The 230686-nt window shown below is 33.0% G+C and carries 191 protein-coding genes, 5 pseudogenes, 1 riboswitch and 1 other annotated feature (2 of these 198 running past the window's edge); of the genes and pseudogenes, 32 read left to right on the forward strand and 164 right to left on the reverse strand.

The genetic code is table 11. The features are described 5' to 3' along the window. The 14 genes from MY490_RS11685 to MY490_RS11750 all read right to left on the reverse strand — a co-directional run. Positions 1-1013: the 5' portion of an ROK family protein gene (locus MY490_RS11685; RefSeq protein ID WP_248265874.1), read on the reverse strand. Its footprint begins 673 nt before the window's first position; 1013 of the gene's 1686 nt are visible here — the first part of the coding sequence; it begins with the start codon at positions 1011-1013; its stop codon lies off the left edge, out of view. Continuing rightward, positions 1010-3595: a glycoside hydrolase family 38 N-terminal domain-containing protein gene (locus MY490_RS11690; RefSeq protein WP_248265875.1), complete on the reverse strand. Its 2586-nt coding sequence runs from the start codon at positions 3593-3595 to the stop codon at positions 1010-1012. The genes MY490_RS11685 and MY490_RS11690 overlap by 4 nt, the downstream gene beginning before the upstream one ends. Position 3596: 1 nt before the next feature. Then, positions 3597-4952, reverse strand: coding sequence for an FAD-dependent oxidoreductase (locus MY490_RS11695; RefSeq protein ID WP_248265876.1), 1356 nt, complete (start codon positions 4950-4952; stop codon positions 3597-3599). Between the two features lie 111 nt (positions 4953-5063). Continuing rightward, positions 5064-5873 carry a carbohydrate ABC transporter permease gene (locus MY490_RS11700; protein WP_248265877.1) on the reverse strand — a complete coding sequence of 270 codons (810 nt, stop codon included), beginning with the start codon at positions 5871-5873 and terminating at the stop codon, positions 5064-5066. A gap of 33 nt (positions 5874-5906) precedes the next feature. Continuing rightward, a complete protein-coding gene (locus MY490_RS11705) occupies positions 5907-6860 on the reverse strand; it encodes a carbohydrate ABC transporter permease (RefSeq protein ID WP_248265878.1) in 954 nt (317 codons plus the stop codon). A gap of 63 nt (positions 6861-6923) precedes the next feature. Next, entirely contained in the window at positions 6924-8261 is a 1338-nt protein-coding gene (locus MY490_RS11710; protein WP_248265879.1) for an ABC transporter substrate-binding protein, read from the reverse strand. A gap of 112 nt (positions 8262-8373) precedes the next feature. Further along, a complete protein-coding gene (locus tag MY490_RS11715) occupies positions 8374-10737 on the reverse strand; it encodes a glycoside hydrolase family 10-like protein (protein ID WP_248265880.1) in 2364 nt (787 codons plus the stop codon). Between the two features lie 595 nt (positions 10738-11332). Further along, complete coding sequence (locus MY490_RS11720; RefSeq protein ID WP_248265881.1) at positions 11333-12202, reverse strand: LysR family transcriptional regulator; 870 nt, start codon at positions 12200-12202, stop codon at positions 11333-11335. An 8-nt stretch (positions 12203-12210) separates the two neighbouring features. Beyond that, positions 12211-12513 (reverse strand): putative quinol monooxygenase, encoded by a 303-nt coding sequence (locus MY490_RS11725; RefSeq protein ID WP_248265882.1) that lies wholly within the window; start codon positions 12511-12513, stop codon positions 12211-12213. Between the two features lie 16 nt (positions 12514-12529). After that, positions 12530-13693 (reverse strand): iron-containing alcohol dehydrogenase, encoded by a 1164-nt coding sequence (locus MY490_RS11730; RefSeq protein ID WP_248265883.1) that lies wholly within the window; start codon positions 13691-13693, stop codon positions 12530-12532. A 15-nt stretch (positions 13694-13708) separates the two neighbouring features. After that, positions 13709-14689, reverse strand: a complete 981-nt coding sequence (locus MY490_RS11735) for a zinc-binding dehydrogenase (RefSeq protein WP_248265884.1) — start codon at positions 14687-14689, stop codon at positions 13709-13711. Between the two features lie 79 nt (positions 14690-14768). Beyond that, positions 14769-15437, reverse strand: a complete 669-nt coding sequence (locus MY490_RS11740; protein WP_248265885.1) for a type 1 glutamine amidotransferase domain-containing protein — start codon at positions 15435-15437, stop codon at positions 14769-14771. Between the two features lie 482 nt (positions 15438-15919). Continuing rightward, entirely contained in the window at positions 15920-16345 is a 426-nt protein-coding gene (locus MY490_RS11745; protein WP_248265886.1) for a VOC family protein, read from the reverse strand. A 304-nt stretch (positions 16346-16649) separates the two neighbouring features. Beyond that, complete coding sequence (locus tag MY490_RS11750; RefSeq protein ID WP_248265887.1) at positions 16650-17195, reverse strand: GNAT family N-acetyltransferase; 546 nt, start codon at positions 17193-17195, stop codon at positions 16650-16652. 187 nt (positions 17196-17382) lie between these two features. Here MY490_RS11750 and MY490_RS11755 point away from each other — a divergent pair, with 187 nt between their 5' ends. Beyond that, positions 17383-17799: a hypothetical protein gene (locus MY490_RS11755; protein ID WP_248265888.1), complete on the forward strand. Its 417-nt coding sequence runs from the start codon at positions 17383-17385 to the stop codon at positions 17797-17799. A 74-nt stretch (positions 17800-17873) separates the two neighbouring features. Here MY490_RS11755 and MY490_RS11760 read toward each other — a convergent pair whose 3' ends face one another. Then, the gene (locus tag MY490_RS11760; RefSeq protein WP_248265889.1) at positions 17874-18440 is read right to left on the reverse strand and encodes a class I SAM-dependent methyltransferase; all 567 of its coding nucleotides are present in this window, start codon (positions 18438-18440) and stop codon (positions 17874-17876) included. 178 nt (positions 18441-18618) lie between these two features. Between MY490_RS11760 and pyk the strand changes: the two genes are divergently transcribed. After that, the gene (gene pyk / locus MY490_RS11765; protein ID WP_248265890.1) at positions 18619-19686 is read left to right on the forward strand and encodes a pyruvate kinase; all 1068 of its coding nucleotides are present in this window, start codon (positions 18619-18621) and stop codon (positions 19684-19686) included. Positions 19687-19733: 47 nt separating this feature from the next. Here pyk and MY490_RS11770 read toward each other — a convergent pair whose 3' ends face one another. From MY490_RS11770 to MY490_RS11820, 10 genes and pseudogenes are all read right to left on the reverse strand, one after another. Continuing rightward, positions 19734-19964 carry a hypothetical protein gene (locus MY490_RS11770; RefSeq protein ID WP_175403448.1) on the reverse strand — a complete coding sequence of 77 codons (231 nt, stop codon included), beginning with the start codon at positions 19962-19964 and terminating at the stop codon, positions 19734-19736. 818 nt (positions 19965-20782) lie between these two features. After that, positions 20783-20977: a DUF2187 family protein gene (locus MY490_RS11775; protein ID WP_248265891.1), complete on the reverse strand. Its 195-nt coding sequence runs from the start codon at positions 20975-20977 to the stop codon at positions 20783-20785. Between the two features lie 583 nt (positions 20978-21560). Beyond that, positions 21561-22208, reverse strand: a complete 648-nt coding sequence (locus MY490_RS11780) for a DUF1345 domain-containing protein (protein ID WP_248265892.1) — start codon at positions 22206-22208, stop codon at positions 21561-21563. A gap of 153 nt (positions 22209-22361) precedes the next feature. After that, positions 22362-22724: pseudogene (locus MY490_RS11785) on the reverse strand (transposase). A 239-nt stretch (positions 22725-22963) separates the two neighbouring features. Then, entirely contained in the window at positions 22964-26455 is a 3492-nt protein-coding gene (locus tag MY490_RS22145) for a S8 family serine peptidase (protein WP_282439791.1), read from the reverse strand. 604 nt (positions 26456-27059) lie between these two features. After that, the gene (locus MY490_RS11800; protein ID WP_248265893.1) at positions 27060-27254 is read right to left on the reverse strand and encodes a hypothetical protein; all 195 of its coding nucleotides are present in this window, start codon (positions 27252-27254) and stop codon (positions 27060-27062) included. 235 nt (positions 27255-27489) lie between these two features. Next, positions 27490-31635 (reverse strand): S8 family serine peptidase, encoded by a 4146-nt coding sequence (locus MY490_RS11805; protein ID WP_248265894.1) that lies wholly within the window; start codon positions 31633-31635, stop codon positions 27490-27492. 720 nt (positions 31636-32355) lie between these two features. Then, positions 32356-40371 carry a S8 family serine peptidase gene (locus MY490_RS11810; RefSeq protein WP_248265895.1) on the reverse strand — a complete coding sequence of 2672 codons (8016 nt, stop codon included), beginning with the start codon at positions 40369-40371 and terminating at the stop codon, positions 32356-32358. A 1176-nt stretch (positions 40372-41547) separates the two neighbouring features. Further along, positions 41548-42198, reverse strand: coding sequence for a hypothetical protein (locus MY490_RS11815; RefSeq protein ID WP_248265896.1), 651 nt, complete (start codon positions 42196-42198; stop codon positions 41548-41550). Between the two features lie 632 nt (positions 42199-42830). After that, positions 42831-43133 carry an ADP-ribosylglycohydrolase family protein gene (locus MY490_RS11820; RefSeq protein ID WP_248265897.1) on the reverse strand — a complete coding sequence of 101 codons (303 nt, stop codon included), beginning with the start codon at positions 43131-43133 and terminating at the stop codon, positions 42831-42833. On the opposite strand from MY490_RS11820, the gene MY490_RS22335 reads away from it, so the two are divergent. Next, on the forward strand, positions 43087-43191 hold the full coding sequence (locus tag MY490_RS22335) for a hypothetical protein (protein ID WP_432707004.1): 105 nt from the start codon (positions 43087-43089) through the stop codon (positions 43189-43191). The two genes, MY490_RS11820 and MY490_RS22335, sit on opposite strands and share 47 nt — an antisense overlap. 195 nt (positions 43192-43386) lie before the next feature. On the opposite strand, the gene MY490_RS11825 is transcribed toward MY490_RS22335, so the two are convergent. Continuing rightward, the gene (locus MY490_RS11825; RefSeq protein ID WP_248265898.1) at positions 43387-51966 is read right to left on the reverse strand and encodes an InlB B-repeat-containing protein; all 8580 of its coding nucleotides are present in this window, start codon (positions 51964-51966) and stop codon (positions 43387-43389) included. A 1577-nt stretch (positions 51967-53543) separates the two neighbouring features. On the opposite strand from MY490_RS11825, the gene MY490_RS11830 reads away from it, so the two are divergent. From MY490_RS11830 to MY490_RS11835, 3 genes are all read left to right on the forward strand, one after another. After that, positions 53544-53693, forward strand: coding sequence for a hypothetical protein (locus MY490_RS11830; protein WP_165347220.1), 150 nt, complete (start codon positions 53544-53546; stop codon positions 53691-53693). 310 nt (positions 53694-54003) lie between these two features. Further along, a complete protein-coding gene (locus MY490_RS22340) occupies positions 54004-54315 on the forward strand; it encodes a transposase (protein ID WP_432707005.1) in 312 nt (103 codons plus the stop codon). Further along, the gene (locus MY490_RS11835) at positions 54234-55184 is read left to right on the forward strand and encodes an IS3 family transposase (RefSeq protein WP_432707074.1); all 951 of its coding nucleotides are present in this window, start codon (positions 54234-54236) and stop codon (positions 55182-55184) included. Before MY490_RS22340 ends, MY490_RS11835 begins: the two co-directional genes overlap by 82 nt. 55 nt (positions 55185-55239) lie before the next feature. Here MY490_RS11835 and MY490_RS11840 read toward each other — a convergent pair whose 3' ends face one another. Beyond that, positions 55240-55560: a YbjQ family protein gene (locus MY490_RS11840; protein ID WP_097977451.1), complete on the reverse strand. Its 321-nt coding sequence runs from the start codon at positions 55558-55560 to the stop codon at positions 55240-55242. A gap of 402 nt (positions 55561-55962) precedes the next feature. Here MY490_RS11840 and MY490_RS11845 point away from each other — a divergent pair, with 402 nt between their 5' ends. After that, positions 55963-56664 (forward strand): polysaccharide deacetylase family protein, encoded by a 702-nt coding sequence (locus MY490_RS11845; protein ID WP_248265899.1) that lies wholly within the window; start codon positions 55963-55965, stop codon positions 56662-56664. 79 nt (positions 56665-56743) lie between these two features. On the opposite strand, the gene MY490_RS11850 is transcribed toward MY490_RS11845, so the two are convergent. From MY490_RS11850 to MY490_RS11880, 7 genes are all read right to left on the reverse strand, one after another. Continuing rightward, positions 56744-57847 (reverse strand): MGDG synthase family glycosyltransferase, encoded by a 1104-nt coding sequence (locus MY490_RS11850; protein ID WP_248265900.1) that lies wholly within the window; start codon positions 57845-57847, stop codon positions 56744-56746. Positions 57848-57879: 32 nt separating this feature from the next. Then, complete coding sequence (locus MY490_RS11855; RefSeq protein ID WP_248265901.1) at positions 57880-58452, reverse strand: hypothetical protein; 573 nt, start codon at positions 58450-58452, stop codon at positions 57880-57882. Between the two features lie 153 nt (positions 58453-58605). Beyond that, positions 58606-59238 (reverse strand): VTT domain-containing protein, encoded by a 633-nt coding sequence (locus tag MY490_RS11860; RefSeq protein ID WP_248265902.1) that lies wholly within the window; start codon positions 59236-59238, stop codon positions 58606-58608. Between the two features lie 27 nt (positions 59239-59265). Continuing rightward, a complete protein-coding gene (locus MY490_RS11865) occupies positions 59266-60495 on the reverse strand; it encodes a sensor histidine kinase (RefSeq protein WP_248265903.1) in 1230 nt (409 codons plus the stop codon). Positions 60496-60595: 100 nt separating this feature from the next. After that, positions 60596-61270: a response regulator transcription factor gene (locus MY490_RS11870; protein WP_248265904.1), complete on the reverse strand. Its 675-nt coding sequence runs from the start codon at positions 61268-61270 to the stop codon at positions 60596-60598. 27 nt (positions 61271-61297) lie between these two features. Further along, positions 61298-61882, reverse strand: coding sequence for a phosphatase PAP2 family protein (locus MY490_RS11875; protein WP_248265905.1), 585 nt, complete (start codon positions 61880-61882; stop codon positions 61298-61300). 159 nt (positions 61883-62041) lie between these two features. Next, complete coding sequence (locus MY490_RS11880; RefSeq protein ID WP_248265906.1) at positions 62042-63193, reverse strand: serine hydrolase domain-containing protein; 1152 nt, start codon at positions 63191-63193, stop codon at positions 62042-62044. A gap of 231 nt (positions 63194-63424) precedes the next feature. Here MY490_RS11880 and MY490_RS11885 point away from each other — a divergent pair, with 231 nt between their 5' ends. Beyond that, complete coding sequence (locus MY490_RS11885) at positions 63425-64051, forward strand: trimeric intracellular cation channel family protein (RefSeq protein ID WP_248265907.1); 627 nt, start codon at positions 63425-63427, stop codon at positions 64049-64051. A gap of 64 nt (positions 64052-64115) precedes the next feature. Here the strand turns inward: MY490_RS11885 and MY490_RS11890 are convergent, their stop codons facing one another. Further along, on the reverse strand, positions 64116-64667 hold the full coding sequence (locus MY490_RS11890; RefSeq protein WP_248265908.1) for an NADPH-dependent FMN reductase: 552 nt from the start codon (positions 64665-64667) through the stop codon (positions 64116-64118). A gap of 402 nt (positions 64668-65069) precedes the next feature. On the opposite strand from MY490_RS11890, the gene MY490_RS11895 reads away from it, so the two are divergent. Continuing rightward, positions 65070-65984 carry a DMT family transporter gene (locus MY490_RS11895; protein ID WP_248265909.1) on the forward strand — a complete coding sequence of 305 codons (915 nt, stop codon included), beginning with the start codon at positions 65070-65072 and terminating at the stop codon, positions 65982-65984. A gap of 698 nt (positions 65985-66682) precedes the next feature. On the opposite strand, the gene MY490_RS11900 is transcribed toward MY490_RS11895, so the two are convergent. Further along, positions 66683-67264 (reverse strand): MerR family transcriptional regulator, encoded by a 582-nt coding sequence (locus MY490_RS11900; RefSeq protein WP_248265910.1) that lies wholly within the window; start codon positions 67262-67264, stop codon positions 66683-66685. Between the two features lie 699 nt (positions 67265-67963). Then, positions 67964-71134, reverse strand: coding sequence for an ATP-binding cassette domain-containing protein (locus MY490_RS11905; RefSeq protein WP_248265911.1), 3171 nt, complete (start codon positions 71132-71134; stop codon positions 67964-67966). A gap of 315 nt (positions 71135-71449) precedes the next feature. Between MY490_RS11905 and MY490_RS11910 the strand changes: the two genes are divergently transcribed. Continuing rightward, positions 71450-73054 carry a glycoside hydrolase family 10-like protein gene (locus tag MY490_RS11910; protein ID WP_432707006.1) on the forward strand — a complete coding sequence of 535 codons (1605 nt, stop codon included), beginning with the start codon at positions 71450-71452 and terminating at the stop codon, positions 73052-73054. Positions 73055-73338: 284 nt separating this feature from the next. On the opposite strand, the gene MY490_RS11915 is transcribed toward MY490_RS11910, so the two are convergent. From MY490_RS11915 to MY490_RS11970, 12 genes and pseudogenes are all read right to left on the reverse strand, one after another. Then, positions 73339-73614, reverse strand: a complete 276-nt coding sequence (locus tag MY490_RS11915; protein WP_248265912.1) for a hypothetical protein — start codon at positions 73612-73614, stop codon at positions 73339-73341. A gap of 273 nt (positions 73615-73887) precedes the next feature. Continuing rightward, positions 73888-75999 carry a DNA helicase RecQ gene (gene recQ / locus MY490_RS11920; RefSeq protein WP_248265913.1) on the reverse strand — a complete coding sequence of 704 codons (2112 nt, stop codon included), beginning with the start codon at positions 75997-75999 and terminating at the stop codon, positions 73888-73890. 41 nt (positions 76000-76040) lie between these two features. Then, positions 76041-76481: a YaiI/YqxD family protein gene (locus tag MY490_RS11925; protein ID WP_248265914.1), complete on the reverse strand. Its 441-nt coding sequence runs from the start codon at positions 76479-76481 to the stop codon at positions 76041-76043. Further along, positions 76465-77181 (reverse strand): pseudouridine synthase, encoded by a 717-nt coding sequence (locus tag MY490_RS11930; RefSeq protein ID WP_248265915.1) that lies wholly within the window; start codon positions 77179-77181, stop codon positions 76465-76467. The genes MY490_RS11925 and MY490_RS11930 overlap by 17 nt, the downstream gene beginning before the upstream one ends. A gap of 72 nt (positions 77182-77253) precedes the next feature. Further along, a complete protein-coding gene (locus tag MY490_RS11935; protein WP_248265916.1) occupies positions 77254-77769 on the reverse strand; it encodes an ankyrin repeat domain-containing protein in 516 nt (171 codons plus the stop codon). 2 nt (positions 77770-77771) lie between these two features. Further along, positions 77772-78716, reverse strand: a complete 945-nt coding sequence (locus MY490_RS11940) for a 5-oxoprolinase subunit C family protein (protein WP_248265917.1) — start codon at positions 78714-78716, stop codon at positions 77772-77774. Positions 78717-78720: 4 nt separating this feature from the next. Next, positions 78721-79479 carry a 5-oxoprolinase subunit PxpA gene (locus MY490_RS11945; RefSeq protein WP_248265918.1) on the reverse strand — a complete coding sequence of 253 codons (759 nt, stop codon included), beginning with the start codon at positions 79477-79479 and terminating at the stop codon, positions 78721-78723. Then, positions 79466-80209, reverse strand: coding sequence for a 5-oxoprolinase subunit PxpB (gene pxpB / locus MY490_RS11950; protein ID WP_248265919.1), 744 nt, complete (start codon positions 80207-80209; stop codon positions 79466-79468). The genes MY490_RS11945 and pxpB overlap by 14 nt, the downstream gene beginning before the upstream one ends. Continuing rightward, positions 80202-80819: a pyroglutamyl-peptidase I gene (locus MY490_RS11955; protein WP_348983764.1), complete on the reverse strand. Its 618-nt coding sequence runs from the start codon at positions 80817-80819 to the stop codon at positions 80202-80204. Before MY490_RS11955 ends, pxpB begins: the two co-directional genes overlap by 8 nt. A 271-nt stretch (positions 80820-81090) precedes the next feature. After that, positions 81091-82050: a LacI family DNA-binding transcriptional regulator gene (locus tag MY490_RS11960; RefSeq protein WP_248265921.1), complete on the reverse strand. Its 960-nt coding sequence runs from the start codon at positions 82048-82050 to the stop codon at positions 81091-81093. A 241-nt stretch (positions 82051-82291) separates the two neighbouring features. Beyond that, a pseudogene (locus MY490_RS11965) lies at positions 82292-82858 on the reverse strand (glucoamylase family protein). A 245-nt stretch (positions 82859-83103) separates the two neighbouring features. Beyond that, positions 83104-83925, reverse strand: a complete 822-nt coding sequence (locus MY490_RS11970; protein WP_248265922.1) for a protein-glutamine gamma-glutamyltransferase — start codon at positions 83923-83925, stop codon at positions 83104-83106. A gap of 794 nt (positions 83926-84719) precedes the next feature. Between MY490_RS11970 and MY490_RS11975 the strand changes: the two genes are divergently transcribed. Further along, entirely contained in the window at positions 84720-84977 is a 258-nt protein-coding gene (locus MY490_RS11975) for a hypothetical protein (protein WP_248265923.1), read from the forward strand. A 540-nt stretch (positions 84978-85517) separates the two neighbouring features. Here MY490_RS11975 and MY490_RS11980 read toward each other — a convergent pair. The 13 genes from MY490_RS11980 to MY490_RS12040 form a co-directional block, all read right to left on the reverse strand. Beyond that, a complete protein-coding gene (locus MY490_RS11980; protein ID WP_248265924.1) occupies positions 85518-86546 on the reverse strand; it encodes a Gfo/Idh/MocA family protein in 1029 nt (342 codons plus the stop codon). A 40-nt stretch (positions 86547-86586) separates the two neighbouring features. Next, complete coding sequence (locus tag MY490_RS11985; protein ID WP_248265925.1) at positions 86587-87555, reverse strand: sugar phosphate isomerase/epimerase family protein; 969 nt, start codon at positions 87553-87555, stop codon at positions 86587-86589. 24 nt (positions 87556-87579) lie between these two features. Then, complete coding sequence (locus tag MY490_RS11990) at positions 87580-88296, reverse strand: ThuA domain-containing protein (protein WP_248265926.1); 717 nt, start codon at positions 88294-88296, stop codon at positions 87580-87582. Positions 88297-88339: 43 nt separating this feature from the next. Further along, positions 88340-89086: a sugar phosphate isomerase/epimerase family protein gene (locus MY490_RS11995; RefSeq protein WP_248265927.1), complete on the reverse strand. Its 747-nt coding sequence runs from the start codon at positions 89084-89086 to the stop codon at positions 88340-88342. Positions 89087-89107: 21 nt separating this feature from the next. Further along, positions 89108-90184, reverse strand: coding sequence for a Gfo/Idh/MocA family protein (locus MY490_RS12000; RefSeq protein WP_248265928.1), 1077 nt, complete (start codon positions 90182-90184; stop codon positions 89108-89110). 76 nt (positions 90185-90260) lie between these two features. Continuing rightward, the gene (locus MY490_RS12005; RefSeq protein ID WP_248265929.1) at positions 90261-91124 is read right to left on the reverse strand and encodes an AraC family transcriptional regulator; all 864 of its coding nucleotides are present in this window, start codon (positions 91122-91124) and stop codon (positions 90261-90263) included. Between the two features lie 399 nt (positions 91125-91523). Next, entirely contained in the window at positions 91524-91670 is a 147-nt protein-coding gene (locus MY490_RS12010) for a DnaJ family domain-containing protein (RefSeq protein ID WP_248265930.1), read from the reverse strand. 232 nt (positions 91671-91902) lie between these two features. Then, positions 91903-92586 carry a hypothetical protein gene (locus MY490_RS12015; protein WP_248265931.1) on the reverse strand — a complete coding sequence of 228 codons (684 nt, stop codon included), beginning with the start codon at positions 92584-92586 and terminating at the stop codon, positions 91903-91905. A 424-nt stretch (positions 92587-93010) separates the two neighbouring features. Then, positions 93011-93499 carry an AraC family transcriptional regulator gene (locus MY490_RS12020; protein WP_248265932.1) on the reverse strand — a complete coding sequence of 163 codons (489 nt, stop codon included), beginning with the start codon at positions 93497-93499 and terminating at the stop codon, positions 93011-93013. Between the two features lie 206 nt (positions 93500-93705). Next, positions 93706-94179: a DinB family protein gene (locus MY490_RS12025; RefSeq protein WP_248265933.1), complete on the reverse strand. Its 474-nt coding sequence runs from the start codon at positions 94177-94179 to the stop codon at positions 93706-93708. A 234-nt stretch (positions 94180-94413) separates the two neighbouring features. After that, complete coding sequence (locus tag MY490_RS12030) at positions 94414-95469, reverse strand: peptide ABC transporter permease (RefSeq protein ID WP_248265934.1); 1056 nt, start codon at positions 95467-95469, stop codon at positions 94414-94416. After that, positions 95466-96347 (reverse strand): ABC transporter permease subunit, encoded by an 882-nt coding sequence (locus MY490_RS12035; RefSeq protein WP_248265935.1) that lies wholly within the window; start codon positions 96345-96347, stop codon positions 95466-95468. Before MY490_RS12035 ends, MY490_RS12030 begins: the two co-directional genes overlap by 4 nt. Before the next feature lie 32 nt (positions 96348-96379). Continuing rightward, entirely contained in the window at positions 96380-96901 is a 522-nt protein-coding gene (locus MY490_RS12040; protein ID WP_248265936.1) for a hypothetical protein, read from the reverse strand. 220 nt (positions 96902-97121) lie between these two features. Between MY490_RS12040 and pepF the strand changes: the two genes are divergently transcribed. Continuing rightward, the gene (gene pepF, locus MY490_RS12045; RefSeq protein ID WP_248265937.1) at positions 97122-98933 is read left to right on the forward strand and encodes an oligoendopeptidase F; all 1812 of its coding nucleotides are present in this window, start codon (positions 97122-97124) and stop codon (positions 98931-98933) included. A 48-nt stretch (positions 98934-98981) separates the two neighbouring features. Here pepF and MY490_RS12050 read toward each other — a convergent pair whose 3' ends face one another. From MY490_RS12050 to MY490_RS12065, 4 genes are all read right to left on the reverse strand, one after another. Continuing rightward, positions 98982-99629: a nitroreductase family protein gene (locus MY490_RS12050; protein WP_248265938.1), complete on the reverse strand. Its 648-nt coding sequence runs from the start codon at positions 99627-99629 to the stop codon at positions 98982-98984. An 11-nt stretch (positions 99630-99640) separates the two neighbouring features. After that, positions 99641-101476 (reverse strand): ABC transporter ATP-binding protein, encoded by a 1836-nt coding sequence (locus tag MY490_RS12055; RefSeq protein WP_248265939.1) that lies wholly within the window; start codon positions 101474-101476, stop codon positions 99641-99643. Further along, a complete protein-coding gene (locus tag MY490_RS12060) occupies positions 101457-103205 on the reverse strand; it encodes an ABC transporter ATP-binding protein (RefSeq protein ID WP_432707007.1) in 1749 nt (582 codons plus the stop codon). Before MY490_RS12060 ends, MY490_RS12055 begins: the two co-directional genes overlap by 20 nt. 139 nt (positions 103206-103344) lie before the next feature. Continuing rightward, positions 103345-105126 (reverse strand): M3 family oligoendopeptidase, encoded by a 1782-nt coding sequence (locus MY490_RS12065; RefSeq protein WP_248265941.1) that lies wholly within the window; start codon positions 105124-105126, stop codon positions 103345-103347. Between the two features lie 626 nt (positions 105127-105752). On the opposite strand from MY490_RS12065, the gene MY490_RS12070 reads away from it, so the two are divergent. Then, positions 105753-106316 carry a 3D domain-containing protein gene (locus tag MY490_RS12070; protein WP_248265942.1) on the forward strand — a complete coding sequence of 188 codons (564 nt, stop codon included), beginning with the start codon at positions 105753-105755 and terminating at the stop codon, positions 106314-106316. A 12-nt stretch (positions 106317-106328) separates the two neighbouring features. On the opposite strand, the gene MY490_RS12075 is transcribed toward MY490_RS12070, so the two are convergent. Continuing rightward, positions 106329-106652: a hypothetical protein gene (locus MY490_RS12075; protein ID WP_248265943.1), complete on the reverse strand. Its 324-nt coding sequence runs from the start codon at positions 106650-106652 to the stop codon at positions 106329-106331. Between the two features lie 177 nt (positions 106653-106829). Between MY490_RS12075 and MY490_RS22150 the strand changes: the two genes are divergently transcribed. Further along, positions 106830-106964 (forward strand): hypothetical protein, encoded by a 135-nt coding sequence (locus MY490_RS22150; protein WP_282439792.1) that lies wholly within the window; start codon positions 106830-106832, stop codon positions 106962-106964. A gap of 426 nt (positions 106965-107390) precedes the next feature. On the opposite strand, the gene thrB is transcribed toward MY490_RS22150, so the two are convergent. The 8 genes from thrB to MY490_RS12115 form a co-directional block, all read right to left on the reverse strand. Beyond that, positions 107391-108299 (reverse strand): homoserine kinase, encoded by a 909-nt coding sequence (thrB, locus tag MY490_RS12080; protein ID WP_248265944.1) that lies wholly within the window; start codon positions 108297-108299, stop codon positions 107391-107393. Further along, positions 108296-109354 (reverse strand): threonine synthase, encoded by a 1059-nt coding sequence (gene thrC, locus MY490_RS12085; RefSeq protein WP_248265945.1) that lies wholly within the window; start codon positions 109352-109354, stop codon positions 108296-108298. Before thrC ends, thrB begins: the two co-directional genes overlap by 4 nt. Further along, positions 109347-110651 carry a homoserine dehydrogenase gene (locus MY490_RS12090; RefSeq protein WP_248265946.1) on the reverse strand — a complete coding sequence of 435 codons (1305 nt, stop codon included), beginning with the start codon at positions 110649-110651 and terminating at the stop codon, positions 109347-109349. Before MY490_RS12090 ends, thrC begins: the two co-directional genes overlap by 8 nt. Positions 110652-110783: 132 nt before the next feature. After that, entirely contained in the window at positions 110784-111689 is a 906-nt protein-coding gene (gene metA, locus MY490_RS12095) for a homoserine O-acetyltransferase MetA (RefSeq protein ID WP_248265947.1), read from the reverse strand. A gap of 129 nt (positions 111690-111818) precedes the next feature. Next, complete coding sequence (gene metH / locus MY490_RS12100) at positions 111819-115196, reverse strand: methionine synthase (RefSeq protein ID WP_248265948.1); 3378 nt, start codon at positions 115194-115196, stop codon at positions 111819-111821. Further along, positions 115193-117019 carry a bifunctional homocysteine S-methyltransferase/methylenetetrahydrofolate reductase gene (locus MY490_RS12105; RefSeq protein ID WP_248265949.1) on the reverse strand — a complete coding sequence of 609 codons (1827 nt, stop codon included), beginning with the start codon at positions 117017-117019 and terminating at the stop codon, positions 115193-115195. The genes metH and MY490_RS12105 overlap by 4 nt, the downstream gene beginning before the upstream one ends. An 81-nt stretch (positions 117020-117100) precedes the next feature. Next, a riboswitch (SAM riboswitch) is annotated at positions 117101-117204 on the reverse strand. 112 nt (positions 117205-117316) lie between these two features. Continuing rightward, a complete protein-coding gene (locus MY490_RS12110; RefSeq protein ID WP_248265950.1) occupies positions 117317-119182 on the reverse strand; it encodes a terpene cyclase/mutase family protein in 1866 nt (621 codons plus the stop codon). Between the two features lies 1 nt (position 119183). Further along, positions 119184-119492, reverse strand: coding sequence for a hypothetical protein (locus MY490_RS12115; RefSeq protein WP_248265951.1), 309 nt, complete (start codon positions 119490-119492; stop codon positions 119184-119186). Between the two features lie 216 nt (positions 119493-119708). On the opposite strand from MY490_RS12115, the gene MY490_RS12120 reads away from it, so the two are divergent. Next, complete coding sequence (locus MY490_RS12120) at positions 119709-120158, forward strand: hypothetical protein (protein WP_248265952.1); 450 nt, start codon at positions 119709-119711, stop codon at positions 120156-120158. A gap of 240 nt (positions 120159-120398) precedes the next feature. Here MY490_RS12120 and MY490_RS12125 read toward each other — a convergent pair whose 3' ends face one another. The 15 genes from MY490_RS12125 to mntA form a co-directional block, all read right to left on the reverse strand. After that, positions 120399-120647 carry a DUF3892 domain-containing protein gene (locus MY490_RS12125; protein ID WP_432707075.1) on the reverse strand — a complete coding sequence of 83 codons (249 nt, stop codon included), beginning with the start codon at positions 120645-120647 and terminating at the stop codon, positions 120399-120401. A gap of 291 nt (positions 120648-120938) precedes the next feature. Then, complete coding sequence (locus tag MY490_RS12130) at positions 120939-121643, reverse strand: HAD family hydrolase (protein WP_248265954.1); 705 nt, start codon at positions 121641-121643, stop codon at positions 120939-120941. Between the two features lie 284 nt (positions 121644-121927). Next, positions 121928-122512, reverse strand: coding sequence for a hypothetical protein (locus MY490_RS12135; RefSeq protein ID WP_248265955.1), 585 nt, complete (start codon positions 122510-122512; stop codon positions 121928-121930). A 182-nt stretch (positions 122513-122694) separates the two neighbouring features. Beyond that, a complete protein-coding gene (locus MY490_RS12140; protein ID WP_248265956.1) occupies positions 122695-122874 on the reverse strand; it encodes a hypothetical protein in 180 nt (59 codons plus the stop codon). A gap of 155 nt (positions 122875-123029) precedes the next feature. Beyond that, entirely contained in the window at positions 123030-123194 is a 165-nt protein-coding gene (locus MY490_RS12145; RefSeq protein WP_248265957.1) for a hypothetical protein, read from the reverse strand. A 470-nt stretch (positions 123195-123664) separates the two neighbouring features. Then, complete coding sequence (locus MY490_RS12150) at positions 123665-125005, reverse strand: MATE family efflux transporter (protein ID WP_248265958.1); 1341 nt, start codon at positions 125003-125005, stop codon at positions 123665-123667. A 251-nt stretch (positions 125006-125256) separates the two neighbouring features. Then, positions 125257-125682, reverse strand: a complete 426-nt coding sequence (locus tag MY490_RS12155; protein WP_248265959.1) for a hypothetical protein — start codon at positions 125680-125682, stop codon at positions 125257-125259. A 104-nt stretch (positions 125683-125786) separates the two neighbouring features. Next, positions 125787-126356 (reverse strand): dihydrofolate reductase family protein, encoded by a 570-nt coding sequence (locus tag MY490_RS12160; protein WP_248265960.1) that lies wholly within the window; start codon positions 126354-126356, stop codon positions 125787-125789. Between the two features lie 279 nt (positions 126357-126635). Next, positions 126636-127595, reverse strand: a complete 960-nt coding sequence (gene hutG / locus MY490_RS12165) for a formimidoylglutamase (RefSeq protein ID WP_248265961.1) — start codon at positions 127593-127595, stop codon at positions 126636-126638. Then, positions 127576-128799 carry an imidazolonepropionase gene (gene hutI, locus MY490_RS12170; RefSeq protein WP_248269368.1) on the reverse strand — a complete coding sequence of 408 codons (1224 nt, stop codon included), beginning with the start codon at positions 128797-128799 and terminating at the stop codon, positions 127576-127578. The genes hutG and hutI overlap by 20 nt, the downstream gene beginning before the upstream one ends. A 54-nt stretch (positions 128800-128853) precedes the next feature. After that, positions 128854-130512: a urocanate hydratase gene (hutU, locus tag MY490_RS12175; protein WP_248265962.1), complete on the reverse strand. Its 1659-nt coding sequence runs from the start codon at positions 130510-130512 to the stop codon at positions 128854-128856. Positions 130513-130529: 17 nt separating this feature from the next. Continuing rightward, positions 130530-132038 (reverse strand): histidine ammonia-lyase, encoded by a 1509-nt coding sequence (gene hutH, locus MY490_RS12180; protein WP_248265963.1) that lies wholly within the window; start codon positions 132036-132038, stop codon positions 130530-130532. 104 nt (positions 132039-132142) lie between these two features. Next, entirely contained in the window at positions 132143-132574 is a 432-nt protein-coding gene (hutP, locus tag MY490_RS12185; protein WP_248265964.1) for a histidine utilization transcription antiterminator HutP, read from the reverse strand. A gap of 213 nt (positions 132575-132787) precedes the next feature. After that, complete coding sequence (gene hepT, locus MY490_RS12190) at positions 132788-133204, reverse strand: type VII toxin-antitoxin system HepT family RNase toxin (protein ID WP_248265965.1); 417 nt, start codon at positions 133202-133204, stop codon at positions 132788-132790. After that, positions 133197-133601: a type VII toxin-antitoxin system MntA family adenylyltransferase antitoxin gene (gene mntA, locus MY490_RS12195; RefSeq protein ID WP_248265966.1), complete on the reverse strand. Its 405-nt coding sequence runs from the start codon at positions 133599-133601 to the stop codon at positions 133197-133199. Before mntA ends, hepT begins: the two co-directional genes overlap by 8 nt. Positions 133602-133813: 212 nt before the next feature. Between mntA and MY490_RS12200 the strand changes: the two genes are divergently transcribed. Then, positions 133814-134215, forward strand: a complete 402-nt coding sequence (locus MY490_RS12200; RefSeq protein WP_248265967.1) for a hypothetical protein — start codon at positions 133814-133816, stop codon at positions 134213-134215. A 172-nt stretch (positions 134216-134387) separates the two neighbouring features. Here the strand turns inward: MY490_RS12200 and MY490_RS12205 are convergent, their stop codons facing one another. From MY490_RS12205 to MY490_RS12230, 7 genes and pseudogenes are all read right to left on the reverse strand, one after another. Beyond that, entirely contained in the window at positions 134388-135122 is a 735-nt protein-coding gene (locus MY490_RS12205) for an SIMPL domain-containing protein (RefSeq protein WP_248265968.1), read from the reverse strand. A gap of 173 nt (positions 135123-135295) precedes the next feature. Next, the gene (locus MY490_RS22155; protein WP_282439793.1) at positions 135296-135424 is read right to left on the reverse strand and encodes a hypothetical protein; all 129 of its coding nucleotides are present in this window, start codon (positions 135422-135424) and stop codon (positions 135296-135298) included. Positions 135425-135750: 326 nt separating this feature from the next. Beyond that, positions 135751-136722, reverse strand: a complete 972-nt coding sequence (locus MY490_RS12210; RefSeq protein WP_248265969.1) for a DUF4822 domain-containing protein — start codon at positions 136720-136722, stop codon at positions 135751-135753. A gap of 75 nt (positions 136723-136797) precedes the next feature. Then, positions 136798-137471 (reverse strand): annotated as a pseudogene (locus MY490_RS12215) (ankyrin repeat domain-containing protein). Between the two features lie 318 nt (positions 137472-137789). Then, positions 137790-138341 carry an RNA 2'-phosphotransferase gene (locus MY490_RS12220; RefSeq protein ID WP_248265970.1) on the reverse strand — a complete coding sequence of 184 codons (552 nt, stop codon included), beginning with the start codon at positions 138339-138341 and terminating at the stop codon, positions 137790-137792. Positions 138342-138562: 221 nt separating this feature from the next. Further along, positions 138563-139249, reverse strand: a complete 687-nt coding sequence (locus MY490_RS12225; RefSeq protein ID WP_097977592.1) for a response regulator transcription factor — start codon at positions 139247-139249, stop codon at positions 138563-138565. Further along, positions 139246-140694 carry a sensor histidine kinase gene (locus MY490_RS12230; RefSeq protein ID WP_248265971.1) on the reverse strand — a complete coding sequence of 483 codons (1449 nt, stop codon included), beginning with the start codon at positions 140692-140694 and terminating at the stop codon, positions 139246-139248. Before MY490_RS12230 ends, MY490_RS12225 begins: the two co-directional genes overlap by 4 nt. Positions 140695-140953: 259 nt before the next feature. Here MY490_RS12230 and MY490_RS12235 point away from each other — a divergent pair, with 259 nt between their 5' ends. Beyond that, on the forward strand, positions 140954-141283 hold the full coding sequence (locus MY490_RS12235; RefSeq protein ID WP_248265972.1) for a nuclease-related domain-containing protein: 330 nt from the start codon (positions 140954-140956) through the stop codon (positions 141281-141283). A gap of 39 nt (positions 141284-141322) precedes the next feature. Continuing rightward, positions 141323-141931, forward strand: coding sequence for a hypothetical protein (locus tag MY490_RS12240; RefSeq protein ID WP_248265973.1), 609 nt, complete (start codon positions 141323-141325; stop codon positions 141929-141931). Positions 141932-142172: 241 nt separating this feature from the next. On the opposite strand, the gene MY490_RS22160 is transcribed toward MY490_RS12240, so the two are convergent. From MY490_RS22160 to MY490_RS12265, 3 genes are all read right to left on the reverse strand, one after another. Next, positions 142173-146336 (reverse strand): S8 family serine peptidase, encoded by a 4164-nt coding sequence (locus MY490_RS22160; RefSeq protein WP_282439794.1) that lies wholly within the window; start codon positions 146334-146336, stop codon positions 142173-142175. A 630-nt stretch (positions 146337-146966) separates the two neighbouring features. After that, entirely contained in the window at positions 146967-147719 is a 753-nt protein-coding gene (locus MY490_RS12260; RefSeq protein WP_248265974.1) for a hypothetical protein, read from the reverse strand. Between the two features lie 280 nt (positions 147720-147999). After that, a complete protein-coding gene (locus tag MY490_RS12265; protein WP_248265975.1) occupies positions 148000-149466 on the reverse strand; it encodes a long-chain-fatty-acid--CoA ligase in 1467 nt (488 codons plus the stop codon). A 266-nt stretch (positions 149467-149732) separates the two neighbouring features. On the opposite strand from MY490_RS12265, the gene MY490_RS12270 reads away from it, so the two are divergent. Next, the gene (locus MY490_RS12270) at positions 149733-150812 is read left to right on the forward strand and encodes a site-2 protease family protein (protein WP_248265976.1); all 1080 of its coding nucleotides are present in this window, start codon (positions 149733-149735) and stop codon (positions 150810-150812) included. A gap of 374 nt (positions 150813-151186) precedes the next feature. On the opposite strand, the gene MY490_RS12275 is transcribed toward MY490_RS12270, so the two are convergent. After that, entirely contained in the window at positions 151187-151540 is a 354-nt protein-coding gene (locus MY490_RS12275) for a hypothetical protein (RefSeq protein ID WP_248265977.1), read from the reverse strand. Between the two features lie 303 nt (positions 151541-151843). On the opposite strand from MY490_RS12275, the gene MY490_RS12280 reads away from it, so the two are divergent. Next, a complete protein-coding gene (locus MY490_RS12280) occupies positions 151844-152329 on the forward strand; it encodes a DinB family protein (RefSeq protein ID WP_248265978.1) in 486 nt (161 codons plus the stop codon). A 328-nt stretch (positions 152330-152657) separates the two neighbouring features. On the opposite strand, the gene MY490_RS12285 is transcribed toward MY490_RS12280, so the two are convergent. The 9 genes from MY490_RS12285 to MY490_RS12325 form a co-directional block, all read right to left on the reverse strand. Next, a complete protein-coding gene (locus tag MY490_RS12285; protein WP_248265979.1) occupies positions 152658-153596 on the reverse strand; it encodes an aminoglycoside phosphotransferase family protein in 939 nt (312 codons plus the stop codon). 176 nt (positions 153597-153772) lie between these two features. Then, on the reverse strand, positions 153773-154240 hold the full coding sequence (locus MY490_RS12290; RefSeq protein ID WP_248265980.1) for an NUDIX domain-containing protein: 468 nt from the start codon (positions 154238-154240) through the stop codon (positions 153773-153775). A 157-nt stretch (positions 154241-154397) separates the two neighbouring features. Further along, positions 154398-155561: an acetylornithine transaminase gene (locus MY490_RS12295; RefSeq protein ID WP_248265981.1), complete on the reverse strand. Its 1164-nt coding sequence runs from the start codon at positions 155559-155561 to the stop codon at positions 154398-154400. Continuing rightward, entirely contained in the window at positions 155554-156324 is a 771-nt protein-coding gene (gene argB / locus MY490_RS12300) for an acetylglutamate kinase (RefSeq protein ID WP_248265982.1), read from the reverse strand. The genes MY490_RS12295 and argB overlap by 8 nt, the downstream gene beginning before the upstream one ends. Before the next feature lie 14 nt (positions 156325-156338). Next, the gene (gene argJ / locus MY490_RS12305; RefSeq protein WP_282439795.1) at positions 156339-157562 is read right to left on the reverse strand and encodes a bifunctional ornithine acetyltransferase/N-acetylglutamate synthase; all 1224 of its coding nucleotides are present in this window, start codon (positions 157560-157562) and stop codon (positions 156339-156341) included. A 13-nt stretch (positions 157563-157575) separates the two neighbouring features. After that, positions 157576-158607, reverse strand: coding sequence for an N-acetyl-gamma-glutamyl-phosphate reductase (gene argC, locus MY490_RS12310; protein ID WP_248265983.1), 1032 nt, complete (start codon positions 158605-158607; stop codon positions 157576-157578). Positions 158608-158785: 178 nt separating this feature from the next. Then, positions 158786-160006 (reverse strand): phospholipase D-like domain-containing protein, encoded by a 1221-nt coding sequence (locus MY490_RS12315; RefSeq protein ID WP_248265984.1) that lies wholly within the window; start codon positions 160004-160006, stop codon positions 158786-158788. A gap of 182 nt (positions 160007-160188) precedes the next feature. Continuing rightward, a complete protein-coding gene (locus MY490_RS12320) occupies positions 160189-160767 on the reverse strand; it encodes a TetR/AcrR family transcriptional regulator (RefSeq protein WP_432707008.1) in 579 nt (192 codons plus the stop codon). 29 nt (positions 160768-160796) lie between these two features. Next, positions 160797-161828 (reverse strand): alpha/beta fold hydrolase, encoded by a 1032-nt coding sequence (locus MY490_RS12325; RefSeq protein WP_248265986.1) that lies wholly within the window; start codon positions 161826-161828, stop codon positions 160797-160799. Positions 161829-162132: 304 nt separating this feature from the next. On the opposite strand from MY490_RS12325, the gene MY490_RS12330 reads away from it, so the two are divergent. Beyond that, the gene (locus MY490_RS12330) at positions 162133-162975 is read left to right on the forward strand and encodes a hypothetical protein (RefSeq protein ID WP_248265987.1); all 843 of its coding nucleotides are present in this window, start codon (positions 162133-162135) and stop codon (positions 162973-162975) included. Between the two features lie 606 nt (positions 162976-163581). On the opposite strand, the gene MY490_RS12335 is transcribed toward MY490_RS12330, so the two are convergent. Continuing rightward, complete coding sequence (locus MY490_RS12335) at positions 163582-164007, reverse strand: SRPBCC family protein (protein WP_248265988.1); 426 nt, start codon at positions 164005-164007, stop codon at positions 163582-163584. Between the two features lie 224 nt (positions 164008-164231). Between MY490_RS12335 and MY490_RS12340 the strand changes: the two genes are divergently transcribed. Beyond that, on the forward strand, positions 164232-164402 hold the full coding sequence (locus tag MY490_RS12340) for a hypothetical protein (protein ID WP_248265989.1): 171 nt from the start codon (positions 164232-164234) through the stop codon (positions 164400-164402). Between the two features lie 489 nt (positions 164403-164891). Here MY490_RS12340 and MY490_RS12345 read toward each other — a convergent pair whose 3' ends face one another. The 15 genes and pseudogenes from MY490_RS12345 to ilvE all read right to left on the reverse strand — a co-directional run bounded on the left by MY490_RS12345 (position 164892) and on the right by ilvE (position 182101). Further along, positions 164892-165320: an SMI1/KNR4 family protein gene (locus tag MY490_RS12345; RefSeq protein WP_248265990.1), complete on the reverse strand. Its 429-nt coding sequence runs from the start codon at positions 165318-165320 to the stop codon at positions 164892-164894. Between the two features lie 224 nt (positions 165321-165544). After that, complete coding sequence (locus tag MY490_RS12350; RefSeq protein ID WP_248265991.1) at positions 165545-166315, reverse strand: 3-hydroxyacyl-CoA dehydrogenase; 771 nt, start codon at positions 166313-166315, stop codon at positions 165545-165547. 29 nt (positions 166316-166344) lie between these two features. Then, complete coding sequence (locus MY490_RS12355) at positions 166345-167496, reverse strand: thiolase family protein (RefSeq protein ID WP_248265992.1); 1152 nt, start codon at positions 167494-167496, stop codon at positions 166345-166347. A gap of 29 nt (positions 167497-167525) precedes the next feature. Continuing rightward, on the reverse strand, positions 167526-168674 hold the full coding sequence (locus MY490_RS12360) for an acyl-CoA dehydrogenase family protein (RefSeq protein ID WP_248265993.1): 1149 nt from the start codon (positions 168672-168674) through the stop codon (positions 167526-167528). 187 nt (positions 168675-168861) lie between these two features. Further along, positions 168862-169866 carry a zinc-dependent alcohol dehydrogenase family protein gene (locus MY490_RS12365; protein ID WP_248265994.1) on the reverse strand — a complete coding sequence of 335 codons (1005 nt, stop codon included), beginning with the start codon at positions 169864-169866 and terminating at the stop codon, positions 168862-168864. An 847-nt stretch (positions 169867-170713) separates the two neighbouring features. After that, a complete protein-coding gene (locus tag MY490_RS12370; RefSeq protein WP_248265995.1) occupies positions 170714-171562 on the reverse strand; it encodes a DegV family protein in 849 nt (282 codons plus the stop codon). Between the two features lie 207 nt (positions 171563-171769). Continuing rightward, the gene (gene leuD / locus MY490_RS12375) at positions 171770-172345 is read right to left on the reverse strand and encodes a 3-isopropylmalate dehydratase small subunit (RefSeq protein ID WP_248265996.1); all 576 of its coding nucleotides are present in this window, start codon (positions 172343-172345) and stop codon (positions 171770-171772) included. Beyond that, a complete protein-coding gene (gene leuC, locus MY490_RS12380; protein ID WP_248265997.1) occupies positions 172323-173717 on the reverse strand; it encodes a 3-isopropylmalate dehydratase large subunit in 1395 nt (464 codons plus the stop codon). Before leuC ends, leuD begins: the two co-directional genes overlap by 23 nt. After that, on the reverse strand, positions 173714-174781 hold the full coding sequence (gene leuB, locus MY490_RS12385) for a 3-isopropylmalate dehydrogenase (RefSeq protein ID WP_248265998.1): 1068 nt from the start codon (positions 174779-174781) through the stop codon (positions 173714-173716). Before leuB ends, leuC begins: the two co-directional genes overlap by 4 nt. 41 nt (positions 174782-174822) lie before the next feature. Further along, positions 174823-175944: pseudogene (locus tag MY490_RS12390) on the reverse strand (2-isopropylmalate synthase); the annotation flags it as partial. A gap of 3 nt (positions 175945-175947) precedes the next feature. Beyond that, positions 175948-176958 carry a ketol-acid reductoisomerase gene (gene ilvC, locus MY490_RS12395; protein ID WP_248265999.1) on the reverse strand — a complete coding sequence of 337 codons (1011 nt, stop codon included), beginning with the start codon at positions 176956-176958 and terminating at the stop codon, positions 175948-175950. Positions 176959-176998: 40 nt separating this feature from the next. Continuing rightward, the gene (gene ilvN, locus MY490_RS12400) at positions 176999-177514 is read right to left on the reverse strand and encodes an acetolactate synthase small subunit (RefSeq protein WP_025671139.1); all 516 of its coding nucleotides are present in this window, start codon (positions 177512-177514) and stop codon (positions 176999-177001) included. Continuing rightward, positions 177514-179202, reverse strand: a complete 1689-nt coding sequence (ilvB, locus tag MY490_RS12405) for an acetolactate synthase large subunit (RefSeq protein ID WP_248269371.1) — start codon at positions 179200-179202, stop codon at positions 177514-177516. Before ilvB ends, ilvN begins: the two co-directional genes overlap by 1 nt. A 99-nt stretch (positions 179203-179301) precedes the next feature. Then, positions 179302-179538, reverse strand: a binding site (T-box leader). Next, a complete protein-coding gene (gene ilvD / locus MY490_RS12410) occupies positions 179537-181204 on the reverse strand; it encodes a dihydroxy-acid dehydratase (protein WP_248266000.1) in 1668 nt (555 codons plus the stop codon). (Overlaps the previous feature by 2 nt.) 6 nt (positions 181205-181210) lie before the next feature. Then, positions 181211-182101, reverse strand: a complete 891-nt coding sequence (gene ilvE, locus MY490_RS12415; RefSeq protein ID WP_248266001.1) for a branched-chain-amino-acid transaminase — start codon at positions 182099-182101, stop codon at positions 181211-181213. A gap of 262 nt (positions 182102-182363) precedes the next feature. Between ilvE and MY490_RS12420 the strand changes: the two genes are divergently transcribed. Further along, entirely contained in the window at positions 182364-182552 is a 189-nt protein-coding gene (locus MY490_RS12420; protein ID WP_056477121.1) for a hypothetical protein, read from the forward strand. 480 nt (positions 182553-183032) lie between these two features. Here MY490_RS12420 and MY490_RS12425 read toward each other — a convergent pair whose 3' ends face one another. Together MY490_RS12425 and MY490_RS12430 are read right to left on the reverse strand one after the other, a co-directional pair. After that, the gene (locus MY490_RS12425; protein WP_248266002.1) at positions 183033-184559 is read right to left on the reverse strand and encodes an ABC transporter permease/substrate-binding protein; all 1527 of its coding nucleotides are present in this window, start codon (positions 184557-184559) and stop codon (positions 183033-183035) included. Between the two features lies 1 nt (position 184560). After that, positions 184561-185313: an ABC transporter ATP-binding protein gene (locus tag MY490_RS12430; RefSeq protein ID WP_248266003.1), complete on the reverse strand. Its 753-nt coding sequence runs from the start codon at positions 185311-185313 to the stop codon at positions 184561-184563. Positions 185314-185523: 210 nt separating this feature from the next. Here MY490_RS12430 and brnQ point away from each other — a divergent pair, with 210 nt between their 5' ends. Next, positions 185524-186858: a branched-chain amino acid transport system II carrier protein gene (gene brnQ / locus MY490_RS12435; protein WP_248266004.1), complete on the forward strand. Its 1335-nt coding sequence runs from the start codon at positions 185524-185526 to the stop codon at positions 186856-186858. Between the two features lie 66 nt (positions 186859-186924). Here brnQ and MY490_RS12440 read toward each other — a convergent pair whose 3' ends face one another. Continuing rightward, positions 186925-188097 carry an alpha-hydroxy-acid oxidizing protein gene (locus MY490_RS12440; RefSeq protein WP_248266005.1) on the reverse strand — a complete coding sequence of 391 codons (1173 nt, stop codon included), beginning with the start codon at positions 188095-188097 and terminating at the stop codon, positions 186925-186927. Between the two features lie 405 nt (positions 188098-188502). Here MY490_RS12440 and MY490_RS12445 point away from each other — a divergent pair, with 405 nt between their 5' ends. After that, complete coding sequence (locus MY490_RS12445) at positions 188503-188979, forward strand: nucleoside deaminase (RefSeq protein ID WP_248266006.1); 477 nt, start codon at positions 188503-188505, stop codon at positions 188977-188979. A gap of 64 nt (positions 188980-189043) precedes the next feature. Here MY490_RS12445 and MY490_RS12450 read toward each other — a convergent pair whose 3' ends face one another. From MY490_RS12450 to MY490_RS12465, 4 genes are all read right to left on the reverse strand, one after another. Next, positions 189044-189502 (reverse strand): YkvA family protein, encoded by a 459-nt coding sequence (locus MY490_RS12450; RefSeq protein WP_248266007.1) that lies wholly within the window; start codon positions 189500-189502, stop codon positions 189044-189046. 120 nt (positions 189503-189622) lie between these two features. Beyond that, entirely contained in the window at positions 189623-191245 is a 1623-nt protein-coding gene (locus tag MY490_RS12455) for an ABC-F family ATP-binding cassette domain-containing protein (protein ID WP_248266008.1), read from the reverse strand. A gap of 124 nt (positions 191246-191369) precedes the next feature. Continuing rightward, positions 191370-192008 (reverse strand): SdpI family protein, encoded by a 639-nt coding sequence (locus MY490_RS12460; RefSeq protein ID WP_248266009.1) that lies wholly within the window; start codon positions 192006-192008, stop codon positions 191370-191372. A gap of 17 nt (positions 192009-192025) precedes the next feature. Further along, positions 192026-192283 (reverse strand): autorepressor SdpR family transcription factor, encoded by a 258-nt coding sequence (locus MY490_RS12465; RefSeq protein ID WP_248266010.1) that lies wholly within the window; start codon positions 192281-192283, stop codon positions 192026-192028. A 171-nt stretch (positions 192284-192454) separates the two neighbouring features. On the opposite strand from MY490_RS12465, the gene MY490_RS12470 reads away from it, so the two are divergent. Then, the gene (locus tag MY490_RS12470; protein WP_248266011.1) at positions 192455-193639 is read left to right on the forward strand and encodes an alanyl-tRNA editing protein; all 1185 of its coding nucleotides are present in this window, start codon (positions 192455-192457) and stop codon (positions 193637-193639) included. Between the two features lie 155 nt (positions 193640-193794). On the opposite strand, the gene MY490_RS12475 is transcribed toward MY490_RS12470, so the two are convergent. From MY490_RS12475 to MY490_RS12495, 6 genes and pseudogenes are all read right to left on the reverse strand, one after another. Continuing rightward, a complete protein-coding gene (locus MY490_RS12475; RefSeq protein WP_248266012.1) occupies positions 193795-196395 on the reverse strand; it encodes an Ig-like domain-containing protein in 2601 nt (866 codons plus the stop codon). A gap of 518 nt (positions 196396-196913) precedes the next feature. Beyond that, positions 196914-197408: pseudogene (locus MY490_RS12480) on the reverse strand (GNAT family N-acetyltransferase). A 236-nt stretch (positions 197409-197644) separates the two neighbouring features. Further along, the gene (locus MY490_RS12485; protein WP_248266013.1) at positions 197645-197938 is read right to left on the reverse strand and encodes an antibiotic biosynthesis monooxygenase family protein; all 294 of its coding nucleotides are present in this window, start codon (positions 197936-197938) and stop codon (positions 197645-197647) included. Between the two features lie 193 nt (positions 197939-198131). Beyond that, on the reverse strand, positions 198132-198287 hold the full coding sequence (locus MY490_RS22235) for a GNAT family N-acetyltransferase (RefSeq protein WP_348983795.1): 156 nt from the start codon (positions 198285-198287) through the stop codon (positions 198132-198134). Beyond that, positions 198275-198550 (reverse strand): GNAT family N-acetyltransferase, encoded by a 276-nt coding sequence (locus MY490_RS22240; RefSeq protein ID WP_348983765.1) that lies wholly within the window; start codon positions 198548-198550, stop codon positions 198275-198277. The genes MY490_RS22235 and MY490_RS22240 overlap by 13 nt, the downstream gene beginning before the upstream one ends. 358 nt (positions 198551-198908) lie before the next feature. Beyond that, positions 198909-199364 carry a NucA/NucB deoxyribonuclease domain-containing protein gene (locus tag MY490_RS12495; protein ID WP_248266014.1) on the reverse strand — a complete coding sequence of 152 codons (456 nt, stop codon included), beginning with the start codon at positions 199362-199364 and terminating at the stop codon, positions 198909-198911. 332 nt (positions 199365-199696) lie between these two features. Between MY490_RS12495 and MY490_RS12500 the strand changes: the two genes are divergently transcribed. Then, positions 199697-200920, forward strand: coding sequence for an MFS transporter (locus MY490_RS12500; protein WP_248266015.1), 1224 nt, complete (start codon positions 199697-199699; stop codon positions 200918-200920). A 305-nt stretch (positions 200921-201225) separates the two neighbouring features. Here MY490_RS12500 and MY490_RS12505 read toward each other — a convergent pair whose 3' ends face one another. The 12 genes from MY490_RS12505 to MY490_RS12560 all read right to left on the reverse strand — a co-directional run bounded on the left by MY490_RS12505 (position 201226) and on the right by MY490_RS12560 (position 215310). Next, positions 201226-201525, reverse strand: coding sequence for an SMI1/KNR4 family protein (locus tag MY490_RS12505; RefSeq protein WP_248266016.1), 300 nt, complete (start codon positions 201523-201525; stop codon positions 201226-201228). Between the two features lie 230 nt (positions 201526-201755). Then, a complete protein-coding gene (locus MY490_RS12510) occupies positions 201756-202001 on the reverse strand; it encodes a DUF1294 domain-containing protein (protein WP_248266017.1) in 246 nt (81 codons plus the stop codon). 37 nt (positions 202002-202038) lie between these two features. After that, positions 202039-202515 (reverse strand): Cys-tRNA(Pro) deacylase, encoded by a 477-nt coding sequence (ybaK, locus tag MY490_RS12515; RefSeq protein ID WP_248266018.1) that lies wholly within the window; start codon positions 202513-202515, stop codon positions 202039-202041. A 36-nt stretch (positions 202516-202551) separates the two neighbouring features. Then, a complete protein-coding gene (rarD, locus tag MY490_RS12520; protein WP_248266019.1) occupies positions 202552-203487 on the reverse strand; it encodes an EamA family transporter RarD in 936 nt (311 codons plus the stop codon). Between the two features lie 25 nt (positions 203488-203512). After that, entirely contained in the window at positions 203513-204952 is a 1440-nt protein-coding gene (locus MY490_RS12525; RefSeq protein ID WP_248266020.1) for an MDR family MFS transporter, read from the reverse strand. A gap of 116 nt (positions 204953-205068) precedes the next feature. Beyond that, the gene (gene msrA, locus MY490_RS12530; protein WP_097977945.1) at positions 205069-205587 is read right to left on the reverse strand and encodes a peptide-methionine (S)-S-oxide reductase MsrA; all 519 of its coding nucleotides are present in this window, start codon (positions 205585-205587) and stop codon (positions 205069-205071) included. 243 nt (positions 205588-205830) lie between these two features. After that, complete coding sequence (locus tag MY490_RS12535) at positions 205831-207543, reverse strand: FTR1 family iron permease (RefSeq protein ID WP_248266021.1); 1713 nt, start codon at positions 207541-207543, stop codon at positions 205831-205833. A gap of 9 nt (positions 207544-207552) precedes the next feature. After that, positions 207553-208803 (reverse strand): iron uptake transporter deferrochelatase/peroxidase subunit, encoded by a 1251-nt coding sequence (gene efeB / locus MY490_RS12540; RefSeq protein WP_248266022.1) that lies wholly within the window; start codon positions 208801-208803, stop codon positions 207553-207555. Position 208804: 1 nt separating this feature from the next. Beyond that, the gene (gene efeO / locus MY490_RS12545) at positions 208805-209653 is read right to left on the reverse strand and encodes an iron uptake system protein EfeO (protein WP_248266023.1); all 849 of its coding nucleotides are present in this window, start codon (positions 209651-209653) and stop codon (positions 208805-208807) included. Between the two features lie 815 nt (positions 209654-210468). Continuing rightward, positions 210469-211776, reverse strand: coding sequence for a D-arabinono-1,4-lactone oxidase (locus MY490_RS12550; RefSeq protein WP_248266024.1), 1308 nt, complete (start codon positions 211774-211776; stop codon positions 210469-210471). Further along, complete coding sequence (locus MY490_RS12555) at positions 211764-212939, reverse strand: amino acid deaminase/aldolase (RefSeq protein ID WP_248266025.1); 1176 nt, start codon at positions 212937-212939, stop codon at positions 211764-211766. The genes MY490_RS12550 and MY490_RS12555 overlap by 13 nt, the downstream gene beginning before the upstream one ends. A gap of 97 nt (positions 212940-213036) precedes the next feature. Then, positions 213037-215310, reverse strand: a complete 2274-nt coding sequence (locus MY490_RS12560; RefSeq protein ID WP_248266026.1) for an AAA domain-containing protein — start codon at positions 215308-215310, stop codon at positions 213037-213039. Positions 215311-216270: 960 nt separating this feature from the next. On the opposite strand from MY490_RS12560, the gene MY490_RS12565 reads away from it, so the two are divergent. Further along, the gene (locus MY490_RS12565; protein WP_248266027.1) at positions 216271-216657 is read left to right on the forward strand and encodes a barstar family protein; all 387 of its coding nucleotides are present in this window, start codon (positions 216271-216273) and stop codon (positions 216655-216657) included. A 175-nt stretch (positions 216658-216832) separates the two neighbouring features. On the opposite strand, the gene MY490_RS12570 is transcribed toward MY490_RS12565, so the two are convergent. The 3 genes from MY490_RS12570 to MY490_RS12580 form a co-directional block, all read right to left on the reverse strand. Next, positions 216833-217573, reverse strand: coding sequence for an esterase family protein (locus MY490_RS12570; RefSeq protein ID WP_248266028.1), 741 nt, complete (start codon positions 217571-217573; stop codon positions 216833-216835). Between the two features lie 17 nt (positions 217574-217590). After that, positions 217591-218778: an ATP-grasp domain-containing protein gene (locus tag MY490_RS12575; RefSeq protein ID WP_248266029.1), complete on the reverse strand. Its 1188-nt coding sequence runs from the start codon at positions 218776-218778 to the stop codon at positions 217591-217593. Positions 218779-218872: 94 nt separating this feature from the next. Beyond that, the gene (locus tag MY490_RS12580; protein WP_248266030.1) at positions 218873-219703 is read right to left on the reverse strand and encodes an alpha/beta hydrolase; all 831 of its coding nucleotides are present in this window, start codon (positions 219701-219703) and stop codon (positions 218873-218875) included. Positions 219704-220186: 483 nt separating this feature from the next. Here MY490_RS12580 and MY490_RS12585 point away from each other — a divergent pair, with 483 nt between their 5' ends. Next, positions 220187-220699 carry a GNAT family N-acetyltransferase gene (locus tag MY490_RS12585; protein ID WP_248266031.1) on the forward strand — a complete coding sequence of 171 codons (513 nt, stop codon included), beginning with the start codon at positions 220187-220189 and terminating at the stop codon, positions 220697-220699. 76 nt (positions 220700-220775) lie between these two features. Here the strand turns inward: MY490_RS12585 and MY490_RS12590 are convergent, their stop codons facing one another. The 3 genes from MY490_RS12590 to MY490_RS12600 all read right to left on the reverse strand — a co-directional run bounded on the left by MY490_RS12590 (position 220776) and on the right by MY490_RS12600 (position 222362). Then, positions 220776-221243 (reverse strand): hypothetical protein, encoded by a 468-nt coding sequence (locus tag MY490_RS12590; RefSeq protein ID WP_248266032.1) that lies wholly within the window; start codon positions 221241-221243, stop codon positions 220776-220778. A gap of 68 nt (positions 221244-221311) precedes the next feature. After that, positions 221312-221818 carry a hypothetical protein gene (locus MY490_RS12595; RefSeq protein ID WP_248266033.1) on the reverse strand — a complete coding sequence of 169 codons (507 nt, stop codon included), beginning with the start codon at positions 221816-221818 and terminating at the stop codon, positions 221312-221314. Continuing rightward, positions 221796-222362, reverse strand: coding sequence for an RNA polymerase sigma factor (locus tag MY490_RS12600; protein WP_248266034.1), 567 nt, complete (start codon positions 222360-222362; stop codon positions 221796-221798). Before MY490_RS12600 ends, MY490_RS12595 begins: the two co-directional genes overlap by 23 nt. A 228-nt stretch (positions 222363-222590) precedes the next feature. On the opposite strand from MY490_RS12600, the gene MY490_RS12605 reads away from it, so the two are divergent. Together MY490_RS12605 and MY490_RS12610 are read left to right on the forward strand one after the other, a co-directional pair. Beyond that, the gene (locus MY490_RS12605) at positions 222591-223565 is read left to right on the forward strand and encodes an NAD(P)H-quinone oxidoreductase (protein WP_248266035.1); all 975 of its coding nucleotides are present in this window, start codon (positions 222591-222593) and stop codon (positions 223563-223565) included. A gap of 26 nt (positions 223566-223591) precedes the next feature. Then, positions 223592-224296 (forward strand): DUF554 domain-containing protein, encoded by a 705-nt coding sequence (locus tag MY490_RS12610; protein WP_248266036.1) that lies wholly within the window; start codon positions 223592-223594, stop codon positions 224294-224296. Between the two features lie 41 nt (positions 224297-224337). On the opposite strand, the gene MY490_RS12615 is transcribed toward MY490_RS12610, so the two are convergent. From MY490_RS12615 to MY490_RS12645, 7 genes are all read right to left on the reverse strand, one after another. Then, complete coding sequence (locus MY490_RS12615; protein WP_248266037.1) at positions 224338-225036, reverse strand: YoaK family protein; 699 nt, start codon at positions 225034-225036, stop codon at positions 224338-224340. A 251-nt stretch (positions 225037-225287) separates the two neighbouring features. Next, on the reverse strand, positions 225288-226907 hold the full coding sequence (locus MY490_RS12620) for an SH3 domain-containing protein (protein WP_248266038.1): 1620 nt from the start codon (positions 226905-226907) through the stop codon (positions 225288-225290). 301 nt (positions 226908-227208) lie between these two features. Continuing rightward, complete coding sequence (locus tag MY490_RS12625; RefSeq protein ID WP_248266039.1) at positions 227209-227376, reverse strand: hypothetical protein; 168 nt, start codon at positions 227374-227376, stop codon at positions 227209-227211. Between the two features lie 656 nt (positions 227377-228032). Beyond that, positions 228033-228236, reverse strand: a complete 204-nt coding sequence (locus MY490_RS12630) for a DUF6199 family natural product biosynthesis protein (protein ID WP_248266040.1) — start codon at positions 228234-228236, stop codon at positions 228033-228035. Between the two features lie 174 nt (positions 228237-228410). Further along, the gene (locus tag MY490_RS12635) at positions 228411-228650 is read right to left on the reverse strand and encodes a phosphatase (RefSeq protein ID WP_248266041.1); all 240 of its coding nucleotides are present in this window, start codon (positions 228648-228650) and stop codon (positions 228411-228413) included. Positions 228651-228701: 51 nt separating this feature from the next. Further along, positions 228702-228932 carry a hypothetical protein gene (locus MY490_RS12640; RefSeq protein WP_248266042.1) on the reverse strand — a complete coding sequence of 77 codons (231 nt, stop codon included), beginning with the start codon at positions 228930-228932 and terminating at the stop codon, positions 228702-228704. 270 nt (positions 228933-229202) lie between these two features. Beyond that, the gene (locus tag MY490_RS12645) at positions 229203-229706 is read right to left on the reverse strand and encodes a GNAT family N-acetyltransferase (protein ID WP_248266043.1); all 504 of its coding nucleotides are present in this window, start codon (positions 229704-229706) and stop codon (positions 229203-229205) included. A gap of 827 nt (positions 229707-230533) precedes the next feature. Here MY490_RS12645 and MY490_RS12650 point away from each other — a divergent pair. Then, positions 230534-230686 carry the 5' portion of a DUF3231 family protein gene (locus MY490_RS12650; protein WP_248266044.1) on the forward strand. 33 nt of this gene lie beyond the right edge of the window, so the window shows 153 of its 186 coding nt (coding positions 1-153); the start codon lies at positions 230534-230536; its stop codon lies off the right edge, out of view.

The following is a 230686-nucleotide window of genomic DNA, read 5'->3' on the forward strand; positions in this document are numbered from 1 at the left end:
AGCTCAGAAATCGTTTTATTGGGAACGCTCTCTACATTCGAAATAATATACTTTGCAATTATTTGCTCCCGCTTAGTTAAGTGAGACTGGTTAGATTCAATTATGGTAGTGATGCTTTTTAAAGGTTGTAAAGATTCCTGAAGCAAAAAGTGGCGAAGTGCTCCAATCATTCCAGCGTTATTAAGGTTTTGAGCTATTTTAATTTTTGTTTTTTCTAAAATCTTAGGGAGAATATCCTTTTCAAGTTGCTTCATTATTAATGGATAAAGATAATCTTTTTGTGCAGTAATTCCCCCGCCGATAATAATCATTTCCGGATTCATAATATAAGTAATTGTGGCTATACCTTTTGATAAATAATAAACTAAGCGATCAATCTCTTCTATACAAATCTGATCTTTTTGTTTTGCTAGCTCAAAAATCTTTTTGCCGTTTAAATCACTTTCAGGAATACCTTTTCGTTGTGCTACATTCCTAATCAGTATTCTCGTCGAAGCTAATTCTTCAAACTGACTTCCTTCTATCGGGATATAGCCAATTTCCCCCCCACTGAAGCTGTGCCCAGTATGGAGTTTATTATCAACGATATAACTTCCACCAATTCCAGTGCCGATCGTCAAACAGAATAAGCTCTTGGCATCCTTGCCAGTTCCAATCCATGACTCAGCCAAACCAGCACAGTTCACATCATTTTCCACTTCAACAGGTAATCCAAAAAAATTTTCCAATTCGCGCTTTAGCTGTGTACCTGTATAATGAGGTATAAGTGGTGAAGCATATAAGATAATGCCTTCTTTGGAATCTACTTGACCTGCGGAACTAATACAGACCCCACTTATATCATGTTGTTTTATTAGGATCTGACCAAATTCCTTAACTTTATTTAATATGGACGCCCCCCCATAATGTGCCTCTGTTGGAGATTCATATTTATCAATGAATGTTCCGTTCTCGAAAAGAACACCATATTTAATTAATGTTCCGCCTATATCGAATGCTAAAAACTTTCTCATAATTGAACACCTTCATTTCTATTGATAAAACAATTACCCTTTCTTCTTACACGAATTGTCTTGATTTCTTTTGATTTAAAGGTAATGGTGATATGTTGTAATGGTTGATGACTAGTTTTCACTTTTCCAGTAAAGTCCACTTCCAATAAATCAACCGGTTCAAATCCAAAACATAGTTCAGTCTTCTCTTCTTTTGTTGATGGATTGAACAGTCGAATATCAAATGTATTTTCTTCCTTCTGAATAGATGAAGAAAATACAATAACCGAGGATGATTGGCTGAAAAGTTTCTGCTCATTTCTTAATTTGAACGATTGCTGACTCAAAACCGCCTGCCGCAGCATCATTTGATGATTAAGAGACATTTGTCCCTTGCCTAAAATTAGACCGTATTCAAATGTATAAGTGCCTATGCATTGAGCACCTGGTGTTTCAAATCCAGGTCCAGCTCCATTTCCACGGGTGCGTAGATCTCGTCTTGATAACCAGCCTACACTTCTAATGATGGTTAGAAATGCAAAATCATTACCTTCAATTTCATCTACTTCATATTCATGTAGACCGCGATGAACAAGTTGATGTTGATTTGCTATGACTGTGGAACTAGTTGGATATTGGTTCATAACAGCTTCCTTATTTTTCGACATATCCAAAATCTTATGTCGTATTGTGGGACGTTCCATTATGTCAAAGGCAGTATCAGCATAACTTACATTACACTCCGCCCCTAAATCAAAACCAACACGTAGTTTCTGATCCTTTGCAACATTATCAACTTTTGTCTTAAAATAAATGAATCTCTTTCCATGATAGAGGGTAACATTAGTAACCATCTTATTTAATACATATTCATTACTTGGACCAGTTCTATTCACGTTTAATGAAGCAGGAAGTTTCATTTCATACTGAATTGTCACACTTTGAAACGTTTTTCCTACATTTAAGTTACATACACCAGTTATTATTGCTTTACTAATCATGTCATTTATTGGAGGAGAATAGTTATAGGTGTCTCCAGCATCCAATGAAGACAGAAACTGATGTTGATTTTTATATGTAATATTTTCTTCCTTATCTATAATTTGCAGACCCTCATCATTCCATGTAATCTTGTAATATTCATTTTCAATAAAATTTTGTTCTCTAGTTAATTTGATTTCCTTTGCTTCTTTTACTCGTTCAATTCGTACCTTTTTAATCTCGGCTCCATCAAATGGCATTGTAAACTTTACATGATAGGTTACATATTCAGTATAATGAGGTTCAGCTAAAATATGGCGAAGAAACTCTTCTCTTTTTTCCCTGTTCACAACATCAAAACGAATTGGTTTATCATCATGATAAAGTGCAATAGCACCTAAGTCCTGTTCAGCTGGGATACGAATGGTCGCATCCACAGGATACACCTCTAAAAATGGCGTATTGTTAATTAAATACAAATAAGTATTATCCTTTGAACTATCTAAAAATTCAAAAGGGAATTGATCGTTTAAGATATCCTTGGCAAATTGGCTAATCGCACTTATCACCTTTTGTGATCTTGTTTCCATTTCATTATGCACTTCATCCACACTGCAACCACAAATACTGTCATGAGGCTGATTTTGTAGAAGTAATTTCCATACATATTCAATAAATTTTGTAGAGTTCGTACTTCCGTTGGTCCATACATTCAAAGCCTCCATAACACCAATGGCTAAATCTTCACACTGTTGATTTTGATTTTTCAAATACGTACGGGTAGATAAAACCCCAGGTAGGATAAAAATTTTTGATGGGTCACGCTGCTCACCACTAATGGTTCTTAAAGCTTTCTTCTCTTCAAACGACTCCAAATACTGAGACATCAATGATTGCTTAAACTCAATTTTTGGAAAATCCTTTTTCAATTGGTTTAATTTATTATTTAAATCGGAACCTGTAAAAGTATGGTCAGCACCGTTCATAATCAAAGCTCTTCCGTGTGTTAAAAATGGAGCACTTGATTCCAAGTATTTTCTTGTTTCATCTTGATATGTATTGTGTTTTAAAAAGGTTTGATAATATCCTTCAAATAGAGGTAAAACAAACGTAAATACGCTACTCCCATCTGCTCCCTCCCAAATATTTTCAAATTGTTCTGATACTGCTCCACGAAAAAGAAGTGCATTCTCAATATGAAAACTTTTGAGAATTTGTGGCATTTGGCTTATATGACCAAATGTATCTGGTAGGTAGCCAATATTAAAAGAAGAGCATAATGATTTAGCTATACTCGTACCTAGCTCTAAATTTTTTATTATAGATTCTCCAGAAACAAGAAATTCATCTGCAAGCAAATACCATGGTCCCACTTCAATTTTTCCTTGCGTAATAAATGAAGTAAAACGTTCAAATTCTTCTTTACTCACAACTTCTTTATAATCATCAATCACGATGGTCTGGCCATCTAAAAAAAAGTTATCTATTTGACCGTTAGATAGTAACTCTTGTACATATCGTATTCCATTTCTCAGTTTATATCTAAATTCTTCAAAGCTTTCATACCACTCTCGGTCCCAATGCGTATGGTTTAATATATGTACTTCTTTTATGTTATCCATTTTAAGCTTCCTCCAACTTAAGCAGTCGTTTAATGTGGGAGCCATCTATTTTATTAAGATCAATATTTTGTCTCACCGAAATGGCACATGCGATCCCTGCTGCTTCACCAATGTCTCTGACTGTAGGTTGAATTCTTAGGGATGCTTGCATCAAAAATGTACTAGAAATATGCCTGCCTACAACAATCAGATTGCTCACTACATCCGTTATTAGTGAACGATAAGGAATTTCATAATATTCACCACGTGAAAGTTTCGCTTCTTCGACTTGATCTTTAGCCACACTGTGAACATCAATATACCAGTCACCCCTAGCAATTCCGTCTGCAAATTTTGCACGGTCTAAATAATCTTTCTCTGTTAGCATATATTTACCAACAATTCGAAACGATTCACGTATACCAAGCTGATTGGCTTCTTTTAATAAAAATGCCTTTTCAAAGCCTGGTATATACTTTGGTAAAAAGCATGAAAGCCGTCGAATCATTTGTCGTCCCTTTATTACTGCTTGGGAGCGAAGGATTGGATCCGTTGTTTGATAAATCCCTGGAATATGGGGGCAATTAAAAGACATTACAGTAGGTTTTCCTGGTTGGGTAAAAGCTTGAACATAGCGAAGGTCCTCTTCTTGTAAATCACCATTTTCAAGTCCCTTTAAAAATATTGGTTCTAATACATGCCCTTTGCCTGGAACCATGGCGATTTCAAAAAAGTCGGGATTTTTTATCTTACAAAATGTCTCATTTTGCGAGAGAATAAATTCACGTAAACGTGCAATATCAATGCCGCCCATTTCAAATCGAAAGGAGATTTGCTGGTTTTGACCTTTTTTATCTCCAGATTCTACTGATACTCCAGCTGACCTAGACAGTACGGCATCTCCTGAAGCATCAACAAAAGTCTTTCCCTTTATGGCTGCTAATCCATTACAGGTATTGACAATAATATAAGCGATTTTATCTTGATCCTTTATGCAATCAATGTAATTTGCTTCATACAATATTTGTCCGTGACGTTCTATAATTAATTGTTCGAGCACATAGAGTAAAGTTTCCACATTAAACCAACTGCAAGTTGTTGTTCCGTCATTGGTATTAATGCCTTCTTCATTTAGTCGATTAATAATTAGATGATTTACTCGCTGTAATTTCACATAGGTTGGCATCATAGGGGAAACGAGTGAATTAGTTTGTGTACCTCCAAGAGAGATGCTTTTCTCTACGACCAATGTTGAAATATTCTCCTCTAAAGATGAAATAGCAGCTGCAACTCCCGCTGTACCGCCGCCAACGATAACACAATCCACATCATAAATAACTGGTAACTCCCGCCCAAAGAAAGATATTGTAGTACTCAATTGATTCACCCCTTATATGGTTTATTGTAAAACTGACTAACAGTTTTTCTCTACGAACTTTTTTAGTTTGACTTGATTTTTTCATTAAAAAATCTAACCAAGTTAATAGTATTATCCTTTTACAGCTCCATCTGTTGCTCCAGATATAAAGTACCTTTGCAGCCAGATAAAAACCACCAATGTCGGTGTCGTAGTTAAGATAGATGCGGCGCTAATCAATTTCATATTGGCACCATCAAAATTCTGAGAAAGCTGTGCTAGACCAATTGATAAGGTATACATGCTACTCTCTGTCGAATTTAATAATGGCCATAAATAATCGCCCCATGTACCCATAAAGGTAAAAATCGCAAGTGTAACAAGTGTGGGTTTTACAAGCGGTAGTGCAACCATGTACCATACTTTAAAACGATTTGCTCCATCTAAAAAAGCTGATTCCTCTAGCTCCTTCGGTATTCTAAGATAAGCTTGACGCATTAAGAAGATCCCAAAAGCCGTTGATACTTGCATAACCACCAATCCAAGATGAGTGTTTCGTAGTCCAAGATTCCCGGCCAATTGGAATAAAGGAGCCATATAAAGCTGGAAAGGAACCATCATTGTTGAAATAATTAATGCTAATACCACACTACGTCCTCTAAAGTCCATTCTTGCAAGAGGATAAGCAGCTAGACTACAAAATAATAAATTCAATGGAATTGAAATAGCCGTAACAATGAACGTATTTAAGAAATAAGAAGTGAAATTAGCTTTGTCAAGAGCGTTCACAAAGTTTGAAATTGTTGGATGTTGTGGCAACATATTACCATAAATGCTTTCTCCAGAAGACTTTAAAGACATAAAAATCGTTATGAGAAATGGTCCAACTGTTATACAGGTAATAAATATCAATATGAAATAAAGCCAGATTCTCTGCGTCATTCTTTTTAATTTCATTTTTTCTCCCACCTCTTTTTATGCTCTTAAATCATTTTCACGTTTACTTGTTAGTTTCATTTGTAATAATGAGCCACCTATCGCAAGTAGCAATAAAACCAAACCTGCTGCTGATGCAGTGCTGACGTGAAGACTCATAAATTTATTGTAGATATACATAACTAGCGTTGTTGTGGCCCCAGATGGACCGCCACCAGTTGTTAAAGCAATTTCTTCAAACACTTTCATGCCTGAGATAATAGTCATTACCGATACCAATGTCACAGATGGCGTTAACATAGGAACCGTAATGCTTCTAAACTGCTGGAAAATCGAGGCTCCATCAATACTAGAAGATTCATAAACGTCTTTTGGAATTGATTGAAGGCCTGCTAAAAAGATTATCATGTAATAGCCTAGCCCTTTCCAAATCGTAATGGCTGAAACTGCTATTAATGCTGTAGTCGACTGAACTAAAAGGTTTGTTGGCGAGTGAAATACGCCTAACTTTACTAACAAGTCCGAAATGATCCCACTTTGAGAATAGAGCATTTTCCACATTAATGCTGCAACAACCATTGGGGTAATAACTGGTAAGTAATAAAGGATACGGAATGTGCTTACTCCTTTAATTTTTTGGTTGACTAGCACTGCTAAAATCATTGGTAAAAAGACATTCATTGGTAGAACGATTAACAAAAATAAAAGTGTGTTAACTAGCGCATTCCAAAAATCTTTATCTGAAAATATCTCTTTAAAATTGGCTAAACCAACGTATTCGCCGGTACCCGCAATGATTTTATAGTCTAGGAAACTCCATTTAAAAGCTTCTATGATTGGAATAATAAGAAAAATGCCCAAAATCAGAATCGATGGAAGTAAAAACAACCATGGTGTAAAGATTCTCGTACGCCGCCTACGCGTTTCTGTTTTTCGACCAACATTAACGTTGCTTTGATTAGTTTGAGGTAAAATAACTGATTCCCTACTCATCTTGAACTCTCCTTTTAAATATTAGAGACTAGCTCTTTAGCAAAAAAGCTAGTCTCTTGTTCGTTAGAATGTTACTTTTTCACCTGATTTTTCAAATGCTTTGTTCCACTCTGAAGATAATTCCTTTAATGCTTCCTTTGGAGTTAACTTACCTTGTAAGTTTTTTACAAAGATATTTTTTGTTGATTCACGTAACTCTGCACTATTTTCTGTAGGTGGAATTAATACTTTAGCTCGTAGTAAAGATTTAGAGGCTTCTAACATTCCAAAAGCCTTTGGTGAATCCCCTGGATTTTTGAAATAGCTATCTTGTAAAGACTCTGTTGTAGAAGGTAGAACAGTGCCTGCTGTTTTAGCAAACTCTAACTGATTTTTGGAATTTGTAACAAATTCAGCTAAAGCTACAGCTGCATCTTTGTTATGTGTTTTCGATGGTACAGCAAAGTTCATTACCGCCACATTTACTGGTGCTTCAGGTGAATTTAATGGCTGGCCAGATTTTGATTCTTTATAAACGTTTGGGGAACTTTGCTCGACTGGTCCAAGGAATGTTACCCCACCTTCAAGAAATGCAACATTTCCTGCCATATATAATTCTTGACCTGTTTTAATTGAGCCTTCCGCATTTTCTTGAGGAATGATTCCTTCCTTATACATTTTTTGAGTTAAAGTAAAAAATTCAAGAATATCTTTGTTATCTTTAAATATAGCTTTTCCATCTTTTACAATCGGTTGACCATTTGCTAGTGATGCCATTTTTTCCATAATGGTATTACCATCGTTTATAACTGCATAATATGATGGCTTTCCAGTTGCCTCTTTTACCTTTTTTGCAGTTTCATAAATTCCTTGCAATGTTGAAGGAAGCTCTTTAACGCCAGCTTTGTCAAAAGATTGGCCGTTAAACCAAGAGACAGTTGTTGTTAAATACCAAGGCAAAGCATAAAGCTTTCCATCATACATGCCTGATTGAAAAGGACCTTCTAAATACGATTCCTTTGTCTTATCACTTACAAAATCTGATAAATCAAGTAAACCACCTTGTGCTGCAATATTGGACATATAGTGAGGGTTTAAGTTTACAACATCTGGCACGTCGCTTCCTGTAAGAGAAGTTAAAACTTTTTGCTCCATTTGATCTTGAGGTACATCCTGTATTACAACATTTACTTTCGGATGAAGTGTTTCGAATTCCTTCTCAATATTTTTGAAGTATGTATCAAATGGCTCTCCAGCTAACGAAGCAGTCCAAAGTGTAACCTTCCCAGAAATGTCTCCCGTCTTTTTGGTTGAGTCGGACTTTTCAGTACTCGAAGTTTGATTATTCCCACAAGCCATCAAGCTTAATGAAATTGAGGCAATAACTGAACCCATTACAAGTTTTTTGGCATGATTCTTCATTAATATTTCCTCCTTAGATAGATTAATTTATTTAATTTTCTGAAAATTATTTTTAGTAAATAGTGAAATACCAAAAAATAGAACTATAAAAAGCTGTTTTTACATTTTTCAACTAATCCTGTTTGTTCAATGAATAGTTAACCCATGTTTTACCTTCTAGTAGCTGCTCTTTCATTCTTTCAGCAACGATTAGATTGAGTTGCTTAGATTGAGCTGCTTTATCAATTTCTTCAATAACTGTATTAAAAAGTGGTGCAGACTGTTCCGGTTCATTATCTACCGCTTTTTTTAACTGAATTATCCCCTGTTTTATTCGATTTCCTTGCTCTCGGTTAACCGCACCTTGTGGAACGTAAAGAGTTTCTATTAGTTTTTCTATCTCTTTCAATATAGTTTGAGTAGCTAGAATAGGCTCTTCACCTGGATTTACTGCTTTTTCTCTCCATGGTCCCTTCCCAAGGGCATCAACTGATGGAGCACTCGCCTGACCGAATGCAAACATATTAACTCCCGATGTACCATGAGCCGCTGACATGACATCATTCACGCTTGCCATTTCACTGAGATGATGATAGAAGGAATATATACCTGTATAATACATAGTTCCTTCAGGCATTAATACTTTACTTGCTTGTACGGTTTTTTGTATGCTATTAAAGTCATGGCCATATGCCTGTGGAATGACACCGTCGATATCATCCTTCCAACCACTAATCAGTGACGCCTCTGGACCTGGTTCTGGTGTAGCAGTTAACATGAATTTAGGATTGATTGATTTTGCTTGGGTATGCAGCTTGTCAACAAATTCATTTTCTTTTGTTTCTAGCCAATTTAACCAATCAGCCCATTTTTGTGGATCCGTTGTTGGATTAATATCATAAGGATCAATACCAGTCTCTTTCTTATACATACTTCTTACTGTTTCACTAAACCCGTAACTCTTTTCAAATTTCTGATGGGGGTATCGCATATAGTCAATATCCAATCCCTTGATATCGTATGACTTTTCCATCTCATTGTAGATACTCAGCATAAACTTTTGCACATCCGGTTGGGCGATATCAAGCCAATAATATCTACTACTTGAGTCTGGAGCTGGTTTTCCAGTATGATTATCACGTTGAATGGCTGCCCACTCTGGATGCTTTTCAAACTCAGGAGGTGTACCAATACTACTTTCACCAATCATAAATCCATCAGTCCATGCCTGTATAGATAAGCCACGCTTCTTTCCTTCTTTGATATATGCTTCGAGCAAATCCTTTCCATAAGGACCATAGTCAGCATTTTTAAATCTTGGATGTTGTGAAGGGAACCCATATAATTCCATCATCTTACTAGGATAAATAGTATAACCGTGGAAAGTTGTTTCTAAGTACACAGAGTTAAACCCTGCTTTTTCCATTCTGTCTAGTACCTGTTTAACCCCATCAAGAGTTGTTTCTTCAGGTCTGTACCAAATTGCTCGTTGCTCTGCCTTATTAGAAGGGAGTGAAAAATAATAAGCATCATAAGCAAACTGTGTGGATTTTCTTGTTAAATCAAGAGACTTAACCGGGTCGGTTGACTTAAGTGATTCTGCTTGATTTAACAATTCAACTGCTTTTTGATAGGACTCATCCGCTTTTTTAGTTGCTACTTCTAAATAATCAGCTTTCGCTTTATCTATTGACGCTTTTGCTTGTTCAATGGCTTGCTGACATTGGAACTGAAAGCTTTCCACATCTTGTACGATTTCAACAACACCATTCGCATCTACCGTTACTTTTGCTCCAATAATAGAATTAGTAGAAATCCAACTTGAAGCTATTCCATGACCACTGACAACAAAACCATTCTTTGGAATTTTGGATCCTCCACCGCCTAATTTTGTGACAAAACCATTTTCTACTGTAATTTCATATCCGTACTGGTTCGTTTTAGTTGTTTCTCCGAACGCTGGTGTGTAGACAATAAGTTGATCTGGTCCACGATATCCATCAAATGGGGCGCCATTAGGGTTGGATTCCCTACTAGGATTAACGGCTTGTGATTGTAATTGCACTTTCTTTTCAGTTGGCTCAAATAATGTGATAATGTCTCCCGATTGTAATTGATTTAGGAAATTCTTAATTTCTGTAGTTGTTGTAGCCCCAGTTGAAAGAACTAGACCATCTTCTGGAATTGGGCTGTCTCCATCTGTATCCTTTACCACACGGTATGAATTAAGGTCATTTTTTTCTAATACGACCTCCACACTGCCTTTTTTTGTTTCTGTATAATAACTAAATGTGTCATTAAACAGAATAAGTTTGTTGTCGTTTGCAAGTTGATTAACTCCATTTACAGCCATACGGTTACCTGAGGCATCCTCCACAGTCACTACTTTTACTGGATTAGTATTTTCCGCAGCCTGACTTTTGACCACTCCAAGTGAAGAGAATACTAGACTAGAAGTCAAAACAGAACTCGAAAGAACCTTCAATCGCTTACCCATAATTTCCTCCCCTTTCAAATATTGAGGCATCTTTCACACACCAATCTTTATAAATACATCTGTAAAGGCTTGATTGGAGTTTGGAGTTCGCCCAATTTTTGCTAACGCTTTCAATTTAAATTATAAACACAGGTTAAATCTAATACAAGATTAAATTCAAAATTTTTTCTATTTTTTAAAAAAACTGAAATTTATTTTCATTTTGAACTATCATTCAAGATTTATAAGTTTAAAAAACTCTATTATTCTTAATTCCTTTTTTAAATTCCTAATTTTAGTTGCGTTTCTATGCATATAAATCCCCAAATTTGGAAAAATTTCTTCGACAGACTGGAAGATCTACTGCAGGTTTAGAAAGCCAGTCAATGTAACAGTACAAAAATTACTATTTTTCACTTCCATATACTAAAATAAAACTTACAAAAAAAGCCGCCGAATCGGCTGCTACTTTTTGTCTTTTCCTATTTAATCCTAAAGTTATCATTGTACTTGCCACAGCCCTTTCTCAACTCTTTGTATCAAAAGTGTCTAGATTTACAATAACACCCCGCAAATGTTTGATAGTGTCTAGTATTTACGAGACAGTACATTTATTCTAGTAATTTCCCTTTATTAAAGAAAAGAGCTCGTTATATAACGGATTATCTTGATCTTTCATTTTATATACTAATGATATTTGATTTGTTATATAGGTTTCTGGAAGTAACACTTTAACTTTTTTTAAATTTAGTGAGTCTTCTAATAAATAGGTCGGAAGCAAACTTACTCCCATCCCAAGTTGGATTGACTGTAAAATTGTACGTAAATCAGGAATAACATACTTAGGTTGTAATCCCGGACGTTTAGAAAAATATTTTTTCCAATACCTTCTTATTATTGGCAACTCTAACCCATAACTGATCCAATCTAACGATGTTAGTACTTTTTCTATATTTAATTCATCTTTAATTGGTAACATATTGTACGGAGCTACTAATACGAATTTTTCTTCTTCTAATTTTTCATATTTAATCCCAGGTAAGTCTAATTTTTGTGTTGCGATGACAAGATCTAATTGATCATTCTGTAACATCTCTAATAAGTTTAATGTCACATCAAACTGTACAGTAAATCTAATGTTTAATTTAGTTAATTTTTCTAATAATTGTTTAGAAAAATATTCCCCAGGAGCACCAATACGAACAACCGGGATTTCAGTCTCCATGTTTGAATAGGTTATTTCTAACGACATTCTCTCTAAATTTTCGATATAAGGTATTAATTTTGTGTATAATTCTTTTCCCTTCTCGGTCGGAATCATTTTTCTAGGGGCTCTTATAAACAGAGCTTCTCCTATTTCTGCTTCTAAAGCTGCTAAATGTTGACTCATAGCAGGTTGAGTCATAATACGAGATTCAGCTGCTTTTGAAACAGAACGCTGCTTATAAATACTAATAAAACTACGGTACCATTCAAAATCTATCATAATCCCAATCAAATAACCTTTTCTTTTAGTTCATTTAAAGTATAAACTTTTCTCACTTCAATTAAATTTTCTATATTTTGTCGGTAAGTTTTATAATGAGTTGATTGAATATGCGATTGAAATGCGTCTTCATTTTCCCACACTTCATAAAATACAAATGTATTCTCATCTTCACTAGACTCATGTAGTCGATATTCTAAGCATCCTTCTTCAGCCAATGACAGAGGAAGAATCATTAAAAGCTCTTGCTTTAAGTCATTTTTCTTATGTTCTTTTGCACGAAGAATTGCTGTGACAATGATTCGGTCCATAACGATCTCTCCTTTATTATAGGGATGCTAATAATATGTTTTTAACATCTTCTTGATTTAAAGGTACATAGTTTCCAATTGTAGGTGCCACCATCGCTCTTTTTGCCATTAAATCAATTTGTGTGTGGTCAATTCCATAATCTGAAAGCTTTGTTGGAGCACCAATTGATTTTAAGAAACTTCGAAATGCTTCGATTGTCTCTTCAATCATCTCGTTCTTTGTTTTATTACTAAAGTTTAATTCAAATACATTTTCCCCTAATTGGATAATCCGTTCTGGACGTTTTTTTGCTACAAATTCCATCCAATTAGGAAATAAGATTGCTAATCCTCCACCATGAGGAATGTCATACACAGCAGAAACTGCATGCTCAATCATATGTGTAGCCCAGTCTGATTGAACCCCCATTGACAGAGTTCCATTTAATGCTAATGTACCACTTAATAACATCGTTTCTCTATTTTCGTAGTTAGTTAAATCATTTACAAGTTTTGGCGCTACTTCAATCATTGTTTTTAAAATAGATTCTCCAAATCGTTCTTGTAGATTAGCATTTTCAGAATTGTGAAAGTATTGCTCGAATACGTGAGACATTATATCTACTATCCCATAAATAGTTTGATTTAATGGAACTGAGTATGTTACTTCTGGATCTAATATACTAAATTTAGGGTAAGTATAGATTGAACCAAATGAACGTTTATCTTGTGCCTCCCAGTTAGTAATAACAGCTCCACCATTCATTTCTGAACCAGTCGCAGCAATCGTTAAAATAGTTCCAATTGGAATGGCTTTCGAAGGAATTACTTTCTTAGTTACAATATCCCAAACATCTCCATCATAATGAGAGCCTGCCGCAATCGCTTTTGCACAATCAATAACACTACCACCACCAACTGCTAAAATAATGTCAATATTATGTTTTCTAACTAACTCAATCCCTTTGTTTACAGTTGTTAACCTTGGATTTGGTTCAACGCCTCCCAATTCTACAATATTTATATTGATTTCTTTTAATAAAGCTATTATCTTACTATAAAGTCCATTTTGTTTAATGCTTCCACCACCGTATAATAAAAGTACATTTTTACCGTAAAACGGAATTTCTTTTTTTAATTCAGTTAATTGACCTTTTCCGAAAATTAATTTTGTTGGGTTATTAAAAATAAACTTATTCATATATACCTCTTCTTTTTATTTAATTTTTGCTACTATTTTGCCCTTTACATGACGTTTGGAAAGTTCTAGTAAAGCTGAAGGTATTTCTTCTAATGAAATCACTTTAGAAATCATTGGAGAAATTTCCTTTTGAGCTAGTAATGCCAATAATTCATTTCCCATTTTTCCTAGATCTTGTTGTGCAATAAAATCATCACCATGATGTACTGCATTTAAGGCTATTTCGTGATAAGAAATTACTTGTGTAAACGGCTTTATTTTAGAAAAATCTGGTGCTCCAGCAATATACGCTATGTGACCACCATATGAAATATAATCAAGAGAAGCTGTTGCATTTTCTCGGCTTACTGTATCTAGTACAGCATCTACTCCTCTTCCTTTCGTTATTTCTTTTACTTTTTCTTCTATATTTTCTTCTCTATAATCAATTACATAATCTGCACCTAAAGATCTTACGTATTCATTATTGTGAGCAGATGCTGTTGAAATAACAGTTTTGCCTAATTTTTTTGCAAGTTGTACAGCAAATCCACCAACGCCACCAGCACCACCATGAACTAATATTGTTTCAATATGGTTCATTGGTAATTTACGGTAAAGAGCTTGATATGCAGTATACCCAGCTGTAGGTAGAGCAGCCGCTTCTTCGAATGATACTGTATCTGGAATTCTAGAAATTGTATGAGCTGTTGTTACTGCAAATTGAGCAAAACCACCATTTTTCGTAAAATCACCATGATAAACAACTCTGTCCCCTAAGTTCCAACCTGTAACCCCTTCTCCAATTTCTGAAATTGTACCGGCAACATCAAGACCTAAAATATGAGGATAACTCCATTTCGGATTTCCATTCGTTGCTGTTTTATAATCAACTGGGTTTAACCCGGCAGCCGCTACTTCAACAACCACTTCACCTTTTTGTGCAGTCGGCTTCTCAATTTCTTCTATTTTCATTTCTGTCCATAAATTTTTATCTTTAAGTAATAAAGCTTTCATTCTAAATACACCTCTTATTTAAAATTTCAAAAGTCTGCATGAAACACTGGTGCTTCATACAGACATTATTTTGAACTTATTAAGCTAACTTTTGCACTACTTCTTTAGCAACTCCTACAGTAGATTGTGGGTTTTGACCAGTAATTAAATTTCCGTCTACTTTAATGTTACTTGTCCAGTTAGGTGCTACGATTACATTTGCTCCTAGTTCACGTAAGCGTGTTTCTAATAAGAATGGCATAAAACGATCTAATGTTGTTTCGTATTCCTCTTCATCTTCATCTGTAAATGCTGCTATCGTTTTATTTGCTACTAAAGGAGTACCATCTGATAAAGTTACACCAATCAATCCAGCTGGACCATGACAAACAGCAGCTACAATTTTACCACCTTCATACAATTCACGAATTAATGCTTGTAATTTTATATTCTCCGGTAAGTCGAACATCGTCCCGTGACCACCTGGTAAAAATATTGCATCAAAATTAGAGCTGTCTGTAATTTCATCTAGTTTTAATGTATTTTCTAAATATTTAGCTGTATCTAATATTTCTTGTGGAACTTCTCCTTCTAAGCTACGTGCATCTATAGGAGCTTTTCCACCTTTTGGGCTTGCTACAGTTACTTGAAAACCTAGTTTATCAAACTCTACATATGCTTCTCCAAATTCAGAAAGCCATAGTCCGGTTGCGTGGCCATCTTTCATTTTATCCTCTGTTGTTACAACCATTAATATATGTTTTGACATACTATCTCCTCCAAAAAGTTATTTTAATTTTTCTTACAAGAAATAGTTTAAGCTTCAAATCACTATAATACAAATTAGAAAATAACAGGTTTGCCATAAATATATTTATACAAAAGACTCTCTTTCTGCTCTTTAATTTTTCGAGTAATTGAGCGCAATAGATGAAGGGAGAATTCACCGATGTTCTACCGTAGTAAGTAGTTTCAAATTGGTATTCTCTATAATCTCTAAATATAATCAAAGCTTTGGGTACGATTCCAAACCTATATATTTATGAAATAATTTGACCTTTTTTTCTCCATAAGAAACACCCCTTAAAATCAATGTTGCCCTACTATGGGTTTTTCAACATCAACTTTAAGGGGTGCAGTCTACAATTAACTCTTTTTTTGTAATTTTTGTTGCAATTCTAACTTTTTTTTAGTAAAAGATTTTTTCCATAGAGGCTCATCTCTAAACATATACTTTTAATGGCGAGCTCACTATTGATTTGACTGAGTTGAAATCTGCCATGTAACACCGAATTTATCGGTTACTTGTCCGTATAAAGGACTCCAAAAAGTTTCGTGTAAAGATATGATTACTTTCCCACCATCTTGCAATTTACTGAAAACTTCTTTGGTTGATTCAACGTCACTAATTAAAATAGCTAAGGTGGTTTGGTCGCCAATTTGATAAGGTAGACCTGTAAATGTGTCAGAAATCATTAAATCTGTTGTTCCAACTTTCAGATGGGCATGTAAGATACGATTTTTTTCCTCATCCGATAATGTTGTATTTTCTTCTCCAGGCATGTCACCAAATCTTTGAAGAACAAGAGTTTTTGTATTGAATGCATGTTCATAAAATGAAACTGCTTCCTGTCCATTCCCATTCAATATTAAATAAGGGTTGATACCTAAAATCATTAAAAACACCTCTTTTTAAAATTTTGATTTAATCACTTCTTATCTCTAACTTATCTTTTACAATTTGGTTCCGATTAAGCTCCCGGTTAATAAATTCTACTTCAAGTCATACATTCCTTCATTTATAAAAAAAGTGATTTGCTTGATTATAAATCCTAGCAAAACGTATAAAACACTAGATTTTTCAGAATATTCATTTTATAATAGTGAAAATGTATTTCATAACCTCTCTTATATTAATTAGAAATTAATTTAATTTATCAAATGGGTGAAAAAGTACTTTAATCGCCTCTTTTTATTACATTCATTTATTAAATCTACCCATTAATATTGTATTATAAAATCTTCCATCAGAAAGAACCTTATCGTTTTTTAATACTCCTTCAACTTCAAAGCCTAACTTTTTATAAAGTTTAATTGCTTTTTCATTCGTTTCTAAAACACACAAATTTATTTTATGGAGATCACTAGCATCCGCCCAAGTTATTGATTGTTTTAAAAGATTTTTACCAATTCCGTATCCCCAAAATTTTTTTAAGATGCAAACTCCAAACTCTACTTTATGAGAAAGTCTTTTTAATTGATTACCTTCACATCTAGAAAAACCTATTATTTTATCTTCAACTTCTGCTACTAAAAATAAATTATTAATCGTTTCTATATCAGAGTTAATTAATTGTTCAAAGCCTTTTGGATCAATAAATGCTTCTCCAGCTTCTCTGTCTAAATTTTCTGTCTCTCCGTCAATCTGCACTCTCAAACTAGATAATTGTTTCGCGTCAGTAAGTACTGCATGTCTAATAATATATTGAAGGCCATTTATTGTAAATTTCTGCGGTTGTATTTTCATCATATACTCCTTGTACTTGTATTCTTAATTTTAATAGAAAAAAGGATTGTTTATGTACTACTTTAATTAGTGTGGATAAAAATCAGTTATAAAAATGATTATTGATTCTTACTAAAAGAGATCATCTTAATGTTAATATTTAAAGTTTTCGACAAAACTATATTAATATGAAAGAGGTGTATCAAAAGTGGAATTTAGAAGTAGTGGAAGGCTTTCCAATTTTTTAGTTGCAATATTGTTTACGATTTGTATGATTACTTTCATCTTTTATGTACAAAGGCATGGATTTCCCAATACGATTAAGCCATATATGATCATGACTATAGTATCCTTAATCTTTCTAGCCTATATCGGCTATACTCGTAGTATGGTTATTAGAATAAACGATCACGGTGTTACATACGAACATTGGGGTTTTAAACGAACGATACCCGCTCATCATATTACACGTGTTAATTTACAATATCGCTTTAAAGAAACACCATCACATAGTGCTTATTTAGTAATTAACCATCCAGAAGAATCTATTTTCATACCATCTATGATGTTTCAAGGTCAAATCGAACGAATAACGAAAGAAATTAGAGATATCATGATCTACTAATTAAATCTTTTTAAAAGAACTGAAGTAAGGCTTCAGTTCTTTGTGTTTAAGAAAATGATATCTTTGTTAAATTATCACTTTACTGCATCTACAATAATTGACGGAAACAGCACTTTTTCCCCGTGATTTCTAGGATCATATTTTTTTGAACGGTAAATAACACCATCCTTGCCATCCCATTCTTTAAAATGAAAATTTCCTTCTTCATCACAATATTCAAGTAGTGTTACTTCAAAACCCGCTGTTTCAAACATGTTAACTAGGGTGTTATATTTATAGACAATTTTATGGCTTGCTGCAGGATGATCTTTTGGTCCTGGTCCACCAACTTTAACAATACTTTGATAAGTTTCGTCTTGAAAAAATCCATCTGGTACCGCACAACGAATATAGCCAGATGGTTTTAAATAATCATAACAAATTTTAGCAGCCTCTAATCCTTCATCATAAGTAAGATGTTCCCAAACATGTTCAGCTAAAATAGCTTTTATAGAATTTTTCTCGAACTTATTTTCCCAAGTTGACCTAACTAATAAATTAAGTTCTTCTTCCTGAGTTTGAATCCATGTTGGATTATTGTTATACTCACCTGCCCCAATTACAACTTTTAATTCATCTTGTTTAATCACTAGTTGATTCACCTCATCTAAATATTGATCGAATAGTAGTGTTCTACAATAGTTACACGAATTCCTTCTATAAAGCGTAGAAAAATGTCAAAATTTAGAAATGTAGATGATTGAGATTTTCTTCTTAATTATTTAGATTCTTCTACTTTATCTTGGGTATAATAATTCCAGTAAATGGAGGCGATATCAAATGACAATCGATCGAATTTGTACGATTGGACCAGCTAGTTTTGATAAAAAAATACTGTCTGAATTGATTGAGCATGGCATGACAATCGCAAGACTAAATTTTTCACACGGAACACATGAAAGTCATCACAATGTGATTGAACTAATTAAATCTATTAGAAAAGAGACAGGAAAAAAAATTAAGATTTTAGGAGACCTCCAAGGTCCAAAAATTCGATTAGGAAAAATTGAAGGGGAAAAAATAAATCTTGAACCTAATCAAACTTTTACACTCGTGATTGATAAAATTACTGGTGATCTTCATCAATCAAGTGTTGATTATAAAGGGTTAATAAATGATGTGAAACAAGGAGATCGTATTTTAATTAATGATGGTGCAGTGGAGTTAAACGTTGAAAATATAGAACAAAATAAAATTGTCACTTCTGTGAAAACTGGTGGCGAAATTTCTTCGCATAAAGGCGTGAATTTACCCGGAGTCGTTACAAGTTTACCTGCTATTACGGAAAAGGACCAAAAAGACATCGAATTCATTTTGCAAGAAGGCTTAGATTATATTGCATGCTCATTTATTCGACGGGCATCGCATTTACAAGAAATCAGACGTTTTATGAATTCAAAAAGTGATAAAACTCCTCAATTAATCGCAAAAATTGAAACGATTGAAGCAATTAAAAATTTCCAAGAAATTAATAAAGAAACAGATGCAATTATGATTGCTCGTGGTGATTTAGGTGTTGAAGTGCCCTATCAATGGATTCCTCTTTTACAAAGAGCCATAATCCATGAGTGTAATTCAAATGGGACATATGTGGTCACAGCAACTCAAATGTTACAATCAATGGTAGATAATTCACTTCCAACAAGAGCTGAAGTAACGGATGTATTTCAAGCTGTGATGGATGGGACCAACGCCGTCATGCTATCCGCTGAAAGTGCTGCTGGCCACCATCCAATTGAAAGCATTGAAACATTAAAACTTGTATCTCAATTTGCTGAGACCGTAAAATCGAAATCTCCGTTTGATTTTAATGATATGCTTGAATTGATTAACTCAACGATCAAATAAACTTGATTTTCAAGACAAAAACGCCCCAAAAGGGCGTTTTTAAATTATCACTTTTCTTTTTTATAAAATCGTTCACCTGTATCTGGATTATAGTAAACTCTTGTTTTTTCTCCTGTTACAGGATCAATATTAACTTCACTAGTTCGTTGAAATCCTTCTGGTATTTGGTTTCCATGATTTCGATTAAAACGTTTATCGTAAATAAAATAACCTAGCAATAAACAAATAATGAGAAATAAAATTTGGATACCATAAAAACCGAAAATAAATGTTTCCACTATATTTCCTCGACTATTACTGAAGTTAAACTAGCGACAATATTTCTTATTTTATTCTCCATGTAAATAGACCTCCTAAAAGTATTCATGTAACAACACTAAACGATTTCACTCACTAATAAATGTATGTCATTTTGAACGTTCGAAATCATACCTTTAAATGATTATATCAAGTTTATTTTTTTAGGTCTACGTGAGGCTTCGTTGATTTAAGATGAAATTAATTGCATAAAATTTGCTAATTCTTCTTTTTTACATGATGAAAATTGAACCGTTAAAGTTCCGGTAAGGTTTTAATATCGGTTCGGCTCGATAACTTCACAAGGTCTTAAGGGGAAATATAGAAAAAATATCGAGAATATGAGATTATATTTATTCTTATTTACTTCTCATGTAGGCAATGCTTTGGTAGGATTATTTTTATCTTTTTTCCAGCCTTCCCATCAATAGTCCCTTTTCCTACGATCCGAATATTATTTAAACTGCCGTAATCGTATGCTAGCCTAGCCTAGGGTTTTCGTTTACACAACAAAAACTGGATAGCCTTTTAAAACTATCCAGTACTTTCTTTTTATCCAATTACATTATTACGCTTATTACTTTTTATCAATTCATCACTTTTCAAAAGCATTAACAATTTACATCACATATACTATTTCATTTGTCCTTTGTATTGGCCCCACCTACGCCAAATACGATGATAGCCACACATGCCATCCACCTTTATTTAGTATAACAGAAAACGCTTACATTTTCAATTTTTAGAATATTTAAATATATTTTTTAATAACTGAAGTATAACTGACTTTACTTTTCCTTCATACACCATCAATCACTTTGTAATTTTTATGTGCTATAACTGTTCTGTTTCCTTCAAACGCCAATTCCGTTACATTATCAATTATATTTACAATAACTGTATTTTCATTGACCTTCTCAACAACCCCTTTAATTCCATTCTTAAAAAAGACATGTTCCCCTAACTCAGCTATCTTTTTTGCCTTGAATTTCATCTTCTTCTCCCCAATCATCATCATTATTTTTCTTAGTTTTACTTCGTTATTATATTTTGATTTTTCTTATTCACAATTGAAAACGCCTTCATCAATTTGTAGCTAAACATTAATTCGTACCAAGTTAGCTAGATCCTTAGTGAATATTACGACTAAATCCTTTTTGTAATTCTATCTTATGCAAATAACCTAGTGGACATTTTTTATTCATTTCATACAAGGATGAAAATTAAGAAGTAATTATTTTAAATACTTTTTCTTTCAAACTACTTTTTTATTATATTACCAAAATTACAGATATAAATATAGTATTTATATTGAATAATAAAATTTTAGGAGTGTAGCATCTTTTCATTTTTAATCTTAAATAAACTACTTTTATAGCATGTGTTTGCTCAATATGGTTATAAATTAGATCAAGTATATTACATTCTTAATTTGAAAATAAATTTTGAGTTTGATTAGTTAAATTAAAAAAGCCGAGTTCATTTTTTGAAATCGACTTTAAATATTCTAATTGAACAAATGCGTTTGTTACATTGAACTAATTAAATTCACACATTGCCTAAGGGAAATTGTTTACTTAGGCTATATTAATTGCTCGTGCAGCTAAAACTGCTACTATAAGAAGGGAGATAGATGATTGAATCATCATAAGAATCTTTGCCCTTTTGGAAATAACCATCGTATCTGTTGGACTGAATGCTGTATTTGTATTGAAAGCAAGATACAAATAATCAAATAATGATGGAGTCCACTTTTCCCATCCTGGGATTTCAGAGGTCATTTGCGGAAATAAAAAATCGATTGGTTCACTTTTTCCACTATGCCTCTTTAACGGACCTCCTCCGTCGATTTCCCAATACCATACTGCAAAAACCCCAATATTAATAAACCATAGCAAGCCTGCACTCCGGAATAAACTTGCTGCACTAGCTGAATGATGGAACATTGCATAAATCAAAAATGACACACTGCTGATTAAACTTAATGTAATTACCCCTGTTATACAAAGGGACAATACACGGGTCCAACCATGATGACCACGGACTATACTTATTACCATTGGTACAAGCAGAATAACTACGACAGTAATTATTATCCAACTAGGACCTAGTGTTAATTTTTCCGAAATAATACTAAGTAGCGAACCAATGACTAGAACTGTAAATAAGTATGCTCCCCGAGGAACTTTAAAATGGTGGTTATCTGAAAATTGAGATTCGTGCAATGGTAAACTCCTTTCTATTTATTAAATTCGCTGAAAATCATAATGAATATAAATTTATCTTATCCTATATATATAACATTTAATTTTATAATAGATATCAAGTTTCGATAAGCTTATCATTTTTTCTTGTCAATAAACTTCTTAACTTTTAATTTAGGAGCTCTTATGACACTTGTAGCTGATTTTATTGTTAGTAGGTTTTCTTGTATAACTACTATGTGAGTTCTTTTTCTGTATCTCTTCACCTGAAAATGGATCTATGTATTCCATCATGCTTAACTGTTCCGCTACTACATCATCTTGTAGTTGATTTCGATTATATTCTTATATCCCCTTCTTGTTTTTTCCAACTGTATCTACATAATTCGCGTGACGATCAAATATCATTAAACTACACGCTGTAGCTTCTATAATCTCAACACCTTTTCTTTCACATAAAGTTCGGAGTATTTCTACTATATCTTTCTTAATTTCCCCGTAAATGACTTGCCTTCTGTATTTCGAGTCGAATACGATGTGATAATTACAATTCTAAGTTGAATGTGCTAAACTATTACTGTCTTTTGACATAAAAATTCCTCCGTATGCTGCTACTTTGGTTGGCGAACCAAAAATAGTTTAGCACCTCGGGGGAATTTTTTAATTCCACGCAATAAGCTTTTTAGAACCCTAGGCGTAGTCTAGGGTTTTCGTTTCCGCAATAAAAGAAGGTCTCCAAAAAGTATGACTTTTGGAGACCCTCTTTCTTCCACGTATTAATGTACGACGTTAATCTTTTGTGTTGCAATTGATGTAACTTTAAATCCTTCCACATTTTCGCCTTCCGCATAAAGCGTATAAGTTCCATTTGGTACTTCTGGACCTGGCGCCCATGAGAATCGGATTTCACTTTCACGTGCATAATCCTTTGTAAACACAATATTTCCGTTAACGTCCTTGATATAGAATGTCCATTTTAGTTTATTATCTGAGAACGCGATGACTTTTGCTGGACTGTTTTCGTTTACTTTCGTATAGTTTTGCACTGTCAAGTACTGTATTAACATACCCGATCTAATGTACGAAGTGTCTCCCCATACCGTATAGCCTTCGTTGTATGCAGCGTCTTCTGCCATCACGATAATGCTCTTTGGTGCTTTCTTTACAATCATGCTCGTTACACCTGGCTTCAGGACGTTATAATTACCATCTAAGTATACAACAGCTTGACCGAATCCAACTCCACCTTCGTTGTCCGCTACATCAAACGAGATTTGGAACTTTCCATCCGCTGTTGGTGTCACTTGAATATTTGATGTGTGTGGGGCTTTTGAGTCCACTTTTACCGGAATCTCAGTAGTTTGCGGTCTTGCACCTGGATAATCAAGAGTCGAGCGTAACACGTATTTATAATCACCGTCCGGGACAGTATTTCCATTTTCATCTGTCGCTTTCCAATAATATTGATCCATGTCAATAATTGGGTAGTACGTATTGCCCGTGCTCATAATATTTTTTTGGAATTTCCACGGCTCTCCTGTGAATTCGCTATAGTCTCCTAAGTATTGCACTTGGTTACCGTCTTTGTCGGCGATATATGCTTCAAGCTTTGATAAGTTACGTAGCACCGTGAAAGTTGGAATGACTCCTGTATTAATAGAATATGGTGAAACACCTACACGGCCTGCGTTATATTTATGTGTCACAGGATCCAGTGCTAACGGTGAATCAGTGATATCATCCCAAAGAGTCGTGTAACCTAAGAACGCATTGTTATTCTCAGGAGATGGGTCAATGTTTTTCGGCTCATCCCATTTCCCGTAAAAGCCCATGTATGGCATCGATAACGGAACAACTTTGTCGCTCTTATTATTAGATGTTGGCACCAAGCGAACGAATCCTTCGACGAAGGTATTTTTCTTCATATTATCTGGAAGCTGTACATCAATGCTTAATTCTTTTTGCTTGCCACGCTTGATCGTAATCGCTTCTCCGCCGTTCACATGAACGTCTGCTCCATCGATACGCGTCATTTTTGTTGTGTTATAATCATTTTCGCGTGGGCTGAAACCGAACGGCTCTAAATCATAAGACGCATGTGTTCTTTCGTCTGTTAACACGTCGACCACGACTTTATATTCCATTGAATCTGGAACATCTTTGCCATCTAGTGCTTGCATTTCAAGTTTCATATTGAAATGAGTGTCACCGATTTCGTGAAGAGCTACACTTCCGGCTTGCTCAAGCGGAGCCCGTTTGTTACGTATCAATACTGGCGTATCAATCGCATTTTGAATCTCCATTAAGCCAGAACCTTGCATACGTGGAGAATACGGAAGTGCGTTATTTGTTCTTGGGTCTGCAATAATGTTTGCTGTATTCATCAGTGCAATTTTTGCTAATAAAGCTGAATCTTCGTTTTTCGTTATACCCTTTTTACGCATAGATTCCATTAATAACGCCGCTCCTCCTGCTACTTGAGGAGTTGCCATCGATGTTCCGCTCATAACTTGGTATTTATTGTTTGGAATCGTAGAATAAATTTGTCCGCCGACACCAGTTATTTCAGGCTTGAAATCAAGATTTTCAGGCGTTCCCCATGAAGAAAAGTATGAAATAGTGTTCTTTAATGGATTGTCAATCCAAGTCCCTTTGGATAATTTTAAGGTTACATTTTGTCCTGTTTGTAGTTTAGCAATAAGATCTTGTCCGTTCGGCTTACTAGTCGTAATAACTGGTATCGACGACGGATTAAGCTGGACTTGCGGATAATCCTGCATAGTAGTCGGCGGAACAAAAATCGTTGCCACGGCCCCTTTATTCTTCGCATAAGTTTGCACATATGACCAATTGGCGTAAGTAGTTTTCGGCTGGCAAATCATGATTTTACCCGTTAAATCCAAGTTTTTGATGTCCGTGTCTTTTCCTTCGACACCGTACACCACTTGGTACTCTTTGTTCGGATCAAGCTTGTTCCCTAAAACAAACCCAGAATACGTTTGGTCTTGGTATGAAAGTTCACTTCCATCTGAAAGGTGTAGTGTATTCATTTGAATGTTGTTATTTTCATAACTTGCAACCGACAACGCAAATGGGCTAACGCCAGGTGATCCAACCACTCCTGTATCCGGATTATCAGCATATGGTAATACTGAACTCATCATGATATTGTTCTTTGAAGAATATGATGCATTACCGCCTGCTACTACCACTAATACACCTTGCTCTGTTGCTTCACGAATTGTTTTTTGAACCGGGTCTTCACTTTCGCTTACAGGACCTGCATCAGTACCTAAGCTCATGTTAATAACATCTGCGCCCATTTGTACTGCGTGCTGGATTCCCGCAATGATATCATCTTCTTGTGCGCCGCCTCCTTTATCAGAGAACACTTTCTCAGCTAAAATCTGCACGCCTGGAGCGATTCCTTTTACGCCGTTAGTTGCTTCATTTCCGTTTGCTGAAATAATCCCCGAAACGTGCATACCATGCGGACTGCCTGCAGGGAATACATCGTTGTCATTATCCGCCCAGTCATAACCTGTTGGGACCTTGTCAGTGTACCAAACATCGTTTGCTTCAGTTGAAGCAAGCTTTGCTTCAATATTTGAAGACGTTAGTTTTTCTGCAACTCTACCTTTGTCAGTTAAGGTCATGTCTTGGTGCTTGTAGTCGACACCGGAGTCAACAACTGCCACTAGCATTCCTTCACCTTCATAACCCATAGATTGCCATACTTTTTGCGCTTGGACTAAGCCTTTGCTTTCATCTGCTGCTTCTGTGAAAGTACGTGCGATATGAACGCGCTTGACTCCTTCAATTTTTTGGATGTCTTTTAAGTCTTTGAATTTTGCTTCCATAGAGAATCCGTTAAAACCTTTATTGAAACGGTGTCGAACGGTTTTAGACTGACCTTTTGGTAATTTATCGATTACTTCATCTTGGGCCTTTTCGTATGAAGAACTAGTTTCATTCGAAGGAGTATTTAACTCAACAATCACGCGTACATTTTGGTCTGGCGAGAATTGTTGACTTTTGTTTTTAAGCACGTTTTGGTAATCCATAGGATCATTGCTTATTTCTTCAGATCCTTGTTGATGTTCAGCTTGTAAAATTTCTTGACCTGTTTTTAAGATTTCTTGCAAGCTGATTGTTTCATTTTGACCTTCTTCCTGCGTTTCCGCCGATGCAACTGTTGATGATAACAGCATCGCACTAAGCACTGCAGATGACATAACTTTGAAAGGTACTTTCTTCAACTTATTCAATTCTACTCTCTCCCTTTTTTTAACCTGTTCTATATTTTTAATAATAAGAATTTTCTCGGAATTAGTAAATTGGGGAATTTAATTCGATGTTCTTGTCGTTTTTTAGACAAATAACTACAAGAAAACAGATGATATTATTTTTTTAGATAAAAAAAATCGATTTCAACAGAAATTTACAAATCAATTGTCGTATTTAGAAGAATATCCGATGATGAAATTGGGGAGATTTTTAAAATTAATTAGAGAAAAAGTGTTATTTTAAATAAAAAATGAAGTCATTTTAATTAAATTTTAATCATTTGTTCTATTAATCAATAAAGCAGCCACTGTACTGGCTACTTTTACTCTTAAACTAATAGAAAAATCATTCTACACAAGTTGAATAATTTGATTGATAAAAACTAAATTGTTGAAAATTACCAGGAACAAACCTGATCCCTTTAGGGTGCTATCTGATGCTGACACCTTTTTGTGCTTATGAAAGTGGTGGTTCAATTGGTGTGATTTACCAAATAGATGTTCTTGATAGAGAACAATTAGTATTGATATGCTTAATGAAATCCCAGATCTGAATGTAAGATTGCACCAGGATATACACAACCGTCTAGTGTTTCTTCTCGCGCGTAATGAGCATTTCAAAGCCAGCAGCTTTCGCTTCAGCGATCGTAATACTTCCGTTATGATTGCTATCCACTTTACTAACATCTTCATTACTATTTTCCGTTTCGTTTGCAGGTACATTTTCTGTTTTCTTTGGCGTACTGCTCGTACCTGTCGTTTTCCCTAAATTTTTGTTCACTGGGTTTACATTGTCAAATTCATCTGTAATGGATCTGCCCTGAATTTTGTATGTGAATTAATAATGGTTAGGATTTTGAGTCTGAGAATTTGGATAATGAATCACTGCTTCGGAATCAGTACAACCTCGTGCATCTTGAATACCTTAGTTATTAATTTATATTTTCATCAGAATAGATTAATAAAAAAACCACCAACTAAATTAGCTGGCGGCAAAAATTTCTTCAAATACTTTTTTAGTTTAATCCCAAAGGTTTAAGAATATCTTCTAATGTCTTTCCTTTATAAATTTTAGTTGGTTGCTTATGGATTGTAAAGTCTGGATTTAATAACAGGTAATTACCTTTCACAAACTGTATATCCTTCATATCTACTACACCATCAAAATTGATATCTGCATCGCGATCTTTTGTACCAAGCTTGCTAATAATGTAGACAGCATCCATGATATCAATGACATTATCTTTATTAACGTCTCCGGCTCTTGTAGTTCCGTAGAAGATATACTTTAGTTTTCCTACTGCCTGGCCTTCATATAAATCTACTAAATCATCTACTCTGGTGTGTCTCTCAAAATGACCAGGAACCTTTACAACTAGTTCATAGGATTGATTGATTAAGGGAAGATTCTTAATAGAAAATCTAGCAGAGCTGTTAACTGTTGCATCATATCGTTTTCCATCTTGACCAATCATATATACTTCTGCACCCACCATTGAATAGTCCTTTTGGTAATCAAGCCATAAGGTACCCGGTGCGATAAAACCATCTGGTAAGAAACCGCCTTCAAGTACAGAGGTTGCTGGAAGGATATTAATCCCTCTACCAAATTTATTTATAAACAATGGTGATTGATTTAATACATATGCTTTTGCTGAAGTGATGTTAAGTTGTTGAATCCATTTTGTGTAGACAGTTGGATTGTCCTTCACTTTGAAAGTAAGGTTCATTACTCCCATACTTTCATTAATTCCAGAAGTTGTAGTTCCAGTTAATTGTGGAATTAATTTAATACTGTTCATCGTACCAGTAGTTGTTTCAACTTTAGTAAAGTTAGCCGTAAGTCCCTTCGCTTGGGCAGCGTTTACAAGTTGGTTGTTTAATTCCACACCCTGAAGTTCAAATACTTGATTATTATATGAGAGGGTATATTCCCCACCCATGAAATCTTTAATATTGTGCTCGCTTAAAGTTACTTTAAAAGTATCACCGTATTTGGCATTATTTTTATCAGTCATTAATTTCACATATGAAGTTCCCTTTTTCACCAATGTGTAGACAAAATCTGGATGATCCTGAATGCTGTTCATAGCATTATCAAATGCTTGAAGTGAGATTGTTGTATTATTCCCTTGTGTAATCGTTTTTTGATATTCAAAATTACCATTCTTATCAATTGTTAGTGGAATGTTCCCCGTTGGAAAAGTAGTTAATACATTAATCATGTTAGAGGATTGGTCTATATTTATTCCGAAATTATTCATTGCATCCACATTATCATCATTAATATTTCCGCTTATTTTTAGACCAGTATCATCCACTTCATATACTCCACCTGGCATATTCATTTTAATTGTTGGAAGAGTATTTTCAATCATTACTTTCTCAGATTTTTTAAATAGATCCCCATCTTCGTTTTGTGCCACTAATTCAATTTCATATCTACCAGGTGACGCAAGTTTCTTTATTAAACTTACAGGTTGATCTTTATTACCAGTAAATGGGAAGTACAATCCAACAAATCCACCTTCTACTCCCCAAAACGTATCTTCATTAAAATACCCACCATGGTATGAATCGATAATCCCAAGTTCTTCCCCAGTATCTGCATTTTTTAATACAATATCAACATCGTTCATTCGACTTGAGAAACTGAATCCAATCGGAGTATATCCCATGTAGTTAGTATTCATATCTCTTCTAGTCGCAAATGATTTAAATGGTACTTCAAATTCACTTATTCCTTCGTGTATCTTCTTAAATCCAAATGGAATTTGATAAACTTCGTTGCTATCATTTTTATTTGTAAAGTAAATATAACCTTCATATAAACCAAGCTCAGCGTCTTTTGGTATTGTTAGAGTCGATTTAACGGAAGAATATGAATTTGGTGTTACTGTTACTTCCGAAGCGATATCCATATTTACACCATTTTTTGCAGCATTCTGTGACATTTCTCCACCTTGATTAAATACAACCTTTATGTCAAATGACTTTTCAGTATTAGAGCTATTTGTAATATCAATTGATTTTCTAATTTTATTATCTTTTTTAGAATCAGGAATAGGACCGTAAGCGATATCCCCTGCTGACTGTGGTTTATTAACTAGTTGATTATTTTGTATGGTTGATATTTCATCATTCACACTAACTTTAACAGCAGAATGAACAGCTTCATATGTATTAATTCTTCCAGATCCTTGTTCAAATACACTATAGGAGCCATTTAAATTTTCGGCCGTATTCATCAGAGCTTGTTTAACTTCTGCAGGTGTATATTCAGGATGTGTTTGTAAAATCAAGGCAGCAGAACCTGCAACATGCGGAGCTGCCATTGACGTACCTGAGAATCTAGCATAAGCATGCTGATAGTCAGCTCTATGACCTGCTCCGTTTGCATAAGCTGGGATTGAAGAGAACACTCCAACTCCAGGAGCCGTGACTTCAGGTTTAATATCATAATCCCTACTTCCTGGCCCCCTAGAGCTAAAGTCTGCTAACTTATCTCCAGGGATCGTCATTTTTCCAAAATCTTTAATGTTTAGATTTACTTGTCCACTTTTTAGCATATTAATTATTTTAGTTCCCTCTTCATTTAAAAGGTTAAACGTTGGGCAGTAGTCAAAGGAGTAGCCAAAATAGTAAGGAATATAGTCTTCAGTGGAAACATTATTGTATAGCATAACTGCTTTTGCACCATTTGCCTTCGCTAAAGAAATTTTAGCATTTAATGTTGTATTACCACGTTCAATAAGTACAATTTTATCTCTGACATCTAAACCTTTATAGTCAGGAATATCTCCTTTACCAACATATACAATTGGAATAGTAGACCCTTTCAGTGTATTAATACTAGTATAATAATCTAAAGCCATCATTCTCATATTATTTAGATTAAGAGTTTCAGTTGCTGAACTTACCACTCCATTACTAGTTTCTGCTGTAACATCAGAGCTGTTTGCACCAACAGATATACCTAGTGGTGATGCAGCTGGATTTCCGATTGAATATGGTGCTCCGTAATTCCCGGCCGCAATAACGCAAACCGTTCCAGCAAGGGTTGCATTGTTGATGGCGAGTGACATTGGATTTAGCGGATCGGTAACATCAGTCCCCAATGACAAATTAATAACGTCCATTTTATCTTGTACAGCTCTATCAATCCCTGCTAAAATTGCATCAGTAAAACCTGTTCCATATGGTCCCAATACTTTATATCCATATAGCTCTACATCTGGAGCTACACCAGTTATAGCGAATTCAGAAGAATTTTTCCCAGTACCAGCAATAATCCCAGAAACGTGTGTTCCATGGTTTGTCCAGTATGATGCACCAGTAAGCAAATTAAATTGTGGACTTCCTGATTTTTGAAAATCTTGATAAGTTGTTTCCATTGGGTCTGAATCGTTACTGACGAAATCATATCCACCTTTGTAAACGTCTTTTAGATCTGGGTGTGTATAATCGATTCCTGTATCAATGACTCCAACCTTTATACCTTTTCCAGTAATTCCTTCCTTATGTAACTTGTTAGCACCAATTTGATTAATGTTATCCTGAGTTAAAGTTGAACTGCTGCTTGTTGATTCTACTTCTTGCTCCACGTTTGGCTCAATTGAAACCTCTTTATTTTCATAAACAGCTTGAACAGTATCCATATTTATTAATTCTTGTACCTGGTTTGCAGGTAAGGTCATGGACACGCCATTAAAAGCATGCTTGTATTCCTTATTGATTTCAAAGGAATTATTTAATTTTGAATTTCCATTTAGCTGATCCTTAAATTTTTTATGGGATTCATTAACCAAATTCATGGAGTCATCTAATGAAGCTTTGATGCCATTGGCTTTCTTTTTCTTAAAATCTACCTCTGTTGGATCCTGTTTAAACTGAACAATGACATTTAGAGGTGTATCCACCTTCAAATTCACATCAGTTGAGAGTTTCAGTTTATCAAAATCCATCTCTTGCATACTATGAATTCTATCTCTGTCAGCATCGGATATATTTTTTATGTAACTGTCAATATCCTTTATGCTAGAATTGGAATCTGACACCGCAAATGTTTTTTCGTTAAGTATCAAACTAGTTGACAATAAAGATGTCGTTATCACCCCAGTGGTGATTACCTTGATGATTTTTTTGTTTTTTTTGTTCCTCATCAAATCGCTCCTTCTCAAATAAATCTAGGATTTCTTCTAAATCAAAGCTAGCAATCGATTAAATTAATATTCAGAATAATCACTTAATTAACATTATATATAGGTTGTATTTCGAAGTGTATTGGGGAATTTGATAAAAAGTAACTATTTTCTTTTTTACAAAAACCGACAATTTAAATAATTATAATGTTTGAAAATGAAGATTTTTGTGAAATTTATAAGAATAATTTATTGAAAATATGGTCTAAAGAAAAAATTTATATATTTAATTTGGGGAAATGTAAAGATTCACACAATTTTTTTGTTATTTAATAAAAAATAAGAATCCTATATTATTTTTTAATCAATTAAAGATTTTGGGCATTCCACAAAACTAACCGCCCCAAATCTATCTAAATTTTAATTAAAGCACTTCACCTTTTATAGTTGCATCAATAAAAGGTGAATAATACGAAATTTCTCCATGAATTTTTTTATTACTTGATCTTGATAATTGTATAGATTTAAAATCATTTCCTAGAGAACTAAACTTCCTTCTTATTAAAATTTTTGCAATACTTTGATTAGCAGTTGTAATAAATAATTGAACGCCATTTATCGCTAGCTCCTAAAAAGTAAGAATCTTGGTGCATTCTCCATCACTCATAAAATCACCCTTTCTATTTGATTTATTTAAAAAAACGAAAAAGCGTTCCGATATGCATCGGAACGCTTTTTCCATTATTTCTTGATGGTTGTTGCAACGCTTGTATTGCCAGCTTTATCTTTTGCAGTGATTGTGAAGGTTGTGCCATCACGTTGTTTGGCAAATTTCACTGTGAATTGGCCTGATTGGTTTGTTGTTGCTGTTCCAACCACTTTTTTGCCAACTTTCACTGTGATCACTGAACCTTTTTCTGCTTTACCAGTAATCGAAGTTGATGTCGCTTTGACGATGACTGGTTTTGCAGGTGCCGTTTTATCAATGACCGTGACAGTTGTTGCTTTGCTGCTATTTCCAGCAGCGTCTTTTGCGATTACTTTTAGAATCGTTCCTGCTTTTTGAACTGGAATGGTAATCGAGAATGTACCAGTACTTGTTGCTTTTACACTTCCGATGACTTTTGTGCCAACTAGGACTGTCACTGTTGCACCAGCTTCAGTTTTACCAGTTACCACTTTGTCAGAGTCTTTCACCACTTTCACCACTGGTGCATTAGGTGCGATCACATCTTTGACAATGACTGTCGTCTTCGCACTTTCATTGCTAGATGCATCCGTTGCGCTGACAAGAATCTTCGTTCCTGCTGCTTGTTTAGCGATCTTAATAGTGAAATCGCCAGTTGAACTCGCTGTCGCTTCCCCAATGACCTTTGTGCCAATTTTCGCCACCACGTGAGAACCTTTTTCTGCTTTCCCAACAATCGTTGTCGAAGTATTCGTCACTGCATTCACAATTGGAGCGATTGGCGCTGTGATGTCTTTAAAGGTAACATGAATCGTATGCTGAGCAGTTACATGTTTTAACGTGAAGGTGTTTCCTTCGATTGCTACTTTATCGCCATCAACGGTTAAGGTGTCAATGACATAGCCGTTTTCTGGTGTGATCACAAACGTTTGATCTGTGCCATAAAACATGTTGACGTTTCCGTTTGGTGTAATTGAACCATGAGCATCTGCTGAAACCGTCATCTTGTACACGATTTGCTTAAAGGTCACATCAATCGTATGATTAGCTGTTACATTTGTGAACATGTAACTGTTATCAACTGGTGTAATCTTCACACCGTCTACTTTTAGTGTTGCAATTTCATAGCCTTCGTTTGGTGTGATTGTAAATGGTTGGTTATCACCATGTTTCACTTCCACCCATCCGTTAGGGCTGATCGTTCCATTTGTGTCAGTTGTGACACTGATTAAATGAGCAAGCTCATCGCTGATGAAAATCGTGAATTTTGCATCAACATAGTTCGGTGCTGAAAGGGTAAACCCATACACATCGACTGCTTGGAAAAGCGAGCGGTCGACAAATGTAATACCTGTCGCACTAAGTGTATATTTGCTTGAATCAACCACTTCACCGTTTAACGTAAGAACTGGATTAGCATTCAGCCAATCTTGGCTTGATGCAAAGTTAATCGTAATTGGTGTGGTTTCTTGCACATACGCAATTTTTGAGTTCAAGGTTGGCGGATTTAACTTCACCACTTGTGTAACCGTTGTATCTGGGTAGCAATACGCTTTCAACACAACCGGTACATTTCCTTGCGCAGGGAATGCTGAACCTGGAAGTGTCATCGTGATCGCACTAGCGGTCGACGAAATCGTTGAGTCACCTTTCACCGATACGCCTCCGACTGTAATATCACCTGAAGCAGCTTTTGTTGCGTTTGCCCATCTTGTGTTTTCTGCTGTATTTGGCACTTTGATCACAACTTGTTTTCCGACTCCGCTTGTTGTAACAGTTGGAGTTGGCGCTGGTCGTTGAACAAAAGCTTGTGTAATACTAACAGTTGCAAAGTAAGGTGAGACAAAATTAATCGTTTTGTTTCCTGCTGCTGTATTGGATTGAGTTGCATAGCCATCAATCGTGACACTTCCAGCAACGCTTGTCACATACGGTTTCACAGATGTGTTGTTAAATTTGACATCTCCGTTGTCCGTTGTGGTTTCGGTTGTTGCACCAACGAATAAAGAACTTCTCCATAACGGATTGTCTGCACCAGACATTGTGTAGGTAACAGTGTCCCCATATTGTGGCGTTCCACTTGGTGCGCTTAGTGTTAAAACAGGTGCTGGTTGTGGTGTGACCGTAATCGATACATTGTTATCAGCATAACCAGAAGCTGTAACCGTGAAAGTTTTTGCGACTGCACCGCCACCGTTTGTTCTCACTAAATCATAAGGAATTGTGATCGTTCCGGCTGTTTCATCGATTGCGATACGCGTTTTAACGGTTGATCCGAATTTAATCGTCCCGCTCGTTTTCATCGCGTTAATCCAATCAGATGCCTTTGTGCCAGGAGTGAAGTTCAACACTAAATCTTGTCCAGCGTAAATGGTTCCTGCTGGTTTTGTTAAGGTAATGCCTTGTTTGTAAAGTGGTTGATCCACTTTCACCGTTTGATAATTTGTTGCCATCACGCTAACCGATACTAACCCTGGTGTTGTCATGAGTGACTTAGGAATTATGATTGGCGTATTTGGTGCGCCTACTGTAATGTTATTCGCAGCAAAATCCGCTTTTTTAATAACGTTATTTCCAATTTGAATCGCTGTAATGGCATCTCGCCACTGCTGTGTATCGTTTGTTCCCCCAGCTGTGATGCTGATTGGATTTGTATTGCTGTCGTCAAAATAACGATTCGTCTCTGATGTCAGCGTTGGTGCTGGATTCGCATTAATCCGTTGAGAGAACGTATAGGAATCATAATCCTTCGCTTCGACAACGATTTTCCAATCAAAGAATGTTCCATTGTTATTAATCGAAGGTGTCGTAAATACACCTGCTGGAATCGTAAAATTAAACGTCGTTTGGTTTGCTGGCGTAATCACGTTAAAGAGTGACTGAAGTTCAGTTCCTGTATACGTTTTTGCCACCGCGCCGCTTGGGTCTGTTACCGTAATTTTGTTGATGTTTGGCATCCAAACATCACGGTAGTGAGCCGCTGTTGAGCCTGTACCGTCTGCACGCGTAAAGGTTAGTGGTTTTCCGATTGTTGTCACGTTATTCGGTGCAAGAAGACTGAAAGAATTCCCTGCGCCATTCGTCATTTTAAATTTCATGAAGCGGTCCATATAACCTGGTGCTTTAAAGCGAATCGTGTGAACGCCACTTGTTTGGAACAACGATGGGTCCATTTCGAATTGTCCTTTGCTTGACACGACTTTATCTTGAATGGAATTCACAACCACTCCATTATACGTGTTTGTAGCAGACTTACGATCCACCCCATCAATCTGAATTTGCCCGCCAGTTCCGTCAATCGCTGCGCGATAAGCCGCATCATCGATTTGGGTTAAGGTCGTCACCCCTGTACTAACGTCTGGTGCTTTGTAAGCAACCGAGAACAATTGGAACGGATTCACTTTACCAAAATAGACACTCGCTACGCTGTCGCTTGTTTTCATGTAAGGAACAGGCTTGATGACGCTATTAAAGGCTGTTAAATCAGAACCACTTGGAATCGTCGCAAAGCCAGTCAGTGTTAAATCAGCACTTGTTTTTGTTGTTGCCGTTAAGTTCGCTGCATTAGGTGCTGTATCGTTGATTTTGCCAAAGTTTTTAATGATGTACTCAAAATCCGAGTAATCGATACTACCATCGAAGTTTAAATCGGCATTTCGTGTTACCGTTGATGGTGTTGCGACATAATCGTTATACGCACGAGATTCCGCTTCGATGTCTTTCATATCGATGACATTATCATTGTTAACATCCCCGGCAAGCATGATTGCGCGTGGAACGCTATATCTTCCGCCCGCCGCGTAGCCATATTGACCTGCTGCATTAACAGCCAGTGTGCCGTAGTATGTGAAATGTCCCGGTGTTTTCATCGTGAAATTGTACGGTTTTGTTCCTGCTTGCAATGGCATTTTGGTTGTAAATAAGCCATTTTGTATTAATCCTTGATTGTCTGACGAAGAGGATGCTGTTGGGTCTTGCGCCACTGGTAAAGTGAAGCTTTCGCCACCTGCGTTTGGATCTTCGAATCGAATCTCGGCACCACTGTTTTCTGCCGTAAGTGGTGTTGAACGACCGTAGGTAGGAGACGTTGGATTGTTTTGGAATCCTTCTGGTCGAATGTCTCCAGTGACCATCGCGCCACCTTTGACAAATACATGTTTGTCTTGGAAAATCGGAATGCGGTCTATGCCAGTTGTGCCATTTTGATACGTTGTAATGAATGGGATATTCCCACTTCCTTGAAGCCAAATCGTATCAAGACCAGTATCATTTACCACTTTGTACGTGATGTCTAAAATCGGCATTTCTTGTGCAACACCGTTTTGTAACGTATCACTTGTATTTAACACACCTTGTGCTTTCACATTATCTGGTAAGTTGAAATGAACAATCATGTCGCTGTTTACATCTTTATCGAGCACAATCCAGTTTTTATCCGCTAGAATGCCTTTTGATTGCAAGAAAGCTTTATAAGCTGGGCTGAAATCGATATTTGTTCTGTCTGCAAAATCAAATTCGTCTAAGAAGAAATTCGCCCCGACTAGGTTTTTCGGATATTTAATCGACAAGGTCGATTGGAAATTGTCTCCTTGACCGACTAATGTTTTGTTTGCAAGGAACGAAGGGTCAATGCCGTTTAACGTGGTTGAACCCGGAGAGTCAAGACGTTTAAAACGGTTGATCGAGTATTCATTCCCTTTTTTCACGAAGTAATAATAGCGACCTTGCGTTTCTAAGTTCCCCGCAAATGAATAATCTTCTGGGTAAATACGGAACTGTGTTCCAAACATTTCTTTTTGTGGGTCTTTCGTTGTATTGACAAGATCCTCTTTTGAAATCCCGAATTTAAAGTTACCGTCTGCCTCCATGTCGATAAAGTAGTTAACATACGGTGCAGAGTTCGAATCGCCAAGCATCCCGTCAATTCGACCTAATGATTGACTCACGTTTGTATCCGTGTCGTAATTTGGTGGCTTTGGAACCGCTGTATCTTTCCCAACGTTTTTCATATAGTCAACGTTCGAATCATATGCTTTTCCAGAAAACCATTTTAATGCACCATTGGTGGATGGACCATCTGGGTCAATTTCGTAAATACCAGGTTGACTATTTGCATCCATTTCCATCGTCGGCGGGGTGTTATCAACATACACACTGCTGTTTAATTCATACAGATGACCAGTCGTCGCATCTAACGCACGCGCTTGAACGATGTAACCGCCTTCATCTGTGATTTTTGGTGTCGACGATTGTTGGGACAATTTCAACGTAAGGTTTGGATCATCCTTTGAAATCGGTGTGGTATACGGATAATACGAACCATTGGTTAAGAATGGAATATAGCTAAGATTTCCAAGGCTGAGTGAGTTCGTGTTGACCGTTGTGAGATAACCGATATAATTTTTTCCTGTGACGTCCATGAGATAAAGTCTTAGGCCGTAGACTGGATCAAGCGGACTCTTTACACGTAATTCTGCATAAGACTGTGGAAGCACAGCGAATGTGTTCGGATTAAAGTTTTTGTTTCCGGTTAACGTAATCGCTTTCCGTTGGACACGGAAATCAACCCCTCTGCTTTGAACATTGATGGCAAGAGGTAAGCGGTACGTTTCTGACGGGCTTGCTTGGTTCACGAAGTTCACATATGCCTCGTAGTAACCACTTGCGGCTGAATCTGGTGCAGTGAAGGTTGCCACAACGTGAACGGTTTGTCCTGCTGGCACTGTGATGGATGTTACGGGAGTACCTGGTGCAGAAGCATTCGCTAAGGACACTTTTGCTCCTTCAGAAGCTCCGTCTCTTCCATCTTTTACATAAGAATCTTTAAAGAAAACACTTGATGAATCAAAGGTTTTCGCTGATGTTCCGTTGTTTGTAATATACAAATCACCCGATTTTGAGACGGAACCGTCTACTTGGCGAGGTGTATAACCGAATGAAAAACTACCAGTCGTATTCGGAATGGATACATAGTTGTTTGTGACGGTATCATCCATAGATGTACGGGATTGGATGTAATCTTTTACTTTAAAGAGCATATCTGAATGAACCGCTTGGTACGGATCACTTTTCCCTGAACCGACTTGGAACAAGCTATATTGTTGTGCAAGATTGTCTGATGTTTCCATTAACGCAACTTTCACATCTTCTGGTTTGTAGTTTGGATGAGATGCTAAAATCAACGCTGCCATACCAGCTACGTGAGGCGTTGCCATGGATGTACCTGACATCGATTGGTAAGCCGTTGAATAGTCTGTATTCGTTGGCGATGCAATGTCAAAAGGTGCTGCTGAGTACACATCGACACCTGGTGCGACAAGATCCGGTTTAATTGCAAGTGAACCAGTGACAGGGCCTGTTGAACTGAAATCAGCTAATTTGTTTCCGCCCATTGTAAAGTTTCCAGCATTCGAAATCGATACGGTTTTAATTGCGCCTGCTTTGAATTGATTATAGAAATTCGTTCCATCTTCTTTGTTGATTTGAAGCGTATAAAGGGTATTATTCCCTGGCCCGAAGAAGAATGGATAATATCCTTGATCATCAAAAATGAGTGCTGGATTGTCCGTTGGATTCCACATAATCATCGCTTTCGCGTGAGCTTCTTTTGCGTATTGAGCCAATGCGTTTGGTGCACCTGCTCCACGCTTTACTAAGACAACTTTGTTGGTCACATCGACACCTTTATTTTTGACCGAGGTGTACCATTCAGGTGTACCGTATCCAACATCTACGATGTCAAACGGAGTGGAACCACTGATTTTTGTATCGCTATCTGAAAATTCTTTACTAAGTAAGCGTGTATTGAACGATAACACTTCGCTGTTATTTGGTGCGAATGAATGGATATCAAACGTTGGAATTGGTTTTGGGAACGTCATCGCCCCAACGGTAATGGCTTTTGGCGCAGCACCAGGCGTTCCAATCGATCCAACACCAGGACCTGAATTTCCAGCCGCGATCACAGCCGTTACACCAAGGTCTGTCACGTTATTAATCGCAACCGCGTTTGATGACAATGAATCATTTATATTTGACCCAAGTGACAAGTTGATGACTTGACAACCATCACGGTAAGACTGTTCAATTCCAGCGATGACATCTTCATCACTACCTCCGTGAGGACCTAGTACACGATAACCATATAATTGGACTTCAGGTGCAACGCCTCTTAACGCATAAGGAGAATTGTTTCGAGAATCCCCTGCAATCGTACCGGATACATGGGTACCATGTGATGTAATGTATTCATGATAGTCGTCTGGAAAATATGGATCACGCTGTTCAGGCGGTAGCGCATCGTTCGCATTTTTTGCTGCAAGCCAATCCGCGTAAACGGTTTCCATCGGATCATTGTCGTCGTCGACGAAATCATGTCCACCTTGGTAAAGATCTTTTAAGTCTGGGTGATTGTAGTCAATCCCTGTATCAATAACCCCTACTTTCACGCCCTTACCCGTTACCCCTTCGTTTTGAAGGTCGTGGATTTTTAACCAATCAAGTACTGGCGTTTCACCTGATTGAGAACCTTCTGGTCCAGGTGATGGAATCGAACCTGCTAATGGTTTAATGGTATTTTTTGACGCAGGCGACTGAACAGAAGATGTCGTTTTCGTCGTTGTTTGACGAGAGAATGTTGGTAAAACATTCGGGTTCGTTGATTCTTTTTGGATGACGCCATCTCCTGTTGCACTTGACGCGGCATCAATATTCTTTGTCGATGGGATCGGTGCATACTGAACGTTTAGATAGACACTTTTGACAAATGGTTGTGCTAACAGGCTGGTTAACGATGCTTTTGGAATCTTTACAGCAATCCCATTGAATACATCCGTATATTCTCTACCTGTTTTAATCGAATTGGTTTCACCAGTCGCTTTTAATCGTTTCGATTCACTACTGATGAAACTCTTAAAGTCGCTATGATTTTGACTCACAACCTCTTTGGCACTTTCCAGAGTGACTGGCGTGCTTTGTTGGTTGATTCCGACACCTGACTTACTGCTTTTTTGCTGATTCAATAGTTGAATCGCAGCTGGATCAGCGTCAAATTGAACGATGACGTCCAATACATCCGTTTTTTCCACCGAACTCGGAGAAAATTTTAGTTTTTGCGCATACAAGTTTGCCAAATTTTGCGTTGCCGAGTCGACAGTCATCGGACTAATAGTTTTGTTTGTCGTACCACTTCCGCCAGTCATCGCATAGGTAGGAAGTACATTACCAATCAGCATCAAACTAGCAAACGAAACGGTCTTAACGGTCTTTTTCACTTTTTTACGCTTCATCGTTGTGATGTCTCCTTCTTAATGAATATTAATTAGCATGAACTTTTGTCAAACCTAGAGGTAATACAACGTTTGATAGCATTGCACTACAATGCAAAGAACGAAAAAATCTTTTTTGTTTGTCTTTTACTAAACTTTTTTCTATACTTCATAAATTCCCCCCAAAAAATTAAAGTAACGTTGTAATTTCTAAAATATTCTTAAGATTTAAAACGTTAAAATAATTTTACAGTAATCTACAATTTTCGCATATTGGGGAATTCACTAATAATTTCTGACAAATATATGAATTAAATCTATTAATATCTGACAATTATATTAATTAAATCTAATAATCTGCAGAAAACAGATGAAAATATTTAAAAATCGTACTAAAAAGCTCTAATCTTAAGGATTATTAAAAAATGCCTTTTAAAACTAAATTTTGGGGAATTTATTGTTTTTTAAAGAAAATACCCAAAACTTGTAATATTCCATATTTACAGTTGTAAAAGGAAATAAGCTTTCACGCAGTTTATCATCATTACTATTTAAATATGTATTTTTAATTGAATCCCCGATTCCTTTAGAAGTAAGAGTAAATGTCGTTATTAATTCATTATGTAATTTCATTGAGTAAGATAATTGGAGAAAATATTAGATTGGTAGTACATTTATTATCAGTAAAAGAAAGAAAACGAAAAAAATATATAATCATAGTTAAAAAGTAAATCTTTCATTTAAGAACAAAAGTGTAGAGATTACAGTACAAAAAAGGATAGATGTTGAGTTGATATTATTACTTATCATCTATCCATTCTCTTATAATCAAATCTTTATTTAAATCCTACATCTTCGCTTGTAAATTAAATCAATTTGTTTCTAAACTATTACTCTTTCGAATCTTTTTTGAAAAATTGTCAGGATAAATCCACAAAAAAACTAGCGATTTACCTACGCTAGTTACCTCACTCTTTTTTATTCAACGATTTCACCTTTTTGCGTAATGTAGATGCCTTTTCGGTGATCATAGCTATCCGAATCGTAAAAAATGAACGTTAGAACAGGAAAATGATTGGTTTGAAGAACCGTTGATAAGGTTTTGATTTGTTTCATTTCGGACTGACGTTCTGTTTCCGTCAGTTTAAACCAGTCACGATCCATTTCAATCGATAAGACCCCAGAATACCCAGCGTCGTAATGAAGCGATTGCAAAGTCGGGATGTTCGGTCCGACCGCTTCTTCTAGTTTCCGTTCCAGTGTCAGTGTTGCAGCCGGAAATAAGGAAGATATAGTTGCTTTGATTGGCTCCGCTTCGGTCGTTTTCCAAAATTCTACTGGATACAAATCCGCAAAGCCGCTTTCTTCATCTTGCGAGACGGATACGTCAAACTTGATTGTTGGACTCGCTTTTGGCGAAGCTGTTGCATAGTAACCTGCTCCTTCTCCGTTATATTGAACGAGATTAATCGTGAATGGTTGATGATATTTTTTTTCGAGATAAGTTAACATCTGTTCCTTTTCTTTGAATTTCCCCACCGGTGTACCGGAAAACTTCGCAAACGTGTAGTACATAGTTCCTACGGCGACTAAGGCGATGATACATAGTAATAGTTTCCACACTTTCATCCCATCTCCCCCTTTGTTCCATCCTATTCCTTCCCGATCCTAACTAGACTACTCTTCCAGTTTATCTTGATATAGTTTGGATGATACTGTGTTCCCCTGTCGTTGTGGAGAATAAGTTTTTGCACATCCTTTTCTTTTTGAACTGCTTGATAAACTGACTTTATAACGAATAAAGTCGGTGTATTTTCACTGATTTCATATGCAATGATTCCATTGTTAAATAGATCTAATATTGCTAATAAGTGTTATTTCTCTTCTCTTACTTAAAAGGTAATTATGTCTGCAACCCACTTTTGATTTTATTTAGAAGCAAAATCTTTGTTTAATGGGTTTGGGGCTATGTTTTCTGGCTCTTTTAATCAATAATTATTAGTTAGGATATACTTTTCCACTTCTTAACCCAAACATTAAGTTGTATGCAATGACGAATTTCTCTCGATAACTTTGGCTACCATTAACATACTTCATCACTGCTTTTAATTTAAATCTTCTGTATAGCTTTGAAACTGTTGACCTTTTTAACCATAGAAAAACCCTCTACAAATCAAATTCATATCTCCATATTTTCTCGACTAAAACTGCTGTTCCATATGCGACAATTTCACTTAAATCGTTCTTCATGTAAACAGACTCTAAAAGTATTGATATACAATACTATACAATATACTCATTAAACTATCACTATCCCCAATGTGGTTAACTGCAGATATTAATGCTTTTTTAAAATCATTCTGATACTTCAAAGCACAATATTCAGATATCGCTATGGCTTCTTCTCCTACCCAACCTTCTCCAAGTTGAGTAATTGCCTCAATATCAGAATGTTCTCTTTTTACAAGCTCTATTGCTTTCTCTAGACTCCTATTGTCGAAACGGTATAATAAACGGATGGAAAAAGATTTGAGCAAACAGTTGGAGGAATTGAGAAATTCCACGATCGAATCTATGCAAAAAGCGAATAGTGACGTACTTGATATTGGGAAAGAAATATAATTACCTGATAAATGGAAATCATTGAATTGGCGTAGAGATTATCCACACGTTTCCATTTAGTGAATTTCGAAGTACAAATACTTCCACCGAATAGTTAAAAGCGTTTGTAATTATTTATATGAAAAAGGGTGCTTACCCATCATGTGATGGAGAAAGCACCCTTTTTCGTTACTTGTACAACTAGTTCATTCTTGTTTAACGGACGAATGCGATGACACTTGTCCAGTTGCTGTAGATTTTTTTCGAACCAACGATTTTGAAAGAACGTACTTTGTAGTAGGTCGTTTTTCCTTTCGTTAAGCCGCTGTTTGTGTAAACTGGTTTTGTAGCATCTGCTAAGTGAGTGTAAGTGCCAGTTTTTGAAGTTGATTTTGCAATTTCATATCCCGTTGCACCTGTTACACTGTTCCACGTTAATTTGACACCCGTTTTTCCGTCTTTTGTTGCTTTTACGTTCGATGGTATCGCTGGAATTGCAACCCATTTTGCGTAAATGGTTGTGTTACTCGTTACTTGGTCTTTCGCAAAATTCCATGCTACTTTACCTGTTGCATCTTTGTACCATCCAAGGAATACATAACCTTTTCTTGTTGGTGACGCTGGTTGGCTAATTGTTAAATTGTAATTTGCTGTTTTTGAAGCAACTGAACTTCCTCCGTTACTGTCAAATTTAACAGTATACGTGTTAATGTTCCATTTTGCATAAAGTGTGATGTTACTTGTTAATGTTACGTTTGTTCCTACTGACGTTTTTAACGTTGCATCATTGTACCATCCAACGAATGTATAGCCTGTTCTTGTTGGTTTTGGTAAACTCATTACACTATTATAATTAGCTGTTTTATCAGTCACTTGACTGCCACCATTGCTATTAAAGTGAATCGTATAAGCGTTAATGCTCCATTTCGCATATAGGTTTATATCGTCCGATATTTTGTCAGTATCAAAGTTCCAAGCTACTTTGCCTTCCTCATCTTTGGTCCATCCAACGAACGTGTAGCCTGTTCTGTTTGTTGTCGGTGCAGTGATCCCTGAGTTATATGTTGCAGTTTTGTCAGCAACTTGACTACCGCCATTACTATTAAAGTGAACAGCGTACGAATTAATACTCCATTTCGCATAAAGGATCATGTTATCTGTTACTTTGTCAGTATCAAAGTTCCATGGTGTTTTACCTTCAGAATCTTTCGTCCATCCAAGGAACGTATAGCCTGTTCTTGTTGGTTTTGTTTCATCAAGGTATGAGTTGTACTCAGCTTTTACTGATACGACTAGTCCAGCATCTTGTGTGTTATAAATGACAGTGTATTTAGCTGGTTTCCATGTTCCGTAAATTGTTTTTGCAGAGTAAATCGAATTTGTGAAATCCCAAGGGATTGTGCAATCTTCATCTGCGAACCATTTTAAATCGTATCCGTGTAAGGTTGGTTCTGTGATACGACGTACGACGATTTGGTCTTTTACCTCAAATGGTGCTTTTTCACCTTTTAGAACATAACGAATGATGTTTCCGTTTACGATTTTTTGCGTCACGGTCACATCTGCATAGTCTTTTGCACTAATACTGATGATAAAGTCACCTGTTTTTTTGAATACACTCTGATCAATTGTTAGCGTGCCATGTGCTGCATCGATTTTGTAGTTTGCTGCATCAATTGCTGAGCCAGCCACTTTGATATTCGTAATCGCATTTGCCCAATCTTTGTCGCTAAATTCGAGTGTGATCTCATTGCCTAACGCATTATCAGTTGTATCGGCTGTTACGATTGATGTTGCTAAGGCATATTTTGCATACAGTTTCATTGGTTTTGTGACAACACTTGTGAAATCAAACGGTGTCGTTAACGTTGCGTCACTGTACCATGCAATAAATTTGTATCCAACTTTTGTTGGCTCAGTTGGCTTTGTGACACGTGAGTCGACGATTTGCGAATCGATTGCATCGCCTCCGTTTGTTTCAAATGATACAGTGTAGCCGATGATTTGGTCTATCACCTGCGCATCCATGTAGCCTTCTGATGAAATGTTTACATTGACTTTTTGTCCTGCTGTAAACAATGATTTATCAAGTGTAATTGAACCTTTGTGTGTGACTGTATCATACGTTATTTTATAATCAGTACCTGCATTTAGTACTTTTGAACCAATGCTAACTTGCTTAATATTATTTCGCCACGTTCCGTCATCTGTAAATGGTAACGTGAGATCGCTTCCGACAATATTTCCTACGACATCTTTTGTTACTTGAGGCGCTGTTTTCATCCAAGCGATGTAGTATGTTTCATTGTTTTTCAATACTTTACCAGTTGAGATTGAAATTGGTACAGTTTGTCCGCTTGTTCCAGCTGCATCATAATAAAGGTTTGGCATCATGGAAAGGGTGCCATTTGTTACTTTTTTTGCTGCTGTCGGCATATCAATCCCAGTTGTTTTCCCGTTGACTAGTTTGTCACTGAAGAATGCATCATTTGCTATATTTAATGTGCCTCCATTTAAATCAATGTGTCGGCGATAACCTAGTTTCACATTTGGAATTTGAACGGATTCCCCACCTGTTGACGTTAGTGTCAATTGATAACCGTTTGAATATGGTGCTTGACTAAATGCAAACTTTTCACTCGGGTGAGCTGTTGCATAAGTTTCTGTCGCCGTTGTGAACGTTAACGAACCACTACCATCATGATTATCAACTAAATCATACGTAGTTGGGTCTAACGTATACGTACTCGTTGTTGATTCAAACGTGCCATCTGCTTTCATTTTGTAGTACGTCGCGTCGATTTTTGCGATATCGTTCTTTGTCTTTAACCATGGCGTTGTCGTTGTATAGTCTGGGATTTTAATCGTAACGGGACCTTCACCCAGTACGGTACCACCTAATTTATCACCATCTGGTTTCGACAAATCAACAGGTGAATAGTTTTGCGTGTAATTCACTTGCCATTTCGCCGCAACTTTTATATCTGACGCATAGTTTAGATTTACATCCCATAAGACGTTTGTCATATCATTCGTGATCGGATCAACAAGATACCATCCAACAAAATTATAGCCAGATTTAACAGATAGTGGATTACTTCCATTTGGTAGCGAGTTATTTGAAATTAACCTATCTGCGCTACCATTTCGAGAATTACCCGGTTTATAACCGAATGAGATTGGATCAATCGCACTTCCGCCTTTTGTATCAAATGTAATGCCATACCCAATTGCTTGCATCGCACTATAGACGCTATCTCCACCGATTGTGACCAACGGGTAAATCGTCCCGTCTAAACCAGTTGAATTGATTTCGAATTTATACTGTTGTGGTAAATAGTTCGTTCCACCTGGATTAATCGGTGCATTATACGACGTTCCGACATTCGGATCAATGGTTGTATTTGTTTTAAATAAATCAGCTTTAAATGTAATTTTTCCTGATTGCGAAATGTCGTAATACAGATTACCATTTCCATCTTTTAAATTCGTAATATCGATTCCTGCTGTAAAATTTCTTGTTTTGACAACGATTTTATTGATCCCATTACGCCAATTTGCGTCGTCAGCAAAATTATAGTTAAACGTGATATCCTTTCCGATATGCGCTTTTGCTGGATCTGTGACCATTGGAATCGTAGGAGTTGGAATTGGCACAGATGCAATGGTAAAGCTTGTTGTGACTGGTTGGTAGCCATTCGCTGTGATACGAACGGTGTACGTACCAGTTGTATTAAATAACGAACCGTGTAATTTTAGTGTAGCCGGTACATAGATAGCCCCTTGAATCGGGTCATATTTGACGTAGCCGGGTGTCATCGATACAGATTTATCAGTTGTATTTGGCACAACTGCATTCGTTACATCTGTGAAATTACCGCCTACTCCTAATTCAACCTTTGTAATCGCATTTCGCCATACCGTATCATCTAATAGCACAGTGCTCGTCGGGATCAGCGAAACAGTTGAACCATTTTTCAAATCTTGGAAAGTTGGTAATTGCGTTCCTGAAGTCTTTTGCGTTGGACCTGCAAAATTCAGTTTTGCCAAGACATCGTTTAGACCATTACCAGCAGATAACGTATAGGTTTTCACTTTCGAATCATAAGAAGAAGCGGTATACGTTCCTCTATTTGAACTAATCGATAGATTGTCTGTCAAAGTAAGTTGTGGTTCTGGGACGACCTTACCTGCATCAATCGCACTTTGATTTTTCTGACCAAAGTTTTTCAAGATATAGTAAAAATCATTGTAATCAATATTACTGAAAGAGTAACTGCCTAATCCATTTAGTCCTGAGAAAGCATAGCTAATGTCATTATTTCGATGAGCAGTAGAATTTGTAAAGAATTCCGCTTTTTCCTTAGAAGGCGCTGATACACCTTTTAGAAAATCAAAATCAGCATATGCTTGAATTTCTGAAACTAAATCCTTCATATCAATGACATTATCGCCATTCACATCTCCACCAAGTAAAAGTGGTGTGTTCATTGATGCGAAATCAAAGTATGAACCTGATTGATAACCAAATTTGTTGTAACCAATCACTGGCGTTGTTTGATAGCCTTTGAAGTGACCTGGCATATATGTTTCAATTGAATATGGTTTGTCACTTGCTTTCATTGTAATGGAATACGTGCCTGACGTATTATTTTGGTATTGAACAGTGTTTGTGTCGCTTGCGTTATCTGTTACAAACGTATTGCCATCGGCATCTTTTGCTGTTATGAACGCGCCTGTATCCTTCGTAATATTCGTAAAACTTCCGCTTAGACTGTTTGCTCTGAAGCTTTCCGCAAACAGACCGCCTGTTACTTGTGAGATCGGTTGTTTGAGAAGTGGCATATTCGTTAAGAAAGCCGGAACGCTTGTATCTTTTCCGTCGATCGTGAAGCTCGATTGAATGACATTGAATTCTTCATCGATTGGGCCAACATATGCATTCTCATCTTTGTAAGTCAAATCTGCTTCAAAAATCTTCATGTTTTGCGTGTCTTTCGTCAACGCACCTGCTTCAGAAACGCCAGATATCGTCACGTCGATTGAATTTCTGCCTGTGTGTTGATCTAAATAAGGTTGACCAACTGTTAGTGTCGGTGTGATCCCTTTACTTCTTAAATAGTTTACATAGTCGTCAGAAAGCTTAATATTCGAATACTCAAGGATTCTACCAGCATTAATTGTAAACGTCCCGCCGGTCATTCCGATTCCATTTTTCGTCGCAAGCGACACTTTAAATGGTTTTTTCGGTTCAACGACCACGTTTCCTTTGCTTTCTAATGCTGGGTCTACGCCTCCAGAAGTTGTGAAGGTTACATATGGTGAACCTTTTTTGATGAAGTAAAACTTTTTCTTCGTTGAATACCAGTCACCTGCTCCTGCATAGTCTTGAGGATAGATGACAAATTTCATTCCACTTGCCTTAATGTCATCAGGCTCTAAGCCGAAATTGAAACGGCCATTTCCATCCGTTCGGAAAGTTGTCGTGACAAATGGACCATCTTGATAACCAAACACTGTGTTCTGCCCTTGATTAACAGGTACAGGTTGACGCGTACCAATATCACTTAACGTCGTTTCGCCATTGTTTTTCATGACATCCATATTTGAGTCGTATACTGTTCCATAAAATCTCTTGATTTCTTGTCCTTGGTTGTATCCTGTTGGGTCGATTTCATAAATACCCGGCTGCGAATCAGTATCCATCGTTAAGGTAGGGGCTTTATAGTCGACATAAAGCGTGTCTTCTTTTGTGAATTTTTTCCCATCTTTGTCCGTTGCGACCATCTCAACGGAATAGGCGCCTTCTTTCAGAACCGCAGGTTTAGTCCCGATGCTAGTTTGATCAAGTGAGCCATTATATGGTTTTGTAAATGGTAGATAGAGTCCACCAACAAGCATTTGTACAGGACCATAAACAACCCCAGGACCAGCGCCACTGATATTGCTAATATTTTGTACGACTCCGATATAGTTTCCATCTTGATCTTTCAATAGAACATAGGCGCTTTCCATTGAACTGTTGACCGAAAATCGATAGCCTGAACCAGGTGCGCCAATATTTGGGTTATAGTTTCCAGTATAACGCTCGGTTAGTGTCATAGCTTTGATATCTACACTAAAATCAATTCCTTTTTCAGCAACAGTAATTGTAAACGGCATGCGGTATGATTCTTTCGCATCATTTACATTCACAACATTTACATATCCTTCGTACGTACCGTCTACTGCGTTTGCTGGCACGGTAATTGTCGCTTTCGCTTTCACCGAGCTATTTCCGTCCACACTTAAAGACGTTACATTTGACTCACCGGACGAAAAATCGATTTTGACATTATTTCCGGTACCTTGTCCAACTGGATTTGAAACCGCAAATTTTGTCGTGATGAATTTTGAACTCAGCTTAAATGTTTTACTTGTTGAACCTTGGTTTGTAATCGCAAACTCTTTTGACTGTACAACATCATCCGAACCAGGTTTTGCCCCTTCTCCACGTCCATTAAATCCAAACGAGAAGCTACCTGTTGTGTTATCGATTTGTGTATACTGATCTTTCCCATCGATCGTTGCAACACTTGTCGCTTTGTCTAACACTTGAATTTTGATGTTTGAGTGAATTGCTCGTTCTGGATCCACACGTCCTGCACCAACTTGGTACACACTGTATGTTTTTGAATCCGTGTCCACATCTTTTGCTGTATTCATTAAGGCCGTTTTGACATCGGCTGGTGTGTAATCCGGATGTGCAGCTAATACAAGCGCTGAAATCCCAGCTACGTGAGGCGCAGCCATTGATGTACCTGACATCGATTGATACGCATATTTATAATCTTTACTAGGATTTGGTTCCCATATGTCGTATGGTTGAGTTGAGAAAATGTCAACACCTGGTGCGATGACGTCTGGTTTGATACTCCAATCTTTTACTGGCCCTGTTGAACTGAACGATGCCAATTCATCAGCCGGTTTGTTGATTGGTGCATCCAGCGTCATTGGGAACGTAATCTTTGCGTTTTGAGGATCGTCTTTGATTGCTTTCGCAAGTGCTTCGCCTTGTGCTTGTGTAATGGAAACAGCATACACATTATCACCGTTAATCCCTAAGAAGTTTGGAATATAACCTTGCGTTGCTTCATCCGCAGTGTTATCCCAAATAATCATCCCTTTTGCCCCAGAATCTTTCGCATGAGCCATTTTTTGAGATAAGTACTCGCCTCCGCGTTGCACAAGAGCTATTTTTCCGCTCATGTCTCTTCCAGCATAATCATCTTCGGTTCCTTGACCAACATCGACGACTGGAATCGACAATCCTTTGAACGCATCATCAGCGTCCGCGAAATGTTTCCCGAATAACCGCGCTTGATAAGACGTGTTTCCGAATTTTAGGGTTTGTACGGGAATTTGTTCTGGAACGGTACTTGCACCAACTGTAATGGCAAGCGGTGCAGCTCCTGGTGCCCCAACTGTCGCGGCCCCTGGTCCTGAATTTCCTGCAGAGACTGAACAAACGACACCTTGTAAGGTTGCGTTGTTAATTGCAATACTCGTTGGATAAAACGGGTCATTAACAGATGCACCTAGTGATAGGTTCACGACATCCATTTTATCTTTTACTGCTTGGTCAATTCCGCTTAGGACAGAGTAAGAATTACCATGCCCACCCGGACCAAGTACGCGGTACCCGTGAAGTTCAACATCTGGTGCAACACCATCCGCTGAATAAACGTTATTATTCGCTGTCGTACTTGCTGCAATTGTACCCGATACGTGTGTACCGTGTTCCGTAATATAATCTTTGTAATTAGCCGATACACTTCCAGGTGCATTTTCTCTTGCCTCTTGCCAATCCGGATAGATCGTTTCCATCGGGTCATGATCATCTATTGGAATCTCGTTTCCATCTGCATCCACTTTTGAGTTAATAAAGTCGTGCCCTTCATAGATATGACCGTTCGCATCGTGTGTTACGTCATATAAATCAGGGTGGTTGTAATCAATCCCTGTATCTAGTACCCCGACTTTTACTCGTTGACCTTTTCTTGGACCTGACAGGAATTTCCCTGTGTTCCCTTCTGCATGTAGTTTGTCAACTTCCATTAATGAAAGTCCTGCAGTTGGTTTTCCAGTCGAAGGAGCTTCAGTCGCTGTCGCTGTTTCGCCTGCTGAAGGCGTTCCTTCTTCTACTTCGTACTGGACAACTGACCAAATCGACGCAACATCCGCCTGACTAGCAATTGTTTGAACCATACTAGGAGGAACCGATAACGCAACCCCGTTGAATGCATCCGTGTATTCTCTTGTTATTTCTATATTAGAAGAAACTTCTTTTCCACCAGCGATTTGCTTACTCGGTTGTGTCTTCACAAACGCTTTAAATTTTGCATGTGCATCCGCAACTTTTTGTTTCGCTTCTGTGTAATCAGCAGCAAATGTTTGCGCACTTGCGCTTCCTTTTTCGAGTGATTGCTTTATGATTTGGATCTTTGCTGGATCCACTTTAAATTGAACGATGACGTCAATGTTTTTTCCGTTTTTTAAATCCTTCTGATCAACGTGGATTTTTTGTGTGTTATCCGCGCCAGTTAGTTTGTTGATGTTCGCTTTTTGTTCCGGTGTTAATCCAGCCAAAATGCGGTTCACTTCGTCTGCTGTAAATTTCCCATCAGATGGATTTTTCTGATCAACATTCGACTCCGCATGTGCAAGAATGGCACTTTGTGGTAGGACCATATTTATCAACATCGCGCTACTTAACGCAACAGCCGATATTGTTCGTTTCTTTTGTCTCTTTTTCATGTTACTCCCCCACTTTTAGTCGTCTCTTATTAAATTAATGAGATAAACGAAAAATTAAATCAGTATTAAAATACTAATCTATAATTCAATAATACTTCACTAAAAATGTCTGAGTATTGGGGAATTTGTTACTTTGTGTCGGAGTTTGATGAAAAAAATCTAATGGTTCTGATGTAAAATACAGACTATTTAATCATCTTTTGTCATAAAATGTTATTTTTTAATTATTTTCCGTTCTATTTACCTACATTAAATAAAGATTTCTATACCCAATGACTAAACTTGTTAAAATTGGGGAATTTCTATCAAAATTTTTAAAAATTTCACACGTTTTTTTAAAAATTCCAAATATTTCTTTTTAGCATCCTTTGCATTTGTTTGTTTTAATGCATCAATGAAAGAAAAATTCAGTTAATTAGACTCGCCCTAAAAGTAGATGTCGAAAAACCCACAGTTGGGCAACATTGATTTTAAGGGGAGGTTATGGCGACAAAGGTCAAAAGTTTCAAAAATATAGTATGGAAATCAAGTCTGAAGCTATTCCTTTAAAGGAAGAAGGACTTTCATATCGCTCGTTTGACTTCTAAAGAAAATGTCGTTTTAGAGGCTTCCTCACTTTTCGCGGAGTCGCCAACTTATCCCGCCGCCGTACTTCACACTTCTTGCATTAGGGTCTATCTTTTCGTCTACGGGTCATTCGATTTACCGCATCTCCTTCAGACACTAGCTCACAATAATGCCCTAGATTAGACTTCTCGAGCTAGGTCAGTTTCCTCGAGTATGGATTTTCACCATCTGGAATTCATAATTTATATCTTTCATCCAGTCGTTAAACCGAAGTGTCGTCTCTGTCTAGAAAAGAAAATGAAGGGTGCTGACAAGGTAAGCACCCTATGCGACTGCCCGTCGCACAAAAAGATCGACTAAAATGTCGATCATATTATTGAACTAAAACATGAGTTAATTGCATACCTTACTGTTTTATTTTTATATTTCCAGTAGTTTACGATTAATATGATTAATAAAAAGTACCACAATGATCACGAACATTCCAAAGCCGAAAAAAAACATAAACAATAAAGTTAATAATGAAGCGTTGTTAGAAAAAGGTTCAATGTGCGTACGAACAACGTAATAATTTGTAGCAAGTTTACTACTAACAATCATTATTAAAGCTGGTATAAAGTAGTTTAAGAATTTTTATAGTTTCATACATATACCTCCTGATGTTTTAAAATACATTATTCCTATTGGATTTATCTTAATTTTTATATTAATAGGATACATTGTTTTTACAAAATTAGACTAAGTCATTATGTCACTAAAGCATGGGTTAGTTCAGCGTGAAATCAGTACATTTATTCTTACACTAAAAGTTTTTAACTGATGAATCTTTCTATTTCGAATTTTTATCAAAATTATTCAAACAATTAGAAATTAGTCACAAAAAATTCACATTATTTTGTGAAAAACTTCACAAAACAAACTCTTTTCGATATATAATCAATTTGTAATCACTCACATATACACCAAGAAAAGGGTAAAAAACAGCATTGCTCATACTAGGAGGAATAATGATGCTTACTATTATTTTTACTGAAATCAAAAAAATGTGGTTTGACCTTTCATGTACATATGAAAGTTTTGAGGAGATTGATCGCCTTGAATCTAAGCACACTCGAGTACGTTTTGATAAAGATATTTATGAAATCATTCGTGTCCAATAATACCCGATGAAAATTTATATTAGGAGTGCAACTATGAATGATTTAAAAATATAATTATTCGTTTAGAAAGAAATAATCATGAGCATTATGAAAATTACAAATCTAATTATATATAAACTTCAAAAGTCTAGCCCAAACGGTTAGGCTTTTTTCTACTTGTTCAACTAAAGCATATGTTAGTTACATAACTATTCTATAAAAAAGTGAAATAAAAAAACCTTGAAATTGATATTATCCCCTTTAGGTAGACATTCGAAAAAAGCTTCATGTTAACATGGAGATATGAATGTGACTTGGAGGGGATTTTTCTATGGCAAAAAAAGGGCAACAGTTTCAAAGTTATTCAGAAGAATTTAAATTAAAAGCAGTGATGAAGTATGTGAATGGTAACCAAAGTTATCGAGTGTTAGCGGAGGAACTAGGAATTCGACATTGCACCCAACTTAAAGTTTGGGTTAAAAAGTGGAAAAGTGGCGAACCATTTGATGTTCGAGGTGGCGTTATAAATCCATTTAAAGGTAGACCACGAACAAAATTTAAATCGGTAGAAGAAGAAAGAGACTACTTAAAAGCGCAGGTAGATTACTTAAAAAAGCAGTATCCAAATCTGATAAAGGAGTAGATGATATCCCTCAAAAAATAAAGTATGAAATAATTGAAGAACTAAAAGATTCCCATCCAATTACTTGGTTATTAGAAATCTCGTATGTGAAGCCTGCGAGCTATTATAAATGGAGACGCACAAAAATAAATAGTGAGATCAAAGTTGAAGAGGAACAGGATATACGAGAACACATGATAAGTGTTCATCTACTTAATCCAGAGTTTGGATACCCACGGATGACTGACAGTTTAAAAGAAAATGGCTACAAGATTAATCATAAAAAAGTGTATCGCCTAATGAAGGAAATGAGGATTCAATCGATCATTCGAAAGAAAAGAAAACGACATGGAAAGACTCCTTCAATTATCTATCCTAATCGACTTCAGAGAAAATTTAGGGCAACAGGACCTAATCAAAAAATGGTTACGGATATTACTTATGTTTCGGATGGTAAACAATTTTATTATTTATCGGTCATTCAAGATCTATTTAATAATGAAATAGTAGGTTGGCAGCTATCAAAACGTAATGACCTTGAACTTGTTTTGAAAACAGTTACGCAATGGGTAAGAAAAAAAGACGTAGCTGAAGCCGTTCTCCATTCAGATCAAGGCTTTCAGTATACGTCTAAGGCATACAATAAACGATTAGAGGATTATGGCATAAAAGGCAGCCACTCTCGCAAAGGAAACTGCCTAGATAACGCCTGCATTGAATCCTTCTTTTCGCATCTCAAAACAGAGAAATTGTATATAAAACAGTGTAAATCAGAAGATGAAATTAGACAAGCGATCGAGGACTATATTTACCACTATAATTACAAACGTTTTCAAAAAAAATTAAAAAAACGCGCGCCAGTTGAATACCGACACGCATTGGCAGCATAGCTTTTTTTATCTGTCTACTTGACAGGGGTAAGACCAAATGACAAGGTTTTTTTAATCATATTTTCTCGACTAAAACTGCAGTTCCATAAGCGACAATTTCACTCATGTTTTGCCCTATTTCACCTGAATCAAAGCGCATCATGATAATTGCATTTGCATCCATTTCGCTAGCATTTTTAGTCATTCGATCCATTGCTTCTTTTCTCGCATCCTCAAGCATGGCAGTATATTGTTTGATTTCACCACCTACAAGACTTTTTAGACCAGCTAAAATATCGCCACCTAGTCCTCTACTACGAACAATTACTCCAAATACAGGTCCTTTTACTTCAACTAGTTTATACCCTTCAATGTTTTCAGTTGTAACTACGATCATATTGTTCACCTCAAAATTTTTATTCTTTACACAAATCTATTTATCCTATTTTGTGTATGTATTTCAATTCCATTTTTAAACTTCATTAGTTAAAAATGGCAAATTTGAATCGTATAATGTATTAATTCTATGTAATAAGTTTAATCCCTTTTTACTTAATATTGTAAGACTGATTTTTATACTTCAATTGATGCCTTCTCTTTTACATCAATAAACTTAGTGTTAAACTGCTTAAACTAATCTTTTTCATATTGATATAATTTCATATTTGATCAATTTATAATCATCGAAATTGCAATTTTATTTCATCATAATATTATCCTCATTTAATTACCAACAATTAGCAAATTAGACTATAATAATGTTATATTATCATATTTTAAAGTTAGTTAAGGAGAATTTATGCTTACAATGTTCATCATAATTGGGGGGTTACTTTTACTATTATTTATTCTTTATGGACCAATCCCGAGTTTACTAACACGTTTATTTAAATTTTTTTCAATACATCATGTTTCAAATAAAAGTCAAAAACGAATTGCTTTAACTTTTGATGATGGTCCACATCCAGTTTATACGAATTTACTTTTAGATTTACTCCAAAGTCATTCAATTAAAGCAACTTTTTTTGTTTTAGGTTCAGCAGCAGAAAAGTATCCTACGATCATTAAAAGAATACATGAAGATGGTCATTTAATCGGAATACACAATTATAAACATATATGTAATTGGTTTCTCAGTCCAAACCAGTTAAAAAATCAAATAGAAAAGACTGCAATTGTTATTAAGAAAATAACGAACAGTGATCCGCTTTTTTATCGACCACCTTGGGGGTTAGTTTCACTGCCTCTACTATTTCAGAAAAAGCTTAAAATTATTTTATGGTCTGTAATGGCAAATGATTGGAGTAGTAAAAAAGGAAGTGAAGGTATTTATCATCTGTTGTTAAATCAAATGAAACCAGGAGCAATTATTTTATTACATGATAATGGAGATACATTTGGTGCAGATGAGGATGCTCCTATTCATACAATAAAAGCATTAGAGAGATTTATTGAACATTGTTTACAAAATCAATATCAATTTGTTAGGATAGATGATTAATTCATTCAAACCAAACACCACAAGGATACTTACCTTGTGGTGTTTTTACGTACTCATAAAGTTTTTAGTCATAAATCTTCTAAGAAATTGAACTATAAATATCATTGACAATTAATTGTGAACTAAACCCTTTATTTAATGCAGATAGAGATGATTTCATTTGTTCTAAATGATTTGATTTGAAAAGAATTCGATTAATATAAAAAATTAATTCATTTAACGACTTTACTGTAACTGACGCACCAGCATTTTCAAAAATTCGGGAATTTTCTTTTTCTTGACCTGGCGTTGGTTTATATAAGATTGTCGGTAAATTACAAGCAATACATTCTGATAATGTAATACCACCAGGCTTCGTAATCAAGAGATCAGATTTTTTATATAAATTACGTATATTATTTACGTAACCAAATACTTGTAGTCGGTCTTTGTATTCTTCATTTAACTTACTTAATTTATTATAAAGTATGTGATTATAGCCACAAACAACTGCTACATTAAGTTTTGTTTCAACAAGTAACTGCTTGGCCATTTTTTCAACGTCCTTTAATAATCCAACTGCCCCAGCAACTATTAAAATTTGATCGTTTGATTTCGATAAACTTGTACCTTCATTTAAAAAATCTATTTCTTTGAATTCTTGGCGAAGAGGTATACCAGATACAAATATTTTCGATAAAGAAACACCTAATTTCACCATCTGATGTATTAATCCTTCCGTCGCTATATAGTAGCGATCGATTTCATTATGAATCCATGAACGGTGAATATAATAGTCGGTAACAACTGTATATAATTTACAAGGATGTGATGAATATTTTTTCCATTTTGCTACAGATCCAACTGGAAATGTAGTAATGATAATATCTGGCTTCTCTTTTTGAAGAATACTTTTTATATTCTTTCCGCATAATTCTAAAAGCCTGTCAAAAATGACTGTACTAACTAATTTCTCAGTCCCATAGAAGAACCATTTATAAATTGTTTGGGCATGTTGGAATAATTGCAAATGAATATTTTTTGCAAATACATTTATTGTTGGATATGCTTCTTCGTATATGTCAATAATGGTTACATCGTTAAAGTTAATATGTTCAAACTCACTTTTTAACGCTTTAGATACTTCTTTATGCCCATTTCCAAAACTCGATGTAACGACAAGTATTTTAGGCTGCAATACCATACTAATCAACCTCTTTTGAATAGACAAATTAATTAAACGAATGTATGAATCAACATTGAGATTACAACTGCAAATGAAAGATAGTAATGCCAGTTTTTATCTTTTCGTTTATATCTTAAAAAACCGAATATTCCTAATGGAACTAGTAGCAAATAAGTTATTACACCTGAAATATAAACTGCATTTGTTTTCCATTCAAAAAAAGTCATAATCACAGAGTGTACTGTAATTAAAGCAAAAGTAATTAACGAGATTGGGACATGTATTAACTTACACCATTTCAATAATTTACCTAAGTATTTCTTAAATTGCTTTTTATCATTTAATTTTTTATATCTAATTAAAAAATAAAGTGGAAAGAGAATAAATGCTGCAAATACACCTATTCTTCCAAGGGATCCTTTATCTTTCGCATACATTTTTAAAGGATTCGTTTTATGAAAACCATTTTGGATTCCATTTTGAATATGATCTCCCATATTCGTTAATAATTCAGTTCGATGCGATACTTTCCACGCTGCAATGATGAAAATTATGATTGAAATTACTAATGCTATATAAATTAATTTTCTCTCAGATTTATTTTTTATCCAATTACGAATCATTTTGATCTGTTCCTTTCAAATTTCGAGTAAAAATATTAGAAAAACTATTGTCCATTTTCGCCTCCCTTTATATACAACAAATGTACAAAATAAAAGTGAAAATTTGATGAAAATAGTATTATGTTTTACTAAAATTGATTAATTTGGTTTCATTTATTTTTGCTTAATAAATTTTCTAATTACATCGATTAATATTGGAATAATTGAAACGAAAATGATCCCTATTGTTAATAGCCCAAAATGATTTTTAACAAAAGGAATATTACCAAAAAAGTATCCAATCGGCACAATTAGTCCAACCCAAAGTGTCGCCCCTAAAATGTTATATGGAATAAATTTTGAATAGTTCATTTCACCAATCCCTGCTACAAATGGTGCAAATGTTCTAACAACCGGAATAAACCTTGCTAATACAATAAATTTTGGACCTTTTTGTTTGAAAAAGTGTTCAGTTTCAGCAATGTATTTTGCATTTATTTTTTTACTCCTACTTAATTTACTTCCGAATTTCTTACCTATAAAATAATTTAAAGAATCACCTAAACTAGCTGCGATTATGAAAAGGATTAATAATCCAAAAAAGTTTAATAAATGTAAGGAAGCAAGTGCACCTGCTGTAAAAATTAATGAATCTCCTGGTAAAAATGGAGTCACAACAAGTCCTGTTTCCAATAAAATAATGAAAAATAAGATGAAATAAGTTATCGCCCCATAGTTGTGCACAAAAGTTAATAAATGTTGATCTAAATGCATAATGAGATCAATTAAATTTTTAATAATCTCCATATAATTCTAACTCTCCCAAAATTCTCTCTATATGTTTGTCTTAATTTGAAACAAATTCGAAATCGGAATTTTAATTTTAAAACTGCTACCCTTACCGACTTCGCTATTAACAATAATTTCTCCATTTAAAGACTCTATAATCGATTTTGCGATCGATAACCCGAGTCCCGTATTACCTTCATCTCTTGACCTATGCTCTTCGATTCGATAAAACCGATTAAATATTTTCTCTTGTAGCTCTTTTGCAATTCCAATACCTTTATCATTTATTTCATAATAGAAATAGTTTGCCTTTTTTTCTGATCTTACGTAGTAATTTAACGAAATGGAACAGTTCTCATTTGAGTATTTAATGGCATTATCAACAAAAATATTAATCAATTGTTTTAGACTTTCTTGATTTGTTTTAACTATAAATTTTTCTTCATTCAATAACTGTATTATTTGTTTTTTTTCTGAAGCTTTATATTGCCATGCTTTTTGAATTTGTTCCGAAAAGACATCGATTCTAAATTCTTCAATATTAACTTTGGCGATTTGTTTATGGTCGAGTCTTGCTAGAAACAGTAATTGATGAACAAGATTACGTGTATCACTTAATTCCTTTTTTAAATCAGATAAGGTTTCTTTACCGAAATCAGATAGACGATCTTGTTCAACGCTTAATACATCAATACCAGCTTGTAGTACAGATAATGGTGTTCTTAGTTCGTGTGAAGCATTTTCCACAAATTCTTGTTGTTCTTTATAAGATGCAATTATTGGTTCCATTGCCTGATTAGTAATTTTCTTGCCGAAGTAGTATGCCATAAAACAAAAGATTATGGAGAGTAAAAATGAGATACTGATAAATTGCTTTATTAGATAAATAACTGATGATAAATCTTTCCCACTATAGATTGTACCGAGGTAATGATTTGATGAATCATACACCTCTTCTGCTGCAATCATTAAATTAAGTTCTTCTTTATCATGAGGAGCAATTCGTTTAATCACAACTTTATTTTGATTAGGATTAATCTGTTTTAATACTTTTTCTATATCCTTTGTATACCCGGGTGATGTTTCATCATAGATTTCAAATCCGTTATTTTTATTTAAAAAATAATTAAAATAAACATTTTTACGTTTATGTTTCCTTGGAGTATTGTCAACATTTGGACCTAGAGATGCAGCATTCATTTTTACTTCTTTTATTTCTTCTTTTAGTACTGTAATTAGATCACTTTTTTGGTCTAAGTAAATGTAAAACGACAATACCATTCCTACTGAAATATTAAATAATATAATGAAAATCATTAAAATTCTAAGATTAAAAAATGTTAATCGTTTGCTAATTTGTTGAAATAATGAAATCTCATTTTTCGATTGTATATCCAACACCTCTAACACTCTTTATATAAGTTTTCTGATTTGGCGGATCAATTTTTTTTCTTAGATTTTTCACATACGCTTCAACAGCATTACTTGTTACTTCTGATTCAATTCCCCATACTCTTTCAAAAATAACTTCTCTAGTAAGCACAATCCCTCTATTTTTTACTAATAAATCAAATAATTGTAATTCTCTTTGCGTTAAAATTATTTGATCATTGCCTCTACATAAACTAAAATTTGTCCGATTATATGTTAAGTCTTCAATCGTGATGATTTCATCTTGAAGTGGTGCAAAATTTCTTCGATTAAGTACTTTAATTCTTGCGGCAAGTTCACTAAAATCAAATGGTTTAATTAAATAGTCATCCGCTCCAGCTTCTAATCCTTCCACACGGTGGTTAATACTATCTCTCGCTGTTAACATTAAGATAGGTCCTTTAAAGCCATCACTTCTAAGCTTTTTGCATATTTCTAAACCACTAATTTCAGGTAACATCCAGTCCAAAATAAGTAAATCAAAATCATAGTGAGTAGCTAATTCCAATGCATGCTTCCCATTAGTAGTCCATTCGATTTGAAATGGAGTTTGTGTTTTTAGCAAATGGGTTGTCATTTTCCCTAATTTTTGATCGTCTTCAGCGAATAAAATTTTCAAAAGATGTCTCCTCTATTAAGTTCTCAATTAGGAACTTAAATTCTTTTTCGTATTAAAAGATAACTTCTTTATTATTCTTTCGTAAATTCTTAATAATATTTTCATTAATGGTTCCGTTAATGAAGATGTTTTTAAAACAACAACTGCAACTACACCAGCCAAAATAAATGCACCTATTATATCAAATGGATAATGGACTCCAACAAAGATTCTTGAAATACCTACTAATATCGCCCAAACAAATGAAATCAAACCTAAACGATCTTTTCTAAACAATAAAATAAGCGCAGTAGAAAATACTAATGTCCCGTGATCACTTACAAAAGATGAATCTGATGAATGTGAAATCAGTTTCGTGACATGGTGATTAACGAATGGTCTTGCGTGGTAATAAAATTGATGGATAATAAAGTTACCACCTAGTGCTAAAATAAGTGTTAGTACAATATAAAAAGCTGTATACTTACGTTCGCTACCTTTTTGAACCCATAAATAACATAAAAGTGCTATTACGATTAAAATGGCAGATTTAGATAAAAATATCATTACATTATCTAATGCAGGCCAAATGCCTGCAAAACTATTTATTAATTTAAATATTGAGTAGTTCATTAAAATTTCCTCCATTTTTTTGATCGAAAATTATTATATAAAAGTTTTATGAAAAATTGATGAAAATTTAGTTGGGATTTTCTATTACAAATAAAAAAAGACCTATTGAAGAATAGATCTTTTAATTGAAATAAAAAATTGCAATTTTTTAATATTTCATTACATCTGTTTTAATAAACGTTCTTCAATAACATGTTTATAAATAACTTCTGCTAATTCTTTCTCTACTTCAAATCTTGAATCTGCAGATAAATCGAAATGACTTCCGTTTAAAATAAAAATCATGCCAAATTGTTTTTCTTCATGCCAATATAAATTGCTGATTAATCCGTATGCTTCACCCGCATGCCCAATCATTTCTTTGTAACCCGGTAAGAAGTCGTGGCTAATATGAAAACCAAGTCCCATTTTACTAAAGAAGTGATTATTTCCTTCTCTAGACCATTGAATTGATGTCATTAATTTTGACGTTTGTTGTTCAAGAATTTGTTGTCCATTTAAACTCCCATTTAACATATGTGCCCGTAAAAATTTACTTAATTCAAGTGCGGATGTCCTTAGTCCGCCTTGAGGTTCAAATAACCCTCCATGATTACCGATGATGTATTGATCCCAATGAGTATTCGAATATCCAGTCTGCTTAACATCATCAATTGATACTTTATATTCGTTTGTATTTTTATTTTTTTCATATATGTTTGCTAGTTCATGGCTTTTATTAAAGTTAGAATATGAAAAAGCTACATCCTTCATTTCTAGAGGTTCAAAAATATTTTGTTTGATATATTGGTCGAATCTTAAATTAGTGACTTTTTCAATAATAGCACCGCAAATGATCGCACCAATATTTGAATACATCCACTGATCACCTGGTTTCCAATCCCCCCATATCTCTTTCGTGAAATACATTCCATTTTCATCTAATAATTCTATAAGTTGTAAAGAAAAATTTGAATGTCCATCTTTAATGTACTTAGCATAAACACTATTTGAAGCATCGTCTGAGTTAAGTGAAGATGTATGAGTTAAAATTTGTCTCAACGTAATATAAGAATGAGGGAATTTAGGATTTCTTACTTTAAAACCTAAATAATGACTAATATCTTCATTTAAATCGATTAGATTTCTTTCGACTAATTGCATAATTGCTGTAGCAGTAAAAAGTTTTGAAATAGAAGCAATTCGAAACATCGTATTTTCTGTAACTAATTCTTTTGTTTCTAAATTACGATAACCATAAGCCTCAGACCAAATCAGTTTATCTTTTATTACCGCAGCAGCTTGACATCCGACAATATTAAATTTGTCCATTATTAATTCAATTTCTTTTGATACAATTTTATTTTTATGTTGTTTAGTTTTGTTTTGAATATTAACCTCTCCAATCTGTAAATTTCAAGTGAATTTTATGAAAAGTACTATAAATTTTTTATGTAAAAAAATTTTTTAAATGAAGCGTTTACAAAGTTATTTTAATATTGTAATAGTCCCTACCTGTTGCTAAAATGAATCATAGAAAATGCAATTAAGGGGATAGAATGGATGATTTTGATCGAGGTTTTTGTTTATGCAGGGATTATAGCTGCTAGCATTTCTGGTACTTTGGTTGGTATTCAAAAGAAATTAGACTTATTTGGTGTTGTTTTTTTAGCAGCTTGTACTGCGCTTGGCGGAGGGTTAATTCGTGATATTATTTTAGGTCAAACGGTACCGAATGCTTTCGCAAAACCTCAATACTTTATCGTAAGTACAGTCGTTTCAATTGTAACCTGGTTATTTTATCAACGAACAATGCAGTTCCAATCAACTTTAATCATTACTGATGCAATTGGTCTAGGGGTTTTTACTGCTGTTGGTTCATATTCGGCAATTGATCACGGTTTAAAAGGTTCTTTTTTAATTATTTCGATGGGGTTAATTACTGGAATTGGTGGTGGAATTATGCGAGATGTATTCGCAAGAGAAATTCCATTTGTATTCCGAAAAGAAATTTATGCAATTGCAGCAATTATTGGCTCTATAACAATTTTGTTTACACATGGTGAATTTACTAAACTGCAATCTTTGTATATTTGTTTTCTAATTACAACAGCAATTCGAATGATCGCTGTTCGATACAAAGTAAACTTTCCTATTAGAAATGTAAATGATAAATCGTTTTTACTTTAAGCTTAACAAAAGTGTTAAGCTATTTTTAATGGTCCTAACCAATATTTGATTAGGACCATTTTCATTACTTAGAAACACTATTTGATTCTATGTATTCTTTATATAAAATTTCTTTTTGTACATATTCTTTTAATTCATCAATTACTTCAGCTACTTTTGCAAAAGCTTCAGGCTTCACAACTGTATCATTTTCAAAATCAACTGGATCTAAAACTAGTTGTTTTGGTAATGCATTTCCATATACACCACGAATTACAGTTCTCATACTATTTAAAGCGTTTATACCACCTTTTCCACCACCAGCTACTGCTAATAATGAAATTGGCTTTTTCTTAAATGGCTCAGAGCCTAATAGTTCAACTAGATTTTTTAAAGCTCCACTCATTGCATTATTGTACTCTGGCGTACAAATAACGATTCCATCAGCTTTCACTAATAATTCTCTAATTGCCTTAACTGCTTCTATTTCTTTTTGTTCAGCTTCCCCGTTATAAAGAGGAACTTGCTCAAATGCTAAATCTAAATTTGTAAATTTATTAGAGTCTGCGATTTGTTTTGCTAAGAATCTAGTTCGACCATTTGCTCTAGGTGAACCATTTACTACTACAATATTCATTTAAATTCCCCTCACTACTTAAAATAATTGTCGCTTAATTGACAATTTTTTACTAATAATTCTTTTAAACTACAAATTATAGTATAAATGAAATCTATTTATTTGCCTATTACTTTAAACTGAATTTAATGAAAACTTCGATTTTAAAACGCTTAAAAGGTGTGGGATTTATTATGAACTTCTTATGGGTAAGGAAATCTCGTCTTCTTGTCATTTTACTTCCTCATATACACCCTATAATTTAGTAAATAGCACTTCTCCTTAAATTTTTCTTACTCAGGAATACCCCAAGAGTAAGGTATTTCCTTATCCAAGATTTATTCAATTGATATAACACTAAAGTTTAGTATATACTTATTTGACAGAATATTGAAATTACATATGAAATGGGTGTGATACATATTGGAGAATAAGGCGGTAAATAAAAAGGCGACAATTAGTATCATTATTGCAATGGCTACTTTTGGCACTGTAGGTTTCGTCGCTCCTAAAACAGGCCTAAAAGCCATTGATTTAGTTTTTATAAGATGTGTTTTTGCAAGTATTTTTTTATTTTCTGTTTGGTATTTTTCAGGGTTAGCTAAAAAAGAAATATTTAATAAAAAAGATATAACTCTTTCATTATTTAGTGGGATCCTTTTAGTTTTGAATTGGGTATTTTTATTTAAATCATTTGAAAATTTATCAGTTACAATTTCAGTTTCAATTTATTACTTAGCTCCCGTTATTTTATTCTTATTAGGTAGTATAATTTATAAGGAAAAAATTACAGTTATTCCTTTACTTGGAGTATTAAGTAGTTTTATCGGCTCAATTCTTTTATCCGGAATTAATTCCGATTTTACACTTGATAAATTCCTTTCATCTGGTGTTATTTGGGCATTTCTTGCGGCAATCTTTTATGGATTATTAATGATTGTGAATAAAGGGATTACACAAACAAGTTCATATTTTACGACTTTACTTCAGACAACATTAGGTTTCCTACTTTTAATTCCTTTTGTTAAATTTGATTCTTTTCAAAACTTGCATTTAGAAAACTGGAGTTTTATTTTGATTATTGGATTTGTTCATACAGGCATTATTTATGCATTATTCTTTGGTAATATTCGATTTTTACCTTCTAATATGATAGCTGTGTTAACATTTTTAGATCCTGCAGTAGCCATTGTGTTAGATACAGTCATAACAGGATTTAAACCAACACCAACCCAAGTAGTTGGAATTTTTATGACATTTTTAGGTATCGCTTTAATACTGCTACTGAATTCACCGAAGAAAGTTTCGCAAAATTCAAATGAAAAAATTGCAAATTAACGATTCATTCAGTTAAAAAGAACTTTAACTTCATTGTCAAACTATACTAAAAGGACTATAATGAAGTCATAAAGAATATACTAAAAAGGGATGTGCTGCGAACACACCCCTTCCGAGTAGTAATTGGTAAAGTTGCTTTCCTCGGATCCAGTGAAAAAATAATCACCACAACCATTTCGAGGGGTAGGGTGGTTATTTTTTTTTGCTAATAGAAATGATAATACCGATTATGCTTAAGATTACAGTTGCAGTTATTCCAACACATTGAATAATTAAATTTGCAATCTCATAACCAGTCACATTCTCACCTCCCTTCTTAGCGAAGAAAGGCACCTACCACAACCCTACTCTACCTAATTTTACCATAAGTATATTCAAAACACCAGAATGTATGTTCTGTTTTTACAATATTTGATTACAAGCCATTTCGTCTATTCATGAAGAGGAACCTTACCTCAACTGCATTTTTTTTAACTTAATAAGGCTACTAGAATGATGGGTAATGAAAATCCATCATTCCTAAAAAACGTTCAATTAAAAACAAGTTTACATAATACTTTCAGATAAATAAAAAAGAACACTTGTTTTAAGTGCTCCCTAATTTCTACAATTAATTATTAAGTGTAAAATTCTGTTAAGATGGCTATTATCATTCCAACGACAAAAGCAACGCGAAATCGCTAGAATGTAATACAAGCTCATATTTCGAAATACCATTTTTTTAATTCTTCTATTTTTTCACTTACTTTCTTTAGTAATGAATTCTTTTCTTGAGTGGCTGCCGTTTCTAATAACAGTTGTTGATCTTGTTTTCTTTGTTCTCTCCATTCTTCTATCAGTAAGCTAGTCTGCTTTTCTCGTTGCTTTAATACTTCTTTATGTTGTAGATCCATCTTTTTAGAAAGTCTTTCTTCCATTTCATTCATAAGTTTTTCAATTGTTTGCAACTGGTGTTCATTGTTTATCTTTATTAGGTGCTCTGTTAGGTTTAAAGACTTTTCTTCGATGATCATGTCAGTATGAGGTATTAATCTATTGGTTTGCTCTTTTATCATTCTCGCAGACTTCTCTAACGTCATACCATCAAGCTTGCTTAATTCAATTAGTTTTTCGAAAATCAAGACATCATAATTTGAATATTGTCGATGTCCTCTACTATTCTTCTTGATTGTATAACCAACATTCTCTAAGATGTCCTGATATTTTCTGAAGGTGCTTGGTTTCAACTCCAACTGCTCTCTTATTTGAGTACTAGTTAATATTACATCTCCGTCTATCATGCCCCTCACACTCCTTACAATGCTTATATTCTATATTGGCATGCTATCTCCTTTTTGCATTGAAAAAGGTTGATCGAATTTAGCATCAGAGTATTATAAAAAACAGTAAATTTAATGTCAGCAGTGTTGTCTGATTTTTATATAGTGTAAAGGCATACTTAAGATAAACCAATACAATCAAAGTTGCTATGTACATTAGTATGTATGTTATCTTTATATAATCTTGATAAAAGCATTGTTCTAATTTATAGTTCTATTTTTATACGATAGAAATGATTTAATCGTTTCCTTATTTATAAAAGAAATATAATAAAAAAATCATTTGTATTTTTAACAAATGATTTTTTAGATTAAATGATCATGCAAAAACAATATTTTAATTTAAAAGATATGTCATCAAGAATATTACAAATACTGTTAAACCCGCTGATATTTTTAAGTTCCTACCTAAGTTTAAATGATTCATCATATCTCCTACTTTCAATTAAGTATCGTTATTTTAAAAAATATATTTTTTAGAAATTTCGGTTTTTGCTACAATTAAATCATACTAAGTATTCTTTTTTATGACCATGTATAAAGTGTGAACATTATTCTATGAAAATTTTTTAACAATTTTACCTGTTATATTGACACAAATATTTTAAGCCATAAAAAAACTCATTTCAAAACAAACTTTGAAAATGAGTTTTTTTATTGTTAATTATTTTGAATCAAACAGTGATAAACTGCCATCATATCACGTTTATTAAGTTCTCTTATGCGATTAAATAACGGTATATCTTTAACTTCCTCAGTTAGTTGGTTTTCAGGAATGATTTCACTTACTTTACCAGTGAGCCATGTTTGAACCGCAATACCCTCAACTAGCTGTTGACGTCCAATCTCATTAATTCCACTAGCTAAACAGCTAACACAAGGAATAGTTAATTTATAAACCCCGTCATGTAGATTATCTTCAGAAATTACTTTCTTTCCTTTACAGAACGGACAAGGGTTACTCGTTTTTACTTTATTAATTAGTGTTACGATTTTTTTATAGTCAAATGCTTCATAAACATATGTTAGTTTTTTGAATTTACCATTTGTAAAATATTTGTCGATAATGTCTTCTCTAGTCTCAAATATATCTTTAAAATCAGTTATCGTTACTAAGTTTTTATTGCTTATTTCTTCAATATTCCACTTAACACGATCCCAAAACGGTAAAGCATTTTGCAGTACTACTTCATATCCAACGAAGCTTGCTTGTTTTATTTCTAGCATTTTTAAAGCAACCTGTTGTTCCCGAGATAGTAAAGAAACTTCTACTGTTAATGTTGTTTCTCCGCCAACAATTGATTTTATTTCTTCTAGAACTGTTAGCTGGTCAATAGTTTTAATTACTTGATCTATAGGTTGATTAATGATTTCACGAATATCAAAATTGCCAAACATTAATTTTTTGTGGTGGTTTAATACGGTACCTTTGCAAATAGGACATATAATTGGCTCTTTAGAAGCCTTCATTTTTTCTTTGATAGACGATTTTGAAATTGACATATATCGACCAATAATGGTATTAAAGCCTTCCCATAATCTTTGTGTCTTTCCAGCTTTATCATAAAAAGTTTTTTCATAGTATCCATATAAAAAAGTATGCTTTTCTGCTTCTGACATCTCATTAAAACTTTTGCTAATGTCTTGACCAAGTTCATTTTTTATTTCATCAAATAGGAATTGCAATTTTGGATATTGGTAATATTTTAAAACTTCCATTACATCTGGATGTAATAAACCTTCCCAAAAAGGTACTGTTTTATCTTGAATGACTACATCAATATCAAACTTCTCAATTACTCTACGGCCAGAACAGGATGGACAATGATTTTCTCGATTATAAAAATCAAAACTTCTTGTATCCTTATTAGTCGGATGTGATGCAACGATTTGATTGATTAGTCCGCCGATCTCATATAAAAATGTATATTGGCTATATAAATGTCTCTCTAAATCAATTGCGATAACCGGAAGAATAGCATCAGATTCATATTCTGCATAAATGAGTCTTGCCATCGATGATAGACTTTTTAATATTCCACCTTTATAAATGTTTTCTGCATTTTTGAAATAATTTATATTATTTTCTTGTAAATATTGAACTCCCTTTTGTACTTTAAGTGATGATGAAATCTGCGCCTGTGACTTTTCATGTTCCTTTATTATGTGATTAAAATAATCATCATGATTTACAACTTCAAGATGTTCAACAGGAGTAATCTTTCTTTTCCCGAAATCAATAATATAATCTGAACTTTCTAACATGTAGGCATTGTGTTCAATCATTATAATTGAAATTGATTGATCATTTAGAATTTCCCGAACACTATCTATAAATTGATTTAATATATTTTGTGATAATCCTTTTGAAGGTTCATCAAAAATGAATAGTGTATGAGGGGTTCTTGCATTAGAAAATAGTTCAGATACTAAATGTACACATTGAAATTCTCCAGTTGAAAGTGTTTGAGTCTTTCTTTCTAGCGTAAGATAGCCGAGACCAAGTTTGATTAATAAGCTTAATCGCTTATGTGCAATGTCTTCTTTTGGTAGTTCTTCAATGATATCCTCGATTGAACGCAGGAAAATATCATCTATTTCTTCACTATATTTTGTTAACTTTCTTTTTATATCTAAGAACGTAGCAACTGTTGATCGACTTGTAATCGATTGGTTTCGATCTTGACCTACCATTACTAATTTATCTTTAGGGTAACGTTTTAAGAAGTCTTTTGACATACATTCATTTACTAGAGTAGATTTACCACATCCAGATTCGCCAGTGAATGTTACTAGTCTATTTTTAGGGATTTGTATTTCTTGAATTTGGATATTACGACAATGAAGTTCTTTAAACTCATAGAACTCGTTTGGCAAAATCTCGTTTCTTCCCCAATAAATCGGTTTAGGTCGTGGAGATTCTTCAACAATTTTCCCGCCATATTTACCACTTCCAGGTCCGAAAAATACTTGATCATCTGTTGCATCTAACACAGTATCTGAATGATCGATTAGCCATATTTGATTTTTAAATCCTAATTCTCTTATTTCGTCTAATATTCTATTTAAAGTATCATGGTCAAGACCTACCGAAATTTCATCGATGATAATAACTGTATTTTCACTAGTTGTCATAAATTCGGCTAGATAAAGTCGAGTTATTTCTCCACCGGATAATGTTCCTGTAATTCGATTTAGGGATAAATAGCCAACATTCATTTTGATGATATTGTTTAGTAAATGCAGTTTTGCTTCACTTATTTGTAATTCTGCTGCTAGTGATAAGATTGTTTCTACACTTAGGTTATTAATATCTGAAATAGAATGTGGACGATCAAATAACTCAATTGTGTATTCTTCAATTTTTTGATTATAGCGGTTTCCTTTACACTTTTTACATTCGATATTTTTTGTAATTCCGCGGCCTTTACAATCCGGACACCATCCTAATTCATTATTAAACGAAAAAACTTCTGGAGAAAGATTAAACTTTTCTGCAAGACTTACACGAATGTCCTTAAAAACACCTGTATGTGTTCCAAGTGTTGAACGGGGATTAGTCGAAATGGACGATTTGCCTAGGAAAAGTACTAATGGCATTTCTTCCATCTTAATTGCACTGAAATTTGTTTCCATTATGTTTGGGAATAAGTATTGATATTCTGCCTTTGGAAGTAAAGAAACTAGACGTTTCTTTGACTCCTCACCAATTGTTTGACAAAAAGTTGTTTTACCAGAACCAGATAATCCAGCAATTCCCAATGACTGATTCTGAGGTAAAATTGCATCTAATTTATTAATATTATTTGCAATTAAATGACTTATTTTCAAATTATTATCCTCTCTTGTTTCGTGAAATTTGAATAAATTATGTATGCTCTTTCCTTATATGACCTTTATTTTATGCATTTATACTTACAATCAATAGTTTACCAATATAAGACAATCCAAGCTATAGAACGTGAATGAAAAAATAATTTATATTTGAAGGATTTCACAAAAGTATCAAAAACCGAAATATTATTTCTCTATTTTTTAGATTTTTTTGAAATTTTATTTCAAAAATTATAGACAATACTTTCCATTTTTGGTAGTTTTATATTATGAAAGCGCTACTAATTTAATAGAAAGTAAGGTGGAACACTTATGAAGAAAAGAAAACTTGGAAAATATGCGATTGCAGCTACAGTTGGTGCATCTTTATTATTTCAACAAATACAAAATGTTCATGCTGAAACTACTTTACAGAACTCAATCCCGCCTAAGCATGAGATGCGAGCAGCATGGATTGCATCAGTAGTAAACATAGATTGGCCATCAGCAACTGGATTATCTGAAATGCAACAAAAATCGGAGTTTATTAAACTATTAGATGATGTGGAAAAGATGGGAATGAATTCAGTTGTTGTCCAAATTAAACCGACCGCTGATGCTTTTTATCCTTCTAAATATGGTCCATGGTCTAAATATTTAACTGGTACGCAAGGCAAGGATCCGGGCTATGATCCACTTGCATTTATGGTTGAGGAAGCACATAAACGTAATATTGAGTTTCATGCTTGGTTTAATCCTTATCGTATTACAATGCCTCGAACTGCACCAGGAAATGCGACTTTAGATGACTTAAATACTTTAGCAGAAAACCATCCTGCAAGAAAACATCCTGAATGGGTAGTCCCATATGGAAAGCAATTATATTTTGATCCAGGTAATCCTGACGCACGTCAATTTATTATTGAGGGCATAATGGAAGTAGTAAAAAAATATGATATCGATGCAGTGCACTTGGATGATTATTTTTATCCATATCGTATCGCAGGTCAAGAATTTCCAGATCAATCCTCCTACGAGAAATATGGTAAACAAAAGTTTGCTAATATTGAAGATTGGAGACGAGATAATGTAAATCAGTTCGTAAAAATTCTTCATAATTCAATAAAAAATGAAAAATCTTATGTGAAATTTGGGATTAGTCCTTTTGGAGTTTGGCGAAATATAGCAAAAGACCCTACTGGTTCAAATACTACTGCTGGTCAAACAAATTATGATGATTTATTTGCTGACACAAGAGAATGGATTAATAAAGAATATCTAGATTATATTACTCCGCAAATCTATTGGAATATAGGATTTGAACCTGCTGCGTATGATATACTTGCGAATTGGTGGACGAAGGAAGTAAAAGGTAAGAATATTGATTTATATATTGGACAAGCTGATTACAAAATTAACGATAACAATGCAGCTTGGGCTTTACCTGATGAATTACCAAGTCAAATTGCATTAAATCGTACAATTCCTGAAATCAAAGGTAGTATGCATTTTTCAATTTCAGACTTAAATCGAAATCCACTTGGTATTAAAGATCGTTTAAGCCAAGACTTATATAGTACAAAAGCATTAATTCCAGCAATGCCATGGTTAGATGACCAAGCTCCAAAGAAACCAAAAATCGAAAACGCTTCTCGTACAAAAGATGGAATCCAACTTACTTTGAATACTCACTCTAATGATCAAGATGTTGCATATTATGTTGTATACCGTTTTGATGGATTACATAAAGATAGCATTGACGATCCAAGAAACATCTTAACTACTGTTCGTAAATCGGAAAATGGTAAAACAACAACATATTTAGATACAACAGCAAATATAGATAAAGAATACACTTATGAAATAACTGCAGTAGATCGACTTCATAATGAAAGTAAAGTAAGCAATCAAATAAAGGTTAAAGCTAGTATAAAATAGGTTGGAATATAAAGCTTGCACTTAAACAAACTATTATTTTTTTCTCTGTTATACTTTTAAAAAAAAGGGATTTTTATGAAATATCTAAAAATATCAAGAATAATTTCGCTCTTTTTAGTTGGTTTTTATGCATTAAATTCAGAACATATTGTAAACTATATAGCTAATAACAAAGATATTTAAAAAATACTTGTTTTTATTAATGTAATAGTAATAGGTCGTTTCTTTTACTTTTTTAAACATAAAAAGAAAGTTTCAAAATGATGAAACCTTCTTTTTTTTGATCATTTTTTTACTTTAACTATATTAGTATTTGCTGATTTAATTTTTGTTCTGTTTTTATCAGTGTAGCTTATCCCCTTACTAGCTAATGTATTAATATCATTTTGTATATTTTCGAATACTTCTAATGCCTCTTTATTGATTTCATTTTCATTAAGTTTTTCTTGTAATTTGGTTGAATCATTATTTGATTCAGCATAAGTTTTTCCAGAAGTTAACCCTAATAATAGAGTTAAGATGATAATAGTTGAAAGTACTGTTTTAAATGATTTATACAAATTTAGGTCCTCCTTCTTTATTTTAGCTTTTGCCAAATTTTAACATTTTTTATTATAATTAAATCAAAATAATTGTTACAATTAATCGAATTATAAGACTTCATTAAAATATTAATTGGGAAGTACCGATATTTTTGGTAATTTCACACTTAAAAATTTCAACACAAAAACAGCCAATTTTTTCTATATTTGAAAAATTGGCTGTTTTTTAATTGATAAGTGGACAAAATGGGTCTAATTTTTTAATTCGATTTAAATCAGAAAATGTTTATATTATATTGTAGATTTCATAATTACCGCTTTAATCATAAAATAACTAATTTCAGAAGGTAATTCATCTTTAATAGGTCGAAGTTTTTCGCTTCCAACTGTATTAATTACATCTTTAATTTGTTTTTCAATATCATTAGGAACTACTTCATCCCAGTCAAAATGATCATCTTCCATTGCACTTTGCAGAATATGATTTTCAACTGTAGTCGTATTTAATCCTCTCTCTTTCGCAATTTCAGAAATATGAAGTCCGTTTTGATAAGATTCGTATGATATTTTGTGTGAAGGTACTTTGTTAATAGTTATTGCTTTTGTTTTTTTTGTCTCTACTTCAATATGATTTTCTTCTTTATACTTCTTGATTACTTCTATAAATTGTTTTCCAAATTTTTGTTGTTTTTGCAATCCGACACCTTTTGCTTGTAGGAATTCTTCATCAGTAGTAGGAAGTAATTTACATAAATCTCGTAAAGTACTATCTGCAAATACGACAAAAGGTGGTACTCCAAGTTCCGTAGCAATTTCTTTACGTAAACTTCGTAATTGATCAAATAAATCATTATCAACGTTTGTAATTTCAGAAACTTGGATTTCTTCTTTTTTCATTACGTTTATTTTATTTAATAGTACTTCTCTTCCCCTATTTGTTACAGTTAACAATGGGAATTTACCACTTGTTACACCAATAAATTGTTCCGATGTTAAATAATCAATTAAGTCACCGACACTTTTTAATGTACGTGTTTTAAATAAACCGTATGTCGTTAAAGTATGAAAATTTAAGTCTATTAATTTTTTATTCATTGATCCTGTTAGAACTGACGCAACCATCGTTTTACCAAATCTTTCGCCCATTCGAATAATGCATGATAGAACGATTTGAGCATCAATTGTAATGTCTATTGAAGTTCTTTGATCAATACAATTACTACATTTACCACAGGAGTGGTCAGTTTCATCTCCAAAGTATTTTAAAATAAATGCCTGTAAACATGTTTCGCAATAACTGTAATCCTTCATTGATTGTAGTTTTGAAATTTCTTGTTTTAGACGATTATGTTCAAAAGTAGATTGTTCAATTAAAAATCTTTGTATTTGAACATCTTGTGCAGTAAAAAGTAAAATACATTCACTTTCTAATCCATCTCGTCCTGCTCTTCCAGCCTCTTGGTAATAGCTTTCCATATTTTTAGGCATTTGATAATGGATTACGTATCTAACATTACTTTTGTCAATTCCCATCCCAAATGCATTCGTAGCGACCATTACATTAATATTATCTTGTAAAAATGCATCCTGTTGTTTTGAACGTTCTGCATCGCTTAAGCCTGCATGATATTTACCGACAGAGATACCAAGATTTTTTAATTTATTTGTAACATTATCTACTTCTTTTCTAGTTGCAGCGTAAATAATACCTGATTCGTTTTTATTTTGTTTTATGTAATTACAAATATAATCTAATCGATTTTGTCCTCTAATGACTTTAAATGACAAATTCTCTCGTTCAAAGCCTGTAATGATTGTCGTTTCCTCAATTATTCCAAGTTGATTACAAATATCAGATTTAACTTGAGGAGTTGCCGTTGCAGTAAGTGCCAGTATTGTTGGGTTCGTAGGCAATTCTTGTATTAAATTTTTTATGCGTAAGTAACTTGGTCTAAAATCATGTCCCCATGACGATATACAGTGTGCTTCATCTACTGCTACAAGTAAGATTGGCAATCTTTTTAATTCGTTGATAAAGCTTTCTGATTCTAATCGTTCAGGTGCAACATATAGAATTTTATATTCACCATAACTTAAATCCATCATTCTTTCATTTACTTCATTATAAGAAAGTGAACTATTAATAAATGTGGAAGGAATACCTACTTGATGCAATGCATCTACCTGGTCTTTCATTAAAGAGATTAAAGGAGAAATGACGAGGGTAACTCCTTGGAGAATTGTCGCTGGAATTTGATAACAGATCGACTTTCCACCACCTGTAGGCATAATACCAGCAGTGTGCTTTCCTGATAAAACTCGTTCAATAATTTGTTCTTGTCCAACTCTAAAATTTTCATATCCAAAATACTTTTTTAAATTTTCTCTTGCAAGTGTTAACATGCTTGCCTCCTTTTTTAATTTATTTGTACAATTTTATTTTACTATAAAGAAATTGAAGAAAGTAAATTTCTTAATCCATTTTCGAAATTTGTATTATCAAGCTTCTGACGTTTTTTTGGTCCCTTCACTCGTCCACCTGCATTTCGAATTTTCTTTGAAACATATCGAGTATGCAAAAGTGAATCAATATTTTCATTTGTATATAGAAAGCCGTTTTGATTTAATACATAAGCTTGCTTTGCTAAAACCATTGCAGCAAGACCGTAATCTTGAGTAATTACGAGATCTCCATTTACAACTCGATTTACTAAAGCAAAATCGACAGCATCCGCACCTTGTGAAACAACTATTGTTTCAGCGCCCTCTCTTTGCATTATATGAGCAGTATCACATAATAAAAGAACGTTTATCTTAAATTCTGCTGCAATTTTAATTGTTTCTGAAACTACTGGACAGCCATCTGCATCAATTAAAATTTTCATTGGATTCTTCCTCTTTCAATTGTTCTTTTAAAGTAAATAATTCGTTATCTGTTAATTTTCTCCATTTACCTATTTCTAGATTTTCCAAATGGATATTCATAATTCGAATTCTCTTTAATTTAATCACTTTAAATCCAAAACTTTTTGCCATTTTCCGAATTTGACGATTTAAGCCCTGCGTTAAAATAATACGGAATGTAAATTCATCTATTTTTTCAACTTTACATTTTTTAGTTAAAATTGTTCCAATAAGTACCCCATTTGACATGCCATTAATAAAATCTTCATTAACTGGCTGATCAATTGTGACAATATACTCTTTTTCATGTCCATGTTCACTATGTAAAATTTTATGTGCAATAGGTCCGTCATTTGTAAGAATGATTAATCCTTCAGAATCTTTATCTAATCTACCTATTGGAAAAATCCTTTTTGGATAATTGACAAAATCAATTATATTTCCTTCTACAGTTTGTAATCCTGTACAAGTAATCCCTACTGGTTTATTTAAAATGATATAGTCTTTTTCACTCGTTAAGTAAATCACTTCATCTCGTATTTGTACAACATCATTTTCTTCTACTATGCTGTTTTTTTCAGCAATAAGTCCGTTAATTTTAACCTGTCCCGATGCAACCAATCGTTCTGCAGCTCTTCTAGAACAATACCCTGATGCGCTAATATAAACATTAATTCTCAATACTTATTCCTCTTTTACTAGTCTTTCTTTTATCATAACAAAAAGTGCTGTGACATAACAGTCATCACAACACTACGGATTAATCATAAAGTTACTTCTTTTATAAAAATTGATAAACGCTGTATTTCCACGCTCTTCAGCAATATCAATTGGAGTTTTACCAGAATTATTCGTTTTAATTTCAGCACCGTTTTTTAACAAATGTTCGGCAATAGACGTATTTCCTTCAAATGCTGCGATATGTAATGCAGTGTGACCTTCACTGTCGCTTATATTAGGATTTGCTCCATTTGTTAAAAGAAAATCGATCACTTCTATTGACTTAGAACCTGCAATTGCTGCATGAAGCGCTGTGTTTTGTGGGATGAATGAAAGCTTTGAGTGAGAAAGTGCATTAATCTGAGCACCATTTTTAACTAAAGTTTTTACAACTTCATATTGACCGTAATGTGCCGCTATACCAAGTAATGTTAACCCATGTTCATTTTCTTCATGAATCAAATTTGGCTGTTTACTTATTATCTCTAATACAATTTCATTTTCGCCTTTTTCCGTCGCATCAAATAATTTTGCAAGTAAATTTTCCATCGTTATCTCTCCTTATTTCTACATTCAATTTGTAAATAATTCAAAAATAAGTAAAACCTTTTATTTAAAAGTCTAGCCTCGTCTACATCTACTGGTATTAATTGAATTGTATTTCCTTGTTGCATTTGTACAAGTTTCCATAGGTCTGAATAAATTATTGTACCTAATGTTGCATACCCGCCTGTAGTTTGAGAGTCTGCTAGTAGGATAATTGGTTGGCCAGTTGGTAGTACTTGAATCGTTCCAAAAGTAGTGCCTTCTGATAAAATATTTGCATCAAACGGTTCTAAATTAGCATTTTTTGAACTTAAATACATACCCATTCTATTAAATAGACCAATTGTAAGAGGTTCAGATAAAATTTGTGATTTTATCTGGTGAGGTATTTTCTCAAAATGACTACTTTTTATAAAATGAACGAAATTATGCTTAGGATAGATTGGAATATACTCATGTTTTAGTCCATTTTTCACTAGTTTATATGAAGTGCTTGAACCATAAATGATTGTACCTTTTTTACATATTAATCCTAGAGAAGCAGGCTCATATGAGGACTGACTTTCGAAATGACATTCACTTATAATGCCGCCGGGTACTGATACATATGAATAAACACCAGTATTTCCCCCGTTAAAAGCCAAAATCTCTCCTTTTTCTATGTCGATTATTTTATTCATCTCAACTAATTTACCGTTAATTGAAGGTTTCAAATTTCCACCTGTAATGACGATTGAAAATTGATTTAATGCTTTTAGGATTGTACCACCAATCGCAATTTCGATACTAGCTGCATTTAATTTATTTCCTATTAATAGATTTCCAATTTGATAAGCTAACTTGTCCATAGCACCAGAAACAGGTATACCTAAATGTCTAAATCCATTCCTACCATTATCTTGAATTGTAATAGATACACCTTTTTGTAAAACTTCAAAAAACTCTTTCAAAGTATTACGCTCCTATAGACTTAACAAGAATGTTATTATCAGTAAATACTTTACGTAATTCCATCGCTAATTTAATTGAAATGTCAGAATCACTATGTATACAAATGGTATCAGCTTGAATTGGAATATCTTTACCGGAAATTGTCGTAACGGTTTTGGTTTTTACAATTTGAAGTGCCTGATTAATGGCATCTTTTGTATTGTGATAAACCGAGTTTAATTGATTACGAGGTACTAATAAACCATCATCACCATATGCTCGATCTACAAAGACTTCTGAAGAAAAAGGAATATTCATTTCAATCGCTGCTTCTATCAATTTGCTATTTGCTAGTCCATATAAGGTTAGTGAAGTATCGAAGTTTTTCATTGCTTTTGTAATTGCTAAAGCGAGTTTCAAATTTGTAGCCGCCATATTATAAAGTGCACCATGAGGTTTTAAATGACGAAGCTCAACTCGGTTTACTTTGCATACCGAATAAAGTGCACCAATTTGATAGAGAACTAATTTATATATTTCTTCTTCACTGAAATTAATTTCTCTTCTACCAAAACCAAGTAAATCTGGGAAGCTTGGATGCGCTCCAATTGATAAATTATATTGCTTTGCTAATTTTACTGTTTCATAAATTACAAACGGATCTCCCGCATGAAATCCGCAAGCGATATTAGCTGAAGTAATGTGTGGCATAATTTGCTCGTCATTTATTTTGTAATTTCCAAAACTTTCACCTAAATCACAGTTCAAATCAATGTGAATCAATAAAACGCACTTCCTTTTTAATTGAATAGTTGTCCTCTTTCACTAGTTGTTCAATCTGATTAAATCCTTCGATATTAATCTCATAAAATTTTACTAGTTCTCCAGGTTTAAAGTTTTCTGTCCCATTATTTTTCGTTGAAAATATTGAAATTGGAGTACGTCCAATAATATTCCACCCACCTGGAGATTCAAAAGGATAAATCCCTGTTTGAGTTCCAGCAATCCCAACCGAACCCTTTAAAACTGTTTTTGGCTTGCTTAGTCTTGGAGTTGAAAGTTTAGGATTTAACCCGCCAAGATAAGGAAACCCAGGAATAAAACCAATCATATAAATGGGATACATTTTTTCTAGATAAAGTCGAACTACGTCTTCAGTTTCTAGTTTATTATGCTCTGCTACTTTTTGAAGTTCTGTCCCAAAAGTGGAACTAAAACAAATAGGAATTTCATAAATTGTATGCCCTCTGTTAATTTTTGAACGACTATAGCGATTAAAATGACACTTTATTTCTTGGTTTATTTCCGCGTATGAAAAGTTAATCGAATCATAAAAAATCGTAATGGAATGATAAGATGGTACGACTGCTGATATTTTAGTCATTAAATTAGTTTTTAGATAATCTGAGAAAGCATGTACTAGATTATTTGTTTCCATTGAAATTGAATCGCCTAAATAACATACTAAGCCAGAGCAACCTAATGGAAAAATATCCAGTTTAGTGCTAGTCATTTAGACCAATCACTTCAATTGCAAGCTTTATTGCATTCGTCAAATCGGTTTGTGACCAACTTGGCAACTTCTGATCAATTACGGCCATTTCATGTGAAGCTGGAATATGAATAAAGCCACTCGGAATTTGCTTGTTTATTTTTTTTAATTCATTAAGCATTTGATACATAACGTTATTACACAAATAAGTACCTGCAGAATTGGATATTTCAGCTGGAAATTTGTGATTGTTTAATTCATTAACAATTGTTTGAATTGGAAGTGTTGTAAATAGTCCATCTGGGCCTTCTGGATCAATTTTAACCCCTGCATATTTATTCCCTTTATTATCCGCTGCACCATCATTGCAATTTATGGCGATCCGTTCTGGCGTTATTTTAAATCTACCACCTGCTAATCCTAATGATATAACCGCTGATGGGTTATACGTATGAAACAATTTTAATAACTCATTACCCGCTGCTCTGAAATCAACAGGTAAAACTGCCCCGATAATTTGAAACCCTCCAACCTCTTGATTATTTAGCTCTTTCACAATTTCTTCTGTAGGATTAATTGAAAAGTTCAGAAAAGGTTCAAAACCTGTTAATAATAATGTGTTCAAAAGCACTCAGTCCTTTGGTAGAATTTATATAATTCACTATTTCGACAAAGTCAGTTTAATTTCCTGTACATATTAATATTAGAGGTTGAATTCCAAGGTATGTTTCTTTTAAAATCGTTCAGTCTTGACTATTAAAAACTGTTTTTTTCGTTTTAAACATCTCATTCCGGTATGTGAAATTTCCGATATTAGACAAAAAAAGAAACACAAACCTCTCTTATTAAGAGAAATTTAAGTCTCTTTAAGAAAAACTTAAGTTTCTGATATAATTTTCTACTTAAGAAGAGCCACCAACAGTTAATGAAACTTCAATTTTCTTATTCTCAACAATTTCGTTAGATATGAGTTTCAATAAATTTTTAGCCGCTAATGAACCCCAATCAAATGTAGAATAAGAGACTGTACTTAATCTTGGTGTTACATATTGTGATAATTCAATATTATCGAAGCCTACAATATAAACATCTTTACCTACTTTGTATTCTGTATCTTGTAGATAGTTATAGATTCCAATTGCCATTTCATCATTAAAACAGAAAATTGCAGCTGGTTCAGTAGTATAGTTTGAAAAGATTTGTTTTGCTGCTAACTCTCCTGAATCTTTCATGAAATTTCCACTGATTTCAATCAAATCAATTTTAGGATAATTTGCTAATTCTTCTCTAACACCTTCCATACGTTTACTTGAATCGTATGATCCTTCTGGCCCTGTTACTACATATACTTTTTTGACATCATTTTTAAGAAGTTCTTTAATCGCTAACTTAGCTCCGCCATTATTATCTAATAGAACTCCTTTAATATTGTTGTGCTGTAATTCTCGATCCATCACTACCATTTTATAATTTTTTTCAGCATAATCTAAAAGTTCTTCATCTGAAAAAGCCTGATCTAAAATGATTCCACCATCAATTACTTTTTCTAATAAAAGTCGATGCGATTGCACACCAGAACAAGCAATTAATTCATAACCTTTGTCGTTTAAAACTTGTCTCATTCCTCTTAAAAGTGGTCCGTAAAAATAACCACCATAATCAGCTAAGAATACCCCAATAATTTTCGTTTCTTTAACCTTTAACATTCTTGCCGCTGCATTAGGAACATAACCTAATCTATTGGCAATCTTCAAGATTCTGCTTCGAGTTTCTTCTGTTACTTTTGGGCTACCATTCAATGCATATGACACTGTTGAAATGGAAACTCCAGCTTCTTTGGCAATATCTTTTATGCCCGCCATCCCATATCCTCCATTCTATGTAAACTAAAAAACTAATTTTTTCTATTTTTTACTTTTATTACGTTTAGATTAAATATAGATGAAATATAATACATATTTTAATTTTATCAAAATTAAGTAAAATTTTCCTACATTTTTTCCAACCTTTATACCTAAATGGGAAAAGTTATATTTTTATTTAAAAAGTGAGCACTGAAGTATTTTGAACTTCCATTGCCCACTTTTACATCTCACATAAAGTTTAAGAAGTAATTAGGTTATTGCGTTTCCAACCTAATATTTTAGCTCCGTTCTTTACGTAATCGCTTTTCATGTATAAATCCCAAATTAATCCTGTTTCATAGTTTTCAATTATCAGCAATGTTGCACCTTTATCAATTCCAATTACTCGATCTGACACCCAGTTAGATGCAACGTCACGATTATATGAATCTAGGAAACCATATTTACTCAATAATTAAGGTACATTTTCATAGAAATAATTTAATGCATCAATTGATTCCTTTGGAGTAAAGACAATTGAACCAGCTGCTGCTGCGGGTGCAATCGTGCCATTATTAATATACTGATTACAATTTGGATGAAACGGTCCAGCCCCATATGCTTTATATTCGTGTGGTCCATCGCATGCAGTTAATCCCCATGCGTGTTCACTTTCTGCAAAAGTTTTAAAGCCCTGTGCATTATCATTACAATACTTCTTAGCGGCTAATGAAGCTTTAACGGAGTTTTCGTGCCAATTAATTCCATCTTCATCAACAATATTTTCAAAATTAAACCATGCATGTGAAAATTGGTGAGTAAACAGCGCCCCTCCCGGTGAATGATAAAATTCATACTCACTTTATTTTACATACTTGGACTGATGTGAAGGAGATGCTACCTGAACTACAAAGTTATGGAATCAAGTTTTATTTAAAATAGATTAAGTAGCAATAAGAATATTGGGACTTAAATTAATGGAAATATAATAAAAATAGTGAGGTTTAGGCAAAAAAATCAGCCAAGACCTCACTTTGATTTTGTTTAAGTATTAACTAAAAATATTGAATATCACATAAAGAAATTTAACAAATAGAGATAAAAATCAAATGATATCGAACTTTGGTTATGATGTAAGACTATATTCTTATTTTTATTAATTGAATAGTCTCGTTGCCAACTCGATAATTCCGCCAAATGTTTAAAATTCGGTCTAGTAACTGAATTAGTCAAGTAGGCAGAGCGATATGCTCCTGGCCATCTCATGTTATTTAGTGAAAAAATCATTTGCTCGGCTGTCATTATTCCTAATCCATGTCCAAAAAACGTACCATCTCCTAGAACAACCGCATTTTCTCCTCTCCACTCAGGGGTTAGTGGATTAAATTCTGGATTATTAAAATATACAATATCTCCAGGTAAAATTCGATCAGAATACTGTGCACCTATTCCTAAGTCAGGATCAGTATGCCAGCCGTATAAATAGATGTTTTGAAAAATTTGATTAAATAAGTCTTCACCTATTAGATTTAAAACTGCATGATAATAAATAATGACCATTGCCGTTGCACATTCAAACGCATAAAATGAACTATTAAAGTATATATCTTTAATTGCATCAGAAGGTTTTACACCTTGCCTTAATAGGAATCCTCCTGTTCTCATTAATTGCCAATACATTGGATTACATCGCGATTTTGCAAATACGGCAAAGCTCAATTTATTTTGAAACATAGCCCTCGCACTTAAAGTGATATTATTTCGCAACATACTTTCAAACTCATCAATGGATCGAAATGCATGAACAGTAGGATCTTCAATTTTCATTCTTAGAACACAGTCAGACGCCCCTGTGTCATTTTGTTGAACTGGCATCTCCGAAAAATGATTCATAATATACCTCTTTTCAGCATCAAGTAATACTTTCCATCTATACCCATCATATTCAAAGATCGCTTTAAAGTGTATATTCGACGAAGAACCTTTCTCAGTGGTTCTTTTTTTGTTTTACACAAATTTGAAGATGTAAAGGAAATTTAGCCATAAAGATTCTTCAACTACAATAGTTAGATATTTTAAAATTCTCATTGTTAATCATAAATAAATAGGTACTTTGAAGTAATATAAGCACAAAAAGTACCGTATTTACCCATAATATTGGTAAAGCATAATATATCTAACTTAATTTATATTGCTAAATTTAATTTTAGCTTGCAGTAAAAGTAAGTTTATGAAATTACGTACTATTTACCCCTTTTGTAAGAAGCACCAATTAGCAAATGGTAATAATACGCGAAGAGATATTATATTAAGATAACTCTATAATTATTATTTTTGATAAAAGAAATTGAAAAAAAATGAAAGTACAAAAACTTGCGATTGACGTATACCATTGAGATGAAGCTAATGTAAATGCTTATTTTTCTCAGATGATAAAGGAACCTTTATTGTAGACTTCACAAGAACAGCGTGGAGGCACGAAAAGTTGCGGCACTTGGCACTATCAACGGGTTCAATACCAAAGACAATGCTAATTACATACAGACATCCGGATCATTATCACGGTATGGGCGCAATGTTGCAGGAATTTCCCCATCTTAAAATTGTCTTTGCTTCACAGAAAGTAAAAGATGCTATCATCAATTTTACAGAATGGATTCTGTTAATTACTTGAAGGTGAACCAAACATGAAACCTAAATCCGAAAAATATTCAGATGGTTTTGATTATAAGATGCGATTGGAAGTATTAGAAACAAACGAAATTTTCCTTCCAGGAGGAAGTGTACTTGAAGTCAAAACGGATTATCCACCAACTGAGAGATTGGTAGCATATGTATGTGTAACTGTCCAACTACTTACCATGTATTTTTCAATTGAGCATTTGCAGGTTGAAGCGTATCATCCCAATCACCATCTCATACGAAGAAAGATAGGTATCATGTAATAAATTATCATTTATATAATTAATTTCCTTTTTGCATGTTCTAGTAAGCTTGATTTTATTGTAGTTAATTTAAGTGTACTATATTCGGTAAATGAAATTTCTTCTGCTAATATACTAATATCCCTTGTTGCTAAAAGATACTCACTTAAAGCTTCATTGCCAAAAAATTACATCTCTGTGGCTTTCACCAGCTTAAATACAAAATATTTATCAAACATAAACCTTTATGGCCAATTACCATAGTCTGCATATTGATGAGTGAAAACAGTAAGATACTGACTTACATATGCTTCATTTAATTGAATCACGAATTAGCCCATTAAAATGCTATAAAAATACTTGTCGAAACGTTTCACCTGATTATATTTAAAATTATATGCGTTTTCATGAGTAGGGTCAATCAATTTTAACGAATAAAAAATAGTAAAATTAAAAACTTTCAATATAACGTGATGCCTTTTGAAATAAAAAAAAGCAAACAACATGAACGAAACAGTCCACATCATTTGCTTTTTCTCAATTTTTGGGAATTTTAATAAATTAAAAATAAATCCTCTCTTTTTTCTTACCTGATTCATAGATTGCACAAATCATTTTTTGAGTTTTCATCGCTTCTTCACCAGTAATTTGTAACTGAGAATGATCATTTAATGATTCATAAAAATTATTAATCTGTTTTACATGACTAACGCCCCAATATCCTTTTGCACCATTGCCGTAATCAAAGGTTTCATTAGGATTGTGATCTGCAACGAACTCTCGGCCATCTTTCAAAGAGACGACTCCACGGTCAGCAATCATTTTAGCAAGCCCGTTTTCACAATGTAGCTCAATCGTAACTGGTGCATCATAAGAATAATAGTTTATAGTATGAAAGGCAGTAACTACACCACTTCTATACTTAATAACACCTTCTGCACAATCTTCAACTTCAATCATTTCATGTGCTCTATTACTAATTGTCGCGTCAACATATTCAATCTCATCATCAACGAACCATCGCATTAAATCCATCGTATGAATAGCTTGGTCAATGACTACTCCGCCACCTTCTTTTTCCCAAGTCCCTTTCCAATCACTAGTCAAATAGTACTCGTCTGAACGGTCCCATGTTACTGATAGTTTTCCAGATTTTATTTTACCTAAAGTACCATTTTGTAACATTTCTTTAATCAGAATTGATCCTGGATTATACCTATTTTGAAAAATGACCCCTAATGTTACTCCATTATTTTTTGCTGTTTCTACCATTTCTTTTGCATCAGAAAAATGAATAGACATTGGCTTTTCAGTAAGAACATGGATTTTTCGCTTTGCGGCCTCAATTGCAACCGGTGCATGTAAATAATGCGGTAAGCAAATATGGATCACATCTAAAATTTCTTTCTCAAAAAGCTCCAGATAATTTGTATAGTAAGTACATTTGAATTGTTCTGCTTTCTCTTTTGCTCGCTCTTCCTTAATATCACAAACAGCTACTAATTCTACATTTTCTCTTATGAAAGCAGGTTGTGCATGCATTAAAAAAATATTTCCACAACCAATAATCGCAACTCGTAATTTTTCCATTTTTTCACCAACTTTTTTTGGAATGGTTACCGATCTTTTATCAAGTCCACCATATTTGTGATGGATCTTCATTTATTAATACGGACTGTAAGTTTTTAACGGCACGTGAAAAACCTTCATCAATCGACATGATTGGGTCCTCGTGTTCAATACTCACTACATAGTCATATCCAAAAGTACGTAGTGCACTCATCATATCGGACCAATCTTTCAAACTGTGTCCACAGCCTACCGATCGGAATGTCCAAGCTCTAGTTTGAACTTCACCATATGGTTGCATATCAGTTAAACCATACATATTTACGTTATCTTGATCGATATAAGTATCTTTTGCATGGAAATGGTGAATCGCATTTTCTTTTCCAAGTATTTTAATCGCTGCTACAGGATCAATCCCTTGCCACCAAAGATGACTAGGATCCAAATTAGCTCCAATTGAATCACTAGTTTCTTTTCGTAGCTTTAATAATGAATATGGAGTATGAACTAAAAAACCTCCATGTAGTTCTAGCCCAATTTTTACTTGATGCTCCTTTGCAAATCTGCCCATTTCTTTCCAATAAGGAATTAGTTTTTCTTCCCATTGCCACTTTAGTACATCTCTATACTCATTTGGCCAAGCAGTTACTGGCCAACTCGGAAACTTTGCTTCTTCATGGTCACCACTAGTGCCTGAAAAGCAATTTACAACTGGTACCCTTAATAGCGAAGCCAATTTAATCGTTTTAGAGAGTACATCATGGGATTCCTTCGCAAACTCTTTATCAGGTGATAAAGGATTTCCATGACAACTAAAAGCGCTAATCGTTAATCCACGTTTTTCAACTTTTTCAATATACTCTCTTCTGAGTTGCTCACTTTCTAATAATTCATTTAAAGGACAATGGGCATTCCCAGGGTAGCAACCAGTTCCTATTTCAACAGCCTTTAATCCAGAGTGTGCAACTTTATCAAGCATTTCCTCAAATGATTGATCCGCAAATAATACCGTGAATACTCCTAATTTCATCTTTTTCTCGCTCCAATCTATTATTTACGTTAATGCCTCTAAGGCCTCTTTATTTCCATATGAAGGATAATTTCTTTTCGATTTATTCGCCCAATTTACTGCATTAATGATGATTTTTTGAACATCTTTATGATGATAAGTTGGATAAGTTTCATGACCTGGTCTGAAATAAAAGATTTTCCCACTCCCTCTTTTAAATGTACATCCACTTCTAAATACTTCTCCACCTTTAAACCAGCTTACTAAAACTAGCTCATCTGGGGTTGGAATATCAAAATGTTCTCCATACATTTCTTCTTGGTCAATCTCAATATATTCGCCAATACCATCTACTATTGGATGAGACGGATCAACAACCCAAAGTCTTTCTGTTTCTGCTGCTTCACGCCATTTTAAATCGCAGCTAGTCCCCATTAATTTTTTAAAAATCTTAGAAAAATGTCCAGAATGTAGGACAATTAACCCCATACCTTGCAATACTTTTTCATAAACCTTTTTAACAATATGATCTTCCACATCATGATGAGCAATATGTCCCCACCAAATTAATACATCAGTATTTTCTAGCACTTCATCCGTCAATCCATGCTCAGGTTGATCTAATGTAGCCGTCGAAGTATCATACCCTGCTTCATTTAAGAAAGTAGCAATAGTTGTGTGTATTCCGCTAGGATAGATGCTTTTTACTTCTGGATTAATTTGCTCATGTCGATTTTCATTCCAAATCGTTACTTTTACCATCTGACTCACCCATCTCTATTTTTTTACATAGTTTAATAATTTCTTAAGCATCAGCTAGTATCATTTTTAAGTTATTCAATCCAATTTCGACACTTGCTAATTGTGGTTTAGTAAACGCTTCTTGCTCAACAATTAACCATTCGGCTGAATTTAGTTTTGCTTGTTGTACAATTCCTTTTATATTCATAATTCCATTTCCTACTTCGGTACTTTCCTCCTTGGATGGAGCCATATCCTTCACATGGATTAATGGAGTCCTTCCTTTATACTTACTCATAAATTCAACCGCATCTATACCAGCAAATTCTAACCAGTAAGTATCCAACTCTGCTTTTAAGAGATTAGTTGGGACTGAATTGAATAAAATATCGAGAATATATTCATTTTCTAATGCAACTAATTCATGAGCATGATTGTGATAAACTAAAGATATCCCTGCTTCAGCTAGCTTTTTTCCTGACTGTTGTAAATGTTCTGCAAATTCCTCCCATTCTTTTAAACTAGTAAAATTTGCCCATGGGCACACTACGTATTTGTTTCCTAATTCTTTTTCGAAAGCAATTACGTCATCAATATGATGAATAATTTGTTCTGCACTTACATGGGCTCCTGCTATCTTTAATCCTAGTTTGTTTAAAACAGATTTTATTTCCGAAGCATTTTTACCATAGTATCCCGCGAACTCAATACCGTCATAACCCATTTGCGCTACTTTTTCTAAAGTACCGAAAAAGTCGATTGCTGCGTCCTCTTTTACACTCCATAATTGTAGGGCAATTGGCAGTGTCATATATTCCATCTCCTATACTGATTAGTTAAAATATACCGGTTTCTTTGATTTTGAAGATTCGTAGATTGCCTCTAAAATTTGAGTTACAACTAAAGCTTGCTCAGGTTTAACGGTTGGTTCTGTATCATTAATAATACTGTCAATCCATTGTCTCGCTTCTAATACTTCAGCGGAATCAGTTGCACCCTCGTAAAAATCCACGCCGCCAGTGTTGATATCAATTTTTTTATCGTAAAGTCGCCCGTATGCTTCCCCATTAATTCGGAGGCCATCTCTCATATCTGCACCACCTTCAGTACCACAAAGTGTAGTTTGAGCTTCTCCTATTTCAAGAGTATTTAATGCCCAGCTCGATTCTAGGATAACGGTTGCACCGTTTTCCATCGTAATAAAACCAAATGCAGAGTCTTCCACTTTAAATTCCTTTGGATCCCATGGTCCAAAAGCATTTGCAGCGTTTTCTTTATGTGATAATTCGTGGTAAACGTTTCCAACTACAAATTTAGGTTTATAATTATCCATCAGCCATAATGTTAAATCCAAAGCATGAGTACCAATATCAATTAATGGTCCGCCACCTTGTTCTTCTTCATTTAAAAATACGCCCCATGTAGGTACTGCTCTTCTTCTAATCGCATGAGCTTTTGCAAAGTAAATTTCACCTAGTTCATTATTTTTACAGACTTCGCTTAGATATTGTGAATCGTTTCGAAAACGATTTTGATAGCCAATTGTTAATTTTTTTCCCGTACGTTTAGACGCTTCTACCATCGCTTTTGCTTCTGCTGAAGTTTTTGCCATTGGCTTTTCACACATAACGTGTTTACCTGCTTCTAAAGAATCAATCGTAATAAATGAATGTGATTTATTTGGGGTACAAACGTGAATTACATCTATTGATTCGTCTGCTAATAATTCCTTGTAATCTGTATATGTCTTTGCTTCCTCAACACCAAATTGTGCCTTCGCTTTAATAGCACGTTCTTCGATGATGTCACAAAAAGCTACCATTTCTACATGTTCTAATGCTGCTAAGCTTGGCATATGTTTACCTTTTGCAATTCCACCACAACCGATTATTCCTACTTTTAATTTCATTATGAAAACCTCCGGAAATGTTATTTACATTTCCATTTTATAGAAATAAATCATTAGAGTCTTCCTTACACCTTGCCTAAAACTTCTCATATATTGTCTTTTTTTTATATTGGGTTGGAGATAAACCAACCTCGTTTTTAAATAATCTGTTAAACGTTTTCACATTGATGAATCCAACATTATAAGCAATTTCTGTAATTGGTAAATCTTCATTAAATAAATACCATTGAGCCTTTGTTATTCTATATTGATTTACATAATGACAAAATGTAGAACCAGTGTACTTTTTAAAAAACTTTGCAAAATACGAATTCGTAAAGCCGATAAAATTCGCAACATCATTTAACGTAATATTATTCATATAATTTTCTTCAATATAATGAAATATTTTTTCTAATTTTAAAAGACTAGCCTTCCTATTAGGGTAGTTAAGCTTATTATTTTCTGTATGAGGTAGATCTCGATAGATTAGTAGTAAAATATCATATAATCTAGCTCTAATTGCCAATTCGTAACCTTCTTTTTTTTCAATATATTCACTTTCAAGCTCTTTTAAATAGGTAATCATTTTCTGTTTCACTTCTACATTCCATAAAACACTAGATTTTTGAATACAATTAAACAATTCAATTAGTTCCATATTATTTTTTTTCAAAAACTGTATATCTTCGAAAATAGTAAAATCAAATTGCACGACCAATCTCATACTATTCGGTGAAGATAAAAAATAATGAATGTCACCACTATTAATGATATAAAATTCTCCTTCTTCTAAATGAAGTAACTCATCATTTACACCAATCTTTAAGATCCCTTTTTGTACATAAATGATTTCTACGAGTTTATGCCAATGATGACCAACTAACGTCAATCCATCATTTGAAAATAAACAAAATGGAAAATTCCGATCTAGTCTCCTTACTTCAAGAGTGGCGCTCATTCCTATTCCCCCTGTACAACTATTCTTACTATGTATTTATTTTACATTATCATTAAATATAGATTTTTTCATAGAATTACCATTTTCAAAATTGGAAAATAAAAAGATGTTTATACAGGAATAAAAAAGTATAAACATCTATATTGTTAAATCGTTCATTTTTTCACAAACTTATTTCCAATAAATCAACTGATTCTTAATGTTTTCCTTATTTACATAATTTCTTTGCATTGGAAAAGGACAGCCTAGGTTATATTTCTTTATTTCATCATTTATTTCCGAAATCATTTTAGCTATTTCTTTATTATTTTCATCAGAATTTAATTTCATCAATATCGTTTCAAGCTTTTGAAATATTTTCTTTTGTTGTAATACCCAATCTGGTTTAAAGCCCGACTTCTAAATAACAGTTGTTAATAGATCATCTTTTAGAAGTTCTTTAGGTAATGGTTTACCTAATCCAGGTAAATCATCAAATCCACCTTCTTTTTCATGACGTTTAACAATTTCACTTAGCCAATCTACATATTTCCCATTATTCGTCATCGTTTTGCCCCTTTTTGGTTAGTCTTATATTATTATTATTCGTTCCTTTTTAACTATTTCCTTTCTATATATTATGCAAACGAATGGTTTAAGTACGTTTCTAACTTTATCCAAATTATGAACTGAACTTTTTTTGAATAAACAAAAAGAGAAACTGATCATGCCAGTTCCTCTTAGATTTAATATGTATTTTTTTAACCAAAATTGAGTAGGTACAATACGTTTAATAAATTTACGCTCGATGTCTTTGAATAAATACATTCTCTTTATAATTTTTTAACAAGCCTCTTTCTCTCAAATATTCCTTAAAATACAAGTTCGCTTCTTTTCGCTCATCATAAGGATTCTTAGAAAGTACAAACCCTAACTTATCCTCCTTTTGAAGTTCAACACCTGACATATATAAATGAATTTTATTTTGATGATAAATTTCTTTTAATGGTTCCATGAAATTAATAGCGAAAGCAGAAAGTAATTTAATTTCTGTATTGAAAGTAAACCTTGTAATATAGGATAAATCTACAAAAATTACACCTATAAATCCGGTATTTGAAATTTCAGCCCTAATTGTTTTTTCATTATTTAAGTGACCAATCTCACGAAGATATTCAATAAAATAACGGATACCTTCTACTTTATCGAATGGCTTTTTTGATAAAATTAAGCCAATTTTCTTTTCATTACGTAAATATTCACATGCAATATATGCGGGAATGTTTTGTTTTTGAAATAATGCACATGCAGCTTCTAACAGACCATTTAACACTTCATGTATAATTAAAGGATGCTTCCTAGTGAAATAATATTGATTTTTTTGCAATTCTTCCATATCAATGAAACTTGCTCCGATAAAACCTGTATTGGATATAATAGGTGTTTTTGAATTCCTTTTAGTTGCTCCATTTCTTTTCATCATGCAAGTTCCTTTCCTTCTAAAATCTATGTACAGAACATAAGTTCGCTTTTTATATTTTAATCATACACAATAAATTTTAAAATGTAAATCTTAAAAATGAAAAAAGGATACGAAAATTTTTCGCATCCTTGAAATAACTCTTTTTATGATTGATCACTTAAGAAACAGTTTCTTCCTCAATGTCTACATAGCAATCCATTGTATGTACTTCTTTGTCTTCATGATTTCCAAAGTAAATAGTGAAATTCATTGTCTAACACCCTTTCACAAAGGATATAATTTTAATTTAAATTCTATTTAATTATATTATTATTTCCAAGAAATAACAATACTTACATCATATATGAAAGAAGATGTTAAGGTTAGTAGATAATCATTTTCATTTATTACTAATTTTGTCTAATAATATACGATAAAAACAAAGTTAGTAAGATGTTCGCTTTTTAACTGGCACAAATAAATCAACTTTAGCTTTTCCATCTGGGTCTTCAGCAGGATTATTCATACTAAATTCTAAGTTATAACGGTCGTAATCAGGTTCAAACTCACTAATTGGTAACCATTGTTCATACATAAATTTATAACCACTATTTAACATACTAGGAGAATCATAATATTGATACAAAGCGTATTGCCCACCATTTAATTTCCTAAATTCTATTTTTTCATGTTTTTCCTTCTCAAACCCATCAGGTATTGTTACACATGCATCATGACGACAATTATAACTTTCTACTAAATCTGGATTATCTAAGGAAATTCCTATGAAAGATTGTTGAGGTGGAAAAAGTCCGAAATTTATTGCCCAATTTAATAGCTTATCCCAATGTTCTGCATTTGGTTCAAAATATGATCCATAGCGCCTGAAATACGCAACTTCATATTCAGGTAGTTCTTTAATTAAAATATTCATTTTCTCAGCTCCAAATAGTAATAAAGTCCTCACTTCACTATCTAGTATTAAAACTCATTTTCTAACTAAAATGGCAAAAAGTAAAACAGGAGCCTATAAATCGGCTCCAACACCTTTTCCAACTAAAATTCAATAGTTGAAGAAAAGATTATAAAAGGACTTTCAAATAATATATTCATTTTACATTTAAGCTTACATTTTATTTATCATCGTGATAATAACGATTTATAAAGTTTAATAACACTAAAATGCATACCTTCATGGTATAAAATAAAAGTCAGAAATTGTTTTGGTGTCTCTAATGTCATTCCTGCAGATGTGGTATAAGATGGATCAACTTTTACATCTAATAAGTCTATAAGTGTTTTTTGAATCCGAACTTGCTGTTCATTTAGAAGATCTCCTAACTCCTTTAAAGTGGGTACACGAAATTTGTGGGCATTTAATGGTGTTGTACCGTATTCAAATTGTTCCTTAAAACCTTCAGGTAAATTTTGAGGAAGTCCCAAGTATTGAAAAGCGAATCGTTCCTCTACCACATAGATATGCCCTAAATTCCAACGAATCGAATTTCGGAACCCCTCTGGAATTTGGTCAGCCATTTCTTCTGTCATTCCATCTAGTAGATTTAAGGTTTGATTTCTTACAAAACCTAACTGATTGAATAAAAATTGCTCCATTTCCCTCAACTCCCAATTTTTCAAACTATTTTTTCCGACCCTTACATGTTTTAGTATTGTACAAAAGAAGATATTCAATTGAACATCCGAACCAAAAAGTAAACTTATTTAAATAATCACTCACTGATTACCATAATATGTTAATTCTTACTCTTAATTGAAATACCCTTCTTTTGTCTTTATAAAATAAAAACCTCTATTCTCTATTTAGAACAAAGGTTTTCTCTTACTTTATTATCTAGTTACAAGCTGGTCACTTGATTTAGGTCCGTCCTCTACAATCCTCTTAACTTCATTTAATTTTTCCTTGTTCACAAAATCAAAATCATTTAATCCTTCATATAATTCTTCATTTTTCATAAGTTGCTTCTGTTTATGTCCAGTTTGATTTTCCATTAAACGCTCAATGCCTAACTTAATTAGATTAAAAGCAAATATTGAAACAATAAATGCAATGCTTGGTCCTACTATGACCCATTTGTCGATTGATAGCTCGATATAATTTGCACCAATCATCCCTGACCATTCGTTAGCTTGTGACATCGGTCGATCAACATTGATATCTAGGGAAAGGACTTTAACTCCGCCAATAAAAAGCTTGAAAACTCCTAATTGGGTTAGTAAAAATAATGTTTGAATCGTCTGTTGTACAAATAATAAAAGTATACGGCTTTGTAAATAAGGTATTACATGCTTACGACGGATCCAACCATTTCGTGCACCAATGATTCTTGAACTAGTAATGAAATCATTTTTTAAAAATGCTCTAACTTCTTCACCGATTGAATTCATCAATACTGGTATCGAAATAATGATTAGTAGTGCTATTTGTAGTGCTATCGTTTTTTCTTTTGCTACTTCTGGAACGTCATTTAATCTTTCAAAAAATGGAAATATAATGATAACAGCAGGGACAAAACGAAATGCATTCAAAATTGGTTCAATAATTTTTAATAATCTTTGATTCATGAACCCAAAAAATGAGCCTAAGAAACCGCCTAATATGACTCTCATTAGTCCTACAACAATGGCAATAGATAAAGTGTATTTAGCACCATCAATTACCATCCAAAATACATCTCTTCCAAATCGGTCGACACCAAAAAGATATTTCCAACTTGGAGGATAACCATATGTATCTATTAGTTTACCTTCTGCATTATATAATAAAGCAGGGGCTGATTTAATCGTATCCTTAATAAAGTAAGTATAAATAAAACTAAAGGTGATTAAGCCAAGTATGATAAAACTTCCTATTATAATTGGAAAATACTTTCTAATTTTTATCATATAGCTTGTCCCCCTTTCATTCTATTTACAATTTGTTTAAACAAAATCTCTAGAAAAAAGAACGGGATAAATAGTAAAACTAAAGCCATAAAAAAGATTTCAGGCGAACTACTATTATTAAATAGAAATGAAAAATAGCCCTTCATATTAAAGAACTTTTCTACTATTAATAGATTTGAAATCATCATCCAAAATATTAGCTTACTATTACTTAGTAATGTAATTGTAACATTTCGCAATATATGGCGGATAATTATCCAAGAATTAGAAAGTCCCTTTGCTTTAGCATACTCTACATAGTCCCTAATTTTTTCTTCCTGTATTGCCAGAAATAACATTTGAAAAAGTTGGATCGTGGGAATGATCGATACAAGGATGATCGGTAATGCGTAAGCTTTGGATTCAAAGCCACTTATCGGATCGACAATTTTTACGCCGGTTTTATTAAAAATCCATAAAAATAAAATTTGAAATGCACAAATCATTACTACGTCCGGTATAGATTGTAGGAAAAATAGGGTGCTATTCATTACTTTTCTAAATGATTTTGGACCTATATTTACAATATAAGCAAAAAATAATGCGACGAAAATTGAAAGTAAAAACGCTGAAAAAAGAATGGTAAAAGAATAAACATATGGCTCTAAAAATACAGAAGAAAAAGGAACATATTGAAATTCTTTTAAGTAAACTTCTAAATTATTAAAGTAAAAAAAACTCCAAAAAAATATTTGTAGTTGATTCCAAAACTCAACTAGTCGCTCTCCTTTTGGTAAAAATAGAGTAAAAGAAGTTGCCGTAATTAAACCAATTCCAAATATAGTTAAACAAAACTGAAGAAGATATTTAGAAATAATTCTACTTGTTTGTATCATCATATTCTACACAATCCTGTTTGTCTAATTGTGTATTATTTCCCCTCCTTATTTTGCTTTAACTTTTCTTTGTCAAAAAATATAAAACCTTGATTACTCAATTTACCAAATTTCAAGAACGTCCCATATAACTTAATATATATATATTTTTGGTTATTCCTTTTCCCTACAGTATAACCTTTGGTATTCGATCTAATGTTTTCTCCATATTTACCGAATTTGTCTTGAATTGTTTTTGGTTGCTCTTCAGGCTTAAAAAATAAGAAGCCAGTTAAGTTTTTATTGTTTGAGTCTAATAAAATTTTTTTATTTGCATTGCCATTGTTATCAGTTTTAATAGTAGTTTCATAGACTATTTTCTGTGTATCATCATTTTTAAACAGAATATTAAACTTAGCATTTTTAGGAAGTGATGATTCCACCTTAATTCCAATACTTTTTTGATCAAAACTTCCGTCTGGTTTAATATCCAAATTTTGTGGAGGTTTTTTAATAGTACATGCTGAAAGTGCAACAGTTGCCAAAGTTAGTAAACAGACCATTTTAAATTTTTTCATTCGTTCTTAAAAAACTCCCTTCTATGGAATAAAATTTATTTCCAAAATTATTTCTAAAAGTTAAAATTTTTAACCAAATTCTAATTAATTTTATCAAAATAATGACGGCTTGTGCAGTAAAATTGTTATAATTTTCAATTTTATCGAATAATTTCACCATTTAAAGGTTTATATACAGTATAATAGACTCGTACCAACTACTACTAAAGGAGGCAATTTGATGGAAAAAATGTTAGTAAAACGTTTATCACGTGCTGAGGTTCCAACAGAAATGACATGGAAATTAGAGGATTTATATCCGACTCGTGCAGAGTGGCTAGTTGCTTTAGAACTAATTGAAAATGATTTAGTAGAGGCTAAATCGTTGAAAGGTTCTGTCCTTAAGTCTGCTGAATCTTTAAAAAAAGCATTATTAACTTATGAATCTATTATGCTTCAATTAATTCGTTGTGGTACATATGTAAGCTTACGTCAGTCTGGAGATGGTTCAGATTCCCAAAATCAATCTGATAGTTTACTATTTTCTAGCTTAAGTACGAAAGCAAATACAACTTTAACATTTATTCAGTCAGAGCTTTTACATTTAAATAATGAAATGTTAGAGGCATTTATTAAGGAAGAAAAAGAAATTGTGGTTTTTAAATTATTATTAGAAGAAATTATTGCATCTAAAAAACATCGATTACTACCTGAAACTGAGGAGGCATTAGCTGCACTTGGTGAAGTTACTTCTGCCCCATATCGAATTTACCAAACAAGTAAGGCCGCTGATTTAAAATTCGATTCCTTTGAAGATGAAAATGGAAAAGAATTAGAAAATTCGTTTGCTTTGTTTGAAAACTTATATGAATTCTCTCCAAATCATACAGTGCGTAAACAGGCGTATGAATCTTTTACTAAAACTCTCACCCAATACAAAAATACATATGCTTCAATCTATGCTACTCAAGTAAAAAAAGAAGTCGCATTAAGTAAATTACGTCATTATGATTCAGTTACGCAAATGCTACTTGAAGACCATAAAGTATCTTTAGAAATGTATCATAATCAATTAAATATCATCTTTAAGGAACTGGCTCCACATATGCGTAGACTAGCTAACTTAAAGAAAAAACAACTTGGACTTGAGACGATTCATTTCTATGACTTAAAAGCACCACTAGATCCAAATTTTAACCCAAGCACTACTTATGAAGAAGCAAAAGAAACGATTTTAAAATCACTAGAAATTATGGGACCTGATTATGTTTCTATTATGGAAAAAGCGTTTGATGAACGCTGGATCGATTATTGCGATAATGTTGGTAAATCAACAGGTGCATTTTGCTCTAGTCCATATGGAGTGCATCCATATATTTTAATTAGCTGGCAGGATACGATGAGAAATGCATTTGTACTTACACATGAGCTTGGACATGCTGGTCATTTTTATTATGCAAACAAATATCAACGTGTTGTAAATACTCGTCCATCTATGTATTTCGTAGAAGCACCGTCAACTTTTAACGAGATGTTATTAGGTCAATATTTATTAAAACAAACAAATGATCCAAAAATGAAGCGTTGGGTCATCCTTCAATTACTAGGTACTTATTATCATAATTTTGTAACTCATTTACTTGAAGGTGAATTCCAAAGAAGAGTTTATGAACTTGCTGAAAAAGGAACCCCGCTTACTGCGACAACATTCTGTGAAGTTAAAGCTAATGTTCTGAAAGAATTTTGGGGAGATTCAGTTGAAATTGATGAAGGTGCAAGTTTAACTTGGATGCGCCAGCCTCATTATTATATGGGACTTTATCCATATACTTATTCAGCTGGATTGACTGCATCTACTGCTATTTCAAGAAGAATTGCCTCAGAGGGCCAACCTGTTATTGATGCATGGATTGAAGTATTAAAAACTGGTGGATCGAAAAAACCTGTTGAACTATTAAAAATGGCTGGCGTTGATCTAACAACAAGTGCACCAATCAAAGAAGCTGTTGAGTATGTTGGTTCATTAGTGACTGAATTAGAGTCACTTTTCTAAAAATATCAAAAAACCCACGAGTCATTTCCTCGTGGGTTATTTCTTTTATTAATCAACGTATCGAATTATTTCTGCAACTTCTTTACGTGCAAGTTTTTTTGCTGGTTCAGATGGATATCCAAGTGAAATGACCATGTTAATTTCACGATTTTCTTCGATCTCTAAGTAAGATCGAAGTTTATCTTGAGCTAATAGAACCGGACCTGTCATAGGACATGTTCCTAAGCCTAATGCATGTGCAGCTAACATTAAGTTTTGTGATGCTAGGCAGCTGCTTTTAATTCCTTCTTCTTTCCAAACTTCATCTTCAACAAAGCCAATTGGATCAAAAATTTTTGTTCTGAATTTTGATTCATAAGGTGTTGCTAAACAAATAATTAAAACTGGTGCTTCTCTAAATGCTGTTGCGTAAGGACCAAAAGAACGAACTAATAGTTTCCCTTCCTTTTCTAATCCTTTTTCTTTTGCTTTTTCAGCTACTTCATGTAGAGAATCCCATGTCATCTCTTCAATTTTTTTAATTTTGTCAGTGTTTTTAATAATGATAAACTCCCAAGTTTGTGAGTTTGTATCACTTGGAGCATAACGTGCGCAGTCAATAATTTCTTCAATTATTTCATTTGATACTGCTTGATCAGTAAATTTTCGAATACTTCTTCTTCCGTGAATAATTTCTTTAAACGAATTGTAATCCATGCTTCCACCCTTTATTGTATATGCTGATCTTCATTCATCCCTTGATGTTTTACTAATTCATAGTAAAAACCTTGTTTATCAATTAATTCTTCATGTGAACCTCTCTCTATACACATTCCATTTTTCAAAACAAGTATTTGATTAGCATTTTTAATTGTATTAAGTCGATGAGCAATGACAAAGCTTGTTCGGCCTTGCATTAGTCTTTGTAAAGCTTCTTGAATTTTAATTTCAGTGATTGTATCAATACTACTCGTTGCTTCATCTAAAATTAAAATTGCAGGATTTGCTAGAATAGCTCGTGCAATTGAGAGAAGTTGCTTTTGACCTTGACTAATTTGCTGATCATCCTGTTGTAAAATTGTATCATATCCTTTTGAAGATTTCATAATAAAACTATGTGCATTGGCAAGCTTTGCAGCCTCTTCTACTTCTTCATCTGTTGCATCTAAACGACCATAGCGAATATTTTCTCGAATTGTTCCTTTAAATAAAAATGAATCTTGTAAAACAAATGCCATTTGTTGCCTCAAGTTTTTTCTAGAATATTGACCAATACTTACACCATCTATGAGTATATCACCACTATTGATTTGATAAAAGCGTGAAAGTAAATTTACTACTGTAGTTTTACCTGCACCAGTTGGTCCGATTAAGGCAATTGTCTCACCTTGTGATACTTTGAATGAAACATCGGTTAATGTATTGGAATCCTTCCCATAAGAAAAATTAACATTCTTATATTCAACTTCACCTTGAATAATTTTTTGATCGTTAATAATGTGGGATTCATCAATCGCTTCAATATCTTCATCGATGATTGAGAATACTCTTTCAGCACCAGCGATCGCAGAAAGTAAAGTATTAAATTGATTTGATAAATCGTTTAGTGGACGAGTAAATTGTCTTGAATACTCAGTAAATACAACAATTGTACCAATCGATATATGTCCTTTATAGGCAAAGTAGCCACCAATACCTGCAATAATTGCAAAGCTTACATTGTTTAATACATTCATGAATTTAGGAATAAATCCGGCAAAGATAAATGCCCAAAATCCTGAGTTTTTCAATTTTTCATTTTTATTTAAAAAGTCTCGAATCATTTTATCTTCTTGAGAAAAAGTCTTTATGATTCTTTGTCCCGATACTGTTTCTTCAATAAATCCATTTAGCTCACCTAAGTTACGTTGCTGAATTTTATAAAGTTGGCCAGTACGGTGTGTAATCCATTTAATACCAATTATTAAAACTGGAACAATGGATAAAGTCAATAATGTTAAGATTGGACTATACCAAAGCATAACTGAAACAGTTCCCACTAAAGTTAAAACACTTGAAAATACTTGAATTACTGAAGTATTTAAAGTCGAACTTACATTTTCCAAGTCATTCGTTACACGGCTCATTAACTCTCCGTGTTGTCTTTTTTCAAAAAATGACATTGGTAATTTATGAAACATATTAAATAATTCTGTTCTCATTTTTGTTACAGTATTTTGTGCAATATCAATCATCCAAAAATTTTGTAAAAACAATGATGCTGAATAACCTAAGTAAATAAACACTAAAGCAACGATTAACCAACTTAAACCACTTAAATTATTTTTTAGAATATAATGATCGATTGAATAACCAACTAATACAGGTCCTACTAAACCAAGTACAGAGCTTACTAAAACCATTAAAAGTACGACAACTAATTTACCTTTCATTAATGCTAGGTAAGACCATATTCTTTTCAATGTAGAGGAAACGTTATCTGCTCGAGAAGCTTCCTTTTTCTTCTTTTCCTTTGATAATTGTAATTGTTTATATTGGAAAGGTTTAGTTAGCTCCTTTAACATTATGAATTTCCTCCCTTCCATATTGTGAATAGTAGATTGCTTTATATAATTTTGAACTTTTTAATAGAGATTCGTGTGTCCCCTCTTCTACAAGTTCACCTTCATCTATAATTATTATTTTATCTGCATTTATTGCTGTGCTAATTTTTTGAGTGATGATTAATGTCGTACACTCGTAATTTTTTAAAGCTTCAATCAAACTAGCTTCGGTTTTTAAATCTAATGCACTAGTACTATCATCAAGTAATAAGATACTAGGCTTTCTAAGTAATGCTCTTGCAATCGAAAGTCTTTGTTTTTGCCCACCTGAAAGGTTAACCCCTTTTTGACCAATTAAACTTTCATATCCATTTGGAAAAGTCAAAATTGAATCGTGAATTTGCGCATGTTTAGCAGCTAAATACACTTCCTCATCTGATGCACTTTCTCTACCCATAAGTAAATTTTCTTTGATCGTTCCTGTAAATAGTAGAGCTTCTTGCGGCACATAGCCAATTTGTCCTCTTAATTGCTTACTGTTAATTTTACGTATATCTTGATCATCAATTAAAATTGTTCCAGAATTAACATCGTATAAGCGAGGGATTAATTGGAATAAAGATGTTTTTCCAGATCCTGTTGAACCCAATATTGCAATTGTTTGTTCAGGGTATGCAACAAATGAAATATTTTTTAACACTTCTTTTTCAGAATTAGGATAACTGAAAGAAACTTGATGGAATTGAATTTTTCCTTCTAATCGATTTGCTAGGTGGTTTCCTTCATTCTTTTCTACAAAGTCTTCTTCAATCGTTAATATTTCATCGATTCGTTCAGCAGAAGCTCTCATTCTTGAAAACGCACTAATAATAAATGAAAAAACAGTAAATGATGAAGTAATTCGAGAAATATAATTTACGATTGCAACAATGTCTCCAATATTCGTTTCGTGTGAATGTACTTTACTATTTCCAAACCACAATACAATCAAAATCGAAGCATTCATAAATAGAAGCATGACTGGCATCGTAATTTCCATAGTTCGTAATGCAACAGAAGTTTTTTGTTTTAAATTTTGATTTATATGTTGAAATCGTTTATTTTCATGGTCATTTCGTACAAAGGCTTTAATTAATTTCATTCCAACTAAGTTTTCTCTTAGCACACTATTTACAGTATCCACATTATCTTGAACATTTTTAAATAGCCTTCTACCTTTTTTAACCATCCAATTTAGGAATATAAATAAGAAAGGTAGAATTAAAAATAGAATAAATGAAAGCTTCCAATTCAAAATTAGTGCCATTACGACACTACCAGTTACGATTAATGGTGCTCTCAAAATAATTCTTAAGCTCATAAATACTGCACTTTGTAATTGTGATACGTCATTTGTCAATCTAGTAATGATTGATGAAGTTGGTAAATAACTAAACGTCGTAAATGAAAAAGTTTGTACTTTCTCAAATAATGTTTTCCTTAACGTATATGAATAGCTTTGAGCAATATGAGTAGCATAAAAAGTATTTAATACTCCTCCTATAAAGGCAACGATCGATAACACGATCATGACGATACCCCATTTTGTAACATAAGCCATGTCTTTGTGAACTATTCCATTGTTAATGATATTAGATAAAATATATGGTTGAAACAATTCAACTACTAATTCTAAAAGTAAAAAGACGATTGCTGCGAAAATGGTTATTTTATAAGGTTTTAAAAATTTAAAACTATTCAATTTAGTCACTCCCCTACTAAAGAGGTAATGATTAAAAACCCCTTCGTATTTTCTTATCTCTTTTTAATAATTCTACAAAATTCTTAATATAGGCATTTAAAACAGGAAAAGAACTCGTAATTAAACGAGTCCTCATCATAAAAAGTTATCATTCGGTGATCGATAAAAATTCTTCAACGTCTTTAAGAGATAGTTTTACTGCCTTCTCCCAGAAATCACGTTTTGTTAAATCTACACCTAAATGTTTTTGAGCTAATTCTTCAACTGTCATACAAGCCGTATCTTTTAAAAGTGCAATATATTTCTGTTCATAGCTCTTGCCTTCTTCCAATGCTTTTGCATAAATTCCTAATGAGAATAAGTATCCAAAAGTGTATGGAAAGTTATAAAAAGGCACACCTGTAATATAAAAGTGTAGTTTTGATGCCCAGAAATGTGGATGATACTCTTCTAAAGCACCACAGTAAGCTTCTTTTTGAGCTTCTTCCATCAGTTCATTTATTTTATTTTTGCTTACAACACCATTTTTACGCTCTTCGTAAAAACGCGTTTCAAACAAGAAGCGAGCATGAATATTCATATAAAATGCTACACTACGTTGAATTTTGTCTTCTAATAGAGCTAATCGCTCCTGATCGGAACTCGCATTTTTAACAGCTGCATCAGCTACGATCATTTCTGCAAATGTAGAAGCTGTTTCAGCAACATTCATTGCATAATATTTATTAAGTGTATGAACATCTTTCATCGCAAATGAATGGAAAGCATGACCTAATTCATGTGCTAATGTTGAAACATTCGAAGGTGTACCTGAATATGTCATGAATATACGAGATTGGCCACTTTCAGGAAATCCTGTACAGAAACCACCTGGACGTTTACCTGCACGATCCTCCGCTTCAATCCAAGAGTCTTCAAAAGCCATCTTTGTAAAACTAGTTAATTCATCACCAAATTTACTAAATTGAACTAATATAAATTCTGCACCTTCAGAATATGAAACGGTAGAATCAATATCAGCCACAGGCGCATCTAAATCATACCAACTTAATTTCTCTACGCCTAGTAATTTAGCTTTTCTTTCTAAATATTCAACAAATGGAGCTTTATTGTCGATTATCGCACTCCACATTGAATCAAGTGTTTCTTGACTCATACGATTGATTGATAATGGTTCTTTTAATACATTATTCCATCCACGTTGTCCATATACACTTAAACGGAAACCTGCAAGATGGTTTAATATTTTTGCGAAATAATCTGAATCTTCACCCCATGTTTCTTCCCATTTTTCAAAAATCTCTTTACGCACATTGCGTTCTTTAGAAGAAAATAGATTTGATGCTTGACCAACAGATAAAAGTTTATCACCATGTTCGATCTGCATTTTACCAACAACAGTATCGTACATTTGGCCCCAACCATGATATCCATCAACTGACAGGGCAGTAATTAATGCCTCTTGTTCAACTGATAATAATTCACTAGCATTTTGACGACGCTCATTTAATGCAAACGAAATTTCCTTAAACTCATCAGTTTCTAAAATATCTTTCCAAACAGAATCTTCTATTTTAGTTAATTGACTATGGAATTTTGTTAAACATGTAGAAAATGTTGCATATAGCTGCGTTAAAGTTCCTCTTAATAAATTAGCTTTTTGATCAGCCATATTTTGAGCTTGTAAACAGCTAACAAATCCACTAGCTTGCGATAATTTCTTACCAATTACTTCAATATTACTTATGATATTAGCTAATTCTTCAACTTCATCACTACTTTTAGGAGCAGAAAACAAAGAAACTTGTCTCTCTATTCTTCCTACTAAATTAGTAATTTCTTCTATGTATGATCCGAATGCAGGAGATTCACTGCCTCCATTAAAGAAAACATCTAAATCCCATGTAAGTGAATATGTATTGGTTGACATACGACCCCACCTTTTGGTTTTATAAGTACATTTGTTATTATACATTATTCAAAATATTTAGTCTAATCATACTACTTTTTACCAATTTTAAATCTTACAAAAGTTTGTTGAATTTTGGTGTAATCGTTCATTTTGTCTATTTATACTAGTAAGTAATGTTTAGCATGATTCATTATGAAGGTATTTTTAATAATAATAGTAGTTTTAGAACTTAAATTTAGGATCTGTTTAACCTTAAATATGAAGTAAATATTACAAAACTTCACTAATTGTTACATAGTTTTTAATTCTAAATTAATAAAAGCCAGCTCAATTACCCTAAAAAAGTATGTTTTTCTAGTCTATTTAATACCTTATTGAAAAGTATTTACTGTATAACTTTCTCACTATAAATCATTCATTCCACCCGTTCAGCCCTTTAAAATCAAGCTTTTTGGCTTATAATTCGTCGTTGAACATTCTTAATTAGGAACTATGTCGAAATTAGCTGTAACTATTATGCAGAATTTATAGAAAATTATAAAAAAAGGTAATATATTTGTAACATAAAATAAAACTACTGAAATCTTACTGTCACATTCCCATGGTAAAGTATTATACATAGAAGACGGACAGGAGCGAGAAATATGAAAAAATTAATGACATGTTTTGTTACTACTGTTATTCTAACAATGGGATTTACGACAAATACATACGCAGCCACTTACAAAGTTAAATCTGGAGATACTTTATCTGCTATCGCAAAAAAACAAAAGGTAACAGTCTCTCAGATTAAATCTTGGAATCATTTAAAATCAGACCTAATTAAAGTAAATCAAGTATTGCAAATTAATCCTGCAACTAAGAAAAAAACGACAACGACTAAAAAAACGACAGCTAAAAAAGCTGCTACACCTTATAAAGTAATTAAAATGAAAGCTACAGCTTACACTGGTAGCTGCAAAGGATGTAGTGGTAAAACAGCTACTGGCATAGATTTAAAAAAGAATCCAAAAGCAAAAGTAATTTCTGTGGATCCAAAAGTAATTCCACTAGGTTCTAAAGTATATGTAGAAGGCTATGGCTATGCTATTGCTGGAGATACTGGCGGTTCACTAAAAGGAAATAAGATTGATGTATTTATCCCAAGTCAGAAAAATGCCCAAAAATGGGGAGTTAAAACAGTTACTGTAAAAGTTTATAAAAAATAAGAAAACGAGCCTTTAATTCGGGCTCGTTTTTCTTTTTCTAATTCCATTCGGATTTAAGTCAAATAATCTCCGTTCTAATTCATATAAGAATTCATTTCTCTTTTCCTCATTTGATTGAATCTCTAACATCTCATCTAATTTTACGATTAATTTTCGTATACTTTGTCTTTGAGACATTTCCAAGGTATAGATTTTGTATGGGTTAAACCAAGTTTCCTTTTTTAATAAGTAAATTTTCCCTTGAATTAATTCATCATCTTTCTCATTAAAAGGATAACCAAAAAACTTTTTTGGCAAATAATCAATAATCGATTCAATAACTATTTGAATGATCAATTGGGACTATATTCTAAAAATAAAAAATAAAATTTTCAATACAATAATATTACCAATTTTTTATCAAATCTTTCGAAAAATAAACATAACGATTTAATACCAAAATCTTTTTAAAAGCATATTTTCTGTTTAAGAAATAAATAATAAAATTAAATATTGTTTTGGAGATGAAACCAAATGAATGATAAACGTTTTACGATAACTGGAACCAACATAAATGAAGTGAAAAGAAAAAATGCAAATTCTGGTTTAACTTATAATCAAGTTAAACAATTACTTGCAGAAAAATATATGAAAGAACGAGAAAAATAAAGAACGATTGATCCCTTATTCTAATTTATTGTTAGTTCTCGTCATTTTCACTTAATTTATTCGTAGATGATGCTCTTATTTGCTATTTTAGAGATTTTATTTGCAGACTTGACATTTTTAATTGTAGTTTTGTAATTTTTATTTGCAGATTTAACTTTATTATTTGCACCTTAACAGATTTAATTGCAGTTTTAAAATTTTATTTGCACTTTCACAGATTTTAATTGGAGTTGCACCGTTTTTGTTTGCTCTTCAGATTAATTGCAGTACCCTACTTTTTATTCTCTTTCACAGATTTTAATTGCAGTATCCACCTTTTTATTTGCACATCAACAGATTTCAATTGCAGTACACCTTGTTTGCACTTCAAATATATATCTCAATATAGTAGAAACCACTCAACGCTCCATCGTTGAGTGGTTTCTTTTAATTCGAGTGGATTGAATGTTTAACTGTCGCACCTTGGTTTTCTACTTTTATTTCACTTACATCACAATTTGGAAATAAACGTGAAAAATAGTTAATTGCTTCAGTGCAACCTTTGATCGTAACAAAGGCTAGTACAGTTGGACCAGCTCCACTTAATACAAATCCATGTACATATTCAGGTAATTCGATTTGTTTTAGGGTGTCTAGCTCTTTGACAATTTTGCATCGATATGGTTCGTGAAACAGATCTCGTTTCATCATATCGCCTGCTAATGTCCAATTTTCCGTTAATAGAGCTAAAACTAATAGATTACTATAGCTGCTAGATTGGATAGCATCCTTATACGGAATGTTTGAAGGTAATATATTTCTTGCATGGACTGTTTCTAATTCGTATTTTGGTATAATTGCTACTACTGACACATTATTTAATGTCGAGTGTTGGATATATGCTTTTCCATCTATAAAAGTCCCAATAACTAAGCCGCCATAAAGTGAAGCTCCGACATTATCCATATGACCTTCAATTGAAGTTGCTATTCTAAGCTGTTCTTCTAGAGATAATTGAAGATTACAAAGTTCATTTGCTAGAATAATGCCACCTACTATTGCGGAGGCACTACTTCCTAAACCTCTTGTTAACGGAATATTACTTTCAAGCTTTAAATGACATGTTGGCAATGATTTATGATTTACTTTTGCAACATCAATTGCTGTTTTTAAGATTAAATTTGTCTGATCAAGTGGAATATCTTTTAAATATTCACTAAATCCCTCACAGCTATATTGCTCGTGATCATATACTTCAATTGTTAAGTATCGATCTAATGCGATACCAATCGAATCAAAACCAGGTCCTACATTTGCAGTGCTTGCAGGAACTGTTATTTGGAAAAGTTTTTTCATATCGAAACCACACCTTGTAAATGTTCTAATACAATTTTTTCTTCATTCGGTAACAGTATTGGCTCAATTTTACTTGATTGAATTGCGATATCTGGATCTTTTAATCCATTACCTGTTAAAATGGCAACTACTTTTGAGCCCTTTTTGATTATACCTGACTGCACTTGTTTAAATACTCCAGCAATACTTGCACATGAACCTGGTTCTGCAAATACGCCTTCTTTTGAAGCAATCCATTTATACGCTTGTAGGATTTCTTCATCTGATACACTATCGATTGCACCGTTTGACTGTCCAATTGCATTTACTGCATGCTCCCAGCTTGCTGGGTTCCCAATTCGAATAGCTGTTGCAATTGTTTCGGGATTATCAATCTTTTTATTATGAACGATTGGTGCTGCACCTTCTGCTTGAAAACCATGCATTTTAGGTAATTGATAACCTTTTGATAAATTGTATTCATTGAATCCTTTCCAATAAGCTGTAATATTCCCTGCATTTCCAACTGGAATTGCTAATATATCTGGAGCTTCTTCCAATTGTTCACAAATTTCGAAAGCAGCTGTTTTCTGGCCCTCGATTCGATATGGGTTTACGGAATTTACTAGTGTGATTGGTTCAGACTCACTAATTCTCCTTACCATTTGTAATGCATGATCAAAATTTCCATCGATACTAATGATATGTGCTCCATACATAACAGCCTGCGCAAGTTTACCATATGCAATTTTGCCATTAGGAATAATGACAAAACATTTCATACCAGCTCTTGCAGCATAAGCTGCAGCGGCAGCAGATGTATTACCTGTGGATGCACAAATAATCGCTGAACTGCCTGCTTCTTTTGCCTTAGCAACTGCCATTACCATCCCACGATCTTTAAATGAACCTGTTGGGTTTAGCCCTTCTAACTTAACATATAATTCAATTCCCCACTCCTCTGATAAGCTGGGTAAAAATAGTAATGGCGTATTTCCTTCATTTAAAGTTAATTTTGGTGTTTCTTCATTAATAGGTAAGAAATTTGAATATTTTTCGATTAATCCTTTATACATCAAGATCTTCACCTGCAATTCGATAATAGCTACGTACTTCATCGACTACTTCAGATGTTTCTAAATTTTCCAATACTTTTTTGTATGCTGAATATGAAGCATGGTGTGTTACTAAGATGATTTCAGCAAGCCCTTTATGCTTTAATGGCACTTGAATAATTTTCTCAAAGCTTATATCAGATTCTGTAAAAATTGAAGTAATTTCAGCGAACGAACCTAATTGATCTTTTACTGTAAAGCGGAAGAATGATTTAAAATAAATTTCATGGTCTTCTTTAATTTCTTTTGGATATTGTGGTAACACAGCACTAGTACCGTTTACACCAAGTCGCATATTTTTCATTACTGCAACTAGATCAGATACGATAGCAGTTGCAGTTGGTAAACTACCAGCACCTGGTCCATAGAACATCGTTTCTCCTACAGCTTCCCCATAAACATAAACTGCATTAAATTCATTGCTAACAGATGCTAATGGATGATTATGTGCAATTAAAGTTGGTCCAACACTAACTTCAATTCGATTATCGTTTCTCTTCGCATAACCGATTAATTTCATTGTATAACCAAAGTATTTAGCAAAATCGATGTCTTCTGAAGATACTGAACTAATTCCACGTACTTGCACATCTTCTAGTTCAACATCCATTGAAAAACCTAATTTAGCTAAAATTGTCATTTTTCTCGCAGCATCTAGACCTTCAACATCTGATGTTGGATCTGCTTCTGCAAAGCCAAGTTCCTGAGCTTCTTTTAACACATCCTCATATGCTTTTCCTTCATTACTCATCTTTGTAAGAATAAAGTTTGTCGTTCCATTTACAATACCCATTAATTTAGTTACACGGTCTGCAGCTAAACCGTCTACTAAACTACGAATAATAGGGATACCACCAGCAACACTAGCTTCATAGAATAAATCGCATTTATTCTCATTTGCTACGCGGAGTAATTCAGTACCATATAAAGCCATTAAATCTTTATTAGCTGTGACTACATGCTTTTTATTACGAAGAGCATGAAGTATGTATTGTCTAGCATCTTCAATTCCACCCATTACCTCTACAACAACATCTACTTCTGCATCATCTAAAATTTCATATGCATCTGTTGTTAATAAATCCTTTTGAATTGAAATTGAGCGTTCCTTTTCAAGGTCCTTAACAAGAACCTTCTTTACTTGAACAGAACAACCGATTTGATGAGCTAATCTGTCCTGATGATTTTCAACAATTTTTACAACACCACTTCCAACAGTTCCAAGTCCTAATAGGCCGATAGATATACAGTCCTTCATATGATCTCCTCCGATAAAATTTGATATTATTACCATTATGGGAATGTTTTATGAAAATAGCAAACACTTTTTTAAATTTTCCAATTATTTTTATTTAGTAATTGACGAAATTATGAAACTAAAAATAAAAAATTATAAATTGTAAGGGGTTTCTTGATAAACGTAATAATTTAACCAATTTGAGAAAAGTAGATTAGCATGACTTCTCCAACGTACAATCGGTGGTCTTTCAGGATTATCATTTTGGAAATAGTTTTTTGGAATAGCAATTTCCGCTCCTCTTTGCACATCTCTTTCATATTCTGATTTTAAAGTATTAATACAATATTCATGATGTCCAGTTGCGAAAATTTGCTTTCCGTCCTCACTAGTAACAAGATGGACACCTGCATCATCCGATAAACTTAAAATCTTCAATTCTCCTATTTGATCGATATCTACTTTCCTAACTTCAGTATGTCTTGAATGCGGTACATAATACTCGTCATCAAAGCCACGTACTAGTTTCACAAAGCGATCCTCTACTGAGTGTGGGAAAACACCAAACATTTTTTTATCTAATGTGTACTTAGGAACCCCGTAGTGATGATAAAGACCTGCTTGTGCACCCCAACATATATGCAATGTAGATGTTACATTTTCTTTTGTGAAATCCATGATTTCTTTAAGTTCCGACCAATATTCAACTTCTTCAAAGTCCAATGTCTCTACTGGAGCACCGGTAATAATAAAACCATCGTATTTTGTATTTTTAATTTGTGAAATTGTTTTATAAAAGGTTGAAACATGTTCTTCTGAAACGTTTTTTGGCTTGTATGATTCAGTACCGATTAAATCGATATCTACTTGTAAAGGTGAATTTGCAATTAAACGTAATAATTGCGTTTCGGTTTCAATTTTAGTTGGCATTAAGTTTAAAATGCCTATTTGAAGCGGTCTTATATCTTGGGACTCCGCTCGCTCTTTCGTCATATAGAAAACATTTTCTTTCGTTAGTATTTCCGTTGCAGGTAGATCTTTGTTGATAATTACAGGCATTTTTTCCACTCCTCTATTTTCTTAAGAAAAAGGTAGTAGATTGATGCATGAACTATTTCTACTACCTATTTGAAATATCTTAACTAAATTTTGATTTTATTGAATCAAATGAATAATTATTCTAGCTTTTTAAACTGAAAAATATCTTCCATCTTTATGCGAGAATACCATCGCAGTTACAGATGCTTCTGGTAGCATCATAAATCCTTCTGTCAGATTAATCCCAATTTCATTTGGGTTAATTAATTTAAAGAGCTTTTCTTGATCCTCAAGATTTGGACAAGCAGGGTAACCAAAAGAAACTCTGATTCCTTGATATCTTGCTTTAAAACGCTCAGACATTGTGAAGTCTGGACGATCTGGGAATCCCCATTTTTCTCTCATCAGCATATGCGTTTTTTCAGCTAAACCTTCTGCTAATTCTAAAGCTAATGAGAATAAAACGTGACTTTTTAAATACTCCCCTTCTTGTTTCAATCTTTCAGCAATATTTCTTACTCGTGGTCCCGATGTTACAGAGAAGAATCCAACATAATCCATCTCTTCACCAACAGGATTTAAAAAGTCGCTTATACAAAGATTTGGTTCTTTTCTTTGTCTCGGAAATTGAAAACGTTCAATCGGTTTTTTCGTTTCGGAGTCATAAATAATGACATCATTGCCATCACTTTGAGCCGGAAAAAATTGATAGATTACTTGGCAGTCAAAATATTCATTTCCATCTTTTAAGAATTCTTGAACTAACTCGTATAACTCCTGGCCACGTTCTTGATTTTCCCATTTACCTTTTACCCCTAAATGATGTCCTATGAGCATTTGATAATTAATAAAAGGTGCCACTTGAGCTACTGGAATATTTTTGATGACCGTTTTGCTTAATGATGAAGGAACTAGGCAATCTGATTTTTGTATTGCAGATCTCGTTGTATTCATTTCAGGAACAGGTAATTCAATAACATTGTCTATTTTTTTAATTGCTTTTTTCTTTTCTTCTAATGCTTTTAATTCATCTGGATTAACAATTTTATTTGCTAAGTCTAAACCAGTCATCGCGTCATTTGAGTAAACAACTAATCCATCGTAAATTGGTTGAATACGGTTTTCAGTAAATTTTCTAGTTAATGCTGCGCCACCAACTAATATTGGTGTGTCAATTCCGGCGCTTTTTAAGTCACCAGCTGTAATAACCATTTGTTGAGCAGACTTTACTAATAGGCCTGATAAGCCAATAATGTCGGGTTTGTTTTCACGAATCTTTGTAATTAAATCATCTGGTCGAATATTAATGCCTAAATTGACAACATCAAAGCCATTATTCGTCAAAATAATATCAACTAAGTTCTTTCCAATATCATGAACATCACCTTTAACAGTTGCTAAAATGACTTTCCCTTTTCTAGAGCTTTCAGTTTTCTCCATAAATTGCTCTAAAAAATTTACAGATGCCTTCATTACTTCTGCACTTTGTAATACTTCAGCTACGATTAGCTCATTATTATTGAAAAGTCTACCAACTTCATCCATCCCAGTCATTAGTGGACCATTAATAATATTTAACGGTGTGTCACCACGGTCGAGACAAGCTTGTAGATCTTCTATTAATCCTTGTTTTGAACCTTCAATTACACACGCAGCTAATCTTTCTTCAATTGGAAGCTGTTCTTTCGGTTTTTCTTCTTTCTTTACTGAATTTCTAAAATGCTCAACAAATTTATCTAATGTTTCTTGAGACGTATGGAATAATAAATCCTCAGCAAGCTCCCGTTCTTCTGCAGGAATTGAAGCGAATCGTTCTAATTTCTCAGTATTCACAATCGCGTAATCAAGACCAGCCTTTGTAGAATGATATAAGAAAACGGCATTTAACACTTCGCGACCAGCATTTGGTAATCCAAATGAAATATTACTTAAACCTAAAATCGTTAAACACTGCGGAAATTCATCTTTAATTAATTTAATGCCATCAATAGTCGCTTTTGCAGAACCGATATATTGCGTATCACCTGTACCTACAGGAAAAACAAGCGGATCAAAGATGATGTCTGTCGCACGAATTTTATATTTTTCAGTTAATAGTTGATAACTTCTTTTTGCAATTTCTAATTTTCTTTCCGCTGATACAGCCATCCCATCTTCATCAATCGTACCAACTACAATGGCAGCACCATATTTATGAATAAAAGGTAGTATTTTCTCAAATCGCTCCTCCCCATCTTCAAGATTAATCGAATTAATAATCGCTTTACCTTGAATATAAGTTAGTGCTAATTCAATTACGTTTTCATCAGTTGAATCGATCATGATTGGTACTTTTACTTTATTAACTAATTGCTTTATGAAATTTTCCATATCTTCAACTTCATCACGATCAGGATCTGCCATACATACATCGATGACATGAGCACCTTTTTTCACTTGAGCTCTCGCAATCTCTGAAGCTTCTTCAAATTTTCCGTCAGCGATTAAATTTTTAAATTTACGAGATCCAATAACGTTTGTTCTTTCACCAACGAATAGTGGCCTCATACTATCGTCGTAGCGAAGTGATTCTAAACCACTAACCGCATGATCTTCTCTTTTTTTAGGTTGACGAGGAGTAATTCCACTTACCGCTTCTTTCATTGCCCTAATATGTTCAGGAGTTGTTCCACAACAACCACCTATTATATTGATCCATCCTTGTTCAGCAAAATCTCGTACTTTGTGCGCTAAAGATTCTGGTGATTCATGATAATGTCCATCTTCATCTGGTAAACCAGCATTTGGATAACATGAAACAAATGTCTCAGATAGTTCTGACAATGAACGAACATGGTCTCTCATAAACTCAGGTCCTGTTGCACAGTTTAATCCAACTGATATTGGAGAAATATGTTCAATGGCTAAATAGAAAGCATCAATTGTTTGACCTGCTAATGTTGTCCCCATTGGTTCAATCGTCCCGGAAATCATAACTGGTAATTTTTTATTTAATTCGTTAAATGCTTTACTAATCCCAATACAAGCAGCTTTAACATTTCTCATATCTTGACAAGTTTCAACTAATAAAACATCTACGCCACCATTTATTAATCCGATTGCTTGTCGATTATATGCAGTAATTAATTCATCAAAAGTAACACCACCTGTAACACTAATAGCTTTTGTTGTTGGTCCCATCGCACCTGCTACATATACTTCTTTACCCGATGCCACAACTGCTTGCTTTGCAATTCTTGCTGCAATTTCATTTAGTTCGATATCTAAATGTTGTAAATTATAATCGGATAAAACAATATTTGTTGCTCCGAATGTGTTCGTTTCGATAATGTCGGAACCAGCAAATATATACTCCTCATGAATTTCTTGTATAACATCCGGCCTTGTAACAACTAAATATTCATTACAACCTTCGTAATCTTCTCCACCAAAGTCTTCTGCTGTTAAGTTTCTTTGCTGGATCATCGTTCCCATTGCTCCATCAAGAAGTAATATTTTTTCTTTTAGTGCGATATCTAAAGTTTTCATAGTTGAATCTCCTCTTTATTGCTACTTTTAGTAAATTGAATTAAGTCCTCTGTTATTTCATACTTCAAAAATGGAGTGATAAAATAAATGCCATTAAATTTATCCTTAACATAATCAATAAGCTCTTTCGCAATTTTTTTACCTTCATCAACTGCTCTTTCTGGTTCAACTGATGAAATTCTATTTCTTACCTCTTCTGATAAAGTAATTCCTGGAACTTCATAATGGATAAAATCAGCATTCTTCTTACTAACTAGTGGCATAATTCCAATAAAAATTGGCTGTTTAATATGACGAGTTGACTCATATAACTTATCAATCGTTTCAAAATCATAAATTGGCTGCGTTAAAAAATAATCCGCTCCCGCCTCGACCTTTTTCTCAAGTCTTTTAATTGCCGCATCAAATTTCCGAACATTTGGGTTAAAAGCTGCAGCGACTGAAAATCTCGTTCCATTTCCTAAGCTTTTACCAGAATAAAGTCTACCTTCATTCATTTCTTTAATCATCCGAATTAGTTCAAGTGATGCTACATCATATACAGAAGTTGCACCTGGAAAATCGCCTACCCTTGCTGGATCACCGGTAATAGCAAGAACTTCATTTAATCCTAAAGTTGATAGCCCCATTAAATGAGATTGAAGTCCAATCATATTCCGATCTCTACAAGTTAAATGTGTCAAAACTGGTACATCTAATCTTTGAAGCAGTGAAGCCATCGCTACATTCGAAATTCTAGGTGAAGCTAGTGGATTATCTGCTAGCGTAATTGCATCAGCCCCTGCGCTATGTAATGCTTTTGCTCCTTCAAAAAACTTTCTAGTTTGTAATGTTTTTGGTGGATCTAGCTCTGCAATGATCGTCGTTCTCTTTTTTGCCTTTTCAGCTAGCGTTTCATTCTTTCGTTCTTCTTGATTATGGATTGTAATTTTAATTGTTCTGTTTTTCACATCTTTTTTTGTTACAGGCTGTAAAGTATCAATCTTACTTCGTAAAGCAGAGATATGAGCTGGTGTTGTACCACAACATCCACCGATTAGTCTTATACCTTGTTCAATAAATGGTTTTGCCATATCTTCAAAATATTCTGGATTCGATTTGTATACGTATTTTCCCTCATTGTAAAGTGGTAATCCTGAATTAGGAAATGCCGATAAGTACCCATTCGTTGGTAAAGAAACCGTATTTAATGACTCCAACATATGAAGTGGTCCTAGATGACAATTGATTCCAACTACATCTGCTCCCAAATCAATTAAACTAGGAAGAATTTTTTCGATATATTGGCCACTTTGCATAATGCCAATTTCTTGTAGTGTGACTTGTGCAATAATAGGTAAATCCGTTCTTCCTCTTAATAGATTCACAGCATCATATAATTCATTTTCATCATAAAATGTTTCAAGCATGATCCCATCTACGCCTTCTTCTAGTAACGCTGAAGCTTGCTCAAGCAGCATCATTTCACGTTCTAAAGGTGTCGTAAAAGTAGAACCTACATATTTCATTCCACCTATACCACCGATTACTAATGCTCTTCCTTTTGATGCCGCTCTAGCATTTCTAACAGCCATTTGATTAATTTGCTTAACCAGCTTTTCCAAACCATATTGTCTCAGTTTTCCAGCATTAGCACCGTACGAATTAGTTTGAATTACTTCTGCGCCAGCATCTATATATTGTTCATGTATATGAATGATTCGATCACGCTCAGTAATATTAAGTTCTTCAAAACAACTGTGAAGTCCGCCAGAATACAAAAGCGTTCCCATTGCGCCGTCACCTAAAACAATTCCATCTTTTAACTTTTCCAATAAGCCCATTCAATCACTTCCCGTTTATATAAAATAAAAAACGCCATTCTCTCAAAAAAAATGAGAGAATGACGTTTAAGTACAGATCACGCCTTATCTCTCATGTTTTAAACATGCTGGATTTAGCACTTTTTAGCTTTCGCTAAAGTTGCCGGGTTTCAAAGGGCCAGTCCCTCCACCACTCTCGATAAGGATTATTTAGTTATATTCAATATAAAACAGTTTACTATATTTATATGATAAAGAAAAGACATTTATGGAAAGATTTCCAAAAATAAATTTATTTTGTTTACATAATAGTATTATTTAACTATTTTTATAGTGTGCTAGTGCTAATAGCGGATAAATTTCATTATAGCTATGATAGTCAATATAAAACTGACCAGGTAATCCTAATCCAGTTGGATAAGTTAATGCTTTATTTGATAATTCACTTTGAGTAGTTAAAAATTTTATCCCTTTTCTAATTACTTCATCTTCTTTATTACGAATTGAAAGTAAAGTATCAACTGCCCACGCAGTTTGACTAGGTGTACTATATTTTAAAGGAACATATTTATTTTTAACAGGTGAAAGTCCTGACTCTCCCCAACCTCCGTCTTCATTTTGAATACTAACTAACCATTTCTCAGCTTTTTTAATTGCCTCATGATTTTTACGAATTCCCACGGCTCTGAGACCTGTAATTGCTGCCCAAGTCCCATAAATATAACAAATACCCCATCTACCATACCAACTACCATTTGATTTTTGGTTTTTTAAAAGCCAATTAACCGTCTTTTGCACAATCAGATCATCATTTGAAATCGTCGTATAGTGTCCAATAAATTCTAAAATACGTCCTGTTAGATCCGCAGTTGAAGGATCAATGATTGCATCTTTAGCATTTTCAATTGGTAAAAATGTTAACCACTTATTCGTTACATTTTTTTCGAAAGCTCCCCAACCACCATCATCATTTTGAAGTCCAAGTAAAAAATGAACTCCCCTTAACCAACTTTCATGAATTGTGGAGTGATCCAAAGCATTTCTACTTAATGCCCTTAAAACTGCACCAGTATCATCATTATCTGGAATAAAAGAATTAACATCAGAAAAGCCCCAACCACCAGGACTTAAATTTTTAGCATGAACCTTCCAGTCACCATTCATATTTTGCTGTTTCTTAATTAGGTAGTTTATTGACTTCGAAACAATCGGATCAGTTACCTGGTAACCAGCTTCTTGAATTGCATATGACAATAATGCCGTATCCCAAACTTTTGATGGCGAATTTTGAATATGAAGTCCCGCTTCAGTATCGGCTGCATATGAAAGAAGTCCTTGTAGAGCATTTTGAATAACAGATGAAGTAGATTCATAGCCTAAAGCCATTAAAGCATAAATCATATAAAACGTAGAACTAGCATAGCTATAAAAAGTTCCATTTGTTTCAATACGATCCAAAATAAATCTTTCAGCCTTTTCATATCCTTTCTGGTGAAAATAGAGAGGATATGAAGCTAGCTTCTTACCTTCCTCAAGTAAAAATTGATAAAAACTTCCTCGCTCTTCGTAAAACCATTCTACCTCACTTGTTTCCATAAGATGATCGATAGTTAGATCGTCATCCAATTTAACTTTAAATCGCTTATTTATACAAAGTATCATTGGAACTAAATGAACTCTAGCATAATTACTTAAATCAAATAAACTTAACGGCATTTTTTCCGGCAGCAAAAAATAGCTCATTGGAAAGTAAAATAATTTAGGATACTCAATCAAACCATGAGTAGCCAGAATCATTTTTAACATAAAATGCGTTTTTTTAATACCACCGTTTTCACGGATAAATTTTTCAGCTTTCTTCATACTTGAGTGTTCTTTTGTATACTTTTTTGAGATTAATAAAGCTATGTAAGCTTGTACTGTTGCATTTAAGTTCCCATCTTTTTCATCCTCGTATAGTTTCCAAGCCCCATTCGGATGTTGAAGATTGATGATACGATCAATAATCCCATCAAACACCTTTTGATTTTTGTATTCAAGATCATTCATTAATAAAATCATAAAACTATCCGTAATTAATGAACCTTCAAAACAAAATTCCCAAGAACCATCTTCATCTTGTTTTAATCTTAGACGTTTGATCCGCTCTTCAATATTTCGTAAAACAATATTTTCGAGGTCCATTTTACCACCTCAGTTCATTTTTTTCTGCCTGATGGTATTTTTCCATTCTTGTTGAATGCTCAATTTCAATTTCTTCAAGTTCATCACTATCTTCTGATACCTCGATTTCTATTTTTTTACTAAAATAAACAATTGACATTATAAATGCTAAAAGGCTAAACGGTAAAACAATAATTTGAAATCCGAACCAAGTAAATGAATGTAAAATATGAAAATAGCTACCTAGTAACAAGCAATAAGTAAGTAATAACAGGTCAATAACAATTACACCGCAAAATGATTTTACTATTTTTATTAAAAAAGGATTCAACTAGATCACACTCCATTACTAATCTATGATTTAAATGTGAAATAATGAATTATTCTGTGTAATTAGTACCTGTTACTTGGAAAAAACAGCAATTTATAGTGGGAATTTCAAACTTTTACTCTAAAGTATTTAAATTGTAAATCTATTAAATGTCTAATCAGAAACTATTAAAAGTGAATAAAGTGAGAGTAATGATAGAAAGGAGTGTTTTTTACGATGGCAGCAGAATTTGAAGATTTCAAAGCATTAAAAGAAGAAATTCAAGGGGTGCTTGCAGCAGCTAATCAAGATGGTTCAATCCATTTTAATTTTTTCAACATTGAAATTAAAGAGAATCGAATCCAGGTCGAACAAAGAGCAGAAGGCGGAGGACAAATTAATCGAAATGTTGGAATGAACGCAAATCAAGGTGGACAAAATGCTAGAGACAATAGCCAAACGTCAAATGATCGTTCACAATTTGCAGATGGAAATGGTAGAAGCGGTATTGCTGGAAGAGATAATGATGAATTAGGCGGACAACAAGGAATTAAAATTAGAGACAGCAAAATCAAAAAAAGCAAAATCAGAACAGATTCCGAACACAACGAAGGCGCTGGAACTGAAGAAGCAAACGGCGAACAATTTCAATTACCAAGATTAAATAGACTTAATCGAACTGAATAAGTAACTTCCCCACTTACAGACTTATATTTTTAAAGTTTGGACAAGCTATACTAAGATTTAAATAGAAGAACCTCATCATGATTGAGAATGTTGATATTTTAAATCTATTTGCAATTTTATGTTCACTCTCTTTCTTTTGACTTCAATTACTTTCATTGACGAAAAATGAGTAGATCTAATAAAAAACCCACGAGGAAAATTCCTAGTGGGTTTACTTCATTTTTTATATGCTTTTTAGTCTTAAAATTCAGGCAAATTACTTAAATTATTCTCTGCTATACCATCCGGTTCACTTCTGAGGATGTCACGACCATACTTATGGATTACATCTACATGTGCTAAATTCCCACTTTTTGCTTCCTGCAAAGCTTGAAGATAATCTAGATCACGATTAAAACTTGTTCTGAAACCAATTAAATCACCATCTTCATTTTTACGAACAGCAACAATATGTTCCTTGTCCTGATTTACTGATTCCTCTACCATCATTTGTTCGTCATCACTTTGATTTCTATACATTTCATATGCTTCTTCAAATCGATCTTGAGTCACTTTTGCATCCTCCTTTTATCATTAGTTTTGCCATTGATGGAGGATGTAAAACTTATCTATCAAAATGTTAGTTCAGTTATTCATACAAATGAAACAAAGGATGATCGTGTAATGATCATCCTCCTTTTGTGGTTGAGCTAATCCATACGTAAGATCAACAAAATGATAAAGTTTAACAAGGAGAGTTGTTAATTGAATTGAACGATCAATAAAGACTAAAAACCCTCTTTACAGTTTTACCAAATTACCAAATAAAAGTAATTTTATCTCGACCAATGATTTAATACTATCTATTCTGTGATTATGTTCAATTTCATCATAAGACCATGAATCTCTAATAATATGAATTGCTTTCATCCCTGCATCTAAAGCAGGTACAATGTCACTTCTAAGAGAGTTCCCAATCATAACTGGATTCGTTAATTTTTCATTTAACTCAACATAGGTATTTATATCTTTTTTACTTGTAATAAATACGTTATCAAAATGATGCAATAATCCAGTATCCATTACTCGCTTTGTTTGTACGTCTTTTTCACCTAAAGTCAATATAGTCATACTTGCTACATCTTTGTGATTTGATAATTCTTCTATAATAAACGTGTCATTTTGCAGTGGAATATTTACTTTAAATATCGTTTTTGCTAATGAGAGTAATTGATCATTGACAATACTTGATATCTCTATATTAAATCGTGTTGCCAATAAATCTAAAGTTGATTCCCATGCATAAGGATATCGCGCTTTAGTGAAACCCATTTCTTTTATTAGTTCTAGATCAATTTTGTTAAAAACTTCTTTAATGTCATTTATTATTACTTTTTCATCTAGCGCTTGATGTACTAAATTCGAACATAAATCTATATTATGCCCAAATGCGGCTTGGGTTTGAATTAATGTATCGTCTAAATCAAAAACTAAATCATATTTCATAATTAATTTATCTCACTTTCCAACTGAAGCATATAGTTATTAATATTCACAAACGCCTATTATTCGGCTTTACTAATTATATATGCTAATTTGCTAAGTGTCCTTAATTTATTGATAAAATAATATAAAACTGATTTTTTATCTTTGTTTCAAATAACTCAATTTGTTATGTACGTTTGTTTAATATATATCCCTTAATCTTCCGTCATCATAAAAACATTGATTAAAACTTCTTCAATATTATTAATCATCTAGTACCTTCCTCGTAGTTGCATAAGAATAACTTAATTATGAATTTTTTTATCGTAAGTTTCTGCAACAAACTCATAATCTAAATCATCTTTTTTTATAAATATTGTTTTTAAGGGATATCTAGTTTTTGCACAAACAATATCAACTTCTACAAGATTAAACCCCACATTATAAGCATCATTTACGTCAATTCCACCTGTAAGAAAATATACTCCATCTCCAAATGATTTGAATATAAGTACCTTTTCACCCAAGTTATTCTTGTCCATATCAACCCATACATCAGTTACTAGCCCTTTAAAAGTAGTGTATTTTGGAACACACTCAATATGATTTATCCCTTTATAGCTACTTAATGAATACATATAGATATGAGTTTCATTATGATTTACCTCAATTCCATATTTAAAAGCAAATGTCTTATAAACCATCTCATAAAATAATGGCATTATAATATCGTCCCATGCATTATATGCAAAAGCATGAATTGGAATTAAATGTGGGTATAAACTAACTATTGCATTTTGGAAGTTTAATAAAATTGTTGAATCCGAAATTTCTTGTAATTCATCATCTATTTCATGATTGTTAGTTTTAATCTTTCTTTTATCAATCACAAGATTCACTCCTTTATTAGATATCATTTACAATTCTATCAATTATATTACTTTTCCTAATTCAACTAAACTGGCATTTAGCTTCATAAGAAAAACGATCCTTCGTTATTGAAGAATCGCATTAGTTAGTTAGTTGAATAAGAAAAATTAATTTTTTTTATTCCATTAAACATAATAGAGCATCACTTTCCAGTTATATAGAAATAAAGTGCAATAAAATAGATACTTATGTGTAAAATGGCATAAATTTTGAACATCATATTTAAACAGCCTTTATCTTTCCAACAAAAAATAAGATATCCTAAACCCATTAATGACACAATAATATATAATGGTGCAACTGCAAGATGTGAAAAGTTCATATTATTCTCCTAAATTATCTTTTACAGTTCTTAGCTGCCGAAGCAACCGAAAGTAGTTTTAAAAAACCACTCTTAATAAAAACAATATATTATTGAACTATTGCATTAGTTAGTTGCATAAGATCAAAAAGTATTTTTACTAAATTATAAGAACTTTATTTGTATTCAACGCTTCTCAGATAGTTTTCACTTGAAGGTCGCATAGTAACTACACCTAATAATAGTGCTAAAAATAGCATAATAAAACTACCTGCAATTACTGATATTTTAACCGATACATAGTGAGTAGAAAATCCGATTAGTATGGTTGAAATTATCACCAATATTGCCTCTACAAATCCATAGATACTTCCAACTCTTCCCATTATCTTAACATTTACGTTGATTGGTAAAATGTATCAAATCCTGCGGTCTTTTCATTTAATAGAAGAGTAAGGTGTACAAGCGTAACAAGTAAGGAAACCAAATGCCGATGTAGGGAGTCGGATAGCAGTGTAGTAACTATGAAGTTGGGTAATGCCGATGGAGGAAAGACTGCTACCAAAGTATCCCCCTTAATAAGGACACATTTACTACACACAGAGGTAGAATAAATGGAAACAAAACTTTTAAGGATAGCAGAATAGTAAAGTCTGATTGAAATCAGCTGAGTTCTGTGAATGATAAGTTGGAGGAGCCGTGTGCGTTAATAGCGCAAGCACGGTGCTGAGAGGGGATGGAGTTCGATTTACCATAAGGTAAAAAGACTCCTTTCTACTCGACTAGTTGCATAAGAATTGTCATAAATTGGTTACTCTAAATCCCTAATAACATGTCTCCTTTTTCGATACAACACAAATAGTCCAGCTCGTAAAGCATTGTCAGCAGCAATCGAAATCCATACAGCGGGCAAACCAAATCCAAGTTTCCATGCAAATACATAAACTCCCAAAGTACGGACGACCCATATACCAATCATCGTAACAAACATGGGGAATTTACTGTTCCCACCAGCTTGCACGACAGAGGTATCAACTAAAACTGACGCTAAAAATGGCTGTGAAATTAGATCAATGAATAATATAATTTTTAATAAATGAATTACCTTTTCATTGTGCGTAAACAATTGACCTATCCAAGGGCTAAAAACAGCTAAAATAGCCGTTACAACAGTCATTGAAATAGCTGATTGAATGTAACTCCATTTCCGATATTCCCTTACATCTGAGAGCTTATTTTCCCCAATAGCCTGACCAATAAGAGTGCTAGCTGCTATCGCAAACCCTGCACCAATCGTAGAAGCAAATGTTGTTAATGTACCAGCAATATTATGCGTAGCATACACTTCTACTCCCATGCGTACAATTAAGCCAAAGTAGACAACTTGCCCTAATCGCATGGATAATCTCTCTAAAGTCGCAGGTACTGCATATTTAATCATGCTACCCGCCAAGCTTCCAATTAATTTAACATCACTGATTTTTAAAGCAATCGATGGAATTTGCTGGGATTTGATGAAAAGACGAATAAAGCCATATATCCTTGCTAAAATCATTGCTACGGCTGCACCAGTTAATCCGAGTCCATGAAATGAACCTGCGCCAAAGATTAAAATGTAATCAAGGATCACATGAACAATGTTCATTTCTAATCCAACACGTAAAGGCGTCATAGTATCACCGATTGCACGAAATGAAGCAGATTGAGCTGTAAACAATGCAATAAATGGGGTTAGCCCAAGAACCACTTTAAAATAGGTTAAAGCTGTATCCTTTAGTACTTCGTTTGCACCAGCCAAATCTAACAAAGGGTTTGCAAAAGCTACAGAAGCAACCGAAAAAAGGCATCCTATAAGAACGGATATAAACAGTCCATGAAATATAACTGACTTGCTTCGCTCTTGATCTTTTGCACCAAAAGCTCTCGATAAAAAGATTGAAAGCGTAGCTGATATCGCTGCAAACACACCAACATACGTCATACTATAGATATTCGTTACACCTACTGCGTTAATCGCTAACAGACCCAGTCTTGCGATAAAAAAGGCATCGACGACTCCAAGTAAACTTTGTAAATATGATTCTCCAATGGCTGGTAACGCAATACTGAGAACTTTTTTTGCTTTACTCGGAACTTGCATTGTGAATCCCATCTTTCTTCTCCAATTATATCAATTAAAAAGCACCAAAGAATATTGCTGAAATGATACCAACTAAACAATTAATAAAATGTCCAACTTTTTCATAAAATCATCCTTTTTTCAATCGTTATTTTCGATTAATTATATCATTCCTTATTGAACTAAACTGCCATTTAGCTCAATAAAAAGATTGGCTATAAAGCTGATCCTGTTGTTCAATTAATGCATTGCTTTAGTTGAATAAGAATTAAAATATTTTTTATTCAGAACCGATTTTCACCTTTTACTAACAAACGCTTAAAATAATTAATTACAAATTTTTTATAAACATTTTCTAGTTTTTTTGAAAAAAGAGTTCCAAATTCTAAAGTTTCCCAGTGTTCACCATGTTTTTCTTCTAATGCCAACAACATAGAGGATAATACATCATTTTCGAATGGCATTTTTTTAATTTCAGGAATTGTAGTTAATTCTTTAATAAAGTTGTATACTCTGTCATCTCTTCGCATTTCATCAAGCATATCTTGGACTTCACAGCATAAGGCTACTAGAGAACCTTGTCTTAACATTTCAACTTCTTCAATAAAACCATTCATTCGTTCGTCGATTATCTCAACTAATATAAATTTTTCATAATTAACTGTTTCAAAATCAATATTATGTCCAAATCCTCTATAGCTTCTAATCATATCTTGGTACATCCCAGAAAATATTTTTTATAGTTTCTCTGCATTCATGATAGTTTTCAGTATGTAGTTGAAAAAAGTTGTACATTATATCCCCCCTAACAAACTTACTCTTCATTCAAATGATAGATTACCTGAACAACTCCAGAAGAAAAGGTTTTTGTTTTCATCATGCTTATATTCTTTCTCTCTTTTATGTCAACAAACAATGGTTTTCCTTCTCCCAATATAACTGGATGAATTGATAGTCTAAATTCATCTACTAGCCCTAAATTTATAAATGATGTAATAAGACTTGATCCGCCATATAACCAGATGTCTTTACCGGGGTTTCCCTTCAATTTATTTACTTCTTCAGTTATATTTTCGTTTATAAATGTTGCATTATTTTCATCTTTTGATTGAGTTCTGGAAAACACATATTTTTCCTTGCTATGTATTAAATTCCACATTTCTTTATCAGATTCAGAGTCATCTATATTTGGAGTATAATTTCCCCACAAATCATAGCTTTTTCGACCATATAAAATCGTATCAATTTGATTCAAGAAATTTGTGAATTCCATTTCAGGATCCATTATGCACCAATCAATTTCTCCGTTTTTCCCTTCTATAAAACCATCTAATGTAACCGCTAGATCTAAAATTATTTTTCTTTGTTTTATGCTTTTTGACAAAACAACTCCTCCTAATTCGTTTAGACATTTTATTAATCTGGTACTTCTCACTATTAACGAATATTTGTTCTTATTTTGATTATAGCAAGCATGCTTGGTGCGATCAAATATCGATATTTTGGTTTGGATGAACTAAAAACCTCATGATTCTCTATTTTAGAACGTATATTCTAGTTTATTTGCTCTCCGGGAGTCCTTATTAGCTCCTCACCCTTTATTTACACCCCTACATTAAAAAGCAAAAAAACCCGCAAACATTTAAGTTTACGAGTTTCATATTTACTTATTTATCAGTTTAACCTTCTCAACAAGAAAGTTTAAAATAACATGTGCTGCGATTCGGCTTGTCATGTCACGGAAATCGATTGTTGGGTCTAGCTCAACGATATCCATTCCACAAACTTTAGGATGTGATGCAAGATAACAGATGCCATCTAATAGAGTTTGACTGTCCATTCCTCCAGGTCCAATTGCTGGGCAACCAGGAGCGAAGGCTTGGTCTAATACGTCCATATCTAGACTAATGTATATTGCATCTACTTTGTCTACTAAATGGTTGATGCTCTCTTTAATAATTTTTGAGATTCCTAATTCGCGAACATCGCGCATTGAGTAGATTGTTACTCCGTTATTAACACCGAATTCCGTGTATGGAGCACTATTTGAGAAATTTCTAATTCCAATCTGAACTAAGTGTTCACCTTTTAGAATCCCTTCGTCAATCAAGCTACGGAAAGGAGTACCGTTTGAACGTCCACCATCTTCAGTATTTCTTAAGTCATGATGAGCATCAAATTGGATAACTCCTACTGTTCCTCGTTCTTTTGCAAAAGCTGAAATGCTTGGGAAACTAATTCCATGATCCCCACCTAAAATGATTGGCATCGTTTCTTTGTATTGACCTAGCAATTCAGAAATTGTCGATTTAATTCGATTTCTAGACTCTTCAAAATCAGTCACATGCATCGTAATATCTCCAAAATCAGTTACCTTGTAGTCTTTTAAATCAATTTGGTCTTCAATATGATAAGTACTGTAGCTACTTAGCATTTTTCGAATTGAAGCAGGTGCGAAGCTTGCACCTGAATGACTAATAGAAGTTTTAGATAATGGTACACCTATAATTGAGAAATTTGATGCTTCTATTCCATTCCATGTAGAGATGATTTCATTTGCTTTTGTTACTTTTGAATCAATGAAAATTGCATCTCCTGCTTTTTTAAGATGTGATAGCGACATCGTGTTCACCCCTACTTACTACTAATTTACCATTCTTAAATACTGATTCTACATGATTTACACCAAAATGGTAAGGTACATAAGTATAGTTTGGTACATTCCAAATAACGACATCTGCCTTACGACCAATTTTTAGTTTACCAGCTTGGTCTCCACGATTAATTGCGTATGATGAGTTAATCGTAACAGCATTCCAAATTTCCTCAGGTGTCATTTTTAGTTTTAGCATTGCGATTGTCATGATTAATTGTAAATTTTCAGTTGGGCAGCTACCTGGATTAAAATCAGTTGCTAAAGAAACTGCTACGTTATTTTCAATCATCGCTCTTGCAGGTGCAAATTCAGGTTTATTTAAATAGAAAGTAGTTCCCGGTAAAATGACACCGATTGTGTTGCTCTTACCAAGCATTTCTACACCTTTTTCAGATGCTCCACATAGATGATCAGCAGAAATAGCGCCAATTTCAGCTGCCATTTCAGTGCCACCTAGAGGATCAATTTCATCTGCATGAATTTTAACATGAAAGCCTTGTTCTTTTGCTTTTAGTAAAAATTCTCTTGATTGTTCTACTGAAAATACACCTGTTTCAGCGAATACATCTACAAATTCAGCAAGTTCTTCTTCTTTAATAACATCTAATAAAGAAAGCATTTTTTCTAAGAAAGCTTCTTCATTCCCTTTATACTCCTTAGGTACTGCATGCGCACCTAAGAAAGTTGAAACTAAATCAATCTCATGCTCAGCTTGTAATTCCTTCGCAACTCGAAGTTGTTTTAATTCAGTTTCTTCATCAAGTCCATAACCACTTTTTGCTTCAACTGTTGTTACACCGAATGAAAGCATTTTGTTTAAGTGATGAATCGTTTTCTTTTTTAAATCGTCATGAGAAGCTAATTTAGTTTGACCTACAGTAGAATGGATCCCGCCACCCATTTCTAATATTTCTAAATAAGAAGCACCTTGTAATTTCAAACTAACTTCATGCTCACGTGATCCTCCAAAGACCACGTGAGTATGAGGGTCAACTAAACCTGGAGTGACTAGTTTTCCCTGGCAATCAATAACTTCATTTGCATTAATTTTCTGTTCGTTCATTTGTCCGATATAAATAATTTGTCCATCTTTCCATGCAATTTCTGCATTTTCTAGAACAGGAAGATTACTCATGTCTTCTCCATGAATTGGACCATCACCATGATCCATCGTTAATAATTGACCAATATTTGTTAATAGAATATCTGCTTTCAATTCTAACACCTACTTCATCATTGGGATGTTTACGCCTTTTGCTTTCGCAGTTTCAACAGCTAAATCATAACCTGCATCAACGTGACGAACTACACCCATTCCTGGATCTGAAGTTAATACTCTTTCGATACGTTTTGCCGCTGCATCAGTACCGTCAGCAACGATTACCATACCAGCATGTAAAGAGTAACCCATGCCTACTCCACCACCGTGGTGTACACTTACCCAACTTGCACCATTTACACCATTAATAAGTGCATTTAAGATTGGCCAGTCAGCTACTGCATCACTGCCATCTTTCATGCTTTCTGTTTCACGATTTGGAGATGCCACTGATCCACAATCTAAATGGTCACGCCCGATTACGATTGGAGCTTTTAATTCGCCATTTTTAACCATTTCGTTAATAATTTTACCGAATTTAGCACGTTCACCGTAGCCTAACCAGCAAATACGTGATGGTAAACCTTGGAATGCAACCTTTTCACGAGCCATACGGATCCAGTTACATAAATGCTCGTTATCAGCAAATTCACGTAAAATGACTTCATCTGTTTTATAAATATCTTCTGGATCACCAGAAAGTGCTACCCAACGGAAAGGCCCTTTACCTTCACAGAATAATGGACGAATAAATGCAGGTACGAAACCAGGGAAGTCAAATGCATTTTTAACGCCTTCATCTAAAGCAACTTGACGAATATTATTACCGTAGTCAAATGCGATTGCACCACGTTGTTGCATCGCTAAAATTGCTTCAACATGAACTGCCATACTATGTTTTGCACGTTTAATTACTTCATCTGGATTTTCAATACGAAGTTTCTTTCCTTCTTCCATCGTCATTCCGATCGGTAAATAACCATTTAATGGATCATGTGCTGAAGTTTGGTCAGTAATTAAATCTGGTACAAAATTACGTTCAACTAATTGAGGTAAAATTTCAGCAGCATTACCTACTAAACCGATTGCTAAAGCTCTTCCTTCATTTTTAGCTTCACTTGCAAGTTGTAAAGCTTCCTCTAAATCGTGAGTTAATACATCACAATATCTAGTGTCAATACGACGTTGAATTCTAGTTTCATCTACATCAATACCGATTACAACTCCACCATTCATTGTAACAGCTAGAGGTTGAGCTCCACCCATACCACCAAGACCCGCAGTAATTGTAATTGTACCTTTTAAGCTTCCACCGAAATGTTGTTTAGCAGCTTCACCAAATGTTTCATAAGTACCTTGTAAAATCCCTTGAGTACCGATGTAAATCCAGCTACCAGCAGTCATTTGACCGTACATCATTAATCCTTTTTCATCTAATTCACGGAAGTGTTCCCAAGTTGCCCATTTTGGAACTAAGTTTGAGTTTGCTAATAAAACTCTTGGTGCATCTTCGTGAGATTTAAAAACTGCAACTGGTTTACCTGATTGAACTAATAAAGTTTCATCGCTCTCTAATTTCTTTAATGATTCAATAATTGCATCAAAGCTTTCCCAGTTTCTTGCTGCTTTACCGATTCCACCGTATACAACTAAATCTTCTGGTCTTTCTGCAACTTCTTCGTCTAAGTTGTTTAATAACATACGAAGTGCTGCTTCTTGAATCCAACCTTTAGTGTTTAATTCCGTACCTCTTGGCGCTTTTAAAGATCCTTTTGTGATTTCCATTTTATTTCCACCTCTTCTTATAATTGTGTTTGTTTAGTATAGTTTTTTGCGATGAAATTTTCTTTTAAATAAGTTGTTAATTTTTCAATGTCTTTTGAGAATACGCGATCTCTAGTAATTGATGGAACAGTTTTACGAGCATCTTCCATAAACTTTCTAGTTGTCTCAGACATTTTTTCAATTCCTTTATATTCAACACCTTGCATTGCACAAATACATTCGATAGCTAAAACTCTTCTAGCGTTTTGTAGAATTTGGTATGCATGACGTGCACCGATTGTACCCATACTTACATGGTCTTCTTGGTTTGCAGAAGAAGGAATTGAATCAACACTTGCTGGATGTGCTAATGTTTTATTTTCAGAAACTAAAGCAGCGGCCACATATTGCATAATCATTGCACCAGACTGTAATCCTGGTTCTGGACTTAAAAATGGTGGTAAATCATTTAATTGTGGGTTAACTAAACGCTCAATGCGTCTTTCTGAAATATTCGCTAACTCAGCAACACCTAATTTAAAGAAGTCCATTGCAAATGCGATTGGTTGACCATGGAAATTCCCACCAGAGAATACATCATCACCGAATAATAATGGATTATCAGTAGCTGCATTCATTTCGATTTCTAATTTTTCTTTTGCATAGTTCAGAACTTGCCAGCTTGCTCCATGAACTTGAGGGATACATCTTAATGTATAAGCGTCTTGTACTCGGATTTCACCTTGTCTTGTCGTTAATTGACTTGTTGCTAAAATATTGCGGTAACGTTCTGCTACTTCAATTTGTTCTTTATATCCACGAGCAATATGAATTCTTTCATCAAAAACATCTGTGATGCCATTTAATGCTTCAAATGTAATAGAAGAAATTAATTCACTTTGATAAGCTAATTCTTCACCTTCAAGATAAGTAAGAATGCCCATTGCTGTCATTGCTTGAGTACCATTAATTAAAGCTAAACCTTCTTTAGCTTCTAGTGTAATTGGTAAAATCCCTTCTTTTGCTAAAGCTTCTGCTGTTTCCATACGCTTTCCTTTATAGAAAACTTCACCCTCACCAAGTAAAACTAGCGCTAAGTGAGATAAAGGAGCTAAGTCTCCGCTTGCACCTAATGATCCTTGAGAAGGGATAACTGGGTGAATTTGAGCATTAATTAATGAAAGTAATTTTTCAACAACTACTAAACGAACACCAGAGTGACCTTTTAACATTGTATTTGCACGTAGTACTAACATTGCTCTTGAAACTAATTCAGGGAACGGTTCACCAACACCACATGCATGAGAAGCAATTAAGTTATATTGAAGAGTTGAAACATTTTCTTTTTCAATTAATACATCACTAAATTTTCCAAAACCAGTTGTGATACCATAAACGACTTTGCCATTATTTACGATTTCTTCAACCTTTTCTCTACAAGCTTTTACTGCAACTAAGCTCTCTTCACTTGCTTTTACATATGCCTTATCGAATAAAATATTTTTCATTTGTTCCATTGTTAAGCTATTACCAGTTAAAGTTACCATTAAAAACACCTCCGAATTTTGTCAAAAAACACAGAAAGAGGCTATGAGACGTAAATATAAACTTACGAATCATAGCCCCCTATCATCTAATAAACTATGGGCGATTATATGTGATTAATGCCGAGTCCTGCTGATTCATGCTCCGATCCTTTAATTGGAGCACCAATCGTTCCGTATAGTGCAACTGCTATCCAGTCACCCTCGTTCACGTTTTTATAAGGCTTTCCTCTAACAACAGCAAATCTAAGTCCTACTGTTCTAAGAACATCACCTAATTGGACATGACCTCTTGTTACACCTTGAATTGCTTCAAGTGTTGCATGATATAATGAATGAACTTCTCTATATAGAGCTCCATTGATTACACCATTTTGTTTGGCAGCGGTTTCAATCGCAGCAACGACCTTCTGAGCATCCATTGTACCGACCTTACCTACACACCATACAAGGTTTTCATTTTTCATTAATTCTTCTTCATGATCGGTCAAAGCAAGCATCATAGCTGTTCGACCAATTCGTTGACTTTGCTCTGCCATATCGCTAATACCTCTTACTTACTTTCTCTAATAAACTAGTATCTGATTACATTATATGCCAACAATTAGTAAACTTCAATATTTTCAGATTATTATTTTTAAAAAATATTTTTTTATTAAAACTTGTTGTAATATTCGAAATATTAATCATTTAATTATTATTTAAGAAAACTGCCCTAAAAACATCAATTCATTATAAAAATATTTTTACAGTTAGTACGTTGTCTGCAATTTAATGACATGATGGGTATATTTTTTAAGATCAATAAGATGATTCTCAATAATTTTTTCTACTATTTCAAGGTTTACACTTTGATAATCATGTACAGCTATATTTCGAAATCCTACCATTGCCTTTAATTTCATTGAAAGTTCTTGATCAAGCAGTGAATTTGCTACTAATAAATCAAATGAATCTCGACTTGATTGTGGAATTCCTAATTTTTTTTCTGAAACTAAATGCATAGCTAAATCAATACAAGCTTCACATGCTCTTTGTATATTTAGAATAATGGAATCCTGTTTGGTAAAATCATTCAAATTAGAAGGATTATTATCATAAACCTCATTTATTCTTTTAATACAACGTTCTATTGTTGAAATTTTATTCAAAATCACTTGATTATTCATAAATAGAACCTCTTTCTTTAATTTTATCTAAAATTTCTTTACGTTCTTCATTTAACTTGGCAAACATTTTCAGAGTTTTCATTTCAAAAATTACTCTTCGAAAATCATCTGAACAATAAATCACTTTACCACTATGTATAATTTCAGCTTGGAATACAGTTGAAGCATGATTCAAATCAATTAAATCGACATTCATATTTAATAAGTTTGCAATTTCTTGAGAGAATAAAAATCTTTCATAATTGCTTAATTCCGTATCACTAAGATATGCAATATCCAAATCACTATCAGGTCGCATTCGATTTTGTGCTGCAGAACCAAACAAGAATATAGTATATGGATTAATTTTTCCAATTAACATTTCAGTAATTTTTTGCAGATTTTCATGAGGAACCATACAGATTTACCCCCTAAAAAATGTAATTAATATTGATTTATTGTATCATATTTTTACACCTCAAAAAACTTTGAGTTGATCATTAAAGTATTGCCGATGCCGTATCCGCCCCACTTACAGACGCCTCTCCTAGATTATGTTTTTTATTTTTTTAATTATTTTGGTTCTTCTTTACAATATATAATTGTATTAAACAAAAAGCTGTTTACAATTTGTTATATCATACTTTGTTTGAAACGACATCTGTAAATACCTATGTCTTAGGAATTTTAGATGTTAATTATAAAAATACTAAAGTTCAAGAATTTTTATCGAGCAAAACAATTCAAAAATTTAGTTTCGTGTCCCATATAAACTCAGAAACTAAAAATAAGTTTTTAAATGAATTTACTAGAATTCAAAAAATTTTAGTAGAAAAAGAAAATGAAGAAGCAAGAACTAAACACCAATCACAAAAATCTTACCCAATTTCAGCTAATCGTTCATCTTCTCACAAAAAATCAGATGATGGGCATTTTTCACAAAATCACTTCGCACTTTTAAAAAAAATTCCACCAAGAAGAGAATTAGCCGATCCAAAGGCTTTCTGTCATCTTTGTGGAATGGTTAACTAGCAAAAAAATTTACTAAAATAGAATCTAATTTAAGTTAAATGAATTAAAAAAATTCATAACAAATATATTATCAAGTTTCCATATCATCCAGATTTTTTATATCTCTATCTGTTTAAATTTGCAATCCTAATGTGAATTTTATATATATCTGTCAAATTCGAATTTTAAACATTTAATAACTTACATAATTAAACATTGCCTGTACTGAAGCAGTTATTTTAATTTGTCCCTCTTGAATTGGTGTAGTTGGTCCGCTGAATGCTGCTGCAGTCATTGTTAATGATGACATCGGGCGTACAACTTGAATCCCTTCATCAGACATCCAAATTGGTATGTTATTAATCGATAACCCCAGGGATTTCGCGATGTTTTCTGCATTCATTTTTGCATTTAAAGTAGCCTTTTGTAGTGCTTCTCCGTAATACGGTTCGGGATTTGCTATTTCGAATGTAAGATTCCTTACTTCATTTGCTCCATTTTCAACTGCAACATCAATCACTTTCCCAACATTTGCAAGATCTTTCACGATTACTTTGAAAATATGACTCACTCGATATCCCTTAAAAATTTGTTGTGAATCTTGGTAATCAACAATTCGATCGATTGTATATGAATTCGTTTCAATTTCTTCTTGTTTAATTCCTTCACCTTTTAATGCTTCTATCATTTTATTTGAAATGATAGCATTCTCTGTTTGAGCCGTTTGTACTTTCATATTTTCTACTACTGATCCTAATAGGACAAACGATTGGTCGGGCTTTACTGATACTTCACCTTTTCCTGTTGCTTTAATCGTATAATTACTATTCATATTGCCTGATCGGAAAGCACTTTGATATGGAGGGGTTGAATAATCATATCGCATACCTGTTAAGTTATAATTATTTACTGGATAAATCTTCCTCACATCCTTTTAAGATGAAAAATATTGTATTTGTGCCCATTTATTTTATGTATTGAAGGCTTTTTCTGTGATTAGTTCGAATTAATGTTATGAGGTTATAATCAAAAAAGCTTGTAAACTTCTGGAAAATCCCACTGTCTACAAGCTTTTACAATATGTATAGTTTAAAAATAATGTTATCTCTCATCGTTTATTTTTGATTCTTCTTCATCCAAGTTATCATCATAGTCTTTTTGTTTCCCAATTTCTATTGGTACTTCATATTTTGGTACACTGCCATTGTAATATATAGAAATGTAATCCATTTGAATTCCCCTTTTTAAATGATAGATTGAAAGTTGTCGGATAGTAAATTCGTTATTAATTTGCGAAAATTAATCAACATTTTAATTAAACAAGATAATACCTTTCAATACTATTGGGGGGAATTTTATTCTTTTCATATAGTAAAGATTATTAAAAATAACAATGATTAGGCTAATTCTAGGTACGAACACCTTCGAAATGAAGTATTTAGACACTAATATTATTGGGGGAATTTTTAAATAAACTGAAAAAATCTAATATTTTTATTGAAAATTATTTATACATAAATATAAGGAATGGAGTTCTCCATCCCTTTTTAAGTTTATTAGAAACTAAACATTGGTTTAAAATCACCTTTATAAGGTTCATGCTCAACAAATACAGTTATATCCTTACCATCTTTGTCTTTTCCTGTTCTTTTGTAAGTAAATTTATTATTATTAAGCTCAGTCAATTCAAGAACAGCACCATACTTATTTGTTCCGATTGAAACATGTGCTCTGATTTTATTTTCGTGGGCAATATCGAAATATCCATAGTCACCTCGGCTTTTACCTGTTTCTAAATTGAAAAACTCATATTTATTAGAGTATCCATCAAATTTTGCAAGACTAATAAAATTCGTATTATATTTCGTTACGTCCTTCCCTTGTTCATCTAGTACTTTTGTACCATTCCAAAGTGTTCTACCTAAAATTCTATCACCATCAACTTTTTTTACAATCTCGCCTGTTTTAGAATCTAATTTTTTATCAGGATCTGTAAAAGAAAGCTGTTTTTCTTTATAAGGAACATGTTCAACATATACTTCTACATCGTTACCGTTTGCATCTTTCCCCATTCTTTTATAAGTAAATACGTTTTTATTTAGTTTTGTCATATCGACTACAGCTTGGTAATTCATTGATTCAGAAATTAAAACTCGTTTTTTACCATCATTTGTAATAAAGAATGTTCCTTTATCACCACGACTTTGACCAGTTTTTGCATCAAAAAATTCGTATCTACCTGATTTTGCATCATATTTAGCAAGACCAATAAAATTTGCGTTCTCTTTTGTTAAATCATGATGATTTTTATCATACACTCTTGTACCTTGCCAGTTTGTACTACTTAAAATATTAGCCATTACCTGGCCCTTTGTTAACTTGTTCTTAACTTTTTTAGGTGCTTTGTATACTCTTTCTTGTTTTTGTTTACCATGCTCTACTTGTGCGTTAGCAGCAGAATTATAACTTGTTACTACTAAAGATACTCCGAGTAATATTGATGAAATTGTTTTTGTTTTTTTAATCATTTTAATGATCTCCTCATATTTTTATCGTTATTTATATAATCTCCAATTATTCTTACAATTGGTCATGAACTTTGATTATCTAGCACCTGCTTTTAGCAAAATCTCTTCTATCTCTTTAAAACCTCTCTCACGTGCATGCTTTAAAGGGCTAACATTCTCACGATCAGACAAATTAACATCTGCTCCATGATCTATAAGCAATTGTACTGTTTGCTGTTGTTTTTCACTTCCATCGTTCAAAATAATTGCTTCCAAAAGTGCCGTCCAACCTAAATTATTAACATGATTAACATCAATCTCGGTATTAGTAAGAAGTTCATTGACCACATCTACATATCCATGTTCTGAAGCGGGAATTAATGCTGTTTCACCTATCGGTTCGTAATTGTTGGATCAGCACCAGCTTTTATTGTAAGTTTTAGAATATCAATAAAACCTTCAGCACCAGCATATAAAAATGGATTGTTTTTCATATGATCACGAATATTGACATCTGCGCCTGCATCAATCAGTACTTTGGCAGTTTTGAAATCATTATGATAAGTTGAAATCATTATGGCAGTTTGTCCATTAGAATTCTGTGCATTCATATCCGCACCATTCTCAATTAACTTCTTAATGAGATCAGTTTCTCCTCGTTTAGCTGCTTGAAATAACTGTTCGTTCACTTTTTCTTCCCCCTTAGCAAATGAGGCACATCCATTTAGCAAAAGTATGCAGCTCGTTATTACTGCAAGTAACTTCCACATAAAGTACAACAGCCTCCTTTTCCATTACAAATCACCATAAAAATATCGTATTATTCCTGGGAAATTTTCCTCAAATCTTTTTCATAAGTTAGATCATTGTTTGTCTGAAATCTATGTTAATCCTTAAATGAAAACTCCTTCTAAACAAATTATTAAAAAAGTATAAAATTTTTAATAATAATTATTTATGGATTGCCTCTAATGTTTTTTGAAAAAAAAAAATGACTGTCCAATTAGACAGTCATACACAAATACTTGATCTACTAAATTTTTGTTCGGATACTATAAAAAACTATTACTAGTTCAATTATTTCAATGCTAAAAACTTTCAATTTTTAATTTATATTTAGGTGAAATATAATCAGTCAACCACACTTCATTGTCAGCATAAAAAAATTTAACACCATTCTCGTAGGCATTTTTAGCATCTACTTTCAAAATTACTAATTCTCCCCTACGTTTTCCAGCCAATGTCGCGAATTCAACCCCTTCAGATAAATGAACATAATTACGTCCCATTGGTTTTAACCCTTCTTTGTGAATTAGTTCTTCAACTTTTTTATTTGTACCATGATAAAGAATCTCAGGAGGTTTTTTTGGCTGATATTGTATTTTAGTTTTCGAGTGCCCATAATTCGCTTTAATTCTATCACTATTTATTGCATACCGTTGTTTTGGACAATTCTTTACAACCTGAGTAATATTTTCAACAGTGACACCGCTCCAATTTGTTTGACTATTTATTGCATCAACTAATTCTGATATGGAACATGACCCATCTTCTTTTAAATTCACTCCAAATTTTAATGGGTCATGTCTTAAAATTTTACTCATAAATTTACTTAGTTTTTCTTCGTCTTTTTGATTCATTTTTTTAATTCCACCCTATTTTTTTCAATTTTTTAATGGTTTGAAATGCAAGTTTTTCAACAATTACATTTTGTTTATTATCTAAATCCCATATTTATCTATAAAATTCTACTTTCATTACTTCATTCCTTGTTCAAACAAACTACTATATAGTTAATCTTGCGAGTAAAATGTCAAAATAAAGAAAAAACCGGCACTATGTGACGGTTAAAAAACATAATTTAAATATTAAATCGATACCCTGCTCCCCAAACTGTTTCCAAGAACTTAGGGTTTGTAGGGTCTCTTTCTATTTTTTCACGTAATCTACTAATATGGACAGTTACAGTTGAAACGTCTGCCGCTGACTCGAGGCCCCAAACCTTTTCATAGAGCTGTTCTTTACTTAAAACTTGGTTCGGATTCATTACAAAAAACACCATTAAATCAAATTCTTTTGTCGTAAAGGGTACTTCTTTTTCGTTAATAAAAACTTTACGAGCTGAACGATCGATTGATATTCCATGAACGAAAATTGTTTTTGAAACGGTATTGTTACCAGCTAGCCTTTCATATCGAGATAAATGTGCCTTTACTCTTGCAACTAGTTCACTAGGACTAAATGGCTTTGTAATGTAATCGTCCGCACCTAAACCGAGGCCTCTAATTTTATCGATATCTTCTTTTTTAGCAGATACAAATAAAATAGGAATGTTTTTTACCGCTCGTATTTCTTTACAAATTTCAAAACCATTTTTTCCTGGCAGCATGATATCCAATATGATTAAATCATAATTTCCTTTTAGTGCATGTTGAAGGCCTTCATCGCCATTATGTTGAATATCTACACGAAAATCATTTATTTCTAAATAATCTCTTTGTAATTCTGCAATGCTTATATCATCTTCAATCAGTAATATTTCTTTCAATTTCTCTCACCTTTCTTTAAGGAAAAGAATATACTTGTCCCCTTACCAATCTCACTATTTGCCCAGATTTTCCCTCCGTGCTCTTCAACAATTTGTTTTGCGATTGCCAGCCCTAAACCACTACCGCCAGTTTGTGAATTTCTTGATTGTTCTGCACGGTAAAAACGTTCAAAAATAAATGGTAACGCAGCAGGATCAATCCCTTGACCATTATCTGTTACTTCAACAATTACTTCATTTAACTGTTCATTTAATGAAAATGAAATTTTCTTCTCTTCTTTGTTCATATATTTCACACAATTGCTTACTAAGTTCGACAACACTCTTTTTAATTTCTCTCGATCCGTTGTAACATTGATTGATTTATTTGACTGATTAAATTCTATCTTGATCCCTTGCTGCAGTAAATCTAAATAAATTTCCTCAATATAGCTTCCTATATATTTATTCATTTCGACATTTTCAAAGTGAAAGGGTTCTTTTTTTAAATCCAGTTTAGAAAACAAGAACAATTCATCGATTAATGAATCCATATCCTTTGCTTTAGAGTAAACTGTTGATAAATATTTTTCCATTTTCTCCGGAGTATTTGCTACACCATCCTTTATCCCTTCCACATATCCAATTATTGAAGTAATTGGTGTTTTCAAATCATGTGAAATATTGGACAATAGCTCTTTACGATTTTCTTCATATTGAATCTGGAGATTGATCGATTCTTTTAATTTGATTCTCATTTCCTCAAACGCTTTATTTAATACACCGATTTCATCATTTGAACTCGTATCAATTACAAAATTCAAATCTCCAACTTTAATTTTTTCTGCACCATTTTTAAGTTTTGAGATTGGCCTAATAATGCTTCGGGAAACTAAATAGTTTAACATTCCGATTATCATAATAAATAAAAATAGCAATAAACCTAGTAAAATTGGAAAAAGATTACGAATAACCTCGGTATATGAGCTTGCCTTCTTTAAGACAAAAATACTCCCTTGACTTTGATCTGGAAAATAAAAATCAAATTTCACATACGTAAAAAATATATCATTAATTTTAATCGTATCGCGAGTATTAATATTCGTTTCCTCAAACCCTGGAAGCGCTTGTTCCAACACTTTTTTGTCTAACGACGGGGAAGCGTACCCGATCTGTTTTCCCTTTCGGACTACAATTCCGATATTCTTATGTTCAATACTTTTGAGTTCCTTCTTATTAAGTAACTGCTTAGGATTATGTTTAGCAAGTAGCTTCAAATCAAGAAACAGACTTTCTTCTACTGTAGTCAAAGGCTTTTGTACATAAGTCTTTTTGTAAAGATTTTCTACAGACTTTACATCTCCTGTTATTGCAAAAATTATTAAAAAACCTGCTGCCAATAATAACGAGATCGAAAAAAGAATCACCCCAATATAAGACAACAGAAACCTCATTTTAATTGACATTTATTTCACTCACTCGGTAATAAAATTTTATTTAAATAATCTTTTTTCTTAGCATGCAAGCTACTTTCGTAAACTACACACTCTAAAAATTAAAGTGTTTTTTCCAATTGAAATTATGTGAACTATATCATATAAATCTTAAAAAAGTGTAAAATTTTTGTGAAATAAGTCTAAACAACAAACATTTCATAAAATAGTTAAAAAATCATCAATTATGTAGTTGAATTTGAATTTAAGATAGATTGAAAGGATGTGAAATATGAAAAATCAAAAAGAACGACTCGAATCAAAGGATTTAAGGATTTATCAAATATTAAATGCAAGGAGCGAACTAGCTGATGAGGATTCAGCATACTTATCCTATCTAGAAAAAGGGTTCAAAGGTGAAAAAAAATTTGATGAATGGACTTCAACACTTTCAGATAACTGGCTTTTCCTTAACGATTTATTGTTCGAATGTAACAAATCCGAATTCCAAATTGATTCGATTGGTATCAACGGAGAAACTATCTATTTATTTGAAGTGAAAAATTTTGAAGGAGATTATTATATAGAAGGAGATCGATGGTATAAAACCACAAAAACCTAAATAAAAAATCCTTACGAACAACTTAAAAGAACCGAATCCATGCTACGAAAATTACTTATTGAACATAAGATTCATTTCAAAATAAAACCACATTTAGTTTTTGTAAACTCCGAATTTTTTTTATACAATGCCCCTATGAACCTACCAATTACTTTCCCATCACAATTAAATCGCTTTATAAACGAATTAAACATGCAACATTTCAATTTAAATGTTAATCATTTCAAACTCACCAAAGAATTTTTATCACTTCATAAAACAGAGTCAAAATACTCTCAATATCCAATGTATCACTATGACCAACTAGTAAAAGGGATCATTTGTGTTAACTGTAATGCATATATAACCGAGGTTAAAAAGGGTAAGCTGATCTGTCAAGCCTGTGACTATGTAGAAGATCTGCCCAATAGAATATTAAGGAGTATTGAAGAACTTAAATTACTCTTTCCAGATAGAAAAATAACAACTAATGCGGTTTATGATTGGTGTGGAATTTATAAATCTAAAAAAGGAATTTGTAAAGTACTTCGTAAAAATTTCAATATGAATGGTCATGGAAAAATTTTTCATCTCTTTTCTTTTTTAGTTCCTCATGAACACCTCATGAGGAATCGTATTTCACCTTTTTCCTTTTTTACTTCCTCATGAACATCTTATGAGGAAGCATTTTTCATCTTTTTGCTATTATACTTCCTCATGAGCACCTTATGAGGAAGCATTTTTCATCTTTTGCTATTTTACTTCCTCATGAACAACCCATGAGGAAGCATTTTTCATCTTTTTGCTATTTTACTTCCTCATGAACTCATTTTTGTCTTACTCTCAATAATTGGTCTCACAGAAAAACCACCAGCATAAAAGCTGGTGGCCATAATCTACAAAACAAAACTTATCCTAATGGTTTAATATAATCGTCAATCGTTTTCCCTTTATATTTTGTAACTGGTTTGATTTTTCCAGATACATCAGGGTTTTGCATTAAATAGTTTCTCTTAACAAAATCAAGATCTTTGAAATCAACTTTTCCGTCGAAATTGATATCTGCATTTCGATCATTTGTATTTAGTTTGCTAGTGATGTAGATTGCATCAAGTATATCTACAACGTTATCATTGTTAACATCTCCAGCCTTCATCGTTGCGTAGTAGAAATATTTTAATTTTCCAGCATCCATTGCACCGTATGAATCTACCATTTCATTAACATTTACATGTCTTTCAAAATGTCCTGGTATTTTGATAACGATTTCGTATGATTGATCTAGTAATGGTAAATTTGGTACTGAGAATCTAGCAGCACTGTTGATGGTTGCATCATAACGTTTTCCATCTGTACCGCCAATAATGTATACTTCTGCTCCTACTTTTGAGTAATCCTTCTTTGTATCTAACCAAATTGAATTACCTGGAATAAATCCATCAGGTAGGAATCCACCTTCAAGAATTGAGTAAGATGGAATGATATTAACACCTTGTCCAAATTTGTTGTTAATCGTCATTTGTGGTTGACCTAAAATGTTCGCTTTAGCAGTTTGGAACCCTAATTGTTGAACCCATTTTGTATATAAGCTTGGCTTATCTTTTACTTTTAAAGTAATCGTAGCCACTGGCATATTAGCATTAATTCCTGTTGAAGGAGTTGGTCCATCTAAACTTGTCGTTAATTTAAGCCAGTTATTAGATGTATCGGTTTTTTGATCTTGAGCGGTTAAGTTAGCTGTTAATCCTAAAGCCTTTGCTGCATTAACAAATTCGCTACTTATTTCAGTACTTTGGTATTCAAATACATCTTTAGGATAAGCAAGTGTAAACTCACCACCCATTAAGTTTTTAATGTTATGTTCACTTAATGTTACTTTAACAGTATCACCGTATTTTGCGTCAAATTTGTCAGTTGTTAATTTGATGTAAGGTTGTCCTTTTTTAACTAATGTGTATGTTTGACTTGGGTGATTTTGAATACCGTTTGTTGCAATGTCTTGGCCTAATAAAGTCATTGTTGAGAAATTTTTCTCTGCTTGGATTTTTCTTGTATATTCAAAGTTACCATTGCTGTCAACGACTAATGGTACATTACCAATAGGGTTTTGTGCACCAGTTACTTTAACTGTATTTTTAGATTGGTCAATCTTATCACCGTTTTTGTTAATTTGATCAATACTTGAATCTGAAATATTACCAGTAATTTTTAGTCCTGCATCATCTACTTCATAAACTCCACCTGGAACATTCATTTTCATCGTTGGTAGCGTATTATCAATGGCAACTTGCTGAGACTTTTTAAATACTTTTCCTTCTTCGTTTGTACCAACAACTTCAATTTCATATCGTCCTGGAGAAGCAAGAGCTTTTGTAACATGAACTGGTTGGTCAGGATTTCCTGTGAACGGGAAGTAAAGTCCGTTAAATCCACCATCTAAACCGAATGTCATTCCTTCATTAAATCCACCATCAAATGCGTCGATCATCCCTAATTGCTCACCAGTATCCGCATTCTTTAAAATGATATCAACTGTTTCCATGCGACTATTCAGAGAGAACGCGATTCCAGTAGATCCAGAGATTGGGAACGGTAAATCTCTTCTTGTATTAAAAGCTTTTGTTGTTAATAAAACCTCTTTAACTCCTTGCTCCATTTTATTTAAGCCAAATGGAATTTGATATACTTCACTACTGTCTTCTTTATTCGTAAAAGTAATGTATCCTTCATAAATGCCTAATTCAGCTGTTTTTGGAACAGTAAGGATTGGTTTAATTTTTGACATACCTTGAACTTTTGCTCTAACTTCTGATGGCATATCTAGAGTAATACCATTCTTTACTGCATCCTTATCGTAACTGTCAATTTTATTAAATTGAACCTTTACGTCAAACACTTTATCTTCATTTGAATTATTTGTAAGTTCAATTGTCTTTTTGTCTGTATAATCCTCTTCTGTTGAAACAATAGCCCCATAGCTTAGGTCACCAGACGTCTCAGGGATCATCATTTTTTCACCATTTTCATCTAGTGTTGGCGCTTCGTCCTTCACACCAATTTGAATTGAAGAGTGTACAGCTTCATCTGCATCAATTCTTCCCGATCCTTCTTCAAAAACACTATATGATCCGTTTAAGGCATCTGCTGTATTCATTAATGCTAACTTAACTTGCTCAGGAGTATAGTCAGGATGAGCTTGTAAAATTAAAGCAGCAGAGCCTGTAACATGTGGTGCAGCCATCGAAGTACCATCAAATCGTGCATATGCATGTTCGTAGTCATCTTTATGTGCTACTCCATTATAGTAAGCAGGAATTGAAGAAAATACAGCCACACCAGGTGCAGTGACCTCTGGCTTAATATCATAATATCTTCTAGCTGGTCCTTTTGAACTAAAGTCCGCCAATTTATCCCCATCAGTCTCATAAGATCCAAAATCATTCATCGTTACGGTAACATTACCTTTTGATAGCATATTGACAAGTTTTGTACCTTGATCATTTGGAATACTAAAAGTTGGGATAAAGTCAAAGTTGTTTCCGAAATAATAAGGTATATAAGTTTCACCAGTGATATTATTGAACATGATTACGGCCTTAGCACCATTTGCCTTTGCATTCTTAATTTTTACATTTAAAGTTAAATCGCCACGCTCCATCAGTACAATCTTATCTTTAACATTTTTACCATTGTAATCGGTAACTTGACCTTTACCTACATAAACAATTGGAAGGTTAGATCCCTTTAACGTATTGAGATTAGTATAATCTGAACCTAGCATTCTCATATTATCTAATTTAGCAGTTTCAGTTGCTGAAGCTGCAACTGCATTACTAGTTTGGACTGTAATTGGCGAACTGCTTGCGCCAACTGTAATACCAAGCGCTGATGAAGCTGGGCTTCCAATCGTATACTGGTTAGGTCCAGCATTACCAGCAGCAAGAACACAAACTGTTCCAGCTACAGTAGCATTATTGATCGCAACCGCCAATGGATCAAGCGGATTAGCAACAGGTGCTCCTAATGATAAGTTAATGACATCCATCTTATCTTCTACTGCTTTTTCAATTCCTGCAAGTATTGTATTCGATGGTCCAGAACCATATGGTCCAAGAACTTTATAGCCATAAAGTTCGACTTCTGGAGCTACACCTGTTATGGCAAAATCGGATTTATTTTTACCCGTTCCCGCAATAATACCTGATACATGTGTTCCATGTGCCGTATACCAAGGTTCACCTGAAATTGGACTTATTTCAGGTTGTCCAGATTTTTTCCAATCATCATAAGAAGACTCCATAGGATCTGAGTCGTTATTTACAAAATCATATCCTCCTTTATACACATCTTTTATATCAGGATGAGTATAATCGATACCTGTATCAATGACACCTACTTTAATACCTTTACCAGCGATACCTTCTTTATGTAGTTTTTCAGCACCGATTTGTTCCATATTATTTAATTTTATCGATGCGTTGCTATTCGGCTCACCACTTTGTTCTACAAATGGTTCAACCGTAATTTCTCGATCTTCATAAACAGCATTTACCGTATCTAATGTTAAAAGTTCTTTTACTTCATTAGCAGGTAGCGTTATTGCAACACCGTTAAATATACTCTTGTATTCTCTTTTAATCTCAACCGATTTTAATTTTGCATTTCCATTTAATTGTTCTTTGAATTTTTTATGAGATTCTTCTACTTTATCTCTTGACTCCTGAATGGAAGCTTTAAGACCACTAGTTTGATTGATTTTAAAATCAATTTCTGATGGTGCTTGTTTAAACTGAACAATCACATTTAAAGGTGAGTCTACATTTAAATCTACATCAGGCGAAATCTTTAGCCCCCCGGCATTATTATTTTCTTGCATGCTATGAATCATTTCCCGATCGGCGTTAGAAATATTTTTTATATAACTATCAATATCTTTAATACTAGTATTTGAACCCGTAGAGTTTGTCACAGCAAATGTTTTGTGACCATTAATTAAACTAGCTGAAAATAAGCTAGAGGTAATTACCCCGGCAGTCATTACTTTGACGATTTTTTTGTTTTTACACTTATTCATCTACATTCTCCTTTTTTTCACTTTTCTGAAAAATCTTACAATTATCATTATAATAAGACAAATACAGAAAGTGTATTGGGGAATTTAGACGAAATTAAACTTCATTTTTCTACAAAAAATACATTCATTCCCAATAAATCTTTTTATTATTCGTTATGATAATCTCTAAAAATTTAGTAGATTTCAAAAAGGAACATTAAAATTATATACAAATTTATTAAATAAAGTCAGATTATTCGTCTATTTTTTTAACTTAGTTTTAATCATTTTCATATGGGCTTCTTTATGAAAATAAAAAAGTGAAAAAATCACAAAAGGATGTTTTTTGTTGTTTTTTGTAAGATTTTTTCACCTAAAATTTGCGGGATTTGTAGGAATTCATTTCAAATTTCAGGATTTTTTTATTAAAAACAATATATTAAACTAAAAAAGCTATACTCTTTTTTGAAGTATAAGATTTAGATATTATTATAATCAAGATCACTTCTCTTAAAAACAGTTTAATGCGCTTATAATTTCATCTAATTTTTTTCCATTGGCATTTTATTTGGCGTTTTCAGCTTTTTTTAGTTTGAAAGTATATATAAATAAAAAATACACCTCTATTAATGAGGTGCATAGCATGATCATTTATTTATGAAAGAGGACTCGATCATACTTGATTTCCTTACTTAATGTTTCCCCATCTTTTTCAATAGGAATATAGCAAATTACCATACCACCTATTGTTTTTTCATTTGGAATATTAAAATGTATCATCGTTTTTGCGCTTTTCCAAACATCAATTGTTGTTGGTAGTGCCACAAGATCATCCTGCCGATCGTAATTTCCTGCGATTATTCCAGTGTTTTCATTCTTTATACCATCAAATGTGCACAATTCTACTCCAGTATAATCTGTTTTGAATGTTACATTATAATAAGTATTTTTTTTATCTTTCCATCTCTCTATTTCAAAATTATGGTTTTTTGTATTCGTTAACAACATTTCATCCATTGGTTCAATAGTTGAATCTTTTTTTGCAGTTGCTTCATTATCAAGTTTGAATTTATATTCACCAGATGCTTTATAACCATCCATTTCAACAATATAAATACCGCTTCTAGGTATAGTAAAAGAACCTTGATATTTTGCCTTCTTTTTAATTGATGTTTCAAAAACAATATCTTTCGTTTTTTTATTATAGACAATTAAATCTACATATCCTTTATTGACAATAAATGAATAGTCAATGTAGTACATTTCTCCTTTATGTGCACTAAACGAAGTTAATTTATCATAATCATCCAATTCAAAAGAGTTGCCATTAGATGATTTCATGGCACAACTCGACAATAATACACATATTAAACTTACACACACGATAAACATTTTCTTTCTCATTTTCGATCCCCTTTGTTTAATGACTAACTTAATAGTCACATATACACAAAGAGTTGGAAAGCAAAATTATTATAAACTACTTCACCGTTTCTTCCTCTAATTCAGTACTAAATCTTACCAAAAATTAGTAGTATTTAGTTCGAATCAATGTGTCAAATATACGAAATTTAGACTATCCCCCCCTTAATTCAGCAGGTCTATTTAACTAGTTTTATACAGAAAAAGATAAAGGCCTAAATTTGCAAAAAAAAAGACCCAATCAAATGATTGGTCTCTAAAATTACTTAAGATTTCTTTTTAAAATTTTCCCTGTACTATTTTTAGGCAGTTCTTTTACAAAATAAATTTCCTTAGGAACTTTATAATAAACAAGTGCTTTTTTACAAAAATCAATGATCTCACTTTCTGAAAGTGAATCATTTGAAACGACTAAATAAGCACACACGCTTTCACCTATTAATTGATTAGGTTTTCCGACTACCGCTGCTTCAATAATATTAGGATGTTGATAAAGTCTCTCCTCTATTTCTCTAGGGTAAACATTATATCCGTTCGTTATAATTACATCTTTTTTTCGATCTAATAAAAATAAATATCCATCTTCATCTTTTTTACCGAGATCACCAGTTTTAAACCAACCGTTAAAAAATGCTTTTTCAGTTACTTCTATATTATTTAAATAACCACTCATCACATTCGGTCCAATCGCAACAACTTCTCCTACTTCACCAGTTGGAACTTCTTCGCCATTTTCATTTACTATTCTTGTTGCAACACTAGGTAGATCAAGACCAACTGATCCTGGTTTACAAATCCCACGATATGGATTGAAAGTAAGAACTGGAGCTGTTTCAGATAATCCATAGCCTTCTACAATTAAGACATTGTATTTTTCTTGAATTGACTGTAATAATTCGATTGGTATCGATGCCCCACCTGAAATACATGCTCTCAAACTACTAAAATCGTTTGCTGTCGCACTCTTTAATTGATATAAATAATTATAAATCGTCGGTACTGCCGCAATTAAAGTAGCTTTTTCTTTTTTGATTACCTCAACTAATTCAGCTGGGTTAAATTTAGGTATGATGATTGTTGATGCTCCATTTAACAAAATCATATTTACACATAATGTTAAGCAAAATGAATGAAACATTGGAAGGACTGCGATCATTTGATCATTTTCACTTAATTCGATTAACCTGGAAAAATCATTTGCATTTTCAATTAAATTAAAATGAGACAACATTGCCCCTTTAGGGTTACCGGTTGTTCCTGATGTATATAGAATAACAGCCGTATCATCTTGAAGGGTTTCAATTTCTTCTAATTGATTTTTTATTACCGTCTGTTGTATTTCATCTATTAAAATAATATTTAATAATGAAGGACACTGATTTTTAACACTTTTAAGTTTTTTCTCCTGTTCACTAGTTGATATAACAAGTTTTGTAGAAGAGTCTTTTAAAATATAGCCGAGCTCACTTTCCGTAAAAGCTGGGTTTAATGGAATGACGATTGCACCTAATCTTAATATTGCTAAATAAGCTTGTACAAACTCAGGAGAATTTCCTAATAAAATCGCAATTTTATCTCCCTTTTCAATCTTATTTTCAACTAATAGTTGTGCTATGTTTTCACACGAAGAAATGAGTTCTTCATAATTTATTTTGTTTCCATCGTAACTAAAAGCTATGTTTTTACCTTTTTTATCTGCTACCTCTTTAATCATCCCATATATATTCATTTCTTTATCAATCCTTAGTTAATTTCATTGTTACTATTTCATATAATAAAATATTCTAGAAAAATGCAAAAGTTAGAAAGATAACTTTCTAACATTTACTTAAACTCATCTAATTTGTTATTTTCATCTTAAATTTTTTCTTTTTTACTCAGTAAAACGGCAGACTTTAGTCCCTATTTCTTTATTATTCTATCAAACAAATAATCTTTAATGATATAATTTTAATACTACATAATCATATCATAATTAGCGAGAAGGTGAAATGAATGGCACAACCAATGATCAATAATAAAACGAAAAAATCGTTAACAAAAATTGGTGTTTTAATCGCACTAATAGGTACTAAATTAAAGCTACTTTTACCGCTATTAAAAGCAGCAAAATTTTTATCTTTTTTGAGCATGATATTGTATTTATTTGTATACGGATTTACTTTTGGATGGTATTTTGCTTTCGCACTTGTTTACTTATTAATATGTCATGAAGGCGGGCACTTAATTGCTGCCAAACAAAAGGGTCTACCAACTTCACCAGCATTTTTTATTCCTTTTGTCGGGGCAGTGATATCACTTAAAGAAATGCCAAAAGATGCTGTAACTGAATCTTATGTAGCGTTTGGTGGTCCGTTTTTAGGCTTAATTTCAGTTCTACCAGCAATTCCGCTCTATCATTACACACATAATGAATTTTTCGGATTAGTCATTGCTTTAGGCTGTATACTTAATTTGTTTAATTTAATTCCTATTTCTCCTCTAGATGGAGGGAGAATTTTAAGTGTATTACCTCCAATTTTTTGGTTTATCGGTATTATGATGATGCTAGTGTATTTATTTTATCAACCTAATTTTATCGCATTTTATATTATTATATTAGGAATTACAACATTCATTAAACGAATTCGAGAAGCTTACCAATTAAAGGTAATTAAAGAAAAAATAAAACTATACGAACATACTATTAAACAATTTCAATTTGGGATTTTTAATGTCTACTCTGATCGTACGATTGTAAAACGTTTCTTTTTCCCATTTTTTGAGGATAATAAGAAGTTAGAATTAGAAATTCATAAAGAACGTCTTGAAATAAATTATCTCATTCGTTCCGTTCGAGCACGTATACATGAACCAGACTTAGACTGGAGAACCTATATTGACGAAAAGATTCAAGAAATTAAGCATAAAAGAATTGCACCTTTACTGAAACAACAAGAAACGTTAGAAACTTACTATGTTTCTAGTAATCGTAAAAAATGGCAAATTTTTATTGCCTATATTATTTTAGCGAGTAGTTTAGCTTTACTTGGATTTTGGAGCTATGGGTTAATTGAACATGTTTTAGGTAGATAAGAGAAAAAGAACCTATTTTGAAAATAATTATTCAAGATAGGTTCTTTTATATTAATTATAAATGTTCTCATGGTATTCGTGACTGTTTTCCATTTCCCTCAGGGGTTTGAAGAATAGTACAAATAATATTCCGTTGTTACAGCTATATGGAATTTTAGTTCAATTAGGAAGTGAAATTATGTAAAAAAATGGAATATCTAAAGATAGAACTAAATCGAAATTTTTAAAAATTGAACTGACTATATGATTTAATAAATCTACTAAAGAATTTCTTCACAGAAGTCATATGCTTTAGTTGAATTTAAAATTGTATTTTTTAAAAAAGGGTTTCTTAAAATTGAAAATGTAAAAAGAATGAGGGTTTTCCTACAAATTCACTCTCTATATCCTCTTCCAATTACTTTCTGTGTTTCACCATCAAAAAACACAATAATATCACCAAGTATTTCACTATTCTTTGTATGAAATGTTACCGAATATACTTCTTTTCCATCGTAACTTTCATCCGTTAGATGTGCTATTTCCTTTGTAACCACTTTTCGCTCTACTACTCCACCACCATCTGGTTTGTCATTTACTAATTCTGCTTTATCTTTATCAGATAGTGTATGATAAACGATTGCTGCTATTGAATAGGAAGATGATTTTTCTTTATGACCGATACCGCAGCCAACCAAAATGATTGCTGATAAAACAACACTCAAAATAAGATGAGAATATTTTTTCAATTACATCACCCCGATTTTATCAATAATCGTATCCAATAAATCATCACTATACAGCCTTTCTATCTTTGCTTTGTTCCTTTTAGGAAGTAAAATGATCCACAATCTCCACATTGGATAATATTTCTACTATTACATATTTCACTTCTATGACTAAAATCCTTTTATTTCCTAATTTTTTATTCAGCACACGCATGTTTTAGTTAACAAGGAATTTAACCGTTGCTTGTTGAAAATACTTATATTTAACAAATTTTGGTAATATTCTAGTAGTGGCTTAATTTTCTATATTAGGAGGGGTTATCATTGCAAATGTTTTTTAAATATAATTGGACGGTAAGAGAAGAATGGTATAGGTGGTGCGAAGAGCTAAGTGAAGAAGAACTACTGTTAACCCGAACTGGTGGAATGGGAAGTATTTTACATACACTTTTTCATATAGTTGATGTAGAGTGGAGCTGGATTCGCGTCTTACAAGGTAAATCTGATTTTCAGGAGAGTTTTAATGCTTATAAAAACTTAGAGAAAGTTCGAGAATTGGACGCTAAATTTCATATTGAAGTGAAAAATTTTGTAGACAGCTGGGATAATGAAATGGAAAATCGATTATTTTACTCTACCTTCCCAGATGGAAGAAAAGTGACGGATACCTGGGGTGAAATCATTAGACATACCATTGCCCATGAAATTCACCATATAGGACAATTATCAATTTGGGCAAGGGAAATCGGAAAACAACCTGTTTCTGCAAATCTAATTGGACGGGGTCTTGCCACTCATTCGAATAAATAATTAACAAAGAATATAGTGTGAGAACGCATTTATTTCTACTAGTTCTTTAGGGAAGATAAATGTCCATGGTTTAGGACTTTTTTTAGTTGAATAACAGTTAGGAGCAGATGGAATATGATCTGCTCTATTTTATTTTTAGGTAATGTAAAATTAGAATGATTAGTAAATGAACAAAACGAGGGTCTATCTTACCAGTTAAATTAGTTGCCTTAGATATTGGGTACTTTAAACTTCCAATCAAATCCTAATAATCAATTACTCTTTTAAAGTTATTAAATTCTGCTTGATTAAAAATTGTTTCAAGTCTCGTGCTAAACTCAATTCTTCTTTACAATAAGGGCAATACATTATTACCTTCACCAAACTGATTTGTATGTAAATCTTCAAAAATATTTATAGTCTGAAAAAAATATTCATTATAAGTTCCTTCATCTTCTAAACTCCAACATGTTGCTAACACAGCATGCGAATATCCCCACAGCAATACTCTTTCTTTATTTAGATTCAATTCTTTTACTAGTAGATCAATTCGATTTTCTAGAGTCGTAGTTATATCTTTCCCTTCTAAGTTGTTCAAAAGAAACTGAATGATGTCATATTCTCTTTCCCCTATTAATCCTTTTGGGTCAATAACTTTCCATGAGTTTTCTCCTGCATTTAATATATTATAATGATGTAAGTCACCGTGAAGTAAGTATTTTGTAGATTTTGTACGATTCATTTCTTTGAAAATATCAAATGCTTTTAATAGCATTTCTTTTGATATAGGACCTAAGCCATAAGGGAATTTTTCAACGATTCGACTTAAGCTTTTTTCTCTACTTAATATGGAAGGTATTTTAGTTGATTTAGGTTCAGCTTTCCATAAATTTTTCATCACTTTGACGGCAATTCCCATTGCCTCTTGTTCATTTTCAATTGTAGCAAGAGCATTTCCAGGCAATAGTTGTTCTAAAATTAGGATTCCTTCATTGATATCAGAATCAATAACTTTAACGAATTCATGATCTTTAAACTCCTTTAAAGCTTCAACCTCACTATTAAATTCCTCATTTGGGACTGCTAGTTTAATGACTGCGTTTTTTTGACCGTCGATTAAAATTGGTGCTACAAAATTATACGATAATTCAAATGGAGATAATATTTTCATATTCCATCGAATTTCACATCTATTACATAAGTCATCAAAATTCTCTAGCCATTTTTCCCCTTTTTCTTTATGGATATCTTTTATGGTTTTTATAAAGTGATCTGGAAGGCTTATCATTTGATCATCCTTTTCTATAAAGAATCGTTTTTAATGATTGAATTTTCTAAAAAAAATGTAGCGTTAAACTGAAGTATAATTGATTTTTTGTAAAAGTAGAAAAATTGAGCTCCTCACTTTTTTAATATCACATAGAGAAACTCAATTTCCTATTAGATGAAAGATGGAGAGAGTATTCAAATTAGTTGCTCTTTTAATTTGTACTCTTCAATTAATTGATTATTTTGGTACTTACCTTTTGCATATTCAATAATTTGATCTTTAATATTTGGATATAAGATGATATTGTCTAATTCATTAATCGGTATCCATTTTACGCCAGTTTGATTTGGATCTGGATTTAGTGGCATCGTTGGAATTGAATCATCTTTAATATGACAGCGGAACATTAAACTTAATCCATGTATTCTATGACCGGTCATATGAGGAGCATTTTCTGATACAAATACTAGTTCCCCAACCTCAACTTCTACACCTGCTTCTTCAAATGCTTCTCTTTTTACAGCCTCAATAATTGTCTCACCAGGTTCGGTACCACCAGCCGGTAAATTATAATGAATTCCGTCCTCATCTGTAAATTCAATTAATAAAACTGAATCATTTTCAACAATTAAAGCACATGCTCTTACACGAATATGATACATAGCTTAGCTTCATCCCCCAATAAAAGTGATTATTCCATTATCTAAAAAATAAATTCAACTTTCAATCTATTTTTACAATTAAAGCAGAAAGACCTAAATAATAAAAAGGCATCATGGTCTAGGTCCATGAATGCCTTCTAGTCAAAAAACACTATTTTCATTTAACTTGGCTATCTAAAAAAATAGAAGAAAGAACTTGTTTCATTATTTGGATTGCTTCATCTATTTCTGCGTATGATAGATTGATTGGCGGTAATAATCTTAATACATTAGGACCTGCAGTACCAACGATCAAACCATTCTTTAAAAATTGCTCTACTAGTTGATCCACTGATTGATTTATCTCGATACCAACCATTAATCCTTTACCTCGAATTTCTACTATTTGTGGAAACTCTTCTTTTATTTCGGCTAATTTATCAAATAAATACTGTCCTTTATCTTTTACACTATTTAAAAAATGCAAATCATTAATAATATTGATTGTTTCAAATGCAACCGCCATTGCTAAATAATTTCCGCCAAAAGTTGAACCATGCGCACCTAACGAGAATGTTTTAGCTAGATTGTTTTTACCGAGCATTGCTCCAACTGGAAAACCATTCCCTAAACCTTTGGCTAGCGTAATAATATCTGGATTTAGTGGAGTTTGTTCATAGGCAAACATTGTTCCTGTTCTGCCCACTCCGGTTTGTACTTCATCAACAATGAGTAATAATTCATGTTTTTTACAAAGAGCTTGAACCCCTTCAAAAAAATCATTATTACCAACAATTACACCACCTTCACCTTGGATTACCTCTAAAATAATTGCTCCAGTATTTTCATTAATTTCATTTTGTAAAGCATTCAAATCATTATATGGTACATATGTAAAGCCACTTAACATTTCGCCGTATCCTTCATGGATTTTAGACTGACCTGTAGCTGCCATTGATCCAAAAGTACGTCCATGAAAGCTTTGCTTAAAACTGATTATATGAGATTTACCTGAATGTTTTCTTGCTAATTTTATAGCTGCCTCATTCGCTTCCGTACCACTATTACAGAAAAATACTAATCCATCCTTAAAGCTTTTTACTAAAATTTTAGCTAACTCTTCTTGTTTTTTTATTGTAAATAAATTTGATACGTGCCAAATCGATTCTACTTGTTCTTTTAGTGCATTTACAACTTTTGGATGACAATGACCTAAGTTACAAACAGCAATTCCACTTAAAAAATCTAGGTACTTGTTATTTTCGTCATCATATAGGTAAGTACCTTTTCCAGTTTGAAAATTAATTGTTTTTTTATTATAAGTTGGGAATAAATTACTCACTTAACACAACTCCTTTTGTAAATACTGTACCGTTAATCGTTCCATTTTCATTTAAGAAATTCTCTCCTACAATAGCCACTGAATTTACGACATTTAATGCATTTAAGGCACTTGTAACTTTAGGAATCATTCCACCGTAAATTGTTTTTTCATCTATTAATTTCTCAACTTCACTAGGCGTAATCTTTTCAATCAATTTTTGTTCTAGATCTAAAACACCATTTGTATTTGTTATAAAGCAGAGTAGTTCCGCATTCATTGCCTTGGCAATACTTTTTGCCGCTTCATCTGCGTTAATATTATACTTTTGGCCAATTTTATCCACCCCAACAGGAGAAATAACTGGTATATAATCATTGTTAAGTAGTAAATTTAATAGATTCGTATTTACATCTTCAATTTCTCCAACCCAACCTAATTTTCCTTTATTATAAAGTGAAGCTTCCAGTAATAGATTGTCACATCCTGATAGACCAATCGCTTTAATATTATATTGATTACAAATAATCGTTAAATCTTTATTAATTTTTCCATTTAGCACATATTCTACAATTTCTAAAACTTCGGATGAAGTCTTACGAATACCATCTTCCATTTCTACCGGAATTGCAAACTTTAATAATAAGTTATTTATAAGTGGTCCCCCTCCATGAACAAGGATGACTTTTTTACCACTCTTTTTTAATTGATTTATATTTTCAAAGAATGTATTTGATAAGTTATGGATTAAACTACCACCAAGTTTAATAACTACTGTTTCCACTGTTTAATTCCTCCTTATGTGCGATAGCTTGCATTTATTTTCACATAATCATAAGTTAAATCGCAGCCCCACGCAGTACCAAGTGCATCTCCTTCATGTAAATGGACATCAATATAAATAATCTCATTTTTCAAAGCAATTTTAGCCTCTTCTTCATTAAACTCAACTGGTTTACTACCAAATAATACCGTAACACCATTAATGGAAACATCGATTTGATTAAATTTTCCTTCGACCCCGCTATATCCAATCGCACCAATAATTCTTCCCCAGTTAGCGTCTTCTCCATAAACAGCTGTTTTTACTAAATTTGATCCGACGATCGTTTTAGCAATTTGATTTGCATTTGTTTGGCTTGAAGCTCCATTTACATTTACTTCAATTAACTTAGTTGCGCCTTCACCATCTCTAGCAATCTTTTTAGCTAAGTCTTCACAAACTAATTGAAATGCAGATACAAAATTAGCCCAATCTGGATGACTTTTAGTTAATTCCTCATGTTCAACAGCTCCATTTGCCATAACTAAAACCATATCATTTGTTGAAGTATCTCCATCAACTGTAATTTGGTTAAATGTCTTATCTGTCACTTCTTTTAATAAGGTTTGTAACTGTCCAGAATTAATCGTAGCGTCAGTTGTCACAAAACCAAGCATAGTTGCCATATTTGGATGAATCATTCCAGAACCTTTTGCAGACCCAGCAATCGTTACGATCTTTCCGTCAATCAATACTTCATAACAAGTCGTTTTTATAACAGTATCTGTCGTTAAGATTGCATGACCGAAATCTTCTCCATCTTCCAACTTATTACCGAGCGTTAATTTCTCAATGCCGCTCTTTAATCGATCCATTTTTAAATATTCACCGATGACACCAGTAGATGCGATTGCGACTAAATGTTCTGGTAGATTAAGGTGATCAGCACACCATGCTCTCATCAAATAAGCATCATCTTCTCCCTTTTTACCTGTACATGCATTTGCACAACCACTATTTACTAAAACTGCTTGAAGCTTATTACTATATGCAATACTCTTTTTTGTAATCGCAATTGGTGCAGCTGGAAATAAATTTAATGTATAAACTGCCGCAACTGATGCTAGTTTCTCGGAATAAATTAATCCTAAATCTTTACGTTTATAACGTAGTCCAGCATGAACTCCACTAGCATAAAAACCGTTTGGTGATGTAATTGTTCCATTTATTTTTTTTATATTCTTCTCTTTTGTTATCAACTTTTATCTCTCCTTATGGAAATATTGGTGTAAATTGTAAACCTGTTTCATCTGGCAAACCTAACATTAAATTCATATTTTGAATTGCTTGCCCAGCCGCTCCCTTAACAAGGTTATCAATGACAGAAACGATTGTGATTCGATTTGTACGTTTGTCGTAAGTAGCATATAAATCACAAAAATTTGAACCATAAACATCTTTTGTACAAGGTATTCCGTCTCTTACTCTCACAAAATAGGAATCTTCATAACTATGGTTATAGATTTCTTTCAATTCTTCGTTACTAATTTCACGAGTTGAAGTAACATAAATTGTTGACAAAATCCCTCTTGTCATTGGTATTAAATGTGGTGTAAAAGTTATAAAATCCTGTGTTGAATCGATTGATCCAATAAATTGTTCAATTTCAGGTATATGTTGATGTCCAGTAATTTTATAGGCTGTTAAATTTTCATTTCGATTCATAAATTGAGTCGTTTGATTAGCCGTTTTGCCAGCACCAGAAATTCCAGATTTAGCATCTACTATAATTGAATTTTTCTGCACAATTCCTGCCTTTAATAATGGCGCGACTCCAAGTAGCGTTGCTGTTGGATAACATCCCGGATTTGCTATATTATTTGATTGTTTGATCGCTTCTCGATTAAGTTCAGATAGTCCGTATGTAAATTGATTCGTTTTTGAAAAACAAGGATGTGTATGTTTATACCATTTTTGGTATGCTTCTTCTTTTTTTAATCGAAAATCTCCTGATAAATCAATCAGTTTTGTTTGCGAAAAATCGATTTCTTCTATTAATTCACTACTAATTCCATGCGGTGTAGCAAAAAATAAAATATCATTTTCGGAAACAGATTGATTTTTATTCCACTTTTTAATTGAACCACTAGTACTAGTAGCTAAATGTGGATAGTACGTAGAAAAATCTTCCGTATAATCTGATGTTGAATAAAAATTCATACCGCTTATTTCCGGATGCATTGATAGAAATCTAACGAGTTCTAGACCACCATATCCGGTTGCCCCCATAATACCGACTTTCATTTTAATATCCCCTTTTATAAAATTATATTCTTCATTATAATTATGAATAATTATAAAATCAATTGTATTTTTATAAATATTTGAAAATAAAAAAGATTAACCAATTTTCTTGATTAATCTTTCATTATTTTTTTATTGTATTCTTTAAATAAAAATACAGTACAACTAGTTTTTTACCCTATAAATAAAACTCAAATACTTTCGCTATTTTTTCTTTTATTCTTTCTTTAAACGGTAAATTTTTAATATATGTAGGTGTAATTTCAAAAGCCTGATTAAATACATCAGCTAATTCTGGTTCTACTTGTTTGATAAATTGTTGATCATATATATAACAATTCAATTCATCAGTTAAGTGAAATGACCGGGAATCAAAATTTGTAGTACCAATCATTAGTACTTTATCATCAATTTTAACTACTTTACCGTGAAAAATACCTTTTTTAAACCCATACACTTTTATGTTATTTTTCCAAGCTTGCCTTATATATGGAAATGCTGCTTGTTGTACTAGAAGTGCATCAGACTTATGAGAATATAGTATTTTTACATCAATTCCTCTATTTGCTGCATCTAATAAAGAATCCCAAATCACTTTATTATTCGGTATAAAATAAGGAGAATAAATAGTTATAGACTTTTTTGCCTGTTTAAACAATTTACTATATTCTTGCTCAATTCCTATTTTAGTATAAGAAACAAATTGGTGCTGGCTTCTCCCAATTTTTTTACTGATCTCCATTTGAGTAATTTTTTGGTCTGAATTTTTTCTCCAATCGTGCACAAATTGCTTTTCTAACCCTTCAACACCGCTACCTACTAATCTAAGCTGAACATCTTCCCACGGTTTTAATCCCTTTTTTTCATCTATATACTTTTTACCTATATTAAACCCACCAATATAGCCAATTTCCCCATCAATAATCGTCATCCTACGGTGATTTCTGTTATTAATCGATGCAAAAAAATAAGATAACTGCGGTTTATTAAAATAGGTAAAATGTACTCCATGATCGATTAAAGATTTTCTTTCTTTCCGTTCTAATAAAATTCCACCAAGACGATCAACAGCATAATAAACTGGAATTCCTTCATCACTCTTCTTTTTTAAGACATTTAAAAATTCATGTGAAACACGGTCATTAGAAACCGAAAAAAAGTAGATATGCACTTCCTTTTTTGCATTCCTAATATCATGAAATAATTGGTTATTTAACTTCCTTCCGTTCGTAAAAATCGACAGATCACTATGGCCCATTGGATACGATATTGGCTTTTCAGCAAAAATATTCTTTTTTTGAGCTTTCTCCATTTCAATCTCATTTAAAGCAAATAATATGACCAATAGTGAAAATAGGAGTACTAAAGTTTTAAATATAAATTTTAATATTTTTTTCATAGATTCCTCTTACTAGGTTTGGCATAAGAGTATTTTTTGAAAAAAATGACTTAAATATCCATATTTATTTTAATTATGGAACTTTTTTTCAATAGGAACTTTTAAATTAAAAAGTTGATTTTTTGGCCTAAATAAAAGGCTGTCTAATTAGACAACCTTTTAGAGAATTTTAATTTTATCAATTAAGCCTTTAACATTTTCATCAAAAAATCAGTAGTAGGTAAACCAAATTTATTATCAACTAGATCTTGAATCGTTAAACTACTTATCACATTGAAATACCATACTAATATTTTTCTTGGATTTTCCTTTATGAACTCACCACTTTCTTGTCCTTTTATAAATATTGGAATTAGTAAATCAATTAAATAATCAGGTGAGTATTTTGATAATAATTCAGTCACTTTTTCTGGTACTTCGTTGTTTTTCCTCGCTTGTTGGATGATCATAAATGCATACTTATGATTTTCGTCTAACATTTTTTCTGTTAATAATTCTAATAGTTGGTAAGGAGTTCCTTGGAAAAACTGCAATGAACTTAACTCACTTTTAGACTCAATCATTAATCCTTCAATAATTTGAAAAAATAATTCTGCTTTTGATTGAAAATGGCGAAAAATTAAACCTTCACTAACATTTGCTTCAGTAGCAATTACACTTGTTTTCGTATTTTTATAACCATTCAATGCAAAAATTTTCAAAGCAGATTGTTTTATAAGTACCTTTCGATCAGTTTGTTGATTATTATTTTTTTGTAACAACTTACTCACTCCAATTTATCCATTCTTTCTCAATTATTAATAGCTAATGGCCTTACTCTATTTATTAATTCTTGTAAAAACTGCTCAGGTCTAGCAAAGCAAGCTAAATGTCCAGCGTTATTTATATAAATAAATTCTTTTAAAGGTGCTTCGATTTTTTGCAAAAATCGTTCTGCATTTTTGGTAGGAGTTATAATATCATTATCTCCTTGAAAAATAAAGAAAGGAATTGAAAATACTGTTCCTAACCGTCCATAATTAAAATTCATAAGTTCGTTAAACAATTGTTCCCCCGAAAATTTCATCCCTTTAAAAATATCCAATAGATCATTAATAGTATGTTGTGGTGATGAAAGCATTGAAGGCAAAATAAGGTCCATTACCATATTAGGAACATTTTTTATTGATTTTACTACTATCTGATTTCTTTTATCATAATCTTTTTGCGTCCATTTTGTCTGATCTGGTCCTAGTTCTTTAAATTTCTTTAGTCTCCTCTTATTCCCTTGCTCAGACAAGGCATCAATAGCCAATTGATATGCAATATTTTCATAATCAAAACAGTTTTGATCAGTCCCCACATACGCATAAAAGAGATTTGGCCTTTCCTTAATCATTAATGTAGCTATAAGACTACCGACGGAACTTCCAACCAAAATAATTTTTTCTTTTTCAAGTTCATTACAAATAAGATTACTTAATTCAATTCCATCTTCTGCCAACTGGTTAAATGTAATTTTACCACAGCCTTCTTTCCCATTCCTTTTAAAAGTTTTTCCTGCACCTCGCTGATCCCATTGAACAATGGTAAAATGCCTTTCCCAAGGACGTATTATAGGACTAAAAATAGTATAAGTTGAGGCAGGACCACCATGAATCAATAAAAGAATAGGGTTTCTTCTATCTTCCCCTCGAATTGTAATCCATTGATCAATCCCCCCAATCGTTACATACTTTTCTTCATTGATCATATATTCAGTATAAATTTCTAACTTCTTTTCATTTTTTCTTTGATTAAATTGACGAAAAAAGATATCGGGTAAAATATTGGATTTTGTCATTAAGAGTTTTTCCTTTCTAATATCTTCTCGCTAGTGAGTGAGTGAGTTACTCACTAATAATATATTATGCATCTTGGTCTGTCAATTCTACTTAGAGGATAAAAAAACAGTTGGAGAACCTCAATTTTACATTTAATCCATACCTAAATTAAGATAATTATTTGTTAATTATGTTTGATGAGGTATGAATAAAGCCCTAAAAAACTAATCCTTTTATATTTCCAAATTTTTATTAGCTTTTTTTTCTAAAAATAACACAAAATAGATGTTATTAATTACTAAACATCGGAGTTGATTTTTAGCTGTGAAAAAAGTTTGTTTTATTCTTATCTTATTCCTTTCATTAATTTGCTTTGTAGATTTTACTTACGCAACAACAAACGAACCAGTACTCACCCCAATTAGCTTTCAAATAGAAATTCAGGATTGGGAAGCTGTTAACAAAATAATCCCAAAATACTCGTTGTTCACTGTAATCGATGTAGAAACTGGCAAGAGCTTTAATGTACAAAGAAGAGCTGGTAGTAGGCATGCAGATGTTCAGCCATTAACAAGAGAAGATACAAGGATAATGAAGGAAATTTACGATGGGAACTGGAGTTGGAGAAGAAGGGCTGTATTAATTTTAGCTGATGAAAACCTTATCCCTGCGTCCATGCACGGAATGCCACATGGTGGAGGTTCGCTTCCAAACGGTTTCTGTGGTCATTTTTGCATTCATTTTATGGGAAGCACGACACATCGGACAGGTAAAGCAGATTTATCTCATTATGTGATGATCCTTAAAGCCGCTGGAAAGATTAATGAATATATGAACAACCTACCACCTTCCCAACTGCTTAATGTATTATTCGTTTCTATTAAAAACCAAGATAAAGGCTTGGTTAAAAAAATAGCTATAAGTAATCAAAAAAACATTAAAAAAGATCTAAAGAAAATAAAAAAAATAGAAGCAATACAGTGGACTTTGTCCCAAACAAAGAGGTCTGGGTCATCTTCATTAGAAACTGAAGTCCCAGTTGAGGTTAATCTTTTTATAAAAGATAAGGGTCGGTTAAGGACCAAACTTTCTTTTACCTTGGTGAGAACGTCACCTATTTCTCCATGGAAAGTGAATATCGACCCTTTGTTTTCAATCATTAACTAGATCAAAATAATTAAAAGGGCTACCAAAGTAGCCCTTCTAATTCTGCATATGAATCCCTTAAAAATCTATACTTTTATAAATTACTATAATTTTGAAAACTGCCCTAAATATAGAAATAAATTATCGTGATTTTTATCAACCAAAAATAATCATATTCTCACTATTGAAACGATAATTTACTTTTATTTTATGTTACCATTTGCTTTACTTCCCTCAATAAAAAAAATAATGCTAAAATCAATAAACCGATTATTACCGTTATGATATGAAAAACCTAATTCTTTTCATCAGGAATATTGTCTTTTATAATTCCAAAACCTGCAATAAACGAATTTGTCCCAATAAAATAGTTCATTCCACTCCCGATTAAAATGTACTTATATGAATCATGTAATGAAATCTCAAAATGGAAGTAAATCTTTACTCGAGTTATAGATTGATAAGATACTGTTTATCCATATCCTCCATTTACTGGTCGTATTCATCCTTCCAATTATTAATCATATTTCTTTTCTTTGTTTAATTCTTTCTATTTTAGTTGTAAATATAATTCGAATAAGCAAAGAAAAGAGAATGATTCTAAAAAACCATTCTCTGTATTTCTAACTATCTTTTTGTTTGTTCGGCATATTTTTTAAAATTATCTAGAATTGCTTGCCATCCTTGTTGTTGAAATTCAACAGGATTAGTTGTTTCTGGATCGAATGTTTCAATTACTTCTGTTTCGTTTTCATTACCGCTAAATGTGATCTTAACCTTTCTTCCATCACCAAGTGTATATGCAATAACCTCATATTTTTTTACTTCATCATAAATCCCACCAAAGTCAAAACCAAAACTGCCATCTTTTGCTTCCATTCTTGAACGGAATTCGCCGCCAACGCGTAAGTCATTTTCTGCAATTGGTGTGTGCCAGTCGTCTGAAGCACTGTTCCATTTTTTAATATGTTCAGGTTCTGTCCAAATATCCCATACTTTTTCAATTGATGCTTTAATAGTTGCTTTTACTGTTACTTTTTCTGATGTTTCCATTTCAATACCGCCTCTCTTGATACTAATATATTTATACAATAGCCAATTTGTGGCTTGCTATATTGTATACGATTTCAAAAAATCATTCTATCTATTCATTTTTTTGTTTTCTATCACTGTTTTTAGACTACCATAACAGGTTTAATTTATTTAATAAAATATATAATTTAATGGGTAAAATATAAAGGGTTAATCAGAGAAGTGCAAAGAAAGGATGGGTGAAGATGGAGAATTTAGAAAAAAACTCCCCTAAAACAAGCATTAATTGTCCAAACTGTAATTCAACCATTTCCAAAAATGACGAAAATGGAAATATTAGTGATGAAATTCAAGAACATTATTTATATGAGTGCCCAAATTGTGGAAAACCAGAACTTTTTTATAATAAAAAGTAGTTTTAAAAACGACTCTATTGAGTCGTTTTTTCAAACTAATGTACTTCGTTAGTTTGTGAATAAGAAAATTAAAATATTAAACCTTAATCTTAATTTCATTCATTTGTTTTCATTTTCTTCAGTATTAAATAAATCAGTTAAAGGATTTTGGATTGAACTGAAATATGTTGAAAACAAATTAAGAATCCCTACAACGAATAAGATCCAACCAAAGCCTCTCAGTATAACAGTCCAACAAAATTAGTAAAATAAGTTAGAGTTACAATTATAAGACCAAATATTATGTACATTGCACTGACTGGATTTTTCATGTTTATTTCTCCTATATATATATATGTAATTTCATTTTTATTTTATCATAAAGTAAAAAAATGGTAATCAATCAAAAGACTCATGAACACTTCACTTCTTAATGCAACTAATCTGCCATTTTCTAAACAGAAAAAAGCCCCTTTTAGTATTTTTTGAGTATCATATGCTTTTGTTCAATTATATACTTATTGTCCCATCATTCCACCATACTAAGAATTCCTCGAAACAAGGAGCAATCCATGTACGACTATCGTCCTCATGATTCCAAACGAATATATTATTACTTTGAATGTCACCATTAACAATAGAGAAACCGAATAAGTCTCCATTACCTGCATCACCAAAAAATAATAAACAGTCGAAAGGCATATATGTATCCTTAAAGACCTCATCAGTTCTTCGATCAACATTTTCTTCTATTATTTCTTTTGTAGACCAAATTCTTACCCCTTCAATATCAATACCATCAGATTCTTTAAGAAAGTTGACTAGTTGGTTCGGTAGTTCAAGATTGAATTTAACTTGAATTTCTTCTATTTGTTTTTGAGTTGCAGGCTCATTATATTCAGCTTCTTCAAAAATATTTTTTATTAAGTCTTTCCACATACATTTCATACCTTCTTATACAAATTTTATTCCAAATTATAGCATTGGTTATTTTACTGAATTGCCTTTTAAAGCACTAGAAAATGCTGTAAATAGAAACAAGCATATGATATTGAACGAATGCACTACGTTTTTCTATCATTTAAAACAACTACTAATACCAAACTTAAACAAAAAAAACAGGAGAACAAGTTAACCTGTTCTACCTGCCTCTCATGTAACCCTTATTTTGGCTGCATACGAATTGCACCGTCTAAACGGATTACTTCACCATTTAACATTGGATTTTCAACAATGCTTTTCGCTAAGTGTGCGTATTCTGAAGGCTTACCAAGACGTGATGGGAATGGAACCATTTTTCCTAATGATTCTCTAGCTTTTTCTGGTAATACATCAAACATTGGTGTTTCAAATATTCCAGGAGCAATACTCATCACTCTGATCCCGTATCTTGATAGATCTCTAGCAATTGGTAATGTCATTCCAGCTACTGCACTTTTTGATGCACCGTAAGCTGCTTGACCCATTTGGCCATCAAATGCTGCTACTGAAGCGGTGTTAATAATAACACCTCTTTCACCAAATTCATTTGGTTCATTGTTAATCATTTGTTCAGCTGCTAAACGAATAACGTTAAATGTACCAACTAAGTTTACATTAATGATTTTTTGGAAAGATTCTAATGAATGAATTCCGTCTCTTTTAATTACTTTTTCAGCTAATACAATTCCTGCACAGTTTACTACTGTATTAAATGAACCATATTTAACTAAAACATTACTGATTGAATTTTTTACGCTCTCTTCTGAAGATACATCTGTTTTTTCAAAACATACATTTTCTTCACCTAATTCAGAAATTAAGCTAGCAGCTCTTTCTTCATTTAAATCGAAAATAGCAGCTTTCCCACCATTTTCTACGATCATTCTAACTGTACCTGCACCTAGACCTGATGCTCCACCTGTAACGATTGCTATACTATCACGAATATTCATTTTTAAATCCCCCAGTTTGTTGTTGGTTATTAATTTAATCTCTCAATAATTGTTGCATTTGCCATACCATGGCCTTCGCAGATCGCTTGTAATCCAAAACGTCCGCCTGTTTTCTCTAATGCATTACACAAAGTAACCATAACCCTTGCACCACTAGCACCAAGTGGGTGACCTAATGCGATCGCTCCACCGTGTATATTTAATTTTTCAAATGGTACATTTAATTCTTTTTGCCATGCTAAAGGAACAGCGGCAAATGCTTCATTTATTTCAAACAAATCGATTTGATCAATTGTTAAACCACATTTATGTAGAACTTTTTGAGTTGCTTGAATTGGCCCTGTTAACATTAATTGAGGGTCGGATCCTACTACCGTTCTCCCAATAATTCGAAACTTTGGCTTAAATCCTAATTGATGAGCTTTTTCTTTGCTCATTAAAAGTAGTCCTGCTGCTCCATCACTAATTTGACTTGCGTTTCCAGCAGTAACTGAACCAGTTTCAGTAAAAGCTGGTCTTAAAGTAGATAATTTCTCAATAGAAGAGTTTTCTCTTGGTCCTTCATCTTTCGTAACTTTAACAAACTCACCTTCTTGATTCGTAACAGAAACAGCAACAATTTCGTCTTCAAAATAGCCTTGTTTCATTGCTTTTAATGCTTTTTGATGGCTTTTATAAGCAAATTCATCTTGCTCACTTCGACTGATATTCCATTTCTCATTTATACGTTCTGCTGAGATCCCTTGGTTAAAGTCACCAAACATATTCGTTAGTTTTTCATTCCATTTTGATCCTTTTAAATTCGAAAACATAGGTACACGTGTCATACTTTCAACACCAGCTGCAATGACTATGTCCATATCTCCACTTAAAATAGCTTGTGATGCAAAATGGACAGATTGTTGACTTGATCCGCATTGTCGGTCAATTGTAACACCAGGCACTTCAATTGGTAGACCTGCTAATAAAGAAGCAACCCTACCAATATCACCAGCCTGTTCACCAATTTGAGTAACACAACCCATAATCACATCATCTATTTCTTTTGGATCAAATTCATTTCGACTTACTAATTCCTTTAGTACAATTGCAGCTAAGTCATCAGGTCTTGTTTCGCTAAAGCTGCCGCCTCTTTTACCAATAGGTGTTCTTAAAGCATCAACAATAACTACTTCTCTCATAAATTTGATCCTCCAATTCTAAGTTTGGATTAATTTAATCCCATTTGTTTTGCAATAATTGTCTTCATGATTTCATTTGTACCTGCGTAAATTGACATGATTTGAATATCTCTGAAACGTCTAGCAATCTCGTACTCTTCCATATATCCATATCCACCATGCAATTGAAGACACTCAGAAGCTACTTTTTTACCTAAATCGGTAATCCACCATTTTGCCATTGATACTTGCTTAACGACATTTACGCCTTCCATATGCTTATAAATTAAGTCCTCAATGAAAGTACGACCAATTTCAATTTCAGTAGCCAATTCTACAAGTTTAAATTGAGTATTTTGGAATCCAGCAATTGATTTTCCAAATGCTTTTCTACTCTTCACATACTCAGTTGTCACTTTCAGCATTTCTTCAGCTGAAACTAATGCTTCTAAAGCAACTACTAATCTTTCTTGCTGTAATTTTTCCATTAAGTAATAGAAGCCTTTTCCTTCTTCTCCTAATAAATTCTTTACAGGTACTTTAGCATCTTGGAAAATTAATTCAGCCGTATCTTGACTATGAAGTCCTACTTTATTCAATTTCTTTCCTCTAGAAAAGCCAACTGTATCTTTTTCGACAACTAGCAAGCTTATTCCTTTATGAGCAGGTCGAATTGTCGTATCAGTTTTAACTGCAATGATGATCAAGTCTGAGTGAATACCATTCGTAATAAACGTTTTCTCACCATTAACGATATAGTAATCCCCTTCTTTTACCGCAGTTGTTTTAATATTTGCTAAATCTGATCCAGCACCTGGTTCAGTCATAGCAACTGCACTAATATATTCACCTGAAATACATTTAGGTAACCATTCCATTTTTTGCTCTTCATTTGCATAAGCAGTCAAATAAGGTACAACAATATCATTGTGTAATGCTACACCAACTAAACTTGAACCAACTTTCTCAAGTTCCTCTATAATAATGACTGAATAGCCAAAATCTACACCTAACCCGCCATACTTTTCGTCAACATAAGGACACAAAAATCCTTCATTTCCTAATTTATCCCAGAATTCTCTAGGGATCATTTTATTTTGTTCCCACTCTTCATAGAATGGTACAGCTTCTTTTTGTAAGAACTTTCTAAGAGCCGTGCGGAAGATTTCATGTTCTCTAGTTAAGTAAGAATGTTTCATATTAAGCCCCCCAAAATAGTTAATCACTTCGTTAAAACGCTTACAATACTCAAAATACTAAATTTTTTAAATATTACATTTGTAATAATCATATGATGTTAATTGTAATTTATCAAGGAGCAAAAAAAAAAGAACTGAATAATTCAGTTCTTTTGATTGAAGACAAACTTGTAAAATACAATCCAAATTAACTAATTTTAACGGTAATCTTACCAAAATTATTTCCTTCACCCATTCGTTTTAATGCACTAATGACATCCGTAAATTCAAATGATTGATCAATGATTGGTTTAATTTTATGTTCTTCAAAAAATGCCAACATTTGTTCAAATTCTCTTGGACTTCCCATCGTAGTCCCTCTAATATCCATATTTTTAAAGAATAATTTCGGCAAGACTGTTTGAGGAACTGGTCCATTTGTTGCACCGAATGATACGATTCTTCCACCTTGAGCAGTCAAATCAATTAATTGATTAAATGATTCTCCACCAACTCCATCGATCGTAAGGTTTACAAATCCAAATTCTTTACGAAGTTTCTTATACCAATCCTTTTCTCGGTAATTAAAACCAGCAGTCGCACCTATTTCAATTGCCCTTTCAATTTTATCATTGCTACTAGATGTAACTAGTACTTTTGACCCGAATGCAACAGCAATTTGTAATGCATACAATGCTACCCCACTACCAATACCTGGAATCAATACTGTATCATTCTTTTGTAATTGACCACGTGTAATTAATGCTCTATATGCAGTAAGTGCTGCTAATGGAATTGCTGCAGCCTCTTCCCATGACAAGTACGCAGGTTTTTTATAAACATTTTCAACTGGTAGTTTAATAAATTCAGCAAATGTACCATTAGAAGGCATTCCAAGTACAGTGAATTCATCAGAATTGATATCGTCACGATCTCCCCAGTTTAAACTCGGGTTCATGATAACTTCATCACCTACAGTAAATCCCCTTACATCATCTCCAATAGCTTCAATAACTCCAGCACCGTCAGATCCTAAAATTCCATCTAATTTCATCCCTGGATACATACCGTGAGTTATAAAAAAGTCACGTCTATTTAATGAAGCTGCCTTTAACTTAATGACTACTTCATTCGGATGAACAGTACCAATCTCAACATTTTCCAATTTTAGTGACTCTGGCCCTTTAGTGTCTCTTAAAATATATGCTTTCAAATACATCACTCCATTTCATGAAAGAATTTAAATATGTAAAAAGACGATTAATAAATCTTACTCAATTTTTATTTTACCAAAAAAGTTAAATACGGTTTAGTAAAATGATTTAGGTAGGTTAGATTGAGGGGTATTAGGAGGGGGATTCTGGGTTTTATATGATTTAGTTTATAAGTTTTAAGAATGATTTTAGATTTTAATAGGATTTTGTTATACATTATCGATTAATTATGTAATTTTATTTTTATTCAATCAAATCCAGTACGTGAAATTCCTTTTAAATGCCCTGATTAGGGTGAGGAAAACAAAATGGATCGTTCTTCATAAAAAACTGAACATTATTTACAATGTACTTCTATTTTTGTTCTAATTGAAAGCATTTTAAAGAAGATTCTCTAGATTTTAAGCTTATTTTGAACGTTGCATACGGATTGTAGCTTCTAATTTGCAGTTTTGGGTATTTTGTTTGCATTTTTGCAGTTTTTTTTTGCAGTTGTTAAAAACCACAATCCACCATTAGTCCTTAATTATAGAATAATATCACCCTAGTTTTTCGACCGTTCTTTCCTATTGAAATAGTGGGAACTTAAACTTCTATCCTACTAAAATTAATTTCCACAGGAATAATCTACTGTGTTCAAAATAGTCTTAATTTTTTATTTAAAAATTACAAATTTTCTAATTTTTTTACACATCACTTTGTCAAAAGTTGTTTTATCATCAATAATCATGTCTCTTTATAAGTAGTAGAAATGTATTCTTATTTCCTATTAAACTATTTTTATTATATCCGTATATTTTTTTAAACAAAAAAACTCTCACCACTTTGAGAGTCGAATGAATTTTCTTATTTAGCTAGAAAAAAGATTCCTATTGCACTAGGACCAGTGTGAACGCCGACTGCTGAACCAACTGAGTTTTCTATGATCTGTTCACTACCAATTAGATCCTTTAATTGTTTAATAAATTGTTCGGTGGAATCATCTTTTACCCCATATACAACTCCAATATTTTTACTAAGTTCATCTTTTCGGATCTTAATTAATTCTAGCATTCGATTTAATGCTTTTTTTCGACCTCGTACTTTTTCAAGTGGTTTAAATTTTCCTTCGCTTACTTCCATAATCGGATTTATATTTAGCATGCCACCTAAAAATCCGGCAAACTTACCGACACGACCACCTCGTATTAAATATTGGAGGTCTTCTATCGTAAAAATATGTTGGATCTTATTTATATTGTGATTTAATTGATTCATTAGATTCTCAAATGATTCATTATTATTTAAGTCTTCTATTAACTCCAAAACTAATACACAAATTCCAAGTGAAACTGATCTAGTATCAATTATATGAATAGAGGCATTTGGATTGTTTTCTAAAATATCTAGTTTTACTAATTGTGCAAAATTATACGTACCAGATAAGTCACCAGAACAAGTAAGATAGACACAATTTTGATCTGTACTACACGATATTAAAGTTTGATAAATTGCATCATAAGAAGGTAAAGATGAAGTAAAGTTCTCTCCATTTTTCATTCTTTGCATTAACTCATGTGATTGTATATTTACTCCATCAAGAAACTCTTTTTCTAATTGATCGTAGACTCTTAATGGAATGACTGAAATATCGTATTTCTTCACTATATCAGCTGGAAGATCAGAAGAGCTGTCTACAATAATTTTTAGGTTCAAATTAATCACCTCTCTCTAGATTAATAATGTATTTAATCTTATTAAACAATAATCCAAATATTCAAACAACTACTTTTCATTTAAGTTAATTTTATCGACAAATTAGATTAAAAAAGGAGTAGCTTATTTATTTTCGTAATCTTCATGCTTGCAATTAAAAAGAAGTATCTCATAAGTAAGTTAACTTATAAGACACTTCTTTTTTAGTTATGCGTGTAATTTTTCATATTTCTCAATGTCATTTTCATATTTCATCGTAATCGCAATATCATCTAGGCCATTTAGTAATTTTTCTTTCCAAACAGGATCGATCGAAAAATCAAAGTTTCCAAATACCGTTTTAACGACTTGTTTTTCTAAATCCACTTCAATTTCTTGGTTCCCACTTAATGTAGATAATTGTGAGCGAATCTCATCATTTAAGACAATCGGGAGCATGCCATTTTTTATACAGTTATTGTAGAAAATATCTGCGAAGCTACCAGCAATAATAATCGTAAATCCATAATCATTTAACGCCCAAGGTGCGTGTTCTCTAGATGAACCGCAACCAAAATTTTTTCCACTTATTAAGATTGAAGCATTTTTTCGTTCCTCATTATTTAATGAAAAAGATTGATTAGGTGAGCGGTCATCATGATATCGCCATTCATCGAATAAAAATTCTCCAAAGCCAGTTCGTTCTATTCGCTTTAAATATTGTTTTGGAATAATTTGATCTGTGTCGATATTATCTAACATAATTGATACTGTTGTGCCTTTATGCGTACGTAACGGTTTCATTTGCTTGCTCCTTTCGAATATCAATAAAATGACCATGTACTGCAGCAGCTGCTGCCATTACTGGACTTACTAAATGTGTTCTTGCCCCTTTACCTTGTCTTCCTTCAAAGTTTCGGTTTGAAGTAGATGCACAATGTTCTCCAGCTGGCACTTGGTCTGGATTCATTGCTAGACACATCGAACATCCAGCTTCCCTCCATTCAAATCCTGCTTCGATAAAGACTTTATGTAGACCTTTTGCCATCGCTGCATTACGTACCTTTTTTGATCCCGGAACAACTAATGCACGCACATCAGATTTTACTTTCTTTCCTTTTAGATAATTTGCCGCTTCCTCTAAATCTGACAATCTAGAATTTGTACATGAACCGATAAATACATGTTGAACTGGAATCTCCTTTGGTGTGATTTCTGGCTTTAATCCCATATATTCATATGCTCTTTCGTAGTTCTCATCCTTGGCTTTTGGAAGGGCTTCATCAATTCTTACGCCCATTCCAGGATTTGTACCCCAAGTTACGTAAGGTGCAAGGGTTGCTACATCCACTTCGATTGTTTTATCAAATATTGCTCCCTCTTCTGTATATAATTTCTTCCATTCTATTAATTTTTCATCATATGAATTTACTGTATATTTTCGACCTTTTAGATAATCAAAAGTTTTTTGATCAGGAGCAACTAATCCTGCTTTTGCTCCTCCCTCAATCGCCATATTACATAAAGTCATACGTTCTTCCATTGACATATTTGTAATTGCTTCACCATAAAACTCAATGACATATCCAGTTCCCATCGATACACCATAAGTGGCTAGTAAATGAAGAATGATATCTTTAGCATATACACCTTTTGGAAGCTTACCATCAAGTTTCACACCCATTGATTTTGGCTTAACTTGCCATAAAGTTTGTGTTGCTAAAACATGTTCAACTTCGCTTGTTCCAATTCCAAAAGCTAAAGCACCAAATGCACCGTGGGTAGATGTATGACTATCTCCACAGACAATTGTTTTTCCTGGCTGTGTTAACCCAAGTTCTGGTCCAATTACATGGACAATACCTTGGTCCTCATCCGTAATATCTGCTAAAGGAATATTGAACTCTTGACAATTATTTCTTAACGTATCCATTTGTTGTTTGGCAATTAAGTCAGTGATGACTAATTGATTTTGTGTTGGTACATTATGATCCATCGTCGCAAATGTTAATTCTGGTCTTCTTACTTTTCGATTTGATAATCTCAATCCCTCGAAAGCTTGGGGAGAAGTAACCTCATGGACTAAGTGTAAATCGATATACAAAAGCTGTGGTTTACCTACTTCACCAGTTACAACATGATTTTGCCAAAGTTTATCAAACAATGTTTGTTTCATCGCATACTACCTCCAACTGTTTGAAATTGTAATTCCTTTATAACTTGTTCTGTAAATTCAATCGTTGAACTTTTACCACCTAGGTCACCAGTTAAATAGCCATTATTGATTGAATTAACAATCGCATTTTCAATCGAGTTAGCTTCATCATCTAAGTTAAAATCGCGAAGCATCATCGCCACTGACCTTAATATTGCAATTGGGTTAGCCTTATTTTGTCCAGCGATGTCTGGTGCTGAACCGTGAATTGGTTCATATAATGAAGGACCCTTGCCAGATCTACTTGCAGAAGGTAGCATTCCTAATGAGCCAGTTATCATCGAAGCTTCATCGCTTAAAATATCCCCAAATAAATTTTCAGTCACGATTACATCAAACCTTCTTGGGTTTCGAATTAGTTCCATCGCAGCTGCATCAACAAGAATATGCTCAACTTCTACTTCTGGATAGTTTGAACTTAATTCATTTACAATTTTTCGCCAAAGTTTACTAGATTCTAATACATTGGCTTTATCAACTGATGTAAGTTTGCCTTTTCTAGTTTTTGCTAACTCAAATCCATACTTTACAATTCGTTCAATTTCATCTCTAGTATAGGAAAGTGTATCGGTTGCTTCTTTTTCATTATGGAAACGAGGTTCAGAAAAATAAATTCCGCCTGTTAATTCTCGAACGACGACAAAGCTTACGTTTCTTACTTGTTCAGATTTTAAAGGAGAATGATTCACAAGTTCATCGTAAACATCAACTGGTCTAATGTTTGCGTATAAATTAAGTGATTTTCTTAACCTTAATAAGCCGCTTTCTGGTCGTTCAACACCTTGATCCCATTTTGGTCCGCCTACTGCTGCCAATAATACGGCATCCGAATTTAAACAATTATCTAATGTTTCTTTCGGTAATGAAGTGCCTGTTTCATCGATCGCGTGACCTCCGAATAAATTTGTTGAAAAAGTAAAGTCATGTTGATAAGATTGTGCAATCTGTTCTAAAACCTGTACTGCTGAATTCATAATTTCTGGTCCGATTCCGTCTCCTGGAAGACATGCGATCTTTAATTTCATTTTAGAACCTCCTTTTTGCTCCACTTACTAATAATGTTTATTAAATCTGCATCTGTAATGTCTTTTTTCGAATCTGTCAAAGCTTTAAATTGAATAAACGCTTCGTTTATAATTTCTGTTGAAAGGTTGAATCCAAGTTCTTTTAATCTATCAGTAAAAGCATGACGTCCTGAATGTTTCCCTAATACTAATGAATTTGTAGAAAGTCCAATTAATGAAGGGGGTATAATTTCATATGTTGTTGGTTCTTTTAGTACGCCATCTTGGTGAATACCTGATTCATGAGCAAATGCATTTGTACCAACTATTGCTTTATTCTTCTGGACAACCATACCTGTAAGACGACTAACAAGTTCACTTGTCTTCGTAATTTCTTGTAATCGTAAATTAGTATTTTTTCGGTAAACATCTTCCCTAATATGTAGTGCAACGGCTATTTCTTCTAGTGCTGCATTTCCTGCTCTTTCCCCAATTCCATTTACGGTGCATTCAACTTGGGTTGCTCCAGCCTGTATTGCAGCTAAAGAATTCGCTACTGCCATTCCTAAGTCATCATGACAGTGGCAAGAAAAAATGGCTTTATGATAAGACGGTACATTTTCTTGTAAATATTTAAATAGATCGTAATATTCTGAAGGACTTGTGTAACCGACAGTATCTGGAATATTAATGACATCTGCACCTGCTTTAATGGCAGTCTCTGCAAATTCTGCAAGAAATGCTCGATCAGTACGACATGCATCTTCAGCGGAAATTTGGACTTTTGGAAAAAAGGATTTTGCAAGCTGCACACAATGTTTAGCAGTTTCCAAAACTTCTAATCTCGTCATGTTTAATTTATATTTCATATGAATGTCACTTGTTGCAAGAAAAATATGAAGTCTCGGTTCTGCAGCATTTTTTAACGCATCCCATGCTGTTTTAATATCTGAATCCTTTGCTCTAGAAAGGCTTGAGACGGAGACAGAACGAATCTGTCTCGCAATCTCTTGAACACCTAAAAAGTCACCTTCTGAGGAAGCGGCAAAACCAGCCTCAATGATATCAACACCTAAAGCTTCTAGTTGTCTCGCAATTTCGAGCTTTTCAAATCGATTTAAATTAACCCCAGGAGATTGTTCGCCATCACGTAATGTTGTATCAAGAAACTGAATTTTACTCATTTTTTATTTCACCTCGACCTTTTCTTTTCTTTGAATAAATGGCATCATTGCACGAAGTTTTTCTCCAACCTCTTCTAACTGATGTTGTTTTTCACTTTCATTAATTTCATTGAATACTGGACGACCATTTTTATTTTCGTTAATCCAGCCTTTAGCAAACGTACCATCTTGAATTTCTGCTAAAATATCTTTCATCGCTAATTTTGACTCATTCGCTACTACTCTAGGACCAGATACGAAATCACCCCATTGCGCAGTATCAGAGATTGAATATCTCATATAGCTCATTCCGCCTTCGTACATTAAATCAACGATTAGCTTCAACTCATGTAAACACTCAAAGTATGCTACTTCTGGTTGATATCCTGCTTCTACTAATGTTTCAAATCCTGATTTTACTAAAGACGTTACACCACCACATAGTACCGCTTGTTCTCCGAATAAATCTGTTTCAGTTTCCTCTTTAAATGTAGTTTCAAGAACTCCTGCTCTAGTAGAACCAATTCCTTCAGCGTAAGAAAGTGCTACATTTTTTGCTTCACCCGTTACATCTTGGTATACAGCAAATAATGCTGGAACCGCTGCGCCATCGACAAAAGTACGTCGAACAAGATGTCCAGGACCCTTTGGAGCTACTAAAAATACATCAACATTTGCAGGAGGAACAATTTGATCAAAGTGAACATTAAATCCGTGTGCAAACGCAAGCGCATTACCATTTTCTAGATACGGTTCAATTTCATTTTTATAAACAGTTGGTTGATGCTCATCCGGTAATAGAATCATTACTACGTCTGCTACCTTTGAAGCCTCTGCAACAGTCGTTACATGTAGGCCATCATTTGCTGCAGCATCCCATGATTTACCTGGGCGACAACCAACAACTACTTTATGACCATTATCATGTAAATTTAAAGCATGTGCGTGACCTTGTGAGCCATAACCAATTACTGCAATCGTTTTCCCTACTAATACATTTTCCTTCACGTCTGTACCATAATATACTTTAGCCATTTTCAAATTCCTCCAATTTTTTTATGTTTTATATTTTTATTTAATAAGAGAGTAGCTTTTGAGCATGCTCCTTATGTTTAGCAGATCTAGTAAATGCGGTAACACCTGTTCGAGCTATTTCTTTTAGTTCGAAAGGTCTTAATAATTCAATCAAAGCCTCTACCTTGTCAGAAGTACCAGTAACTTGAACGACAATCTGATCACGGCTTACATCAATAACCGAGGCTCTAAACGGTTCAATTAGACTATAAATTTCATTTCTTGTAGCTGCATTTGTACTCACCTTTATTAAGGCTAGTTCTCTAGCAATAACTGATTCTTCTGTTATATCTGCTACTTTTATCACATCAATTTGCTTGTGAAGCTGTTTAATCAATTGTTCAACTTGTTGTAAATCCTCTACATGAACGACAAACGTAATTCTTGAAATATGATCTTGTTCAGTATGACCTACAGAAATACTTTCGATATTAAAGCGTCTTCTCGAGATCACTCCTGTAATTCGGTTGAGTACGCCACTGTTATTTAATACAGTTGATGTAATGACTCGTTTCATTATTTCACCCCTTCCATTTCATGAATTCCTTTACCAGGTGGAACCATTGGTGTAACGATTTCAGCTTGATGAACTCGACAATCAATTAAAACTGGCCCATCAAATTCAATTGCTTCTCGTAATTGACTTTCAACTAAATTTGGATCTGAGATTGTCATCCCTTTAATACCGTAAGCTTCAGCAAGTTTTGTGAAACTAGGCTGGCAGTCTAATAGAGAACTAGAGAAGCGGTCATTATAAAAAGCTGATTGCCACTGTCTTACCATTCCTAAAGCTGCGTTATTTAAAATTAAAATTTTAACTTGTAAATTATGTTCCTTGATCATGCTCAATTCTTGCAATGTCATTTGGAATCCTGCATCACCTACAATCGCTACAACTAATTCTTCAGGCTTTGCAAATTGTGCTCCGATTGCAGCCGGTAAACCAAATCCCATCGTTCCGAGTCCACCTGAAGTGATCCATTTATGTGGTTCATCAAAAGGATAATACTGAGCGGCCCACATTTGATGTTGACCTACATCTGTGGAGATCGTTGCTTTCCCATTTGTAATCGAATGGAGTAAAGTTAAGACAGTTTGTGGTTTAATGACTTCTCTACTCGGTTCATACTGTAAAGGAAAGGCCTCTTTTCGACTTTTAAGAAGTTCTAACCATTCACTATGATTTTGTTTATCTACTTTTTGTTTTAATAGAACTTTTAGAACTTCCTTAGCACATCCAACGATTGGAATATTTGTCGGAATAACTTTGTTTATTTCAGCAGGATCTATATCGATATGTGCCACAATCGCATTTTTAGCAAAATGTGCTAAATTACCCGTTAACCTATCATCAAATCTTGCTCCGATGTTAATTAGTAAATCACTTTCATACATTGCCATATTTGCTGTATAAGTTCCGTGCATGCCCCCCATTCCCAGGAATAATTCCTCATTAGCTGGAAATCCACCTAGCCCTAAAAGCGTATTGACAACTGGGATATTGAACTTTTTTATAAATTCAGTAAACTCATCAGCTGCTTTTGCATGTAATATTCCTGCTCCAGCTAATACGACTGGTTTTTTAGCTTTTTCAATTGCTCCTATTAATTTTGTTATTTGAAGAAAATTTGGTTCATAAGTCGGTTGATAACCTGGTAATTGAACCTCTACTTCTTCCTTTTTCACTCCTTTTTCAACCATCATATTTTTTGGTAGATCAATGACAACTGGACCTGGACGGCCTGTTGAAGCAATATGAAATGCTTCTTTTACGATTTGAGGGACATCTTCAACATTACGCACTTGGTAGTTATGTTTTGTAACTGGCATTGTAATTCCGATAACATCTGCTTCTTGAAAGGCATCCGTTCCGATTACATTTGTAGCAACCTGACCAGTAAAAACAACTAGTGGTAATGAATCCATCATCGCATCTGCTAAACCAGTCACTACATTTGTTGCACCTGGACCACTTGTTGCGATTACAACTCCTGGTCGACCAGTCACACGTGCATATCCTTCTGCAGCGTGAATGGCCCCTTGTTCATGCCTTGCTAGAATGTGAGGAATATCAGCATCATAAAGTGCATCATATAATGGTAATACTGCCCCTCCAGGGTAACCAAAAATCATTTCAACATTTTCTTTTTTCAAAGCATCAATTAGTAAATTTGCACCTGACAATTCTTTTGACAGAGTTCTCATCGAATGATGACTCATTTCTACTTTTCCCTCCATTTTTGGATAAAATTTACCCATTTATTCGCAATAAAAAAAGCCATAACTCCACACTTCAGCAGATGCTGAAGGGGCGAAAGACTTTTCGCGGTACCACCCTTCTTCTTAGGTTAATAACCTAACTTTGGGATTTTGGCTAACCAAAATCTGGCTATAACGTGACCAACGTTCAAGCTTACATTACAAATTAATTCAGCTTGACACTCAAGAGTGAGTTTCATTAATCAAGGTCATCGGTTCACACCAGCCACCGACTCTCTGAAGATCCTTTTCATAACTACTTTTCTCTTTCAATGCTTTTTCATATTTTTAATATTCCACCAGTATTAGCAGAAGTAACTAACTTTGCATATCTTGCTAAATAACCCGTTTTAACTTTTGGTTCTTTTAATTTATATGATGTTTTACGAGATTCTAACGTTTCGTTTGAAATTGATAATGTAATACTTCTTGATAAAAGATCGATTATGATTTCATCGCCGTCTTCAATATATGCAATTGGTCCACCTTCAGCCGCTTCTGGAGAAATATGTCCGATTGCAATTCCTCTAGTAGCCCCCGAAAAACGACCATCTGTAATTAACGCAACTTTTGTTCCTAAACCTCTTCCTACAATTGATGAAGTTGGTGCAAGCATTTCAGGCATTCCAGGTCCACCTTTTGGACCCTCATATCGAATGACAACGACATGCCCTTCTTTTACGAGACCATTGTCAATCGCTTCAACTGCTTCATCGTGTGAGTCAAAACAAATTGCCTCACCAATAAATGTTTGGATTGAAGAATCAACCGCTCCTACTTTAATAACTGCTCCGTCTGGGGCTAGATTCCCATGTAAGATCGATAATCCGCCTGTTTGTGAATAAGGATTTTCTTTTTTGCGAATCACTTCACTATTCGTGATTGTAGCTTCTTGCACATTCTCGAATAAAGTTTTTCCCGTAATTGTAATGCGGTCACTATTGATTGCTCCAGGAATGGTTGTAAGTTCTTTAATAATTGCTGGAACACCACCTGCTAAATGAACATCATGCATTGAATAGTGCGAAGCGGGACTAATTTTAGATAAATAAGGTACTCTTCTAGCTACGTCATTTATATCCTTTAAGTCGTAATCAATTCCTGCCTCATTTGCGATGGCCATTAAGTGTAAAACAGTATTTGTCGATCCACCCATTGCCATGTCTAGTGCAAATGCATCATCAATAGCCTCTTTTGTAATAATATCTCTTGGTTTTATATCGTTTTCAATGCAATCCATTAGATGAAAAGCTGCATCACGGATTAATTGATGTCTGTCTTTACTAGTTGCAAGTATTGTTCCGTTATATGGTAGTGCTACACCGAGCATCTCCATAATGCAATTCATTGAATTTGCTGTAAACATTCCAGAACATGATCCACATGTAGGACATGCTGACTTTTCAATATCGAGTAATTCTTCAACACTCATTTTTCCTGATTTAAAAGCACCTACACCTTCAAATACTGAAGCAAGAGATAGGGCCTTTCCATCTTTAGATAGTCCTCCTGCCATTGGTCCACCTGATACAAAAACTGCTGGTACATTTGTACGAACAGCTGCCATTAGCATTCCAGGTGTGATTTTATCGCAGTTTGGCATATAAAATACTCCATCAAACCAATGTGCATTAATTACAGTTTCTGCTGCATCGGCAATGATTTCCCTACTTGGTAAAGAATACCTCATTCCGATATGCCCCATTGCGATTCCATCATCGACACCAATCGTATTAAACTCAAATGGAACTCCACCGGCATCTCGAATCGCTTGTTTTACAACATCAGCCATTTCCCTTAAATGAATATGACCTGGAACAATATCAATATATGAATTACAAATTGCTATAAATGGTTTATTAAAATCTTCTTCTTTAACGCCTGCCGCTAATAATAAGCTACGATGCGGTGCGCGGTCGATTCCTTTTTTGATCATGTCACTTCGCACAATTTATCACCCTTGTTTTACGTAAATTTTTTCTCCATCTTCAACTACTAATTGACGAAATGCTTTTAATAATCTTTGTGTATTTGGTCCTGGTTTTCCATCACCAATCACTCGTCCATCTACCTTAGATACGCCAATTACTTCAGCTGCTGTTCCTGTTAAGAAAACCTCATCGGCAATATAAACATCATGTCTAGTGAACAATTTTTCCTCAACTTCATAACCTAATGTGTCACCTAATTCCATAATTGCATTTCGAGTAATTCCTTCTAATGCACCTGCTGAACTCGGTGGAGTAATTAACTTATTCCCTTTTACTAAAAAGACATTATCTCCAGATCCTTCAGCTACAAAGCCTTGATCGTTTAGCATTAGTGCTTCTTGAACACCAGCAAGTTTAGCTTCAATTTTTACTAATATGTTATTTAAGTAATTTAAAGATTTAATTTGTGGATTTAATACATCACTTCGATTTCTTCTCGTTGCTACTGTTACAATTTCCATACCATTTTCGTAAAGTTCTTGTGGAAACAGTGCTAGTTGTTCAGCAATGACAACTACATTTGCTCTTGGACAAGAAGCTGGATCTAATCCAAGATTCCCTTCACCTCTTGAGACGACGAGTCGAATATAACCACTATGTAAATTATTTCGATTTACTGTATCAACTACAATTTGTGTTAACTCTTCTAATGAATAAGGAATTGTTAATAAAATTGATTTTGCTGATTCATATAATCGAATGAGATGTTCTTTTAAGCGAAATACATTGCCATCATATACGCGAATCCCTTCGAATACTCCATCTCCATATAGATATCCATGATCATATACAGAAACTTTTGCATCTTGTTTTTGAACGAATTCACCATTTAAAAAAATCTGTTGCTCTGTCACGGTTAATCCTCCTCAAGAGTTAAAATATTTGTACTTACTTTATTCCAATCTACTAAATAAATCAACAAGTTTTTAGAAAATTTTAAATTCATAATTTATTCAAATATCGTATAAATATTGGTAAATCAACAATGAAAACCTTTACATTTTTTCAAAATAATTTTTCGACAAAATTTTACTCTTGAAAAATGTTTTTAAAAGGATTATCATATGGTTACTTTATACAGAATTTTCTGTAAATTAAAATCGGAGGCGAGTAAAAATGGCTACTTTACAAATTAATGGGACTGTTAACGAAATCAATGAAGTGTTGAAAGTAATGAGTAATCATTTTGACATTCAGATTAAAGACGAAAAATCCGATCAGGAGTATTCAGTAGATTTCTCTTATGAAGAATGGGAAAATGATTCTTTTGTAAGTGAGATGTTAACTGGAGCTTATAATGATTAAACATTGAAATTCTTATCGTGTGATAACAAAAGAGGGTAGCCAATTATTTTAGGCAACCCTCTTTTTATTGATTGGTGTGATGTGGTGAGAATAAGTGTACGGGGAGACATTGGACTGCAAATAAGGGATGGAAGCTGCAAATAAACGGTCGACTGCAAATAAAAGTAGCGAATCTGCAATTAAATTTGTTAAACCGCAATTAAAATTATCAAATCTGCAATTAAATCTAGCACAAGTGCAATTAAGATACGAAATTAACCCTACCAGTTAAGGTATTTCACACCAAGGACTGTTTATCAATTCATATTTTTTAAAGAAAACTAGCAATTTCCCTCTAATTTTATCTATCTCGAATAAAAAGTCGCTACGAATCTGCAAAAATATGAATTGTGATAGAACAGTGCTATACATTCTAGTGTAATACAACAAAAAAGGACCGCTTAGATCAGTTCCCCTGACCAATAAGACAGTCCTTTTCGTTTATTTTAGCAAACCCTCTTCCTTCAAAAACTCTCTAGCAACACTTTCAGCAGATTTTCCACCAACATTTACTTTGTAATTCATTTCTCGCATTTCATCATCCGTTATTTTATTTTTTAATTTATTTAGTATAATTTTGACTTCTGGATATTTTTTAAGTGTTTCTTTTCTCAGAAGTGGTGCGCATTGATATGGTGGGAATAAATTTTTATCATCGACTAGCACTTTCATGTTATAACTGTGGAGTTCACTATCAGTTGAATATGCATCGATTATTGAGAGATCGCCCGATTGAATTGCGTCATATCGCAATTTTGGTTCCATCGTTTTTAAATTTTGGAACTTTAATCCATATAATTTTTGTAGACCTAAATATCCGTCTTCACGATCTGTAAATTCTAATGTGAAACCTGCTTTTAACTGATTTTCTACTTTGGTTGCATCTGAAATTGTTTCGATTCCAAATTGTTTCGAAATATGATCCGGAACAGCTAATGCATACGTGTCATTAAATTTCATAGGTTCCAAATAGCTCAAATTATATTTTTTTGCTAAACCTTCAGCAGCTTGTTCATATACTGCATTTGCATCGTTACTAACAGTCTTTTCTTTCAAAAAAGTAGAAATGGCCGTACCTGTATATTCTGGATAAATATCAATGTCACCCTTTTTTAATGCATTAAACACAAATGTTGTTTTACCAAAATTAGGCTTAACTTCAACGTTTAGATTCGTTTCATCCTCAATCATTAATTTATACATATTCATTATTATTTCTGGTTCAGCACCTAGTTTTCCAGCGATCACTAGATCCGTTTTATTCCAAGATTTAATTGTTAATGGAGAAAATAATAATGCTAATAAAATAAAACTAGCAGTTATGATTCTTAATGAAAAACTCTTAAAACTCCTCTTCTCTATTAATCTTAAAATAAAATCAAATATAATTGCTAAAAGTGCTGAAGGTATTGCCCCTATAATGATTAAATTCATATCGTTTCGATCGATTCCTAATAATATTAAACTACCTAAACCTCCAGCTCCTATTAAAGCGGCGATTGTTGCCGTTCCAACAATTATGACCATCGCAGTTCGGATTCCCGCCATCATAACTGGTAATGCTAATGGTAATTCAACCTTAAAAAGTCTTTGTCTACCGTTCATTCCTAACCCAGTTGCTGCTTCTAATAGAATCGGATCAATCTCCTTAATTCCGGTATATGTATTTCGCAGGATCGGCAATAATGCATAAACACTTAGCGCAATCACCGCTGGAATCTTTCCAATACCGACTAAAGGTATTAAAATCCCTAACAGTGCTAATGAAGGAATCGTTTGAATAACTGCTGTAGTTCCAATTACAAATTCAGAGAGAACTTTCTTTCTCGTTAAGTAAATTCCAACCGGGACAGCTATTATTATTGCAATAATAAGTGCAAATACTGAAATTTGAATATGCTCTAACAAAGCTGTTAGTAATTGCTCTTTTCTATTTGCAAGGGTTGTTGTAAATGAAGTGAGAATCATCTTATATTCCCTCCTTTACAACAGCTTTACCACGATAATTGTCTATAAATTGTTCAACGAAAGGGTTAACTGGATTATTTAAAATTTCTTCCTTCGTACCTACTTGAACTAGTTCACCATCGTGCATGATCCCGATTCGGTCTCCTAAATAAAATGCCTCGTCTAAATCATGAGTAACGAAAAGGATCGTTTTATTAATCTTAGTTTTTAATTGCTTCAAGTCCTTTTGTAATTGTAATCTAGTAATCGGATCTAATGCACTAAACGGTTCGTCCATTAATAATAAGTTTGGATCTCCTGCTAAAGCCCTCGCTACACCTACCCGCTGTTGTTGACCCCCAGACAACTCCGAAACTGATCTTTTACTAAATTCCAAAGGATTTAATTTTACTAATTCTAATAATTCTTGAGTTCGCTCATTTATTTGTGCTTTGTTCCATTTTTTTAATTCTGGTACGATTGAAATATTTTCTTCAACATTCAGATGAGGAAATAGTGCAATCTGTTGTAGTACATATCCAAACTCTCTCCTCAGCTTATGTTCATCATAATCTTTAATGTTTTTATCATTATAAAAAATTTCACCGTCTGTTGGTTTAATTAATCTATTTATTAATTTAATTGTTGTTGTTTTTCCACAGCCACTTGGGCCAATTAAAACAAAGCATTCACCTGAATGAATTGAAAAAGATAAATCCTGAACTGCACTTTTTCCATTTGAAAACTTAAAAGATATATCTTGAAATTGGATCATTCTAGTCCTCCCTTAAAAAAGCCTATAATTATATATAGTTAGAGGACAAGTTTACTTATGCTTTAAGCAATAAAAATTAGGACAAAAGAAATTTTTTTCATTCTTTATGAAAATTGTAAGAATTTTAAAAGATTTTGTAGTAAATAAAGTTATTTTTTGATAGAATGAGAAAATCATTTTTAAAAAGCAACTATGTTTGAGGTGAATTATTTGAATACTTTATCAAAAAAAGAAATACTGTTTATTGGATTTATGTTATTTTCTATGTTATTTGGTGCAGGTAATTTAATTTTCCCAGCATACATTGGACAAGCAGCCGGAGAGAATGTATGGGAAGCAATTATAGGATTTATTATTTCAGATGCAGGTATTGCGATTTTAGCATTTATAGCAATAGCAAAATCCGGTGATTTTGATACGCTTGTAAAGAGAGTACATCCTATTTTTGCACTTCTCTTCCCGATGGCAATCTACTTGTCGATCGGACCTGGACTTGCAATTCCACGCGCTAGTAGTCTCGCATATGAAATGGGTGTTAAACCATTTTTGTCCGAAGGTTTAGCTAATTCGCCAATAGGACTATTAGTTTATTCAATTGTGTTTTTTAGTATCGTTTATTGGTTTGCTAAATCACCTTCAAAATTAGTTGACAGATTCGGTAAAATTTTAACTCCAGCTTTACTAATCTTAATTTTAATTGTTTTTATTAAAGCAATGTTTACGGACTTATCTAGTTTTAAGGGTGCATCCTTAACATACAAATCTAATCCAGTCTCACAAGGAATTTTAGATGGCTATCAAACGATGGATGGGATTTGCGCATTAATCTACGGGATTGTTTTCATCAATATTTTTCAAAGATTAAATGTTACAAATCAAAAATTACAAATTAAGTATTTAATGATTTTCGGTTTAATTTGTGCATTATTATTATCGATGACTTATTTTATAATTGGCTACTTAGGTGCCTCAACAACGATTACTGGACAAATTGACAATGGAGCAATCGTCTTAACAACAGTAATGAATCAATTATTTGGAAATGGTGGAACGATTGTTTTAGGACTTATTTTTACACTTGCATGTTTAAGTGTTTGTATTGGTTTAATTACATCATGTTCTCAATATTTTAATAGTATTTTCTCTAAATTATCATATAAAAAATGGGCAATCTTATTATGTTTCTTTAGTGGATTCGTAGCCAATTTAGGACTTACACAAATATTAAAAGTATCCGTTCCAATATTAGGTCTTTTATATCCGATGGCAATTGCACTGATTGTTCTAGCACTTTTACACGATCAATTACCATTTAAAGGTAGAGCAATTTATTTATTAACAATTTTGTTTGTTGGAATTTATAGCTTAATCGAAATAATCAATTCATCATTTTTAAATAACGGCTTAAATGAATTATTATCGATTGTTCCAATGCAAAGTAAAGGATTCGGTTGGGTAATACCTGGTTTAATCGGTTTTGTAATTGGTTGTATAATGGAGAAGTTTTTCGTTAAAGAATATACCGAAGTAAAGAAGGCAGTTTAATTATATTTTCAAAATAAAGAGCGACTCATTAGTCTAAGCACTCACTGAGATCGCTCTTTTTAATTTTTAAAAATGTTTACTAAGGTTTTCTTTTACCAACAAAGATGGCTTTAATTCACTGATACTTTTTTGTCCGGATAAAGCCATCGTTAAATCAAAATCAGCTAAAATATTTTTCATTACTTGGACTACCCCGTTTTTACCAGCAAGAGCTAGGCCATACATATACGGTCGACCAATTAAAACTGCATCAGCACCGATTGCTAATGCTTTATATACATCTGATCCTCTTCTAATACCACTATCCATTAAAATTGGTAATCTACCTTTTAATTCACTACAAATACTCTCTAATGCATCTAAAGTACTAATCGTTCCATCAACCTGTCTTCCACCATGATTCGAAACGATAATGCCATCCATACCATATTCAAGAGCAAGCATTGCATCATCCTTATGTAAAATTCCCTTTAATAAAATAGGTAATTTAGTTTGATTTCGCAAAAATGCTAAATCCTCCCATGTTAATGCAGGATTGCCAAAGAGTCTTGTCCATAATAGAATTGCTGACTGTGGATCTTCTTCAGGTGATTTATTTAATCGTGAGCGAAATACAGGATCCTCTAAATAGTTACCAATCCCTTGGCCTTGTAAAAATGGTAAATATGCATTTTCAATATCTTTTTCTCTCCAACCCATAATCGAGGTATCAAGCGTAATAACAATCGCTTCGTAGCCATTTGCTTCAGCACGTTTAATCATACTTGCTGCAATTTCCATATCACTACTACAATATAATTGATACCATTTTGGAGAATTTCCTAGAACAGTTGAAACCTTTTCTAATGAGTAAGTCGATGCAGTGCTAGTAATGTATGGAATATTCAATTCTGCAGCTGCTCGAGCAGCTTCAAGTTCCCCTTCTGGATGTGCAATCGACTGGACACCGATTGGAGCAAATAAAATCGGCGAGTTATATGTTTTGCCAAATAAATTTATACTAATATCACGCTCAGCCACATTACGTAACATTCGCGGTACAATTTTCCACTTATCAAATGCTAATCTATTTTCAATCATCGAGCGCTCACTACCAGCGCCCCCAGCTATATAATAAAAAGGTCCTTCCTCTAATTGATCTTGTGCTAACTTTTCTAAATCCTCAAATCTAACAGGAATCTCACTTTTTTTTCCACCACTATACACTTGCAATTGAATATAATTTCCGAAATTCTTCATTCGAAACACATCCTTCAAAAAAATGTAACCGTTTACATATTCTAATTCATTTCAACTAACTCCTCTATTTTTCTTAATAAATCATTCGACATTTTGAATATTTATAAGATTCTTTATACCGTCAAGTACTTACTTTTATATTAAAAAATTTTTTTTGAATTATATTACTCTATTTTTATTGTTCTGATAAAAAAATGAATTTTCTTACTTTATATTGATTAAATATGTTCTTAAATACTGTAATAGAGTGTACAAATAAGTAAGATACCCTTTTTATTGGTAATGGTTGATTTAAAGTAGTATAAATCGATTAACCAATTTTATTGCCTACTTATTTATATTAATTTAAGAGATTAGATAAATGGAAAAACCTTTCGCCCTTATTACTATAAAGGTGGTGTTAGTTTGAATCACTCTGATTGGATTAAATTAAGTGTAAGACTTGCTTATGAAAATTTATTAAATAAGAATGGTGGGCCATTTGGGGCAGTTGTTGTCCAAAATGGAAAAGTAATTGGTGCCGGTGTAAATGGTGTCACTACTTTAAATGATCCAACTGCACATGCAGAGGTTCAAGCAATTCGAAACGCATGTCAAAATTTAGGTACATATTTATTAAAAGATGCCGTCTTATATACTAGCTGTGAACCATGCCCAATGTGTCTAAGTGCCGCCTATTGGTCTAGAATATCAAAAATATATTATTTTTTTACAAAAGATGATGCTGCAAAAATTGGATTTGATGATGCACATATTTATGATGAACTTTCATTGCCTTATGAAGATCGAACGATCCCTAGTGAACAAATTATGATTAAGGTCAAAGATATTGAAAACCCTTTCATTGTTTGGTCAAAAGATGAAAGTCATGTACATTATTAAACAGTATAGAAAAGGTTGCTCATTAATAATAATGGGCAACCTTATTTTAATTTTGATTGATATTTTAATCTTTTAGCTCATGATCTTGCTCTATCTCTTCAATTTCCACTAAATTTGTTGAATCATCTTTTTCGATATTATTTTCTTTCCAAATTTTATACTTTTCAATATCTTTGTTAATTTGTTTAAATGTATACGCTAAAATCGTTGCATCATCTAAAAAGCCTAAGCCTACGATAAAATCTGGTATTGCGTCGATTGGACTGACAAAATAAATTAATGCTCCGATTACTGTCAAAATTGATTTTGTAGAAATATCTCTATAACTGCCATTAATATATGATTTAAATAGATCGATAAATAAATTTACTTTTCCCCAAGCTTCACCTAACGCGCCTTTTTTATCCGGTGCGAGCTGAGCTGCTTTTTTCAATAAATTCGTTGATTTTTCTTTATTTCCTAAATAGGAAGAAGCTTTCTTTAAATACTTTTTAAAAAACTTATTATCATTTAACTCGGACATTTTTTCTCCTCCCTTTTTTATAGTTTAACAAATATAAAAACAAGATGAAAGTACGAAAAACCACTAATCAATTGATTAGTGGTTTAACTTCTATCCTGTGAATGGCCTTTGTATGTGGAATTACTTATTATATAACTCTTCTACTTGCTTTTGTAAATCCTTGTTCTCTAAGAACTCATCATAAGTACACTCTTTATCAACTAAACCGTTTGGTGTTACTTCAATGATACGGTTTGCAATAGTTTGAATGAACTGATGGTCATGAGAAGTAAATAATGCAGTACCTTTGAAGGCAATTAAACCATTATTTAATGCCGTAATTGACTCTAAGTCTAAGTGGTTAGTAGGATCATCTAATACTAATACGTTTGCTCCACTTAACATCATTTTTGAAAGCATACAACGAACTTTTTCTCCCCCAGAAAGAACAGAAGCTTTTTTCATTACTTCCTCTCCTGAGAATAGCATACGTCCTAAGAAACCACGTAAGAAGCTCTCAGACTCATCTTGTGGAGAGAACTGACGTAACCATTCGATTAAGTTCATGTCACTATTTTCAAAGAACTCAGAGTTATCTTTAGGGAAAAATGCTTGAGAAGTTGTTACACCCCATTTAAATGAACCAGTATCCGGCTCCATTTCACCCATTAAAATTTTAAATAAAGTTGAAATTGCAACGTCATTTTTACCTACAAACGCAATTTTATCGCCTTTGTTTACAGTAAAACGTACATTATCTAGTACTTTTTCACCATCGATTGTTTTTGAAATTCCATCTACAGTTAATAAATCATTTCCAACTTCCCTCTCTGGCGTAAATCCAACGAATGGATAACGACGAGAAGATGGTCTAATATCATCAAGCGTAATTTTATCTAAAAGTTTTTTACGTGAAGTAGCTTGTTTTGCTTTTGAAGCATTTGAGCTAAATCGAGCAATAAATCCTTGTAGTTCTTTAATTTTCTCTTCTTTTTTCTTATTAGCATCAGACATTAATTTTTGAGCTAATTGACTTGATTCATACCAGAAATCATAGTTACCAACATAAAGTTGAATTTTACCAAAATCTAAATCTGCCATATGTGTACAAACTTGATTTAAGAAGTGACGGTCATGTGATACAACGATAACTGTGTTTTCAAAGTTAATTAAGAAGTTTTCTAACCATTGAACAGCTTTAAGATCTAAGTTGTTCGTAGGCTCATCTAGTAAAAGAATATCTGGTTGACCAAATAGTGCTTGAGCAAGTAGTACTTTTACTTTCTCACCAGCTTGTAATTCAGCCATTTTTTTATAATGTAAGTCTTCTGTAATACCAAGACCTTTTAATAAAATCGCAGCTTCTGATTCTGCTTCCCAACCATTTAACTCTGCAAACTCACCTTCAAGTTCTGCAGCTTTCATGCCATCTTCTTCAGTAAAATCTTCCTTCATATAGATTGCATCTTTTTCTTTCATTACTTCATAAAGACGAGTATGACCCATAATAACTGTTTGAAGAACTTCAAACTCTTCATATTCAAACTGATTTTGTTTTAATACTGCAAGGCGCTCACCTGGCGTTACAATAACATCACCTGTAGACGGCTCGATTTCACCAGATAAAATTTTAATAAAAGTAGATTTACCCGCACCATTAGCACCAATTAAACCGTAACAGTTACCTGGTGTAAATTTTATATTAACATCATCAAATAATTTTCTGTCCGCAAAACGCAAACTAACATTGCTTACTGTAATCATTTTATTTTTATTCCTCCAACTCTTTTGCTCTACTCTTTACAATACCATACTTTAAAGGGAAATTAAATTTTTTCTAAAATAAATTCTTAATCAATCACCAAATTTTGTAAAAAAATAGCTTAATTTAGTTTTTCATTTCCTTTTTAAAGGCAATATATGAGTATATAGTTGTGAACCCAACTAAAAATATAATCAGTGGAAATACAATTATTCCTTTGTTACTCACTGGTATAAAATAAAGCAACACGAAACATAAACCAACGATCATAAATAATCTACCGCTAACTCGATGTGTTTTTTTCCAAACATTTTCATTACTTAATGTCCAAGGCGTACGGATGCCAATAAAATAATTCGAACGAACATGAGGCATATAATTTCCAAGAAACATAAACAAAAGACCAATAAAAAGAAAACTCATTGAGCCGATCTGAACGTTATAACCTAATCCATAAAATAAAACACTCATATTAAGTAAAAAGAAAATAAATAAAATCCCTGTTGCCATAAAGGACAAGCTTCTTTGGAATAACTTATAATTTTCTTTTCTTGGATCAATCTTCGGAGTTACAATTGGCAATAAATAAACAAAAAGCATGATCGCATGGAGCTCGATAAACGTTTGCATTTTTGAATCGTAATTATTAACATGACCTGAAAAATCCCAGTGAACTGGTAGTTGACTTGGTAAATCATGAAAGTTAATAATCCATAATACAAGCGAACAAATAAATAGTAAAATTGCTATAATATGCTTCTTCAAAATATGTCACCTCTCAATTATTTTTCTTTAAAACTATATGCCCAACTTATAATTTCTTGGAAAACAGTCAGATTTAGAGAGTAAATAATAAATTGGCCCTTCTTTTCATCTTGAATTAACTGGGCTGATTTCAATATTTTAAGATGCTGCGAAATACTAGGTTTTGACATATCGAATTGTTCTGAGATTTCTCCAGCAGTTAAATCCTTCTCTTTTAATAAAGCTAAAATTTTCCTTCGAGTTGGATCCGATAATGCTTTAAATAATTCGTTCACATTTCACACCTCTAAGATTTAGTATTTAGTTAATTAACTAAATACTAAAATCTATTTGTCTAATTGTCAATTATGCTAAAATTAGAAACAGAATATTTTAAGTTTTTATTTCGTTTCTATCTAATTTAAATTAAAGTAAATTTTGAAAATTAAAAGATTAGAGGTATTATCATGGCTAATAAACTATATTTTGAACACCCCTCATTAAAAAAATGGTTTACTAAAATTACTGAAATTAAAGAAGTTGATTCTTTATTTCATATCAAACTTGAGGATTCATCATTTTATCCTGAGGGTGGCGGGCAACCATCTGACTTCGGTACAATTAATGGAATCGAAATTGTTGATTTAATAGAAGATGATGAAGAAGTGATCCATGTCTTAAATGCAAAACCGGATACAACGGAAGCAACATGTGAAATAAATTGGGATCGAAGAATTGATCATATGCAGCATCATAGTGGCCAACATTTACTGTCAGCAACAATTATTGATCTATTCGATATTCCTACTGTAAGTTTTCATCTAGGAAAAGAGACAGTCACGATTGACTTAGATACACCTTCTCTTTCTGCTGAACAATTAAATCAAATTGAAAGAGCAGTTTATGAAAAGATTCTTGCAAATATTGAAATTAAAACATACTTCGTAAATAAAGAAGAATTAAATGCACTTCAACTCCGAAAATTACCAAAAGTTGAAGACAACATACGAATTGTTGAGATATTACATACAGATTTATCTGCTTGTTGTGGTACTCATGTAAAACATACGGGTGAAATTGGATTAATTAAACTAATTAAAACTGAAAAAGTAAGACAAACTACTCGACTCCATTTTAAATGTGGCTATAGAGCACTAGAAGAAGTTCAAAAAACTAGTAAAACATTATCAAAAATTAATCAATTATTTAATACACATACTGATCAAATTAAAGATAAAGTTGAAACGACGATTAATGAATTAAAAGAAGCACAAAAAGAAATTGATAGAATGAAAGAAACGATTTTTAACTCAATCTCTAACGAGTTACTATTAACTGCAATGAATGATATCATTATCAAAACATTTGAGGAAGAATCAGTAAAAGACTTACAGTTACTCGCAAAGGTAATCCAATCTAAAAAACCTTCATTACTTGTTTTTTCAAGTGTAAAAGAGCAAAAATTATTGCTAATTAATCAGCTCAAAAATGATGTGCACTGTGGAGAACTTATAAAAATTTTGATAAAACAGGTTGAAGGAAAAGGAGGCGGCGGTTCAGGGCAAGCACAAGCTACTTTTGAGACTTCAATCCAATTAAATGAAGCTGAAAATATTTTAAAACGTATTCTTCTTAGTCAGGTAAATGTGTAATGCTTCAAAAATATAATTTTGAACTTAGTCTTTACACTTTATGTAGAAGAATTATTATTACTTAGGTTTTAATGTCTTGATTGATTGTAAACAGATTTCGTAATTTAAAGAAATGTAAAAAAAGATTCACAGAAAATACTGTGAATCTTTTTTACTTAGTATACGGTTACAATTGTGCTTCCACTTTTATTTTTTGCTGAATCGACCGCATAAACGGAAAGTTTAGTGCCTTTTCGTTGTTTTACAATTGTGATTCGAAACGCTCCTTTTGAATCCACTTTCCCTTTTCCTAAATATTTTGAGCCTGCGTAAACATACACAGTTGCATATTTTTCTGCTTTCCCAGTTAGGATTGTTGTATTTGATGTTACTTTATTTACAACCGGTTTTGAAGGAGCAATTTTATCAAGTACAGTTACTTTTGTTGGATTGCTTGTGCCCCCATTTAAAGTAGCTGTAACTACAACAATTGTACCTGCTTGTTGTTTTGGAATTGTTATACTAAATTGGCCAGTTTGCAATGCTTTTCCTTGTCCAATCACTTTTGAACCAACTTTTGCTGTAATCGACGCATTTGGGGTTGTTTTCCCAGTAATACGAGTATGGCTATTCCAAATTGAGCTTACAGATGGTGCTGGAGGTCTGATATTTGAAACGATCAAAGATTTCGTAGTACGATTTCCAGCCACGTCTTCAGCGATGAATTTATAAGTTCCATTTTTACTAACAGGGAAAATTGCGTTAGTCCCATTCACTTCACTACCATTTGGTAAGATAATTTTTGCAATTCCAGATGCATCACTTGCATTTGCAACAAGTAAAACATTTGATAGCGTTACTTCGGTTGTACTTGGAATCACATCCATTTTAGGTACAATGGTATCAATATTGTTCACAACGACTTCTTTATTCGTCGTATTTCCAAATATGTCCTTTACGTAAAAGTAGTATGATCCGTTTTTTGATACATCATATGTTGCGTTACTACCTGAAACAACTACATTGTTAGGTAATTGAATCGATTGAACACCAATATTATCAGTCGCAGACACTTGAATACTAACTGGTTTATTTGTAAGGCGTTCAGTACTTTTTGTGATCGTCACTGTCGGGCTCTCATTATCAGTTACCGTCTGATAAAAATCAGTCAGTTTTTCGTACGCCATCGTTGAACCTGCACTTCTTGCTTCCACTTTAAAATGGAATGTTCCTTTTGCTTTTGGATTCCATGTAAAACTAGATGAAGAACTATATTCTTGTAAAACTTTCCATGTGCCATTTTCATTCACAGAAAATTTGTACTCTACATTTTGCCCACCAGTAGAAGTTGCATTAAATCTATACTCTTTTGGTGCAAGATTTGAATCAGTTGCAACAGATAGATTCGTAATTGGCGGTATTTTCGTTTTAAATGAATACGTCAAATCGGATGTTAATGCTTCATTTAAATAGCCTGTCATCGCTTCTTTTTTAATGCTTAATGTGTAATTTGTACTTGGATCGAGGTTTTCTGCTTGAATAATAAGTGTCCCATGATCCGTTTCAACATCAATTGGTACGTTTCCATTTGATCCAGCTAGCGTGATGCCATTTAAATCTCGAATAGTCAAATTCTGTGGAAATTGTAATGCGAAAATCGTATTGATTGGCACATTCAGCATTCCATCTGTCAGTTTTGGCAGATTTTCGTCTGTCCAATGATCCAAATCAAATACAGCACTATCAACCACCGAGAAAGGCGCTGGTTTTACATCATTTATAAACTCACAATAATACTTGTTGTTCTGATCAGAATAAACAACGAACAATCCATTCTTATATAATAATTTTTCTGGTAAAACATTTTCTTTTAATGAGTACAAAAACTCATCTGTATTGTATGTAAACACATCAATACCACCGTTTGAATTAGCAGCGAATGTTAGATTGTCTGCAAGACTAAATGCAAAATCATAGTAATCCCCACCCATTCCAAGTGAATACGTCATATCACCTGCACGAAGTGGTGCAAGGTCAAACACTGCCCCACTATGATTATATAAATGTAATCCGTCGGGTGTAATGTTCGCTTCTGTTTCTAAATTATAATCCCCATGATACGGGGAGTCATAATGGTTGATGATTTTTCCATGATCAACTTCAAACGCATCGATATCCATTGGTGAGATGTCTTCAGAATCAACAGTATAAATTTTTGAATTTTCTTTGTTATAAAAAATTGTCGCACCAGCATAAATAGTGGTATAAAGCGTTTGTGGTACTTCGGTAAAATCAGCTAGATTAATTACTTTTAGTGCAACCCACTGGCCTGAACCTGGTGTAATATACAGATACCCATCTTTGTCGATTGCGATATCCATTGGATCAATTGTAATATTCGCTACTCGAACTAAGCTAAAATCGCTTCGATTGATAATCGCAATTCCACCATTTCCAGAGCTATATCGATCGTGTGAAACTTTTTGTTGCGTTGCATAGACATAATCTCCGTATACTTCAATATGTTCCGATGGGTACGGTAACACAATTGTTTTCACTTGACCGGTTTCATAATTGACAGCTGTCACATTTTTACTACCTAGTTTTGTTAAATATACAACAGGAAGCTCTGGGTCCATTGCTGCATCAGCCGGTGAAAAACCGAGTGAGATTGGTGTACTTTGTGCATTTACTTTTGTTGTTTCAAACAGCCTGCTAGGAATAAAACTTCCGACTACAAGACTGATGACTAGTAAAATGGTTGTCCATTTTCTCAAGTCTTTTCCCTCCAATTCTACTACAAATCAAATACTATATTATCACACATAGCGTATAATTGTTGAAAAATTTCAGAAAATTACTTCTTGTAATGAAAAAAAGCTATTTAGCTATCAAACAATAAGTTCTATATTCTATGTTTCTATATTTTTATATAAACTTTTTACAACTCTGTCATAACTGTCAAAAACCTTTTATACTACTATGATACTCCGCTTCATGTATCTAGCCTTTTTATTACTTTGGTCCCTCATAACAAAGAATGGATAAAATTAACGATTAAAAAAGCCAATTCTTTAGCAACTACCCTGTAATTTAGATCAAAAAAAGACCACCGAAGCAGTCGATTCATGCTAAACAAGAATATGCGTTGTTAAATACTTTTTCCTAAAGATGGATAGGACTAACCCAATATTCCAAACGATTATATACCACCCATTAGTGAAAGAAGGAAAAGAACAAAGACAGACTGCTCAAGTCCACAGTTATTCTTTTCTTGTTATGTATTCACTTCTATCTATTCAACCAAATACTTATAGAATTTTTTATCGACCTTGATGACTGGAAATTTTTCAGGTAAATCGGTAACTTCTACACTTGTAAAACCATTTTTTTCATAAAATCGATGTGCTGCTAAAAATTGAGGAGTTGTTCCAAGATAAATTGCTTTTATTGACATTTCTTTCGCTCATTTAATAGCATTATTTAATAAAAGACTTGCAGTTTTATATTTTGTACCTCTGTATTCCTTGTCTACAAACATTTTTCTTAACGCAACTTTTTGATTCCCTATATCTAAAAGACTGATTGTACCAACTACTTTATCGCCATATATAGCCACCCAAAAGTTCCCTTTTCCATTCTGATAAAATTCTTCTATAGTAAACAAATCAGGCTGGTCATCCTTGGTGATCTTAATATTGTATTCTTTTTGCTGAATATCAAGAATCAAATCTACTACTTGAGCTTGATAATCATTAGAGTATTCTTTCACAATAGGACTGCTGTTCATAAATATACACCGCCTTTAAAAGATTAACACTTTACTGTTTTCAATATAGCCACTTCTCTTTCATATCACTGATATCACTTTATTCAATATCGAGATCAAGATGTCCTTTTTCCTATTTAACTAAAAGTGTTAAATTGAACAATAAAAAATGACCGACGAATCGTCGATCATTTTTTCAGATTCACCTCAGTGAAAGAAAGTTTATCTCGTACTTCCAAGTAGTTGAATATGGCTTACTAAAGTTTAACCTTTTTAAAATGTTCAACAGTCGGAAATGGGTCATAAAAATGATGTAATTGCTTTTTCCATTCTTGATACTCGGTAGATTGTCTAAATCCAACTGTATGGTCTTCTAATGTTTCCCATTGAACCAGTAGTAAATATTTCCCCTTTACTTCCAGACAATGCTGTAATTCGTGAGATAAGTAACCTTTCATTGAAGAAATTATTTCTGATGCCCCACGAAATGCTTCTTCATATTCCGCTTCCATACCATCCTTAACTTGTAGCATAACGGCTTCCAATATCATATAAAATCCTCTTTTCATAAGTTAATCAATATTACTTTCTTTTAAAGCCCTTTTATAAATCTTTACTTCCGTGTTGTTCAACTATCTCATGCAGTAGTTATATAAGAACTCATTATAATAATTTAGACATGTAGTATTCATCAAAACTATTACCTTCTATTATTAATGAGTTTCTTTTTGTTCCTTCAATTTCTTACCCCATCTTTTTATATAAACATACTCTTGCTTCATTTTGTTTTACAACAGTCAGTTCTAATCTTGAAATCCTATGTTTAATTGCCCATTCTTCTATGTTTTGAAATAATTTAGTACCAATACCTTTACCTGTATAATCCTCTAAGATTCCAATTGCAAGAAGACCGAATGTTTTTTTCTTATCACACTACTCCCAATCGCAAACGCATAACCGACTAATATTCCAGAAGAATCTTCCGCAACAAATATGGTTGAATTCGGTGATTTCTCAATAACTTCTAACTGTTTACGTTGTTTCTCGACCGTAATATTTCTTTCTCCAGCCCCATAAAGCATGAAATCAGCCCGTTTTTCAACTTCTTTAATTAGTTGGACAAAATTTTCTGCATCGTCTAGTTTGATTTCTCTAATGTTCATTTAATTCTCGCCTTAATGATTAATAATCAATAATTATATTCTATAAAGAAAATCGTATTCCCTTTCTTATGTAACAAAACAGCCATTTACTTCAAAAAAACGAACTGCAAGCTAAAATTGAGCCCTTTTTGGTAATTAAAACTATGAAAGGTACGTTATTCCAGTTTATTAACCTCTGGAATTTCTGCGGATCTGAAAAAGGCGTTCAAATAAATGAACACCCTTTTTTGCTAAAAAACTACTTTTTCAATTTGGCAAACTGTCACAAGACAATTCGTCATTGTCACGGTCTATATCGTTAGGGTCGCTAGGGTCAGCATCGTAAATTGTTTGAAATGTTTACTACAATTTATATAAATTACTTAATCACAAATTTTACCTTTGTACCATTCTTATACGGACGTAACGTATTCCCTACTGATGCCCCACTACCACGGTTATCGCTCGAATGTATCAATCTCACATCTGCACCTTTTCCACCTTCATCACACATCGCAAATGGAAACTCGTCTCGGTCATATCCTTTTTTCGTTTTGATACCTTTTAATGATTGGCTACGGTTATACTCAGCTTCGCCCCTTTTAATCGTACAGAAATTCGACTCACCTTTTCTTAACGCATCTTTCCAATGTTTTGCCGATTCCGGATATTTCGCATCCGGGAAATTGTAAGTTTTAACGTTTTTCCCACCAACATATATATACATGACTAAATCATTTTTCTGAGTCGTTGCATCTGATCCATTCGCTACTCCAAAAAATCCACTCGTTAAAATACCAACTGTTAACGCAACTTTTACAAACCTATTTTTCACTTCCAGTTCCTCCATGCCTTGTCTAGTTGTTGGATTGCTGTATTGCTGTATTACTATCTTTATCATAAATGAAAATATACCTTTGTCACTTGGTAATTAAAGGAACGAAAAAACACGCATTTAGAAGGGTAACCTTTTTAACATAGAATTGAAGATAATACTTATGCAACGATCCTGCCAGTTAGTTAAACAAGCACCTCAACAACACAATTAATCAAAACCTATATTCTACTTTTTCTATTTTTATATGGATTTTACATAGTCTTTTTTTACTATTGATGAGATAATAGATTTTGTCGAATTATATTAAGGGTAAGTGGGGAGAAATTTTTATGTGGAAAAACCGAAACGTTTGGATCGTTTTGTTCGGTGAATTTGGTGCCGGTATAGGTCTTTGGTTCGGAATTATCGGAAATTTGGAATTTATGCAAAAACATGTACCTTCTGATTTCTTTAAATCGTTAATTCTTTTTTTCGGTTTATTAGCAGGAGTGTTTGTTGGTCCGTTGGCTGGACGGTTAATTGATCAATATTCAAAGAAAAGGATTTTATTAATTAGTGGTTTAGGCCGAACTTTAAGTGTGATTCTTATGTTTTTTGCAATTCAATACGAAAGTATCATTTTCATGGTTTTATTTTTAGTTATGCTGCAAATTTCTGCTGCATTTTATTTCCCAGCGCTTCAAGCTGTTATACCAATGATTGTTAAAAACGAACAGTTATTAACTTTAAATGGGATTCATATGAATATTTCTACAATATCAAGAATTGCTGGAACTTCAATTGGTGGTATTTTAGTTGTATCAACAAGTCTCACAAATGTATACGGAATGAGTATGCTAGCATATGCATTTTTATTTTTCATGACGTTCTTTTTACGAATAGAAGAACCTATGATCAAACCAATAAATGTAGAAAAAACAAAAAAATCTAAAGCAGATAAAGGATTTGCTGAAATATTTGCTCTTATAAGGAACAGTCCAACAATCCTAAATTTATTTATTTTAAACCTGGTGCCAGTACTTTTTCTTGGCGGATTTAATTTAATGGTAATCGAAATAAGTGATCTTCAACATGATCCTTCAATTAAAGGCCTAATTTATACAAGTGAAGGTATCTCGTTCATGATTGGAGCATTTGTTATAAAACGATTAACAAAAAGGTATACGAATAAACAATTATTATACTTTTCAACTTTTTTAGTAGCTTTTGCTCAGCTATCACTTTTCTTTGCAGATCACCATTGGATGACACTTATCTCATTTGCAATTTTCGGATTTTCAGTTGGTTGCTTCTTTCCTGTTTGTTCAACTGTTTTCCAAACTTCAATTGACAAATCATACCATGGTCGACTTTTCTCATTTAGAAGTATGTATGACAGAGTAACATTCCAGATTGTTCTTTTAGGTACAGGACTATTTTTAGATACAATTGGTTTACAATATATGGTTTTAATTTTCGGAACGGTTTCTCTCTTAATTCTTGCTAGATTATTATATAATGACAAAAAATCTAAAGCAGAGTTAGTGAATGAAACCAAAAACTTATCAATGTAATTAAAAGAGGCTGTCTCAATAGTCAAGTTAACTGACACAGAGGCTCCTCTTTTTCATTCTTATTTCTTAACTTAAGTGTGGTAATCGGGAGTATTAAACACATTTGATATGTAAGTGAGGACAGATTTTTAATGAATTTCGAATAAATTAGAACATATTTACTAGTAACTAATTTAAAAAGTATCAACAATCTTACAATTTCAAGGTCATAATACCCAACCGGTACAGGTAATTTACAGTCCCTTTCATAAAAAAAAGGGGTCCATCTTAATTACAATGTTGGAACACCCTCATTTTATTAAATTTCAATATCCGTATGCAGCTAAAAATTCATTCAAACTTGTATACAGTGTAACGACTTCCCATTTTCGTTCAAATTCATAGGTAGTACATACTTCCCCTGATTCCTCATTGATAAAAATAACATCATCCGTTTCGTCATCGAAACCAATGATTAACCAATTTTCTGGCCATTGTATTTTTTTAGTTAAGTCCTTTTTAGCCTCATTTAAATCCTCTTCTTTTATAAAATAGATCGTCATATTTTCATTTGAGACTTCATCTATATCGATTCCTTTAATTCTTGAAAACCATTCATTTTGCATTTATTATTCCCCACTTCCAATAAGAAAGCCTGTATCAACCAAATGATCACAGGCTAACTTTTTTACTTTTGTGCTTTTTTTGATTCAGATAAATTTGATTTATCTTCGTAGTTAGGTTGTTTTTGACCGGCGTTATTTTTTCTTCCACCATTTCCACGTCCCATTTCTTTCGCCTCCTTAAATTGTCATAAAAATATTTTATACAATTAAGGTCAGACTATCCCAATAAATTACAGGAAGAAAAAATAGATAACAAATTGGATAAATAGGATGATCCAATAACCAAAAACAAATGTTGGATGCTTTGTTTTATGTTTAAAATAATACATTCCTAAAATTGAACCAATCGAACCCCCGATAATTGCAAGTAAAAATAAGATACGTTCAGGAATTCTCCATGCTTTTCTTTTTGCCCTAGACTTATCAATTCCCATAATTGCGAATGAAACAATGTTGACAATTACTAAATAAAACATAAAATACCCTACCATTTGGATCCCTCATAAGACTCGTTTATTTTGAAATTTTTGCTATTTTGCTACGAGTTGTTTGTATTAAATCTTTTGCATTCAATTGAAGTTGTATACCTATTTTTCCACCGCTTACAATAATCTCTTCTATATTATTAACAGATTCTTCAATAAAAGTAGGGTATTGCTTTTTCATACCAATAGGTGAACATCCACCTCGAACATATCCTGTACTTGCTAAAAGGTCTTTCACTGGCAATAATTCTACTTTCTTTTCTCCAGCAGCTTTTGCTGCTAATTTTAAATCTAATTCTTTTTCGACTGGTATGACAAATACATAAATCGCCTTGGATGGACTGATGGATACAAGTGTTTTATAAACTAATTCAGGATCTTTATTTATTTTATTTGCTACTGATATCCCATCAATCAATCCATCATTCGAGTCATAAATTAAAGTTGTATAGTTAACTTTTTTTGAATCTAACATTCTCATTGCATTCGTTTTACTTACAGCCATTTTTACTCCTTTCAATGCTACAAACATAAAATATTTTTAGGCAGATATTGATTGTTTTTTATTTCGATTTTTAAGTTTTTGTTCAATGGATTTCATAAACGGTGTCGTTGAGACCGCAAATACGATACAAGCTAACCAAATAAATGAAAATGAGATAAAGTCTTTCTTTGAGAAACTTTCATCGTATACTAAAATCCCTATTAATAAACTAATTGTTGGTGATATAAATTGCAAAAAACCAACATACGTATAAGGAATTAATTGTGCTGCTTTACCGAAAAATAATAATGGAATGATTGTTACTAAACCAGCACCTACTATTAATAATTGCTCAATTGGTGCACTTTGTACAAGTCCTGCTTGGCCTTTATAAGCTAGGAAACCAAAGTACAGTAAGGCTACTGGAAAAATTATTAATGTCTCAATTGTAAGGCTTAAAAAAGAATCGATATTTAAAATCTTTTTCAATAATCCATAAAAGGCAAATGTTAAAGATAATAGTATGGCTACGATTGGTAACGTACCTGACATGATTGTTAAATATCCAACACCTATTGTTGCTAAACAAACTGAAACGATTTGCCAAATTGACAGAGACTCTTTTAATACGATTACACCAAGTATAATACTAACTAAAGGATTAATATAATAGCCTAAACTTGCATCAAGAATATGATTTGAATTGACGGCCCAAATATATATTAGCCAATTGGTACTAATTAATAGTGAAATAGCAATCATTGAAACTAATACTTTTTTATTACTTACCAATTGCTTCCAAGTATTTTTAAATTGCCTTAATTTTTTTGTAAGAAGAATGAAAAGTATTAACGTTACAAAAGACCATATAATACGATGAGTTAATATTTCAAAAGGAGAAATATCTTGAATTAGTTTCCAATAAATTGGTAAGACACCCCATACCACATATGCAAGTACACCGTACAAAACCCCTTTAAGTGTGTTGTTCATTGTCTCCCAGCTTTCTTTTTCTAAATTAGTGTGCAATTTCAACCTTTTTTTCTTCAGATTGTTCAGAAGGTAAAAATAAGACGAAAATAAACGTAATAATACTAAAAACTGCCATAAATAAAGTGATGATTTCAAAACCTGCAGTAACAGCTTTTACTGTCGATAAATGATTGATTTGATTATGAGCATTAAGTACTAATTTTTGACCATTCAATACTTCGGATGCCTTAATTGTAAAAATAGTTCCTAACACTGCAACCGTAATTGTTTGGGAAAAAGTATTTAAAAAGGAATTTGCAGCAATTGCAATACCCCTTTGGTTCATTCCTACAGCTGATGAAATTAGGATCATATAAATTGGAAAAGATAATCCAAAGCCAAGACCTAAAAATGCATTAAATGGATAAATTAATAGTTTTGAATCATGGAAAAAGTTCATCCCTAAGGCACCTATAATACATAAAAAAGCACCTAATAGGATAATATTTCTTGCCTTCATTTTCTTAATGAAGCGACCAGATAAAAATGAACCTAGTGTCCAAGCAAATGAAAGTGGAATTAACATTAAACCTGACTGTGTCGCACTTAATCCAAACACACTTTGATTATAAACTGGTAAATAGACCTCGATCGAGATTAGAAGTGCATGTGCAATAAACATTGCTGCATATGTTACAACTAAATGACGGATTTTAAATAAAGAAAGTGGTAATAATGGCTCCTTTGCTCTTGTTTCAACAAATAGAAATAACCCAAATAAAATGATTGCAAATGCAAAAAGGAATAATAAATCCGGAGAAGTCCAGTTATGTTGCTCTCCCCCTACAACTAAAGCATATAAAGCTGATAAAGTACTTAATATAAAAAGAATGGATCCTAAATAATCAATTGAAATTGTATTTTTACGGTCAATTTTTTGATGATAAAATTTCCAAAATAGAATAATAGAAATGATTCCGAATGGAAAATTAATAAAAAAGATATAACGCCAAGAAATGAAGTCTACAAAAAATCCTCCAACTAATGGACCAATTACACTTGAAACTGCCCAAACGGCACTAATATACCCTTGAACTTTAGCCCTTTCTTGAAATGGATACAAATCACTTATTACCGTCATCGTTAAAGGTAATGCTGCTCCTGCACCTAGCCCTTGAATTGTACGAAATAATATTAATTGACCCATATTTTGTGAAAAACCACATAATACTGAACCTAAAATAAATAAAATGATCCCAAACATTAATAAGTTTTTGCGACCATATAAATCCGATAACTTCCCATAAATCGGTGTCGTTACAGTCATTGCCAACATATAAGCTGCAAAAATCCAACTCATCAACTTAACACCAGATAATTCTGTAGTGATGGTAGGTGTGGCAGTTGTTATAATCGTCCCTTCAATCGCAGACAATGTAACTGCTACCAACAACCCGATCGTCACTAGCCTTCGATTAGTTTCCATAGTATACCTCCATTCGAGAGCAGATATAAGGATTGAATTTTTTCACAATAGATAAATATTCCTATGCACTCTTAAAAATAATAGAAGCTCTAATGGAGCTTCTATTGTTTCCCTGCCTACTTTTTCCAATTTGATTCAATAAATTCGTCTCTTCCAGACATCGCTCTATCTTCTTTATAGTGTTTTGGATTTTTTTTATGATAGTCTTGGTGATACTCTTCAGCCTCATAAAAAGTAGTTGCCTGTAATATTTCAGTTACGATCGGTTTCTTAAAAATATTACTTTCAATTAATTTTTCTTTTGATTCCATTGCTTCCTTAAGCTGTGAATCATTATGAACAAAGATTGCAGCTCGGTATTGTGAACCTCTATCCTGGAATTGACCGTCTGGATCTGTTGGATCAATTTGTGGCCAAAATAATTCTAATAGTTTTTTGTATGAGAATAATTCATCGTCAAATGTAATTTGAACTACTTCATAATGACCAGTAGTCCCCTTTTTAACCTCTTCATACGTAGGGTTTTCTAATTCCCCACCCATATAACCTGAAACAATACCATGTATACCAGGTAAATCCTCAAACGGTGTTACCATACACCAAAAACAACCACCTGCAAATGTAGCTTTTTGAATCATTTTAAATCCTCCTTACATTACCCAGTTTACATAATATCATTATGTTAAACCCATATATTTCTTTCATCTTATCTTATCTCTTTTAAAAGAATTTTTAAATATTTTAGCTCATAATTTTCCAATTTTTTATAAAATGAATTTCATTAGCCTAATTGGACTTTTACTAAACTAAAAAGACGATAAAAAACAGACATAAATTGTCTATTCGAATGACAATTATGTCTGTTTTCTTATACTGTTTTAAGCAGCAATTGATTTATTATTGTTTTTAATTCTTGTTCCAACGAACAACCAAATGACAAATAGTAATAAAATTAGTTGTGGAATGATACTTTCTAGGGAAGGATAAATCCCTAATTTAGGTATTGTTGGAAAAATAGTGCTCATATGGTCAGGCAAATAGCCAATTCCTTGTAATGCATGAATACTTTGACCAATGAATTTAAACGTCAAGTAATAAATACATAAACTTGCGATTGTAAAAAACGGCTTTAAAGGAATAAATTTGCTTCCTTTTAAGATGAAGATTCCAATTATAACAAGTAAAATGATCCCACCTGAAAAACCAGCAATCAATTCTTTCGCTGTAATTGAAGAACTCATACCGATATAAAACACGACCGTTTCGGCGCCTTCTCTAAATACTGCAAAAAATGAAAGTAAACTTAATGAAAGAATTCCTCCGCCTGCAATAGCTGCTTTTGCTTTTTCTTTCATCTTGCTACCATATTCTTGTTGACGAGATTGTTTATGCAACCATAACCCAACTGTTAACATGAAAACAACCGCAATAAGACCAGAGATCCCTTCAATTAATTGATTACTAATTCCGGCTGAGATTTTTGATAATAAAAACTGGAATAATAAACCGGCTACTAAACTAGCTACTATACCAAAAGCACCACCAACGAAGATCCACTTACGTGCTGATTCTTGTTTACCTTTTGACACTAATGCTAGTAAAGCGGAAATAATAATTAAAGCCTCTAAACCTTCACGGAATACAATTGTCCCTGCATCAAACGTCGTATAGGATGTTTTCTTCGTAGCTAAGTTTAAATTGTTTTGAATTTGTTTTAATGTTTTCATCGTTGTAGCAGATTTAGGCTTTTCTGTTAACTGAGTTAATGCAATGGATGTATCATTTTCAATCTTCTTATATAATTCCATTGAATTTGCTTGAACCATTACTTCAACATAAGGCCAATCTTGTATAAATTCATTAAAAGTAGTTTGTGCTTTTTCTGTATCATTAGATTCTACATAATTGATTGTTTGATTGAGTAGCTTGATTGCTTTTTCAATACTGACTTCTTTTGTTGTGTCACTACTTGGATTATTCAAAACATCAATTAATTTAGTAAAAGATTCATTTACTTTAGTAATTGAAGGTTTTTCAGTAAACAAAGTTGACCTTGAAGTAATCATATTTGCTTCGATTGAACCATAAAAACCACTGTTTGCTTTTCTTATATCATTTTCTACTTTAGACCATTCAATTTCAAAAAGCTTATACTCTGTTTGTGCTTTTTCCCAATTCGATTCATTTGATAAAGTTTTAACATTATTTAAATGAAATAATAGTTTAGTAAGATTAATTTGAGAAAGATCTTTTTTATCATTCGTATTTTCAATCCACTTTTCTGTTTCAAAAGCTATGCCGCGAATATCATCTTTTACTGTTGCAAGTTCATTTTGATCGATATCTTTAATCGCTTGGTCAACAAGTTTAGTTAATCTTGAAGTTTTTTTCTCATTTTTAATTAATTCTTTAATCGCTAATAAATCTGTTTTTACTTTATCTTTTTCACCATTTTTAACTTCTGTTAAAGAGTTACCAATATGTGAAAGTACTTGTTCTTGAATATCAGTTTCAGCAAATGTTTTATGAAACGGACTAAATATTAAACTAAAAAATAGTAAACTAGCTGCTAAAAGTATATTTTTTTTCATGTAATTCACCTAAAGTAATCCTTCACCAATATAACTTCCATTCTTAACACCTGGGAAGCATGCAAATACTGCACTACCATTATGCTCAATGTATTCGTTCAATAAATCCATTTTTGCTAATTTATCTTGTAAAGGAATAAATTGTTTTTCTAAGTCTCTTTGGAAACTAACAAATAGTAAGCCTGCATCTAATTTTCCTGTTTGGATATCAAGTCCGTCAGTATATGAATAAGATCTTCTTAATATTTTTATTTTACCTTTTCCTCTTGCTAAGGCAACATGTGAATCTGCAGGAATCAGTAATTTCCCATTATCATCTGTTTTCTTTAAATCTATTTTAGCAAATTCACTACTTTCACCAATTGGTGCACCAGATGCTCTGTGACGTCCAAATGTTTGTTCTTGATCTTGTAATGAACTACGATCCCATTCCTCAACACGAATTCGAATACGTCTAGCAACTAGATAAGAACCACCTGTTAGCCAAGCAGGACCATCGCCATTTTGCACCCAAATATGTGTATTCATTTCTTTTTCATCTTTTGTATCTGGGTTTCCAGTACCGTCTTTAAAGCCCATTAGGTTCCTAGGTGTACTACCAGATGGATCGGCTCCAGATGAACGTTGGAATCCGTGCTGCATCCATTTTAAACTAACCGTTCCGCGTCCAATTCGAATTAAGTTTCTTACGCCATGAAACGCAACTTGTTGATCATTTGCACAAACTTGAACTACGATGTCTCCACCGTTCCATTCCTCTCTTAAATCATCACCAGGGAAATGAGGTAAATCTTTTAACCCCGATGGTTTACTTGATTGAATTGATAATCGATCAAAAAATGAAGGTCCAACTCCAAATGTAAACGTAAGCTTCATTGGTTGTAGACCTGTTGCTTCACCCGTATCAATTGGTGGTGATGAAGGAAATTCAGAATCGCCTAGTTCTTTACCTTCACTCATTAAAGCTGCTGCTTCAGTCCATTTTTTAAACATTGTTTTGACATCTGCTTTTGAAGTAGTTTCTAGTTTAAATGACGCCAAATACATAAAATCTTGGGCAGGTGTTGTAATACCTTGTTGCTTTTTACCATAAAACGGAAGAATCTCTTTTGCATCCGCTTTAGCCGGTGAAAAGAAATTAGTTACTTTTTCAGTAGCTGCTTCAATACCAGTTGCACCAATTAGTATACCAGCTCCACCAACCCCAATAAGTTTTAATGCATCTCTTCTAGAAACTTTATTGGTTTCTAATTTTTTCATATTATTTAACCCCTAATGTTGACCCAACTTGAGAAATCGGTTCAGCTAATGCATCTACTTGTTGAGCTAATTTTTTCACTTCATCTTCTTTTAACTGTTTGTAATCAACGTATTGATCACCTTTTTTATAAGTATTTAAAGTTGTCATTAATTCATCGAATCTAGTTTTAATTGTTGAAGCTAAATCAGCATCTTTAGCTTTTAATTTATCTGATAATAATTGCACGATTTTATCTGAACCTTCCACATTAGCTGCAAAATCAGCTAAATCAGTATGAGAATATCGTTCTTCTTCACCTGTAACCTTTGAAGATGAAACTTCATTTAATAATTCCACAGGACCTGTTACAAATAATACTGGATCAATTTCAGCTGTTTCTACTTTTGCTCTTAAGTAGTTTGCATCCTTCATAAGTTGATCTGTATATTTTTCTAGACCTTTTGTTGTATTTTGAACCCAAAGAACTTGCTCAATTTTATGAAAACCAGTCCACTCATTAGCAGGTACATCACCTTCACGTGCATCGATTTTTGGATCTAAATCACCGAATGATTCTGCTACTGGTTCAATTCTTTCGTAATATGAACGACTAATTGGATATAAACGTTTTGCTTCTACCATGTTTCCTGCATTAATTGCATCAACGAACCTCTGTGTATTTGATACGAACTCTTCCGTTTGAGATACAACGAAATCTCTATAATTATTAATCTCTGAATCTAAATTTATTTTTGCTTCTACTTTTGTTTCTTTTTTTACATTACTAGCTTCTTCACTTTTTTGTGCACAACCTGCCATCATTAAACTTGTAGCAAGAGAAATTGCGATCATAGTAGTTTGCTTCTTCATGAAAATACCCCCGAAAAATCTAAATAATATATTATGTAAGTGATATTGATAACTTTTCTCATTACTCATCATAATACAATTGATAAATATTTTCAATTAGATTTTCATAAAAAAATGACTGAAGCTTGTTCAGTCATTTTCACGCTGTTGAAAAACTACCTTGTCAATTAATTATCAAATTTTCGTGAAAGGAGTAGGGTGATGTTGATTTCCATTACAGGATGCTCGCTTTCCATGGGGCGAGATTCTTTAGCCTCCTCGGCAAGCCTGTGGGGTCTCAGCCTTCCCGCTTATCCCATAGGAGTGGAGCATCCCTCCATTCCAATTAACTTATTCATCTAAAAATGTCTGCGATAAACCCTAATCAAATAGCCTTTCCTTAGAGTATTCTAACTTTAATCAGATTGTAGATCAATTAATATTGAACATTTATTAAACTAAACAATCGAATTTGTTTTCCTAAAAATAGCCCATAATATTTTTAACTTCTAAAAAAATCATTACTAGTATTATAGGAAATAAAATCGCTCAAACACATTTACATTTAAAATCATTAAAAAATCATTCAAAAAATGCTGAATTCATCATTATTAATGTTCATTTAAAGTCCGTTTTCCCTATTGACGTCTTTAAATTTCAACAATCTGAAAATGACTGAAGCTTGTTCAGTCATTTTAAACTATATAGAAATATACCTATTATTTAGACTAAGTTTTCCAATTAATTTCACTTAATGTTCGTACTTTTTAATATTACCTTTTATATAATTAAGGTACTACAGCTGAACCTATTAAATCATTTAACTGCAAGACTAATTATTCAAACTTAAATAATTTTGCTAAATAAGCATTCACAAAAATATTATTCTTATCTAATTGACTTCGAATAGTAAGAAAATTAGATAATGATGGATACGAGTGATTTAGTTTTTCTTTATTCATTGAATGCATTTTTCCCCAATGTGGTCTGCCATTATAGCTTTGAAGAATTTCTTCTATTCTATTAAAATACTCTTGATGAGGCATTCCTTTATACATATGGATTGCGATATAGGCTGAATCACGCATCGAAGCAGGACTTATTAAAAAATTATCTCCTTTTACAAATCGACATTCGATTGGGAAATGGACGTTAAATCGTTTATTTTTTATTTCTTCTTGTATTTCTAACGTCGCATCATTCATATATTCAGCTGGAATACTGTATTCCATTTCGTTAAATTTTACATTTCGAGTAGTTGCAAATAATTCATGGCTCGGTCCGACCATTCTTGTATTTGGAACACTGCTACCACTTATTCTACTAATTTGAGAACTACTTTTTGGAAAGTTTCTACTAAATTCACTTAATAACCAAAAGGCATTATTTTCAATGGTTGCTACCTTCCATTTCTCAAATTTAAATGAATGTTTCTTCGTTCTAGTTTCATTCATTACCTTTACTTGAACATAGTCAGAATAAGGGAATAAGTAAAACTCAAAATGTTCATTTTCTTTTTTCAAATTTAGTAAATTACTATAAACTTCATCAATCAATATTTTTTTACTCTCATAACGATATGTTTTTGCAGGCTTTATTCTAATTTTAAATTTAACAACTATGCCAAGTAAACCTAACGACACGCCAATTGCCCTATATATATCTGTATTTTTTGTCTTTGAACAATCTAATAAATCACCTGATGGTAATACTACTGTCATCTCTTCGATTTGTGTAGATAGAATTCCGTGATTGATTCCTGTGCCGTGTGTACCCGTCAAAAATGCTCCTGCAATCGACTGAACATTAATATCACCTAAATTTTCTTGCGAATAACCTAATTCGTATAATTCATTCCCTAATTGCTCAAGCTTAGTTCCAGCCCAGACTTCAGCAATTTGTTCCTGTTTGTTGATTGAAATAATACCATTTAAATTATCTAGTGACATTAAATAGTCGTTTGTTGAAATTAGTGGAGTAAATGAGTGACTTGAACCTACTACTCTTATTTTCTTTTTTTCTGAGTTAGCTTTTTTAACGTGGTTTACAATTTCTTCAATTGAGGATGGATACAATACTTGATTCGGTTTAAACTTTACACTTCCAGACCAGTTTTTCCATAACATACTTTTCATAGGAAGCACCCCCTATCTCCTCTGTATGTTGTGAAACGGTCGATAATCTTATTTTTACTTACTACATACAAATGAGAAAAACGCTCAGCAATTTCACCAGACTTACTTGGTCTAAATAAAATAGCTTCTCCTATTTTTAAATCTTCATGTCCTGAATAAAAAACTGGGGTTTGAACTTCACCAGCACCTTCTAGTGGCAATAAAGTACAATGATTTGGGGAATATGGGGTCGGTAATTTTTCTTTTCCTACAGCACCTGATGCGATAAATCCTCCACTTGTGCATGTAAAAATCTTATCCGCTGGTTTTCGAATGATTGGTAAAGCAAAGCCTATTGCTGGCTGATATTGAAAACTTCTGTATTCATCAAATAATGTTGGAGCGTAAAATCCTGAGCCTACTGTTACTTCAGTAACAACTTTCTCCTTCGTCGTCGAGTGAAGACTTCCAGTACCTCCCCCATTTACAAACTCAAGATGGTAACCATCTTTTTCAATGTATTTAACAATTTCTTTTCTTTTTTTCGCTATTTCACCTAATGATTTCTTCTTTAAAAACTGGATTATTTTATTTTTCAATACCCTATTTTTTGCATCATCACCAACCCCTGCAATTTGAGCCTCATATCCCATAATTCCTTCCAAACGCACATTCAAGGATTGCAATATATGTGTTAGTAGTGGTACTAAATCTCTAGGTTCTTTTATTGGTGACCGTCTAACTCCAAAATGAAAACCAAAAAATGATGTACTCATGTCTATGTCGATACAAAGTGGAATAACAATCTCATTTTTTGCTGCAATCTTTTCAATAATAGTAATTTGTTCAGTCTGATCCACCATACATATGATTTTTTTACCCTTTTTTATTTGTAATGCTATTTTATTTAAACCTATTACATCAACTGTTGGATAACCAATTAATAAATTATCGAATCCATTTTCAGCAAGAAAATCTGCTTCATGGGGGTTGTAGCACATTAGCCCTTCATAACAATCATTGCTCTCTAAAATATATTTTAAAACTTGTACACTACGAATTGATTTTGTAGCAATTCGTATTTTCTTACCGTTTGATTTAGCGGCAATATCATCCACATTTTGAACAAAAGCATCCCAATCTAAAAAAGCACATGGCATAGACAATTTAGAAAATACCGATCGATCGACCATTTATTCACCTATCCCGTAGCATTTTATTTTTAATTTATGCTCAAAATTATTTAATAAGAATAAAAAAAAGTTACATAGAATACTTTCTATGTAACTTTTAATAGTCTATAAATCCCTTTAATATTTGACACGTTAAAGGACAATTCAATCTCGCAGAGTTATTTGATTGGTTTAAACTAACATGCGACAAAGGAATGCCATACCATAAAATTTCATGATCAATCATAATGAAAGGTTGAACTTGATCTTTTTTTATAAAACTTCTATTTTTTTGATTTTCAAAATGAGCTTCACTTAGAAATAGAATTGGTATCTCAACTTCATTGATAAGTTTTCGAATTTCCAAAGACATTTCAGATAAATTTGGCATCGAGACAATTATTTTTTTCTTAGCATTTTTTAGATCATTTACTAATTCCTTTTTCAGGTCCAATGAATCATTTGAAAACAGTCTTAACCTCTTTGATATACTCTTTGAAAAAAACTTTTCAAACTCTTCTTTACTCACCTTGTATTCATTCTCCATTTGAAAATGAATTAACTTATTAATCGTCTTTTTTGAATTTGTTTTACTTTTCATAAATGGAATATCTGCAATATGGATAAATTTGCCTCGAGCTCTAGTCAAAGCAACATTAATTAATCTTTCACTGTTTTGATCTGTAAGCAGTAATCCAGGAGCATATTGTGGTTTCGTATCAACTGAATCAAAAATGATTACGTCACACTCCGCTCCTTGAAATCGGTGAACTGTTGCGATTTGTATCGGTAATTCACGATATTTTGTTTTCCCGATCATCTCTTTATGTAGTGCCGTAAGTAACTTTGCCTGTGCTCTATATGGCGTAACAATTCCAATTGACATGACCCCATCTACAATACTTGAAAGAATACATTGAATTGCAATAATCGCAGACCCTAAATTATATCTAGAATTCGTATTTGAATCTTTTAAAGCATAGGTTTTAAGAAATTGTGAATTTATTAAACTATTTGCTTGCATTGGAAATGGCCTATGTTTTGCGATTTCCTGTCTTTTTTTAACAGAAGGATGATCAAACACCAATGAATGATAGATTTCTTTATTCGTAAATCCTGATATGGCCGGATGCATTCTCCTTTGTTGATTCAGTAAAACTAAATTAATTAATGGCTCACCATATTCTATTTTTTGAACAATACCAGTATGATGAAATAAATCTTCTTGTAGCCACTTTTTCACATATTCATTATGAAAACATGATGCGATAGGTGGTAATTGTTTAAAATCTCCGCATACAACAATTCGTTTCCCTAATGTTGAAGCAAATGCGATTTGTGGTGTATATGCCATACTAATTTCATCAACAATGACTAAATCGAACTGGCGTAAGTAGATTAAAGGATCAATTGAACATTTGGATAATGTAGTTCCAATCACTTTTGCTTGATCAATTAATTCCTTTTCTTTTTCACGAATTTCCCCTCGAATTTTATTTAACTTATTTTGAATTTTACTTAAATCATCTAATTCTTTTTTTGAGGCTGCACCTCTTCTTGCTTTCCTTAGCATCGAGTGCTTTCGTTCATCTAAATTTTCCAATTCATATTGATTTATACTTCCATTTACTTCAACAAGCTTAGAAGAAAGGACATCTTCGTGTTGTAATAACACTTCATCTTTTGAATACCCATAGCGGACAATCTCGCCACTTTTCCATTTATCTTTCTTTTCTAATTCATGAATTACATTTTTCATTAATACATCTACTGCAGCATTAGAATGAGCTATTACTAAAACTGACTTGTTTTTTTCATAATGTTTTAAAATAATATTAGTTAAATTATAAGATTTCCCAGTACCCGGTGGCCCCCATATATATGTTGTTGCATTATAAAATGAACGATAAATTAGCTCCTGCTTTGTTGAACTTTCTTTCTTCATTTTACTTAAATGTTTAGCAGTTGAATCTGCATTCATTAGCTTCATAATTCTTTTTTGTTTACTACGATAATCTTTTATTTCCTCAAGTCTTTCAATTAATTGATCTAGTAATTCCCACGGTTCATTAAAAAGTTCAGCATGTGGAATCGTCGAAGTAATTCTTTCATTTATTTTCACTTCAACTTGAGAGCCTTTAAATGACAACAATTCACCTTGATATTCTTGATTTTCTATTTTTATTCGAACCGGCGTTCCTTCTGGGACAAAAATTTCTGCATAAATCGTAAACAAGATAACCGTACTTTGTCCAATTTGATATAGTGGAGTCCCCTTAGAAAGGGTATAACTTCTCCCACCATGAAATTTTAAATAATTTCGTTCCGCTTCAATTGCAGTTTGCCATTCTATAATTAACTTATTGACGTCATTTAGTGTATTTATAATCATTTATTTCACCTTATTAATTTTGAAATTGATATTTAAATTTCTCTTTAATAATAGTTAGTGAATTCCAATTATTGCAAAGTCTATTCAACAATCGCCCCTTAACTATACAATAGAAAGTTTAAACATTTATAGTAATTTACTTATCATACACTAGTTCATACAGTTTATTAAATTATTACAACCAATCTATGTAGTAAAAATATTGTTGATTTTCACATTGTATTTATATGTAATTATTCATAATCTTTAAATGTTCTTTTCCTCCACAAAAAAAGCCTCCAACCAGATGAAAAGGAGAATGCATTCATTATGATAGTAGACTACCTTCCTTTATTATCGGATGGACTTTTTTGTGTGTCTACTATAAGGGAATAATATCATTCAGCAGTCTTCTTATTTATGCATAAAATTAAAATATTTTAATCTTTTTACCAAATATTGCCACTAAAAATGTATAATGAAATTAGGAGGTGATAGTTCTGAAGCCCAACAGGATTTTCTTTTGCCTAATTTACGATTTATTTGATCACAGCAATAGGATGCTCGAAAGAAGTAGAAACTAAAAAAACAAAAGATATTGGTTCAAAAACATAGAAATCATAAATACGAGAAATCATAAATACGAGAAATATAGAGTAGTTACGATAGATAACTACGTATTAAAAGCACAAGAAATACTTAGAAATTCTGATTGGAAATTAATAGATCCGAAAATGTCCCGTCAACCTGAATATGAATTAGTTTTTCAGTTTAAAAATCCAGATATTCAAGTAAAACAAATACTTTACAGAGTATGGATTAATTCTAGTGACAACATGTTGGAAATAACTAAAAGTGGCCAATCTGTACAATGATCGAATGTAGATTCAGCGACTTTAGTTGAAATTATTACTGGAGAAAAATTAGCAAATAATTAACTCTAGTAGTCTTAGTAATTTTTGATGTTTAAGGGGTAATAGAATGATCATTAATGTTCAAAGTTCTATACTATTTCTTTTTTTATTCTTCTTGCCTTATTTTGTTCTTTTACTATACATAATTGAAAATGAAATAGAGAAAAAATCAAAAGTACCCAAATTAATTATTGATGTAACAAAAGTAAGAACTAACAATGAATTGCATACTCTATTGAAAGAAAAACTGAAATTCCCATCTTATTATAGTGAAGATTGGGACGCTTTTTGGGAGACCATTACTGGAATCGTAGAGTTACCAAATAAAATAGAGTTTGTTGGGTGGTCAGAAATGGCGAAAAGATTACCTGAAGATTCGAAAATAATGAAAGAATGCCTGCTAGAACATAATGAGGAATTCCCTGATTGGAAATGTGAGTTCTTATTCAACTAACACTTTGAGTTAAATGGAAATAAGTAATTCTCGTAAAGTATTAATTCTAGCATTCTTTAGTGTAAGGACATTACATAACAACCTTCCTATTAAAATATAAAAAAGAGCTACCTAATTAGAATATCCCTAAAAAAACACTAGCGATACAACAGTACTGATGTATCGCTAGTGTTTTTTATTTAAATAATTCTCCTAAATAATACGGCATTTGTTTTCGCCACCAAACCCAGTCATGTGAAACATCTTCGCCCCATTCATCAAACCATGCTTTAATTTGTTTTTCTTCAAAGGCTTCTTTTAATGTAAAGTATGAAGGCAGTCCGTCTTGTTCCCAATCACCTAGCCCGGTACAAATTATGATATCTGCTGAACGGTATCGATCTATAAACCAGCCGTCATTTTGATTCCATATGTAATCACTTGGTGAATTTTCGTATACAAGAGGATCATTTCCGTAGTCCCCAAAAAAGAAACGCACATCGTAAACACCGCTAAGTGCAACTGTTGTTTGGAAGACATCCGGATGTCTTAGGAAAAAGTTCAATGCATGATATGCACCCATACTACAACCCGTTGTCATCATTGGTTCAAACCAACCTGTTTTATGTTTAATAAATGGAATCGCTTCTGAAATTACATAACGATCATATGCTTCATGAGCTAATGCACGGTCATGTACAGATTTTGAGTCGTGTAGCCAACTTTCGCTATCTATGGTAGACAGAGTAAAAAACTGAATTTTTCCAGATTCAATAAAGTCATGACACACATCAATCATTCCAAAATTATTGTATTCAAAATGAGTCCCCCCAGATGAAGGAAAAACTAGAATTGGCATGCCACTGTGTCCATATCTGTTCAACAGCATTTCTCGTCCTAATTCCCCGCTCCAATGGCTTAAATGTTCTATATTCATAGAAAAATCCCCTATTCTTATACGTTTACAACGCTGCAATTTTTTCGTTCATGTACAAAACGAATGATTTCATCGACTTCTTCCTGCGAATCTGCATTAATCGCATAAAATTGATTTCCTTGGAGTTCCGCAAACGCATCTGGCATGCGCTTTTCAAACTTCACACGGTCGCCAAATTGTTCATAAATAGCATTGGTATCATTGCTATACTCATACGCATCACGCTGTGTAATACCGACACAATACTGGTTTTTTGCATTTGATTCCTTCAATTCGCCTCCAGTCACAATAGAAGCATATTGAGCAAATAAATCAATGGAGTACGCGAAATTGTACATATCAATCGTGTAGCCCCCAGCTAAGCGGTTATTATATTCAAGCGCAACATAGTCGCCATCTTCTAATTTGAAAAACTCAATATGAAAAAAGCGTTCTTTCATCCCAAAAGCTTTCACAATCGCCTTCCCATAGGTTTCGAGCCTAGGATCAATTTCTTTTTGAATCACATAAGCTAAATCCAACTGACCCTTAACAAGTTCCAGAGTTGGCACATTATATGTAAAGCTTGTCTGAAAAACAATATTCCCTTTTTGATCGACTAAGCCATCAAATGTACAAAGCACGCCTCCTTCGACATATGGTTCAATGAAATACACTTGTGCTTCATCCCATACTTCTTCAAAATGGCGGACAGCCTCTTCTGAACATAATTTAAAGGTTGCAGCTGATCCAACACCATTATCCGGTTTAGCAATAACTGGCAGTCCTAATTCATCAATGGCTTTAGTTAACTCATTTTTAGTTTTAACGACTTTTCCATCTACCACAGGCACACCTGCTTTTTTAAACAGCTTTTTCATTTCCGATTTATATTTAACTTTTTTCAAGTCACTCGGTTTATTACCATATACATTAAATTGTTCACGCAACTGCGCATCAAGTTCTAACCAGTATTCGTTATTAGATTCAATACGCTCAATCGGACCATGTTTATAAAATAAAAATGCGACAGCCCGTTTCACTTCATCTAGATCTTCTAAATTATTCACTCTATAATATTCTGTTAAAGCGTTTTGAAGTTTGGGACCTAATTGGTCATAAGGCTCTTCGCCAATACCTAATACATTAACACCCGCGGCTTTTAAACGATAAGCAAATGACTGGAAATTCTCTGGATAATATGGAGATATCAAAATATAATTCATAAAAATGCTCCTTTCAAAATATCAAAAAGTTTATTAATTACACAATTTATTTCAATTTAAAAATTAATGTAAGCTTCTTTTTAAATCAGTTCATTCAAATCCATTTCTCACTTAAGAAACGTAAACATTCTGGTAAGTGTTTTGCCCAAGCTTTTTCATCATGTACTTCATCTGCATAAATATTTAAACAAATGCTATCAATTGGAACAGAGCCTTTTATCAATTGTTTATAATACTTAAGCGAGCAATCGATATATGCCTGCTTCATATTTCCATACATAAATTGTCGATCAGTATCATCGCCTTCTTGAGTACCTACTTGAATATATACTCGTTGTTCAGGGTCCAACTCTTGACTACCAATATAATGATCAAATGCTTTACTTGTAATCCAATTGGCTAAAGAAAAGATACCTAAACCACCAATTTGATCTTTATATTCAACACCCATAAAAGCAGAAATATTTCCTCCTAGCGAACTACCAATCACCGCTGTATGATATTTATCAGGTTTAGTTCGATATTGCTGATCGATAAACGGCTTTACAATTGTCATTACAAAATTAGCAAACTCCGCGCCTTTACCACCTAGCTCATAATCTTCAGGAAGTGGGCTTTCAGTAATTTTCCAAGGCGTATATTCATTAATTCGATCTTGTCCACCGTTATCGATTCCAACAACAATCATCCTTGGTAAATCTTGGTTTTGTTTGATTGCCGGAATCACTTTCCATGAATACCCGCTATAAGATTCACTACTATAGAAAATATTTTGACCATCATGCATATAGACAACCGGATAATTTTTATCCTTGTCTTCTTCATAATTTTTCGGCAATAAAACACGCACGCGACGTTTTTCATTTTTATAAGACATATGTAATTGATGTGTTTCTAGTTTTAAATAAAAATAGGATTGATTCATTTTAACTTCCTCGCTCCTTTAAACTTACCTTTAGAAAAATCCTACTTATGTTCTTCTAATCAATAAGTGTTCGATAAATATAAATCACACTTGGAAAGGAATTCTTCATTAACTTTATTTAATTCGCTGTTCTAATTTTTTTATTTAACTCTAAATCTATTAAAATTAGATGCGAACCTACTGCCTAAACAATTCTTTTCCGTGCAGTTACCACATCGGTCTGAAAAATCATTTGTAACTAATTCAACGAAAATAGATTAGATTCCTTCTTGAATTATCATGCCAAATAATGAAATAGAGGATATTTGATAAATGAATATCCTTCATTTCACACTTTGGAAAGCTAGTTTACTTAAGCTATCAACATTTATAAAAGATGAAAAACCAATCTTTAGCAAACAAGTATAAATTTCAATTTTACGGTTTATATAAAAAGTTCTAAAATAAGAAGAGATAAGAAATTACATTTGGGGGAAAGAAAAAATGATTAGAGAAGCTACTCAAAAGGATTTAATGGACATTTTAGAGATTTATAACGATGCCATTCTAAATACAACTGCCGTTTATACATATAAACCACAAACGCATGAAAGCAGACAAATTTGGTTTAAACAAAAGAAGGATGGAGGGTTTCCAATACTAGTCTTCGAACTTGATCAAAAAGTCGTTGGATTTGCTACATTCGGTCCTTTTCGAGCTTGGCCTGCCTATAAATATTCGATTGAGCACTCAGTTTATGTAAATAGTGAATACAGAAAAAAGGGTATTGCAACTTCATTAATGAAAGAATTAATCTCAATTGCCAAAGAAAGAGAGTATATGACTTTAATTGCTGGAATTGATTCAGATAATGAAAAAAGTATTGCCATGCACAAAAACTTTGGATTTGTTTATTCAGGCACAATTAAAAAGGCAGGTTATAAATTTAATAGATGGCTTGACTTGTCCTTTTATCAATTAGATCTTGATGGACCAAAGAATCCTACAGAAGAATAAATTAGTAATCTATTAAGGGTATGTTTTGAACAATATTTTTCAAAACATACCCTTTCTTATTCTATCGAAAAACGTTCTATTTTACTTCTAAAGCAAAAACATAAGAGGCATCGCCATTCGATAAATGCTCATCTTTTTTATCCACCCACCATACTCCATATGAATAATAATATACTCCTTTATTAATAGGTGCTGAAAATTGATTCTTCACTAATGAAATTTCACTTTCCTTACCATTATTTATTTGAGTTAAGTGGATTTCATTTGGTTTAGGTTTATAATTCATAAAAATTTTAACGTTTTCGCCAGGTTTTACTTCAATCGGCTTTTCACCTTTTAATAGATCGACCGGTCCAGCTGTATCAGCACATCCCCCTTTTCCTTTCGTAATCCAACAATATGAACCTAACTTCGTATCATATGTTTGATTCTCTACTTGAACCATTGTTTTTGGAGGCTTATTTCCTTTCAAACCATTAATTGCTGAACATCCAGTGAAAATGAGAAAGACAAAAAGTATCGGTGCACCTAACCATTTTGACATTTTGAACACTCCCTATTTTCAAATTGGACTTTAATATGACTCAAACTTTATTTTAATTAGTCAATCAATCATTTTTCAGTTTTTAAAAACGTTAAGATTGTTCCGTCCTTTTGTTTTACAATTATGAATTTTGAGTCTTTATTTGTTAAATAAATTTTATCGCCAAGCTTTAACATATTAGACGAAAAATTGGCTTTTGGAATGCTATTATTTTTAACCACTTCTTTGACTTCACCAATTTGGTCTTTCAGTATAAATTCCTTATTATGTAAAATTCCTTCAAACCGATATTGAGCCCCATTTACAATTAGTAGTCCAATACCCGAATCCGCAGAAGTAAATTCTTTTGTATTACCTAGGTCTTCCTTTAGTGCATTTTTAATAGGTAAATTAATCGTAATGGTAATTGCTAGAAACAAAAGAATCCCACCTGAAACAAACAGTTTTCGAATTCGATTATACCCCCTACTTGAATTGGCTTTATTCCATATTTGCACAAATGTGACGGAATGATGATGTTGATCTAAATTCTTCTGAAGTATGTGTTTAATGTCAGAAATAGGATTGTTTTCCACCTTTAAGTTCTCCCCCTTTCAGTTTTTCTTCTACTTTAAACAGTTCGTTGTTCGATAAACGATTTCTTAATTTTGTCAACGCGTAATTAAGTCTTGATTTACATGTACCGATCGGAATATTTAAAGAGTCAGCTACTTCATCTAATTTAAGTTCTAAATAATAATGAAGAACAATCACTTCCTTACTCTTTTGCGGTAATAAGTTTATCTCTTTCCATAGATGATCTTCCATTTCATTTTGTAAAATCGATTGTTCAACATTATTTTCAGTTAGAACATCATACTGAATGCCGAAAAGTTTCTTAATTTTTTGTTTACGTATCATATTGCGGGTGATATTTACTGTTATTCGATAAATCCAAGGTTCAATTGCTTTTGTTTGATCAAACAGATGGAATTTTTTTATGATACGAATGTACGTCTCTTGCGTAATATCTTCTGCCATTACTTTTGATTTGGTTAAAAAGTAAGCAGTACGATACACTAATGACGAGTGGTTATTAAACAATTCTTCTAAACAATCTTTGTCAATTCTTTCAGGCACTAGTTTTCCTCCTTTCACGACTTACTCTATTACTCTATATACACTTAAAAACAGTTGATAGTTCGGTGTTTTTTAAATTTTTTTTCTCTAGACTTACTTTAATTAAGAATGAGTAAAGAATTGTGTTAACAAAATCTACAAATTTCATCAATGCGAGTTTTTAAAATATTTTTTCGATTAGTTATATAGTATGATAAGAATTAACTTAATTAAAGGTAGGTTTTTAGAATGAAGGCAGTTCAAATTAATGAATCAAAGCATTTATTTATTGACGATTATCAGATGCCTGTTTTAAGTGAGAATGAACTACTTGTTAAAGTTCATGCTACGGCTATTAATCGAGCTGACTTACTTCAAAAACATGGTAAGTACCCCGTACCTAAAGGCGCATCACCGATTTTAGGTTTAGAGATGGCCGGGATCGTTGAACAAGTTGGGGCTAATGTTACAAATTGGAAAATTGGAGATCGTGTTTGTAGCTTATTGCCAGGAGGAGGTTATGCGCAGTATGTTTCCATTCCTTCAGATTTGGCAATTTCAATTCCAAATCATTTTTCATTCGAAGAGGCAGCGTCTATACCTGAGGTGTTTTTGACAGCTTACTTAAATTTATTTGAATTAGGTAGATTAAAAGAAAATGAAAAAGTATTAATTCATGCCGGAGCTAGTGGTGTAGGAACAGCTGCAATTCAGCTTGCAAGAGAATTTGGTGCAAGTTCAATCGTTACGGCTGGGAATGAAATGAAACTTACAGCCTGTACTGATTTAGGTGCAAATCATGTGATTAACTATAAAAATGAAGATTTTAAAACTGTTGTCGAAAAAGTTACTGATCACGTAGGTGTAGACGTCATTTTAGATTTTATTGGTGCATCTTATTTCCATCAAAACTTACAATCATTAAATACTAATGGAAGGCTCATTTTGATTGGTACAATGGGTGGAGTTAAAGTGAACGATGTGAACTTATTACCACTTTTGACAAAGAGAATTTCCATTATCGGGAGTACTTTGCGTTCACAAACACTTGAGCAAAAAATCTATTTAACAAATCAATTCAAAAAATATGTCTTACCACTTTTTATGAATAAGAAAATAAAACCAATTATCGATACAGTGTATAGTTGGCATGAAGTGAATGAAGCACATACTCGAATGAAGAACAATTTAAATATCGGAAAAATAGTCTTAAAAATAGATTAATTATATGTAAGTTAAAGGGGATAATCATGGTACTACTCGGTTCATTTGTTAATGCAACAGCTATTATTTTTGGCTCTTTACTAGGTTTGTTTATTAAAAGGATTCCAGATCGAATGAAAAATCTAGTAACTCAGTCAATTTCTCTCGTAATTATAGTTATAGGATTTACTTTAGCTATGAAAACAAATCAAGTTCTGATCGTCGTTTTCAGTTTATCGCTAGGTGCGGTTGTAGGAGAATGGTTAGATATCGAAAGTAAATTAGATAAATTAGGACTATTTATCGAAAGTAAATTTCAGTCTAAAAGCGAAGGCTCTATTTCTAAAGGATTTGTCACATCGACTTTGTTATTCTGTGTTGGCGCGATGGCTATACTCGGTGCACTTGATAGCGGGCTCCGTCATAATCATGAAATATTATATACAAAATCAATGATGGATGGATTTTTATCAATCATTTTAACTTCGACTCTCGGCATTGGCGTGTTATTCTCCGCTGTCCCAGTTTTAATCTATCAAGGATTCATTGCCATTTTTGCCTCATTTGTACCGAATCTAGTAACACAGCATTTATTAAATTCAATTATTGCTGAAATCTCAGGTACAGGAGGAATTTTATTAATTGCTCTTGGTTTGAATTCACTAGGTTTAGTAAAAATAAAAATTGGAAATATGTTACCTTCTATTTTATTTGCACTTATTATTGTTTGTTTCATTCAGTTTTTCAAATAAGATTACTAAAATGAGCCCCGAAAAGGGCTCATTATTTTAAATTAATGGAGTTTCCTTCTAAAATAACCTTTGTCTTTATGATATAAGATTAACGCTACTATTAATACTCCTGCAGCAATCCAAACAGCCTGATTCCCAATATATTTTGTGGAAATACTTCCAAACAATGCGCCAAATGAAAAGGAAAGGATAATAACCAAAAACTCTTTAAATTTTGTTTTTGCTTCTTTGTCTTGATTTATAAAAGCTGTATATGCTGCCTGTGAAGCAATTCTAATATTACCGGTTGTCATAGTTGAATTGTATGTCCATTTGTCTAAATGAGTGAAGGTTGAAATTTGTAATGATGAGACAAAGGAGATGCAAACAGTTACAACTATATTAGGTACACTACTAGGTAATAATCCTACAATCATTAATACACTAAATTCTAATAAGAGAATTGAACGTCTATAACTGTATAATAGTTCTCTTAATCGTGGGTGTTTAACGGATTCAGCAACCAACACTCCAAGAATAAAGGCTATAATAGGTAGAATATAATCCACAGAGTTTTTCCAATTTCCAAATGATAGATTTATTGCTAAAAGAACAAGATTTCCCGTTTGTGCATTGGCAAATACACCGTCTCTGCTTATAAAAGTATACCCATCTAAAAAACCGCCTACTAACGCTAACATTAAACCAAGATAGACTGAATTTGATGATAATGATGGAATTATTTTTTGTTTAGATTTCAAACTAGTTCTCCTACTTCTATTACTAAACTTAGCACAATCATAACACACTTATTATGTAAATAAATGTGAACAATAATCCAACAATCACATAAAAAATAATCAATTTTTCACTTGGGATAATTGCTATTTTTTAAGTGGCTACCCTGAAAATTAACCATAAAAAAGAGTTTATGTCTCACTTCCATAGTAGTTACAAAAGGATATAAAAAACCTATCCAAATGGATAGGTTCAAAATTAAATTATTACTAATTTATTTCAAGTACTTACTTTCCACATAACCTAAATTCCCATCAACATTCACATAATTCCATCCAGTAAATTTCTGAAGTACAATGACCTGCTTGTTTTTACTAATAACTTTTATTGAACGAGACGATGTACTTTTCGTTAATTTTAATGGAATTTCAGCAGTAGTAGTTTTTTTCTGATTAATACCGCTTGTAATCTTTACATCTGACTTCTTCACATAATATACATTTGCTCCGTTGGCAATCTTTACATAAGTTTTATCTTCACGAATTACTATAAAACGCATATTTTTAGGTGCTTTTTTTACATACTTCTTTAAATATTTGTCACTATAAAGGACTGCTCCACTTGTTTTGGTTATATCTAAAAACTTTGGTGATATTAAACGGTAGTTATTTTCAATATAGTTAAAAGATCCATATATTGTTTTTGATTTCACTTGAGTTTTAACGGGTTCATTAACAAATCCGCTTAATGCAACCTCATATTTTACATTTTCTTTCTCACCGATTGGAGTGATCGTATTTGTTTCTGGATTTTTTATTGGAAACTTCACAACCTGAGTAATTGTTGTAGTTGGTATCTTATTAAATGTAAAATCTGAATATCCTTTGTTACTTCTTAGATAGCCCCAACTTGTACCTGCCGGAATTTCAAGTGTAATTGAAAATCCACCTTCTACTTGCTGTACAGATTTTATTCTAGGGCTTGTAAAAAAAATAGGACTGCTTTGTTTGATTTCAAAAAAAGCTCCAGGAAGATTTTCTGGATCCCCTGATTGCCAATTTGGTACGCTTGAAAAATCACGATTTCCATATGTGTCGTATGACATTATATTCAATGTTTCTGGTCCTTTTGTAAGGTTGTAAAAATTCTGGAGGTACATATAAGTTCCGTCTAGATTAAACTCATCTTTTGTAATTACCTTCAAAAGATTTGGTATTGTTTTTATACCACCGCTATAGATCTCCATTTTTTCAAAATCAGGGTCATTTGGACGCTTGACTGTTAAGTAAGCATAATCCCCCTTTTCATTAACTTTAATGAGTTCAGCGTGTCCGGGAGGCGTATGATCAATAATAAAACTTTTACTTACTTCTTCACCATTATCATCTCTTACAACTAAAGTATACAATCCATCTTCATTAATTGAATCATTTGTGAAAACTTGCTTAGCTACACCATCTTTAAATAATAAACCGTTTCCATCAAAATTTAGTTCAGAAGGGTTAACTGTTGATTCTAATGTTATTGTTGGTGGCGTAGTGTCTTTTACTGTTGAAATGTCAGTATTATAGATTAGACTTCTTCCATCTGCAGTTATTTCATAAATTTTATAGTTATAAGTTGTATTAGAATCTAAGCGTCTGTCATCCACTTTAAAAGACACTCCATAATCTATTGTAGCAATTACTTCATTATCACGTTGCAATTCATAACTTAATCCTTCTTGATTAGGTTTCTCTAGCCAATTAAAAGAAATATCATGTTCGGTTTTTGTAAACTCGATATTATCCGTAGATGTTGCATAAACTTCTTTTGGAAGATATAAACCAAATAATCCAACCAAAAAACAAACAAGAATGAGGAAGGTTGTCCTCAATTTTATATTTAAACTCAACAAAATAAATCCTCCCTATATTAAAACAAATAGAATACCAAAATTTATTTTAATAGAAAGATTCTCTTGGATATAGAGGAAAAAATTGGAACACTTTTTGCATAAAAAAGCTGATTTCTAATTATTTTATTATTTTATAGAAAATCAGCTTTTTCATTTCTTCTATTTTACTGCACTGTTTCCCATTTAGCATTACTATATTTAACTGTATTACATCTAATTTATATACTTTCATCTTATAGCACCTCTTCGGCATTAATTATTCCACATTCGGTTTATATTCTCCTTTTCTTCAAATCTTTTATCTAGTATTTTTTAATATGTTCCTTATTTTATCTGTATATATTTTATCTAAATCTTCAGTGCAGTATTTAAAGTTTTGCATGCTTGTTTCTTTAGGAATACCCTTGTGCACCAATTTAATATCAATTTTCTCAATAATAAAACGCTCGTCAATTTCATTTTTCACTCCACCAACTTCTGTTAAATCTATTTTAGTTCCATTTTTTAATTCTAAAATGTAAAAAAATTCACCTTTCGTATCTTCTATTTAAGAATCGCATGATTTAGTTTAATAAAGTTTATTAATTTTCAACAAAAAACAAAATTGAAAGAGTTATAAAAAACAATGAAAATAACAGTAGGACAATTCTTTTTAGATGGTTGGTGATTTTACTAAAATAGAATTTAATATAGCTTCTACAAGTGTTGTTCCACCTTCGGATATAGATGAATCTATTTTTTCTTTAGGAGCGAATAATGAAAATAATCCCCCGAATTTTCCGATATCAATGATTATAATATCTATGACTTCTATTTTTATGGCCTCCTAAATACGTAAATAATCTAGCATAATTATACCTTTCCTTATACAACTGATATGAACGAAACTGTCAACTCACCATACCCAAATGGTTTTATTTTTATGTTTTGTCTGTTTTTAGGCAGACTTATTCTAAGACTACCAACTTAGTTTTTTTCACTAAGTCTGTGATTTGGGTAAGCTTTTTAATCACTCCTTTATTGCCAACTGCAACCTACGTTAAGCAAAATGGAGCCGTTTCGTTCATTATGACTAAACTGCTTTTTTCACACAAAAAAAGATCACATTAATTGTGATCTTTACTACTTATAATATACCGTTGACGCGATGATTCTAGCAGCATCAACTAAAACACACATTGTTCCTCCAAAACGTGTACTCCACTTAAAAAAAGAAGATGGTTCTGTTGCACCATCGGATTTCCAACTTTCTGTAACAACCCAAAATGCTTCTGGATTCACTATTAGTAAAAATCCAAATAAAATGAGTAATATTCGGAAAAACATATAAGAAGACCTCCAAAATATTTAGTGATCTTTACACGCTCATTTTTTTATTTTCTTACTATTTTTTTTATAAAAAAGATAATTCCAAAGGCAATAGCAGCAAAGATTAAAAACCAGACAATAATTGGGGTAAATAACATTAAGTTTCCCAAATGAATCCTCCCTTTAGTAGGTTTATTCCTTGATTCCCTTATATACATAACGAATACCTACAATAAAGAATACTAAACTTAATATCAATGGAATTGTACCAATATTAATCAACGCTGTTCCGAAAACTCCTAAATTTGAGTCCCATCCATCTCCAGCTGGTTGAGATAGGTACAAAGAATAGATTGATGCCGAAATAAGTGTTACTCCAAATAATAACATACTTGTTAAAACTCCAATTCCTCCAACGATTAGATTCTTCATATTTTCACTCCTTGGTTTGTTAGATAGTTCTTTCCCGGATTTAATATTCTATTAGTCTAAGAAGCTTGCAACTAACCCAAATAACATTGTTAATACGATAAATGTAATAAAGAAATATCCTAAATATCTTATTAGCTTTGGCTTTTTACCTAATTCAAAGCTTTTTCTTTTTAAAGGAATAACACCCTCTATTTTTTGTAAATCCTCTATTGGTGAAAATACTTTCTGATCATCCACGTAAACTTTGCTTTCAGTCTTTTCTGATTGGTGCGTTTGTTCCATAGAATCCACTTCCCTTTTTAGTTATTATGAAATTTAACTGCATTAGATGATTTACTATATTTTACTATTTTTCATTAAAATTCGATTAGATATTTTTCTCCTTTTAATGCACTTCCGTACTTCCTTCATTAAGCACAAGCGAAATTATAAATTTATTCCTCTTCATCTAACTAACATTCAGTTGAATAAGAACTCAACAATATACTTAACAGAGCCTTTAAAATAATAAAAAAAGACGATCAAATCATTCATTCGATAATCTCTTTCTTCTTATTTAATAATCTTTACCATATGATCCTCATCATAAAATTCACCATTAACAAATAATGCTCTTTTTTCTGTACCAAAGCTTTCAAAGCCAACAGCTTCATAAAGTCTTTTTGCAGATTGATTTGATGAAATGACTGCCAATTCAATTTGTAAAATTTCTTCAATTTCCATAGCTTCTTGAATCGCTTGGTTTAAAACTTTTTTCCCTACACCTTTACAACGGTAATTTGGTGTAACATACATTCCCCAAATTGTTCCCTTATGTTTCATTTTTTCAGATCTTTTTTGGTAGAAACCAGCAACCCCAACGAGTACGCCTTTTTCAAATGCACCAATGATAAAATTATCAAAAGTTTTAGGGAAATTATTTGTGTGCTGTTCGATTGATTTACTCTCATATTCAGTTAAACTTTCTCCAAATGCTTCTGGTGATAATGTTAATCCTTCACTTCTTAAGCGAATAAACTCAGGTAAATCTTCAATTGTTAATTTTCGAATTTCCATTTTTACCCTCCCTTTAAGTTGATGAAATTGCCTTAAATTGACTTATAATTCTAATGGCTCGTTTTAATAGAAAATATTTTATGTAATGGTATTGATCAATTTGTTTGTCATATAATCAAACTCTCCTCCACAGCATGAACAAATATTATAGATTTGTACAACTCCTTGAAGTCCATAGGGTGATTAATCTAAGGCTGAATATCCATAAATGACATATAAATTTATTCATTAACTTATTCTCAATACCATGAGTTAAAAACGAATAACTGATTATATTCAATTAAAAGTTTTATTATCCCTTTATCTTTTTCTACCAAACTACCATTTTGTTGAATAAGAAATTTTAAAGATAGTTTATGGCCCTTTAACTACGATTGAAGGCAATGAAGCCAATATATCAACCATATAGCCAATTACTCATAAACACATCCAAAGGAATGGTGTGGGTTTGTTATAAGACCATTCATAAATTGCACATTGTGAAACTCTTTCTATAAGTTTTTCATATTTTCCTTTAGAATTTATTGTTAAATCAAATGATATAACCCTTCTCCTTTAAAACTAGTACTTCAATAATATCATTAAATTATTCATATTGAGTTATACCCATAATAAAAAATAGAGCCGAGAATTGCCCCCTAAGCGTAATAGAAAGTCCATCTGTGATCTGGTGGTAAGCATTGGTCACATAGTAATTTCCCATTATGCGTTGCTACATCATTTAAACCTACGATTTGGTCATTCTTCTTCCTTTCAGTTTTCTAGCAACCACAATTTTCACATCTGCCTCGGTTTTAGCCAAACCGCCAAAAGAGATTCGCCGGTTCATGGAGGAAGTGGTACAACTGGCAGCAGACCATATTGAAATTTTCACTTCCATCCTTGATGAAGACTTTATCAGTTCTACCATCGCAATGGATGTGAAGCTTGCGGAAGACTGCACAAACATCATGATTTCCAATGGATGGTTTGAGGAACCG

It is taken from the genome of Gottfriedia acidiceleris, from assembly GCF_023115465.1.
Classification (GTDB): domain Bacteria; phylum Bacillota; class Bacilli; order Bacillales; family Bacillaceae_G; genus Gottfriedia; species Gottfriedia acidiceleris_B.

Bases quoted from the DNA above. Each gene is read 5' to 3' on its own strand.
- MY490_RS11690 (WP_248265875.1), bottom strand. From the start codon at position 3,595: ATGGATAACATAAAAGAAGTACATATATTAAACCATACGCATTGGGAC.
- MY490_RS11700 (WP_248265877.1), bottom strand. From the start codon at position 5,873: ATGACGCAGAGAATCTGGCTTTATTTCATATTGATATTTATTACCTGT.
- MY490_RS11705 (WP_248265878.1), bottom strand. From the start codon at position 6,860: ATGAGTAGGGAATCAGTTATTTTACCTCAAACTAATCAAAGCAACGTT.
- MY490_RS11710 (WP_248265879.1), bottom strand. From the start codon at position 8,261: ATGAAGAATCATGCCAAAAAACTTGTAATGGGTTCAGTTATTGCCTCA.
- MY490_RS11715 (WP_248265880.1), bottom strand. From the start codon at position 10,737: ATGGGTAAGCGATTGAAGGTTCTTTCGAGTTCTGTTTTGACTTCTAGT.
- MY490_RS11720 (WP_248265881.1), bottom strand. From the start codon at position 12,202: ATGATAGATTTTGAATGGTACCGTAGTTTTATTAGTATTTATAAGCAG.
- MY490_RS11725 (WP_248265882.1), bottom strand. From the start codon at position 12,513: ATGGACCGAATCATTGTCACAGCAATTCTTCGTGCAAAAGAACATAAG.
- MY490_RS11730 (WP_248265883.1), bottom strand. From the start codon at position 13,693: ATGAATAAGTTTATTTTTAATAACCCAACAAAATTAATTTTCGGAAAA.
- MY490_RS11735 (WP_248265884.1), bottom strand. From the start codon at position 14,689: ATGAAAGCTTTATTACTTAAAGATAAAAATTTATGGACAGAAATGAAA.
- MY490_RS11740 (WP_248265885.1), bottom strand. From the start codon at position 15,437: ATGTCAAAACATATATTAATGGTTGTAACAACAGAGGATAAAATGAAA.
- MY490_RS11745 (WP_248265886.1), bottom strand. From the start codon at position 16,345: ATGATTTTAGGTATCAACCCTTATTTAATATTGAATGGGAATGGACAG.
- MY490_RS11750 (WP_248265887.1), bottom strand. From the start codon at position 17,195: ATGAAAATACAACCGCAGAAATTTACAATAAATGGCCTTCAATATATT.
- pyk (WP_248265890.1), top strand. From the start codon at position 18,619: ATGACAATCGATCGAATTTGTACGATTGGACCAGCTAGTTTTGATAAA.
- MY490_RS11775 (WP_248265891.1), bottom strand. From the start codon at position 20,977: ATGAAATTCAAGGCAAAAAAGATAGCTGAGTTAGGGGAACATGTCTTT.
- MY490_RS11805 (WP_248265894.1), bottom strand. From the start codon at position 31,635: ATGAGGAACAAAAAAAACAAAAAAATCATCAAGGTAATCACCACTGGG.
- MY490_RS11815 (WP_248265896.1), bottom strand. From the start codon at position 42,198: ATGAAAGTGTGGAAACTATTACTATGTATCATCGCCTTAGTCGCCGTA.
- MY490_RS22335 (WP_432707004.1), top strand. From the start codon at position 43,087: ATGGAAAAAGATTTGAGCAAACAGTTGGAGGAATTGAGAAATTCCACG.
- MY490_RS11825 (WP_248265898.1), bottom strand. From the start codon at position 51,966: ATGAAAAAGAGACAAAAGAAACGAACAATATCGGCTGTTGCGTTAAGT.
- MY490_RS11830 (WP_165347220.1), top strand. From the start codon at position 53,544: ATGCTTACTATTATTTTTACTGAAATCAAAAAAATGTGGTTTGACCTT.
- MY490_RS22340 (WP_432707005.1), top strand. From the start codon at position 54,004: ATGGCAAAAAAAGGGCAACAGTTTCAAAGTTATTCAGAAGAATTTAAA.
- MY490_RS11840 (WP_097977451.1), bottom strand. From the start codon at position 55,560: ATGATCGTAGTTACAACTGAAAACATTGAAGGGTATAAACTAGTTGAA.
- MY490_RS11845 (WP_248265899.1), top strand. From the start codon at position 55,963: ATGCTTACAATGTTCATCATAATTGGGGGGTTACTTTTACTATTATTT.
- MY490_RS11850 (WP_248265900.1), bottom strand. From the start codon at position 57,847: ATGGTATTGCAGCCTAAAATACTTGTCGTTACATCGAGTTTTGGAAAT.
- MY490_RS11855 (WP_248265901.1), bottom strand. From the start codon at position 58,452: ATGATTCGTAATTGGATAAAAAATAAATCTGAGAGAAAATTAATTTAT.
- MY490_RS11860 (WP_248265902.1), bottom strand. From the start codon at position 59,238: ATGGAGATTATTAAAAATTTAATTGATCTCATTATGCATTTAGATCAA.
- MY490_RS11875 (WP_248265905.1), bottom strand. From the start codon at position 61,882: ATGAACTACTCAATATTTAAATTAATAAATAGTTTTGCAGGCATTTGG.
- MY490_RS11880 (WP_248265906.1), bottom strand. From the start codon at position 63,193: ATGGACAAATTTAATATTGTCGGATGTCAAGCTGCTGCGGTAATAAAA.
- MY490_RS11885 (WP_248265907.1), top strand. From the start codon at position 63,425: ATGATTTTGATCGAGGTTTTTGTTTATGCAGGGATTATAGCTGCTAGC.
- MY490_RS11890 (WP_248265908.1), bottom strand. From the start codon at position 64,667: ATGAATATTGTAGTAGTAAATGGTTCACCTAGAGCAAATGGTCGAACT.
- MY490_RS11900 (WP_248265910.1), bottom strand. From the start codon at position 67,264: ATGATAGACGGAGATGTAATATTAACTAGTACTCAAATAAGAGAGCAG.
- MY490_RS11910 (WP_432707006.1), top strand. From the start codon at position 71,450: ATGAAGAAAAGAAAACTTGGAAAATATGCGATTGCAGCTACAGTTGGT.
- recQ (WP_248265913.1), bottom strand. From the start codon at position 75,999: ATGTTAACACTTGCAAGAGAAAATTTAAAAAAGTATTTTGGATATGAA.
- MY490_RS11925 (WP_248265914.1), bottom strand. From the start codon at position 76,481: ATGAAAATTTTAATTGATGCAGATGGCTGTCCAGTAGTTTCAGAAACA.
- MY490_RS11935 (WP_248265916.1), bottom strand. From the start codon at position 77,769: ATGGAAAATTTACTTGCAAAATTATTTGATGCGACGGAAAAAGGCGAA.
- pxpB (WP_248265919.1), bottom strand. From the start codon at position 80,209: ATGACTAGCACTAAACTGGATATTTTTCCATTAGGTTGCTCTGGCTTA.
- MY490_RS11960 (WP_248265921.1), bottom strand. From the start codon at position 82,050: ATGGCGGGCATAAAAGATATTGCCAAAGAAGCTGGAGTTTCCATTTCA.
- MY490_RS11970 (WP_248265922.1), bottom strand. From the start codon at position 83,925: ATGAATCATTTTTCGGAGATGCCAGTTCAACAAAATGACACAGGGGCG.
- MY490_RS11975 (WP_248265923.1), top strand. From the start codon at position 84,720: ATGAAACCTAAATCCGAAAAATATTCAGATGGTTTTGATTATAAGATG.
- MY490_RS11980 (WP_248265924.1), bottom strand. From the start codon at position 86,546: ATGGAAAAATTACGAGTTGCGATTATTGGTTGTGGAAATATTTTTTTA.
- MY490_RS11985 (WP_248265925.1), bottom strand. From the start codon at position 87,555: ATGAAATTAGGAGTATTCACGGTATTATTTGCGGATCAATCATTTGAG.
- MY490_RS11990 (WP_248265926.1), bottom strand. From the start codon at position 88,296: ATGGTAAAAGTAACGATTTGGAATGAAAATCGACATGAGCAAATTAAT.
- MY490_RS11995 (WP_248265927.1), bottom strand. From the start codon at position 89,086: ATGACACTGCCAATTGCCCTACAATTATGGAGTGTAAAAGAGGACGCA.
- MY490_RS12000 (WP_248265928.1), bottom strand. From the start codon at position 90,184: ATGAAATTAAAAGTAGGAATAATCGGTTGTGGTGGAATTGCAAAAGGT.
- MY490_RS12005 (WP_248265929.1), bottom strand. From the start codon at position 91,124: ATGAGCGCCACTCTTGAAGTAAGGAGACTAGATCGGAATTTTCCATTT.
- MY490_RS12010 (WP_248265930.1), bottom strand. From the start codon at position 91,670: ATGACGAATAATGGGAAATATGTAGATTGGCTAAGTGAAATTGTTAAA.
- MY490_RS12015 (WP_248265931.1), bottom strand. From the start codon at position 92,586: ATGATGAAAAGAAATGGAGCAACTAAAAGGAATTCAAAAACACCTATT.
- MY490_RS12020 (WP_248265932.1), bottom strand. From the start codon at position 93,499: ATGAATATTTTAATTAAAGAACTACCTGAATATGAAGTTGCGTATTTC.
- MY490_RS12025 (WP_248265933.1), bottom strand. From the start codon at position 94,179: ATGGAGCAATTTTTATTCAATCAGTTAGGTTTTGTAAGAAATCAAACC.
- MY490_RS12030 (WP_248265934.1), bottom strand. From the start codon at position 95,469: ATGATAAAAATTAGAAAGTATTTTCCAATTATAATAGGAAGTTTTATC.
- MY490_RS12035 (WP_248265935.1), bottom strand. From the start codon at position 96,347: ATGATGATACAAACAAGTAGAATTATTTCTAAATATCTTCTTCAGTTT.
- MY490_RS12040 (WP_248265936.1), bottom strand. From the start codon at position 96,901: ATGAAAAAATTTAAAATGGTCTGTTTACTAACTTTGGCAACTGTTGCA.
- pepF (WP_248265937.1), top strand. From the start codon at position 97,122: ATGGAAAAAATGTTAGTAAAACGTTTATCACGTGCTGAGGTTCCAACA.
- MY490_RS12050 (WP_248265938.1), bottom strand. From the start codon at position 99,629: ATGGATTACAATTCGTTTAAAGAAATTATTCACGGAAGAAGAAGTATT.
- MY490_RS12055 (WP_248265939.1), bottom strand. From the start codon at position 101,476: ATGTTAAAGGAGCTAACTAAACCTTTCCAATATAAACAATTACAATTA.
- MY490_RS12065 (WP_248265941.1), bottom strand. From the start codon at position 105,126: ATGTCAACCAATACATATTCACTTACATGGGATTTAGATGTTTTCTTT.
- MY490_RS12070 (WP_248265942.1), top strand. From the start codon at position 105,753: ATGAAAAAATTAATGACATGTTTTGTTACTACTGTTATTCTAACAATG.
- MY490_RS22150 (WP_282439792.1), top strand. From the start codon at position 106,830: ATGAATGATAAACGTTTTACGATAACTGGAACCAACATAAATGAAGTG.
- thrB (WP_248265944.1), bottom strand. From the start codon at position 108,299: ATGAAAAAACTTTTCCAAATAACAGTTCCTGCAAGCACTGCAAATGTA.
- thrC (WP_248265945.1), bottom strand. From the start codon at position 109,354: ATGTATAAAGGATTAATCGAAAAATATTCAAATTTCTTACCTATTAAT.
- MY490_RS12090 (WP_248265946.1), bottom strand. From the start codon at position 110,651: ATGAAGGACTGTATATCTATCGGCCTATTAGGACTTGGAACTGTTGGA.
- metA (WP_248265947.1), bottom strand. From the start codon at position 111,689: ATGCCTGTAATTATCAACAAAGATCTACCTGCAACGGAAATACTAACG.
- metH (WP_248265948.1), bottom strand. From the start codon at position 115,196: ATGAAAACTTTAGATATCGCACTAAAAGAAAAAATATTACTTCTTGAT.
- MY490_RS12105 (WP_248265949.1), bottom strand. From the start codon at position 117,019: ATGGGCTTATTGGAAAAGTTAAAAGATGGAATTGTTTTAGGTGACGGC.
- MY490_RS12110 (WP_248265950.1), bottom strand. From the start codon at position 119,182: ATGGACCTCGAAAATATTGTTTTACGAAATATTGAAGAGCGGATCAAA.
- MY490_RS12120 (WP_248265952.1), top strand. From the start codon at position 119,709: ATGGCAGCAGAATTTGAAGATTTCAAAGCATTAAAAGAAGAAATTCAA.
- MY490_RS12125 (WP_432707075.1), bottom strand. From the start codon at position 120,647: ATGATGGTAGAGGAATCAGTAAATCAGGACAAGGAACATATTGTTGCT.
- MY490_RS12130 (WP_248265954.1), bottom strand. From the start codon at position 121,643: ATGAAATATGATTTAGTTTTTGATTTAGACGATACATTAATTCAAACC.
- MY490_RS12140 (WP_248265956.1), bottom strand. From the start codon at position 122,874: ATGAACTTTTCACATCTTGCAGTTGCACCATTATATATTATTGTGTCA.
- MY490_RS12150 (WP_248265958.1), bottom strand. From the start codon at position 125,005: ATGGGATTCACAATGCAAGTTCCGAGTAAAGCAAAAAAAGTTCTCAGT.
- MY490_RS12155 (WP_248265959.1), bottom strand. From the start codon at position 125,682: ATGATTAGAAGCTATAGAGGATTTGGACATAATATTGATTTTGAAACA.
- hutG (WP_248265961.1), bottom strand. From the start codon at position 127,595: ATGTCGCTATCACATCTTAAAAAAGCAGGAGATGCAATTTTCATTGAT.
- hutI (WP_248269368.1), bottom strand. From the start codon at position 128,799: ATGGATCATGGTGATGGTCCAATTCATGGAGAAGACATGAGTAATCTT.
- hutU (WP_248265962.1), bottom strand. From the start codon at position 130,512: ATGGAAATCACAAAAGGATCTTTAAAAGCGCCAAGAGGTACGGAATTA.
- hutH (WP_248265963.1), bottom strand. From the start codon at position 132,038: ATGGTAACTTTAACTGGTAATAGCTTAACAATGGAACAAATGAAAAAT.
- hutP (WP_248265964.1), bottom strand. From the start codon at position 132,574: ATGGCAGAGCAAAGTCAACGAATTGGTCGAACAGCTATGATGCTTGCT.
- hepT (WP_248265965.1), bottom strand. From the start codon at position 133,204: ATGAATAATCAAGTGATTTTGAATAAAATTTCAACAATAGAACGTTGT.
- mntA (WP_248265966.1), bottom strand. From the start codon at position 133,601: ATGGTTCCTCATGAAAATCTGCAAAAAATTACTGAAATGTTAATTGGA.
- MY490_RS22155 (WP_282439793.1), bottom strand. From the start codon at position 135,424: ATGGATTACATTTCTATATATTACAATGGCAGTGTACCAAAATATGAA.
- MY490_RS12210 (WP_248265969.1), bottom strand. From the start codon at position 136,722: ATGATTAAAAAAACAAAAACAATTTCATCAATATTACTCGGAGTATCT.
- MY490_RS12220 (WP_248265970.1), bottom strand. From the start codon at position 138,341: ATGAATCAAAAAGACGAAGAAAAACTAAGTAAATTTATGAGTAAAATT.
- MY490_RS12230 (WP_248265971.1), bottom strand. From the start codon at position 140,694: ATGTCAATTAAAATGAGGTTTCTGTTGTCTTATATTGGGGTGATTCTT.
- MY490_RS12235 (WP_248265972.1), top strand. From the start codon at position 140,954: ATGAAAAATCAAAAAGAACGACTCGAATCAAAGGATTTAAGGATTTAT.
- MY490_RS12240 (WP_248265973.1), top strand. From the start codon at position 141,323: ATGCTACGAAAATTACTTATTGAACATAAGATTCATTTCAAAATAAAA.
- MY490_RS22160 (WP_282439794.1), bottom strand. From the start codon at position 146,336: ATGAATAAGTGTAAAAACAAAAAAATCGTCAAAGTAATGACTGCCGGG.
- MY490_RS12260 (WP_248265974.1), bottom strand. From the start codon at position 147,719: ATGAGAAAGAAAATGTTTATCGTGTGTGTAAGTTTAATATGTGTATTA.
- MY490_RS12265 (WP_248265975.1), bottom strand. From the start codon at position 149,466: ATGAATATATATGGGATGATTAAAGAGGTAGCAGATAAAAAAGGTAAA.
- MY490_RS12270 (WP_248265976.1), top strand. From the start codon at position 149,733: ATGGCACAACCAATGATCAATAATAAAACGAAAAAATCGTTAACAAAA.
- MY490_RS12285 (WP_248265979.1), bottom strand. From the start codon at position 153,596: ATGATAAGCCTTCCAGATCACTTTATAAAAACCATAAAAGATATCCAT.
- MY490_RS12290 (WP_248265980.1), bottom strand. From the start codon at position 154,240: ATGTATCATATTCGTGTAAGAGCATGTGCTTTAATTGTTGAAAATGAT.
- argC (WP_248265983.1), bottom strand. From the start codon at position 158,607: ATGAAAGTCGGTATTATGGGGGCAACCGGATATGGTGGTCTAGAACTC.
- MY490_RS12315 (WP_248265984.1), bottom strand. From the start codon at position 160,006: ATGAAAAAAATATTAAAATTTATATTTAAAACTTTAGTACTCCTATTT.
- MY490_RS12325 (WP_248265986.1), bottom strand. From the start codon at position 161,828: ATGACAAAATCCAATATTTTACCCGATATCTTTTTTCGTCAATTTAAT.
- MY490_RS12335 (WP_248265988.1), bottom strand. From the start codon at position 164,007: ATGGAAACATCAGAAAAAGTAACAGTAAAAGCAACTATTAAAGCATCA.
- MY490_RS12340 (WP_248265989.1), top strand. From the start codon at position 164,232: ATGGAGAATTTAGAAAAAAACTCCCCTAAAACAAGCATTAATTGTCCA.
- MY490_RS12345 (WP_248265990.1), bottom strand. From the start codon at position 165,320: ATGTGGAAAGACTTAATAAAAAATATTTTTGAAGAAGCTGAATATAAT.
- MY490_RS12350 (WP_248265991.1), bottom strand. From the start codon at position 166,315: ATGAATATTCGTGATAGTATAGCAATCGTTACAGGTGGAGCATCAGGT.
- MY490_RS12355 (WP_248265992.1), bottom strand. From the start codon at position 167,496: ATGAGAGAAGTAGTTATTGTTGATGCTTTAAGAACACCTATTGGTAAA.
- MY490_RS12360 (WP_248265993.1), bottom strand. From the start codon at position 168,674: ATGAAACATTCTTACTTAACTAGAGAACATGAAATCTTCCGCACGGCT.
- leuD (WP_248265996.1), bottom strand. From the start codon at position 172,345: ATGAAACCGTTACGTACGCATAAAGGCACAACAGTATCAATTATGTTA.
- leuC (WP_248265997.1), bottom strand. From the start codon at position 173,717: ATGAAACAAACATTGTTTGATAAACTTTGGCAAAATCATGTTGTAACT.
- leuB (WP_248265998.1), bottom strand. From the start codon at position 174,781: ATGAAATTAAAGATCGCATGTCTTCCAGGAGACGGAATCGGACCAGAA.
- ilvC (WP_248265999.1), bottom strand. From the start codon at position 176,958: ATGGCTAAAGTATATTATGGTACAGACGTGAAGGAAAATGTATTAGTA.
- ilvN (WP_025671139.1), bottom strand. From the start codon at position 177,514: ATGAAACGAGTCATTACATCAACTGTATTAAATAACAGTGGCGTACTC.
- ilvB (WP_248269371.1), bottom strand. From the start codon at position 179,202: ATGAGAACTCTGTCAAAAGAATTGTCAGGTGCAAATTTACTAATTGAT.
- MY490_RS12420 (WP_056477121.1), top strand. From the start codon at position 182,364: ATGGCTACTTTACAAATTAATGGGACTGTTAACGAAATCAATGAAGTG.
- MY490_RS12425 (WP_248266002.1), bottom strand. From the start codon at position 184,559: ATGATTCTCACTTCATTTACAACAACCCTTGCAAATAGAAAAGAGCAA.
- MY490_RS12430 (WP_248266003.1), bottom strand. From the start codon at position 185,313: ATGATCCAATTTCAAGATATATCTTTTAAGTTTTCAAATGGAAAAAGT.
- MY490_RS12440 (WP_248266005.1), bottom strand. From the start codon at position 188,097: ATGAAGAATTTCGGAAATTATATTCAATTGCAAGTGTATAGTGGTGGA.
- MY490_RS12450 (WP_248266007.1), bottom strand. From the start codon at position 189,502: ATGTCCGAGTTAAATGATAATAAGTTTTTTAAAAAGTATTTAAAGAAA.
- MY490_RS12455 (WP_248266008.1), bottom strand. From the start codon at position 191,245: ATGATTACAGTAAGCAATGTTAGTTTGCGTTTTGCGGACAGAAAATTA.
- MY490_RS12470 (WP_248266011.1), top strand. From the start codon at position 192,455: ATGGCTAATAAACTATATTTTGAACACCCCTCATTAAAAAAATGGTTT.
- MY490_RS12485 (WP_248266013.1), bottom strand. From the start codon at position 197,938: ATGATATTGGAAGCCGTTATGCTACAAGTTAAGGATGGTATGGAAGCG.
- MY490_RS22240 (WP_348983765.1), bottom strand. From the start codon at position 198,550: ATGAACATTAGAGAAATCAAACTAGACGATGCAGAAAATTTTGTCCAA.
- MY490_RS12500 (WP_248266015.1), top strand. From the start codon at position 199,697: ATGTGGAAAAACCGAAACGTTTGGATCGTTTTGTTCGGTGAATTTGGT.
- MY490_RS12505 (WP_248266016.1), bottom strand. From the start codon at position 201,525: ATGCAAAATGAATGGTTTTCAAGAATTAAAGGAATCGATATAGATGAA.
- MY490_RS12510 (WP_248266017.1), bottom strand. From the start codon at position 202,001: ATGTTTTATTTAGTAATTGTCAACATTGTTTCATTCGCAATTATGGGA.
- ybaK (WP_248266018.1), bottom strand. From the start codon at position 202,515: ATGGCTGTAAGTAAAACGAATGCAATGAGAATGTTAGATTCAAAAAAA.
- rarD (WP_248266019.1), bottom strand. From the start codon at position 203,487: ATGAACAACACACTTAAAGGGGTTTTGTACGGTGTACTTGCATATGTG.
- MY490_RS12525 (WP_248266020.1), bottom strand. From the start codon at position 204,952: ATGGAAACTAATCGAAGGCTAGTGACGATCGGGTTGTTGGTAGCAGTT.
- MY490_RS12535 (WP_248266021.1), bottom strand. From the start codon at position 207,543: ATGAAAAAAAATATACTTTTAGCAGCTAGTTTACTATTTTTTAGTTTA.
- efeB (WP_248266022.1), bottom strand. From the start codon at position 208,803: ATGAAAAAATTAGAAACCAATAAAGTTTCTAGAAGAGATGCATTAAAA.
- efeO (WP_248266023.1), bottom strand. From the start codon at position 209,653: ATGAAGAAGCAAACTACTATGATCGCAATTTCTCTTGCTACAAGTTTA.
- MY490_RS12555 (WP_248266025.1), bottom strand. From the start codon at position 212,939: ATGGTCGATCGATCGGTATTTTCTAAATTGTCTATGCCATGTGCTTTT.
- MY490_RS12560 (WP_248266026.1), bottom strand. From the start codon at position 215,310: ATGATTATAAATACACTAAATGACGTCAATAAGTTAATTATAGAATGG.
- MY490_RS12565 (WP_248266027.1), top strand. From the start codon at position 216,271: ATGATCATTAATGTTCAAAGTTCTATACTATTTCTTTTTTTATTCTTC.
- MY490_RS12570 (WP_248266028.1), bottom strand. From the start codon at position 217,573: ATGAATATAGAACATTTAAGCCATTGGAGCGGGGAATTAGGACGAGAA.
- MY490_RS12575 (WP_248266029.1), bottom strand. From the start codon at position 218,778: ATGAATTATATTTTGATATCTCCATATTATCCAGAGAATTTCCAGTCA.
- MY490_RS12580 (WP_248266030.1), bottom strand. From the start codon at position 219,703: ATGAATCAATCCTATTTTTATTTAAAACTAGAAACACATCAATTACAT.
- MY490_RS12585 (WP_248266031.1), top strand. From the start codon at position 220,187: ATGATTAGAGAAGCTACTCAAAAGGATTTAATGGACATTTTAGAGATT.
- MY490_RS12590 (WP_248266032.1), bottom strand. From the start codon at position 221,243: ATGTCAAAATGGTTAGGTGCACCGATACTTTTTGTCTTTCTCATTTTC.
- MY490_RS12605 (WP_248266035.1), top strand. From the start codon at position 222,591: ATGAAGGCAGTTCAAATTAATGAATCAAAGCATTTATTTATTGACGAT.
- MY490_RS12610 (WP_248266036.1), top strand. From the start codon at position 223,592: ATGGTACTACTCGGTTCATTTGTTAATGCAACAGCTATTATTTTTGGC.
- MY490_RS12630 (WP_248266040.1), bottom strand. From the start codon at position 228,236: ATGTTTTTCCGAATATTACTCATTTTATTTGGATTTTTACTAATAGTG.
- MY490_RS12635 (WP_248266041.1), bottom strand. From the start codon at position 228,650: ATGAAGAATCTAATCGTTGGAGGAATTGGAGTTTTAACAAGTATGTTA.
- MY490_RS12640 (WP_248266042.1), bottom strand. From the start codon at position 228,932: ATGGAACAAACGCACCAATCAGAAAAGACTGAAAGCAAAGTTTACGTG.
- MY490_RS12645 (WP_248266043.1), bottom strand. From the start codon at position 229,706: ATGGAAATTCGAAAATTAACAATTGAAGATTTACCTGAGTTTATTCGC.